Source organism: Chryseobacterium fluminis (genome assembly GCF_026314945.1).
In the GTDB taxonomy this organism is placed as follows: Bacteria; Bacteroidota; Bacteroidia; order Flavobacteriales; family Weeksellaceae; genus Chryseobacterium; species Chryseobacterium fluminis.
In genome coordinates this window covers 2,191,522-2,422,207 of the sequence record NZ_CP111121.1, presented here as the reverse complement: position 1 = coordinate 2,422,207, position 230,686 = coordinate 2,191,522, and the positions used below count along the sequence as shown (strand labels likewise).

The 230,686-nt window shown below is 36.5% G+C and carries 216 protein-coding genes, 3 tRNA genes and 1 pseudogene (2 of these 220 running past the window's edge); 109 read left to right on the top strand and 111 right to left on the bottom strand.

Translation table 11 applies throughout. The features are described 5' to 3' along the window. Window positions 1–1,633, top strand: the 3' portion of a protein-coding gene (gene argS / locus ODZ84_RS11060) for an arginine--tRNA ligase (RefSeq protein WP_266177148.1). Its footprint begins 128 nt before the window's first position; 1,633 of the gene's 1,761 nt are visible here — the last part of the coding sequence; the start codon falls outside the window, past its left edge; it ends in the stop codon at window positions 1,631–1,633. A 37-nt stretch (window positions 1,634–1,670) separates the two neighbouring features. Here the strand turns inward: argS and ODZ84_RS11055 are convergent, their stop codons facing one another. The 5 genes from ODZ84_RS11055 to ccoN all read right to left on the bottom strand — a co-directional run bounded on the left by ODZ84_RS11055 (window position 1,671) and on the right by ccoN (window position 13,439). Further along, window positions 1,671–2,606, bottom strand: coding sequence for a YihY/virulence factor BrkB family protein (locus ODZ84_RS11055; protein WP_266177146.1), 936 nt, complete (start codon window positions 2,604–2,606; stop codon window positions 1,671–1,673). A gap of 1 nt (window position 2,607) precedes the next feature. Next, window positions 2,608–4,935, bottom strand: a complete 2,328-nt coding sequence (gene tamL, locus ODZ84_RS11050) for a translocation and assembly module lipoprotein TamL (protein WP_266177145.1) — start codon at window positions 4,933–4,935, stop codon at window positions 2,608–2,610. Beyond that, window positions 4,936–9,960: a translocation/assembly module TamB domain-containing protein gene (locus tag ODZ84_RS11045; protein ID WP_266177144.1), complete on the bottom strand. Its 5,025-nt coding sequence runs from the start codon at window positions 9,958–9,960 to the stop codon at window positions 4,936–4,938. A gap of 295 nt (window positions 9,961–10,255) precedes the next feature. Continuing rightward, window positions 10,256–11,143 carry a cytochrome c gene (locus ODZ84_RS11040; protein ID WP_266177143.1) on the bottom strand — a complete coding sequence of 296 codons (888 nt, stop codon included), beginning with the start codon at window positions 11,141–11,143 and terminating at the stop codon, window positions 10,256–10,258. 16 nt (window positions 11,144–11,159) lie between these two features. After that, window positions 11,160–13,439, bottom strand: coding sequence for a cytochrome-c oxidase, cbb3-type subunit I (gene ccoN, locus ODZ84_RS11035; protein WP_266177142.1), 2,280 nt, complete (start codon window positions 13,437–13,439; stop codon window positions 11,160–11,162). Between the two features lie 182 nt (window positions 13,440–13,621). Here ccoN and ODZ84_RS11030 point away from each other — a divergent pair, with 182 nt between their 5' ends. The 4 genes from ODZ84_RS11030 to ODZ84_RS11015 all read left to right on the top strand — a co-directional run bounded on the left by ODZ84_RS11030 (window position 13,622) and on the right by ODZ84_RS11015 (window position 15,910). Continuing rightward, window positions 13,622–13,915 carry a helix-turn-helix domain-containing protein gene (locus ODZ84_RS11030; protein WP_266177140.1) on the top strand — a complete coding sequence of 98 codons (294 nt, stop codon included), beginning with the start codon at window positions 13,622–13,624 and terminating at the stop codon, window positions 13,913–13,915. Window positions 13,916–13,947: 32 nt separating this feature from the next. Next, window positions 13,948–14,148 carry a hypothetical protein gene (locus ODZ84_RS11025; protein ID WP_266177138.1) on the top strand — a complete coding sequence of 67 codons (201 nt, stop codon included), beginning with the start codon at window positions 13,948–13,950 and terminating at the stop codon, window positions 14,146–14,148. A gap of 16 nt (window positions 14,149–14,164) precedes the next feature. Then, complete coding sequence (locus ODZ84_RS11020; protein WP_266177136.1) at window positions 14,165–15,592, top strand: amino acid permease; 1,428 nt, start codon at window positions 14,165–14,167, stop codon at window positions 15,590–15,592. A gap of 93 nt (window positions 15,593–15,685) precedes the next feature. Next, on the top strand, window positions 15,686–15,910 hold the full coding sequence (locus tag ODZ84_RS11015; protein ID WP_266177135.1) for a hypothetical protein: 225 nt from the start codon (window positions 15,686–15,688) through the stop codon (window positions 15,908–15,910). Window positions 15,911–16,321: 411 nt separating this feature from the next. Here the strand turns inward: ODZ84_RS11015 and ODZ84_RS11010 are convergent, their stop codons facing one another. Next, a complete protein-coding gene (locus ODZ84_RS11010) occupies window positions 16,322–17,152 on the bottom strand; it encodes an MBL fold metallo-hydrolase (RefSeq protein WP_266177134.1) in 831 nt (276 codons plus the stop codon). A 359-nt stretch (window positions 17,153–17,511) separates the two neighbouring features. Between ODZ84_RS11010 and ODZ84_RS11005 the strand changes: the two genes are divergently transcribed. Then, window positions 17,512–18,117, top strand: coding sequence for a recombinase family protein (locus tag ODZ84_RS11005; protein WP_266177133.1), 606 nt, complete (start codon window positions 17,512–17,514; stop codon window positions 18,115–18,117). 96 nt (window positions 18,118–18,213) lie between these two features. Continuing rightward, a complete protein-coding gene (locus ODZ84_RS23640; RefSeq protein ID WP_408612423.1) occupies window positions 18,214–18,408 on the top strand; it encodes an NINE protein in 195 nt (64 codons plus the stop codon). Between the two features lie 36 nt (window positions 18,409–18,444). Here ODZ84_RS23640 and ODZ84_RS11000 read toward each other — a convergent pair. Next, a protein-coding gene (locus ODZ84_RS11000; protein WP_408612347.1) for an IS3 family transposase occupies window positions 18,445–19,802 on the bottom strand; the annotation gives its coding sequence in 2 pieces (ribosomal slippage) (window positions 18,445–19,464 and window positions 19,467–19,802; 1,356 coding nt in all). Window positions 19,803–20,764: 962 nt separating this feature from the next. Between ODZ84_RS11000 and ODZ84_RS10995 the strand changes: the two genes are divergently transcribed. From ODZ84_RS10995 to ODZ84_RS23435, 5 genes and pseudogenes are all read left to right on the top strand, one after another. Next, window positions 20,765–21,163, top strand: a complete 399-nt coding sequence (locus tag ODZ84_RS10995; protein WP_266177131.1) for a hypothetical protein — start codon at window positions 20,765–20,767, stop codon at window positions 21,161–21,163. Next, window positions 21,153–21,587 (top strand): hypothetical protein, encoded by a 435-nt coding sequence (locus ODZ84_RS10990; RefSeq protein WP_266177130.1) that lies wholly within the window; start codon window positions 21,153–21,155, stop codon window positions 21,585–21,587. Before ODZ84_RS10995 ends, ODZ84_RS10990 begins: the two co-directional genes overlap by 11 nt. Window positions 21,588–21,632: 45 nt before the next feature. Next, on the top strand, window positions 21,633–22,013 hold the full coding sequence (locus ODZ84_RS10985) for a protein-export chaperone SecB (protein WP_266177129.1): 381 nt from the start codon (window positions 21,633–21,635) through the stop codon (window positions 22,011–22,013). Between the two features lie 336 nt (window positions 22,014–22,349). Continuing rightward, window positions 22,350–23,318 carry a PDDEXK nuclease domain-containing protein gene (locus tag ODZ84_RS10980; protein WP_266177126.1) on the top strand — a complete coding sequence of 323 codons (969 nt, stop codon included), beginning with the start codon at window positions 22,350–22,352 and terminating at the stop codon, window positions 23,316–23,318. Window positions 23,319–23,419: 101 nt separating this feature from the next. Continuing rightward, window positions 23,420–23,626: pseudogene (locus ODZ84_RS23435) on the top strand (helix-turn-helix domain-containing protein); the annotation flags it as partial. A 71-nt stretch (window positions 23,627–23,697) separates the two neighbouring features. Here ODZ84_RS23435 and ODZ84_RS10970 read toward each other — a convergent pair. Both ODZ84_RS10970 and ODZ84_RS10965 read right to left on the bottom strand, forming a co-directional pair. Next, complete coding sequence (locus ODZ84_RS10970; RefSeq protein WP_266177124.1) at window positions 23,698–24,087, bottom strand: RidA family protein; 390 nt, start codon at window positions 24,085–24,087, stop codon at window positions 23,698–23,700. 69 nt (window positions 24,088–24,156) lie between these two features. Further along, window positions 24,157–24,726: a Crp/Fnr family transcriptional regulator gene (locus tag ODZ84_RS10965; protein WP_266177123.1), complete on the bottom strand. Its 570-nt coding sequence runs from the start codon at window positions 24,724–24,726 to the stop codon at window positions 24,157–24,159. A 378-nt stretch (window positions 24,727–25,104) separates the two neighbouring features. On the opposite strand from ODZ84_RS10965, the gene ODZ84_RS10960 reads away from it, so the two are divergent. From ODZ84_RS10960 to hxpB, 19 genes are all read left to right on the top strand, one after another. Next, a complete protein-coding gene (locus tag ODZ84_RS10960; protein ID WP_266177121.1) occupies window positions 25,105–25,413 on the top strand; it encodes a putative quinol monooxygenase in 309 nt (102 codons plus the stop codon). A gap of 600 nt (window positions 25,414–26,013) precedes the next feature. Continuing rightward, complete coding sequence (locus ODZ84_RS10955) at window positions 26,014–27,453, top strand: serine hydrolase (protein WP_266177119.1); 1,440 nt, start codon at window positions 26,014–26,016, stop codon at window positions 27,451–27,453. A 130-nt stretch (window positions 27,454–27,583) separates the two neighbouring features. After that, entirely contained in the window at window positions 27,584–28,579 is a 996-nt protein-coding gene (locus ODZ84_RS10950) for a hypothetical protein (RefSeq protein ID WP_266177118.1), read from the top strand. Between the two features lie 149 nt (window positions 28,580–28,728). Then, complete coding sequence (locus ODZ84_RS10945) at window positions 28,729–29,529, top strand: hypothetical protein (RefSeq protein ID WP_266177116.1); 801 nt, start codon at window positions 28,729–28,731, stop codon at window positions 29,527–29,529. 212 nt (window positions 29,530–29,741) lie between these two features. After that, window positions 29,742–30,566 carry a toxin-antitoxin system YwqK family antitoxin gene (locus ODZ84_RS10940; protein WP_266177114.1) on the top strand — a complete coding sequence of 275 codons (825 nt, stop codon included), beginning with the start codon at window positions 29,742–29,744 and terminating at the stop codon, window positions 30,564–30,566. 189 nt (window positions 30,567–30,755) lie between these two features. Next, window positions 30,756–32,117 (top strand): serine hydrolase domain-containing protein, encoded by a 1,362-nt coding sequence (locus ODZ84_RS10935; protein ID WP_266177113.1) that lies wholly within the window; start codon window positions 30,756–30,758, stop codon window positions 32,115–32,117. Between the two features lie 217 nt (window positions 32,118–32,334). After that, complete coding sequence (locus ODZ84_RS10930; RefSeq protein ID WP_266177112.1) at window positions 32,335–32,835, top strand: nuclear transport factor 2 family protein; 501 nt, start codon at window positions 32,335–32,337, stop codon at window positions 32,833–32,835. Between the two features lie 302 nt (window positions 32,836–33,137). Beyond that, window positions 33,138–34,127: a PDDEXK nuclease domain-containing protein gene (locus ODZ84_RS10925; protein ID WP_266177110.1), complete on the top strand. Its 990-nt coding sequence runs from the start codon at window positions 33,138–33,140 to the stop codon at window positions 34,125–34,127. 44 nt (window positions 34,128–34,171) lie between these two features. Then, window positions 34,172–34,597 carry a hypothetical protein gene (locus tag ODZ84_RS10920; RefSeq protein ID WP_266177108.1) on the top strand — a complete coding sequence of 142 codons (426 nt, stop codon included), beginning with the start codon at window positions 34,172–34,174 and terminating at the stop codon, window positions 34,595–34,597. Between the two features lie 187 nt (window positions 34,598–34,784). Continuing rightward, window positions 34,785–35,546 (top strand): hypothetical protein, encoded by a 762-nt coding sequence (locus tag ODZ84_RS10915; protein ID WP_266177107.1) that lies wholly within the window; start codon window positions 34,785–34,787, stop codon window positions 35,544–35,546. A gap of 157 nt (window positions 35,547–35,703) precedes the next feature. After that, window positions 35,704–36,465, top strand: coding sequence for a hypothetical protein (locus ODZ84_RS10910; protein ID WP_266177106.1), 762 nt, complete (start codon window positions 35,704–35,706; stop codon window positions 36,463–36,465). A gap of 793 nt (window positions 36,466–37,258) precedes the next feature. Then, window positions 37,259–38,143 (top strand): hypothetical protein, encoded by an 885-nt coding sequence (locus ODZ84_RS10905; protein ID WP_266177105.1) that lies wholly within the window; start codon window positions 37,259–37,261, stop codon window positions 38,141–38,143. Window positions 38,144–38,258: 115 nt separating this feature from the next. Next, window positions 38,259–39,158 carry a hypothetical protein gene (locus ODZ84_RS10900; protein WP_266177103.1) on the top strand — a complete coding sequence of 300 codons (900 nt, stop codon included), beginning with the start codon at window positions 38,259–38,261 and terminating at the stop codon, window positions 39,156–39,158. Window positions 39,159–39,273: 115 nt separating this feature from the next. Further along, complete coding sequence (locus ODZ84_RS10895; protein ID WP_323136935.1) at window positions 39,274–39,726, top strand: recombinase family protein; 453 nt, start codon at window positions 39,274–39,276, stop codon at window positions 39,724–39,726. Between the two features lie 70 nt (window positions 39,727–39,796). Continuing rightward, window positions 39,797–40,048 (top strand): AbrB/MazE/SpoVT family DNA-binding domain-containing protein, encoded by a 252-nt coding sequence (locus tag ODZ84_RS10890; protein WP_266177101.1) that lies wholly within the window; start codon window positions 39,797–39,799, stop codon window positions 40,046–40,048. Continuing rightward, window positions 40,036–40,359: a type II toxin-antitoxin system PemK/MazF family toxin gene (locus ODZ84_RS10885; protein WP_323136925.1), complete on the top strand. Its 324-nt coding sequence runs from the start codon at window positions 40,036–40,038 to the stop codon at window positions 40,357–40,359. The genes ODZ84_RS10890 and ODZ84_RS10885 overlap by 13 nt, the downstream gene beginning before the upstream one ends. A 41-nt stretch (window positions 40,360–40,400) precedes the next feature. Then, entirely contained in the window at window positions 40,401–40,865 is a 465-nt protein-coding gene (locus ODZ84_RS10880) for a DUF2628 domain-containing protein (RefSeq protein WP_266177098.1), read from the top strand. Between the two features lie 365 nt (window positions 40,866–41,230). Then, a complete protein-coding gene (locus tag ODZ84_RS10875) occupies window positions 41,231–41,641 on the top strand; it encodes a hypothetical protein (protein ID WP_266177097.1) in 411 nt (136 codons plus the stop codon). Between the two features lie 398 nt (window positions 41,642–42,039). Then, a complete protein-coding gene (gene hxpB, locus ODZ84_RS10870; protein WP_266177096.1) occupies window positions 42,040–42,717 on the top strand; it encodes a hexitol phosphatase HxpB in 678 nt (225 codons plus the stop codon). A gap of 240 nt (window positions 42,718–42,957) precedes the next feature. On the opposite strand, the gene ODZ84_RS10865 is transcribed toward hxpB, so the two are convergent. From ODZ84_RS10865 to ODZ84_RS10855, 3 genes are all read right to left on the bottom strand, one after another. After that, window positions 42,958–43,752 carry an LLM class flavin-dependent oxidoreductase gene (locus ODZ84_RS10865; protein ID WP_266177094.1) on the bottom strand — a complete coding sequence of 265 codons (795 nt, stop codon included), beginning with the start codon at window positions 43,750–43,752 and terminating at the stop codon, window positions 42,958–42,960. Continuing rightward, entirely contained in the window at window positions 43,740–44,093 is a 354-nt protein-coding gene (locus ODZ84_RS10860; protein WP_266177093.1) for an LLM class oxidoreductase, read from the bottom strand. The genes ODZ84_RS10865 and ODZ84_RS10860 overlap by 13 nt, the downstream gene beginning before the upstream one ends. Before the next feature lie 64 nt (window positions 44,094–44,157). Next, entirely contained in the window at window positions 44,158–45,138 is a 981-nt protein-coding gene (locus ODZ84_RS10855; RefSeq protein WP_266177092.1) for an NAD(P)H-dependent flavin oxidoreductase, read from the bottom strand. A gap of 207 nt (window positions 45,139–45,345) precedes the next feature. On the opposite strand from ODZ84_RS10855, the gene ODZ84_RS10850 reads away from it, so the two are divergent. The 3 genes from ODZ84_RS10850 (at window position 45,346) to ODZ84_RS10840 (ending at window position 47,823) form a co-directional block, all read left to right on the top strand. Then, complete coding sequence (locus ODZ84_RS10850) at window positions 45,346–46,371, top strand: LLM class flavin-dependent oxidoreductase (RefSeq protein WP_266177357.1); 1,026 nt, start codon at window positions 45,346–45,348, stop codon at window positions 46,369–46,371. Between the two features lie 17 nt (window positions 46,372–46,388). Next, window positions 46,389–46,733, top strand: a complete 345-nt coding sequence (locus tag ODZ84_RS10845) for a winged helix-turn-helix transcriptional regulator (RefSeq protein ID WP_266177091.1) — start codon at window positions 46,389–46,391, stop codon at window positions 46,731–46,733. Between the two features lie 331 nt (window positions 46,734–47,064). Further along, entirely contained in the window at window positions 47,065–47,823 is a 759-nt protein-coding gene (locus ODZ84_RS10840) for a DUF4262 domain-containing protein (RefSeq protein ID WP_266177089.1), read from the top strand. A 197-nt stretch (window positions 47,824–48,020) separates the two neighbouring features. Here the strand turns inward: ODZ84_RS10840 and ODZ84_RS10835 are convergent, their stop codons facing one another. Further along, window positions 48,021–48,677 (bottom strand): hypothetical protein, encoded by a 657-nt coding sequence (locus ODZ84_RS10835; protein WP_266177088.1) that lies wholly within the window; start codon window positions 48,675–48,677, stop codon window positions 48,021–48,023. 64 nt (window positions 48,678–48,741) lie between these two features. Then, window positions 48,742–49,302, bottom strand: a complete 561-nt coding sequence (locus ODZ84_RS10830) for a Crp/Fnr family transcriptional regulator (RefSeq protein WP_266177087.1) — start codon at window positions 49,300–49,302, stop codon at window positions 48,742–48,744. 357 nt (window positions 49,303–49,659) lie between these two features. Here ODZ84_RS10830 and ODZ84_RS10825 point away from each other — a divergent pair, with 357 nt between their 5' ends. Continuing rightward, on the top strand, window positions 49,660–50,205 hold the full coding sequence (locus ODZ84_RS10825; protein ID WP_266177073.1) for a peptidoglycan-binding protein LysM: 546 nt from the start codon (window positions 49,660–49,662) through the stop codon (window positions 50,203–50,205). 366 nt (window positions 50,206–50,571) lie between these two features. Here ODZ84_RS10825 and ODZ84_RS10820 read toward each other — a convergent pair whose 3' ends face one another. From ODZ84_RS10820 to ODZ84_RS10810, 3 genes are all read right to left on the bottom strand, one after another. After that, window positions 50,572–51,582: an NAD(P)H-dependent flavin oxidoreductase gene (locus tag ODZ84_RS10820; protein WP_266177355.1), complete on the bottom strand. Its 1,011-nt coding sequence runs from the start codon at window positions 51,580–51,582 to the stop codon at window positions 50,572–50,574. A gap of 86 nt (window positions 51,583–51,668) precedes the next feature. Next, entirely contained in the window at window positions 51,669–52,034 is a 366-nt protein-coding gene (locus ODZ84_RS10815) for a winged helix-turn-helix transcriptional regulator (RefSeq protein WP_266177086.1), read from the bottom strand. A 664-nt stretch (window positions 52,035–52,698) separates the two neighbouring features. Then, window positions 52,699–53,850: a PAS domain-containing sensor histidine kinase gene (locus ODZ84_RS10810; protein ID WP_266177085.1), complete on the bottom strand. Its 1,152-nt coding sequence runs from the start codon at window positions 53,848–53,850 to the stop codon at window positions 52,699–52,701. A gap of 459 nt (window positions 53,851–54,309) precedes the next feature. On the opposite strand from ODZ84_RS10810, the gene ODZ84_RS10805 reads away from it, so the two are divergent. The 3 genes from ODZ84_RS10805 (at window position 54,310) to ODZ84_RS10795 (ending at window position 56,941) form a co-directional block, all read left to right on the top strand. Beyond that, complete coding sequence (locus ODZ84_RS10805) at window positions 54,310–54,855, top strand: peptidoglycan-binding protein LysM (RefSeq protein ID WP_266177083.1); 546 nt, start codon at window positions 54,310–54,312, stop codon at window positions 54,853–54,855. A 526-nt stretch (window positions 54,856–55,381) separates the two neighbouring features. Next, entirely contained in the window at window positions 55,382–55,927 is a 546-nt protein-coding gene (locus tag ODZ84_RS10800) for a peptidoglycan-binding protein LysM (protein ID WP_266177081.1), read from the top strand. 468 nt (window positions 55,928–56,395) lie between these two features. Next, the gene (locus ODZ84_RS10795) at window positions 56,396–56,941 is read left to right on the top strand and encodes a peptidoglycan-binding protein LysM (RefSeq protein ID WP_266177079.1); all 546 of its coding nucleotides are present in this window, start codon (window positions 56,396–56,398) and stop codon (window positions 56,939–56,941) included. Between the two features lie 215 nt (window positions 56,942–57,156). Here ODZ84_RS10795 and ODZ84_RS10790 read toward each other — a convergent pair whose 3' ends face one another. Then, window positions 57,157–57,567 carry a VOC family protein gene (locus tag ODZ84_RS10790; protein WP_266177076.1) on the bottom strand — a complete coding sequence of 137 codons (411 nt, stop codon included), beginning with the start codon at window positions 57,565–57,567 and terminating at the stop codon, window positions 57,157–57,159. A gap of 608 nt (window positions 57,568–58,175) precedes the next feature. Between ODZ84_RS10790 and ODZ84_RS10785 the strand changes: the two genes are divergently transcribed. Continuing rightward, on the top strand, window positions 58,176–58,679 hold the full coding sequence (locus ODZ84_RS10785; protein WP_266177075.1) for a hypothetical protein: 504 nt from the start codon (window positions 58,176–58,178) through the stop codon (window positions 58,677–58,679). A gap of 77 nt (window positions 58,680–58,756) precedes the next feature. Here the strand turns inward: ODZ84_RS10785 and ODZ84_RS10780 are convergent, their stop codons facing one another. Beyond that, window positions 58,757–58,963: an IS3 family transposase gene (locus ODZ84_RS10780; RefSeq protein WP_266177074.1), complete on the bottom strand. Its 207-nt coding sequence runs from the start codon at window positions 58,961–58,963 to the stop codon at window positions 58,757–58,759. A 278-nt stretch (window positions 58,964–59,241) separates the two neighbouring features. Then, window positions 59,242–59,421, bottom strand: coding sequence for an IS3 family transposase (locus ODZ84_RS23635; protein WP_408612421.1), 180 nt, complete (start codon window positions 59,419–59,421; stop codon window positions 59,242–59,244). Between the two features lie 330 nt (window positions 59,422–59,751). On the opposite strand from ODZ84_RS23635, the gene ODZ84_RS10775 reads away from it, so the two are divergent. The 8 genes from ODZ84_RS10775 (at window position 59,752) to ODZ84_RS10740 (ending at window position 66,516) form a co-directional block, all read left to right on the top strand. Then, entirely contained in the window at window positions 59,752–60,297 is a 546-nt protein-coding gene (locus tag ODZ84_RS10775) for a peptidoglycan-binding protein LysM (RefSeq protein ID WP_266177073.1), read from the top strand. A 241-nt stretch (window positions 60,298–60,538) separates the two neighbouring features. Then, on the top strand, window positions 60,539–61,171 hold the full coding sequence (locus ODZ84_RS10770; protein WP_266177072.1) for a Crp/Fnr family transcriptional regulator: 633 nt from the start codon (window positions 60,539–60,541) through the stop codon (window positions 61,169–61,171). A 69-nt stretch (window positions 61,172–61,240) separates the two neighbouring features. After that, complete coding sequence (locus tag ODZ84_RS10765) at window positions 61,241–62,035, top strand: sulfite exporter TauE/SafE family protein (RefSeq protein WP_266177071.1); 795 nt, start codon at window positions 61,241–61,243, stop codon at window positions 62,033–62,035. 136 nt (window positions 62,036–62,171) lie between these two features. Beyond that, window positions 62,172–62,735: a YeeE/YedE family protein gene (locus ODZ84_RS10760; protein ID WP_266177069.1), complete on the top strand. Its 564-nt coding sequence runs from the start codon at window positions 62,172–62,174 to the stop codon at window positions 62,733–62,735. Between the two features lie 12 nt (window positions 62,736–62,747). Next, the gene (locus ODZ84_RS10755; RefSeq protein ID WP_266177068.1) at window positions 62,748–63,230 is read left to right on the top strand and encodes a DUF6691 family protein; all 483 of its coding nucleotides are present in this window, start codon (window positions 62,748–62,750) and stop codon (window positions 63,228–63,230) included. Between the two features lie 94 nt (window positions 63,231–63,324). Continuing rightward, window positions 63,325–64,716: an MBL fold metallo-hydrolase gene (locus ODZ84_RS10750; RefSeq protein WP_266177067.1), complete on the top strand. Its 1,392-nt coding sequence runs from the start codon at window positions 63,325–63,327 to the stop codon at window positions 64,714–64,716. Window positions 64,717–64,832: 116 nt separating this feature from the next. Next, window positions 64,833–65,297, top strand: a complete 465-nt coding sequence (locus ODZ84_RS10745) for a hypothetical protein (RefSeq protein WP_266177066.1) — start codon at window positions 64,833–64,835, stop codon at window positions 65,295–65,297. A gap of 286 nt (window positions 65,298–65,583) precedes the next feature. Continuing rightward, on the top strand, window positions 65,584–66,516 hold the full coding sequence (locus ODZ84_RS10740) for a DUF6624 domain-containing protein (protein ID WP_266177065.1): 933 nt from the start codon (window positions 65,584–65,586) through the stop codon (window positions 66,514–66,516). A gap of 363 nt (window positions 66,517–66,879) precedes the next feature. Here the strand turns inward: ODZ84_RS10740 and ODZ84_RS10735 are convergent, their stop codons facing one another. The 11 genes from ODZ84_RS10735 to ODZ84_RS10685 all read right to left on the bottom strand — a co-directional run bounded on the left by ODZ84_RS10735 (window position 66,880) and on the right by ODZ84_RS10685 (window position 80,042). Then, window positions 66,880–67,527, bottom strand: a complete 648-nt coding sequence (locus ODZ84_RS10735) for a response regulator (RefSeq protein WP_266177064.1) — start codon at window positions 67,525–67,527, stop codon at window positions 66,880–66,882. Further along, entirely contained in the window at window positions 67,528–68,259 is a 732-nt protein-coding gene (locus ODZ84_RS10730; protein WP_266177063.1) for a sensor histidine kinase, read from the bottom strand. 1,037 nt (window positions 68,260–69,296) lie between these two features. Then, window positions 69,297–70,733 carry a hypothetical protein gene (locus ODZ84_RS10725; RefSeq protein ID WP_266177061.1) on the bottom strand — a complete coding sequence of 479 codons (1,437 nt, stop codon included), beginning with the start codon at window positions 70,731–70,733 and terminating at the stop codon, window positions 69,297–69,299. A gap of 10 nt (window positions 70,734–70,743) precedes the next feature. After that, complete coding sequence (locus tag ODZ84_RS10720) at window positions 70,744–73,548, bottom strand: hypothetical protein (RefSeq protein ID WP_266177060.1); 2,805 nt, start codon at window positions 73,546–73,548, stop codon at window positions 70,744–70,746. 9 nt (window positions 73,549–73,557) lie between these two features. Then, entirely contained in the window at window positions 73,558–74,358 is an 801-nt protein-coding gene (locus tag ODZ84_RS10715) for a WxL protein peptidoglycan domain-containing protein (RefSeq protein WP_266177059.1), read from the bottom strand. A 78-nt stretch (window positions 74,359–74,436) separates the two neighbouring features. Then, complete coding sequence (locus ODZ84_RS10710; protein WP_266177058.1) at window positions 74,437–74,982, bottom strand: peptidoglycan-binding protein LysM; 546 nt, start codon at window positions 74,980–74,982, stop codon at window positions 74,437–74,439. A gap of 455 nt (window positions 74,983–75,437) precedes the next feature. Further along, window positions 75,438–75,983: a peptidoglycan-binding protein LysM gene (locus tag ODZ84_RS10705; RefSeq protein WP_266177057.1), complete on the bottom strand. Its 546-nt coding sequence runs from the start codon at window positions 75,981–75,983 to the stop codon at window positions 75,438–75,440. A 383-nt stretch (window positions 75,984–76,366) separates the two neighbouring features. After that, window positions 76,367–77,185 carry a GLPGLI family protein gene (locus ODZ84_RS10700; RefSeq protein ID WP_266177353.1) on the bottom strand — a complete coding sequence of 273 codons (819 nt, stop codon included), beginning with the start codon at window positions 77,183–77,185 and terminating at the stop codon, window positions 76,367–76,369. Between the two features lie 341 nt (window positions 77,186–77,526). After that, complete coding sequence (locus ODZ84_RS10695) at window positions 77,527–78,126, bottom strand: phosphatase PAP2 family protein (protein ID WP_266177056.1); 600 nt, start codon at window positions 78,124–78,126, stop codon at window positions 77,527–77,529. 84 nt (window positions 78,127–78,210) lie between these two features. Next, window positions 78,211–78,972 carry a lipopolysaccharide kinase InaA family protein gene (locus ODZ84_RS10690; protein ID WP_266177054.1) on the bottom strand — a complete coding sequence of 254 codons (762 nt, stop codon included), beginning with the start codon at window positions 78,970–78,972 and terminating at the stop codon, window positions 78,211–78,213. Between the two features lie 20 nt (window positions 78,973–78,992). After that, complete coding sequence (locus tag ODZ84_RS10685; RefSeq protein WP_266177053.1) at window positions 78,993–80,042, bottom strand: glycosyltransferase family 9 protein; 1,050 nt, start codon at window positions 80,040–80,042, stop codon at window positions 78,993–78,995. Between the two features lie 973 nt (window positions 80,043–81,015). On the opposite strand from ODZ84_RS10685, the gene ODZ84_RS10680 reads away from it, so the two are divergent. From ODZ84_RS10680 to ODZ84_RS10670, 3 genes are read left to right on the top strand one after another with little or no spacing between them, the layout of a single operon-like run. Further along, window positions 81,016–81,993, top strand: a complete 978-nt coding sequence (locus ODZ84_RS10680; protein WP_266177052.1) for an aldo/keto reductase — start codon at window positions 81,016–81,018, stop codon at window positions 81,991–81,993. 11 nt (window positions 81,994–82,004) lie between these two features. After that, window positions 82,005–82,742: an SDR family oxidoreductase gene (locus tag ODZ84_RS10675; protein WP_266177050.1), complete on the top strand. Its 738-nt coding sequence runs from the start codon at window positions 82,005–82,007 to the stop codon at window positions 82,740–82,742. 17 nt (window positions 82,743–82,759) lie between these two features. Then, window positions 82,760–83,674 (top strand): helix-turn-helix domain-containing protein, encoded by a 915-nt coding sequence (locus tag ODZ84_RS10670; protein ID WP_266177049.1) that lies wholly within the window; start codon window positions 82,760–82,762, stop codon window positions 83,672–83,674. A gap of 225 nt (window positions 83,675–83,899) precedes the next feature. On the opposite strand, the gene ODZ84_RS10665 is transcribed toward ODZ84_RS10670, so the two are convergent. The 3 genes from ODZ84_RS10665 to ODZ84_RS10655 all read right to left on the bottom strand — a co-directional run bounded on the left by ODZ84_RS10665 (window position 83,900) and on the right by ODZ84_RS10655 (window position 86,188). Beyond that, entirely contained in the window at window positions 83,900–84,445 is a 546-nt protein-coding gene (locus tag ODZ84_RS10665; RefSeq protein WP_266177048.1) for a peptidoglycan-binding protein LysM, read from the bottom strand. A gap of 450 nt (window positions 84,446–84,895) precedes the next feature. Further along, window positions 84,896–85,441, bottom strand: coding sequence for a peptidoglycan-binding protein LysM (locus ODZ84_RS10660; protein WP_266177047.1), 546 nt, complete (start codon window positions 85,439–85,441; stop codon window positions 84,896–84,898). A 204-nt stretch (window positions 85,442–85,645) separates the two neighbouring features. Then, a complete protein-coding gene (locus tag ODZ84_RS10655) occupies window positions 85,646–86,188 on the bottom strand; it encodes a peptidoglycan-binding protein LysM (protein ID WP_266177046.1) in 543 nt (180 codons plus the stop codon). Between the two features lie 774 nt (window positions 86,189–86,962). Here ODZ84_RS10655 and ODZ84_RS10650 point away from each other — a divergent pair. From ODZ84_RS10650 to ODZ84_RS10610, 9 genes are all read left to right on the top strand, one after another. Next, complete coding sequence (locus tag ODZ84_RS10650) at window positions 86,963–87,334, top strand: hypothetical protein (protein WP_266177045.1); 372 nt, start codon at window positions 86,963–86,965, stop codon at window positions 87,332–87,334. Window positions 87,335–87,544: 210 nt separating this feature from the next. After that, entirely contained in the window at window positions 87,545–87,790 is a 246-nt protein-coding gene (locus ODZ84_RS10645; protein WP_266177044.1) for a hypothetical protein, read from the top strand. After that, window positions 87,768–88,514, top strand: a complete 747-nt coding sequence (locus tag ODZ84_RS10640; RefSeq protein ID WP_266177042.1) for a hypothetical protein — start codon at window positions 87,768–87,770, stop codon at window positions 88,512–88,514. The genes ODZ84_RS10645 and ODZ84_RS10640 overlap by 23 nt, the downstream gene beginning before the upstream one ends. Then, window positions 88,511–89,218, top strand: a complete 708-nt coding sequence (locus tag ODZ84_RS10635; protein ID WP_266177041.1) for an XAC2610-related protein — start codon at window positions 88,511–88,513, stop codon at window positions 89,216–89,218. Before ODZ84_RS10640 ends, ODZ84_RS10635 begins: the two co-directional genes overlap by 4 nt. A gap of 683 nt (window positions 89,219–89,901) precedes the next feature. After that, window positions 89,902–90,210 carry a hypothetical protein gene (locus tag ODZ84_RS10630; protein ID WP_266177040.1) on the top strand — a complete coding sequence of 103 codons (309 nt, stop codon included), beginning with the start codon at window positions 89,902–89,904 and terminating at the stop codon, window positions 90,208–90,210. Window positions 90,211–90,389: 179 nt separating this feature from the next. Beyond that, window positions 90,390–90,554, top strand: coding sequence for a hypothetical protein (locus ODZ84_RS10625; RefSeq protein ID WP_266177038.1), 165 nt, complete (start codon window positions 90,390–90,392; stop codon window positions 90,552–90,554). Beyond that, complete coding sequence (locus tag ODZ84_RS10620) at window positions 90,487–91,401, top strand: glycoside hydrolase family protein (protein ID WP_408612419.1); 915 nt, start codon at window positions 90,487–90,489, stop codon at window positions 91,399–91,401. Before ODZ84_RS10625 ends, ODZ84_RS10620 begins: the two co-directional genes overlap by 68 nt. Window positions 91,402–91,745: 344 nt before the next feature. Next, on the top strand, window positions 91,746–91,892 hold the full coding sequence (locus tag ODZ84_RS10615; RefSeq protein ID WP_266177035.1) for a hypothetical protein: 147 nt from the start codon (window positions 91,746–91,748) through the stop codon (window positions 91,890–91,892). A 215-nt stretch (window positions 91,893–92,107) separates the two neighbouring features. Continuing rightward, window positions 92,108–92,524 carry a hypothetical protein gene (locus ODZ84_RS10610; RefSeq protein WP_266177034.1) on the top strand — a complete coding sequence of 139 codons (417 nt, stop codon included), beginning with the start codon at window positions 92,108–92,110 and terminating at the stop codon, window positions 92,522–92,524. A 100-nt stretch (window positions 92,525–92,624) separates the two neighbouring features. On the opposite strand, the gene ODZ84_RS10605 is transcribed toward ODZ84_RS10610, so the two are convergent. Then, window positions 92,625–93,305 (bottom strand): gliding motility protein GldB-related protein, encoded by a 681-nt coding sequence (locus tag ODZ84_RS10605; protein ID WP_266177033.1) that lies wholly within the window; start codon window positions 93,303–93,305, stop codon window positions 92,625–92,627. Between the two features lie 395 nt (window positions 93,306–93,700). On the opposite strand from ODZ84_RS10605, the gene ODZ84_RS10600 reads away from it, so the two are divergent. From ODZ84_RS10600 to ODZ84_RS10575, 6 genes are all read left to right on the top strand, one after another. Continuing rightward, window positions 93,701–93,907 carry a hypothetical protein gene (locus tag ODZ84_RS10600; RefSeq protein ID WP_266177032.1) on the top strand — a complete coding sequence of 69 codons (207 nt, stop codon included), beginning with the start codon at window positions 93,701–93,703 and terminating at the stop codon, window positions 93,905–93,907. Between the two features lie 26 nt (window positions 93,908–93,933). Continuing rightward, window positions 93,934–94,140 carry a hypothetical protein gene (locus tag ODZ84_RS10595; RefSeq protein WP_266177031.1) on the top strand — a complete coding sequence of 69 codons (207 nt, stop codon included), beginning with the start codon at window positions 93,934–93,936 and terminating at the stop codon, window positions 94,138–94,140. A gap of 268 nt (window positions 94,141–94,408) precedes the next feature. Beyond that, window positions 94,409–96,499 carry an outer membrane beta-barrel protein gene (locus ODZ84_RS10590; RefSeq protein WP_266177030.1) on the top strand — a complete coding sequence of 697 codons (2,091 nt, stop codon included), beginning with the start codon at window positions 94,409–94,411 and terminating at the stop codon, window positions 96,497–96,499. A gap of 2 nt (window positions 96,500–96,501) precedes the next feature. Further along, window positions 96,502–97,851 (top strand): radical SAM/SPASM domain-containing protein, encoded by a 1,350-nt coding sequence (locus tag ODZ84_RS10585; RefSeq protein ID WP_266177029.1) that lies wholly within the window; start codon window positions 96,502–96,504, stop codon window positions 97,849–97,851. Continuing rightward, window positions 97,841–98,719: a hypothetical protein gene (locus tag ODZ84_RS10580; protein ID WP_266177028.1), complete on the top strand. Its 879-nt coding sequence runs from the start codon at window positions 97,841–97,843 to the stop codon at window positions 98,717–98,719. The genes ODZ84_RS10585 and ODZ84_RS10580 overlap by 11 nt, the downstream gene beginning before the upstream one ends. A gap of 13 nt (window positions 98,720–98,732) precedes the next feature. Continuing rightward, window positions 98,733–100,931, top strand: coding sequence for a peptidase domain-containing ABC transporter (locus tag ODZ84_RS10575; RefSeq protein ID WP_266177027.1), 2,199 nt, complete (start codon window positions 98,733–98,735; stop codon window positions 100,929–100,931). 830 nt (window positions 100,932–101,761) lie between these two features. Here ODZ84_RS10575 and ODZ84_RS10570 read toward each other — a convergent pair. The 3 genes from ODZ84_RS10570 to ODZ84_RS10560 form a co-directional block, all read right to left on the bottom strand. Beyond that, window positions 101,762–102,292 (bottom strand): IS3 family transposase, encoded by a 531-nt coding sequence (locus ODZ84_RS10570; RefSeq protein WP_266177026.1) that lies wholly within the window; start codon window positions 102,290–102,292, stop codon window positions 101,762–101,764. 200 nt (window positions 102,293–102,492) lie between these two features. Further along, window positions 102,493–102,563, bottom strand: a tRNA-Gln gene (locus ODZ84_RS10565). Between the two features lie 132 nt (window positions 102,564–102,695). Further along, a tRNA-Gln gene (locus ODZ84_RS10560) sits at window positions 102,696–102,766 on the bottom strand. A 98-nt stretch (window positions 102,767–102,864) separates the two neighbouring features. On the opposite strand from ODZ84_RS10560, the gene ODZ84_RS10555 reads away from it, so the two are divergent. The 4 genes from ODZ84_RS10555 (at window position 102,865) to ODZ84_RS10540 (ending at window position 106,085) form a co-directional block, all read left to right on the top strand. Next, window positions 102,865–103,893 carry an AMP-binding protein gene (locus tag ODZ84_RS10555; protein ID WP_266177024.1) on the top strand — a complete coding sequence of 343 codons (1,029 nt, stop codon included), beginning with the start codon at window positions 102,865–102,867 and terminating at the stop codon, window positions 103,891–103,893. A gap of 40 nt (window positions 103,894–103,933) precedes the next feature. Beyond that, window positions 103,934–104,326, top strand: a complete 393-nt coding sequence (gene arfB, locus ODZ84_RS10550; RefSeq protein WP_266177022.1) for an alternative ribosome rescue aminoacyl-tRNA hydrolase ArfB — start codon at window positions 103,934–103,936, stop codon at window positions 104,324–104,326. A 114-nt stretch (window positions 104,327–104,440) separates the two neighbouring features. Then, window positions 104,441–105,085, top strand: a complete 645-nt coding sequence (locus ODZ84_RS10545; protein WP_266177020.1) for an autotransporter domain-containing protein — start codon at window positions 104,441–104,443, stop codon at window positions 105,083–105,085. A 28-nt stretch (window positions 105,086–105,113) separates the two neighbouring features. Then, window positions 105,114–106,085, top strand: coding sequence for a deoxyhypusine synthase family protein (locus tag ODZ84_RS10540; protein WP_089790020.1), 972 nt, complete (start codon window positions 105,114–105,116; stop codon window positions 106,083–106,085). 287 nt (window positions 106,086–106,372) lie between these two features. Here ODZ84_RS10540 and ODZ84_RS10535 read toward each other — a convergent pair whose 3' ends face one another. Then, window positions 106,373–106,519 (bottom strand): hypothetical protein, encoded by a 147-nt coding sequence (locus ODZ84_RS10535; protein WP_266177018.1) that lies wholly within the window; start codon window positions 106,517–106,519, stop codon window positions 106,373–106,375. A 178-nt stretch (window positions 106,520–106,697) separates the two neighbouring features. Next, the gene (locus tag ODZ84_RS10530; RefSeq protein ID WP_266177017.1) at window positions 106,698–107,489 is read right to left on the bottom strand and encodes a glucose 1-dehydrogenase; all 792 of its coding nucleotides are present in this window, start codon (window positions 107,487–107,489) and stop codon (window positions 106,698–106,700) included. Window positions 107,490–107,650: 161 nt separating this feature from the next. On the opposite strand from ODZ84_RS10530, the gene ODZ84_RS10525 reads away from it, so the two are divergent. Then, window positions 107,651–107,947 carry an MGMT family protein gene (locus ODZ84_RS10525; RefSeq protein WP_266177016.1) on the top strand — a complete coding sequence of 99 codons (297 nt, stop codon included), beginning with the start codon at window positions 107,651–107,653 and terminating at the stop codon, window positions 107,945–107,947. 426 nt (window positions 107,948–108,373) lie between these two features. On the opposite strand, the gene ODZ84_RS10520 is transcribed toward ODZ84_RS10525, so the two are convergent. Continuing rightward, on the bottom strand, window positions 108,374–108,757 hold the full coding sequence (locus tag ODZ84_RS10520) for a helix-turn-helix transcriptional regulator (RefSeq protein WP_266177015.1): 384 nt from the start codon (window positions 108,755–108,757) through the stop codon (window positions 108,374–108,376). A 302-nt stretch (window positions 108,758–109,059) separates the two neighbouring features. On the opposite strand from ODZ84_RS10520, the gene ODZ84_RS10515 reads away from it, so the two are divergent. Both ODZ84_RS10515 and ODZ84_RS10510 read left to right on the top strand, forming a co-directional pair. Next, a complete protein-coding gene (locus ODZ84_RS10515; protein WP_266177014.1) occupies window positions 109,060–109,557 on the top strand; it encodes a hypothetical protein in 498 nt (165 codons plus the stop codon). Window positions 109,558–109,647: 90 nt separating this feature from the next. Beyond that, window positions 109,648–109,959 carry a hypothetical protein gene (locus tag ODZ84_RS10510; RefSeq protein ID WP_266177012.1) on the top strand — a complete coding sequence of 104 codons (312 nt, stop codon included), beginning with the start codon at window positions 109,648–109,650 and terminating at the stop codon, window positions 109,957–109,959. A gap of 20 nt (window positions 109,960–109,979) precedes the next feature. Here ODZ84_RS10510 and htpG read toward each other — a convergent pair whose 3' ends face one another. Beyond that, window positions 109,980–111,872 carry a molecular chaperone HtpG gene (gene htpG, locus ODZ84_RS10505; RefSeq protein ID WP_266177011.1) on the bottom strand — a complete coding sequence of 631 codons (1,893 nt, stop codon included), beginning with the start codon at window positions 111,870–111,872 and terminating at the stop codon, window positions 109,980–109,982. A gap of 271 nt (window positions 111,873–112,143) precedes the next feature. Here htpG and ODZ84_RS10500 point away from each other — a divergent pair, with 271 nt between their 5' ends. Then, window positions 112,144–115,035, top strand: a complete 2,892-nt coding sequence (locus ODZ84_RS10500) for an alpha/beta hydrolase family protein (protein ID WP_266177010.1) — start codon at window positions 112,144–112,146, stop codon at window positions 115,033–115,035. A 58-nt stretch (window positions 115,036–115,093) separates the two neighbouring features. On the opposite strand, the gene recA is transcribed toward ODZ84_RS10500, so the two are convergent. From recA to ODZ84_RS10485, 3 genes are all read right to left on the bottom strand, one after another. After that, a complete protein-coding gene (gene recA, locus ODZ84_RS10495) occupies window positions 115,094–116,101 on the bottom strand; it encodes a recombinase RecA (RefSeq protein WP_266177009.1) in 1,008 nt (335 codons plus the stop codon). Window positions 116,102–116,396: 295 nt separating this feature from the next. Further along, window positions 116,397–117,593: an oxygenase MpaB family protein gene (locus ODZ84_RS10490; RefSeq protein WP_266177008.1), complete on the bottom strand. Its 1,197-nt coding sequence runs from the start codon at window positions 117,591–117,593 to the stop codon at window positions 116,397–116,399. A 139-nt stretch (window positions 117,594–117,732) separates the two neighbouring features. After that, window positions 117,733–118,506, bottom strand: a complete 774-nt coding sequence (locus ODZ84_RS10485; RefSeq protein ID WP_266177007.1) for a response regulator transcription factor — start codon at window positions 118,504–118,506, stop codon at window positions 117,733–117,735. A gap of 514 nt (window positions 118,507–119,020) precedes the next feature. Between ODZ84_RS10485 and ODZ84_RS10480 the strand changes: the two genes are divergently transcribed. Continuing rightward, window positions 119,021–119,728 (top strand): hypothetical protein, encoded by a 708-nt coding sequence (locus ODZ84_RS10480; RefSeq protein ID WP_266177006.1) that lies wholly within the window; start codon window positions 119,021–119,023, stop codon window positions 119,726–119,728. A gap of 75 nt (window positions 119,729–119,803) precedes the next feature. On the opposite strand, the gene gap is transcribed toward ODZ84_RS10480, so the two are convergent. The 6 genes from gap to ODZ84_RS10450 form a co-directional block, all read right to left on the bottom strand. After that, window positions 119,804–120,814: a type I glyceraldehyde-3-phosphate dehydrogenase gene (gap, locus tag ODZ84_RS10475; protein WP_266177005.1), complete on the bottom strand. Its 1,011-nt coding sequence runs from the start codon at window positions 120,812–120,814 to the stop codon at window positions 119,804–119,806. A gap of 30 nt (window positions 120,815–120,844) precedes the next feature. After that, on the bottom strand, window positions 120,845–121,831 hold the full coding sequence (pfkA, locus tag ODZ84_RS10470) for a 6-phosphofructokinase (RefSeq protein ID WP_266177004.1): 987 nt from the start codon (window positions 121,829–121,831) through the stop codon (window positions 120,845–120,847). 83 nt (window positions 121,832–121,914) lie between these two features. Further along, window positions 121,915–122,790: a DUF4846 domain-containing protein gene (locus ODZ84_RS10465; RefSeq protein WP_266177003.1), complete on the bottom strand. Its 876-nt coding sequence runs from the start codon at window positions 122,788–122,790 to the stop codon at window positions 121,915–121,917. A gap of 104 nt (window positions 122,791–122,894) precedes the next feature. Then, on the bottom strand, window positions 122,895–123,653 hold the full coding sequence (locus ODZ84_RS10460) for a TIGR03915 family putative DNA repair protein (protein WP_266177002.1): 759 nt from the start codon (window positions 123,651–123,653) through the stop codon (window positions 122,895–122,897). A gap of 219 nt (window positions 123,654–123,872) precedes the next feature. Beyond that, complete coding sequence (locus ODZ84_RS10455) at window positions 123,873–124,301, bottom strand: hypothetical protein (RefSeq protein WP_266177001.1); 429 nt, start codon at window positions 124,299–124,301, stop codon at window positions 123,873–123,875. Window positions 124,302–124,304: 3 nt separating this feature from the next. Beyond that, entirely contained in the window at window positions 124,305–125,564 is a 1,260-nt protein-coding gene (locus tag ODZ84_RS10450; protein ID WP_266177000.1) for a putative DNA modification/repair radical SAM protein, read from the bottom strand. Between the two features lie 347 nt (window positions 125,565–125,911). Between ODZ84_RS10450 and ODZ84_RS10445 the strand changes: the two genes are divergently transcribed. From ODZ84_RS10445 to sucC, 5 genes are all read left to right on the top strand, one after another. Next, window positions 125,912–127,240, top strand: a complete 1,329-nt coding sequence (locus ODZ84_RS10445; RefSeq protein ID WP_266176999.1) for a hydroxymethylglutaryl-CoA reductase, degradative — start codon at window positions 125,912–125,914, stop codon at window positions 127,238–127,240. A gap of 166 nt (window positions 127,241–127,406) precedes the next feature. Further along, a complete protein-coding gene (locus ODZ84_RS10440; protein ID WP_266176997.1) occupies window positions 127,407–128,477 on the top strand; it encodes a hypothetical protein in 1,071 nt (356 codons plus the stop codon). Between the two features lies 1 nt (window position 128,478). Then, window positions 128,479–128,865, top strand: coding sequence for a DUF423 domain-containing protein (locus ODZ84_RS10435; RefSeq protein WP_266176996.1), 387 nt, complete (start codon window positions 128,479–128,481; stop codon window positions 128,863–128,865). 201 nt (window positions 128,866–129,066) lie between these two features. Beyond that, window positions 129,067–130,344: a chloride channel protein gene (locus tag ODZ84_RS10430; protein WP_266176995.1), complete on the top strand. Its 1,278-nt coding sequence runs from the start codon at window positions 129,067–129,069 to the stop codon at window positions 130,342–130,344. 131 nt (window positions 130,345–130,475) lie between these two features. Beyond that, on the top strand, window positions 130,476–131,666 hold the full coding sequence (gene sucC, locus ODZ84_RS10425; protein WP_266176994.1) for an ADP-forming succinate--CoA ligase subunit beta: 1,191 nt from the start codon (window positions 130,476–130,478) through the stop codon (window positions 131,664–131,666). Between the two features lie 122 nt (window positions 131,667–131,788). On the opposite strand, the gene ODZ84_RS10420 is transcribed toward sucC, so the two are convergent. After that, on the bottom strand, window positions 131,789–132,670 hold the full coding sequence (locus tag ODZ84_RS10420; RefSeq protein ID WP_266176993.1) for a mechanosensitive ion channel family protein: 882 nt from the start codon (window positions 132,668–132,670) through the stop codon (window positions 131,789–131,791). Window positions 132,671–132,771: 101 nt separating this feature from the next. Here ODZ84_RS10420 and ODZ84_RS10415 point away from each other — a divergent pair, with 101 nt between their 5' ends. Next, window positions 132,772–133,407: a peroxiredoxin gene (locus ODZ84_RS10415; protein WP_266176991.1), complete on the top strand. Its 636-nt coding sequence runs from the start codon at window positions 132,772–132,774 to the stop codon at window positions 133,405–133,407. Between the two features lie 109 nt (window positions 133,408–133,516). Here ODZ84_RS10415 and ODZ84_RS10410 read toward each other — a convergent pair whose 3' ends face one another. The 4 genes from ODZ84_RS10410 to ODZ84_RS10395 form a co-directional block, all read right to left on the bottom strand. After that, window positions 133,517–134,107, bottom strand: coding sequence for a hypothetical protein (locus ODZ84_RS10410; RefSeq protein WP_266176990.1), 591 nt, complete (start codon window positions 134,105–134,107; stop codon window positions 133,517–133,519). A gap of 160 nt (window positions 134,108–134,267) precedes the next feature. Next, window positions 134,268–134,543 carry a hypothetical protein gene (locus tag ODZ84_RS10405; RefSeq protein WP_266176989.1) on the bottom strand — a complete coding sequence of 92 codons (276 nt, stop codon included), beginning with the start codon at window positions 134,541–134,543 and terminating at the stop codon, window positions 134,268–134,270. A gap of 32 nt (window positions 134,544–134,575) precedes the next feature. Continuing rightward, on the bottom strand, window positions 134,576–134,782 hold the full coding sequence (locus tag ODZ84_RS10400; RefSeq protein ID WP_266176988.1) for a hypothetical protein: 207 nt from the start codon (window positions 134,780–134,782) through the stop codon (window positions 134,576–134,578). A gap of 93 nt (window positions 134,783–134,875) precedes the next feature. Continuing rightward, entirely contained in the window at window positions 134,876–137,074 is a 2,199-nt protein-coding gene (locus ODZ84_RS10395; protein WP_266176987.1) for a TonB-dependent siderophore receptor, read from the bottom strand. A 176-nt stretch (window positions 137,075–137,250) separates the two neighbouring features. On the opposite strand from ODZ84_RS10395, the gene ODZ84_RS10390 reads away from it, so the two are divergent. Then, on the top strand, window positions 137,251–138,309 hold the full coding sequence (locus ODZ84_RS10390) for a Gfo/Idh/MocA family oxidoreductase (RefSeq protein ID WP_266176986.1): 1,059 nt from the start codon (window positions 137,251–137,253) through the stop codon (window positions 138,307–138,309). A gap of 117 nt (window positions 138,310–138,426) precedes the next feature. Here the strand turns inward: ODZ84_RS10390 and ODZ84_RS10385 are convergent, their stop codons facing one another. Further along, complete coding sequence (locus tag ODZ84_RS10385; RefSeq protein WP_266176985.1) at window positions 138,427–140,319, bottom strand: ABC-F family ATP-binding cassette domain-containing protein; 1,893 nt, start codon at window positions 140,317–140,319, stop codon at window positions 138,427–138,429. 100 nt (window positions 140,320–140,419) lie between these two features. Here ODZ84_RS10385 and ODZ84_RS10380 point away from each other — a divergent pair, with 100 nt between their 5' ends. The 3 genes from ODZ84_RS10380 (at window position 140,420) to ODZ84_RS23630 (ending at window position 142,539) form a co-directional block, all read left to right on the top strand. Beyond that, window positions 140,420–141,052 carry a hypothetical protein gene (locus ODZ84_RS10380; protein ID WP_266176984.1) on the top strand — a complete coding sequence of 211 codons (633 nt, stop codon included), beginning with the start codon at window positions 140,420–140,422 and terminating at the stop codon, window positions 141,050–141,052. A gap of 110 nt (window positions 141,053–141,162) precedes the next feature. After that, on the top strand, window positions 141,163–142,326 hold the full coding sequence (locus ODZ84_RS10375) for a GNAT family N-acetyltransferase (protein WP_266176983.1): 1,164 nt from the start codon (window positions 141,163–141,165) through the stop codon (window positions 142,324–142,326). 93 nt (window positions 142,327–142,419) lie between these two features. After that, window positions 142,420–142,539, top strand: coding sequence for an alpha/beta fold hydrolase (locus ODZ84_RS23630; RefSeq protein WP_408612415.1), 120 nt, complete (start codon window positions 142,420–142,422; stop codon window positions 142,537–142,539). On the opposite strand, the gene ODZ84_RS10370 is transcribed toward ODZ84_RS23630, so the two are convergent. After that, window positions 142,536–143,399 carry a glycoside hydrolase family 25 protein gene (locus ODZ84_RS10370; protein WP_266176982.1) on the bottom strand — a complete coding sequence of 288 codons (864 nt, stop codon included), beginning with the start codon at window positions 143,397–143,399 and terminating at the stop codon, window positions 142,536–142,538. The two genes, ODZ84_RS23630 and ODZ84_RS10370, sit on opposite strands and share 4 nt — an antisense overlap. A gap of 66 nt (window positions 143,400–143,465) precedes the next feature. Between ODZ84_RS10370 and ODZ84_RS10365 the strand changes: the two genes are divergently transcribed. The 5 genes from ODZ84_RS10365 to deoC all read left to right on the top strand — a co-directional run bounded on the left by ODZ84_RS10365 (window position 143,466) and on the right by deoC (window position 147,962). Further along, entirely contained in the window at window positions 143,466–144,728 is a 1,263-nt protein-coding gene (locus ODZ84_RS10365) for an NAD(P)/FAD-dependent oxidoreductase (RefSeq protein WP_266176981.1), read from the top strand. Beyond that, on the top strand, window positions 144,725–145,396 hold the full coding sequence (gene trmD / locus ODZ84_RS10360; RefSeq protein ID WP_266176980.1) for a tRNA (guanosine(37)-N1)-methyltransferase TrmD: 672 nt from the start codon (window positions 144,725–144,727) through the stop codon (window positions 145,394–145,396). The genes ODZ84_RS10365 and trmD overlap by 4 nt, the downstream gene beginning before the upstream one ends. 374 nt (window positions 145,397–145,770) lie before the next feature. After that, window positions 145,771–146,700 (top strand): endonuclease/exonuclease/phosphatase family protein, encoded by a 930-nt coding sequence (locus ODZ84_RS10355; protein WP_266176979.1) that lies wholly within the window; start codon window positions 145,771–145,773, stop codon window positions 146,698–146,700. Window positions 146,701–146,741: 41 nt separating this feature from the next. Beyond that, window positions 146,742–147,212 (top strand): Lrp/AsnC ligand binding domain-containing protein, encoded by a 471-nt coding sequence (locus ODZ84_RS10350; protein WP_266176977.1) that lies wholly within the window; start codon window positions 146,742–146,744, stop codon window positions 147,210–147,212. 3 nt (window positions 147,213–147,215) lie between these two features. After that, on the top strand, window positions 147,216–147,962 hold the full coding sequence (gene deoC, locus ODZ84_RS10345) for a deoxyribose-phosphate aldolase (protein WP_266177351.1): 747 nt from the start codon (window positions 147,216–147,218) through the stop codon (window positions 147,960–147,962). A 57-nt stretch (window positions 147,963–148,019) separates the two neighbouring features. Here the strand turns inward: deoC and dusB are convergent, their stop codons facing one another. Both dusB and ODZ84_RS10335 read right to left on the bottom strand, forming a co-directional pair. After that, window positions 148,020–149,015: a tRNA dihydrouridine synthase DusB gene (gene dusB / locus ODZ84_RS10340; RefSeq protein WP_266176976.1), complete on the bottom strand. Its 996-nt coding sequence runs from the start codon at window positions 149,013–149,015 to the stop codon at window positions 148,020–148,022. A 160-nt stretch (window positions 149,016–149,175) separates the two neighbouring features. Beyond that, window positions 149,176–152,373 carry a hypothetical protein gene (locus ODZ84_RS10335; RefSeq protein ID WP_266176975.1) on the bottom strand — a complete coding sequence of 1,066 codons (3,198 nt, stop codon included), beginning with the start codon at window positions 152,371–152,373 and terminating at the stop codon, window positions 149,176–149,178. Between the two features lie 188 nt (window positions 152,374–152,561). On the opposite strand from ODZ84_RS10335, the gene ODZ84_RS10330 reads away from it, so the two are divergent. Then, complete coding sequence (locus ODZ84_RS10330; RefSeq protein WP_266176974.1) at window positions 152,562–153,341, top strand: T9SS type A sorting domain-containing protein; 780 nt, start codon at window positions 152,562–152,564, stop codon at window positions 153,339–153,341. A 221-nt stretch (window positions 153,342–153,562) separates the two neighbouring features. Here ODZ84_RS10330 and ODZ84_RS10325 read toward each other — a convergent pair whose 3' ends face one another. The 8 genes from ODZ84_RS10325 to ODZ84_RS10290 all read right to left on the bottom strand — a co-directional run bounded on the left by ODZ84_RS10325 (window position 153,563) and on the right by ODZ84_RS10290 (window position 162,987). After that, window positions 153,563–156,382, bottom strand: coding sequence for an aminopeptidase (locus ODZ84_RS10325; RefSeq protein WP_266176973.1), 2,820 nt, complete (start codon window positions 156,380–156,382; stop codon window positions 153,563–153,565). A gap of 69 nt (window positions 156,383–156,451) precedes the next feature. After that, the gene (gene pyrF / locus ODZ84_RS10320) at window positions 156,452–157,819 is read right to left on the bottom strand and encodes an orotidine-5'-phosphate decarboxylase (protein WP_266176972.1); all 1,368 of its coding nucleotides are present in this window, start codon (window positions 157,817–157,819) and stop codon (window positions 156,452–156,454) included. A gap of 176 nt (window positions 157,820–157,995) precedes the next feature. Beyond that, entirely contained in the window at window positions 157,996–158,343 is a 348-nt protein-coding gene (locus ODZ84_RS10315; protein ID WP_266176971.1) for a YkvA family protein, read from the bottom strand. 81 nt (window positions 158,344–158,424) lie between these two features. Further along, window positions 158,425–158,964, bottom strand: coding sequence for a TlpA family protein disulfide reductase (locus ODZ84_RS10310; protein WP_266176969.1), 540 nt, complete (start codon window positions 158,962–158,964; stop codon window positions 158,425–158,427). Window positions 158,965–159,056: 92 nt separating this feature from the next. Then, window positions 159,057–159,620 (bottom strand): thioredoxin family protein, encoded by a 564-nt coding sequence (locus ODZ84_RS10305; protein ID WP_266176967.1) that lies wholly within the window; start codon window positions 159,618–159,620, stop codon window positions 159,057–159,059. Between the two features lie 15 nt (window positions 159,621–159,635). Continuing rightward, window positions 159,636–160,706, bottom strand: coding sequence for a chorismate synthase (gene aroC, locus ODZ84_RS10300; RefSeq protein WP_266176966.1), 1,071 nt, complete (start codon window positions 160,704–160,706; stop codon window positions 159,636–159,638). Window positions 160,707–160,756: 50 nt separating this feature from the next. Beyond that, window positions 160,757–162,391, bottom strand: a complete 1,635-nt coding sequence (locus ODZ84_RS10295; RefSeq protein WP_266176965.1) for an LIC_10190 family membrane protein — start codon at window positions 162,389–162,391, stop codon at window positions 160,757–160,759. 56 nt (window positions 162,392–162,447) lie between these two features. Beyond that, window positions 162,448–162,987 carry a YMGG-like glycine zipper-containing protein gene (locus tag ODZ84_RS10290; protein WP_266176964.1) on the bottom strand — a complete coding sequence of 180 codons (540 nt, stop codon included), beginning with the start codon at window positions 162,985–162,987 and terminating at the stop codon, window positions 162,448–162,450. A 1,930-nt stretch (window positions 162,988–164,917) separates the two neighbouring features. On the opposite strand from ODZ84_RS10290, the gene ODZ84_RS10285 reads away from it, so the two are divergent. Further along, entirely contained in the window at window positions 164,918–168,712 is a 3,795-nt protein-coding gene (locus tag ODZ84_RS10285) for a fibronectin type III domain-containing protein (RefSeq protein ID WP_266176963.1), read from the top strand. Between the two features lie 87 nt (window positions 168,713–168,799). On the opposite strand, the gene ODZ84_RS10280 is transcribed toward ODZ84_RS10285, so the two are convergent. From ODZ84_RS10280 to ODZ84_RS10270, 3 genes are all read right to left on the bottom strand, one after another. Beyond that, window positions 168,800–169,630 (bottom strand): glycosyltransferase family 2 protein, encoded by an 831-nt coding sequence (locus tag ODZ84_RS10280; protein ID WP_266176962.1) that lies wholly within the window; start codon window positions 169,628–169,630, stop codon window positions 168,800–168,802. A gap of 766 nt (window positions 169,631–170,396) precedes the next feature. Beyond that, window positions 170,397–170,558: a hypothetical protein gene (locus ODZ84_RS10275; protein ID WP_266176960.1), complete on the bottom strand. Its 162-nt coding sequence runs from the start codon at window positions 170,556–170,558 to the stop codon at window positions 170,397–170,399. A 484-nt stretch (window positions 170,559–171,042) separates the two neighbouring features. Continuing rightward, window positions 171,043–171,249: a hypothetical protein gene (locus ODZ84_RS10270; RefSeq protein WP_266176959.1), complete on the bottom strand. Its 207-nt coding sequence runs from the start codon at window positions 171,247–171,249 to the stop codon at window positions 171,043–171,045. Between the two features lie 176 nt (window positions 171,250–171,425). Here ODZ84_RS10270 and ODZ84_RS10265 point away from each other — a divergent pair, with 176 nt between their 5' ends. Next, entirely contained in the window at window positions 171,426–171,704 is a 279-nt protein-coding gene (locus ODZ84_RS10265; RefSeq protein WP_266176958.1) for a DUF3127 domain-containing protein, read from the top strand. A gap of 145 nt (window positions 171,705–171,849) precedes the next feature. Here the strand turns inward: ODZ84_RS10265 and ODZ84_RS10260 are convergent. The 7 genes from ODZ84_RS10260 to thrA form a co-directional block, all read right to left on the bottom strand. Next, window positions 171,850–171,920, bottom strand: a tRNA-Cys gene (locus ODZ84_RS10260). Window positions 171,921–171,989: 69 nt separating this feature from the next. After that, complete coding sequence (locus ODZ84_RS10255) at window positions 171,990–172,490, bottom strand: RDD family protein (RefSeq protein ID WP_266176957.1); 501 nt, start codon at window positions 172,488–172,490, stop codon at window positions 171,990–171,992. 21 nt (window positions 172,491–172,511) lie between these two features. Next, window positions 172,512–173,873, bottom strand: coding sequence for a DUF4403 family protein (locus ODZ84_RS10250; protein WP_266176956.1), 1,362 nt, complete (start codon window positions 173,871–173,873; stop codon window positions 172,512–172,514). Between the two features lie 26 nt (window positions 173,874–173,899). Continuing rightward, window positions 173,900–174,268 (bottom strand): dihydroneopterin aldolase, encoded by a 369-nt coding sequence (folB, locus tag ODZ84_RS10245; protein WP_266176955.1) that lies wholly within the window; start codon window positions 174,266–174,268, stop codon window positions 173,900–173,902. A 3-nt stretch (window positions 174,269–174,271) separates the two neighbouring features. Continuing rightward, the gene (gene thrC / locus ODZ84_RS10240; RefSeq protein WP_266176954.1) at window positions 174,272–175,576 is read right to left on the bottom strand and encodes a threonine synthase; all 1,305 of its coding nucleotides are present in this window, start codon (window positions 175,574–175,576) and stop codon (window positions 174,272–174,274) included. A 17-nt stretch (window positions 175,577–175,593) separates the two neighbouring features. Next, window positions 175,594–176,517, bottom strand: a complete 924-nt coding sequence (locus ODZ84_RS10235) for a homoserine kinase (protein WP_266176953.1) — start codon at window positions 176,515–176,517, stop codon at window positions 175,594–175,596. A 9-nt stretch (window positions 176,518–176,526) separates the two neighbouring features. Next, on the bottom strand, window positions 176,527–178,977 hold the full coding sequence (gene thrA / locus ODZ84_RS10230; protein ID WP_266177350.1) for a bifunctional aspartate kinase/homoserine dehydrogenase I: 2,451 nt from the start codon (window positions 178,975–178,977) through the stop codon (window positions 176,527–176,529). A gap of 327 nt (window positions 178,978–179,304) precedes the next feature. On the opposite strand from thrA, the gene ODZ84_RS10225 reads away from it, so the two are divergent. Next, window positions 179,305–179,505: a hypothetical protein gene (locus tag ODZ84_RS10225; protein WP_266176952.1), complete on the top strand. Its 201-nt coding sequence runs from the start codon at window positions 179,305–179,307 to the stop codon at window positions 179,503–179,505. Window positions 179,506–179,620: 115 nt separating this feature from the next. Here ODZ84_RS10225 and nadA read toward each other — a convergent pair whose 3' ends face one another. The 3 genes from nadA to ODZ84_RS10210 form a co-directional block, all read right to left on the bottom strand. Next, the gene (nadA, locus tag ODZ84_RS10220; protein WP_266176951.1) at window positions 179,621–180,640 is read right to left on the bottom strand and encodes a quinolinate synthase NadA; all 1,020 of its coding nucleotides are present in this window, start codon (window positions 180,638–180,640) and stop codon (window positions 179,621–179,623) included. Between the two features lie 98 nt (window positions 180,641–180,738). Beyond that, entirely contained in the window at window positions 180,739–181,311 is a 573-nt protein-coding gene (gene gmk, locus ODZ84_RS10215; RefSeq protein ID WP_266176950.1) for a guanylate kinase, read from the bottom strand. 84 nt (window positions 181,312–181,395) lie between these two features. Next, window positions 181,396–182,253: a YicC family protein gene (locus tag ODZ84_RS10210; RefSeq protein ID WP_266176949.1), complete on the bottom strand. Its 858-nt coding sequence runs from the start codon at window positions 182,251–182,253 to the stop codon at window positions 181,396–181,398. 231 nt (window positions 182,254–182,484) lie between these two features. Here ODZ84_RS10210 and miaA point away from each other — a divergent pair, with 231 nt between their 5' ends. The 3 genes from miaA (at window position 182,485) to ODZ84_RS10195 (ending at window position 184,287) form a co-directional block, all read left to right on the top strand. Next, on the top strand, window positions 182,485–183,405 hold the full coding sequence (gene miaA, locus ODZ84_RS10205; protein WP_266176948.1) for a tRNA (adenosine(37)-N6)-dimethylallyltransferase MiaA: 921 nt from the start codon (window positions 182,485–182,487) through the stop codon (window positions 183,403–183,405). 115 nt (window positions 183,406–183,520) lie between these two features. Further along, entirely contained in the window at window positions 183,521–183,691 is a 171-nt protein-coding gene (locus ODZ84_RS10200; RefSeq protein ID WP_266176947.1) for a hypothetical protein, read from the top strand. 11 nt (window positions 183,692–183,702) lie between these two features. Beyond that, the gene (locus ODZ84_RS10195; protein WP_266176945.1) at window positions 183,703–184,287 is read left to right on the top strand and encodes a hypothetical protein; all 585 of its coding nucleotides are present in this window, start codon (window positions 183,703–183,705) and stop codon (window positions 184,285–184,287) included. Between the two features lie 101 nt (window positions 184,288–184,388). Here the strand turns inward: ODZ84_RS10195 and ODZ84_RS10190 are convergent, their stop codons facing one another. The 5 genes from ODZ84_RS10190 to ODZ84_RS10170 form a co-directional block, all read right to left on the bottom strand. Next, a complete protein-coding gene (locus ODZ84_RS10190; RefSeq protein ID WP_266176944.1) occupies window positions 184,389–184,682 on the bottom strand; it encodes a TolC family protein in 294 nt (97 codons plus the stop codon). Continuing rightward, a complete protein-coding gene (locus ODZ84_RS10185) occupies window positions 184,655–185,800 on the bottom strand; it encodes an efflux transporter outer membrane subunit (RefSeq protein ID WP_266176942.1) in 1,146 nt (381 codons plus the stop codon). Before ODZ84_RS10185 ends, ODZ84_RS10190 begins: the two co-directional genes overlap by 28 nt. Before the next feature lie 159 nt (window positions 185,801–185,959). After that, entirely contained in the window at window positions 185,960–189,142 is a 3,183-nt protein-coding gene (locus ODZ84_RS10180; RefSeq protein ID WP_266176941.1) for an efflux RND transporter permease subunit, read from the bottom strand. 135 nt (window positions 189,143–189,277) lie between these two features. Beyond that, window positions 189,278–190,438: an efflux RND transporter periplasmic adaptor subunit gene (locus tag ODZ84_RS10175; protein ID WP_266176940.1), complete on the bottom strand. Its 1,161-nt coding sequence runs from the start codon at window positions 190,436–190,438 to the stop codon at window positions 189,278–189,280. Window positions 190,439–190,801: 363 nt separating this feature from the next. Then, window positions 190,802–191,398, bottom strand: a complete 597-nt coding sequence (locus tag ODZ84_RS10170) for a TetR/AcrR family transcriptional regulator (RefSeq protein ID WP_266176938.1) — start codon at window positions 191,396–191,398, stop codon at window positions 190,802–190,804. Window positions 191,399–191,682: 284 nt separating this feature from the next. Between ODZ84_RS10170 and ODZ84_RS10165 the strand changes: the two genes are divergently transcribed. Further along, window positions 191,683–192,237: a thioredoxin family protein gene (locus tag ODZ84_RS10165; protein WP_266177349.1), complete on the top strand. Its 555-nt coding sequence runs from the start codon at window positions 191,683–191,685 to the stop codon at window positions 192,235–192,237. A 216-nt stretch (window positions 192,238–192,453) separates the two neighbouring features. Here the strand turns inward: ODZ84_RS10165 and ODZ84_RS10160 are convergent, their stop codons facing one another. Further along, complete coding sequence (locus ODZ84_RS10160; RefSeq protein ID WP_266176937.1) at window positions 192,454–193,356, bottom strand: AraC family transcriptional regulator; 903 nt, start codon at window positions 193,354–193,356, stop codon at window positions 192,454–192,456. Window positions 193,357–193,478: 122 nt separating this feature from the next. Here ODZ84_RS10160 and ODZ84_RS10155 point away from each other — a divergent pair, with 122 nt between their 5' ends. Genes ODZ84_RS10155 through ODZ84_RS10145 form a run of 3 tightly spaced genes read left to right on the top strand, consistent with a single transcriptional unit; the run spans window position 193,479 to window position 198,715 of the window. Continuing rightward, window positions 193,479–194,708 carry an MFS transporter gene (locus ODZ84_RS10155; protein ID WP_266176936.1) on the top strand — a complete coding sequence of 410 codons (1,230 nt, stop codon included), beginning with the start codon at window positions 193,479–193,481 and terminating at the stop codon, window positions 194,706–194,708. Between the two features lie 2 nt (window positions 194,709–194,710). Beyond that, the gene (locus ODZ84_RS10150) at window positions 194,711–196,192 is read left to right on the top strand and encodes a trehalase family glycosidase (protein WP_266176935.1); all 1,482 of its coding nucleotides are present in this window, start codon (window positions 194,711–194,713) and stop codon (window positions 196,190–196,192) included. A gap of 33 nt (window positions 196,193–196,225) precedes the next feature. Further along, the gene (locus ODZ84_RS10145; protein ID WP_266176933.1) at window positions 196,226–198,715 is read left to right on the top strand and encodes a TonB-dependent receptor; all 2,490 of its coding nucleotides are present in this window, start codon (window positions 196,226–196,228) and stop codon (window positions 198,713–198,715) included. 677 nt (window positions 198,716–199,392) lie between these two features. On the opposite strand, the gene ODZ84_RS10140 is transcribed toward ODZ84_RS10145, so the two are convergent. Beyond that, window positions 199,393–200,031, bottom strand: a complete 639-nt coding sequence (locus ODZ84_RS10140; RefSeq protein WP_266176932.1) for an MBL fold metallo-hydrolase — start codon at window positions 200,029–200,031, stop codon at window positions 199,393–199,395. 74 nt (window positions 200,032–200,105) lie between these two features. Here ODZ84_RS10140 and ODZ84_RS10135 point away from each other — a divergent pair, with 74 nt between their 5' ends. After that, complete coding sequence (locus ODZ84_RS10135; protein ID WP_266176931.1) at window positions 200,106–201,317, top strand: type IX secretion system plug protein; 1,212 nt, start codon at window positions 200,106–200,108, stop codon at window positions 201,315–201,317. Window positions 201,318–201,409: 92 nt separating this feature from the next. Here the strand turns inward: ODZ84_RS10135 and ODZ84_RS10130 are convergent, their stop codons facing one another. The 5 genes from ODZ84_RS10130 to ODZ84_RS10110 form a co-directional block, all read right to left on the bottom strand. Continuing rightward, complete coding sequence (locus tag ODZ84_RS10130) at window positions 201,410–201,673, bottom strand: hypothetical protein (protein WP_266176930.1); 264 nt, start codon at window positions 201,671–201,673, stop codon at window positions 201,410–201,412. Further along, window positions 201,673–201,903, bottom strand: coding sequence for a hypothetical protein (locus ODZ84_RS10125; RefSeq protein WP_266176928.1), 231 nt, complete (start codon window positions 201,901–201,903; stop codon window positions 201,673–201,675). The genes ODZ84_RS10130 and ODZ84_RS10125 overlap by 1 nt, the downstream gene beginning before the upstream one ends. A gap of 676 nt (window positions 201,904–202,579) precedes the next feature. Beyond that, the gene (gene hemH, locus ODZ84_RS10120) at window positions 202,580–203,602 is read right to left on the bottom strand and encodes a ferrochelatase (RefSeq protein WP_266176926.1); all 1,023 of its coding nucleotides are present in this window, start codon (window positions 203,600–203,602) and stop codon (window positions 202,580–202,582) included. Then, window positions 203,602–204,045, bottom strand: a complete 444-nt coding sequence (locus tag ODZ84_RS10115) for a hypothetical protein (protein WP_266176925.1) — start codon at window positions 204,043–204,045, stop codon at window positions 203,602–203,604. Before ODZ84_RS10115 ends, hemH begins: the two co-directional genes overlap by 1 nt. Before the next feature lie 9 nt (window positions 204,046–204,054). Continuing rightward, window positions 204,055–204,933 (bottom strand): NifU family protein, encoded by an 879-nt coding sequence (locus ODZ84_RS10110; protein WP_266176924.1) that lies wholly within the window; start codon window positions 204,931–204,933, stop codon window positions 204,055–204,057. 209 nt (window positions 204,934–205,142) lie between these two features. Here ODZ84_RS10110 and ODZ84_RS10105 point away from each other — a divergent pair, with 209 nt between their 5' ends. Further along, window positions 205,143–205,682: a gamma carbonic anhydrase family protein gene (locus ODZ84_RS10105; protein WP_266176923.1), complete on the top strand. Its 540-nt coding sequence runs from the start codon at window positions 205,143–205,145 to the stop codon at window positions 205,680–205,682. Window positions 205,683–205,801: 119 nt separating this feature from the next. On the opposite strand, the gene ODZ84_RS10100 is transcribed toward ODZ84_RS10105, so the two are convergent. Continuing rightward, window positions 205,802–206,230 carry a hypothetical protein gene (locus ODZ84_RS10100; RefSeq protein ID WP_266176921.1) on the bottom strand — a complete coding sequence of 143 codons (429 nt, stop codon included), beginning with the start codon at window positions 206,228–206,230 and terminating at the stop codon, window positions 205,802–205,804. An 87-nt stretch (window positions 206,231–206,317) separates the two neighbouring features. On the opposite strand from ODZ84_RS10100, the gene ODZ84_RS10095 reads away from it, so the two are divergent. Further along, complete coding sequence (locus tag ODZ84_RS10095) at window positions 206,318–208,444, top strand: helix-turn-helix domain-containing protein (RefSeq protein ID WP_266176919.1); 2,127 nt, start codon at window positions 206,318–206,320, stop codon at window positions 208,442–208,444. 2 nt (window positions 208,445–208,446) lie between these two features. Here ODZ84_RS10095 and ODZ84_RS10090 read toward each other — a convergent pair whose 3' ends face one another. Together ODZ84_RS10090 and ODZ84_RS10085 are read right to left on the bottom strand one after the other, a co-directional pair. Beyond that, complete coding sequence (locus ODZ84_RS10090; RefSeq protein ID WP_266176918.1) at window positions 208,447–209,427, bottom strand: peroxiredoxin family protein; 981 nt, start codon at window positions 209,425–209,427, stop codon at window positions 208,447–208,449. 215 nt (window positions 209,428–209,642) lie between these two features. Then, window positions 209,643–209,804 (bottom strand): bacteriocin-like protein, encoded by a 162-nt coding sequence (locus ODZ84_RS10085; protein WP_266176917.1) that lies wholly within the window; start codon window positions 209,802–209,804, stop codon window positions 209,643–209,645. A gap of 405 nt (window positions 209,805–210,209) precedes the next feature. On the opposite strand from ODZ84_RS10085, the gene ODZ84_RS10080 reads away from it, so the two are divergent. Together ODZ84_RS10080 and ribB are read left to right on the top strand one after the other, a co-directional pair. Then, a complete protein-coding gene (locus ODZ84_RS10080; RefSeq protein WP_266176915.1) occupies window positions 210,210–211,220 on the top strand; it encodes an LLM class flavin-dependent oxidoreductase in 1,011 nt (336 codons plus the stop codon). A 49-nt stretch (window positions 211,221–211,269) separates the two neighbouring features. Continuing rightward, entirely contained in the window at window positions 211,270–212,391 is a 1,122-nt protein-coding gene (ribB, locus tag ODZ84_RS10075) for a 3,4-dihydroxy-2-butanone-4-phosphate synthase (RefSeq protein ID WP_266176913.1), read from the top strand. A gap of 38 nt (window positions 212,392–212,429) precedes the next feature. On the opposite strand, the gene fmt is transcribed toward ribB, so the two are convergent. The 5 genes from fmt to folK all read right to left on the bottom strand — a co-directional run bounded on the left by fmt (window position 212,430) and on the right by folK (window position 218,657). After that, window positions 212,430–213,377, bottom strand: a complete 948-nt coding sequence (gene fmt / locus ODZ84_RS10070) for a methionyl-tRNA formyltransferase (RefSeq protein WP_266176911.1) — start codon at window positions 213,375–213,377, stop codon at window positions 212,430–212,432. Window positions 213,378–213,467: 90 nt separating this feature from the next. Continuing rightward, the gene (locus ODZ84_RS10065; RefSeq protein ID WP_266176910.1) at window positions 213,468–215,369 is read right to left on the bottom strand and encodes a RecQ family ATP-dependent DNA helicase; all 1,902 of its coding nucleotides are present in this window, start codon (window positions 215,367–215,369) and stop codon (window positions 213,468–213,470) included. 77 nt (window positions 215,370–215,446) lie between these two features. Continuing rightward, a complete protein-coding gene (locus ODZ84_RS10060; RefSeq protein WP_266176909.1) occupies window positions 215,447–216,907 on the bottom strand; it encodes an OmpA family protein in 1,461 nt (486 codons plus the stop codon). Between the two features lie 34 nt (window positions 216,908–216,941). Beyond that, window positions 216,942–218,054: an OmpA family protein gene (locus ODZ84_RS10055; protein WP_266176908.1), complete on the bottom strand. Its 1,113-nt coding sequence runs from the start codon at window positions 218,052–218,054 to the stop codon at window positions 216,942–216,944. Between the two features lie 12 nt (window positions 218,055–218,066). Beyond that, the gene (gene folK, locus ODZ84_RS10050; protein ID WP_323136919.1) at window positions 218,067–218,657 is read right to left on the bottom strand and encodes a 2-amino-4-hydroxy-6-hydroxymethyldihydropteridine diphosphokinase; all 591 of its coding nucleotides are present in this window, start codon (window positions 218,655–218,657) and stop codon (window positions 218,067–218,069) included. Here folK and sppA point away from each other — a divergent pair. Beyond that, on the top strand, window positions 218,542–220,260 hold the full coding sequence (gene sppA, locus ODZ84_RS10045) for a signal peptide peptidase SppA (protein ID WP_408612410.1): 1,719 nt from the start codon (window positions 218,542–218,544) through the stop codon (window positions 220,258–220,260). The two genes, folK and sppA, sit on opposite strands and share 116 nt — an antisense overlap. A gap of 79 nt (window positions 220,261–220,339) precedes the next feature. On the opposite strand, the gene ODZ84_RS10040 is transcribed toward sppA, so the two are convergent. The 6 genes from ODZ84_RS10040 to lnt form a co-directional block, all read right to left on the bottom strand. Next, a complete protein-coding gene (locus ODZ84_RS10040; RefSeq protein ID WP_266176904.1) occupies window positions 220,340–220,603 on the bottom strand; it encodes a GlsB/YeaQ/YmgE family stress response membrane protein in 264 nt (87 codons plus the stop codon). A 72-nt stretch (window positions 220,604–220,675) separates the two neighbouring features. Then, window positions 220,676–221,629 carry a signal recognition particle-docking protein FtsY gene (gene ftsY / locus ODZ84_RS10035; protein ID WP_266176902.1) on the bottom strand — a complete coding sequence of 318 codons (954 nt, stop codon included), beginning with the start codon at window positions 221,627–221,629 and terminating at the stop codon, window positions 220,676–220,678. A gap of 192 nt (window positions 221,630–221,821) precedes the next feature. Then, a complete protein-coding gene (locus ODZ84_RS10030; RefSeq protein WP_065399141.1) occupies window positions 221,822–221,974 on the bottom strand; it encodes a DUF4295 domain-containing protein in 153 nt (50 codons plus the stop codon). 20 nt (window positions 221,975–221,994) lie between these two features. Next, entirely contained in the window at window positions 221,995–222,177 is a 183-nt protein-coding gene (gene rpmG / locus ODZ84_RS10025) for a 50S ribosomal protein L33 (RefSeq protein ID WP_027373683.1), read from the bottom strand. A gap of 6 nt (window positions 222,178–222,183) precedes the next feature. Further along, the gene (rpmB, locus tag ODZ84_RS10020) at window positions 222,184–222,426 is read right to left on the bottom strand and encodes a 50S ribosomal protein L28 (protein WP_002976757.1); all 243 of its coding nucleotides are present in this window, start codon (window positions 222,424–222,426) and stop codon (window positions 222,184–222,186) included. Between the two features lie 533 nt (window positions 222,427–222,959). Beyond that, window positions 222,960–224,594, bottom strand: a complete 1,635-nt coding sequence (lnt, locus tag ODZ84_RS10015) for an apolipoprotein N-acyltransferase (RefSeq protein ID WP_266176878.1) — start codon at window positions 224,592–224,594, stop codon at window positions 222,960–222,962. A gap of 55 nt (window positions 224,595–224,649) precedes the next feature. Here lnt and ODZ84_RS10010 point away from each other — a divergent pair, with 55 nt between their 5' ends. Beyond that, complete coding sequence (locus ODZ84_RS10010) at window positions 224,650–225,063, top strand: VanZ family protein (RefSeq protein WP_266176876.1); 414 nt, start codon at window positions 224,650–224,652, stop codon at window positions 225,061–225,063. A 178-nt stretch (window positions 225,064–225,241) separates the two neighbouring features. On the opposite strand, the gene ODZ84_RS10005 is transcribed toward ODZ84_RS10010, so the two are convergent. Genes ODZ84_RS10005 through ODZ84_RS09990 form a run of 4 tightly spaced genes read right to left on the bottom strand, consistent with a single transcriptional unit; the run spans window position 225,242 to window position 228,533 of the window. Continuing rightward, window positions 225,242–225,799 carry a hypothetical protein gene (locus ODZ84_RS10005; protein ID WP_266176875.1) on the bottom strand — a complete coding sequence of 186 codons (558 nt, stop codon included), beginning with the start codon at window positions 225,797–225,799 and terminating at the stop codon, window positions 225,242–225,244. 11 nt (window positions 225,800–225,810) lie between these two features. Beyond that, window positions 225,811–226,824, bottom strand: coding sequence for a UDP-N-acetylmuramate dehydrogenase (murB, locus tag ODZ84_RS10000; protein WP_266176874.1), 1,014 nt, complete (start codon window positions 226,822–226,824; stop codon window positions 225,811–225,813). A gap of 4 nt (window positions 226,825–226,828) precedes the next feature. Then, window positions 226,829–227,311: a hypothetical protein gene (locus ODZ84_RS09995; protein WP_266176873.1), complete on the bottom strand. Its 483-nt coding sequence runs from the start codon at window positions 227,309–227,311 to the stop codon at window positions 226,829–226,831. 16 nt (window positions 227,312–227,327) lie between these two features. Beyond that, window positions 227,328–228,533 (bottom strand): pyridoxal phosphate-dependent aminotransferase, encoded by a 1,206-nt coding sequence (locus ODZ84_RS09990; RefSeq protein WP_266176872.1) that lies wholly within the window; start codon window positions 228,531–228,533, stop codon window positions 227,328–227,330. 282 nt (window positions 228,534–228,815) lie between these two features. Here ODZ84_RS09990 and ODZ84_RS09985 point away from each other — a divergent pair, with 282 nt between their 5' ends. Both ODZ84_RS09985 and ODZ84_RS09980 read left to right on the top strand, forming a co-directional pair. Further along, window positions 228,816–230,546, top strand: a complete 1,731-nt coding sequence (locus tag ODZ84_RS09985; RefSeq protein WP_266176871.1) for a T9SS type A sorting domain-containing protein — start codon at window positions 228,816–228,818, stop codon at window positions 230,544–230,546. A gap of 117 nt (window positions 230,547–230,663) precedes the next feature. Beyond that, on the top strand, window positions 230,664–230,686 hold the 5' portion of the coding sequence (locus tag ODZ84_RS09980; protein ID WP_266176869.1) for a DUF1801 domain-containing protein. It continues 445 nt past the right edge of the window; the window shows 23 of its 468 coding nt (coding positions 1–23); the start codon lies at window positions 230,664–230,666; its stop codon lies beyond the right edge, outside the window.

Sequence of the window (230,686 nt, the reverse complement as noted above, 5' to 3'; positions counted from 1 at the left end):
TTTTCCATTGGTTAAACAGCTGAAAAAAAATCCTGAAAGTATCGGGGTGGAATTAGGGCAGGCTTTAACGGAGCAGACTGATCTTCTGGAAAGCTTCAATGTTGTCAAAGGCTTTCTGAATGTTAAAGTTAAAAACCGGTTTTTTATGGATCAGTTTAAGGCAGTAACAGAAGGTTTTTCAGTGATTGAAAAGAAAAATTCTACCGTAATGGTGGAATACTCCTCTCCCAATACCAATAAGCCTCTTCACTTAGGACATGTAAGAAATAATTTATTAGGCTTTTCAGTTTCGCAGATTCTTAAAGAAGCGGGATATGATGTGATTAAATGCCAGATTATCAATGACAGAGGTATTCATATCTGCAAATCCATGCTGGCATGGGAAAAATTCGGGCGTGGGGAAACTCCGGAAACGACGGATACCAAGGGGGATAAATTTGTAGGGAACTACTATGTAGAATTTGATAAAAATTATAAAAAAGAAATCTCAGAGCTTGTAGAGCAGGGGATGAGTGAAGAGCAGGCCAAAAAAGAGGCTCCTCTGATAAAAGAAGCTCAGCAAATGCTTTTGGACTGGGAAAACGGTGATGAAAGAGTAAGAAATCTCTGGTCTGAAATGAATGCCTGGGTGTATAAAGGTTTTGGGGAAACCTATCAGAGACTGGGCGTAAATTTTGATCAGATACAATACGAAAGCAACACTTATATTTTAGGAAAAGATCTTATTCAGGAAGGATTAGATAAAGGTATTTTATACCAGAAGGAAGATGGCTCTGTATGGTGTGATCTTACCGATGAAGGACTGGATCAGAAACTTTTATTGCGTTCCGACGGAACTTCCGTGTATATGACGCAGGATCTGGGAACCGCAGTAGAGCGTTTTAAACAAAACGATATTCAGAAATTAATTTATACGGTCGGAAATGAGCAGGATTACCATTTCCAGGTTTTATTTAAAATTCTTGGAAAATTGGGATATTCATGGGCAGACCAGCTGTATCACCTGTCTTACGGAATGGTTGAACTTCCGAACGGAAAAATGAAATCCCGTGAAGGTACCGTAGTAGATGCCGACGAACTGATGCAGGATATGCATGATATTGCAAAATCCAAGTCTGAAGAACTCGGAAAACTGGAACATTTCACAGAAGAGGAAAAGAACGCCAACTACGAAAATGTAGGAATCGGAGCGTTAAAATATTTTATGCTGAAAGTTGACCCTAAGAAAAAAATGCTTTTTAATCCGGAAGAAAGTATCGATTTTAACGGAAATACAGGACCTTTTATTCAGTATACATATGCCCGTATTCAGTCGTTACTGGCGAAAGCTCAGTTTGAGCAGAAAGAAGCAGAAAGTACTGATCTTAATCAATCCGAAAAAGAATTGATTATGCAGCTGGCTAATTTTAAAACCGTAGTAGCCAGATCTGCAGAAACATTAAGTCCCGCTTTAGTAGCCAACTATGTTTATGACCTGGTCAAGACTTATAATTCTTTTTATCAGAGCAATCCAATCTTAAATCACGAGGATAAAAATGTGACGCAGTTCCGTCTGAATATATCGGATTTAGCGGCAAAGACGATCAGAAAATCTTTGCAGCTTCTGGGAATAGAAACGGTAAACAGAATGTAAAAAAGGCCTCCCGAATAAAATAGACGGGAGGCTTTTTTTATGAAATATTTTCATTTTCCTTTTTTCTCTGGGTTTCTTCATACAGCTTCGCATCACTCCATTTCGCATGTTTAGAAGGGATTATCGTATATCCTTTTTTATAAGCATATACTTTGGTATATACGGCACCAAAGAAAATAAGCATACACGAATAGTTGATCCACATCATAATCAGAATAACGGTTCCTGCAGTTCCGAAAGCAGAAGTAGGCTTCGCCGTTCCGAAATAAAGACTCAGCAAAAACTTTCCGAGCGTAAATAAAACTGCGGTAAGGAAGGCACCCTTCCATACAGGCTTCCAGCTGACCTGGACGTCGGGAAGTATTTTAAACATCATTGCAAAGAGTAACATCACAAAACCAAATCCTACTCCGAAATTTACAAGTTCTACGAGCATATAGGTCTCGAAGCCAAAGTAGCGGGTAATTAGATTATTGAAAACACTGATGAGGGATGACAAAACCATGGTAATCATTAATAGAAATCCTAAAATAAGAATCATTCCTAATGAATTGGCCCGGTCTAATAGAAATTTTGTGAATGCCTTTTTGGGAGCAGCCTGTACATCCCACAGGGTATTCAGGGTATGCTGTAACTGAAAGAAAAGAGTCGTGGAACCGAAAACCAGTGATCCGACTCCTACTGCTTTCATGAAAACGTTCTGCTTGTCGATTAGCGCACCGGCAATCATATCCTGGATACTTTTGGCAACATCTGCTCCCATAATTCCGCTGATCTCACTGCTGATCTGTCCGCGAATCGCTTCCTCACCAAAAAAATTACCCGCAATCCAGATGATAATAATTAAAAGTCCGGGAATCGAAAAAATCGCGTAATAAGCCAGACCTGCAGAATCCCTTGAAGCAGAAGAATTATTCCATTCTGTAAAAGATTCTTTTAAAACTTCCCAGAAAAATTTTATATTGTTGATCATATTAAAAAGGATATCCGATTGCAATATTCAAAATGAGGTTGTCTTTTCGCCAGTTGGAATCTCCAAAATTGATCCTGTCAAATGCCCATCGGTCATTTTTCTCATAATAAGGAACTCTTAATGGCATGGCAAGATCCAGTCTTAAAACAAGAATAGAAAAATCCAGTCTCAGTCCCACCCCGGCGCCTACTGCAATTTCGCTTAAAAATTCTTTAGAAAACTTAGCGCCCGGTCTTTGTGCATCCTCGTTGATCAGCCAGATATTTCCGGCATCCGCAAATACGGCAACATTTAAAAATTTGTAAAGATTAGCGCGGTATTCTGCATTTAATTCCAGCTTGACATCTCCGGACTGGTCGAAGTAATAACCCGATTCGATCGTTCTCGGATCAAAACTTCCCGGCCCTAAAGTTCTGGCACGGAAGGCACGGATACTGTTACTTCCTCCCGAAAAAAACTGTTTGGAAAAAGGAATATTCTCGGAATTTCCGTAAGGATAAGCGACCCCGGCAATGAATCGTGTTGCCAGTGAAGTTTTTTCTGTGAATTTATGATACAGGCGGAAGTCATTTTCAATCTTGGCATACTGACTGAAAGGGATTCCGAAGAGTTTCTTTTCTTTGTCTTTTTTTACGTCTGCACCGGATACAAGCCCTGTAATGTTTCCGGCAAGGTCCAGAGTTCCTTTATAATAAATGGTCGTCGGCTTATTGACCATCGTATTCGTATAGGTGTAAGAATAGGTTGGGCCGAAAATAAGCTGCTTCTCGACCACTCTTCGCATTGCATCACTTTTCTGCGACAGCGAGTCATAAAGAGGAGTTATCTTAGCCGGTGAAACCAAGGTGACATCCAGGACTTTCAGGTCATGTTCCTTTCTTATATTTTCTTTCCACAGGTATCCGAATGATGCGCTGAACGTATTTAATGTATAATATTGCGTCCGGTTCTGGAATTCATATCCCAGACTGATATTGGTTCTCGGAACAAACGCACTGGATGAATTAAAACGGAACGGTGCCACAATTCTGGGGATCGAAAGCTGAACATTGGTTCCGGCTCTGAATATATTCTGGGCATTTTCAGGTCCACCCACCTGCACGTCAAATGCTCCGTATACAGAAGCCTTGAACTGTTCCGCACCACGGAAAAAATTTCGGTGGGTCCAGTTCAGGTTAAGCTCACTTCCGGCATAGTTGGCAGAGTTGGTTCTTCCTAATGCTTCAAGGCGCAGAGACTGAAGTTCCCTTGGCGTTAACATATAGTAGGCATCAAATTTATGATTTAAAGAGTCTGAAACCACAAAATCGTTTTTCACAAATTTAAAAACACCTAAACTGATCAGTCGGTTTAAAGAAAGATTATGGTTGGTACGGTTATAAATGTCCCCTTCTTTAAAATACAGAGCCCTGTCAAAAATTTTGGGTTTAAACTTATGCTTTGGATCTACAACATAGATGTGCTCATAGGAATATTTTGAGAGCGAATCAGGGTTCATCGGGACACTGTATTTCCCGTCTTTTACATCCTGAATATTATAATTGGGAAATACAATAACCTTATCGATGCTGAACTGTTGTGTCGCCAGATCTGGAGTATTGTCTTTCAGCTTTACATTAAGCTCCACCTTATGGTTTTTACTGACCGTACTGTCCGCCTGGGCAATAATATTGTCCGGGTGGAAATAATAAAAACCTCTTTCTTTCAGTCCGTTATCGATTCTTTCACGCTCAGCTTTGATAACATCAAGATCAAATGGTTTTCCGGATTTAAGAAACGTTTTATCGGTCAGGTTCTGAATTTCTTTATTGATTAAAGTAGAATCCTTCTGAAATTTAACATCGCTGATTAAATACTGGGCACCGGGTCTCAGCGTATAAATAACCTTCGCCTTTTTATTTTTAGAAATGGTATCATACGTTGCGTTGGCATTGAAATAGCCTTTGTTCTCAGAATAATTGACAATGATATCCCTGTTGAATTCACGATCGACATCACCCAGTAAAACAGGCTTTTCCCCTATTTTATATTTTAACCAATAATTAAAGCCCTTCTCTTTTTTAGGCTCTTTGGCAATATTGTAAAAGTATAATTTAGGTCTCAGACCCAGAAATGAAGAATTGGGCTTTGGGGTTAGCTTAGCCTGAAGCGCTTCCCGAAGTTCCTTCTTATCTTTTTTCGAAAGCGTATCATTTTCGATTTTCACTTCAGCGCCGGTGTACAGCATCTGACCTTGCTTCAGAAACTTTGTATTGCTGCATGAGAGGGTAGCCGAAGCCAATCCGGAAGCGAACAAATATTTAAAACAGGTATGGAAATTACTTTTCATTTATTTAAATTCTACCACTTGGTTATTTTTATTTTCTTTTTTAGGTCTCTTATTTTTCGATCTTTGGAAAATCTCACGGAATCTGTCATAGTCCAGGGTGATGACAAATCCGAGCCCTGTTTCCACAATCTGACCCTGAAGGGCTACCTGATAATCGTTTTTACGGTAGGCCCGCAGCATATACCGGTTATCTCTGGATAAGCTGTAATCCAGGGTTAAATCTCCTGCGATATTGGTCATATTTTCATTCTGACGCGCTTCCCCTTCCAGGCCGAAGTTACTTCCTACTGTTACTTTAAGACGGTCATTAAGAAGTCTTTTACTGATGTCCACGTTAAGGTCCGTTCTTGTATTTTTCTGTCCGGTGGAATAGTCTTCTGAAGAATCAAGTCCGAAATTCAGATCGACTCCCTTGATGAGATCACCTGCCAGGTTATTAAGCTGCTGGGATAATAATTTACTTACACTCTGTCTTGCCATCATCTCTCCGGAAGTGCCTGCGCTCGATTCAAACGGATTTTCACCAATGAAACGGTTTAGTAACAATAAGGCGAAAACCTGCTTATTCAGTTCAGATTCCTGGGTTCTCAGCTGTGTTAATTTCTGATCCACCAGGTCGGTCACCGTAGAAGAAACCGCATTATTTTTTTCGTCTGTGGTAATGTCAAATGTAATCTGCGGTTTCAGCAGTTCGCCTTTCATTTTCAGCAATGTATTGAAAGGTATTCTCTGTTTAAACTGGTTGAGGGTGGTGGCATCGGTCACCTGCTGTTCCACTAAGTCAATCGGTGCGGTCTCCGTTTTATAGATGGCCGTGATATCCAGTGTAGCGGCAGTAGGTTCACCGGTCCAGGTAATGGTACTTCCTTTCTGAATATCAAACTTACGTTTCAGGATGCTTACTGACATTTCGTAGCTTCCTTTTTCTACTTCATAAACGCCCACTAAAGTGGTCTTACCAGAAGGATCTACGCCTCCTGTAAGTTCCGCTTCACCCTGAAGTTTTACAAAATCTCCGTTTGCTTTATCGATAATGATCGACATTTTTGCTTCTTTGCTTACCTCGATATTTACACTTACGTCCATTCCCTTGATTCGGCTTTGAGCTTTCAGGGAATCCGCACTGATGGTTTTGTTTAAAACCACCTGATCCTGATCGATAAATTCTACAATTCCGTCCCGCTCCTGAAGAGTAGGAGAGGATTGGGGAAGTACGAAGCTGAAATCAGTATTGTCTGCTACCGCAAGCCTTCCGTCTACTTTCGGAAGATCCAGATTTCCGCGGACACGCAGTGCCGCATCGATGGCCAGGATACCATACATCATGGCATCATCGGACTTCTCAGAATTTACCACTTTAAAATCTTTGGCATTAACGTCCAGATTAAAGGCAAAATCGCGATACGTCTGCGTAAGAACCTGCCCGTCGATTCTTAAGGAATTTCCGTCTTTATCGTTGATTTTGAAATTGTCAAATTCAATACCTCTGCTGGTAAAGCCGATCTCATCATTCAGTTTTCTGAAATCACTTCCGGTTTTGGCAATTTCCAGTCCGACATCATTGAATTTCACTTTTCCTAAAATATTCGGCTGATCGGCTTTTCCGGTGATCTTAAGATTTCCGGAGATATATCCTTCGGTATTGGTTATCGCATTCATGGAGAATCCCTGTACGCTCTTCATCTGAAGCTTATTGATCGCCATATTCAGATCAAACGTGCTGGACGATGTATTGTAATCTCCTAATATTTTCACGTCATTATCATTACCTGAAAGCGCAACATCAGCATTTAAAACATTCGGAGATACATTATTTACTTTCACAGCAAGATTTCCGATCGGATTTCCATACACGAACAGATCTGAAATATTTAGATCTGAAGTAAATGTCATATTTTTCGTGACGTTTCGCAACTGAGCCGTACCATTAATCGTTCCTCTCGCCAGAACAGTATCTTTCTTAATAAATTCAGTGATGGTTTCTATTTTAAAATCTTTCAGCGAAACATTGAGAGGGCTGCCGGGCACATTGGTTTCAGACTGCAGGAGGATCTCACTTCCCGCATTGGAAAGCCTGAAATTATCAGCCAGAATTCCTCTGTCACTGATCTGGATTTTATTATTTTCGGCAACGGTCCAGTCTGTGTAATTTAATTTCAGACCATTCGGATTCAGTGAAATCTCTGTAATATCATTCAATGATCTGGCATTTCCTGCAATTAAAAACTGCGTAGCCTCTTTTTCATCTTTGGTGGTGATATTATAATTAATGGTATTATCGGCAACATCTCCACTGATATTGATCTTATTTAAGGCAAAGCTGGAACTTTTCACAGCAGCAACATCCAGGGCATACTGTAAAGCCTGATTTTCATTTGTAACTTTTATAGTAGCATTTTCAATGCTGTTTTCGCCGTACAGTAATTGAGGTATCGATCCGTTAACTTCTATTTTTTGAGAATCAGCATCATAATTTCCAACCAGATTAATAGTTTCAAAACTTTTCAGCTCCGGAACAAATTTCCTGATGATATCATCATTTTTGATTTTAGCATTGAAAGTGAAGAACTGTCCTGCTTCAATTTTTTGAGTTTTATCCGGCTTCTGAAACTGGTAATACTGGTTGATGGTCTGTGCCAGGGAACCGAAAATCTGCGTCAGCCTGTATTTTCCGGTAAGCTCTACATCTGCTACCTGGGAATTGAAGATAATCTGTGTGGAATCATTCGTTGAGCGGGCTTTGAGATTCAGTTCCTGAACAGGAAATACTTCTTTGGTATCCGAAAAAGCAAAATCTTTAAGATTCAGATAACCGTTTAAATGATCCGGATCAATGCTGGTGAAATCACCGTCAATTTTTCCCGCAAGAATCATAGGTTTTGCATAGAACCCGAGTTTATTCACATCCAGTTTTATAATCTGCCCGTTAACTTTAACCGTTGGATTTTTATCATCATAGACTCCGGAAGCAGTCAGCATTAAATTGGCATTCGGATCCTTTGAATTCAGAACGATATGATAAGCACCACGATTGATCTTGCCCGTCAGGTTCATATTCTGATAACGGTAGCCTTTGTAGACCGCCGAAGCCACATGTCCTTTCAGGTCTGCCTTTGCATTTTTGAAATCAAAGCTTTCACCCTTAGCTGCAATTTGTGCACTGATAGGCCCGATATCTTTATTCTGGATAATCTTTCCGATCTGCAATCCCTGCAGGTTGGCTTTTACATCATACAATTCGTGGTTTTTTCTGCGCATGTCAACCTTCGCAATTACGGCAGCATTCCCCAAAGTAGAATATAGGTTAAGATTCGCATTCACAACCTTGGTTGTTCCTTTTGCCGTTCCTTTAATACTCATGTTTGAAGGCAGAGAAATGTTAGATGGAATGGTATTTTTAGGCACTAAGTTAAAGATGGTCCTTGCCGAAGAAGATAACTCTGTAATTCGAAGGTCGTAATACAAATTGTCAGGATTCATGGCATTTTTAACTCTCCCGGAGGCAGCAACTCTTAACTGGTCCAGACCCGAAACCTTAAGATCGTTAATCAGCAGATCATTGACCATTCCCTTTACGTTGGCATTAACATTTAAAATGGCATTGGGATATTTACTGAAAGGGACTGTAGTTCTTAAAGTAGGAACCAGATTTAAAATATCTGCAAAACCGATTCTCGAATCTTTAATATTGGCTGAAACCTTTACAGCACCCGGATTCGATGTTAACTGACCGATGGAGTTATAATTTAGAATCACCTCATCACGTAACAGGGTTTTCGGCGTCTGCAGATAAAGGTCTTTCAGATAAGCTTCTTTTTCTCCATACACAAAGTCTGTATTAAGCTTTTGAATATTTAAACCTCGGGCTTCCTGGATTTCAGCTGAATTTACGGTTCCTTCAAAAGTGTTGTCCTGCATTTTAAAACGTCGTACTTCCACATTCATTTTCGAAAAGTTCATGTGGTTAAAATCCATTCCCTGTTTTGTAGGTGCGATGGCGGTATTGTTATAGGCTACCTTTACATCATTCAAAACCAGTTTCCCAAGAAGAAGCTGCATTGCCTTTTCCTTATCCGAATTTTTTGAAGCCTCAGGTTCTTCTGTATTTTTAGGATTGGCATCCTGAGCCGGAAGAAAAAGATTGGCATTGATGTTGGCACCCGAAAGAAAAACATTGGAAACATTATAGGCGTTATTTTCAAGATCGAGCTTGTTGACCTTTGTGCTTAATTCTTTAAATAAAACCTTAGCGAAAGTCTTACTGTTATCATCACCGTAATCGATATCAAAATTAGTCAGCTTAATCCCTCTCAGACCGATCTGCATAGGTTTCTTATTGTTAAGAGAATCTACTTTTTTCTCTACTTTTTCAGAAACTTCCTCTACAAGATCCTGTTTCAGTTTTAATTTTAATCCGTCAAGATTAATATCATTAACGGCATATTTATTATTGGTTAAATCAAAGGTTTTTACCCGTGTATCAAAAGATTTGAAATACACTTTAATGTCATTTCTTGATTGTTCATCATTAAAAGTAACCCCAATGTCTTTCAGGGTAATTTTATCAAGAGAAATAATAAAAGGTTTGGAAGGGCTTTCTTCCTTATCACTGGTGGCAAAAGCGTCAATGATATAATCGAAATTGAATTTACCGTCTTTATTTCTGACTACGTTGGCTCTGGCTCCTTCAAGATCCACCGAGGTAATGTCTGCTGTAGAACTGATCAGTTTAAGCATATTCAGACCGACATCCAGTTTTTTTACGGCCAGAAGCGTATCGATATTCTGCCCTTTTAAATAGAGATTTTCCATAACAAGACTGTTTGGAAATCCTATATAAACTCTTTCGAGGCTTACTTTTGTTTTGATTTTTTTCTCTAAGTAAACGACCAGTTTGTCTTTAATGAAATTCTGAACAACAGGAAGTCTTAAGCTGAATAGCAACAGGGTCAGAAAAACCAATATGGAGATAATGGTTATTACAGATCGCCTGAGTAGTTTTCTTTTATTAATTTTTAGTTTCAAAAGTTGGTGGTTTTAACAAAGATAATAAATCATTTATTATAAGATGATGAATTCTTTACTATGATTACCACACTGCATACAAAAATCCTGCCTTGACTGCCCATTATGGAATTTAGTTTAGTGAATAGTCAAGTGAATTAGTTGATAAGGACTGTCAAGGCCTGGATTTTGTTGTTTAAAAACACCCCCTTTGATCTCATTTTTAAATAGTTGAAAAGGTGAATATAAAAATGGAAATTCAAATGTTAGTTTAGTTTCAAAGGGGGTATGAAATATACTTGGAGATAATAAAATTTTAGTCGTTTCCGTTTTCCCACTTTATCTCATCGCCCTGAGGGGCAGCACCGCCCTGAGCCGGGGTAATAGGAGCTGTTTCCTGATTGATATGATAAATATAGGCTGCTATTTTTTCTGCATCTCTTCCCGTGATGGTTCCTTCTTTAATGAAGGGCCGCATGGTAGGGTTGTTTGGAGAACCGTTTTCCAGCATCCAGAATACATTTTTGAATAAACTTTTTTCCTTATGATTAATCCAGTGCGTATCGGTAAGATTTGGACCTATTCCTCCTTTTGCACCGTCTCCATGGCAGGTTACACAATTGGTTTTGAATAATTCCTGACCTTCGGCAATGTTGTCTGCGCTGTATTTGGCGTTTTCAAGGGTGATCTGGGGTGCATTTTTCTCGTATTCTTCAATGGACGCCAGCATTATTTTCGTGTCATGGGTCAGTTCTGCTTCAGGGTGTGCATAGTCGGTGAAGGCAAATGCCGTTAAATACACCACACAAAAGATACATCCGAAATAGAATAAGCCGATCCACCATTTGGGTAGAGAGTTGTCAAGTTCTGTAATTCCGTCGAAACCGTGATCGATCAGAATGTCTTTTTCCTCAGTGGCAGACTGTTTTTTAAATGCCGAGTTCCAGAGTTTCTGAAAATACGGGGTATTTTTGTCCTTCAGAAATATTGCTTTTTCTTCGTCGGATAATTTTCTGAAATTTTCATTCTCTATCAGATCCCCGATGGCGTTCATGATAAAAAGAAGAATAATGGTAATCACCATCAGACCCCAGAAAAAAGGTGATGAAAAATAAGCGCTTTCGTGCGCAAACATTTCGAATGCCAGAACAGTTAAACCTATTGTTACAGCGATATTGATGAATAATGGTGTTCTTGTTTTCATTGTCTGTCAGTTTAGATTAGTCAGCACTTGCCGTTTGAATTTGTGTGGTTTTAATATCGGTACCCAGTCTCTGCAGGTAAGCGATCATCGCAACGATTTCTCTCTGTTCCAGCGGAACAAATGATGCTCCCTTCGCTGCACGGTCTTTTTCCACCTGCTCTTTTACATCCGCAGCCTCAGCATAAATCCGTTTAACGATAGCTTTGGACTGGTTGTCTGCCCATTGATTGGCAGAATCGATCTCTGATTTGGTATAAGGGACGTCGAAATAGTTTTTCATTAATTTCATTTTGTCCACCATTTGTGTTCTGTTCAGTGTATTGGTGATCAGCCATGGAAAACGGGGCATAATAGATCCTGCAGAGGTAATTCTTGGGTTATACATATGTTTGAAGTGCCATGAATCCGGGTTTCTGCCGCCTTCTCTGTGAAGATCCGGCCCGGTTCTTTTTGACCCCCAAAGGAATGGTCTGTCATAGATAAACTCTCCGGCTTTGGAATATTGCCCGTTTTTACCTTCAAATCTTACAATCTCATCCCTGAAAGGGCGGATCATTTGGGAATGGCAGGCGTTACAGCCTTCACGGATGTATAAGTCTCTTCCTTCCAGTTCCAGAGGGGAATAAGGTTTCACTGCTGAAATGGTCGGAACACTCTGTTTTAGAGTCAGAGTAGGAATAATTTCTACCAGCCCTCCGATAGCTATGGTAACAAAGGCCAGGATGGATAATAATTTCGGAGTTCTTTCAAGCCAGAGGTGAACCCCTTCGCCTTCTTTTCTTACACTTCCGATATTGGCTAACGCAGGAGCTTCCGCCGGAACATTTTTCTGGAATGAGCCCTTTCTGATGGTTTTAATAACATTCACCACCATTAAAATTGCTCCGAAAAGATAGAAGATACCTCCTAAAAATCTCATTTTAAAATAGGGAATAATAGCGGTAACGGTATCTAACCAGTTTTTCCATACTAAAGTTCCGTCCGGGTTAAACTGTTTCCACATGAGTCCCTGCGTAAATCCGGAAATATACATAGGAACAGCGTAGAAAATAATTCCCAGGGTTCCCAGCCAGAAGTGCCAGTTTGCTAATTTTTTGGACCAGAGTTCAGTTCTCCACATGATAGGAATCAGGTAATATACTACTCCGAAGGCCATGAAACCGTTCCAGCCTAAGGCTCCCAAGTGTACGTGACCGATAACCCAATCGGTATAGTGGCCGATTTTGTTTAGTGATTTTGTTGCTAATAAAGGTCCTTCAAAAGTGGCCATTCCATAGCAGGTTACGGCAACTACGAAGAATTTCAGGATCGGGTTTTCTCTCACCTTGTCCCAGGCTCCCCTTAAAGTAAGAAGACCGTTCAGCATTCCGCCCCATGAAGGTGCGATGAGCATAATAGAAAATCCTGTTCCCACGGCCTGAGCCCATGCTGGCAAAGCAGTATACTGGAGATGGTGAGGTCCGGCCCAAAGGTATACGAAGATCAGTGACCAGAAGTGGATGATCGATAATTTATATGAAAATACCGGTCTGTCTGCGGCTTTCGGAAGGAAATAATACATCAGGCCAAGAACCGGAGTGGTCAGTACGAAAGCTACGGCATTATGACCGTACCACCACTGGACAAGAGCATCTTTTGCTCCTGCATAAACGGAGTATGATTTCCAGCCTGTGAAAGATAACGGAACTTCAAGATTATTAAAAATATGAAGCATAGCTACTGCGATCCAGGTTCCTATGAAAAACCAGATGGCAACATATAAATGTCTTACCCTTCTTTTTGCGATGGTTCCGAACATGTTGATCCCGAAAACAACCCACGAAATGGTAATCAAAATATCAATGGGCCATTCGTGTTCCGCGTATTCTTTAGAAGTATTGATTCCCATCAGGAAAGTAATCACTACAGAAATAATCATGATCTGCCAGGTCCAGAAATGGATCCATGAAAGCGTATCACTGTACATTCTTGTTTTCAGCAATCTCTGCAGGCTGTAATAGGCTCCACAGAAGAAAGAATTACAGACAAATGCAAAAATAACGGCACTGGTATGGAGCATTCTGATTCTTCCGAAACCCAGTGCACCCTGTGTATTAATCAGACCCTGAATATTCCCTGACGCCAGGCTCTTAATAGTAGTATCGTCTGTTCCGAATAAAAATTCAGGAAGTTCGGGATAAAAAAGCATCAGAGCTGCCGTAAGACCTAATAAAAAACCCACAAGACCAAATGCAATTGTAGCATAGAGGAATGCTTTGACAATCGAATTGTCATAACTAAATTTCTGCGTCTCCATAATTCCAATAGTTGTTGTACCCAAGTGATATTGATCTTTAGAACAAAAAGTTTTTAACTTAAAAGTGTATAAAAATAAATATCATGTAGGGTAATAATGTTTTGCCAAAGGTATTCACTAACTTTGTGTAAGTCTAATAGGTATACTTCTAAAATATACCGAAAACTTCTAAAATAAACACAATGAAAATATGTAGTCAAAATATTAGGAAAATCAGAAGAAACAGAGATTTCACCCAGGAATATATGGCCTTTGAGATGGGGATTTCTCAGAAAGCCTATTCCGATATTGAAAATTCTAAAGTGAAGATTAACCTGGATATATTAACAAAAATTTCTGCCATTCTGGAGATAAAACCTTCTGAAATCTGCAGCATTTCAGACCAGTGCGGAAACCATGAGTATGAGCATAAATACCATGAACTTCTGGAGTATATGAAAAAGAACGGGATTGCCGTCCCGAAAGAGTATCTGTAATTTTTACCGGTCTTAATAAAAAGGTGTCTCGATTGAACATCCATTTCACGGTAATCCTGAACTCTTTATCATTATCCTATTACATTATCCAGTCCATGGTCCGGCTTTCGAAATCCTGGAGCATTTTAAGGATCAGATTCCGGCTGACTGGCCTTCTCTGTAAAAAAGAATCGTTCTGCACCAACTATATCCAGTCTCCGGTAGAATCAGGAGCAAAGTTTTTATATATTTAAGCCATATTTTTTCCATATGAACAATGAAAATAAAGAGAACCCGAAAGATTCTCTCGTCCGGGGGCTTACCAACCGGCATATTCAGTTAATTGCCCTTGGTGGTGCTATCGGAACAGGGCTTTTCCTGGGGATCGGTCCTGCTGCTGTACTGGCCGGCCCGTCTGTTATTTTAGGATACGCTTTAGCAGGTATTATTGCCTTTTTTATCATGCGTCAGCTTGGTGAAATGGTCGTTCAGGAGCCTGTTTCGGGAAGCTTCAGCTATTTTGCCTATAAATATTGGGGAAGTTTTCCCGGTTTTGCTTCCGGCTGGAATTACTGGATTCTGTATATTCTGGTGAGTATGGCAGAGCTGACAGCAATCGGGCATTATGTGCATTTCTGGTGGCCGGATATACCGCTCTGGGTTTCCAGTCTGTTTTTCTTTATCGTAATCAACGCCCTTAATCTCGCCTCCGTTAAAGTGTATGGCGAAACCGAATTCTGGTTTTCCATTATAAAAGTGGTGGCCATCATTGCGATGATTGTCTTTGGAATCTATTTGCTGATCAGTGGAACAGGAGGGGAGAAAGCGGGAATTTCCAATTTATGGAACGACGGCGGTTTTTTTCCGAAGGGCTTTTTTAACAAAGACGCTCATAGATATTCCGGGCTGTTTTCGGCCATGGCCATGATCATGTTCTCTTTCGGAGGGCTGGAACTGATCGGGATTACTGCTGCAGAAGCGAAAAATCCTGAAAAAACAATCCCTAAGGCAACCAATCAGGTCATCTACAGGATTTTAATTTTTTATGTCGGCGCTTTGGTTATTTTATTTTCATTGAGTCCGTGGAGAGAAATTACGGAAGGAACAAGTCCGTTTGTCATGGTGTTCCAAAACTTAAACGGATTGGAATTCACCCTATTCGGAAAGGTTATTCAATTCAATGTTTTAATTGCAAATGTGCTTAATCTGATTGTGTTGACCGCTGCTTTGTCAGTTTATAACAGCAGTGTTTACAGCAACAGCCGGATGCTTTTCGGATTGGCCCAACAGGGAAATGCCCCGAAATTTTTAACGAAATTAAATAAAAGCAGTGTTCCCACAAATGCCATCCTGGTTTCCTCATGTTTTGCCGGTATATGTATCATCATTAATAAACTCGTACCCGAAAAAGCCTTCGAATATTTAATGGCACTGGTGGTTTCTACCCTGATCATTAACTGGCTTATGATCTGTTATACCCACCTGAAATTTAAGAAAAGTAATATTAATTCCGGGGTTACCCTGAAATTCCCATCCCTGTTTTATCCGGTGTCCAACTACATCTGCATTGCCTTTTTATTGTTAATTTTAGTGCTGATGAGTATCACGGGCATGGAAATGCAGGTCATTTTAATTCCGGTATGGCTCGTGTTTTTATTTATAATGTACAGATTATACAAACCGAAATCAATTAAATAATGAATAATACAAGGACGGATCTTGATCTGTCCTTTTTCCTTTTCAATCGTATATCTGTCAATGAAATCTGAAGCGGATTCAAAATATAATTTTATGGCAGATGCTCAACCTTATCGGTATGCTGAGGTAAAAAATCAGCAGATAAAAAAGATGAAAAATGACTTCTCACGTTTTTGGTTGATATTGATTAATATGAAAAATAATTACAATAAAAATAGTCAGTATAATCAATTGCAGACTATAAAAGAAAAGGCATTTTTCACGCCTGAAAGACTGGAAAGAATATGGTTCCTGATGCATTATACTTCCATCAGATAAGTCAGACCCGCATCCAGCGGGTTTGTTTAGTTTCTGAAATTATTTTAAAACTCTCATAAAGATAGGGCTCTTTTTCACATTATTGATTCGGGGGTTTTATTGATTTAAATGGCATATAGACGTGACGGATTTTTTAACTACCTCTTTCAATCTTTAAAAAAATTGAAAATAGAAAGAGACAGCCTTAAAAAGCCAAAAAAAATTCCTCTCCTCTTCGTTGTCAGAGTTATACATTGCAGGATTTTCAAAATGAACACTCAGGATGACTAATTTTATTTGTATTACATCCTCTTTTAAACGCTAATTTTTCTGATCCTACTTTTATCTATTGATCAATTCAGCTTCAGTCTGATGATGTATGAGGGAACCTATGAGTAAAAACGGATATATATACATTGCCGGAATCTGTTCTTACTCTACAAACCGTCCGTGTGAGGGTACAGCCAGGGTGTCGAAATCATCAGTAAGCTTATCCAGCCCAAGTCTCAATTCTTCACCCTCCATATATTGCCCGTGTCCTGAAATCACAATGGATGGGGATAAATCTCTTAGCCTGGCTACGGTATCCCTGGCAGCCGTCCAATCTGTAGTTAAGTATCGGGGAGGGCCCTGTACTTCACGTTTCTGTACCAGAACTTTATAAAATGAATCCTGTTTTACCGTTATAAAAGCATCCGCTGAGATCAGGATACGGTCCTTCTCACGGAAGAAGACCACCTGGCCGGGAGAATGGCCGGGCGCATGGATCCAGCGCCATTCGCTGAGACCCGGTAATTGACCATGCTCCGGATAATCAAATACATGTCCGGAAATATCGATGGGTTTGTGCGGATAAATGAAAGAGAGCTTGGCCAGCAAGCCGCCTTCAACAGAAGTGTCAGGTTCAGGATATTCCTCTTTCCCGGTAATGAAAGGGATTTCCAGAGGATGGGCATACACAGGGACATCCCATTTTTCCAAAACCTTCACAATTCCACCGACATGGTCAAAATGACCGTGACTCAGGAATATTGCTACCGGCGGCCTGTCTTTGCCGTAGCGATCTTCGGCAGCGGCAATAATTTCCTCCCCGCATTCCGGCATTCCGCAGTCTATTAAAAACCAATCTTCACCGGGCTTCCCCAGCATGACCACATTCACGATCTGATTGGTATAATAATATACATCATCTGTTACCGATTTGCCGTTTCCGCTGGAAAACGACGTCATTGGAATCATTCTGTTGTCATCACTCTGTTTCATATTAATATTTTTATGGTTTATAAAATTTTATCTTAGTAGAGGGTAGTGTGCATTCAGGGTGCTGGATACATAAAAAAAAGTGCGTATAACACACCTTACATTAGTAACTCAATGATTATATATGTATTACAAACAAAAACCATACCTGAACGCGGCTTTTCAATTGTTTATAGTAGCACATAGTTTTAAAAAATTATATAATAATTGCAGGGATTTTCCTACTGATAAACGGTGGTTTTGTGAGATTTTTAAAGTGGTCGGATTTGATCACTTTATTTTTTTAATATATTTTCTCAAAATGTCGTATCACTAAATAAAGTTTCATAAATTTACAAAGTATGAGTTTAATGTAACAAAATATGAAAATAGGATATGCCCGGGTCTCGACCAAAGACCAAAATTTAGATTTGCAGATTGAAGCTCTTGAAAAAGCTGGCTGCGAAAAAATATACCAGGAGAAAATTTCCGGTACGACAAAAAATCGTCCGGAGCTCGATAAGATGATCGAACAATTTAGGGAAGGTGATGAACTTCATGTTTGGAGATTGGACCGTTTAGGGAGAAGCCTGAAAAATATTATTGACTTGGTTTTAAGTTTAAGTGATAAGGGTATCATCATAAAAGGTATAACTGATGGAGTAGATACTGCTACTGCAAATGGCCGACTCTTCTTAAATCTGATGGCATCGCTTGCTGAATATGAACGGGAATTGATCCGAGAGAGGACTAATGCCGGTTTGCAATCTGCCAGGGCGAGAGGTAGGTTAGGAGGTAGACCAAAGGGCTATACTAAAGAGACAATTTCCAAGCTTTTGCTTTTACGTAATATATATAAGGATGTCACTAAACGTCCGGAAGAAATTTTTAAACCATTAGGACTATCTAGAGCAACCTTTTATCGGTATGCTAAAATTTTAGATAATCATAATGATGAAGAAATAAAGAAAATGTCAAATGGAAAATAGTATATATTTGTTAATATAAAAATAGTCCGCTCTACAAAGTACACTATTCAAAATATAGTAGAGCGAAATTTATTTTAAACACTAATTCTAAAAACATTGAAAAATAAATTATCAACATCTTTATTGGCTCTTTTCTTTGGTTACCTCGGTGCACACAGATTTTATTTAGATCAAGATCGGAAAGGATATAAATATTTATATCTGTCAATATCAATTGTCGGATTATATTTGACAAGATATTTTTTTAATATACATGACAAATTCGCATTGTACGTCTTCAAACCAACTTAGACATTTTAGTTTAAATCCTTAAGGAGGATTTTCGATTTATAAACTTACTAATTTTTGTTGGTTATATATTTGTCTTCTTTTTCGGATGGATTCCGCTTTTGTTTGCTTTCTTTTTTCCAAAATCTGTTCTGATCTTCCGAAGTACACATCTGCTGGAGTGAGGTTATTTATCGACTCGTGATAGCGCTTGTTATTGTAGTTTTCTACAAACTTCTCCAGTGCCTGGATGAGTTCCTCGGGATGATAAAAATGATTTAGTTTCACTACATTTTTCATCGTTCTGTGATAACGTTCAATCTTGCCCTGGGTCTGCGGATGCATTGGTTTTCCGTGAACCTGTTTCATCCTTAAATCGTCTTTCAGATAGCTTTTCAACTCATTGGAGACGTAGCAGGAACCGTTGTCCGAGAGCAGTTTCGGTTTGGCTTTGGTCTTTAATTTTGCTTTTTTAATGGCTGTGTCCACCGTTCGTTTCACATCTTCGGCTTTCATTGAGTCGCATAGCTCCCAGTGAATGATGTAGCGGCTGTAATCGTCCAAGATCGTGCTCAGATAGTACCATCCCCAGCCTATGATCTTGAAATAAGTAAAATCTGTCTGCCACATTTGATGCACAAATTCCGTTTTGTCTTTGAACTCATTTGCTGCCGAAAGAAGAAAATGATTCGGTGCCGGGATTAAGTCTCTTTGCTTCAAAATCCGGTAAACACTAGATTCTGAAATAAAAACACTTTGCTCATCGGTAATTTTGTAGGCCAGTTCCCTTGCAGATAATTCGGTGTGTTCCAAAGCGATCTCTACTACCAGATCTTTCTGTCTTTCAGGAATGCTGTTCCATTGCCTATGGTTTGTTCTTTTCGTAGTTTCCAAGCCATCATAGCCGTTTTCCAAGTAGCTTTGATACCATTTGTAAAAGCTGCTTCTAGCAATTCCAAAACTTTCCAAGGTTCGTTTCACGCCGAGTTCACTTGTGGTTACCGTTTGAATGATCTCGTATTTCTCAGCTGCCGATAATCTCATATATTTCCTGTATTTATCGATTAATCCAGCCTGTCTAAACTTTTTTTTACAATGTCATAGCGAACGACCAGATCAGCTACGATCTCTTTCAAACGTGCATTTTCCTTCTTCAGATCTGATACTTCATCACTCGTAGCCTCGCGAGCGACATCTCCATTTAAGCGCTTCTTTCCTGCTTCCATAAACTCCTTGTTCCAGGCATAAAACTGCGACTGTGCAATATTATGGTTCCTGCAAAGTTCGGCTACGGAAGTCTCCGCTCGAAGACCTTCCATCACGATTAAAATCTTTTGCTCTGCAGTGAATATTCTGCGGGTGTTCTGCCGAATATCTTTTACGAATTTCTCGGTCGGTTTCTTTTTCGGTGTTGCCATAATTAAAATTACTCTTTTTATGAAAACACTCCTTAAATTTTTAATGTCTAATGTCCACTTTTTGCTGACGATTTACAATTATTAAAAATTTATGAGGAAAAAGCGGATAATTCAAAAAAGGAACTATTTGAAGCATTGCAAAAGTTAGATGAAATAAAAAATGCCAAATGATAAAAGTTTTCCAATAATTGATTAAGCTATAATCTATTTTTAAATTTAACTTTTTCTCGTCAATTCTTCTTACCATTTTAACGTCTAAAACGATAATACTCGATAGACTAAGTTTCAAAAAACGTTAATCAATTATTTAACTAGAAAATAGAGATCTATATCCAGATTAAAATCAATCAAACAAACAAATTTCAAATTTTATTTTAATAACGTAAGCATAGGATGATAATGCAATGCTTAATTTTATTTGACATTAATATTTTCTACCATTTGCCAAATTTTTCTTGGCCGATTTCTCTAAACCAAGGTGCTAAAGGTTTTATTTTTTTTCCTGGATAGAATGACACATAAATATCAATTTTCCCCTAAGTAATTTTGTTAAAAAGTTTAAGATCTTAATCTAAAGATAAATCTCATGCAGAGATAGCTTTTAAAAAGGAATATTTAATGAAAGTATTTTTAGTTGGAGTATTTTTGTAAAGAAAAAAAATAATAAATAATTTTAATACGACGAGTTTTGTCGTTGCTTGCTAATATCTTTGCTTTAGAAATATAAAAGAAAACAAAAGAGTTAATATAATATGTATTATTAGAATCAGTAATTAGCTGCTAAAATTATAGAGTTAAATAGCGGATAAACATTGGTTTATTTTGTTAAGTTTAAATTTAGCATTTATTAGAGAGGCAAACTGATCAAATTTTAAGTAAAATAATTAGTCATATTGCAGAGATTTATCCGTTTGGTATAAAATAATTTTATATATTAGTTTTTTAATACCTTTGCATACTAGATGGCGGCAAACAACTTTGAAGATAAGTCTGATAAAACATTTGATTCTGCAGAAATTTTGGTTAAAAATAATCAAAAAAACTCTAGTATACATTGTTATTATTATTCATGTCTTCAATTGCTAAATCACTTTTTAAATGTACATTGTAGATATAGTGAAAAAGAAATTCGTGATTTAGCAAATGACAAAGAATCGCATAATAAAGTGATTAACTTGGTTAAAACAAAATTTGATGAAAGAGATATCAACGCCTTAAGTATTTTTGGAGAGTTGAATCTACTGAAGAAGGAGAGAGCGAAGGCTGATTATGGTATGGCCTTTGTGATAGATACCGATGACACAAGAAAAAAAACTGTAAATTTTAGGAAACAATTTAAAATATTAATTGATGACTTCTAAAGAATTTTTAAAAAGTAAATTGTTTGAGCTTTCAGCCGAATATCCAGCTACAACAATTAAGTATTATTTCGATACTTTTGATAATGATCATTTTATCTGTATTCATCCAAAAGATGATTTAGAAAAGATAATTATAAATGAAGCTATGGCAATCGATAGAGAGTTTATTAAGAAATATTCTATGGAATGTCTTTCTTTTATTGCACTAGATGATAGTTTGCATTTTGATGAATTAGTATTTGAATACACACCATCATCAATTCTAGAAATTAAAACAATTAATATTTCTAATGTGAGTGCTAGTTTCAAATCACACTATACAGAGAAAACTTCTTATACTCAACCTCTATTTTTAGTAAGAAAAATATCTAGAGAAGCTATTGTAATTGAAAAAGAGGATGATGAATTTGCATTTGCAGCTTAATTATGAAGACAAAATTAAATGATATTATTCTTATAAAGACAGTTTTTGAGAGAATCTGTCTTAGAATTTGAAGATGACTTCGAATTAAATACTGATATAAATATTTCTCATGGTATTACAGGTAATAATGTTCTCGTAGTCTTTTTTGAATATATTTTGAATTTAGATTTAAAATCAGAAGATAAATTATTGCCTCAATTTAAATATTCTTCAACGCATGTTGCTCAATTCGAATTAGAAGAAAGTGCAAAAAATGAGGAAGATTTTGAAAATAAACTTGAAAGATTTGCAAATATAAATGCGGCTGCAATTATTTTCCCTTTTATTCGTGAAAATGCGGCTACAATTTCAGCAAAAGCAGGTATGTCACCGATTATAATACCTGTCACAAATTTTGTAAAGTTATACGAAGAAAAGAATAAGTAACCTTAATTATAAAGCCTCATATTGAGGCTTTTTTTATGTATTTCATTTTATACTATATTGTAATAAAAAAATTAAATTTATAAGGTTAATTATTAATTTGCGGTTATTATGAAAATTATCGAATTAAAGAGTTGAATTAATAATAATTTATTCTCATTGCACGACTTTTAAAGGCCGAAATTTAATAATAGATATACAATTTAGTCTCAAAAAACGATAAGATAGTTTTAAATTGCTGAATGTTTGGTATGATTTGTAACAATCAATGATTTTTTCATAGATTTCTTTTTATAAATATTAGAGTAAATTTGTTATCAATAATATGCTGTATATCTTATGAAAGATCAATTTTCCGACATTATTCAAATTATAAAGAAAGCTCGAAATAATGCTGTAAAGGCTGTGAATTCAGAATTGATAAATCTCTATTGGAATGTTGGAGCATACATCAGCCAAAAGATAGAAATCAGCGAATGGGGACAAGCTGTTGTAAAAGATTTATCAGAGTTTATTATTAAAACTGAGCCTGAAATCAAAGGTTTTTCTGATAAGAACCTGTGGAGGATGAAACAGTTTTATGAAACTTATAAAGATTCTCCAAAACTCTCACCATTGGTGAGAGAAATTAGCTGGAGCCATAATATGATTATTTTTTCTCGGTGTAAAACATCGGAAGAGCAAGAATTTTATCTCAAAATAACTAAACAAGAGGGCTACAGTAAGAGAGAATTAGAACGACAGATTTCTGCGAGTCTGTTTGAAAGATCCATGATCGGTCATTCGGCACTCTCACCAGCATTGAGAGAAATGGATTCAAAACTTATAAATGCTTTCAAAGATAGTTATGTTTTTGATTTCTTAAACTTACCAGATATCCATTCTGAAAATGATTTACAGAAAGGTTTAATCAAACAAATGAAAGATTTCATCCTCGAACTAGGCAGAGATTTTCTGTTTGTCGGAGAAGAATATAGAATTCAAGTAGGTTCTTCGGACTTCTATATTGATTTACTTTTTTATCATCGAGGATTACAGTGTCTAGTCGCTTTCGAACTAAAAGCAGATAAATTTAAACCCGAACATTTGGGACAGCTTAATTTTTACCTTGAAGCACTTGACCGAGATGTGAAAAAGATCAATGAAAATCCAAGCATTGGAATTTTATTATGTAAAGACAAGGATAATGAGGTTGTAGAATATGCTTTGAGCAGAAGCCTTTCTCCTACGATGGTTTCGGAATATAAAACCCAGCTCCCGGATAAAAAAATACTTCAACAAAAACTACATGAATTACTTGAACATTAATAGACTAAATATTCAGCAAACTCTATTTTCATAGATTAAATATCAGAATGTTTGATGCATTATATAAACTTAAAATGTAAAAGTCTCAAAAAACGATATGCTCGTTGACGGGATTAAATACCCAACAACACAGCCACAATAAACTTATCGAGCTTGCAAAAGAGATATTGTCGACAACAGATTTGTCAGTCGCTGAGATTACCTATCAATTAGGTTTTGAATATCCGCAGTCATTCAGCAGGTTGTTTAAAACTAAAACGTCTATGACTCCGGCTCAGTTCAGGCAATCATTTAATTACCAAATTTAGAAATAATATCAAAAAGCGATTCAGGTTTAAAGCTAAATCCTGAATTGCCTTTAAATAAATAAGCTGACTTTCTATTTTACGACCGTCGCTTCAAATTCCACTTTCAGTGTTTCAAAAAGTGTTTTAACTTCCATCACAGTGGTTGCCTGCTGCATTTGATGTTTAGAAATCCAATTTTGAAGAACATCAAAATTTTTGAATAGCTCACTATGCTCCGTAGTAAAGACATTAAGTCGGACAATATTTTTCACTTCAAAATCTGCCTGAAGAATAACCTTTTCTAAATTTTCCAATGCTTTTTCAATTTGAATTCTCATATCGGCCTCACTTGAAATACCATAATTGTCAATCGCTGTCTGACCAGACACGTAAAGCGTACTCTGCACATTTTTCACTTCTACAGCCTGAACATAATTCCTTGCATCCTGCCATTCCCAAGGGTTGATAACTCTCTTTTCCATATATTTTTTTTTAACAATGGAACAAAGTTCGGTGATCAAAGGCTGGATTTTGTGTGATGTTTGTCACAATTATTGGTGCTCCGAGAAAAAACGGCTTAGTGTTTCCCTTGAAATTCCCAGATAGAGAGCCAATGTAGTTTTGGGGATTCTTTGCAGTAATGCGGGATAATATTTAAGAAAATGCTCGTACCGGTGCTGAGCGGTCAATGTTATTAAAGATACGACCCTTCGTTGATTGGAAATATGACCGTTTACTGCCTTATGAAGAAAAAAACTGGCCATAACAGGAATTTCATTAAGGATTTGATGGTAATGACTGTAAGATATTTTCAAGATTTCAGTTTTTTCGATGCACTGCAAAACTTGTGATGCTTTTGTCTGCGTATAAAACGCCTTGTAATCACTTTCCCACCAATCTTCCATTGCGAAAGAGATGATATGCTCATTCGCATCACTATCCGTAACATAGAGCTTTACAAGGCCTGATACAATAAAATATAAATGTTTTACTTCGTCATTCTCACGAATGATGAAATCCTTTTTTCCAAAAGTTTCTTTAACAAAAAAAGACATCACTTTTTCCAAATCTTTTTCGGAAATTTGAACGGTTTTTCTTATATGTTCGGCTAATATATCCAATTCTTGTATTTTATAAAGTTGTCCATGGGAGCTTGGTAAAGCGAGACTAAATTTAAGACAAATAATAGGATTAATTCCTATCTGCTTTTTAGTAGCCGACTTCTAATTTTTTTTTTCAATCATTTCTAAATTGTTCAATTTAATAAAACCAGACATAGGAGCAAGCCTCGACAATATTTCGTAACTTGTTATACACCCAACGCAATTTCCCACAGTGGCGTAATTTCTACATTATAAAGTTACCCCGTTACCTAAATGTTACAGTTACTTTTTGATACTTTGTTACCTGTTTTAATAAAACGTTGATACATTTGCAGGGATAAAATTATCGTTCTTTAAAAATATAAATTTACAATAATTAAATAAGACCTTAAAAAAATGGAACAATTTACATTAGTCATCAAGTTTACCGCAAAACCAGACAATTACAAACAATTTAAAAAAGCCCTTGAAGACCTTTTTGAAACGGTGAGCCAACAGGAAAATTTCGTTCACGCAACTATTCATCAGAATATTCAAAAAGCCGAAGAATTTTTTGTTTATGAAGTATGGAATGAGGACATTGAGCATTTTATGAATGTCACTCTCAAGCAACCTTACGTTTTGGAATGGGAACAATTGTTATTGGATTTGGAAATAGAACGTGAACCATCGGTCTACCAGTCTTTTGCGAAATTTAAAAAATAAAAAAGCGTCTCAAAAATAACTTTGAGACGTTTTTTTAAATAGTCACTGCGTTGTAATGGATAATAAAGATTTACTAGAATAAAATAAGAGATAAATAATATATGATTAGAATTTATTATAAATTCATAACTAAACGTTTTGATAGTGTAGCAAATTAAAATGCATTTACTATTTAGTAAATGCATTTTAACTTTTGTAAATCTTACGTTTAGATAAAATGATATTTTATAATTAGTTTTAGCAACATTAAAAAACTTAAGTCTCAAAAAGCGATGGATCTATTACTTACGCCATCAGAATAGCCATCTATCCAGATTGACAATTAGTAGAAACAATTTTATTCAATCCTGTTTGCTGATAAGCGCAGATATGTGAGTAAAGTACTAGGAGTTTATAAGCAAAGTGGGAATTAAAGTGGGGTATTTTTGATTTCAATGAAGTTGCACAGAAAAAATTTCATAAAAGTTTTCAACCTAATTGCAGAAGGTTTGGAGTGTATATTAAAATTAAATTCTCTATAATTAGTATCTTTCATCATTGATAACTTTAGATTTAGACGTAATAACTTTATGTTCCAAGTTGTCATATTAAAAATATACGATGAACAAACTACTATCATTTCTATTTGCCCTAGCCAACACGTTCGCTATTTCTCAAAATATGAACAATTCAGAAAGCCCGGTATATTTGATACTTGACAAAACTGCAGAAGTGCTTCTTAAAAATTCTAAAGCTTATTCGGTCTCCATCGGTATTGTAAAAGACGGAAAAGTTTACACCAAACATTATGGCGAAATAGACAAAGGAAAAGCTAACAAAGCCGACAACAATACATATTTCGAAATCGCTTCTGTCACAAAAGTAATGACAGGTTACCTGCTTGCTCAAACTGTTATGGAAAAGAAAGTGAAACCGGATGACGACATTAGAAAATTTCTGAAAGAGGATTATTCCAATCTGGAATACAATGGAAAACCAATCACTATCAAAGATTTAATTTCTTATCAATCTGCAATTCCAAGCGTTTTACCTGACGACAGAGAGATTATGAAGACTTTTGATGACAACACGACATTCAAATTGGTAGAATTGACTAAAAACTATACTAAATCAGATTTTTTGCTTGACCTGAAAAAAGTAAAACTAGACACGATTCCTGGAACAAAATACCTGTACAGTAATCCAAGTCTAGAAATGGCTGGATTGATGCTTGAGAATATTTATGGAAAGCCTTTTGAAAAATTATTAAAAGAAAATCTCTGGTCAAAACTGAAAATGAACCAGACAAAATTTGCATTGGATCCTAAAGAAAAGTTAGCGAACGGCTATAATACAAACCATGTTCTGATGCCTAATTTCAATAGTCAGTTGTGGGGCTCATCTGGCCTTCAGACAAAATCGACTTTAGGAGATTTAATGAAATTCCTCAAATTTGAATTGGAAGGCCAAAACAAGACGGTGCAAGAATCACAACGAAATATCACAAACAGTAATCAAAATTGGTACGGCTATTTTTGGGACAATATCTATGTATCAGAGTTGGGGAAATATGCCTTCAAACACGGAGGTGCTTATGGCAATCAAGTGATGTTTTCTATATTTCCGGAGCAGAATCTGGGTGTATGCTTAATGGTCAATATCAGCGGACCGGAAACCGGCGAAATTCTAAGCAACTCCACTTTTGACATTGCCAATGATTTACTGCTTGATTATCAAAATAAAAACATCTACGGTTATAGATTAACGGATGACAAAGTTATTTTCAGTTATAAACACGATAAAAAGTTAGACGTTGACTTGATAAAGAGCGTTTCAATTCCTGGCTTATTCAATGATTGGAATTCAGAAAATAAATCATTTCAAATGATCAGAAAAGACAAAAATACATTTGAACTTGAAATTCCCAGATCACAATTTGAGAAAGGAAAAGAATACCAATTCAAGTTTGTAATTAATAAATTCAGATGGATATCAGCGCCTAAATATGCTTTAAATGCAGATCAATCACAGGATAAAAACTTGGTGTTAAAAATTGATTAAACACGATAAGTATTATCACATTTATGTATTATGATAAATTTAAAATTATACAAAAAATTTAACAATCAAAACAAAATCTATCAAAATGTAGGATTTCATATATTTGGGGTAAACTATAACTAAGAAACTTATGTCATATTACTCAGTTGAAGAGCTAGCTCTAAAAGATGACTCAGAAGAAGAACAAATAAGAACTCGTAAAATATTTGAAGATTTAAAATTAAGAGGATTAAGAGGAGAAAAATTATTAGAACGTGAGAAAGAATTTCTATGCACATTGTTAAAATTAACTTTATATAAAGACGATGGTAGACCAGAAGATTTTAGCATTTGTAATGATTTTATTTTTAGAGAACTTTATCTAACATATTTTCATAACGATTTAGCAGGTCCATTTTATAAAGCAAAAAGAGGGAAAGTAGTTGAAGTTGAAGATAAAGAAAAGTTTAAAGATTTAAAAACACTCCAAGTCATATCTGATAAATGGCAAAAGGAACTTGCAATTGAAAATCATAAAGATCAAATTTTACAAGAATTATCAGCGGAAACAAGAAAAGATTTAAAAGCTCTCGACAAAAAATATCCCAAATTGCTTCGCAGATTTAAGAAAAAGCAAGATGATTATAGATTACAGAAAGATAAATTGATTTTACAATCAAAATTCATTTATTTATTGACAAAAAGTGTAATGGAAGATTATCATCAAGCTGATTTTGAAATTCCTTTTTCGGGAGAAATTTTAGAGTTTACTTCTTACTCATTGATACACATTACTAATAGACATTATGCCCAACATATAAAAAATAATGATACTAAAACATATCATTATAAAAACTTCTTACCAAAAGAGCTCCATTTAAATTTAAAATTAATTCTGGTAGAAATTGATAAGCTCAATGTCATTGATATTTCACTGACAAATAATATAATCTTTGTTTATGAAGGTGTATTTTATCATTTATGGATTGAGAAAAAAACTAAACAAGTCAAAGGAAAGAGCAATGTTTTATTTAATAGGATTCAGTCATTTTATCCTATTTATGATAAAAATAAGTTAAGAGAAATAGAAAATGAATATACTTTAGTTACTGTTAGTCCAAAATTAGATGTATTCAAAAGGAGCTAGATTTAATTAATAATATTTTAACTCGTTTGTTTGCCTGATTTAAAATTTAAAAGATATCTGATTCTTCTCATTATTCAGAGCTTGACAAAATCGATACAAAAAAATATTATTGAATATTTGAAATAATCTCACAAAACGATCGGCTATAAATGAAAACCTATCTCAAAAGAAATTATCAATCCACCAGTTTATTCCCTATAAATCAAAAAATTTTAGGATGGAACTTATTGCCAATAGAAGGAAAAGGTTTAGTTGCAAAATTTACCGGAAGCGATAGATATGCGCATATAGAATTAATTATGCAGAAATCCGATATTGATTATGGATCTGAGGTTTTATGGAACATAAGTGAAAATCAAATTCCTTACAACTTTGGACACAGGTCAATTGTAGATGAAACGTTAACATTTTTTACAAATTATGTTTCAGGAATAAAAGGAAAAACAACTTTTCTGAAATTTGAAATAACAAATATTGGAATTCATTTTTTGGACACTCGACCAGAACACTTTGAAGAAGCTACGATGAAAGCTATAGTTAATTGTTTTGACAAAACTATCAATCCGTTTAATGGTGATTTAGCCGCAAGAATTTCAAAACAGACTTTGGAATATAGTCGCCAACATAAGCTTGGATTTTTAAAAAATGAAATAATAGAATCACTTAAGATTGATAATATTTCAGAAATTTTTGCAAAAATCTTCAGTAGCGAGAATATAGATTTACGAATGCTTAATGGAGCTAATTTTAATGTTTATATGAATGATAGTTTCGAAAAAAGAAAAGTATTGTTAGAGACATCAGATATAGAAACCTTAAAAAAATTTGATGCCATAAATGATTGGGAAAGTATTACGGATATTGGAAAGGCTCATATTGCAAAAATTTTAAAAGACCAATACGATATGAGTTACCATTTCAATATTAAATTTGAAGATTTTAATAAATGAGGAAAATCCCTAAAACTGCCTAACAGTGCTTTTGCAAAATTGCTGTTGTAGTGCTTGTCAGAACGTGCTTTTCCATAACTTCGTTTAATCTAGCCGAGCGAACTCAGTTTCAATTTCCGCAACTCCCGCAAAGCCAAAGGACTTTGCTATTGCTATTAAATCTCACAAAACGATATTCACTTTGAGTACATTTGAATGTTAGCATCAATTTAATGAAAGAACCTACAATACATAATGAAGATCCTAATCTTGAGCACAATCTTTTGGACACCAACTATCTAAAATATAAAGGGAAGCTTTTTACAGGAACTCTTTTATATGATGATACCAATCCCGTTTCTTATATCGAATATACAAATGGCGATTATGATGGAGATAATGTATCATACCATAACAATGGACAAGTAGCTGCAAAGAGTAAATATAAAGAAGGAAAATTCATATCTGGTGAAGAATGGTATGACAATGGGCAATCACGTTATAACTCTGATAAGGGAAATATTATTTTTGATAAAGATGGAATAATAACAAAAGAAAATAATGTCTGGTATTATAAGAATGGAAAAGTAAGGCTAATAACAGAAGATACAACAACTAAAATTTATTCTGAAAGAGGTAATTTAGTAATATTAATTGAGCCAAGTGAAGGGGTTATTAACAGCTATCCAACATCCAGAATAACATACTATCATAAAATTCTGAAAGAAGAATACAAAAATTTGACTGAACATATTTATTTGTATCCTGAAGACAACTTTAATTTCAGAAATAGTATTTTTATTTTTTTAAATTCCTGGATAATAGAACTTTATAGAGCCAATTTAAAGAAAGAAGCTTTACAATTAATTAATATGATGATTAATGATAGTGAAGAAAGACTCAAAGAAAATCTTCATTACAGAATTCAAAGTCTTGAACAGAATTTTGTTCATAACTCAAAGATTTTTATAAAACGTCTTATCAATAGGGAATTTGATGATAGTAATCCAAAAATTAATAATAAACTATCAATAATTATTTTAGCTGATGATGTATGAAACTACAAATCAAAGATTTAATTTTGTTTTAAATGAGTCTCAAAAAACGATAGATGAAAGTCCATAAATGTACCTCTTTTTATGATTATTGGAAAGGGAAGGGTAGGTTATCAATTACGCTAAATATTATAAGTAATTTTAGTTTAAAAGTCTATATTTACCATTTTTAACATTAACCATGTCTCTGTTATGGCAAAGTTACTCTGGTCAGTCATTTTAACGGTACAATCCATTACCCTGATCAATGCTCAGATTAAACCTTCTCAGATTGATAGTCTGATCAAAGCTTATGTTACGATCAATAAATTTAATGGTTCGGCACTTATTATAAAAGGAGGTAAAATCTTTTTTGAAGGAGAATGTGGATATCAGAATGTATCTTCAAAACAGCCCATCACAAGGCAGAGTATATTTCCAATCGGTTCATTATCAAAATCATTTACGGCGCTGGTTATTTTAAAGCTGGCTGAAGAAAATATATTGTCTGTAGAAGACCCGATCAGTAGATATATATCAGGCTATCCTAATGGGGACCGCATTAAAATCAAACACCTGCTGACAAACACCGGAGGTATTTATGAAAAATTTAGAAATCCTGAATTTTATTCCAAGCTTGCTTCTGCTCGTATCTACAGTCAGGACGAAAAAATGGCGTTTTTCAAAAATCAGCCCTTGGATTTTGCACCTGGAACGCAGTTCAGTTATTCAAATTCGGGTTTTGATCTCTTAGGAATCATTATCGAAGACGTCACCAGGTCATCGTATGCGGATGCTGTAGATCAATATATTTTTAAGCCACTAAAAATGACTGATAGTGGATTTGACTTTCCAAATCTTCAAAATAAAAACAAGGTAAATACGTATTCTTTTATTTCCCCATCCAAATATACGCCGGCCGGGCCCTGGAATGCCAGCTTGACTTTCTCATCGGGCGGTTTGTACAGTACTATTGGAGATCTCCATAAGTTTTACAATGGATTAAAACATTTTAAGATGATCAGTGAAAAAGTTTTCCAGCAGGCAGTTACCCCTTATCTTGGAGGCTACGGATATGGATGGTTTATTGATCAGATTGAAGGTGAAAGAGTTATTGATCATGGAGGGAATATTGAAGGGGCTACCAGTTATTTTTTAATGAATCCTGAGCTAGATATCTGTATCATACTTTTGAACAATATCACATCAACCTCTTTAGAAAAAATAGGAAATACGATGTATAGGGCTTTACGGGACAAACCGTATTCTATTCCACAACCCAAACAGACGATTCAGTTAGAAGACCATGTCCTTCAAAAGTACACTGGTATTTTTAAGGCTTCTGAAAAATACCAGGTTACCGTGTTGAAAAAGTCAGGTCAGTTATTCATCCGGATCAATGATGAAGGTCCAATACCTTTTTCAGCAGAGAAGGAAAATGTTTTTTATACGAAGGACGCAGATATCGTCTTGGAATTTATATCAACAAACAACAGGGTTACCCAATTAAAAATTATACAAGGACTATCGACAAAAATAGCTGATAAACTTTTGACGATGGATCAGAAGGAATAATAAAGAATGTTATTCGCTCAATACGTCTCACAAAATGATGATTCTGAGATGCTCAAAGAAATGATGCGTATAATTTAATTACCACATAAATTTTTATATTAGTTACATGAAAAGTTCTACGAAACTATTATGGATTAGATTATCGCAATGCGTAAAGTCAAAAGTTACCTTCCATAAATAATTCAACCTTTTAGTATAAAATTAGCAAAACAAAAAAATGGCAAATAAATATTTCGGAATTTTTTTTTTCATAAACTTTTTTTCTATTTCAATCTTTGCTCAGCAGGTTGACAAATCAAATTCAGTTAAAAGAAGTGAAGCGTCTACTGATTTATATAATGAAATCTTTTCGGCAGATAATTCTTTATTTAATGCCTTCAATAATTGTGATACATTGTCCTACAAAAAATTCTTTACTGAAGATCTTGAGTTTTATCACGACAAAGGTGGATTGACTGTTTCACTTAAAAACGAGCTACAATCATTTACGGATAATTGCAAAACAAATTTACATTTACGACGGGAACTTATAAAAAGTAGTTTAGAAGTTTATCCAATTAAAGATTACGGAGCTATTGAAATTGGAATGCATCGTTTTTATCACAGAACGAAAGAAGGAATGGAGAAACTTGGCGGAACGTATAAATTTGTTCATGTTTGGCAGAAGAAAAATGAAGGGTGGAAGCTATCAAGAGTAGTCAGTTATGGACATGACTGAAAAAAATAACTGCAGGTAAAATGGTATAGCCAAACGGGGCTGAACGGCTTCGATTAGACATTTCTGCAAGGTTCAACTTTTGTACTTCGATTAATCTTCTGTGTTAAAAATCACCGCTCTTAGCAATACCGAATATCATAGATGAAATTGAATCTCAAAAAACGATTAATAGTTGCTTGCAATTTATGAAAGCAATTGCTGAATGTTTGGAGTATTTTATTATATCAGGTCCATCATTTTTACTGGATAACGATCCGATGTCCCCTAACCTGACGATAAAGTAAATTTTGTAATTTTGGTAAATGATAGAAAGACCACAGTTCAATCAGGAGCTTTACAGTTCCATCGCTAAAATTATTATTGATGCAAAAACCCAAGTTTACAGAAGCAGCAATACGATATTGCTGAAAATGTATTGGGAGATTGGAAAGCTTATCATTGAAGATGAGCAGGACGGTAAGTTCCGGGCTAAGTATGGTAAATCAGTTTTGAGAAACCTTGCTGAACAAATATCATTGGAATTTGGGAAAGGTTTTAATGAGAGGAATCTTAATAATATGCGGGCTTTTTTCATAGCATTTCCAATTTGGAACGCAGTGCGTACCGAATTAAGCTGGACCCATTACAGAATAATCTCCAGAGTTGAAAATCCTGAGCATAGAGTACAATATATAGAACATTCGATTGAAGGAAACTGGAATACCAGGACACTTCAAAGAAATATTGACAGTCAGTATTTAGGAAGATTACTGAAATTACCAAGACAGGAAAGCAAAGAGGTATCCAATTTTATAAAAGATCCATATATCTTTGAATTCTTAGGTCTTCCGTCAGACATAGCACAGACTGAAACCCAAATAGAATCGGCTTTAATAACGCATCTTCAAAAGTTCTTGATGGAGTTGGGAAAAGGATTTGCCTTTGTGGCGAGGCAACAGCATATTGTTACTGATACCTCCGATTTTTTTGTGGATCTTATATTTTATAACTATTATCTGAAGTGCTTTGTACTTGTTGATCTGAAGACCCATAAGCTTACCCATGAAGCGATAGGTCAAATGGACATGTATGTAAGGATGTATAATGACCTTAAGAAGGGAGCAGATGACAACCCTACGATAGGAATTATCTTATGTACCGAAAAAGATGAAACGGTTGTAAAGTACTCTGTAATGTCAGACAATGAGAAGTTATTTGCAAGTAAATATAGAACATATTTACCTGACGAAGGAGAATTGAAACAGCTGATCGAAGCAGATAGAGTAAAATTTCAATTGGACAATCAAGATTAAATATAGAACTGTTTTAAAATCTCAAAAAACGATTATTAAACCATATGATAAAGCCTTTAATAACAGTATTCTTATTTCTATTTCTAATAAACTGTACGAGCCAAAAAAGAGATGAAGAACAGATTACAGAGACTGTTCAAAAATTTTGGTCAGCTGTTCGGGATGACAACGAGGAAAAATATCTTTCGCTAATAGACAATAGTGAGGGGGATCTTAAATTAGCTATGTTAGATCAATTACATTTTCTTCATCGAAATTATAATAAAATTAATAAAGAAATAGAAAAACAAGGCATTCAAATCAAAAATACAAATGAGTTAGGTCCCCAAAAGGCGGTAGAATATACTTTTAATAAACCTGCTACAGATGTAATACCATTGTCAGTACAGCTATTCTTTTTTAAGCCGCAAGGTTACCAAACTATTTTTAATGTAAGAATATTAGGCAATTTGCCAGCTTGGGAGAATTAATGTTAGCTGATCTCACAAAACGATATTTAACCTGCGTTCTTGCCCTCTTTATCTATGGGAATGTTACACTTTATGATTATGATATTATTTAGGATCTATTCATCCTAATATTTGTAGTAATCTTGTTAAAGTAGATTTGCATACTATTTATTTTTTTGTTTATTTTGCAAAAACTAATATTAAACCTATGAAAACAAAATTCATGAGTAGTGCATTACTTATTGCACTACTGTTTACTTCATGTACTAATCAAGAAGATTTTTCAAATCAGGAAATCACAAATCTACCAACATCCTCAAAATTGACTGCAAAGGTAAATAATACGGAGAATGTTGAAAATTTCATCACCTTATCTAATAAAACTGCAGCGTCATATAAACGAATGCTATTTTACATTACTGAGAATGCAACTAGTAATGAGTTAGATGATATTAATAAGGCTGTTGAAGACTATTACAAAAATGTTGATACCAATTTTATTGATTCATCAGAAAAAATATCATTCTTAACTGCTAATAATATTAATCCGGAATTTAAAATTACAGGTGAAATAGGAAATATTTTCTCGAGAAATACTGACATTGATGGATTAATAGATGATTTAAAAATTTATCTTTCAACATTAGAAAAGTCTCAAAATTTCAATGAAGATGATCATATTACAGCTAATATGTTATTAAGCCTGGCAGAATATGTAGATGAAAACCCAAATGATAGATTTGGTCTAATTTCTCACAACGAAAACATATCCTTAAGAAGTAGAAAGAAATGTGCCGTTGGAGTAATTGGGGCTGCTGGAGTAGCTGCTTTTTCCGGTTGTATTATGGGAGGAAACTCCGGTCTCATAGCGGGACTTCATGGAGCTGCAGCAGGTTGTGTTCTTGGAGGAATGGTTGGATTTATAGGAGGTGCTTTGTCTGCATATGGTTCATTAGCGGCTTGTAACTAAAGGATAAATGGCTCTCTAATCTCTAATAATAATTGTAATTTCATTTATAATTAGACATACAATTAATGTCCCAAAATTAAAATAGAGATGTCGTCGACCAGTGTCGGTGCATCAATGGAGGATATCAAACTAACTTTTTAATAGCACTAAAAAAATTATGAAAATAAAAACTAATATTTATAATATTTTACTTATCTTATCTTTGACTGTATTCATTTCTTGTAATGAAGAACATTTCAATGTCGAAAATGATTTGCAAACAAATAATGTTGATTATTTTAATCGTGAATCTACTGAACGTGAAAATTCTGATTCTGAATATATTAGTGGAGTTAAGATGTTTTCAAGAAACTATAAGGATATGCTTATTTATATTACTGAAAATGCAGAAAGTAATGATGTAGATGATTTAAATAAAAGCATTTTAGATTTTATAGATAAAAGACCAAATTTTGTAGATCCTTCACTAGAAATTAACTTCCTTCAAGATCCTCATGATCTAAATTCCTCGACAGATAACTTATCTCAAAACCTAAATTTTATAACTAATCATTATAGTTCAAATTATGACGAGATGGCTTTAAAATTAGAAGAGTACACTGTTGAATTAGAACAAGAAAAAAGCCTTAATAGAAGAGAATATTTAAATGCAAACTTAGTTTTAAGTATCGTTCAATATATTAATGAGAATGATAACAATAGGTTTGGTTTTTACACAACAACTGGCAAATCTAAAAGAGCTTGCCTAGCGAATGTAATTGGAGCTGGTGTGCTTGGAGCAGGAATAGGTTGTTGGGGCGGAGTAAAAGCTGGTGCTTGGTTTGGACTACAATCTGCAGCTGCAGGTTGTGCCATCGGAGCTGCTTTTATGGGAGTGTCTTCCGCACTTGCTGCATACGGTACAAATGCAAATTGCTAAAAATTTAAGAGTACTATTCTACAAACATAGAATGATTTAATACTTAGTAAATGACTTTTATTAAATTCATACTTGAAAAACACCCGAATAATTTGAAGGAAGGCATAACAATTTTTTTCCTCTTTTCATTTCATATAGTACTTAATACATGGTTAAACAGCCATTGCTGTTACTGCAAAAAAAATTAAATAGCAATATAAAAATAATGCCTACATTTTGTAGGCATTATTTTATTTGTTTAAGCGGTAATGCCTTTCAATGTTGAGGGCTAAAGAAATTACGAATCCTCTAATAACTATCCATAATAAAATTTCGTTAATTTCACCATTTTACGGATTTCCATAAACAGTCAACTGCAATATTTATTACTTTGCAAATAATATATACCATATAAAAAATGATTAAAGTTAACATCCATTAGAACAATGCAATACACAACAGGAGATCCTTATCAATAGTTTGCATGATGATCAGAAAGATTTTCATTCCTTATTATTTTTCATGGAAATGACTCTTACCACTACTATAATTTGAATATTGACCTATACAAGAAGATTATGAGGAATTGCTGCAAGGCTTAGGAGGTAACTTTAAAATTGAGATGGAAAAGCAAGGATTTGACTATTGTAAGAGCATATTATCCTTTGCTCGCTATGTTAGAGAAGAAAGGGATATCGGATTGGACGACTTTCTTTTAAATATGATGGGGCTAGAAGACTACGAAAAGTACCATAATTTAGTTGGATCTAATACCAGAAAATGATTAATCTTATAAAATGATAATTCAGCAAAAATGGGTAAAGAAAAAAAAATAGGCTACAGTTCTCCACTGAGATTTTATTGGGACGAACTCTATAAAAATCAAAAAAAACTTACTCCTGAATTTTCGGATGATATTATTTTCTCATTATTGAGATACAATATCCTATACTCTCCTCTTTTACCAGGTGAAAGCTTTGAAAAAAGAGATTTATTAATAACTGGCTTAGAATTATGGTTACGAGATTCTAAAGAAGATCTCCTGCATATTTTCTTTTTAGAAAAATATTTACAGGAATTTCTTGAGAACACCAATCTATCAGATATAGACGGAATAAGAAAATATCTTTATGATAATGGTGAAAAGAAACAAATTAGTTACACTAAAATAAAAGGACATACAAATTGCGTTTATTATTCTTTTGGATTACATATTCCTAATGAAAAAAACGGTTATGCTTTTGCCTTGACTTTATTTGAAAATAATACTTTAGAATTATATTTCTCGCATGGTAAAAATAATGGTGTTATGTCAGACATATTTTATAAGGATTTAAATAATAAACATGACTTACAGGCAATTACATTATCAAAAATGTTCCGGCTGGCTATCAACACAATTGCATATATGAAATGTTTTCCCGAATGTGTAACAGATGGTGTTCCTAAAATTTCATTTCCGAGAGGTGAAGATAGATCAGATAATAATGTAGTTTTTAAAATGTCCGATAAAATTTATGATGAAAGGAGCTATCAAATTTCTAAAATACCACACTTCAGAAAAGGATATTTTAGATTACTAAATTCTGATTATTATACTCATAAAAAAGGGCAATTAATTTATATTTCTGAAACCATGGTAAAAGGAAAAGCTAAAACTGTTTCAAAATCTGACAATATCGAAAAATTCGGATCGTAGTTCAGTCTCAAAAAAGATCAATTCAGACCTTTGGAAATATCTTTTACTAATAAACTACTAAACAAGATTAAATTTACTATTGCATAGCAATAATACAAGAAATATTATTTTGAAAATGGGAATAACATTAAAGACACATAAAATGCTTTGGGCGCGTTCAGCTAATCGATGTGCTTTACCTTCTTGTAGAAGAGTATTAGTGGAAAATGAGACAGAAACTGACGATGCTTCAATAGTTGGTGATGAAGCACATATAGTAGCAAGAGAGAATGATGGTCCGCGAGGTATATCTGATTTGACACCTGAACAACGGGACAAATATGATAATCTGATTTTAATGTGTAAAGTACATCATAAACAAATTGATGATCAAGAAATGAAATATACTGTAGAAGTACTTCACCGAATGAAACTAGAACACATTGATTGGGTAAATAAAAATTTGAACCCAAACATTGATAAACAAAAATATGATGATATTTATGCAACATATTTCGAAAAATGGATGGAACTAGCGGATATTGATAATTGGAAAAATTGGTCATCTTATATTCTTGGTAATGGTCAACCATCTATTTCGGCAGAAACTCTATATAAACTTCAAGAATTAAACGAATATATTTTTTCTCGAGTTTGGCCAAAACGTTACGAACAAATAGAATTTGCTTTTAAGAATTTTAGATTAGTACTAAGTGACTTTATAAATGTATTTTCAAAATACAAAGAACCAGAGGAGAATGAAGATTATAAATATTATACAACTGAAAAATTTTATAGACGATTACAAGAATGGAACGTTGAAAAACATTCAGTATTAGCTGCTAAGTATGAATATCATGTTGATTTAGTACAAGATTTAATGATTGAATTAACAGGCTATGCAAATTATATTTGCGATATGATACGTAAATATTTTTCGAGTTTTTTTAGAATTGATAAAGGTGCCATATTAATCAGCTATGGGCCAGAGATGTATCTAAATTGGAAAACTTTAAGAATTGAACTTGATCAGTAGGTGAAAAATCAGTTCTTTATCAAGGTTTAAGAAGATTTATGACAGATCGAGAAAAAAATATTTATCATTTTGGTGACGGAGAAAGTGAAGATTATTTTCCTATTAAACTGGATTAATAATATCAAAAAACGATCATTTAAGAAAAGGATACGAGCTTTATGTACGGCGATTAGACCGATTGGGAAGAAGTTTAAAACATATTATTGATTTGGTGCTAAGCTTAAACGAACAAGGGGTTATTATAAAAGGTCTTACCGATGGTGTAGATACATCTACTATCAATGGACGTCTTTTTCTTAACCTAATGGCTTCGTTGGCTGAATATGAAAGAGAATTGATCAGAGAAAGAACTAATGCGGGATTACAATCGGCAAGAGCCAGAGGAAGGACGGGCGGACGACTAAAAGGATTTACAAACGAAACTATTTCAAAATTATTAATCATGAGGTCGGTTTATAAAGATACTACGAAAACACCGGAAGAAATTTATAAGCCACTTGGTTTGACAAGAGCAACTTTCTACCGTTATGCTAAAATCCTTGATAGCCATACAAATGAGGAAATATAAAAAATGACAATTAATAAAAATAAGTGATAATAAATTTTGAAATGTTATAACAAAGTTATAACTTTGGATTATGAAAACAAAAGTTAGAAAAATAGGTAACTCCTTTGGTATTATAATAGGAAGAAAAATCCTTGATCAGGTTGCTGTAGATAAAGAGGTCTCTTTGACTGTTGAGGATTCTAAAATTATAATAGAAGCTGTTAAGAGTAATAATCCCCGGGAACACTGGGAAGAAATGTTATTAAAAGCTAACTCTTTAGAAGATAAAGAGCTTTTAGAAGATTTTGAAAATGAGTTTGATAAATCGGAATGGACATGGTAAAAAGATTTGAAATATATTTTATTGATCTTAATCCTACGATAGGAAGCGAAATAAGTAAGATAAGACCCTGTGTAATTGTCTCACCAAATGAGATGAATAACGCTTTAAATACTGTAATCATTGCCCCTCTTACTTCTACTATAAAAAATTATCCTATGAGGGTTAATTGCAAGGTAGATGGTAAGAATGGGCAGGTTGCATTAGATCATCTGAGATCTATTGATAAAAGAAGGTTAAAGGCCAAGCTTACAAGTCTTGATAAACCTACCCAAGATGAAATTATAGAGACTTTACTCAATATGTTTTCTTAAAAAGAATACTCTCAAAAAACGATAAAATAATGAATAAACTAATGGACAAAATACAACTACATGAAATTTTTTTTCAAAGAAGTCATTCCTATTATATAGAGCAATTAAAATATTATGAACAAGGAAAAAAGTTCAGGTTTAGTTATTCAGCTTTAATATTTGGTATTTTGTGGTTTCTGTATAGAAAAATGTATTTGGAATTTTTTATTATTTTCTTTGTTTTTTATCTGGGAACAATTTTTGAAAATTTAGTTTTGACAAAACTTATTGGAATTGAGAAAACAAAAGTTGTACATTTCTCGGTTACTATTCTTCTTTTAATAACTTTAGGAATTATTGGAAATAATTTATATATCAAAAAAGCGAAAAGAACTTTAAGAAATGCTGAAGAAAAATTTCCCGAAATCGAAAATCAAAAAGAGTATATTTTTAAAAAAGGTGGAACAAGCTATATTTATGTAATAATTTTACTAGTTTTATTTATTCTTGCAATATTCATTAGTTAAAAACATCTGATAATAAGAATTTTCGTTAGGTGGACTGAAGCGCAAAGCTAAACGGCATTTTTTCAATTGGATTTTGCGATAATTTCCTATTGTATTCAATTTACCGTCCGAACAGACAGCTTGAAGTATGAAAATCAGTCTCAAAAAAATGATAGCAGTAAGCAAGAAAACTAAAATTAAACTTCTGTTGATGGTAAGGAGTATTATGGTGCGTATTGAGTATTATAATAAAATGGGAGGCAATGATTAACTCTTATTTTTATTACTTTTATATAATACAATGTAAGAGCAGTGGTGAAATCTACATGTCCAAATTCAATTTTCATCCGAGTTTATAAAGAATTAGATTAAAACTTGTAATAAATATGATTACTATAAAAATCAGACGCGAAAAAATGAATGCTGTATTTATGAAACATCATTTGAAAGGTCTGCCCTTTGATGCGGTGATTCATCATTTCAGCAAAAAAGATCCAAATGAACACATACATGATCATCCATTCAGTTTTACAACTCATATTTTAAAAGGCAGTTATGTTGAACGCATTTATGAAATCCACAAAGATGGAAGCTATACTTCCTCTTTATACCATAGGATCGAAGGAACGTCTCATTTTGTTCCGGCCAATACAATCCATGAGATTATTGAACTTCCGGAGGAGGAATGCTTTACTCTTATAAGACCCGGGGAAGAGAAAAGGAGACTTATTTCTATAGATTCGAAGAAGGTAAGGTTTTTACTAGAAAATGGAACCAACGTAAATTTAGGGAATTAATTCCATGAATGAATAGATTATAATTTAGCCGTGCGAAGAGCTATTGAAGAAAATTCGAATATAACTACCGAAGACTTAGTTATGAATGTAAGTGCATCTTGTTGGGAATTTCATGCTTAGGCAGTTGCTGGATTTGAAAGGTTCCTGAAAACCGAAATCTGCCATTTGATATATACTGAAAGCTTCTTTAAGAAAAATTCGTTAAAAAATTCTCATAATTAATGCTGGCTGGACTGTAGATATTCAAAAAATGATTATAAAGCTAATTGAAATGGTTGGAACTATTTAATATACATTTGTACAAACTTTAAAAAAGACTATGGGTAAGGTGATACCATTGATCACGCTTATAAATAAATTTATAGATGAAAAAGCATTACGGGAATAATTAAATCATTATGAAGGCTGTAATTTTTGATATGGATGGTCTGCTGATCGATTCCGAACCTTTTTGGCAATCTGCCGAAAAAGAAGTTTTTGGATCTTTAGGAATCGAGGTGACTGAGGTTCACTCATCCGTGACAAGTCGGATGACTACAAAGGAAGTAACAGAATATTGGTTCCGTCTTAAGCCATGGGAGGATATCAGTATACCCGATATTGAGATGAAGGTTATAAAAAGGGTTGGAGAGCATATAGGTCTCCACGGAAAAATAATGCCCGGAGTCATGGAGACCCTGGTTTATTTCAAGAAAGCAGGTTATAAAATCGGCCTTGCTACTAACGCTCCCGCTATTCTTATTCCCAAAGTATTAAAAAAGTTGAATATTGAATCTTACTTTGATGCTGTGCTTTCGGCTGAGTCTGTCGCTAAAGGAAAACCTGCACCTGATATATATGTTCAAATGGCTTCAGACTTGTCGATTGATGCTGCGCGATGTATCGTATTTGAAGATTCAAAATCAGGGATGTCTGCTGCTATAGCTGCCGGAATGACGGTGGTTGCTGTTCCTGCCAGAAAACAATATGATGATGTTGAATTTGATGCTGCGCACCTTAAAATCGGAAGTCTTCTCGATCTTACCGAAGATCATATTCACGACTTAAATCATAGAGGATACTATAATCTGAAATAGAACTCATATTAATAGGCAGGAACAGGGGGAGGACTTGAAATTTTCCAATACTTATAATAGCAATTGAGTTAATTATCACGATATAGATCTTCATGCAAATGCCGTATTACATAATGTATAACTATCAACTTATAAAAATCTCAAAAAACTATAGATAAAATATTTTTTTCCAGTAATTTCAGTCAATATCTAACCGATCAATATCACTTTTATCCAAGTTGATGTTTATGATAACCTGAACTATAAACTAACTTTTCCAAATGGAGGATTCGGAATTTCAAGATTGCCTCTTAGGGTTTCTGCCTCATATTCTGTTCTGAAAATACCCCGATCCTGTAAAATTGGAACAACCAGGTCAATGAAATCACGTAAACCGTGTGGATGGTCTTGCCGTATTAAAAGCATGTCCATTGCACCGACTTCGTACCATTTCTGAATTTGGTCTGCAACCTTTTCAGCGGGCCCGAAAAATTGTGGTCTGGGAAGACTGTTTCTTGGAATGAGCTGCATCAATTCCATATATTTTTCAATTGCGTCTTTTTCTGTTTCGCCAACAATTGGATTTTGTGAAATGGATATAATGAAATCTTCAGGACGTCTTTGTTTGGCAATAAGCTTCTGTCTTATTTTGTCGGACAACGCCGCTGTATCTTCCCAATCATAACCGTGAGTAAACACACCGTCGGTGTAGCTCGTTGCAATTTCCATAAAGTTTTCGGAAGTTCCTGCGGTGTAAAGCACCGGTCTGCCCTGAACTGAACGGCTGATATTTAAAGGACCTTCTACGGAAAAGTAATCACCACGATAGTTGATGTTATGCATTTTGTGATGATTTAAAAAGATTCTCCTTTTCTTATCACGGATAAATGCATCATCTTCATAAGTATCCCAAAGCCCTAAAACGATTTCAATGAATTCTTTATTCATCGGATATTGGTCTCTCTTTGTCAAATGTCCACGGCTGAAATTGACCATTCCGCCAGGATTGGAAGTAATTGCGTTTAAAGAAGCCCTGCCTTTGCTTATTTTGTCCAATGACAGGATTTGTCTTGCAGAGTGCCGTAAGGATCTCCATAGGAAGAAGCAACTGTAGCCGAAAGTCCAATATTTTTTGTCATCACACTGAGTGCAGACATTATACTTATTCCTTCAAACATACTGAGATAATGAGGGATATTCCCAGGACCGACGTGACTTACATCCACTAAAAACAGCGTATCAAATTTTGCAGATTCTGCCAGCTTTGCCTGTTTAATGTAAAAATCAAGGTTCTCACTTGCATCTGAAGGCATTTCCGGATGTTGCCAGGCTACATGATTCCATCCTAGACCATCCAGTATGGCGCCTAATTTTAATTTTTTGCCAGTTTTATTCATTCCGAAGTTTTTAACATAAATAATAATTAGTATCTTATTTTAAAATATTGATTTTTAAGCCCTGTTAATTAAAATCATACATCAGATCTTCTATCAACTCTTTTACCGGCCGAATATTTTTAATATAAGAAATCCCGTTTCCTACCGTAATATATCCTTTGTTGATATCACCGTCCAGCATTCCTGCTTTCAATCCCTGTTCTCCGTACATTTTACTGGCAATCTGATCACGGGTATCGCCTCGTTCATCCATGGCCAAAAGTTCGTGGCTGTAAGGTGTTGGAATAGAACGATAGTAAGCAGGATTTGTTCTGAAGATCAATAAGTCGCTCGCTGTATGGTCAACGATGAGCTGTTTAACATTTTCTGCAGCAGGATTTTCTTCTGTAGCTATAAAAACTGTACCTGCAAAAATTCCTTCAGCTCCCAGAGCCATTGCAGCACGAACAGCCCTGATATCTGCAATTCCGCCAGCTGCCATTACCGGGATATGCACAGCGTCTGAAATCATCGGGACAATTGAAAACGTCCCTATGATTTTATCAGGAACTGTTCCGCCTTCATCAAATCCGGTGGCCACTAGAATATCCACACCTATTCTTTCAGCATATAAAGCATTTTCTACACTTGGATTTAAGGCACGATAAATCGTTTTAATATTGTGGTCTTTAAATTTTTTAACCAATGGTTCGAAATCAAAGTTTTCGATACCGTTTACCAAAATTACTTTTACATCTTCTTCGATTAAAAGATTAGCTATTGTATCAATATCTGTTAAATCGTTAGAAATTACCACAGGAACTGCAAATGGCTTATCAGTCAAAGACTTTACTTTTCGTATCTCTTTTCTAAGCCGGTCTGTTATTTCCTGAAATGAGGTTGGACTTGTTTTTTGACCTGCATGAGGACCAAGCATCCCAAGACCTCCAGCGTTACTTACGGCAGCAACTAATTCTGCGTTAGTAACCCACGACATTGCGCCCTGAACGATTGGATATTTAATTCCTAAAATCTCTGTGATTCTATTTTTCTTATTCGCTTCCATAATGTATCGTCAACATTGTATTGTTTGACGTTGCAAAGCTACGACAATATTACTTTCCTTTTTATAGTACTTTCCTTTAGGAAAGTTAATTTTTCAAATTGGATAAAGTATTTAATTTGACTATCATAATAATAATCACTTTCTTTAATAAAGTAATTTTGTACCTTTGCCTAACATTTGGTTGAATAAACATAACCAAATAGAATCATCATGAGCAAGAAAACATCATATTCAATTTTAGAGCTCGCTATCGTTTCGGAAGGGAGCAGTTTTAAGCAAACTCTTAGCAATTCCCTTGCTTTAGCTAAAGTGGCAGAAGAAAATAATTATACTAGATATTGGTTTGCGGAACACCACAATTCTGAATCGGTTGGTAGCAGTGCAACCTCAATATTGATAGGATATGTTGCTGAAAACACTGAAAAGATCAGAGTCGGTTCAGGCGGAATTATGCTACCCAACCACTCTCCGCTGGTGATTGCAGAACAATTTGGGACATTAGCGCAACTCTATCCAAACAGAATTGATCTGGGCTTGGGACGTGCTCCCGGAACTGATATGCCTACCGCACAAGCCATCCGTTCGGATTTTATGAAAGCTGCACATTCTTTTCCTGCTGAAGTGGAAAAGATTGAGGAGTATTTTTCACTGGAAAATAAAACTTCAAAAGTTAGGGTTCCTATTGCAGAAGGTGTTGACGTTCCGATCTATATTTTAGGCTCAAGTACTGACAGTGCGCATCTGGCAGCAGCGAAAGGATTACCTTATGCCTTTGCAAGTCATTTTGCATCTACTCATTTGCATTCTGCTTTGGAAATTTATCGAAAAGAGTTTCAAGGTTCAGATATTTTGAATGAACCCTACACGATTGCCGGCGCTAATATCATCGTTGCCGATACGGATGAAGAGGCAGAAAGAGCATTCACATCATTGATCAGAATGTTTTTCGGAGTATTAACCGGAAATTCCAAACCATTACAGGCACCCACTGAAATGACTGAAGATTTAATCGAAGTTTTAAAGCATCCGAGCTTGTATCAGATGTTGAAATATTCTTTTGTAGGAAGTAAGCAAACGGTTAAAAAACAGGTAGAAGATTTTATTGACAAAACACAGGTTGATGAGATTATTATGGTTTCTAATATCTTTGCATTGGAAGACAGGATAAAATCGGCACAGCTTTTCGCTGAAATAATGGATGAAGTTAATGCTGAAAAAGCTTCCGTAGTTTAATTAAACTTAATTAAAAAATGGCAAAAAGGAAAGCATACAATGAATGTTTGAATACCGTAAAGCCCGTTAAGGACGCTTTGGAAGTCATTAATGGCAAATGGAAATTGGCGATCATTATTTCAGTCGGTGTGGGAAATGAACGATTTACCGACATTCAGGACAGTATTGAAGGGATTACCCCAAAAGTTTTAGCCAAAGAACTGAAAGATCTGGAACAGCATAAATTGATCAAAAGGATCATCATTGACGACTATCCTGTAAAGATCATTTATAAATCTCAGCCGTACGCAGATACATTGACACCCATTATTTACGCTTTGAAAGAATGGGGAATCAATCATAAAAAAGTTATTTCAAACTAGAAGTTTGTTTCATAAATAGATACAAACTATGAAAAAAAAGAAGTTCTATATTTTAGCAATAGTAGTAATAATTATATTATCTCTGACTTTTTTATGTACATATGAAGAAGGAGTAGCAGGAAGCTGGGGAATGAATAGATCGATTAACTGGGGATGGAACTTTGGGTTTTAGTAAGATTGATCATATTCGATGATTTATAATCTCAAAATACTATAAAAACTGAAATTTAATTTTAAAGTTATAAAAAACACATGCATTTACATAATCTCAAAAAACGTTCTACTTATGAAGAGGTAGGTTAGTTAAAAATAAATATTTGAATTTAGAATAATGACAGAAGAACATGCACAACATGATAGAGAAGCTAAACAAGCGATCATTCATGACGTTGAAAAATATGGTTGTCACTTGGCTTTAATTGAAGCAGATAACTATCTTCCTGCATTTGTTTATACCATTGGCCTGTATAAAAAATTCGGACACCCTGAACTTATATGTTTTGGGTTGAAAACGGATGTGTTGGCATCTATTCTTAATCATGCTTGCGACCTGATAAAAAGTGGACAAACACTCAGTAGTGATAAGCCATATCCGGGATTTTTACAGGATTATAATATACAGCTTCTTGAAGCGGATAAAGAATATTATCCGGATTACATTGGATATGCAGGTTGGTTTAATGATGGTAATTTTAATTTTCCTCTTTTACAGGTTGTATGGCCGGACAAACAGCACCATTTTCCGTGGGATGAAAACTTTAATCCTGCCTGGAAATTTAAACAACCATTGCTGGATAGAAATACGGACTTTAAATTTTACGAAGAGCGCAACTTAGGAGTTTATACTACCAGTCAGGCACTGGAAGGTGATCCTATTTTGTACGTGTATCATAACGATGATGGTGACTGGCAATTTCATACTAGCGACCAGCCTAATATTGATGATGCAAAACTTGTTTGCCTTGAAGAGATCACAGAGCTTGACCCAACGATCAATGAACTTTACCATTTGCAATACGGATGGAGTGCATGGAGAAAAAGTAAGGATGATAACTGGGAATATGAGGAAGATATAGAGGAAAAGCAATGAGGTGAATACCCTCTATTGATCTCAAAAAACGATCTTTAAGTTAATAACCTAACATCATAATCATATTTCGGCTGTACGTTTTCACAACGTGCTTATTTGGAAAAAAAGACTGGAAGAAGGAAGAAAAATTATAATTAAGCATTAAATAGTTATTTCTTTTAAACATTAATACAAATCCGGGATATAATGTAATAAATTTAAACTGGTTTATTTTTAATCAGTAAACGGTAAATAGCCAGGCATCCGGGAATCATGGGAAGGACTGCGGTCCACATCCCGGGAAAATAATAGTGCCTTGTAGTCCTGAAATAGAAGTTCGGCATGTCTGGAATCCGGGTTCCTGCTATAGCTGCAGTCAGCGGATGAGGATCATGAGGAAGCAGGTCAGGAGTAATCAACGGGAAAATAAAATGAGTGAATTCTGCGACTCCCGGACCGATAAAGATAAACCAGGCTACAAATCCGGCAATCGGGATTTTATAATAAAGTCCAAGGGAAGTTAGGGTATATAGTATAGGTCCGATAAGCGCAAACACCATCAGAAAGCTTTTCTCACTCCAAGGAATATCAAAGAGTCTGCTCATGGCCGGTGCAAACCCCATCAGATATTCTTCAACAATATGGATCTGAAGACCTGCAACCGTAAGAATAAAAAGTGGAAGGATGATTCTGGGTTCCACAGGTTTTTTTAAATAAGTGAGCGACCAGCAGATTAGGCCGATTAATGCCGAACCTCCAACAATAATGACGGGTGCAATCCCAATAGTCAGATATCCTATAACCGGAGCAACGACGGTAAAAAAACAGGCTGCGAGAAAGCTCAGTTTCTGCGATAATGATAATGGATTTTTCATAACGAATGGATTTTATCCGAAGGTACCTCCGTTATATGAATCGGCATTTATCAAATGATAAAAACTACTTCATCGCCCTGATCCTGCTTAACGATACTTGGGTAATCCCGAGATAGGAAGCCAGATCAGCCAGGCTGATCCGTTGTAGCAACGGTCCGTATTCTTTCAGAAATTTATGATACGCTGTTTGGGCTTTCTCTTCCAGTGTACCGTTGATTCGGTCCATCATATTCACCGCAGCCAGCGAAATAAGTTTGCGGTAAAAGGTTTCGATGGAGTGGTGCCGTTGACAAAGCATTTCCAGATCATCATAATTAAGACAGGTTATCGTGCTATCTTCAATAGCCAGCACAGAATATGATGAAGGCTGCTGAAGAACAAAACTGTCGAGAACGGTAAACATTCTGCCTTCAGGAAAAAAGCGCATGATAAATTCGCGGGTATCTGTATAAAAGAAGGTTTTCACGAGACCGTTGTCTACAAAATAAATTCGTTTACAGACCATACCAGTTTCCAGGATCAGTTCCCCTTTCCGGTATTTCTTGGGGTAAAGTTTTGTTTCTAAAGCAACTTTGGCTTCGCTTTCAAGAAGGGAAAGTGAAGAAACAAAACTTAGAAAGTCCATTGAATTAGTTGATAGGTTGCTCATTATTAAGGCAAGTTACGAAAACAATATTCTTTTGAATTATGATCCCTTTGATTCACTGCCCTATTTGAAAAGACATTATGGGTAGCGTTAGATTATAGAAAATAAAAAAATTCAAAAACAATACTATGTACGGAAAACTTCTGTGACATAATATTTACAACTTACGTAAGAATCCGTCTCACAACTGAGACGCATTTTCTATTATGACTCCGTGTAGTTATTTTACTACATGAACTTCCATTTTCCACTACAGAGAAAATTTTATCGCCGCCGTAGATTTGTCATGTTCAAGAGAGAACAATTAAACAAAAATAAAAATTAAATACTACTGTCATGATAAAACAAATCGCCATCGCAGCCTTAACTATCGGAGCATTCATACTGGGAACTAATAATGTTCAGGCTCAGAATACTACCGCAACCACCACGGTAAGCATCACGCTGAATGATGTCATCTCTATCGATGCGGGAAGTACTGCCATCACCGGTGCTGTTGCCTTTAACTATGCTACTGCTGCGGATTATAACTCGGAAAAGACAGTAGCCCAGGCCAACGCCCTGAAAGTGACCTCAACCAAAAACTTTAATGTAAAAGTAAAAGCAGGCGGGGCGAGCTTCGTGAACGGAACCAATCTGATCCCGGTAGATGTTTTAACCATCAAAGCTTCAGCAGCTGCAGGAACGATGGGCGGAACTAAAAGCGCAGTTGTTTTATCGGCAACGGATCAGACTTTAGTGGCCAATGCTCCTCTTGGAAGCGCCTTGACCCTGAACCTGGACTATACCATTCCAGCGGCGAAATCATCATCTTCTGATATTTTAGGGAAACCGGCCGGAACGTATACTCAAACAGTAACGTATACCGCGACTGCTTTATAATAAAAAAATAAACAACAAATTTTATATAAGCTCTTACTATTAAAAAGTGCTGAGGCTTCTATTAACTAATACGTGTAATTATTTGATCCGATTAAATTTAAATAATCCTTCTCTGTAACCTGAATTTACACGTCTGAAAAAGGATTAAAAAAATCAAAAGTTAATTGTTTTCATATTAATATTTTGTGATTTGGTGTTTCAAAGGCTTCCTACAGGAGGCCTTTGATTTTTTAAAATAAATTTTGCAGAAACCTAGAAAATTTTAAATCAACTAAAATATTCTAATCAATGCAATAGATTGTATCTGAAGCGAATTCTTTTTACACCCTTGTTACCAGGATGTCTCATTTTTAATTTAATTACTGTTTAACTGTTTATAAAGTCTTGCATCAGGTCATCTATTAATTCTTTCGCAGGACGAATCTCTTTGGCTAAGCTTACGGCCGAACCAGCATTGATGAAATCATTTTCTGCATCGCCTGAAATCACTCCCGATTTTTCGGATTTTTTGTCCGTCATTTTTTTAGCTACTTCCATTAAGGATGCGCCATTTTTGTTCATTTCCACCAGTTCGGTCGTTAACGCTGTGGGGATGGAACGCAGTATCCCTACTGTAGAACGGAATAAATGAAGATCTTCGGCAGTATGATGTAACATCTTCTCTTTTAGGTTTAGTGCCAATGGATTCTCTTTAGTTGTCATAAAAGTTGTACCGGCGTATACACCTTCTGCCCCCAATGCGAAAGCAGCACGCACGCTCCGCACATCGCCGATTCCTCCTGCTGCCAAAATAGGAATACTTTTAATATTATCTGCAATCAGTGGCAAGATGGAAAACGTTCCTATTTGCGAATCTGGAGCAAGTCCTCCTGAGTCGAAGCCTGTCGCTACAAATATGTCAACTCCACTCTTTTCCGCTTTTTTTGCACTCTCAATTGTAGGAATAGTGGGACGGAGCATTATTTTGATGCCGTATTGCTTGAGTCTCTCAATTGTTTCGCTGTAATCTGTGTCATCGACCGAAACAGCCGCCATGGCGGGTACACTTTCTTCAATAGCCAATTCTATCATCGGTCCCGAGTAGGTCATATCTTTGGCAAGTAAAATATTTAGCCCAAAGGGTTTGCTGGTCAATTTTTTCACCTTACGAATTTCTTTACGCATTCTTTCAACCGTTTCTTGAATTGAAGGTGTTATACTGTCTTGTCCAGCATTTGCAGCCAGTACACCTAATCCACCTGCATTGCTCACGGCGGCTACGAGCTCGGCGTTGGTAAGCCAAGACATTGGGGCCTGTACAATAGGATATCGGATACCTAAAATTTCTGTAACTCTGTTGTCCATATTTTTTCTTTTAACAAGAACAAAGTTAGTGATATATGCTATCGAATTAATAGTACTTACCTAAAGGAAAGTGATATTAAGAACAGCCCAGGTAGGTCAAATGCAAATCTTAGTACAGGCTAAACTTTTTTAATTACACTTTGAGGGAAGAGCTTTTTGCGATGATTTTGGCCCCAGTTTCTAAGGATTTCAACGATAGGCGTTATCGATTGAGCATATGGTTCTGCTTTATATAGAATTTTTACAGGATAATCTTCAACAACTACACGTTTGATCAATTGATGCTCCTCAAGATCCTTTAGCTCTTTTGCCAGTACTTTCGGAGAAATACAGGGAATACTGTTTTGGATATCCGTAAAACGCTCATTTCCGAACATAACCGATACAATGATAGGAATTTTCCACTTGCCGTTAAAAACGTCTAATGCATCCCGCAACGGATTAATTGTCTCTGAACAGCAAATGAATGATTGTTTTTTTGCCATATTTTATTGTTTTAAATTACACTTTATAGTGCTATAATATTATAGAAACCTACGCAAAGTACGGTAACCTCAGGGCGTTTTGCATATCAGTTGCCTTCTTTTGATCGTTTTGACATGAAGTCGTATGCTATCAAAATTAGTAAACCAAATATGATTTTTACGCAGAGGCTGATAAATAATATCTCATTTCTTTTTATCTTGATTATGGTTAGCCTTTTTATATGTAAATGTTAATAATCAGGATATAAACAAATGAATATCTTTTATGCTATTTGTGCATGTTGCTCGCTTCCGCCCAACCGTTAGGAGGCTAATTTTTGATTTTTTTTGTTTATAATGATGATTAACCAAAAAATTCTCAAAAAACGATAAATATTTAAAAAAGTAAGTTTTGATCGACGATTTGCTGAACGTATCTAAAGGTAGTTTCGTCAATCCAAAAAAAAGTTAGATGAAATAGATAGGTAAGTACTTAATAATCAATCATCAAAATGAAATTTTATATTAGCAGTTGAAGAGTGGATAAAGTATCAGAAAATACAAAGATTTACAAATTATTAATTCCTTTTATCAAATATTTCAGGTTTAACAGTATGTTCTAAAAGCTTGTGTACAAGCTTGAAGATATGTTGTTAAGTTCTCTTATCATCCCAGTACAGGTAATTTAGCTCAATGTACACGGAAGTTGTAGCCAGAAGGTACTTCCCTTGTTCAGTTCACTGCATGCCCAAATTCTTCCATTATGCTGCGAGACTATTTCCTTGCATAGATAAAGTCCAAGACCAAGACCTGAAATATTTTTTTTATTATTAACCCGATAAAATCTAGTGAATAATTCATTGAGCTTATCAGACGGTATGCCTAATCCATAATCCTTTACTCCTATCTTAAAATGCTTATTTTCTTTGCTTAGGAATACTTCAATGAGATTTGTATCTGTTGAATAGCGAATAGCATTAGTAAGCAAATTGGTAATTACCTGCTCCAAACGATGGGCATCACCATCAACATAGAGAGAATCTACATCGGTAGTGAGAATGATAGTGAAATCATTTTCGGAAAGTCTTATCAGTTCTATAGTATCTTCCAATAGAGTACGGACATTAAATTTTTCAATTTTTAACACCAGTTTTCCGGCCTCAATTTTTGATACATCTAATAGGTCAGAGATTAGATTGTTTAGCTTTAAAGCTTGTGCCTGTGCTTTTTGTACAAATGAATGAGTTTTTTCGTCAGTAGTAAATCTGGGAATAATCTGAAGATATGCCTGCATACTTGATAATGGAGTTCTAAGCTCATGACTCGCCAATGCAATAAATTCATCTTTTTTAGAATTTAATTCCTTTAATTTATCCAGCAACTCAGCTTTCTCCTGTTGTGCTTTTTGTTGATCACTGATATCCCTTGCAATTTTCGACGCCCCTATAATTTTACCATAATCATCAATAACGGGGGATACTGTTACTGAGATTGGGACAAGTTCACCGTTTTTTCTCTTTCTAATGGTTTCAAAATGGTCAACTTTTTTCCCTGATCTTACCTGACCTATTATAAAATCCTCTTCAGATAATCTGTCATCTGGAATTATCAGTGAAATATGACGGCCTACCGCTTCATTTGAAAGATATCCAAACATTCTTTCGGCAGCCGGATTCCAGCTTGTAATAATTCCATCAAGTGATTTACTGACAATGGCATCATCACTTGACATAATAATCGCATTTAGCAATGCTTGCTTTTCTTCCAATCCGTTAAATCTTTCCATCAATATTTTCTTAAAGAGAATTATGGCAAATTTATATTTTTTTACAGACAAATTTAAAATATAGAACCTGTTTAAACTTTTATTTCCTGAGAAATAGCATAGCGAAGGCAATTTAATGTAGATTAATGCATGTTATATTGAGTGTTTAATACCTTACTGGTAAGGCTTTGAAGCTATCGACTAAGCAAATTGAGACATCAAAAAATAAGTTCTGCAATATTCACGTTCGAATGCAAGAGCATCAAAGGTACTTTTAGGAAAAACGTAAGGAACTTATACTCAAAAAACACCTTATCCTACCACTGCATGGAAATAAACAGTAATTTTATATACGCCCTCAACACGCAAAGTGTTGAGGGCTTCTTTATGTATACCCGATAAATAATCCATGTAGTTATTTTACTACATCAACTTCCATTTTCCACTACAGAGAAAATTTTATTGCCGCCATAGATTTGTCATGTTCAAAAGAGAACAATTAAACAAAAATAAAAATTAAATACTATTGTCATGATAAAACAAATTGCCATCGCAGCCTTAACAATCGGAGCATTCATACTGGGAACTAACAATGTTCAGGCTCAGAATACCACCGCCACCACAACGGTAAGCATCACCCTGAATGATGTCATTTCTATCGATGCGGGAAGTACTGCCATCACCGGTGCTGTTGCCTTCAACTATGCTACTGCTGCGGATTATAACTCGGAAAAGACAGTAGCCCAGGCCAACGCCCTGAAAGTAACCTCAACAAAGAACTTTAATGTAAAAGTAAAAGCAGGCGGTGCGAGCTTCGTGAACGGAACCAACCTGATCCCGGTAGATGTTTTAACCATCAAAGCTTCAGCTGCTTCAGGAACGATGGGGGGAACAAAAAGTGCTGTAGTTTTATCGGCAACGGATCAGACTTTAGTGGCTAATGCTCCGCTTGGAAGCGCCTTGACCCTTAATCTGGACTATACCATTCCAGCCGCAAAATCATCATCTTCTGATATTTTAGGGAAACCGGCCGGAACGTATACACAAACCGTAACGTATACCGCGACTGCTTTATAATAAAAAATAAACAACAATTTTTATATAAGCTCTTACTATTAAAAGTGCTGAGGCTTCTATTAACTAATAGGTGTAGTTATTTTGATCTGATTAAATTTAAATAATCCTTCTCTGTAACCTGACTTCATGGGTCAAAGAAGGATTAAAAAAACAATAAAAGTAAAATTTTTTATATATTAATATTTTGTGATTTGGTGTTTCAAAGGCTTCCGTAAGGGGCCTTTGATTTTTTAAAATAAATTTTGCAAAAACCTGAAAAATTTTAAATCAACTAAAGCAGTTTACAAGATTCAGAAATGAGATGTTCTAGAATTTACAACTTAAATTATTTTAAACAGGAATTTTATATACGCCCTCAGCACGCAAAGTGTTGAGGGCTTCTTTATGTATACCCGATGAATAATCCGTAGTTATTTTACTACAAGAACTTCCATTTTCCACTACAGAGAAAATTTTATCGCCGCCGTAGATTTGTCATGTTCAAAGGAGAACAATTAAATAAAAATAAAAATTAAATACTACTGTCATGATAAAACAAATCGCCATCGCAGCCTTAACTATCGGAGCATTCATACTGGGAACTAATAATGTTCAGGCTCAGAATACTACCGCAACCACAACGGTAAGCATTACGCTGAATGATGTCATCTCTATCGATGCGGGAAGTACTGCCATTGCCGGTGCTGTTGCCTTTAACTATGTTACTGCTGCGGATTATAACTCGGAAAAAACAGTAGCCCAGGCCAACGCTCTGAAAGTAACCTCAACCAAGAACTTTAATGTAAAAGTAAAAGCAGGCGGGGCGAGCTTCGTGAACGGAACCAACCTGATCCCGGTAGATGTTTTAACCATCAAAGCTTCAGCAGCTGCAGGAACCATGGGCGGAACAAAAAGTGCTGTAGTTTTATCGGCAGCAGATCAGACTTTAGTGGCTAATGCTCCCCTTGGAAGCGCCTTGACCCTGAACCTGGACTATACCATTCCTGCCGCAAAATCATCTTCTTCTGATATTTTAGGGAAACCGGCCGGAACGTACACACAAACCGTGACGTATACTGCAACTGCTTTATAATAAAATAAACAACAATTTTTATATAAGCTCTTAGTATTAGAAAGCGCTGAGGCTTCTATTAACTAATACGTGTAATTATTTTGATCTGATTAAATTTAAATAATCCTTCTCTGTAACCTGACTTATGGGTCAAAGAAGGATTAAAAAACAATAAAAGTAAAATTTTTTATATATTAATATTTTGTGATTTGGTGTTTCAAAGGCTTCCGCAAGGGGCCTTTGATTTTTTAAAATAAATTTGCCGAAACCTGGAAAATTTTAAATCAACTAAAGCATTTTACGGGATCAAACTCACGTTGTTTAGTTGTGATACACTTTCTTTTCTATGTGAACCAATGAATAATCCGTGTAGTTATTTTACTACATGAACTTCCATTTTCCGCTACAGAGAAAATTTTATCGCCGCCGTAGATTTGTCATGTTCAAAAGAGAACAATTAAATAAAAATAAAAATTAAATACTACTGTCATGATAAAACAAATCGCCATCGCAGCCTTAACTATCGGAGCATTCATACTGGGAACTAACAATGTTCAGGCCCAGAATACTACCGCAACCACTACGGTAAGCATCACGCTGAATGATGTCATCTCTATCGATGCGGGAAGTACTGCCATTACCGGTGCTGTTGCCTTCAACTATGCTACTGCTGCGGATTATAACTCGGAAAAGACAGTAGCCCAGGCCAACGCCCTGAAAGTAACCTCAACCAAGAACTTTAATGTAAAAGTAAAAGCAGGCGGTGCGAGCTTTGTGAACGGAACCAACCTGATCCCGGTAGATGTTTTAACCATCAAAGCTTCTGCAGCTGCAGGAACCATGGGCGGAACTAAAAGTGCAGTTGTTTTATCGGCAGCAGATCAGACTTTAGTAGCCAATGCTCCTCTTGGAAGCGCCTTGACCCTGAATCTGGACTATACCATTCCTGCCGCGAAATCATCTTCTTCTGATATTTTAGGGAAACCGGCCGGAACGTATACTCAAACAGTAACGTATACCGCAACTGCTTTATAATAAAAACAACAGGAATTTTATATACGCCCTCAACACGCAAAGTGTTGAGGGCTTTTACATTAACTAATATGTGTAGTTATTAATGTGATTAACTTGGAATGATAACCTCTTGAACCTTACTTTATATGTCTAAAAAGTATAAAAAAAATGATCACATTAAAAGGTGAAAACCACAGCGATTAATCAATGTGGTTTTGCTATTTAGTAAAGTAGTCTTAATTTTTAAAGTTAAATTTTTTAATTCCTTCAGAGGTAGTTGGAGTAAATAAATTCACCAGATTTCCGTCAGGATCTCTAAATAGAAGAGACTTATTTCCCCAAGGCATTAACGTTGGCTTCTGAACGATATATGGTTCTAAAAAAGGGGCCAATCTTGTGTACTCCTTTTCTACGTCATCAACCATAAATTCGATAATTGCCGTATGGTTTTGAGCAGCCTGAGTGACACTTTCACCACCAAAAAACTGAAGTGTATTAACACTTCCAATAGCCAAAGTAGCTGTTTTCGTCTTCAGTTCTGCAAAATCAGGAGTAAAGCGTTTTAAAGTCAGGTTTGTGATGTGTTCATAAAATTTTACTAAAGCCTCTATATCGGCAGTGATTATTCTAATAGACACTAAATTCATATTATTTAATTTTCTGATACAAAAATAAGCTTACTTTGTGACAACAGTTTGTCAGTAGTTATCGTTATTTTAGAATTGTAAATGAAATAATTATAAACATTTCTTTAACTTGGATTGGAACAGTTTGATGATATCCTTATTATGTATTCTAAATTATAATTGTTGACATTTGGAAAGTATTGGGCATTTTAAAAAGTTTGAAAATGGATTTATTCTCTGAGATTAATATTATTTTGACGAGTAGTTTACAGAAAATAGTAGTCTCAAAAACGATAGATTCCGGTGGAAAGATTTTTTTGAGCTACCGCCCACTTCGAGTTAACTTTTATTAGCCTGATTTAAATTCACGTAATAAATCCTTTCTCTGTAGGAATGATAAACACAAGATATAAATTATAAAATTTTACTCTGAAGATTTAATAATTATTTACCGGTAGTATAAGGCTGGTCAATGTAATAGAATTGTTGAGTATAACTTGAATAATAAAGAAAGTTTCCATCCAAAATTTTGCTAATACAGTAACCTGGAAGAATAAAGTTCAGGATATCTATTAATTTGTATGATAATTGTATTTAACATAATATAACCCAATCTAAATTATAATAATATGAAAAATTTAATTGTAGCAGCATTATTTGTAGCAGGAGGTTTCTCCACTGTGTCTGCGCAGACAGTACCCAGAAACAATACAAATACCGGAACGATGAACAGTAGCAGCGGAACGGTCAATAACGGCACTAATGGCACATTGAACGGCAACAGCACGATCAATAACGGAACGATGAACAGTAATGGCACCCTTAACAGCGGTACGGGAACTCTAAACACCGGAACCAATGGCACACTGAACAGTAATGGTACTTTGAATAGCGGTATGGGAACTTTAAACACCGGGACCAATGGTACATTGAATAATGGTACTAACGGTACGTTAAACGGTAATAGTACGATAAATAACGGAACTAATAGTACGATGAATAGTAACGGTACCATAAATGGTGCCTTAAATGCTACAGGGACTAATACTACCGGAACAACCAGCACTATGGACAATACTACCAATCGGAAAAATAAAGATGGAATAAAGAGCAATAGAAAAACGAAGAAGTAAAAATAATTCATGAACAGAACTTCAAATCCTGAAAGATAGACTGTCCCCAAAAGTTTAGACAAAATTAAGTAATATTTTTAAGAAAGAGTTCGGTACTGTACCGGACTCTTTCCCTTTAGATTAAGTCTAATTCTGTCGTTATTATAGTAATTGATATATTCTTTTATTTCTTTTTTCAGTTCCTCAGTGGTCTTAAATTTTCTGGTATAGAACATCTCTAATTTTAGTACTCCGAAGAGGTTTTCTATTACCGCATTGGCCAGACAGTTCCCTTTGCAGGACATACTTTGAATGATTACTTTTTTTCAATAAATACTCACAGGCTTTCATCTGATATTGCCAACCCTTATCAGAATGCAGAATAATGCTTTCGGTATTTTTTATTTTTTATAAAAACTTTTCTGAGCATATTCACATTTGTGCAGATACAGGTCTTTCGAAGAGATCGTAACTGATGATATCGCCGTTGTACAGATCAGTTATTGGTGAAAGGTATAATTTGCTTCCAGAGATGTTAAATTCCGTCACATCAGTTGCCCATTTCCTGTTGACTTGATCTGCTTTAAAGTTCCCCCTCCAGAATATTGGGTACTATCATGCCTTGTTCTCCGCGGTAAGGTCTGTATTTTTTGGCTCTTATTGCACTTTTCAATCCCAGGGTTTTCATCAATCTCAATACCGTTTTATGATTGATAATAATTCCTCTTTCTTTCAGCAGCAGTGTGATCCGCCGGTATCCCAATCATCCTTTATGATGATGGTAGATCTTTTTATCATCATCCAAATATTTGTCGGTCTGTATTCTTATCTGATGATTTGGTGTTTTAAAGGCTTCCGTAAGGGGGCCTTTGATTTTTAAAATAAATTTTAAATCAACTAAAGCATTTTACGAGATCAAACTCACATCGTTAGTTGTGATACACTTTCTTTTCTATGTAAACTAATAATCCGTGTAGTTATTTTACTACATGAACTTCCATTTTCCACTACAGGGAAAATTTTATCGCCGCCGTAGATTTGTCATGTTCAAGAGAGAACAATTAAATAAAAATAAAAATTAAATACTACTGTCATGATAAAACAAATCGCCATCGCAGCCTTAACTATCGGAGCTTTCATACTGGGAACTAATAATGTTCAGGCTCAGAATACTACCGCAACCACTACGGTAAGCATCACCCTGAATGATGTCATCTCTATCGATGCGGGAAGTACTGCCATTACCGGTGCTGTTGCCTTCAACTATGCTACTGCTGCGGATTATAACTCGGAAAAGACAGTAGCCCAGGCCAACGCCCTGAAAGTAACCTCAACAAAGAACTTTAATGTAAAAGTGAAAGCAGGCGGTGCGAGCTTCGTGAACGGAACCAATCTGATCCCGGTAGATGTTTTAACCATCAAAGCTTCAGCAGCTGCAGGAACCATGGGCGGAACAAAAAGCGCAGTTGTTTTATCGGCAACGGATCAGACTTTAGTGGCCAATGCTCCTCTTGGAAGCGCCTTGACGCTGAATCTGGACTATACCATTCCAGCGGCGAAATCATCATCTTCTGATATTTTAGGGAAACCGGCCGGAACGTATACACAAACGGTAACGTATACCGCGACTGCTTTATAATAAAAACAATAGGAATTTTATATACGCCCTTAACACTTTGCGTGTTGAGGGCTTTTTTGTTAACTAATAGGTGTAGTTATTTTGATGTGATTAACTTTGAATGATAACCTCTTTGTAACCTTACTTTTATATGTCTAAAAAAGTCTCATAAAGCGATCAGCAATAGGTAGAGCCAATATCTGCGCATACAGCGATTATTGTACTTAAATTTCGTATCTTTAAATATTTGACTAGAATAATTATGGAACAATCCATGCTTTATGGTGAATTTTTATCGTCACCAGAACTGATTGAAAAATTGCATCAGTATGGCATTACTAAAACGTACAAAGAAGGAGATGTTATTTTAGATGAAAATTCATCGATCCGTGCTATACCTATCGTAATGAAAGGAATGCTTAAAGTAATCCGAACAGAGCAAGATGGCCGGGAAATTCTTCTCTATTACATCAAAGCAGGAGAAAGTTGTATCATGTCATTTCTTGGCGGAATGCATAATGAGAAAAGCATCGTGAAAGCCGAAGTAGAAGAAGATACAGAGATTCTATTTCTTCCCATCGATAAAGTTTCTCTTTTTATAAAAGAATATCCGGAGTGGCTGGATTATATTTTCAGACTGTATCATAAACGATTTGAAGAACTTTTAGATATCATAAATGCGATAGCATTTAAGAAAGTGGATGAGAGATTATTAAATCTTATTCAGATGAAATCTGAAAATTTTAAGTCAAAAATCATAACTGTCACTCACGAGCAATTGGCTAATGAGTTGGGCACTGCGAGAGTAGTTGTTTCCAGACTGCTTAAACAATTGGAGGATTCCGGAAAACTGAAACTCGGAAGAAATAAAATTACTCTTCAGGAAGATTTCTAAAGCTTATGTAACAAAAGTAGCGGTGTAGCATTTTCAGGATGCTGAATTTTGTACCATAAAATTGACAGTATGGAAATTTATGGGTATCTCGCATCGGTTTTAATAGGAGTTTCATTAAGCTTAATCGGAGGTGGCGGAAGTATTCTGACCGTTCCGGTTTTGGTATATCTCTTCGGTATAGATGCTCTTGTGGCGACAGAATATTCACTTTTTATAGTCGGAATAAGCAGTATTGTAGGTGCCGTTTCTTATTTTAAAAAAGGTTTGGTCCATTTAAAGACAGCTTTTGTATTTGGTATTCCGTCTATCATTTCCATATTTTTAACGCGCAACCTTTTACTTCCGCTGATTCCGAATGAGGTTTTTACCATTAGTAATTTAGTGATTACTAAAGATATTTTTCTGTTGCTCATTTTCGCAGGCCTGATGATTCTTGCATCGTACAAAATGATTCAGAAAGGCACAAAACTGCAACTGGAAAATATAAATTTAGAGAAAAATAATATATTTATGGCCATAGGTGAAGGTTCAGCTGTTGGCTTTCTGACTGGTTTGGTGGGTGCCGGTGGCGGGTTTATGATCATTCCCGCACTTGTTAATCTTCTGAAAATGCCTATGAAAGCGGCAATCGGAACATCGCTTGTCATCATTTCTCTCAATTCTCTAATTGGTTTTTTCTCTTCCATGGACGCTGTTGTGACCGACTGGAAATTACTTACTACTATTTCAGGAATTTCGGTCATCGGAATATTAATCGGATCGCAATTATCCAAAAAAATTGACGGGCAAAAGCTTAAACCTGCTTTTGGGTGGTTTATTCTCGTGATAGGAGTTTACATCACCGTGAGAGAAATTTTCTTTTAAACCCTTTGCTGTACTATTTGTATTCTGTTGATGCTAATAAATATTCTGAAATTCCATATCTTATTTATTTCTATCAATAAGATGACTGTGACAGGAAATTCAGTAAAATATTTTTGTAATAAATTAATCAGTAATAATGTTAGAAATCATTAAACAACCGTGGCCCTGGTACGTGGCCGGCCCTTTAATCGGACTCACAGTTCCGACGCTTCTTATTCTAGGAAACAAATCCTTCGGCATCAGTTCGTCATTACGACATATCTGCGCTGCTTGTATTCCTGCAAACATCAGTTTTTTTAACTACAACTGGAAAAAGGAACTCTGGAATCTTTTCTTCGTTTTCGGAATTTTACTCGGCGGAGTTATTACATCTCAATTCCTGATAAATCCGGGAGCAATCATAGTGAATCCTCATCTTAAAGCTGAATTGGCTGCCTACGGAATTACCGATTACAGCCATCTGGTTCCGGTTCAGCTGATGAGTTTTGCGAGTCTTTTGACTGCGAAAGGATTTATCGTTATGATCATAGGTGGCTTTCTGGTAGGTTTCGGCACCCGATATGCCGGTGGATGTACAAGTGGTCATGCTATTATGGGACTTGCAAATCTTCAATGGCCATCTTTAGTAGCCACAATTTCTTTTATGGCAGGTGGTTTTCTGATGGCAAATGTGCTTTTACCAATTATTCTTTCACTCTAATTTAAAATTAAAATGACAACAGATAAAGAGATACGCCAGCAGGATAATAATTGTACAGACGAAAGTCAGTTTGAACACAAATGGTATCATCATATAAAATATTTGATTGTAGGAATTTTGTTCGGGATGGTGTTTGTGAAAGCAGAAATTATCAGCTGGTTCAGGATTCAGGAAATGTTCAGATTACAGTCATTTTTTATGTACGGGGTGATCGGTAGTGCTGTTCTTACAGGGATGATTTCAGTATTCATCATTAAAAAATTCAACATCAAAACGATTTATGGGGAAAAGATCTCGATTGCTCCTAAGACATTTAATAAAGGGCAGATTTATGGGGGATTAATTTTTGGGTTGGGTTGGGCAATCACCGGAGCCTGTCCGGGACCTCTTTTTGCTCAGATCGGAACGGGAGCTTTGGCAGTCCTTGTTACATTGATCAGTGCTATTTCAGGAACATGGGTTTACGGATATTTCAAAGAGAAATTACCGCATTAATTGACTGATATGTAACAAAAGTAGCGGTACAGCTTTTTACAAATACCGACATTTGTACTAAGAAATTTGAAGTTTAATTTAAAAAAATAATTCTATGTTTTTTCAGCATATTTATGATAAAAGCCTCGCTCAGGCAAGCTATTTAATCGGTTGCCAGGCAAAAGGAGAAGCAATTGTAATCGACGCAAAAAGAGATATTGATACCTATTTGCAGATGGCAAAAGAGAATCATTTAACCATTACACATATTACGGAAACACATATTCATGCAGACTTTTTGTCGGGTTCCAGAGAACTTGCTGAAGTTACGGGAGCAGAATTATATCTTTCTGATGAAGGTGGCAAAGACTGGCAATACCAGTTTCCTCATATAGGTTTAACGAATGGGAATGTGATAGAGGTCGGTAACCTTACCCTGAAAGTGCTCCATACACCGGGGCACACTCCTGAAAGCATAAGCTTTTTGTTGACAGATCATCCTGCAACAGACTTGCCGGTGATGATTTTTACAGGAGATTTCGTGTTTGTCGGTGACGTAGGCAGACCGGATTTATTAGAGAAAGCTGCCGGTATTACTGGAACTCAGGAAAAGGGAGCACAAGAAATGTTTCGCTCTGTTCAGGATTTTAGCAAACTTCCCGAGTTTATCCAAGTGTGGCCCGGACACGGTGCAGGTTCAGCATGCGGGAAATCTCTGGGCGCAGTTCCAGGTTCGACGGTGGGTTATGAGAAAATCAGAAACTGGGCTTTTCACTATGAGGAAGATGAAGAAGGATTTATAAAATATCTGTTGGATGGACAGCCTGAGCCTCCAAAGTATTTTGCCATGATGAAAAAACTTAATAAAATGCAAAGACCTTTGTTAACGCAAGTTCCAAAACATCAGAAGCTTTCGAAAGAAGCTTTTTTAAAAGCGCACCGCACCGGAGTTAAAGTTATTGATACAAGAAACAAAGCAGATTTTGCCGGTGGTTTTATACCAAACAGCATCAATATTCAGGGGAATAATTCCTTTTCGACGTGGATGGGTTGGATCATAGATTATTCGGAGCCGTTTATTTTAGCTGCCCAAGATGAACAAATGGAGGATCTTACCAGAAAACTGATGAGAATCGGGATGGATCAGATGATGGGCTACGTTGACAGTATTGATAGTTTAGGTATGGAATTGCAGACGGCTGATATTATTGATATCGAGGAATTCAAATCTTATCTGAACAGAAATGATGCCCAGATAGTAGATGTAAGAAATAAAACTGAATATGAGGCTGGTCGTATTGAAAATGCCGAGAACGTTTTTGTAGGAACTTTAGAAGATAATCTTGATGAAATTTCCCATGACAAGCAAATCGTTATCCATTGTCAAAGTGGTGATAGAGCGACGATTGCTTATTCTTTACTGAAGAAAAACGGTTTTGTGAATGTGAAAAATTTCTCGGCAGGAATGAAAGAATGGATGGAAAAAGGTAACCCTGTAAAAAATTAAGATCAAAATAAATTTATGTATGTAGATAAATAGCTTCAATAAGATAAATCAGATTGATGTAATGCGTATATTTGAAAGTTAACAGAAATGACAAAATCACATTCCGCAACAAGAAAATGAATAAACTGAAATTATTTTTGACTTTGACTTTTATTTCCTTCTGTCTATCTAATTTGATTGCTCAAAAAACCGATGGAATTCATTCAATCGTTATTTTCGAATTTAAAGGAAATGGAATAATAAGAATTGACAGTAACGGAGAAACAAATTTCGGAGAAAAAATTGATCTGAAAACTCTTAATAAAAAAATTGAAAAATTTCTGGTTTCTGCTGATTACAAGAAATCTGGACCGGATAATAATCCGCCGCCACCAGTCTCAAAACCAAATGAGGGAACTAAAAATACCTATATAATAATTATCCTGGAAGAAGATTTTTTAAAGGATAAAGATTATGCCAATAAAACAAAATACACTAAAGAATATAAAAATGTTGAGCAAGAATTTACTCAATATGAAATATTAGATCTTTTATCAAAACACGATAAAGAAAAAATTCTCAAGAACTTGCAGAAAAAGTGACTTCTGCCACAAAGGGTTGCATTAGTGGGCAGAAAGATTAAAAGCATTAACGTTGACTTATCATTATTGGTAAATGTATTGGATATTACATTAACAGCAGCCCCTTCATCAAAATTCTGAAAGCCTCTACAGAAACTTTTGGTTTTCATAGAGAAACATTATCTTGGTAGAAAGAAATCAGTTGGCTTTTCGGCAATATCGTGAAGCGGCAAAAACGTTATCAGAGATTTTAAAAAAACTGAATACCTAAATTCAATACAGAAAAATGAGAAACAATATCTATACTTTGTTATTATTATTTTTATTCACAGGCATTAATGCTCAGGACTATTCGAAATTAATAAGTGAGGCAAATCAATTATATGATGCAAAAGATTATAAAATGTCTACGGAGTTGTACAACAAAGCTTTTAAAATTGAAAGCAAAAATCCCAATCACTTATATAATGGCGCATGCGCATCATCTTTAGCAGGAAATACAAAACAGGCATTTAAATGGTTGAACCTGTCAGTAGACCAAGGATGGACAAATTTAAAGCACTTAAATTCTGATACTGATTTAGAAAATTTACATTCAAAAAAAGAATGGGGGAAAACAATAGAAAAGTTAGAGAAAAAAATAGAGTTAATAGAAGCAAATTATGACAAACCATTGAAGACTGAACTACTGGCAATTCTTGACGAAGACCAAAAATACAGAACTCAAATGTATGAAACTCAAAAAAAATTCGGTCAGGATTCCAAAGAAATGCAGGAACTTTGGAAAATCACCAATCAGAAAGACTCAGTAAATCTATTAAAAGTAAGAAAAATATTAGATGAAAAAGGTTGGGTTGGAAAAGATAAAGTTGGTGCACAAGCCAACAGTGCATTATTTCTTGTAATTCAACATTCAGATTTAGAAACACAGAAAAAATATTTACCGATGATGAAGGAAGCGGTGACAAAAGGAAATGCAAGTCCGGGTTCATTAGCATTGTTAATTGACAGAATAGAAATCAGAGAAGGTAGAAAGCAAATTTACGGAAGCCAGATAGGAACCAATCCAAATACCCAGACTCAATATATTTTACCATTAATCGATCCTGACAATGTAGATAAAAGGAGGGCAGAAGTAGGTTTAGGTCCAATCTCTGATTATATTAAAAACTGGAATTTAGTTTGGGATGTTGAAAAGTACAAAAGTGAACTGCCGGAATTGGAAAAATTAAATAAATAGAAACGCCTATTGACCAGTGTTTGGAAGTGCTGTGAAAAAAAAGAGACACTCTCCCATTTATATATTCGTTTTAAAAATTAAATTTATAATTTTCCAGTCATTTTCACTAAAACCCTTTTCTCTATTACATGCTCAATTTGTTTTTCACCGGTTATAATTTTTTATTGAATACAATTAATAGATAAATATCGTTCCCAATTGACTCGACTGATGTTATAATATCATCCTACCAATCCATTATATGGAGTCTGGTAATTTCATTTTTTGGCTATATCTTTTCTCATACAGGTGCCGGTCAGTTTTATCATGTTGTAAAAAATTCCTCTGATTCCGCGGGATAATAAGGCAGAAATGATAGGATATTTACTGATTATACATTCTTAGAATCTCTACCAATTCGGGTATGGATCGTATTTTCAGCTTCTCAAACAGCCTGTTTTTGTAAGTGCTGATCGTGGATGAATGGAGGTTAAGCTGATTGGAAATTTCTTTAAGGGGAAGGCCTTCCGCGAGCTTATTGGCAATTTCCAGTTCGCGGTCTGACAGAGCCTCAAAAGGAGAATTTTTCGTTGCTCCGGTTAATGATTCTAAAAACATTGCCTCTTTTACATTCTCACTGACATATCGGCCTTTAGTAAGCATCGCTGTTAAAGCAGCCTCGATTACTTCACTGGAGCTTTGCTTGCTCAGGTAGCCTCCGGCGCCCATCTTCAGGTAACGCATCCCATACAGCTCTTCGTCCTGTGAAGAAAAGATCAGAATTTTTAATTCAGGCTGGTGAATTTTTATGTAATTTATTGCTTCCTGAACAGTACCATTAGGCATATTAACGTCCATAATAGCGAGATCCAGTTCTTCATTCTGAATTACTTTGTACAGCGATTTATAATCCTCTACTTCTGAAATTATGGCATCGGGCCTGAATCGTTTGATCGTTTGTATCAAACCCATCCGGACAATCCCATGATCATCTGCTACAACAATACGAACATTTACTTTTAAATCCTTCATTTATTTAAAGTTAGGTAGAAAAAGGGAAACAGTGGTTCCGTTATTTTCAGACGAAATGATGTCGATGTTTCCGTGCATCAAGGATATAAAATTTTTTACAATTTTCAAACTTAATCCCACTCCTTTTTCTCCGGCAGTTCCCTGGAATATCGGATTATCATAAGTATAGATCGCAGATAAATACTTTTCATCTATTCCCGTTCCGAAATCAATTACAGAAAGTATGACCTGACCTGGTTCTGTAACTGCTTGTAAATGAATGTGTTTTTCCGGAAAAGAGTATTTTATTGCATTGTCCAAAATTTTTTCCAAAACATATTCGAGCAACAATCGATCGGTCGTAAGAAATGCGTGGTGATCTCCTTTAAAATGAAATGTAATGTTTTTTTCTTTTAATTTGGCAGCGTATTTTTCTTCTAAATGGTGAAAAAGATCCGTCACCATGATTGTTACCGGCTTAATCTTAAAGTCTCCGTATTGTGTTTTTAACCAGGCAATGCTGTCCTGAACGGTTTGCAGATTCTTCCGGGCATCACTTTTTACGTGCGGCAGCAGCTTAAAAAAATCTTCCTCATTGATGGTCTTCTGTTCCAGCGCTTCTGTAAGCCACAGAAAATTTCCAAACAGTTCTTTGGGGTCATGAGATAAGATCGAGATCAGTCCGTTCTTGAAACTGATTTCGTTTTCCAGTTTTTCGATTTTTATCTGCAGTTCCTTGATAAGGTCGTCCATAATGTAAGTATAAATGTGAAAAAATTTCTACTTCAATATTTTTAAAGCTGATTTTGTGCTTTACTTTCCTATTTTTTGCCAAACCATTTCCGGATCCTATCTGATCTGGCAGGGTTCGGCTAAAAGTCCTGTATTCCGGCTTGCAGGCATTTCCTTTTTAGCAGGAAGTCTGCAGGCAGCCAACGTAAGGAATTCCAATACTTTTTTACATCGCTCTTATTTTTTTGTTGCTTCAATGCCATCGAGCCGGAGCATCCGGATATCTCTCAACTGCTTTGGTCTCATCTTTTACACTGATAATTAAAGTGCGTAGAAAAATATCCTTTAAATAAGATTTTAGTAAGAAGCAAATTAACATAATTATCTTCAGCAATCAAAATTTTTTATTTCGTGTGTGCTGACTTCACAGATGAAATTTCTTATTTACTGCAGTTTTCTTCTCAGAATTTTTTAAGGTGGGTAAAACCTGGTACATCGGTTTCATGCGGATCCGCTTCAGAAGCCGATTTTCTATTTTAATTTGTCACACACATCCTGTCATTGTGTCACGGCGGGCTGTACAAAAGCAATATCCGGCACTACATCGGAAGTGCCGGAATTATATTGTTTATTTTTTAATGTTTTCAAGCCTATCGTAATCATCCACAATGATCACATTGAAGTCGGACTGGTGCAGTGCTTTCAAGCTGCCGTGGCATTCCGCTGCTTCGATATTTTTTGGATCTGTGATTCTTTTAAGACTTTCTGATTGCTTTCATAATCGTCTGCGTCTAAAAGAAAGTGAGAAGTCTGAAGATAAATCTGATTCAGAAACGCATTACTGGAAGCAGCAAGATCAACTTTTCCTTAGCAATATTCATAATAGAAAACCTGTATCGGTCATCCTGATCATCACAAATATTAAGCAATGAAAAATACCGGTTTATTTTGCCGGATACTTTTTAACGTATTAATGGTGCTGATCCGGCTATTGATTATTAATGTTAAAATGATCTTTCTGTCAGAAGGAATTTTTTAGAAAAGTTTAGAAAGTATTGTTAAATTGCCGTAAAGCTATAATAAACATTAATAGAGTATGTGGTATTTTCTTTCCCTACCAGACTTTGGGCACCCGTAGCGGGTATGGTGTATATCACGTTCAGTTGCCGGTCTAAAACCGGTGTGCCGTTAAAGAGTATTTTTTGGGGAGTTTTGGACAAGGGAGCATTTACAGAACTTCCATCCATACCGATTTGTAATATATTGGAATTAATATCGGTCTGCAGGCCACCTTTCTTGAAATAATTTTCATCGGATTTTACATAGAGTTCAAAACTCTCATTATTGGACAATATAATTTGGTTTGGAATCACTTGTGACTGACCTTCAGCATACTGGGCGGCTGTGTTGAAATTGAAGTTTACATTCCGCCCGGAGCTCGGGATCGTGATCTCCGACCGGGGAAGCACCTTTACCTGGACCGCTGTATTTTGCAAACTGTTAATAGAATTATCTGTACTTCTGGCATTAAGGTTCAGTTCAAAAGTATAAGTTCCGGCTTCAAAAAAAGAGTTTTTCAAATCTTCCGCAGACACATAAAGCTCTGGAGTAAAACTGCTTCTGTTTCCACCCACAACATTGAAAGTAGAAGCGGAAAAATTCTGAAAATCATTAGATAGGGGCTTCGTTGTGAGTGCAGATCCATTGCTGCCCAATTTAACGGTTGCTATATTTCGGATTCCCGGAACACCTTTAGAAGAAGTAAACTGAATATTTGTGGAAGCAGCTTTCGCCCATAAATTAAAATCTACCGTATGTGCGATTTCCGCATTATCCAGATTCAACACCCTCGTGCCTGTAATCCGGTACTCATTCAGGGAAGATATTTCTATGTATTTTGTTAAAGACGTGGTGAGCCATCTGATGGATGACGGAATGACTAAAATGGTTTTAAAGTTACGTGGCGTGAAATCATTATAATTTTGAATGATATCCATGGAGTAATTCCCGGCCCGGTAGGCATTGGCGGAAAACTGGGCAGACGGTATTTTAAACGTAAAATTGATATTTCCCCTGTTGAATCCCCCTCCGAAAAGAACGGACCCGGGCGGTTCAAACCATTTTACAGCGCTCGTACTGAATGACTGAAAACCGGGTAAAGAACCCGAAAATCCGGTAGATGGCAGCTGCCCGCCCATACTTTCCAATTGCCACAGAAGAGTAGAGCCGGGTAAAGTAGATGAGGAAGAAGAGTGTGTAAAAGTAGGTCCGGACATTGAGGTAAATGTAGGAGCTACAGGCGCTAATCCAAAAAAGGCATAATCCCAGTTTGTCCTGTTGGCGTTCGCCATAACTCTGGTAGGTACTGAGGTAAATTCAGTCCTGTTAAAAATATTATTTTCAGGAATCGACAGGTACACATCCTGAGCTTTCATGACTGTTGTCCCGCAGAACACGGTAAAAATTCCTATTAAAAAAGCCCTGATCGTTTTCATACTTCTAAATTTAAAACTTTTTAACCTTAATGGTAGTGTCTTTCTTCTTATATTCAAAAACCACGGGTTTTGAATAACCTTCTTTTGTCACCTGAATGGTCTGGGTGGGTTGTGTATAGCTGTATTTGTCATTTTCAATATAGACGTCGTATATTCCGTCTTTCAGGAAAAACTCAAACTCATTTTTCTGGTTAACCACGGCGGTATAGATCGTGCCATCTTCACTTTTTGCATACACTACTATTCCGGTTACATCCGTTTCCAAAACATCATAGGCCTGTTTGATCTCTGTTAATTTCCCGCTTACTTTGATGTTTTTTACCAAGCCTACTTTGCGGTTGATATTGGTATCTACCATAATTACGGGATCCATCATCAATCGTGCACCCGCACTTTCGTTCACCTTCAGGGTGTAGATGCCTTCCGGTACATTCTGAAAAACTACTTTTCCGTTTTTATCCGTCTGTGCAACAAAATTGTCCAGTTTTACTATTTCATTGGCAAGTACCGGTTCACCGGCTTCAGGAAGTCCGTTGAAATTTTTATCTTCAAATAACTGGAATGTCACTTTATGATTTCCAAGGGCCGTAGCAGTGGTAAAATATTTTCTGATCCCCACTCTGAACTGGTAATAATTGCCACTGCTCGCATAAACAGCTGTAGATTTATAACCGGAAAAATTAAAATAACCTGTGGTGGACCAGGAAGGTGAGATCTTATATTCCAGATTACCAATCACATTGCTGTTTAAGTTTTTGTAAAGTTCCGAATAGGATGTTCCGGCTGAAAAAGATCCGGTCAGATTGTTATTAAGCATCTGGAAATTATACGAGGCATATACATTGTAGTTAGCAAAATTACGGTCTACATCATAATAAGAATTTAAGTCGAATACATTGTTTGCGTTCCATTGGGCTGTTCCGTTCAGGGAGAAGGATTTATACCTATAGGACAAGGTTGTTTTCAGACTGTTGAACCAATCGGCCCTGTCGTTCTGTTTTGAATAAGAATATTCCGCCGTCCAGTTCAGTACGTGAGCACCCAATGTAGTGCTTATGTTGGTCTCCAGCCGGTAAGAAAAGAGTTCTTGAGATGTATAAAAACTGGCTGTTTTTTGTCTTTCAACCTTTGGCGAAAGTAGAAAATTCCATTTCTTTAAAGAAAACTGGTAACCTAACCCCAAAGTTTCTGTACTGTTGAAATAATAACGCAGATTAGCGGTATTCCCAGGTTGAATAGGCGCGTTCTGGTAACTCAGAAACTCAGGGTCTACCTGCGAATTCTGATATTGTATAAAAGCCCGCTGAGAATCAGAAAACTGGCGGCCAATCCGCTGATTTGACAGAAAAGATCCCCGTTTGATCCCTGCATAACTTTTGGTGGCAAAAGAATTAATAGATTGGATATCCCATTTTCCCACTTTCCCTTCGTAGTTAGCCCCTATTAAAGCGCCTGCATTTTCATCTCTGTTCGAAAGGCCTTTTTCGTGGCTCAGGCCTACCTCCGTGCGGATGATGTGTTTATCATTAACTAAAAATGATGATACTCCGTTCGCCACCTGAGTATCTACGTTAAAACGCGGATCATGGTCGAATAGATAAGATACCTTCCCATTGAAAGATTTGGCATTCCCAAAAGCATATTTAGCACCTGCCATGGTAGATCCTTTTGTTTGTTGGAAATAAGTACCGTACAGATTGTAATTATTTTCCAGCGCAAGAATTTCAATCTGATTATTGTTACCAAATTTGGTAGAAACTTTCCCACCTCTCCCGAAAACCGGGTAGTCGTAATCACTGCTATTAACATTTCCCACCCGGAATACCGTATTTTTTCTTTCCAGTTCCAGCCAGGTGTCATAAATGTTATAACGGCCGTCTTCAAGGTAGTAGTCCGTACCGATATTGAAGCGCGATTTCAGATTTTCGGTCACTCTGAATGCTGTGTTTCCTCGCAATTGAAGAAAATTGAAACCTGAACTGTTTGCGTTATAGCTCATTTCTGCAAAATTACTCCCGCTCATCGCTTCATTTCCGCGGGCAATTTGTCTGTTGCTTGATAAAATGACTATGTGGAGCGTGTTGCTTCCCACGATTTCATTAGTAAGCAGGTCTGTGGCGATTGCATTAATATTAAATTCCGGAAAAAGCGTATTCTGTCTTCTGACCGCAATTTTGATCTCGACGGTTTGTTTTTCTAAACCCTCCAGAGATACCGTCTGTTGTTTCGGCATCATTTCCAAACCATCAGGAATAGATTGCAGATCAATTTTAACGGATCGTTTACTGTAGCCTTGGTTTTCTACAACCAGCAGGATTGAAGAGTCGGGCGCAGCAGGATTAATGAAATTTTCGTATGAGGCCGTATAAATTGCGATGTTTTTGTTCTCGTCTTTGTCCACGGAGAAAGAGGCGCTTTCAGTTCTGGTGACCGTTGAACTGGTGTACGAAACCTGAAATTTGATCTCATTGGATTTCAGTTTCATGAAATCCACATTGGCGATCAGTTTCACCGGGAGATTTTTAGACTGACCGGCACCTAAGGTAAAGTCATTTTTGGGATAGAAAAGCAAACCCGGATATTGTTCCTGAGGCAAAATATTCTGAATGGTAATTTCTTCAGAACTTTTATTCTCAATGACAAGGAAATTAGTAAAAGTGTAACCCTTCTCTACAGCTACACGGTCATTTTCAAAATAGATTTGTATATCCTTCTTCTCCTGCGCATAAGCCAAGGAAAAATGCAGAAGAACAAGTACAAAAAATAAGATTGTTCTTCTTAGGATTGATATCGATATTCTATTTTGTGGTTTCAAGACTTAAGTTTAAAGTTTAAAGTTTTTTTCGCCTACGCGTAAATCATTGGATCCTGCCATTTTGATAATTACCACGCCAAGGTAGTTCCCTGAAATGTTCTCTGGTAAAGAAAATTGAACGACCTGGTCGGTATTGGGAAGCATAGAGATCGAAATGGCAGGTAATTTTATTTCCTTACCACTGTCTGTATTGGTCAGTTCAAACTCAACGGTGGCATCATTGATGGTATTTCCATCGTTATGGATGCTTACTGCGACTTTTCTGTTTCCTGCATTATCTTTACTCGCCTCTGCTATATTGGTAATATCCAAACTTTTTATATGGTTGCCCGGCGGTGTATAAAAGATGTGAAGTCCCACCTCAAATAAGGTGATGATACCAATACCATTCTGAATGCGTGCCTGATCTGCCTGCTGGGGTAGTTGCGTGAAAAACAACATGCTGTTGGTAACGGCAGACTTTGAGGCGTTTGCCGGAATCTGCATGGTTACTACAATCTCCTTTGTGCTTTTTGCAGGAACTGTTACTGCGTTTTCTAAGGTAGACATCCAGGAGGCATTAGAAGTTTTTGAGCTCCCTGCCTCAAGATAAACCTTATTACCGTCTTCTTCTCTAACCCAATCTTTATAGTTGAGATTGAAAACATAATCCTTATCCGAACTGTTTTGAAGTGTGACGGTCTGTGTCACTTTTTCTCCTGGATTACCGGTAAAAAACAGTCGGGTGGGAGACATAGAGATACTTTGTGCCAGAAGGGAAGAAGACCCTGTAAGGATAAAGAAAATGAAAAGATGAATAAACTTGCGCATGGTTTAAATTTTTAATAAAGATTCTCAAAACTACTAAAAAACGTAACAAAGAAACTTTAAAAAGCTAAAAAATTTTATTTATAAAGCAGTTGCGGTATACGTCACGGTTTGTGTATACGTTCCGGCCGGTTTTCCTAAAATATCAGAAGAAGATGATTTCGCCGCTGGAATAGTGTAATCCAGGTTCAGGGTCAAGGCACTTCCAAGAGGAGCATTAGCCACTAAAGTCTGATCTGTTGCCGATAAAACAACTGCGCTTTTTGTTCCGCCCATGGTTCCGGAAGCTGCGGCAGCTTTGATGGTTAAAACATCTACCGGGATCAGATTGGTTCCGTTCACGAAGCTCGCACCGCCTGCTTTTACTTTTACATTAAAGTTCTTGGTTGAGGTTACTTTCAGGGCATTGGCCTGGGCCACTGTCTTTTCCGAGTTATAATCCGCAGCAGTAGCATAGTTAAAGGCAACAGCACCGGTAATGGAAGTACTTCCCGCATCGATAGAGATGACATCATTCAGGGTGATGCTTACCGTAGTGGTTGCGGTAGTATTCTGAGCCTGAACATTATTAGTTCCCAGTATGAATGCTCCGATAGTTAATGCTGCGATGGCGATTTGTTTTATCATGACAGTAGTATTTAATTTTTATTTTTGTTTAATTGTTCTCTCTTGAACATGACAAATCTACGGCGGCGATAAAATTTTCTCTGTAGTGGAAAATGGAAGTTCATGTAGTAAAATAACTACACTGATTATTCGTTCATCGGGTTCACATAGAAAAGCAAGTGTATCACAACTAAACAACGTGAGTTTGATCTCGTAAAATGCTTTAGTTGATTTAAAATTTTCCAGGTTTTTGCAAAATTTATTTTAAAAAATCAAAGGCCCCCTGCGGAAGCCTTTGATACACCAAATCACAAAATATTAATATGAAAACTTTACTTTTGATTTTTTTTTAATCCTTTTTCAGACGTGTAAATTCAGGTTACAGAGAAGGATCGGATCAAAATAATTACACCTATTAGTTAATAGAAGCCTCAACACTTTTTAATATTGAGAGCTTATAATTTTATTTATTTTTATTATAAAGCAGTCGCAGTATACGTTACCGTTTGCGTGTACGTTCCGGCCGGTTTCCCTAAAATATCCGAAGAAGATGATTTTGCGGCAGGAATAGTGTAGTCCAGATTCAGGGTCAAGGCGCTTCCAAGCGGAGCATTGGTCACTAAAGTCTGATCCGTTGCCGATAAAACAACTGCGCTTTTTGTTCCACCCATGGTTCCTGCAGCTGCTGAAGCCTTGATGGTCAACACATCTACCGGGATCAGATTGGTTCCGTTCACGAAGCTCGCACCGCCTGCTTTTACCTTTACATTAAAGTTCTTTGTTGAGGTTACTTTCAGGGCGTTGGCCTGGGCTACTGTCTTTTCCGAGTTATAATCCGCAGCAGTAACATAGTTAAAGGCAACAGCACCGGTAATGGCAGTACTTCCCGCATCGATAGAGATGACATCATTCAGCGTGATGCTTACCGTAGTGGTTGCGGTAGTATTCTGAGCTTGAACATTATTAGTTCCCAGTATGAATGCTCCGATAGTTAAGGCTGCGATGGCGATTTGTTTTATCATGACAGTAGTATTTAATTTTTATTTTTATTTAATTGTTCTCTCTTGAACATGACAAATCTACGGCGGCGATAAAATTTTCTCTGTAGTGGAAAATGGAAGTTCATGTAGTAAAATAACTACACGGATTATTCATTTATGTTTTTACATAAAGAAGCCCCCAACACTTTGCGTGTTGAGGGCGTATATAAAATTACTGTTTGTTTTTATTATAAAGCAGTTGCCGTAATAGGTTGCGGTTTGCGTAGGTTACGGCCGGTTTTCCTAAATTTTGTGAGCAAAATAATGAAAAAGATATATGAAAAATAAATATAAGAAAAATTTCATTTTGAATATTTGCTGATCATTTTTCAGATTATTCATCAAATTATACTGTGCTTTACAATTTACTTGTAATTTATAGCTTTATTAACTTCCACGGGATTATTATATTTCCTTATAATTTCCTGCAGACTCTTTACCTGCGTATTTAGTTCCTCGATATTGCTGATTTGCTTTCCTCCGATATTAATATTCAGATCAGGGCTATTTAAGAAATTTGCTCTTTCAAAAGAAAAAGGATCATTATAAAAATCCAAAAGTAATTTTCTCTTTTGTTGTTCAGTGATAACAACGGCTTTGTTTCCAAAATTTGATTCCAAAAAATCATCTGTTGTAAAATTTTCTGAATAGTTTTGATTTATAACAAGCTTATATATATAATTATTTTTATCATCCTGAATTTCAAAAATTAAACCAGGCAAGCCATGAAACTTATAAGGTCCTTCACTAAAAGGAATATCTTTATTGAACCAGGCGATCCAATGCCGTCCACCAAAGTCGGCTGTAGCTTTTTGAAGATTAAAATCATTATATTTTTTTATATCATTTTCAATTTTCCAATTAATGATATCGGTAGTTTTATAAGAATAATAACCAAATTTGATATTGATAAAATTTTCATTATTAAAGGAACCTTTTTTTCTCTTGATAACCTGTCCTGTCATGTCAACATGCTTATGATCGAGATTACCGAATTTTTTATTTAAAGAATCTGCGGTTAAAAGATTTCTTCCATAAAATTTGGTTTCGTCTTTATTAATATCCAATAGCATATAGAACTTTTGATGCTCTTCTTCGGTCGAATCCATTTTTAATTGTAATTCATAAATATACCGATGCGTTTGGGCATGGAAAAAACTTCCGATAAAAAAGCAAAATAACATTATTGTTTTCATAAATATTCTTTGGATAATTTCAATACAAATATTGCAGTTGTTTAAACTTATTCAGGAAAAGAGTTCCGAGAAAATTAGCAATTTTGGATTGCAATGTAAAAGACTAATAATCTGGAACTCATCAGCAGGTGAAATCAAAGATTTTCAAAAAGCTTATGTGCACTTCTTCTGTGTAAAGCATATTACTTAATTAACTTAAGTGTTGAGAAATCTTTCAGACAACCACACGAAAGGATTCATGCGGTAGCGGTGAAAAAACTTCCGATAAAAAAGCAAAATAACATTATTGTTTTCATAAATGTTCTTGGGTAATTTCAATATAAATATAATTAACTACTTTCCTCTTTATTATTAAAAGTTTTAGTTTTAAATATAGATTTAAATATGATCCAGATAAGACAGCCTGCAAGAATACCTACAAACGCGCCACCAAGGATATCAAATGGATAATGCACACCATTGTAGATTCTACTGTAAGAAACTAGCAAAGCCCAAAAAAGTAAAATAATTTTGAGCCAATTATACCTTGCGGGTAGTAAGAAGAAAAGAAATGTGACAAGTCCAAATGCATTGGCACTATGAGATGATACAAAACCATAATTTCCACCTGGCCCAGCATCGCTTAAGTGGATAAATGGAACCAAGGCAGGTTCATGAGAAGGCCGCAACCGCTTAATCAAATTTTTCAGAAGCCCCGAGGCTGTTTGGTCACACAAAGTTATGGTAGCCGCAATTGCCAGCAGAATATAAATTGTAAATTTTTTATATAGTCTAATTAAAAAGATTAATAATATCGCATAAAATGGAAACCAAAACAATTTATCACTTGCCCAAAACATTATGGTATCAAAGAAAGCATTATGTTTTTCATTAATCACCAGAAATAATTCTGTATCAATGCGATTCAAGTATTCAAGAGTTGATTTCATATGATGAAAGTTTTTATGTAATTTCTGAAACTGATTTCATTCTATGATAATTATATTTAATAGTATAATACCGGCTGTTTTTATTTAAATCCTGATAATGTATTTATAAAATTTTAAAACTTTTTTTACCTTCCTTTTAAAAAGCAGTTTATTTGATGCATCACTTATTTTCTTTAGACAATATTCTGCTGATAATCCTGATAACAATGCATATTCCTTGCTTATTATATTCATAATTTCATTATCAAGTGTGAACCTTGCGAAATTTTTAAGCCTTTTATTTATTTCAATATGATCATAAAAATTCATTCTGTTTAAATCAACAATATAAAAACGATAGGTCCCTTCCTCTTTTCTTATTAAAAAGTTTCCTGCAGAATTATCGATAAACTCAATACCGTTTTCATGTAAATTATACATGAGTGCTGCATATCCTTTAATAATTTCTTCTCTGTCAGGAAAATCCTTATTGTTAAGAATTTCGTTCAACATCAAGGAATTTTCAAGTTGTTCACTTATATAGTAACTCGACGTCAGACCGATAAAATCATGATTTTCGATGTAGGCTATCGGGGTTGGAGTATAAAATTTTTTATCTAACAGAAATAATGCGTACTCAAAAGACCTTCTTGCCTTAGATTTTCTATAAAATTTATAAACATGTCTGTTGATTATATTATGCTGTTTGAAGGATTTAAAGTTAATTAAACGGTCACTAATTTTAAAAACTTTAATTACATTCCTGTGACCGTCACCTATCATGGTTCCGCCATTCTTAAAATTTCTTATTGTAAGAATAATTTCTTCATTATACCGAGAAAATTCATTTGCAAAAAATACCTTCATCTTTAATTTATTATTCTTAATTATCTCTTTTCTAGAATCATGTGAATTAACTGCATCATTTTATCAGTATCAGTATGATTGGTATTTACGGAACAACTCTTTCCATTATATGGTGCGTACTCTTCTTCAGCACTCACAGAAAATAACCCAATTGTAGGAATTCCGGTTGCACTTGCTAAGTGCATCACCCCATTATCGGCTGCGATGAAAAGAGTGACATTTTTAAGAAAACCGCTCATTTCACGAATATCCCGGCTGTAAAAATGAGGAATTGTAAAATTAAGTTTTGATATATTTTCCACAGGTAAGAGCTCAATAATATTATATTCAGAAAAATTCTTTTTTAACTTATCATAAAACTCTTCCCACCATTCTTGAGAATAGCACTTTTCACCTGTAGCATTAGTAAAAAGACAAATTGTATCTCTGCTGTTTTGGACCAAATTCTTTAATTTATCCTTTCCAGCCAAGATCTCACTTTGCTCCAAATTTAAATATAAGTCAGGAATCGTTGTTGTAATTTCGTTAAACCCCAGTTTTGATAAATAATCTCTCAGATTATATATCGAATTTTTGGCTAAATGCCTGTAGTCAGAATATTTCACATTTAATTCTTCATTAAAATCACCAAAAACTTTATGTTGGGAGCGTGCGAACAATGTTGATAATCTTCCTGACGAAGATCCTGTTGCTGAGTTAATAACAAGATCATATTTTCTGGTTTTTAATAAAGCCCAACCCTTTAAATATTGAAATAAGTTACTGAAAGGTTTTTTAGGAAGTTGGATAATCCTATCTATATAAGTGTAGTTTTTAAAAATAGAAGGTGCTATATTACCTTTTACAAAAAGATCAATTTTACTATCCGGAAAAAGAGAATGAACCTCACAAAGTAAAGGTGTAATAATTAATAGATTTCCTAAGCGGTGGTTAGGTCTGGTAATCAATACTTTTCTTACAATCAAATCTTTTTTATTGCCTGTTACCGGCTGTGATTTCCCGACATTTTTTGTAAGACGTTGCATTACAGACCTTCTAATGGCATTAATATCTTTTTTAGAAATTTTCATGTATATAAATTAAGTTACCCAATTTAAAGAATAAATATAAGCTTTTAATCCAAATTAATTACATTTTTAAATTACGGACTTTATAATATATGATATTTTTAATGTCTGTCAAGGATCTTTGATAAAGGAATCATTTTAGAATACACTAATGCATACTAAATAATTTTTTTTCAACGCTACTTCTCTGTTTTTTAGGTTTTTAAGTATTAGATTTATCATGCCTTGGCTATCTTGATTGAGATAAATCGTTTTTTAAGATGATTGTCCGTTGTATTTCTAACCCGTCTGTAATTTCCAAATTTTAGTTAAAATACACCTTTATCTTTATTATAATTAATTCATCGAAATTTGCAGCTCCTGACAGTTTTAAAAAGCTTTCTACAAAGAGTTTTGTTATTTTTCTAAGAACATTGTTTTTTCTTTTTTGTTAACATATTCAGATTACTTTTCACCAAACTCTTATTCTAAAGCACTGCTGAATGTGAGAACCAAAACTTATTTGTAATTCTATTATTACATAATCTTGGCCATATAAATTACTAGGTGAAGCCCACCTATTTTCTCAAAAAAACAGAAATGCAGACGGTTTACAGGTGGAGTCCGAACTCCTTTCGTTCAGGGTAAAAACAATCTTTTCAAAAATAAACTATTACATGAACTTTCAAGTCGATAGGATAAGAGTATTACGCAGATAGTTCTCCGATGGTTGATCCAAAGAACTTGTGGCCATTCCGAAATCAGCCCATGTGCAAACGATGAATGAAAAGTTCGGTGTATTTGATTTTGAACTGGCTGCAGATGATATGACAGCCATTAAATCTTTGGATAAAGGTCGAGACTTATCTACAGCATTTAAAAAGCATTCGACAATTTAACTACAACAATTACCAATTGGGATACTTCTAACAGAATGACAATTAGGAATTTTGTACCTGTCATCTACGTCAGTTTAAACGAATTAAAAAAAAGAATTATGCAAAAAAGAAAATTAGGCAATAGCGGATTGGAAGTTTCGACATTGGGATTTGGCTGTATGGGTTTGAACTTTTTGGATGGCAAAGGTCTTGATAAGAAAGATGCCATTACTCTTCTACACAATGCGGTTGAAAGAGGAATCACGTTTTTCGATACCGCTGAAGCTTACGGACCTTTTACCAATGAAGAATTGGTTGGAGAGGCACTACAGCCTTATAGAAAAGATGTAGTGATTGCTACAAAATTTGGTTGTAAAGATGCAAGACCGGCAGTAGGTTTAGACAGCAGACCCGAAACGATCAGGGCAGTAACTGAAGCCTCTTTAAAAAGATTAAAAACAGATTATATTGATTTGTTATATCAGCACAGGGTTGATCCCAATGTTCCGGTAGAAGATGTTGCAGGAACAGTGAAAGACCTGATACAAGAAGGCAAAGTAAAATATTTCGGTTTATCGGAAGCTAGTGCTAAAACAATTCGAAAGGCACATTCAGTTCAACCCGTATCAGCATTGCAAAGCGAATACTCCTTATTTTGGCGTGAGCCGGAAAATGAGATCCTCCCAACGCTGGAAGAATTGGGAATTGGTTTTGTACCGTTCAGTCCTTTGGGAAAAGGTTTTCTCACGGGTATCATCAACAAAAAATTAGAGGACATCGATCGTAGGAATATTATTCCTCGTTTCAGCGAAGAAAATATTAAGGCCAATCTGGTTTTAGTGGATGCACTTTCAGAAATTGCTCAACAAAAAAATATTACGACCGGACAGTTGGCTTTAGCCTGGTTATTAGCTCAAAAGCCGTGGATAGCTCCAATTCCCGGGACTACAAAATTACATCGTTTGGAAGAAAACATTGGCAGTACAACTATTGTATTAACAGCCGATGAACTTGCGGGAATTAGCTCAACGGTGAATGCAATTACGCTTGTAGGTGACCGCTATCCTGAATTTTTAGAAAAACAAATCGACAAGTAAAACAAACAGCAATGGAAAATATTAAAGGAAAAGTTGTCGCCATTACAGGTGCAAGCAGCGGAATGGGGAAAGCCATCGCCATAGAATTAGCAAAGAATGGAGCCAAGATTGCCTTGGGTGCTAGACGGACAATCGAATTGCAACATATTGCTGCTCAAATAAAAAGCAAAGGTGGTGAAGCCATCTTTGTTCAAACTGACGTAAAAAATAAAGCCGATCTGATACGGCTAGTAAATACAGCAGTTGAAAGATATGGAAAATTAGATGTCATTGTGAACAACGCAGGCGTAAGCCAGTTAAGCCGTTTTGACGAATTGGATATTGACGGTTGGGAAGAAATGATAGACATTAATCTCAAAGGCGTTTTATACGGGATGGCGGCGGCAATTCCCGTTTTCAAACACCAACGATCGGGACATATCGTCAATATTATTTCAACTTCAGGAATAAAGATTGTCCCAATGCAGAGCATTTATGCAGGAACTAAAAATGCCATTCGTACGATTGCAGAAGCGTTTCGTCAGGAGTCAGACGGAAACATACGCATTACTGGGATTTCGCCCGGATTTGTGAAAACAGATTTTGCAGATAACATCAAAAACGAGGAAATGAAAAAAGCAATTCAGAAAGGAATGGAGCAAATTGCTATAGATCCCATCGCCATTGCCAACGCTGTCATTTATGCAGTAAGCCAGCCAAACGATGTTGAAATTGGTGACATTGTGATTCGTCCTTCAAAACAAAATTAATTAAATTCGTAAAAGAAATGGGACAACAATCTAATATCAATAATATTAACAGTATATCGCAATTGGTTCGTGTGCTGGGATTTCCCGCGCCTTCGCACCCATTGATCACCTTGGTGGATTACAATAATGTTTCGCTTGGCATGTTTCCAAAAGGCCAAAAGGTTAGCCTTGATTTTTACAAAATTTCCTTTAAGCCTACTTTTAAAGGACAGATCAAATACGGACAGGGCTTTTACGATTTTGAAGAAGGCGGATTGGCGTTCCTGAAACCAAAACAAATCGTCTTTCCACCGGAAGAACTGGAAAGTTATGAAGGAATTGCTTTGTATTTCCATCCGGATTTCATCCGAAATTATTCGTTGGGAAAGACAATCAATCAATATGGATTTTTCTCTTATGATGTTTCAGAAGCCTTGTTTTTATCGGCAAAAGAAAAAGAGATTATTGCTAATTTATTTGCTATAATAGCTAATGAATTAGCCAATACCATTGACCATTTCAGCCAAGATATTTTGGTATCGCAGGTAGAATTATTATTAAATTACAGCAACCGTTTTTACAACAGGCAGTTTATTACGAGAAAAGCAGTTAATCACGACATCATTGCTTCTCTGGAAAGCCTTTTAAATAGATATTTCCAAGAAGAAAACGGCCTGAGAAACGGCTTGCCATCCGTAAAATATGTCAGTACTGAATTAAAGTTCTCCCAACGCTATTTGAGTGATATGCTGCGCTCATTTACAGGACTAAATACACAACAATACATTCAAAATGCAATCATCGAAAAAGCTAAGGAAAAATTATCCACGACAAACCTTTCCATAAGTGAAATTGCATTCGAGTTGGGCTTTGAGCATCCTCAGTCCTTCAGCAAGCTGTTCAAGAGCAAGACAAACGTTTCCCCTTTAGAATTTAGATATTTATTTCATTAAACACTTATAACAGAAGCTGATAATCCTAACGTTTCTTACAAAATTAGAGCGGAAGTATTTCTGTGGGCATTGTTAAAGATCAAGACTTTTCCAGACATGTAAAGTCAGTTTACAAAGAGGTATCATTTAAAGTTGATTACATCAAAATAACTAGACATATTAGTTAGAGAAAGCCCTCAACACTTTGCGTGTTGAGGGCGTATATAAAATTACTGTTTGTTTTTATTATAAAGCAGTCGCGGTATACGTCACGGTTTGCGTATACGTTCCGGCCGGTTTCCCTAAAATATCAGAAGAAGATGATTTTGTGGCAGGAATGGTGTAGTCCAGATTCAGAGTCAAGGCGCTTCCAAGAGGAGCATTGGCCACTAAAGTCTGATCTGTTGCCGATAAAACAACTGCACTTTTTGTTCCTCCCATAGTTCCTGAAGCTGCGGCAGCTTTGATGGTTAAAACATCTACCGGGATCAGGTTGGTTCCGTTCACGAAGCTCGCACCGCCTGCTTTTACTTTTACATTAAAGTTTTTGGTTGAAGTCACTTTCAGGGCGTTGGCCTGGGCTACTGTCTTTTCCGAATTATAATCCGCAGCAGTAGCATAGTTGAAGGCAACAGCACCGGTAATGGCCGTACTTCCCGCATCGATAGAAATGACATCATTCAGGGTGATGCTTACCGTAGTGGTTGCGGTAGTATTCTGAGCCTGAACATTATTAGTTCCCAGTATGAATGCTCCGATAGTTAAGGCTGCGATGGCGATTTGTTTTATCATGACAGTAGTATTTAATTTTTATTTTTGTCTAATTGTTCTCTTTTGAACATGACAAATCTACGGCGGCGATAAAATTTTCTCTGTAGTGGAAAATGGAAGTTCTTGTAGTAAAATAACTACACGGATTATTCATTGGTTTACATAGAAAAGCAAGTGTATCACAACTAAACAATGTGAGTTTGATCTCGTAAACTGCTTTAGTTGATTTAAAATTTTCCAGGTTTTTGCAAATTTATTTTAAAATCAAAGGCCTCCTGTAGGAAGCCTTTGAAACACCAAATCACAAAATATTAATATATAAAAAATTTTACTTTTATTGTTTTTTTAATCCTTTTTCAGACGTGTAAAGTCAGGTTACAGAGAAGGATCGGATCAAATAATTACACCTATTAGTTAATAGAAGCCTCAACACTTTTTAATATTGAGAGCTTATAATTTTATTTATTTTTATTATAAAGCAGTCGCAGTATACGTTACCGTTTGCGTGTACGTTCCGGCCGGTTTCCCTAAAATATCCGAAGAAGATGATTTTGTGGCAGGAATGGTGTAGTCCAGATTCAGAGTCAAGGCGCTTCCAAGCGGAGCATTGGTCACTAAAGTCTGATCCGTTGCCGATAAAACCACAGCACTTTTTGTTCCTCCCATAGTTCCTGAAGCTGCGGCAGCTTTGATGGTTAAAACATCTACCGGGATCAGGCTGGTTCCGTTCACGAAGCTCGCACCGCCTGCTTTTACTTTTACATTAAAGTTTTTGGTTGAAGTCACTTTCAGGGCGTTGGCCTGGGCTACTGTCTTTTCCGAATTATAATCCGCAGCAGTAGCATAGTTGAAGGCAACAGCACCGGTAATGGCCGTACTTCCCGCATCGATAGAGATGACATCATTCAGAGTGATGCTTACCGTAGTGGTGGCGGTGGTATTCTGAGCCTGAACATTGTTAGTTCCTAAGATGAATGCTCCGATAGTTAAGGCTGCGATGGCGATTTGTTTTATCATGACAGTAGTATTTAATTTTTATTTTGTTTAATTGTTCTCCTTTGAACATGACAAATCTACGGAGGCGATAAAATTTCTCTGTAGTGGAAAATGGAAGTTCATGTAGTAAAATAACTACACGGATTATTGATTTATGTTTTTACATAAAGAAGCCCTCAACACTTTGCGTGCTGAGGGCGTATATAAAATTACTGTTTGTTTTTATTATAAAGCAGTCGCGGTATACGTTACGGTTTGCGTATAGGTTCCCTGAGGTTTCCCGAGCAGTACCGTCGATGCTTTTTCTGCTGAAATAGAATAGGCAATATTTAAAGATTGTTTGGCACCTAAGCCTGCATTACTCACCAGCACCTGGTCGTTGGTCGATAAAGTGACCTCATTCAGAGTTCCTGTTAAATTTCCGCCCGGTGTTGCTTTCACCTTTAATATATCAACCGGAATTACGTTCGCGCCGCTTACAAAGTTTGCGCCTTCTGATTTTACTTTTACATCGAAGTTTTTAGAGGAAATGATGACTAAGCTGTTGGGAACAGTCACACTTTTTGATGAATTATAATCCTTCGTATTTCCATAATTAAAATCTACATTGCCTGCTAAAGCGGCAGAACCTGCGTCCATTGCAATCACATCGGCTAAAATAATATTTACGGATGTACTCACTTGCTCAGAATTTTGTGCCGGAACCCAGTGGGTTCCCAAAGCGATGGCTCCTATAGAGAGCGCAGCGATAACAATTTGTTTTTTCATGATCGGATAAATTTATAGGACTTATAATAAAATGCTTTCAATCAAAATTAAAAATACTGATAAATATCATTAAAATCAAATTTAATACCAATATTTGACATGACCAAAGCTTTTAACGTTATTTCTGCCACATCATACTAAAGAGCTGGTAGTTACGAGATCAAAGGTTTGTTTTTATATCTCTGGACTAGCAGTATAAAGGCAAATGACGGTTACATGTATCGTGGGTAACATCCGAAAGACTGAGCTTATTTGCTCCGGTTTTTTGAAAAGAAAACATAGAACCTCGTTCAAGATCGGTTATAAATTAGCTATACGAGAAATAACACACATAAGTTCATATTGCATATTTAATATGGATTTTTTTATTATGTTATTTGATTTGAAAATTTCTTTTTGCAGGCTTCCGATACATTACAAAATTATTTAAAATATCTGTAAATTAATTTAATACGTCAAGTTTCGTCGCTTTCCTGATTGATATTTGCATTATAGAAGACACAGAAAATGAAACTCAAAATTAAAACTCATGATGGACATATCTTAGCCTGAATACCACCTAAAAAAATAAGGCTAAAACCTGAAGATACTCTAATAAAAAGAGGCTTCAAATCTCAACCTTTTATAAAACTAAAACAAATTTACACAAATGTCTACAAACAACAATGCGTCACAGACGCTTTTCAGAACTATTGGGCAAACCGTAAAAGCTGGCAGGAATTTTACCTTACTGAAAGTGTAGACCCTCTATTCAGAAGTTTCTTACAGGCAGGTATGGCAAGAATTATTGTTACCGTAAAACCCGGCTTTGAAGCCGCTGTGCAGTTCTTCCTTGAAACGGGATTGATCTGGAATGGTGGAGCTGTGCCGGTGATCGGGGATCCAATGTACATGTCTATTGTAGATGAAATGAGACAGCCTACCGGAGAGCCTCAAGGGAAATACTGGATTACGAGAGTTCCAACAACACTTACTATTTTTCAGGATAAATCTACGGGATTACCGGTTGAACATCCGCGTCCAATCTTTCCGGAAACTGATACAAATAATTGTGAAAATCCAAAAGAGCTGGAGTTTGAAACGAGTTTTGAGCAGAGAGATATTCTGTTATCTCATGGAGATAAGGAAACAAGTACTTTGGATTAATCTTAAATTAACTTGGAGAAATGGCGGTGTAACTGCCGCTATTTCTTTTTTTAATAATTAAAATTTACAAATTTTGAAACCTATAAAAAAATTAGAAATTCCAAAAATAAAAGCATTGGGGTTAAATAATACAAATGGAGTGGGGTATCCTCAAAAAAAACACTAAATATAAAATATATTTCTTATACAGATGAAAAAGAAAAAATAAATTTGATTTTTGACGTTTATGCATCAAATTTAGGAAGTGAAAAAGCACAGTTGTTCTTAGTTGAAGTGGAAATTGTAGGATCAGAAGCTGTAGACAGTGGAACTGTTCAGATTCTGACAAGTGGAAATACGCGAGTTACTTATCCTTTTAATAAAACTGATCTGGATAAATTGTCAAAAAGTATTTTTGAGGGAGACTTTGAGTTTGAAATGACAATTGTTTGTGATGGCCTTATCTGCAAAAACTAATGAATTTGGATTAAAGTATTCATCTAAAACAAAAGTAAATGAAGAGTGCGTTAAAGAAAGTGTCCCCCAATTAAAAATATCTGAAGTTGAAAAGGAAAAATTTATTTCAACTATTTTGTGTGAAAGTCAACTTGGTAATGAAGCTCTGTATGATATAGCATGGGTTTATTATAATAGGGTAAGACTTAATGGATTTGATAGTTGGGACGGGATGAAGGCATCTACCGCATATCGATTAAAACAACCAGATTATAAGTTATGTACTTTTTATTTTGGTGTTGGTGACGAATATGGAAGTGTAAAATATGGTAATTTTACTATAAAATCTTATACGGAAACGAAAGATTTCAAAGAGAAGAGAGTACCTAAATTTTTGAAATTAAAGAATTTTATCGTAAATAATGTGTTTTCAGCTAGTCCTAAAACCTGTTTTAGAGACTGGGAGGGTCAAGGTTATTGGGCGGATTTGGATATGGATACTGATGATCCTAATAATGCGAGCCATGATCCAAAATGGTTTATGGCAAGACAATATTATTGGTTGCAGCTCCAGAATAAAACGAAAATTAGATATGTCCATATTATGAGAGCAGGAAATGGGACATCTTTTATTTTCCACGAAAAAGCGATTGCTAAGTTTTTTAAAGATCACCCTGTCTTACTTCCAAATGAACAGAATGTCAAGAAATTTAGAATAAATGGCATCTTAAATTTTGATCTATGAAAATATTATCTTTTTTATCTTTATTCATATTGTTTTTAAATTGTAAAGAAAAACAACATAAAAATGTAAATGATAAGCCTGTCCAGGCAACCAATACTTTGCATAAGCAGTTATCAAACAAATCATATAAATTTGATCTATTTTATATTAAAGACCCTTCAAAGCCTGATATTATTAAATGTGAAAAAATTGTCATTACTGATGTTGGAGGAAAAAAAATTCAGGAAATAAAAATTGACACAATACAGATGTATGAAAAAAATATTTTTTTTTCTATAGATAATGATGTTAATTTTGATGGGCAAAATGATATTAGTTTATTAAACTACGAAGGAAATTATAATAGTTCTTTTTCTTTTTGGTTATTTGATAAGAGTAACAATCATTTTAAACACTATAAAGATTTAGATAACATATATAACCCTACATTTTTAGATGCTAAAAAAGAAATATGTTCAAAATGGCATAGTGGATTATCAGAATTTTATTTGGAAAAGTATTTTTGGGACAAAGATCTTTTAATTTTAAAAGAAAAATATGAGGAAACTTGGTCTCCGTCAGACGTAACAGGGCATTTCAAAGTTTCAAAATTTGAAAATGGTAAATGGAATATTTCTGAGAAAAATATTCGGAAAGGATTCTGGAAAATATGGAGTATAAATAAAAATTGTAATATCGTTTACGATAGTTATGAATTGATATAATAGTTCTTATGTTAAAAATATAAATGAAGAATATCATCTTTTTAGAACAGATGGAGATAATTTAGTGAGTAAATCATTACCTGAAGAAAAAATGGAATTTCTTAAAAAGTATAAAGTAATAAAGTGATTTTTTTACTCTATTAATTATATAGAAGCCGTCTCATTCTAAATGAGACGGCTTCTTTCAATGTGCAATTTCAAAAATTTGAAAGCATGCAATTGGCCTATAATGAAAAAAAGATTCTGGTGGACTCAGTTATTTGGAATGATCATTTGCAGATAGTATAGTATATTTTAAAATTAATTTTGAAACTTAAAAAAGAGGCTGTAATATTAAAAACAACTTTAGTCGCATCTAAAATCCCAATTTTTTTGAAATATAGAAAAGGAGCAGAAAATAAAGTGATCCTAGAGATAGTCAACAGGCCAATACTGTATATTCTGATTCTGTCATTCTTAAAAATGAAAAACAAATGATTTCCCAATTGTTGAAAATGCTTATAGAATAGGCTATCAACATACTGGTGTTGATGAGATCTGTCAACTCAAGGTAAATCAGCATCATGATACTATTGATATTTCTAGTCAGAAAATGGAAAATTGTATTGAGAAAGAAGAAAATGAAAATAATTATTGGATTATTCACTGTTTTTATGGTTTGTTCATGTAGCCAACAGAAAAAAATGAAAAATATTAAAGATAATATACTATATGAAGACCAGCAAGGTAATATTTATTTAAAGAGAGAAATTGATATTATTAACGAGAAAAATTCACAAAATAATCAATTTCGATTTTTTGATTTGGTTTTTTATAAGGATAGTACTTATCAATTAAAGAATATTGTTGATATTAAAACTTTCCATTTTGTTAAATCTGTTACAGATACAGTTCCATTGAGTAAATTTGATGTTTTCGAGGATAAGATGCATACTTATAAATTTCAACATTTACCGCCAACTTCACCAGAAATTAAAGCGATGGATAAATAATAGTAAGTCGCCACATTTTAATATGAGGCGACTCTTTATCATTATTTTGGGGACATTATTTAGTTAGCCCTTAAAATTAATGTAACAATCTGGTTATGTATTTCTGGGTTCAGAAATTCTTGAAAAAGGTTGTGTCAAATTGCAGGAAATTGTATTTTAAGGGCATAAAAAGCGGCAAAATGTTAGGAAAAATAGAACCAGATTTACAGCAGAATTTATTTAAGACGAGGCTTACGGAACTGATTAATATGGAACATCCGTTGGTTAAATTGGCAGATGAGCTTTACTGGGATAAAATGGAAAAATGGCATTACGGAGGCTCAGGCAGAAAGGCTTTTATATGATGATGTTATGGCAAAAACTAAATTGCTGGAAAATGGACTTGGAGATTCAAAGACAAAAGGTATTAAAGTTAAGCTTTTGCAAAGAGAATACGATGGATTATTAATGGCAATTTTCAATGGTGGTTATGGTGAAACATTAGAAAATACAATTAATAAAGGAGTGGAAAAATTAACAAAAGAAGAGATTTTTAAAGCTTTCTTGACCCGAAGATTTTCAAACGGGAATGAGGAGAGAAGCTTGATTAAGCGTAGAGCTATGGAGGCTGATATTTTTGTAAACGATGATTGGTCGCCATTTCCAAGCAAAAAATATTCTGATTATAATGAGTATATTACTGCTTTTCAAGGCTTCCTTAAAACAGGAATATTACCTGTTTTTATAATGCTTTTTCTACTATTGAGTTGTGATTCTAAAAAAGAATCTGCAAAAACATTTAATAAGCCACAAGTCCAAAATAATTCTAAAGATTCTATTGCTCTATCAGATTCTTGTAAAGCTTCATTAAGTAGAATAAAAAAATTTGATAATGGAGCAGGCAGTGATGAAGATGTAATTAAAAATTTTGGAATTGAAGAAGAGTCATGGAAAAAAGAGATTGGTAATATTTATCAAAAACTTCATAACAAAATAAAAAGCACAGACACTGAAAATTTATCTGCTTTTGAAAAGTATCATTCAGATTGGGAAAATTACGTGAATCAAAAAAAATCTTTTAGACGTTCATTCCTTACCCATTATATATATACAAAAGAATGGATTTTTTACATTTATCTACAATTAGAAAATGAATATAAAAATAAATTAATTGAGTATTATGAATTATATGAATTTAACCAAAAGCCTTAAAATGAATATGATTATTTAAAAATGAATTTTTAAACTTGAATATTCAAAGTAATAAAATAATTTTTATATCAATAATACTAACTTATATAATCCGTTTCAATTATGAGATGGATTATTTTTATTAAATATTTTTACAAACCTTGAAAAATCACAGTGTTTTTACTGTAAGAAAAATCTCAGATTTTCTTTATACTTGTAAAGTGATTCAAATTAATACACCTTGTCTTTGATTTTAATTTGGCTACTTTTAAAGTATAGAAATATTATTGGAATACATGTAAAAACAGTCATTTTCAAAAGTTAAGATCATCTAGATTCTTTTCTGAACAAAATCAAGGTAAACATTGAATCAATTTGTTCTGAGAGTTGCAAAAGAAATTAATCTTGCATGTCACGCATTTGGATACTTCTGGAAAAATATTGGTGCTAAAACAGGCAATATAAATCGATATGCTGATAAAGATGATGTTTTAACTGTTTCAAGAAATTAATGGCTATTCAAGTATCCCAAATACTTTAATAATAGGAAATTATTACTAATATTTTAAAGCAGTAACGAAATATGACTTAAGTAAAAATAAAAAATAGTGTTATTGTATTAGCAATAGTATTATTCAATGGTTGTAAAAAGCAAAATGAATATTCAAGCCAACAAGAGGTTAAGAAACCTCTTGTTTTCAATGTGCAATTTCAAAAATTTGAAAATATGCAATTGGCCTATAATGAAAAAAAGATTCTGGTGGACTCAGCTATTTGGAAAGATCATTTGCAGGATAATATAGTATATTTTAAAATCAATTTTGAAAACTTAAAAAAAGAGGCTGTAATATTAAAAACAACTTTAGCCGCATCTAAAATTCCAATTTTTTTAAAATATAGAAAAGGCGCAGAAGATAAAGTAATATTAGAGATAGTTCAACAGGCCAATACTGTATATTCAGATTCTATCATTCTTAAAAATGATAAAACAATTGATTTCCCAATTGTTGAAAATGCTTATAGAATAGGTTATCAACATACTGGCATTGACGAAATCTGTCAACTAAAGGTAAATCAGCATCATGATACTATTGATATTTCTAGCCAGAAAATGGAAAATTGTATTGAGAAAAAAAGAAAATGAAAATAATTATTGGATTATTCACCGTTTTTATGGTTTGTTCATGTAATGGAATTTCGGTTTCGTTAATGTTGATATAGATGCTGATATTATTTTCGGTTATTTAGAGACTTGCGTTATAAACTGATAATGGTGATTCTGTATATATTCTTTTCCATGAATCTTTACCATTTTTTCTAACATAATTTTTAACAATATTGTACCCAATGTAGTATCCTATCGCTCCAGGTAATTTTTCAGGTAAAATTGAAAAATTTCTGCTTCTGAACTGATTAATTATTTCTTTATCTGTAGAAAATTTATTAATATCAAAGAACTCGTTAATTAAATTTTCATTTTCAATACATTTTTTCAGTTCATTCTCAGAATATCCTAAATTTTCAGCAAGTGAATATTTATTTTCCCAGTAAACCTGGTTAACGTATACAGCTAGCCCTTCGTCGATAATGCTTTTAAGTGCGGTAATATCATTAAACCTATTCTGATTAAAATAAACTTGATGCGATAATTCATGAGGAAAAAATTTAGCGATCTGTTCTATTGAAAAATTGTTTTTATGAGCTAAATCTATTAACATGGTTCCATCAGCGAGACCTCCTAAATCTGTCCAAGCTGCACCATATATAATATACCAGGTTCCTGTAGGTTTATATCCTGTCATTTTAGACATAGTGTATTTAATATTTTTTAATTCTCGACTTAATTTTTTAGCATTTATCTTCTTGTTTTTGTATTGAAGCATATTATTTTCGTACCATTCAATAAATTCATTCTTACTTCCCATATAACTATTCCAAAAATTTTTATGAGGTATAAATAATTTGTTAATAATAAGATTTCGATTTTTAACAGAATCAGTTTCTACAAAAGCATTATCGATTATTTTGACTTCTAATCGAGCTAAATTTATTATCTCGAATTTTGATTGCTGTGAGTAAACATTATAGTTAATACTAAGCATGATGAAAAGACTAAATAATTTTTTACAATTCATGAGAAATTAATAAGAGTATATAATTATATTTATGTCGAATGTATAGATTTAAAATTTATGTCTATACGGAATACATTCAAGTGTGAATTATTTATATTTGTTTTAAATTAAGGATTGATATTGTTTAATTTAAAATATTAATTCATATTTGAATGTAATAAATGCTAATTTAAACAAACATTTTTATGAAATCAAAACAATTACACAACAGATTGGCAAAATTAGCTAAATCTGAAAATCTTTTAGAAGTTATAAAAGATTGCGAACTATCAAAGGTTAAAGGAGGAGGAGATTGTCCTAAACTTACTTCATGTACTACATTTGTGGATTGCGCCAATGTATACAAATCTGGGGATAAGGATACAACTATTTCTCCTACAGTGGGATTATAAATATAACTTAATTAAAATATATTTTTATGAAATCAATGCAACTACATGCAAGATTAGCAGGATTAGCTAAATCTGACAATCTTTTGGAAGTTATAAAAGATTGCGAACTTACTAAGATTAAAGGAGGAGGAGATTGTCCTAATTTAACATCATGTGGAACTTTTGTAGACTGTAAAGAGAAATACAAGTCTGGGGATAGAGACACTACAATATCTCCTACACTAAATCTTTAATATTTTTCTGAAATATTATTATAAGGGCTTTTTTAGCCCTTATTTAGTTAATTATCATATTATTTTATTGTCATGAACATCAAATTATTTAATAAATTAATATTATTAAAATCTGTATCAGATTTTGAAATTTTACAAGATTCAACTACGATGTATATTAAAGGAGGAAACAACTGTCAAAAATTACAATCATGTGGAACTTTCTCATCAAAGACTAAAGTAAAATACCCAAATCCTGCATTAATATCTTGTAGCAATTACACATTAAATGGAAAAAAAATTGTTATATAAGTTTCTTTCAATATTATTATTATTTATATCCTCTGTTATATGCTTTTCTCAAACAAAAAAAGACACTATAAAAGAGAAAGCCATTGATGAGGTCGTAATAACAACTATAAAAAAGGGAATTACTAATGAGAGGGATAAGACAGTATTGAATATTGATAGTAATCCCATCTATAATAACCTTACATTAAAAGATGCACTAGAATATATGCCAAAAATTTCTATAGAAGATGGAAGCATAAGTGTTCTAGGAAAAAAGAATGTTCTAATATTAGTTAATGGTAGAGAAAGTTCATTATCAATAAGTAACATTCCTGTTAGTAAGGCAAAAAAAATAGAACTTATTAGTAACGCTTCTTCAATGTATGATTCAAAATATGATGCAGTTATAAATATAGTTTTGGACAAATGGAAAAATCAAGGTCTGTCAGGGAACTTTCTATATAATACCACAGTGGCTAACAAGCAGGTATCAAATTTTGGTTCCAATAATTTAACATATAATAAAAATAAATTCTCGACAATTTTAAATTATTCTTTTAACCATGATAACAAAATATTGAAAGATGATGCCTTTCAAGAGTTAGAGAATTACAACTATAATCTTTTAAGTACTACACTAGCATCTCGCAAAGTAAATTATTTTGGAATATCATCTAATTATGAAATTAATGACAACCAAAATATTGGGATAGACTTTAGTTATACCAATATATATAATGATGTTCCTGGTACAGTAGAGCAAACTTTTTTTAATAAAAATAATATAGATTCCTCATTAATATCCAGTAAAACACGAAAAGATTTTGAGAATGATTTTGCAGGAAGTTTATATCATAATCTTAAAAACAAAAAAATCAGTTTAGACAGCTATTTATATTACTATTATTCTAAAAATAATTCAAAGAGAGATTTTAGAAGTTCTTCTGAAAATCAAGAAGTCTTCAATATTTATAATATTAACAACAATATTTCCAAAAATTTTATCGCTAATGTTTCAGGAGGATATTCTTTTGAAGATGGAAGTAATTTAAAGTTTGGCCTAAGGGCAGTTAATTCTTTAGGTACATCTAATCAAAACATAAGTACAAATAGCACAGAACTTACTTTTGATTTCAATGAAACTGTTTATGCTCAATATTTGGAATGGAACAAAAAAATCAATAAAATTGATTTGAAAATAGGAAATAGATTAGAATATTTTATTAGAGATGTTAAATATAATCTTGAAGTAAATCAACAACAGAATAACCTGGATTTTTTTCCATCTTTGTATGCAGGCTATCAATTCAATAAAAAGAATACTATTTCTTTTTCTGCTTCAAAAAAAATTGATAGAGTTCCATTTAATAATATACTTCCATATTTTTATTATACATCTTTCAATGAAATTATAAAAGGAAATCCAAATCTTCAAAATCAAATAAGATATAATATTGAATTAAATTATGTTTATAATAATATCTTATATATTACCCCTTTCTACAGTTACAATAAAAATAATATTGAAAACATAACTTTTGTAGATGGAAATTTGATTAATTATATTCCTCAGAATTATGATTCATACAGTTGGGGAATTAATTCCACCTATGCTAAATCATTAAATAAATGGTGGTATATTAATGTAAAATTGAATTTACAAAATAATAAGAATAAGGGAAATATCTTAGGAGTTACGTTTGATAACAATAACTTAGAATTAAGTTCTATTTTGAGTAATGTATTTAATTTTAAAAGTTTAGGTTCATTTATTATTCAAAATTCTTATTACACCCCTTCTTATTATGATTTATATAAAGTTTCACAAGGTTTTAAGACTGATATTAAATATACTGCTAAATTTCTGAATGAAAAATTGGTTTTTTCTCTCACTGTAAGGGATGTCTTAGGTACTTATTTCAATAAAGTTGAAGCTATAAATCAGAAATATTTTTCACTAAATAAAAAAGATTACAGCTGGCAACAAGTTGTTTTAGGATTAACTTATAATTTTGACAAAGGAAAAGAAATCAAAAAAAATAATAAAAAAATAGACACATCAGAAAACGAAAGATTAAAAAATGAGTAAATATGTTTAAAGTTTCAAATTATATAGTAAAAAGTGAAATTCCTTCAGAAAGCAATATGAAGGATGTTGCAATTTTTTCCACAAGAACAGGAAATATGATTGTTGTAAAAGAAAACATTCTAGATAATATTCAAAAATCTGACTTTGAAAAAGTTGATTTTAGAGTAATTAATTTATTGCTAAAATACAAAATTTTGGTTTTAGATGAAGAAAAAGAAATATCAACGATACTAGAGGAAAATAAGTATATGTTAAAGAAAAAGGATGGTATTAGTTTTACAATTCAGCCCACAGGAAACTGTCAATTAGGCTGTCATTATTGTGGACAATCTCATTCTAAGATAAAAATGAATGATGATTTAGTACAAAAGTCTTTTGAAAGAATAGCAACTACAGTTAAAACACATAACTATAAATTACTTTCAGTTACTTGGTATGGAGGGGAACCTCTACTAGCGGCAAAACCAATATTGGATTTTTCAGAAAAAATAACTAAATTTTGCAAGGAAAATGAGGTGCACTATAAAGCTGATATTATAACTAATGGTGTTTTATTAAAGCCAGATTTATTTGAAAAATTAGTGGTTGACTGCAATATTAAACATTTTCAAATCACTCTTGATGGGACAAAAGAACTTCATGACAAAAGAAGGATGACAAAAGGAGGAGATGGTTCTTATAATATAATCATGCAAAACATAATTAAGTGTTTAAATAGTGAAACTTTTGATAGATATCAACCAAATATCAACATAAGATTGAATATTAATAATGAGAATGTTGAATCTGTTGACCAGTTAATTGACCTTTTTGATGAACTTGGATTAATTAAAAAAGTACACTTTACATTTTCTCCAGTTTTTGATTGGGGAGGAAATAGAGCTAATGAAAAAGATAGCTTAACAATGGATGACTTTTCATCAAAAGAAATAGATTGGATTTTAAAGATAAATGACTTGGGAGGAGAAATTCAAGTAAGTTTACCTGAAAGACAAGCTGTTCCTTGCATGGTAGGTGTAGAAAATTCAGAAGTTATTGATGCTTTTGGTAATATTTTTTCATGTTATGAATTACCATATACTCCTGCATATCAAAACGATAATTATATTGAAGGTAACTTATTGTCTGAGGAACCTATTAATAAGGACAGTGAAATGAGAAATTTCAATAAAAATATTGAAAATAGAAAATACAGTTATTGTATTGATTGTAACTTTTATGCAGTTTGTGCTGGTGCTTGTCCAAAATCATGGATAAATGGAGATGTTGCTTGTCCAACATTCAAATTTAATATGGAAGAGAAAATGTTATTACACTATTATTTAAGAAAATCTAAAGAATATGCTAACTGAAATTGAAAATATATTTGAACTTAAAAAGAATAAAATTTTAGCGAAAGAAAATGTTGAAAGTTCAAATCAATCACATATTTTTTGGACATTTTTAGAAAGTGAGGATTTTAAAGAAAACTTTAATGATAAGTTGTTATTAAATCTGATGTTCCATGAAGGGGACTTAGCATTTGAGCAATATAGGTCAAGTGATTTACCCTATGGGGATTATTTTCTTGAAAAAATGAATGCTGTAAAAAGTAAGCTAAGTAAAGAGTATGAAAACTTTAGTTGCTTTGAAGCCCCATTGTTAGCATATAAAGAGTATAAAAAAAATAATTTTTCAGAATCAGCAACCCTTTTAGAGAAATCAATTATTTCATTAGAGAATTTATTTGATAAATCTTATACAGATGCTTTATATGGTAAGATAGAGCAAATAACCAATATTATTAAAGTTAATATCAAGTCTGAAAATTGGCAGTCTCTTAATAAGTATATTGAAAATTTTGCATCTGATTTATCATTACAAGATACTGATAATCCATACTTTTTCAGGAAAAATGAAATGGAATTTTTTAAATCTCAAATTTCATTATTAATAGAATCAACTGTAAATCATTTTTTTGAAACTCTTTTCTTTGCCCTTATTAATTACCACAAAAAAAATGATTTTCTTTTAAATTTTATGTTTAAGCATTATAATTTAGACATCAATAAGCTCCAATACGATTCTGTTCATAAAAAATATTATATAGATGATTTGGAATTTTTTAATGCCCAATTTCCTTTAAATATTGAAAAATATTTTTTGAAGAATTATCTGTTTTATACTAATAATGAGCAATATAAAAAAGTAATTGATAATTATATTTCTTTCATAGATTAGGAAAAATAATAGTATGAAGTTTGTGGCTCAACATGACAAGATGGATTGTGGTCCAGCTTGTTTGGCAATGATAGCAAGTGAGTATGATAGAATTTATCCTTTACAATATTTAAGAGACAATTCTTTTATAACTCGTGAGGGAGTATCCTTATTGGGGATATCAGAAGCCTCTGCAAAAATAGGATTAAATACACTTTCAGTTAAATCAACCCCAGAAAAATTATTTGAAAGAAAAGAACTTTTTCCATGTATTTTACACTGGAATCAAAATCATTTTGTTGTACTAAGAAAGATAACTGTAAATTTTTTCACTAGGAAGAAGCAATATCACTTGGCTGACCCTGCACATGGTTTTGTTGTTCTAAATGAAGAAAAATTTAAAGAGCATTGGATTTCAGATAATGATAAAGGTGTTGCACTATTTCTTGAACCTACAGAAGATTTTTATAAGTTAAATCCTCCTGTTAATAAGTATATAGGATTAAATTTTGTTTTAAAATACTTAACTCCATACAAAAAGCAATTAATTTTTATGTTTTTGCTTTTGCTTTTAGGTAGTTGCATTACTCTTACATTTCCCTTTTTAACCCAAGCCCTTATAGATAAAGGGGTTAGTGGAAAAGATTTAAATTTTATATCAATAATATTATTAGCACAATTGGCATTGTTTTTAGGAGTTATTACTTTTGAAATAATTAGAAATTGGCTGATGCTGTATGTTGGAACTAAGCTAAGCATTACCATCATTTCTGATTTTCTAAAAAAACTACTTCAATTACCTCTGAAATTTTTTGATACCAAAATGACAGGCGATTTTAATCAAAGAATACAGGATAATGAAAGAATTGAGCACTTTTTGACTTCACAAAGTCTGCTTACATTTTTTTCAATGATAACATTTATTGTCTTCTTTGGGGTTTTATGGTACTATAATTTATATGTTCTACTTGCTTATATATTACTAACTGTTGTATCATTGTTATGGTCTTTTTATTGGCTGAAAAAAAGAAAAATATCAGACTACTTTAAGTTTCAGGAAAAAAGTAAAAATACAGAATCCATTTATGAAATTATTGGAGGAGTTACAGAAATGAAGCTTAACCAATTTGAAGATTTTAAAAGAAAAGAATGGGAGGACATCCAAAATAGATTATTCAAAATCAATAGCAGGATATTGCGTATAGACCAATTTCAGATATCAGGCTTTGAGTTTATCAATCAATTAAAAAATATTGTAGTAACATTTTTAACAGCAATACTTGTAGTAAAAGGAAAAATGTCTTTAGGGGAATTATTAGGGGTATCTTACATAGTAGGTCAAATGAACTCTCCTGTAAACCAATTAGTCAGCTTTTTTCGTTCTCTTCAAGATGCAAGGCTAAGCTTAGAAAGGCTGAACGAAGTTCAAAACCATCCTATAGAGGAAGAGCCTGAACAAAGGAAGTTAGACTTTAAACCTGATAATGAAATAAAGCATGGTATTGAATTTAATAATGTAAGTTTCCAATATGAGGGTTTAAAATCTCCCTACGTACTAAAGGATATAAATTTATTTATTCCTGAAGGAAAGATTACAGCCATTGTTGGAGCAAGTGGTAGTGGAAAAACAACATTAATGAAGTTGTTACTAAAGTTTTATGAGGCATCACAAGGGGAAATTTTATATAATTCTATTGAAATAAATACGCTCTCTGCAAAAAGCATCAGAGAGAATTGTGGAGTTGTAATGCAGGATGGTTTTATTTTTTCTGATACCATAGAAAGAAATATTGCAACAGGAAATATAAATATTGATAAAAATAAACTTCAACAATCTGTTAAAATTGCCAATATAGGAAATTTTATTGAATCTCTACCATTAGGATATAATACCAAACTGGGAGCATCAGGTAATGGTATTTCAGGGGGGCAAAAACAAAGAATACTGATTGCGAGGGCAGTTTACAAAAATCCACATTATATTTTTTTTGATGAAGCCACTTCTGCTTTAGATGCTGATAATGAAAAAATAATACATGATAACTTACAGGATTTCTTCAAAGGAAAAACTGTAGTAATAATTGCTCATAGATTATCTACTGTCAAAAATGCAGACCAAATTATTGTATTAAAAAATGGTGAAATTGTTGAAAATGGAAATCATCAGGAATTAGTTCAAAATAAGGCAGATTATTTTCATTTAGTGAAAAATCAGTTGGAATTAGGAGATTAACTCCGCCATTAGAATGATTAGATTGGTTTGAAAGTAGTCTAAGTAGTAGCTCCTTAAAATGCATTTAACAGTCTGGTATTTAATATTCTAAAGACTACTTTATTTGTTTTTATTCGCGAGATTTTGTATCTTAAGTCTTTAAAACCTTGCAAATATGTTGGGGAAAATCCAGAAAAACAGCCAGAACTATTCCGCCCGATGTTGGTGGATTTTATTGATAATAAGCATGAACTTGTTTTGCTTTCAGAAAAAATTGATTGGAGCTATTTCGAAAAAGAATTTTCGCCATTGTATTCGAAAGTAGGCAATCCGAGCCATCCGATTCGGTTTATGGTAGGTTGTTTACTTCTAAAAACATCTATACAATTTAGGAGATGAAACCCTTGCCACAGCCTGGATCATGAATTCTTACATGCAGTATTTTTGTGGAAGAACTTCTTTGAACACGAGTTTCCGTGTGATCCGAGTAATTTTGTACATTTCAGAAAAAGGATTGGAGAAAAGGCATCGAAAAAATATTTGCTTATAGCGTAAGAATGCACGATACAAAGACCAATACCTCTAATTTTGTTTTATCAGACACTACCGTTCAGGAGAATAATACCATTTTCCCACCGATGCAAAATTGTGCAAAAAAGTGATTGATTATTGCAACAAAATTGCTGAAAATGAAGGGATAAAACAAAGACAACGTTACACAAGGGTAAGTAAACAAATGGTTCGTAACACGTATAATGGAAAACACCCCAAACGAGCAAAGCTGGCAAGAAAATCTGGGAGACAACTCAAAACCATTGCTATGGATAAGCAAATAAAAATTCCAGTATCAGTTAAGCTACATTTTGATAGATTTTGTTTTGATTGTTAAATTCTTCTATTGTTTGGTAATTCAGGGTGCTGTGACGTCTGTTTTTATTGTACCAGACTTCGACATATTCGAAAATTTCCAGCTCCATTTTTTCTTTTGTAACAAGCTTGTTTCCATAAATGAGTTCTGTTTTTAATGATTTGAAAAAGCTCTCTGCCACTGCAATATCCCAGCAATTTCCTTTGCGACTCATACTTCTTGTTAGTTCATAAAATTTCAAAGTATTTGTAAATTTCCTGCTCGCATATTGAATGCTCCGGTCAGAATGGAAAATTAATCCATCTGCTATTTTCCTATTTCTGACAGCCATTTTCCAGGCTGCAAGGCTTGTTTCTTCGGTGCTCATCCCATTACTCAAACTCCATCCGATTATTTTTCGGTCATATAAATCAATGACTGTTGTGAGGTATAAAAATCCTTCCTTGGTCTGAATATAAGTAATGTCTGAAACCCAAGCCTGCACAGGTTTCTCTGCAATGAAATTCCGGTTCAACAGGTTTTCTGAATCAGTTTCAAAAGTTGGGGAGAAAGATTAATAAATGTAATTTTACCAGATGTCAGCTGAGAAAGAATTATTAAAATTACTGTTATCGGAATATCTGGTTGAATAGTTCATGATCCATGATCCTTAATTAACTTGTTAAGCGCGCGCTCAAGCTTAAAACAAAAACCACCCTCAAAAAGGATGGTTTGTAGACCCACAGGGATTCGAACCCCGACTGACGGTACCAAAAACCGGAGTGCTACCGTTACACTATAGGTCTGTTTATTTTGGTGATACGAATTTACAGTTTTTTTTATTATTTACAAATACCTTGTTTAAAAAAGTGTAAAAAAAATTTGATCCGGCTGCTTTAAAACAGCAAAAAAAAACCATCCTCAAAAAGGATGGTTTGTAGACCCACAGGGATTCGAACCCCGAATGACGGTACCAAAAACCGGAGTGTTACCGTTACACTATAGGTCTGTTTTATTTTGGTGATGCAAATTTACAGCTTTTTTCATGATCTGCAAGAACTTTTTAAATTTTTTTTAAATTTACATTTCATTTTATTCACAGAAATTATGCAGATAGATTTCAATAATCTCAATATTAATAAATTATCATTCCGGACAGAATTTGAAAAAAAAATCAGAACTTTTCTTGAAGAATGGTTTTCACATTCCGGAAAGGTATGGGTGCAGACCTCCGGATCTACGGGAACACCCAAAGTCTTTGAAATCGAAAAAAAGAAAATGATCAGTTCTGCAGTGATGACCTGCCATTTTTTAGGGCTTAAAAGTGGGGATACCGCTTTGATCTGTCTTCCGGTAGAGTATATTTCCGGAAAAATGATGATCGTACGATCCGTGGAAAGAAAATTAAAATTAATGGTTACAGAACCTTCTCTGAAACCTCTTGAAAACCTTACGGAGCCTGTAGATTTCTGTGCCATGACGCCTTTGCAGGTGGAAAACTCATTAGATCAGCTTCATCTTGTCCGAAATTTGATTATCGGCGGAGCCGCAGTCTCTGAAAATTTAAAAACCAAAATTTACAGCAGGTTAACCACCATCAAGCCACTGCCGGCAATTAAAATATTCGAAACATATGGAATGTCGGAAACCTTATCCCACATCGGATTAAAACAGGTTTTTCCTGCTCCGGAAGATTACTTTACCGTTTTTGAGAATATTTCTATTTCAACCGATGAGAGAGGATGTCTCAGAATTTCTGCACCTGATCTGAATGCTGAAATACTTCAGACGAATGATCTGGTTGAAATTAAAAATGAAAATCAGTTCAGGTTTTTAGGACGGATCGATCATGTGATTAATTCCGGAGGAGCTAAAATATTTCCCGAGCAGCTGGAGGCGCTTGTAAAAAAAGAAATTCCTAACGAAGCTGTTTTCTTAGGGAAACCTGATGAAAGTTTAGGACAGAAACTTATATTGGTTATCGAAGGAAAAAAATCAGAAGCTCTCGTAAACAAAGTAGGATCCATACCGTTTGATAAAAGTTATCATAAGCCGAAAGAAATTATTTTTGTAGAAGAAATCCCCAGAACACCGAACGGCAAAGTAAACCGAATGGCATTAAGAAATTTAGTGTAAGTCGCTTATCTTTGTTCTGAAACTTATTATGTAACAAAAAATGGAAGATTTTTCAAAAGAGCTTACTTTTAAAACCTCCCGCAGCAGCGGAGCAGGAGGGCAGAACGTAAATAAGGTGGAAACTGCTGTTACCGTTCTGTGGAATGTGGAAAAGTCTGAGTTTTTTAATGATGACCAGAAATCTTTAATCACCAGTAAACTCAAGAACAGGATCAATGCCGACGGCTATTTATTCATGACGGTTTCAGAAAGCAGAACCCAGTTAATGAACAAAAATAAAGCTATTGAAAAAATTCAGGATATCGTAGCTCAGTCCCTTATTGTTCCTAAAAAAAGATACGCTACAAAACCGTCAAAGGCTCAGAAGCAGAAAAGGCTCGATACCAAAAAGAAGCTTTCCGATAAAAAAGAAAACAGGAAGTTCCGGTATTAAGAAACGATGCATGTTAAGTGGATTTCAACAGATCCTGTTTAGTAAGAGCTTCTTTTATCTGAAAAAACAGAATGACTTCTGCAATAAAATCTTATTTTTGCCGAAAATTTACACATGATTAAAAAACTAATAGTATTAGGATTATTTTCGGTATCGGCAGTAGCATCTGCCCAGCAAAAATTTTCAATTATTCCTTCCGTAGGATATGCCTGGAGAACTGCAGCAATGCCCGCAGGGATCAGCAATGACGAACGGAATTATATCAAAGGGCTGAAAAGCGGTCTCAATTTCGATGTTTCCGCCTATTACAATGTTAAAAATGTTGGAATCGGTTTAAAATATTCCAGTTATCATGCTTCCAGTGACGGAAGACTGAGTGTCACTGATCAGAATGGAAACAGGGTTTCAGCGAATGTGAGTACCGAGGATCAGATTACATTCTGGGGTCCCGCTTTAATGTATTCCAACTATAACGAAGAAACAAGACATAAGCTGTTGATGGATTTCGGAATAGGAATCATCTCTTATAAAACAGTGACCGGTCCTGTAACCGGGAAAGGAAATAATTTAGGGGCGGAAGTTAATGTTGCCTATCAGTATGCGGTTACTAAAAATATTCTTATCGGTCCAAAACTTGGATTAACAGGAGGAACATTATCAAAAATGACATTCAATAACCAGACGATTCACTTCAACGATGATCAAAAAGAAGGTTTACAAAGAGTTTCTTTAAGTGCAGCTGCTTCATTCCGTTTTTAAGTTTTATCTTTGCAAAAATTAAAAAAATATGAACAAGCCTATTACTGAATTCATAGAAAAATATTACCTGCACTTCAATGCAGCAGCATTGGTAGATGCTTCCAAAGGATACGTGGCCCATCTTAAGGAAGGCGGAAAAATGATGATTACACTGGCAGGGGCAATGTCTACTGCAGAGCTGGGGAAAATTCTTGCCGAGATGATCCGTCAGGATAAAGTGGATTTCATTTCCTGTACAGGAGCCAACCTTGAAGAAGACTTAATGAACCTGGTGGCCCATTCCCATTACGAAAGGGTTCCTCATTACAGAGATCTGACCGCTCAGGACGAGTGGGATCTCCTGGAAAGAGGGCTGAACAGGGTTACCGATACCTGTATCCCTGAAGAAGAGGCTTTCAGAAGATTACAGAAGCATATCGTAGAGATCTGGAAAGATGCGGAAGCCAAAGGAGAAAGGTATTTTCCTCACGAATTTATGTATAAAATGATTCTTTCAGGAGTTTTGGAGCAGTATTACGAAATTCCGAGAGAAAATTCATGGATGATCGCAGCCGCAGAAAAAAATCTGCCGATCGTAGTTCCGGGATGGGAAGATTCTACCATGGGTAATATCTTCGCGTCTTACTGTATCAAAGGTGAATTGAAGGCGACTACCATGAAATCGGGAATAGAGTATATGACGTATCTTGCCGATTGGTATACGAAAAATTCCGGTGGAAAAGGAGTAGGATTCTTCCAGATTGGCGGGGGAATCGCAGGAGATTTTCCGATCTGCGTGGTTCCGATGTTGTACCAGGATATGGAAATGCATGACATTCCGTTCTGGTCATATTTCTGTCAGATTTCAGATTCAACGACTTCTTACGGTTCATATTCCGGAGCGGTTCCGAATGAAAAAATTACATGGGGTAAACTGGATATCACGACACCGAAATTTATCGTTGAAAGTGATGCCACCATCTGTGCACCGCTGATGTTCTCTTATATTTTAGAAAATTAATAGGGCTTAAGACGGAAGTCAGAAGCTTAGATTCTTATAAACGCTCCATTATGGGGCGTTTTTTTTACTCTGGATTTAGATGTTCAGCCGTCATGCTTCTTAAGATCTTTTATGTTGTGAAGGAGCAGATATCGGTTATCGTAAAGAATAAGATCAGGGCGTGCCCTCTCCAATGCTCGATCCTCTCCTGAGGTCGGGCTCCTCCGGGCTCCACTTCGTTACGGTCCTGCTGTCGGACATCAGGACTGCAGGCTTCGCCCGCACCCTCCGGATCCCTCACGCAGAGATCAGTCCAGGGAATTCACCAGCACGAAATACCGATAGGCCAGAATTCCTTTCTGAAATTTGGTTAGTGTATGAGGATCTTTATCACTTAATTTTGGAAGTACCGCTTTGTTAAGCCTGTTCAAAAAGCTGAAAAATGATTTTTTCATAATAAATGGTTTATGCATGATGGTGAAGTCCAAAAATTGTGCAAGTTAGCACAGTACGTGCTGAACCGAGATAGAAATAGGTTTTTCGGCAGACTGGCCGATGTGCTGAAACGAAATTGCCCGTCAGAAGACAGGCAATCTCAGCACTAACAAAAATTAAATTCTATTATTTTCTGATCTACGGATTTCCGTACATATTGGATTCCCCGCCGTCGATTGCGATGATCTGTCCGGAAACATATCCGTTTTCGTCACTCAGCAGATAAGCAACCAGATTTCCCACATCGGTAGGATTACCTAATTTTCTCGTTGGGTTTCGGGATGCATATTCGTTTTCAGCAGCCTTAGGATCTTCAGGATTTACCTGTCTGAAAGCTTCTGCAACCATTGGGGTCAGAATGGCACCGGGAGCAATGGCATTGGTGAGAATATTATCCTTCCCGTATTCCAGGGCTGCGTTTTTTGTCATTCCGGCTACGGCATGCTTTGTAGCTACATAGGCAGTCTGGTTGATAACTCCGCGGATGCCTCCTACAGAAGCTACATTTACAATTCTTCCGCCTCTGTTTTTCTGTAACTCGGGAATTACGTATTTCATTCCGTAATACACCCCGAGAAGATTAATATCAATTACTTTTTTGAAAACATCAATGTCGTAGTCAATCATTGGGGCCTGCTTGCCTTCAATTCCTGCATTGTTGTAAAGACCGTCAACTTTTCCGAACACTTTTACCGTTTCATCCACATACTTTTTTACATGTTCTTCCACGGAAACATCCGCTGCAACAGTCACAAATTTAGTTTCCGGAAATTTTTTCTGTAACTCCTCTTTCGTTTTGTGTAAAGCCTCATCATTATAATCTACCAGGCTGAGATCGGCGCCTTTGGCGGCCAGAACTTCTGCTGCTGCCAATCCCAGCCCCATGGCTGCTCCGGTTACAATAATCACTTTTCCTTTTAAATTTGCCATAGTTTGTTAATTTAGTATGATAAAGTTAAAACATATAAACGGGACCTGTCTTGATGTATGGTAAGGAATGTGAGAAATGAGATCATACAGATGAATCTTCATCTGAAATATTTTACCAGACCCATTTATTTCTTACTTTTAAATGGTATTAATTTTTAGAAATGGACGAGATTTTTAAACAGCAGGTTTGGGAAATTACAAGATTAATCCCCAAAGGTAAAGTAACGAGCTACGGAGCTATTGCAAAAGCCGTAGGATACCCGAATCATGCCCGCCATGTCGGAAAAGCGATGGGAGGCTGCCCGGAAGATGTTCCTGCCCACCGTGTCATTTCAGGTTCAGGAACGTTATCTGTTCCCGAGTTCCGGAAAAAACTGGAGGCTGAAGGTATTGTAGTGGAAAATCTCAGAATTAAGAACTTTAAAAAAATATTTTGGGACCCTCTGAATGAGTTGTAGATTCAGCTTTCTGGAAATTCTCAGATTTCTGTTTTCACAGCTGTAAAATTTCCAATGATTCAGGTCAGATGACCGTTTATTTCTGGATTTTTACATCCGTCAGGAAATTTGATGCCTTAAAAAATCATTTCGGCAGAATAAGTACACGATTAACGCCTGGTATTAAGTTGATATTAGAAATTAAGATCACTTCAGTTTTAAAAACTTAGGTGATCTTTTATAAAGCAAGTGTAGAACTGATATAATTTAAGTGTTGGATCCAAAATAATAAAGACAGTACCCTATCCGGAATAAAACCGGTATAGATTGATTAATTACAGATAACATGATTCGATTTTCCTGATGAGGGTATATTGAAGTTCTTCCGAATTGAAAGGAAGATAAGATGTAAAAAAACCGGGATGATACATTCATCCCGATCTGTTGTTATTTTTTACTTTTTAATGTTTTTAACTCTTCATTCAGTCTGTCGATTTCCTGCTTTAACAGGGAAATATAGTCCTGAAGACTCTGAATAACAGACATTGAAATATTGTTAAATTGCGTCGTGATCCCTGATGATGAAGAGGCATTATCATTATATACCGGATGGTCATTATTAACAATAACTTTAGCTTCTTCTTCCTCGTAAATTTCCTCCAGGGGGAGGTTTAAAAAGTGGGCTATTTTCTCCCATTCATCTCTGATGATCTTGACATCACCACTTTCTTTTCTGCTGTAATTGGAAACGTCCGTAGCGATCACATCGGCGATCTGCTGCTGCGTATATCCCTTTCTTTTTCTGGCAATACGTAATTTTTCTTTTTGCATATCAGCGTTTTTTTACAAAAATATAAAAAAGAAACAGGTCTACAACCTGTGTACATAAAAAATGCAAAAAAGATACAAAAAAATTCTAAGTGGGGTGATATATCTGTTGTATACTTTTACCAAACGTAAAAAACAAAAAAATGAAATAGCAATTATCTATTGTAGGAATACTTTTCCTACTGGTTGTACAATCCTGTAACAACAATGAGGAGTTATCTGCCCAAAATGATCAGAACAAAAAAGCAACAGAAAACTATTTAACTTCCGATCTCAACACTTTATCAGGTTACATTAAAAATCAATTGATTATTGAAACCAAGATTAAGGATTTGCTGAATCAGGAAAAAGGTGCTAATTTTTCAATGATTCAAGCAGGGCTGGAAAAAGTGAAAACCATTGATGATCTTAAATTACTTTACAAAAATGCTAATGTTAAAAATATAGATCAGTTTATTGCGTTATATCAGGAACAGGAATCGAATGCAAACTTTTTTATTAAGAACAATTCGGAGTTCTATTCCAAGTATAGTAAAGAAGAAAGACATATGCTTGTCACAGAAGAAATTGATGCTCAGCTGAATCAGCTAGGGACTGTTCTTAAAGCAGATTGCCAGACTAAATTTGCAACGGCAAGCAGAAGATGTATGCGTAATTATGCAATGAGTATGACCGTGGCGGTTGTTGGTGGAGCAATATCATTTGGTGCCGGAGCGGTCCTTGCTGGTGCAGCAGCTACTGCAGTTATGATAGCCTGTAATGCCGATGCTGAAGCAGATTATCATACATGTATGCACGGATAACCTAGAAGCGAAACAGTGCTAGCTACTAGTACTGTTTCGATCTTAATTATAGAATTAAAAAACTACAAATAGAAAAACGTACCTTTAAATATGAAAAATGTATATATTTATATAATAATATTAGGAATACTTTTTATTGCTCCAATATTTGTTAAAGATGATACTTCCAGAATTATTTTTCAAATTATTTATTTTGCTGCTCTCATTGTTTTCTCAGTTTTAGCATGGAAGCAAAAAAGGAAGAATGAAATTATATCCTATGTTTTTTTAATGATATTAGGTGCTGTTCAGGCATTTGATAAAGACGACAAATATTTCTATATACAGCTCATTGTTCTGGTAGTATTCTTGATAGGTCTCATCTTACAATGGAAGAAAAACAACAAAAAAGAAACGGTGTAGATTATCTACACCGTTTCTCTTTATTTCTCCAGTTGTTTATAACTTCTTTGGATAAAGTCCGTAAGCTCTTTTCCTTTCAGTAAATTCTGTGAGAGTTTGGCAAGATCCAGAGCATATTTTATTAAACCCTGCTTTTCTTCAGTGTCCTCAGTTTTCAGAATCTGATTGGCCAATTCGCTGTTGGAGTTCACTACCAGGTTGTACATTTCAGGAAAACCGCCCATTCCGAACATTCCGCCGCCGCCTGTAGCCTGCATTTCTTTCATTCTTCTCATGAATTCAGGCTGGGTGATCGTAAAAGGAGCATCAGAACTGTCCAGATCTTCCAGCTGAACGGTGAATTTGGAATCACTGATCGTTTCTTCAACATTTTTTTTCAGCGACTCTTTTTCAGTGTCATTTAATTTTGAAATGACAGGTTCATCCTTTTTAATCAGATTATTCACATGATCCGCATCTACTCTTACAAAAGAAATTTTATCTTTTGATGTTTCCAGTTTCTGGATAACGTGAGAAATGATCGGAGAATCTAAAAGCAGAACTTCATACCCTTTATCTTTCGCCGATTGAATATAGCTGTGTTGCTCATCAGCATTTGATGCATAAAGAACGATCGTATTTCCGTCTTTATCGGTCTGGTTAGGCTTAATCTTTTCTTCCAGTTCGCTCCATAGGAAGTATTTTCCGTCAGTCGTCGGGTAAAGCGTAAATTTGTCTGATTTTTCAGCAAATTTTTCTTCAGTTACGATTCCATATTCAATCACAACTTTGATGTCATTCCATTTTTTCTCGTAATCTTCACGGTTTTCATTGATTAATGAAGACATTTTGTCGGCTACTTTTTTAGTGATATAGGAAGAAATTTTCTTCACCGCACCATCAGCCTGCAAATAAGAACGGGATACATTCAAAGGAATATCCGGAGAGTCAATGACACCGCGAAGCAGCATTAAGAAGTCAGGAACGATTCCCTTCACTTCATCAGTTACAAAAACCTGATTCTGGTATAACTGTATTTTATCTTTATCAATATTTAAGCTGTTGTTCAGTTTCGGGAAGAATAGAACTCCGGTTAAATTGAACGGATAATCTACATTAAGGTGAATATTGAATAAAGGCTCTTCAAACTGCATAGGATACAGTTCGTGGTAGAATTTCATATAATCCTCACTGGTCAGTTCGCTGGGAGCAATCGTCCATGCCGGAGTAGGGTTGTTGATGATGTTGTCTACCTCTTCAGTCTCTGCGACAGCATCTTCGGGAGCATCTTCAGGTAAAGGAAGCGTATGGGTTTTTGTTCCGAATTTAATAGGAACAGGCATGAATTTATTATATTTCAGCAATAACTCACGGATCCTTCCTTCTTCTAAGAACTCAGTAGAATCTTCTGCAATGTGAAGGATAATTTCAGTTCCCCTTTCGGTCTTATCCGATGTTTCTTCCAACGTAAATTCAGGACTTCCGTCGCAGATCCAGCGGACTGCCGGCTCCTCTTTGTACGATTTTGTTACGATCTCAACTTTTTCAGCCACCATGAATGCCGAATAAAATCCTAGACCGAAGTGGCCTATAATTCCCGAATCTTTAGCAGAATCCTTGTATTTTTCCAGAAATTCTTCAGCCCCTGAAAAAGCGACCTGGTTGATATATTTTTCAACCTCTTCAGCCGTCATTCCGATTCCCTGATCAATAATATGAAGGGTTTTGTTCTCTTTATCAATTTTTACTTCAAGCTTTGGATTTCCGTAATCTACCTTAGCCTCTCCGATACTTGTTAAGTGCTTTAGTTTTAAGGTAGCATCCGTTGCATTGGATATCAGTTCTCTCAGGAATATTTCATGGTCACTGTAAAGAAATTTTTTGATAAGCGGGAAAATATTTTCCACTGATACGTTAATATTTCCTTTAGTCATAATAATTTTTGTTTTTAATTTCCTACCATTAACTCAAAAAAAATACCGTTTGACGAAAAGTGACATTTTGACATTTTTTGGTGGACACAGGAAATTCAAGCAGAAAATTCTGCATTTGGTTTTGTTTGAAGTAATACCTGAATGGAGAAAGTTGCCCCCCAAGCGTGCCATGTAATATTGATCTTTCAGTCTCATCTTCAGGCAAAAAACACGACTGCATTACAAATTTGTCAATGAAATGCCTTACTTTTAAGCCCTAAATTATTTAATAATGAAGTTGAAATGTACAGTATTTATTCTGCTCATCATGACGTGTTTTATGGATGCACAGAAAAAGCCTTTAGACCATTCTGTTTACGACAGCTGGCAAAATATAGGGGCCAGGAAAATCTCAAATGACGGGAAATGGATTGCTTACGCAGTGGATGTTCAGGAGGGAAATTCCGATCTTTTTTTATATTCGGTAAAGAGTAAAAACTCCAGAAAGTTTCCGAGAGCGGCGAAAATGGAATTTACCCACGATTCCAGGTTTGGCATTTTTCAGATCCGCCCATTATACAAAGATATAAAAGCGGTAAAGGATAAAAAACTGAAACAGAATAAACTCACAAAAGACAGCCTGGCGATCGTGGATTTTTTGAGTGGCAGGACAGAAAAAATTCCTAATGTCAAAGGTTTTAAAATTCCTGAGAAAGGAGGTTCCTATGTTGCCTATCTTCTGGAAAATCTAAAAGATAAATCTTCTGTTGATTCTTCTGATAAAGATGGAGACGGAAAGGCAGAAGATGATAAAAATGCCAAACCCTTACAGTTGGTAATACGGAATCTGATCACTGGGAAGAGTACGGTTTGGGAAAATGTATCCCGCTATGAATTCAGTAAGAACGGGAAGCAACTCGTTTTTGTCACTAAGAAGCCTGAAGAGAAAAATAAGGATACAAAAGAAAAGAAGGATTCAGCAGATGATAAAACTGCGGATAAAAAGGCTGTTGACCCATCAAAGCCTAAAAAATATCCGCTTGAGTCGGTACAGGTAGTCAACCTGCAGACAGGTGCCGTTAATAAAATTTCGGAAATGGAGGGTGATTTTTTACAGCTGTCTTTTGATGAAGAAGGTAATCAGCTTGCATTTGTAGGAACTTCTTCTGCGCAGAATGATCTGGTGAAAGAGTATCAGTTGTATTATTTTAATTTTAAAACTGATAAAAAGCAAACGGTAGCCGGTGACCATGCGGCAATGAAAAAAAATTGGGTCATTTCCGAAAACCGTTTACCTGTATTCAGCAAGAACGGGAAACAGCTGTATTTTGGTGTGGCTCCCAAACCTGTTGCAAAAGATACGGCGATGATTGCAAACGATCATGCCGTTGTAGATATCTGGAATTATAAAGATGATTATCTGCAGACCGTACAGTTGAAAGAACTGAAAAATGATCTGAAAAAATCCTATGCAGCAGTAATGCAGACAGAAAAGCCGGATTTCTTCAGAAATATTGAGGGCGAAGATCTGGATACTTTACGATTGGTAAACGATGGAAATGCTGAATTTACGCTGGGGATTACCAGTTTACATAACCGGATCTCCTCGCAGTGGGAAGGCTCGGTGAAGAAAACCTATTACCTTATTGATCATAAAACAGGAGAAAGGACAGAGATCATACGGAATCTGAATGGTTCGGTAACGGTCTCCCCGTTAGGTAAATTCGCGGTGATTTTTGACAGGGAAAAAGGAAAATGGTTCAGCTATAACGTGAAAACACAACAGACCCTTCCTCTTAATACAGAAGTACCGTTTTCTTTCGTGGACGAGGAATTTGATATGCCCGACTTTCCGGATCCTTATGGAATCGCATCCTGGACGGATAACGATGAATCTGTCATTATTAAAGACCGGTTTGATCTTTGGGAGTTTTTCCTGAACGGCTCAAAAAAACCAAGAAATATAACGAACGGATTCGGACGTAAAAATAAAATAACATTTGATACCTACGATCTGGATAAAGATGTTAAAAGTATAAACCGGAAAACTTCTCTTTATCTGTCAGCCTTTGATAATACGACCAAAGCAAACGGAATTTTTAAAACCTCAGTTCATTCGAAAGAGGATCCCAAAAAAATTCAGATGGAAAATGTCTGGGGATACCGGAGTCTTCAGAAAGCAAAAAATGCGGAAGAATATATTTTGGTTAAAGAATCCTATACTGCTTCTCCGAATATTTTTACAACATCAGATTTCTCCCGTCAGGATAAGCTAAGCAATACCAATCCGCAACAAAATCATTATAATTGGGGAACCAATGAGTTGATAAACTGGACAACGCCAAAAGGAAATTCGTCCACAGGAGTTTTATACAAGCCGGAAAATTTTAATCCTGACAAAAAATATCCGATGATCGTTTATTTCTACGAAAAACTTTCTGATAATCTGAACAGGTATGTAGCTCCGGCCCCCACGCCCTCACGATTAAATATTTCTTACTTTGTGAGTAACGGATACCTGGTTTTCACACCGGATATTTCCTATACCGACGGCCTTCCCGGGGAATCGGCAATGGAGTATATTAATTCGGGTGTAGAAAAGCTGAAACAGAATACATGGGTAGATGGTGCCAAAATAGGAATTCAGGGACAAAGCTGGGGTGGTTATCAGGTAGCCTATCTTATTGCTCATACCGATATGTATGCCGCTGCGTGGAGTGGAGCTCCGGTCGTAAATATGACTTCTGCATACGGAGGAATCAGATGGACTTCGGGGATGAACCGACAGTTTCAGTATGAAAAGTCGCAGAGCAGGTTAGGGAAAAACCTGTGGGAAGCACCGGATCTGTATATTAAGAATTCACCGCTGTTTATGATCGATAAAGTAAAAACTCCGGTTGTTATTATGAGTAATGATAAGGATGGGGCAGTGCCATGGTATCAGGGTATTGAAATGTTTACCGCACTGCGCCGTCTCGGGAAACCGGCCTGGCTTCTGAATTATAACGGGGATGATCACAACCTGATGAAGCGCCAGAACAGAAAAGATATACAGATCCGGGAACAGCAGTTCTTTGATTATTATCTTAAAGGTGCTAAAGCTCCGGCCTGGATGACCAGAGGGGTTCCTGCCACACAGAAGGGAATAGACTGGGGTTTTGAGCTAACGGATGACCAACCTTAGTGAAAAACAAAAATCGGCGAAGCTTAGCTTCGCCGATTCTGTTAATATGTTTCAAATATTATTGCTTTTTATTAGCAATGGCATCCTTGATTTTGTTTTCCAATTCTTCAGAAAGTTCAGGATTGTCTTTTAACACATCTTTTACCGCATCACGTCCCTGTCCGAGCTTTGTCTCTTCATAGCTGAACCATGAGCCGCTTTTCTTAACAATTGCCTGCTCTACAGCCTGATCAAGAATTTCTCCTGTCTTAGACACGCCTTCTCCGTACATAATGTCGAATTCTGCCTGTTTGAAAGGTGGGGCTACTTTGTTTTTTACAATTTTCACTTTTACACGGCTTCCTACAGCTTCATCTCCGTTTTTAATAGGAGCACTTGCTTTTCTGATGTCTACTCTTACAGAAGCGTAGAACTTCAGCGCATTACCTCCGGTTGTCGTTTCAGGGTTTCCAAACATAACTCCGATTTTCTCTCTCAACTGGTTGATGAAGATAACCGTACATTTGGTTCTGGAAATCGTAGCCGTCAGTTTTCTCAATGCCTGTGACATCAGTCTTGCGTGAAGACCCATCTTAGAGTCTCCCATTTCGCCTTCAATCTCCGCTTTTGGGGTAAGGGCAGCTACAGAGTCAATAACAACAATGTCGATAGCCCCTGAACGGATCAGGTTGTCGGCAATTTCCAGTGCCTGTTCACCGTTATCCGGCTGAGAAATAATAAGGTTTTCCAAATCGATTCCCAGTTTCCCTGCATAGCCTCTGTCGAAAGCATGTTCTGCATCGATGAATGCAGCAATACCTCCCGCTTTTTGAGCTTCTGCGATTGCGTGAAGTGTTAAAGTGGTTTTCCCTGAAGATTCAGGGCCGTAGATTTCGATAATTCTGCCTCTGGGATATCCACCCACTCCAAGAGCGATGTCCAATCCTAAAGATCCGGAAGGAATAACTTCAATGGTATTGTCTACAGCGTCATCCCCTAAAGTCATTACTGTTCCTTTTCCGTATGTTTTATCTAGCTTGTCAAGCACCAGTGCCAGTGCTTTTTTCTTATCATCAGTATTACTCATCTGTCTTTTAAATAATTAATCAAATTTACAAAAATTTACACTTAAAAACTAATATTATTTGCTTTTAAGAGCTGATTTTATAGTTAAAAAATGATAAAATTTTCGGTGAGATCGCATTAGCGGACAAAGCTGTGACAGATGTACTTAAATGCCATTATTATAGCTGTGAATGACGATCAGGGCAATGCCCTTTCCATGCGGCTTCGCTTAATTATATATCTGTTTTAGGATATGTTCTAGAATAGAGTTCTTTTGCCAGTGGATGGGGAAGTTATCCTTTTTCGGGTTTGGAAAACTAATGAAAATTTGAATTCTTTGTGATGCTGAGATAATCTCCCAGAACTTTCATCTGGTCTTTATTTCCCTTCCGGATTCTGGCCTCACGGCTCACCAGGCGATCATACACTTTATTAATGAGCCACTTTGTTTTCGGAAAAAGCTTTTTGTTTTTCACATCCGGGATCTGCAGTCTCCGGCAGACTTCATCGTCCAGCAGATACCATGTACAGCACAGGTGCAGGTACCTTAAATTTTTTCTCTGAAAAGAATATTTTAAAATAGGGTTTTCCAAAGATTCATTCAGGAGAGAATGTGCAAGTAAAACAGAATCTTTATCTGACGAAGGCTGTACAGAAGTCCACAAATAAAAATATTCTGTAGCCTGTTTTTTATCGTTAGGCAGTAAATTTTGAGGAATTCCCAAAAGATATCCTACATACTTCCAGAGATGGAAAAGCCCTTTTTCTTCTTCTATGGAAAAAGTATTTCCCAGTTTTTTCAGACTGTGAAGAAAAACCAGACTGAAGCCTATATAAGTAGCCATCATATCCCATGAATTGATAGGTTCGCCCCAGTTTTCGGTATCCCAGTCTTTATAATGTTTCTTGATGGAAAGTCTTGCATAAGAATGGATCAGACGGGTCTTTATGGCGAATTCATAACCTTTCTTATGGATTTCCAGGGCATCGTACCTTGTCACGTTAACCCAAAAGTCCAGTGTTTCGGAAAGCCTTTTCACGGCTCCTTTCTTCAGTGCTTCGGTGACAATAAGAGGTTTGTTGAGGTAGGCGTAATCATAACCTCCCATCAGGCAGTAATCCCGGAGCGAAATTAAAGAGTCAAGGTTACTCCTCATGCATAATTCTGCCCCACTTTTTAAAAGACCGTAATCCAGCCAGTCGGGAACATGCTGAGTCTGTAAAAAGAGATTTTTTACACTGTCCCAGACCTCATCGTCTTCCCGGACACCATTTCGGATATAATTTTCGATTTCTCTTGAAGCTTCCGCATATTTTTTGTTGAAATATACATCTTTCACAACCTCATCACCCACCTGATCGATGTGATAAAAATAGGGTGAGAATTTTTCAAAGTCATTAAAATTCACCTGTGCACCCGAAAACTCAATCAGATGTCTTCCGTTGCCTTTTGTCCAGAAATCTCTAAAATGCTGTGAATCCTTAAAACGTGGCTGTAAACTGGCTCTTTCCATTATAGATAAAAATACAAGTTTTGAGCCGAAATTCCGCTGTGAGATTTATCAGTTTAATTTTAACCGTAGTCCAGGATCACCATTATGATGTCATCCCGATTTTAATAAAATATTTACTGTATCAAAGTCAGGATGATGATTATATCAGTCCGTTTTCAAAAGCCTTTTTAAGAAGTTCTTTGCTGTTTCTGGACCTGGTCTTTCTCAGAATGTTTTTCCGGTGTGTACGTACCGTATGTTCTGATAAAATAAGCATTTTCGCTATTTCAGGTCCTGAATATCCTTTGGCAATCAATGATAGAATTTCAGTTTCCCGGTTGGAAAGGTTTTCCATCAGTTCATCATCAAGGGTACGGTCGAGCTTAACCTGGTGAAAATCTTTTCTGTGCCCTATCCCTGATATCAGAACGGTACGGGGATTTTCCTTGGTAATATGGTTAATATTGGTATGAATATTTATAGACTGTATCAGTTGTCCGTTTTCATCTTCCATGGTCGGAATAGCCTGATGATGAAATAATTCATATTTTCCACCGGCTGTTTTCATTCGGAAACAGTAACTTGATTTTGTATACAGCTGATGCTGTAAGCCTATTTCCATCATTTTTTGGATAACGGTCTGTTCGGCTTTCATGACAAATTCAATATCATCCGGGTGGGTAAGATCAATCACTTCTTTCAGGTTTTCAGGATATTTTTTTAAACCATGCAGTTTTAAAATATTTTCATGATGATAAGACAGGGTACTGTTGGTAAGATTGAGAACATAATAGTAATATTCACCAATCGCGAACATTTCACCGATGATACGTTCAATAGGAGGGATACTAAGATCTTTTTTTCCGTTTTGCCGGACGCCGGGATAGGTGTCCCAGACTTCTATCAAAGGATGTTTCTTCTCTACATCTTTCATTAAACTTGTTTTGACGTTAAAAGTAGCAAAATTAACCAGAGAAAATACCACAAAAGGGGGATTTTTTTGCTTTGATAAAATTTGAAACTTTGCACATCTGATAACCGTGAAAACTTAACTTTCATCAGCTGTTTAATTTTTGTAGCCGATATCGCCCTATCTTCTGTTTTTAAATCAATAAATTTTTAACTATAGGTATATTAAATAATTATAAAAGGAGATGGTATGTACTTCTCCGTAATAATTTTACATAAACAGTAATAGTTTACCTTTTTCTTTTTAGTTGTTTGAAAATGATAAACTATAGCCTCTCGTGATCGGGAGGCTTTTTTGTCTGCAGATTTCCGATCGCCTGTTCTCATCCGAAAATTACACAAAAGGGTTATGTTTTCGTATCCTGAAATTTTTCACCTTTGTCTGAAAAGTGATCATCAGTTAACAAAATTTCTGTTACTGTAAAATGTTTATAACACAAAGTGCAGTCAGGAATTTAACTGATTAATAAAATATAACCATGAATAAACTAAATGTATTATGTCTCCATGGTATCGGAGGTAAAGACAATCCAGGATCTCGAAAAGACTGGAAACAGGAATGGAAAGCAGCAATAGAACGTAAAGTGACGAATACCAATATAAGTTTTCCTGTTTTCGATCACTATTTTGAAAAACAGGAAGCTACAATAACAGATTACTGGAAATTTCTGAAAAACGTTTTTCTTTATGAAAGCAACCGGATGAAAGGAGTAGAAAGTTTTAAGGATGATTATCTGGATATGGTAGTGGAGTTTTTCCGATACCCGGAATTAAGAATGAATTTAAGGGAATTTCTGAAAAAAGAAATTCAGAATACAGGTTGCCATGTCATTTATGCTCACAGTTTGGGCTCATTGATATGTTATGATCTTTTTCTTTCGGAAAATAACGGACAAATTTATAAAGATATTACTTTAATTACAGCGGGCAGTCAGCTCGGTGTTCAGAGGCTTCCGGATTTTATACCTGTTCAAAAACTGAATCTTAAAAGATGGTATAATTTTAATAATCCCTATGACCGGGTTTTTGCCGGAAGCATGATTAGGTTAAATGCTGATAACTTCAGTAACGAAAGGGTAGCGTTCAGAGAAGGACTTGCCTCTCATAATGCCCTGCAGTATATTGAAAAAAGTGATCAGAAAATCTGGACAGATATTATTAACAGCTATGAAAAAGCCTTTTTATAAAGTATTTCATTATATTGAAAATAAAAAAACCTTCCGGACGGAAGGTTTTTTTATGTAAAGCGAAATACTTTAATATTAGTTAGATAAAGAAGCAGAATGGATCAGCATATCTACTAACTTGTTCGAATAACCCATTTCATTGTCATACCAAGAAACCAGTTTTACAAAGTTAGGTGAAAGCATAATACCCGCATCCTTATCAAAGATTGAAGTTCTCTTATCTCCGATGAAATCCTGAGAAACTACCGCATCTTCAGTATATCCAAGAATCCCCTTCAATTCACCTTCAGAAGCAGCTTTAATAGCAGCACAGATCTCCTCGTAAGAAGTTGCTTTTTCTAATCTCACGGTTAAATCTACTACAGAAACGTCAACGGTTGGTACTCTGAAAGACATACCTGTTAACTTTCCGTTTAATGATGGGATTACTTTTCCTACCGCTTTCGCAGCACCTGTAGAAGAAGGGATGATGTTGTTCAGAGCAGCTCTTCCGCCTCTCCAGTCTTTCATGGAAGGACCGTCCACTGTCTTCTGAGTGGCTGTTGTAGCGTGTACCGTAGTCATCAGACCTTCTACGATTCCGAAGTTATCGTGAATCACTTTAGCCAAAGGAGCTAAGCAGTTGGTTGTACAAGAAGCATTGGATAAGATTTTTACATCGTCCGTAAGTTCGGTATGGTTTACCCCCATTACAAACATTGGTGTGTCATCTTTAGAAGGAGCAGAAAGGATCACTTTCTTAGCACCTGCATTGATATGAGCCTGAGCAGAGTCTTTAGATAAGAAAAGACCTGTAGATTCTACGATATAATCAGCTCCGATCTCGTTCCATTTAAGGTTGTTCGGGTCTCTTTCTGCCGTCACTCTGATTCTTTTTCCGTTTACCACAAGGTCATTTCCTTCTACAGAAACTTCACCCGGGAAAATTCCGTGTACAGAGTCATATTTTAACATGTAAGCCATGTATGTAGCATCGATAAGGTCATTAATTCCTACTACTTCGATGTTATCTCTTTCAGTCATTGCTCTGAAAACAAGACGTCCAATTCTACCAAACCCGTTGATACCTACTTTAATTGTTGACATAATAGTTTGTTTTAAATTATATTAAAAATATTAGATTGCTAAGATTTCTGAGATCAATAAAAGATCCTTATTGATTTCATTATGTTTTTTAATGGCTTCTTCAATAGGTGTATACACCATATCATTGGAACGCATACCAGCCATCACGTTAGTCTGTCCTTCCATTAATCCTGTTACTGCACCATAACCCAGCCTGCTGGCTAAGACTCTGTCAGCACAGCTCGGAGAACCTCCTCTCTGGATATGGCCTAAAATGGCAACACGAATGTCATAATCAGGAAACTCCTTTTTCGTTTTTTCGGCCAGCTCATAAATATTGGCCAGCTTTTCTCCTTCCGCCACCACGACGATACTTGACGCTTTTCCGGTTTTTTCAGCATTTCTGAAATTGGCAAAAAGCTCATCAATGCTGTCTTTACGTTCAGGAATTAAAATGTCCAGAGCTCCGGTTGCCAGTCCGCTGTTTAAAGCAATAAAACCGGCATCACGACCCATAACCTCTACAAAGAAAACTCTGTTGTGAGAAGTTGCCGTGTCACGGATTTTGTCGATAGCTTCCATGGCCGTATTCAAAGCAGTATCGTATCCGATGGTATTATCGGTTCCGAAAATATCATTATCAATGGTTCCGGGTACTCCGATAACTCGGATTCCGAATTCTTCATTAAAGATCTTAGCCCCCGTGAAAGTTCCGTCTCCACCGATACAAACCAAACCGTCTATGCCAAGCTTTACGCAGTTGTCGTAAGCCTTCTGGCGACCTTCTTTAGTTTTAAATTCCATGGATCTGGCAGATTTCAGAATGGTTCCGCCCTGATTGATTATATTTTTTACGGAACGAGGCCCCATTTTCAGGAAATCATTGTTGATAAGCCCATTGTAGCCTTCTCTTACTCCGTAACATTCGATATTATAATAATTTGCAGTTCGCACTACCGCTCTTAATGCTGCATTCATACCCGGAGAATCGCCTCCGGAGGTAAGAACTGCAATTTTCTTTACCGCACTCTCTTTCATCTAGTAAAAAATTTCGAACACAAATCTACAAAAACAAGTTCAGATAATCGCAGTAACATGATAAGAGTTTTGAATATAAATGATTAAAAATGTCTAAAATTTGTTGGTTTAAAAATGTACCTCGCTGTTTTGGTTTCCTGAGAATTTACATCCAGATCATACCATGGTGAGATGTTTTTTTCAAAAGGATTGGATAACAGGTGAATCGATTGAGCTGGGGTGAAGCCCTCGCTCAGCAGAAACAGTCTTTTGCCTTCTTTATTTTCGCAGACTCCGGCAATAAAAACCACATGGCCGGGACTTCCGGGAGTGATTAAAATATCACCGGTTTTCAAATATGAATTTTTCGTAACACGGACTGTTTCTGAATATAATGAAATCGTACCTGCGTAATTGAAAATCAGATCCAGATACTTCCTGAAATTTTCGTACGAGCCGTCAGCAGCAGCGGTCTTTCTGAAACTTACAGAATTTCCGCTGACAAAAGCCCGTATTCCGCTTTTATAATCATTCCATGAAACGAGGTGCCCGCTGGTGAAATGAAATTTTACAGCATCAGGTTTTTGAGCTCTAAATAAATATTCTGCCCGCAGACGGATCACGGCGTCAGCGCATTGCTGAAGGTCTTTATTTCCTGTATCAATATCAAAAACGGCTTCATGAAGATTTTGGGTAGCAATGGGATTTCCGTCATATTTCAGAATCGGGCTTCCATAAGGTTTCAGCTTGAAATTTTCAATAAAATATCCGAAGGAACCGGGCTGCTCTTCAACCCAGCGATACCCTTTTGGTGGCGAAAACCTTTCTCTGACTGTATTTTTGCCCTGATGAATTTTCACAGAATTTTCATGATTCAAATCTTTTTGCTCAGCAGATTCTGATAGATACGTGTTCCCGGATTTTTCTTTGCTGCAGCCTGTAATTATTGCTAAAACGGATAGAAATATTATTTTTTTCATGGTGTCTGATGTTTTTACAATAATACATATTCCTCCGGGATTTAAGATATTCATTGGTGGAATTGTTGAATAAGAAAAAGAACTCAGCCAGATCGATCAGAAAGCTAATGTTTTTCTGTGAGATATTTCCAGTATCTCCTCGGGACATGCTGGATGTGCAGTTTCATATTCTTTCTTTCTACAATATTGGTCTTCGTAAAATACCGTTGCCAAAGCGTCTGGTATTGTGTTTCCTGATCGTGGAATTTCTGCTGATACTTGTTGAGGTCTAATTTTTCATCCGGATAAAAGAAGTCACAATCTTGCAGATCATAAAAGAGTCCGTAATTTCTTTTCAGATCATAAATCATCCACTTCTGATCCTGATAACGGTCTTTAAAATGTTTCCGGATTAATGGAAGAACATTGAAGTCGGGGTCAATTTTAGCAAAAAATACCTCATCCTGCATTTTTTCAAAACGAACGAAGGCCGTCATCCGGTGTCTTTCGCGACTGACGGATTTGCATAATTTTGCGATTTTCAAAATATCACTGTCAGCGTAATTTTGCAGAATATTTTCTTCAGGATATTTTACAGACTGCCGTACAGCCGACAGAATGAGCTGTTCCAGTCCGGGATCTTCCGATAAAAAGACTTTAAGCAGGTCATGAATTCCGGGCTTCCCGATATTCTTCTCCAATTTATTCAGAACTCTTTCGGATTTATCATTCTGCGTGATCACCTCATGAATTTCAGCAAAAATATTTTCCTGATGGAATCTCTCCCGGCTTGCAATTTCCACCTCCTGATACCGGTATTCGAAAACTTCAAATATAGCAGTGAAAAATCCGTCGAAACTGCCGTCGTAGAGTAGGGTGGTCATGATTTTTTAATATAGAGGGTTGATGATTTTAATAATCTGATAATCTGATAATTTAACAATATAACAATATAACAATATAACAATGTAATAATGTAATAATTTGAGAAGTATTTATTTATACGTTTTTGTATTTAATGATGTGCCGTGGATGTTATTAATAAGAAAATCTGTTATTTGGATTTTCAGCGGTAACCGTTTGTTTTATGATAATCATAAACGTTATTCTTTGTAGCAGATCAGTTTAATCTCCTTCTCATCAGTTTCACAGTGAAACATGCCTGTTTTTTCGATGATTAATTTGATGCTTTCCAGATCCTGAACGCGATCGGAATTAATAATTTTTGGAAAAATAAGATATTCTATTTCTCTGTATTCCAGCCATCCCCCGAAAGAACTGTTTCCTTCAAAACCGGTCTGCCAATAATCAAATTCAAAAGTACTTTCATGGGTGAGATAAAGTTCTCCGATACGGTCATTCTGAATTTTTTTAAACTGAATTTTTTTGAATTCATCAGCATGGTCGACTATTGTTTCGATCAATCTGATCCATTTGGAATTAGACATGAATGACTGGCGAAATTTTGAAGCAGCTTTTTCAATATCTTTTATTTTTTGGTCATCATAACTCCGGGCTTTTTTAGTTCTCATCCTTTAAAATAAAGTCAACTGCTGTGAAAACTGATTATGAAACTTTGAAGAGCTTCCTCCGATCAGTAACTTCTTCAGATTCTGATCCGTTAAAAACTTAAGGTAGGCATTGCCGGCATTAAAATCTATAAAATATTTTGCCCGGTTTACTGCGGCACCCAATTTTTTTAAATGGTCGATATTCAAAACCTGGAAACGTCTTGCACTGACAATTTTTTTCGCCGTTTTCACACCAATGCCCGGAATTCTTAAAATCATCTGGTAATCGGCAGTCTGAAGATTCACGGGAAATTGGTCCAGGTTTCGCAACGCCCAACTCAGTTTCGGATCAACTTCCAGATCCAGGAAAGGCATCGTAGGATCCAGAATTTCTTCCGCTTTAAAGCCGTAAAAACGCATCAGCCAATCCGACTGATATAGCCTGTTTTCACGAAGCATCGGCACTTCAGTAGTTAGGGACGGTAATCTTTTGTCCTCTAAAACCGGAACATAGCCGGAATAATATACCCTTTTCAGATTAAAATTTTTATAAAAATGATCTGCCACTTTTATGATCTGTAAATCATTTTCATTGGTCGCTCCCACAATCATCTGTGTAGATTGCCCTGCCGGAGCAAATTTTGGTGTTTTTCTGAAAATTTTCTTTTCATCTTTATACTGGGCAATTCCATTCTGAATATATTTCATCGGATTGAGCATGTCCTGTCTGTTTTTTTCAGGCGCCAACAATTTCAGTCCGCTTTCGGTAGGAATTTCAAGATTAATGGATAACCGGTCTGCATATAAGGCCGCTTCCTGCATCAGCTCATCACTGGCTCCGGGAATCGATTTTAAATGGATGTATCCGTTGAAATTTTCTTCAAGACGGAGTTTTTTCGCTACACGGACCAGACGTTCCATGGTGGTATCTGCATTTTTGAATATCCCGGAACTTAAAAATAAACCTTCAATATAATTTCTTCGGTAAAAATTGATGGTTAAATCTACAACTTCTTCCACAGTGAATGCTGCTCTTTTGATATCATTTGAACTTCGGGAAACACAGTATGCGCAGTCGTAAATACAATGATTGGTCAATAGAATTTTCAGAAGCGAAACACATCGTCCGTCCTCTGTATAGGTATGACAGATCCCGCTTGCAGAGCTGTCTCCCAAAGCGCCTTTTTTATTCTTTCTGGAACCCCCGCTGGATGAGCACGAAACATCATATTTCGCAGCATCAGCAAGAATTTCAAGTTTTTCTTTCAGGCGGTCAAAATTCATACATTATTTATTTTTTATAAAAATTCAGAGGTACAAACATCTGTCGTCAGATTCAGCATCGTCAAAACAAAGTAAGAATATACAAAAACAAAACCGGAAATTTTCAACCAACAATGTTTTAATGTAGTTTTTTTTTAACAACGTAATAGATGTTTAAAAAAACATCATTTTACGGTTTTTAATTCTAATTTTCTTTTTCAAATCTAGTTCTAAAATTGATAAATGTCAATATCTTTTCAGTAAAGTTATCCACAGATGAAAGACACAAAATTAGTATATTTACGGTCATTAATTTATGCGTTAAGTCTTAAAAAAATGCAATCAGCGCAATAGAAATAATAAATCCTATGAATCATAAACCCGTTGAAGGTTTTTCCAAATTGACAAAACAGGGGAAAATCGATTGGCTCGTAAACGAATATCTCGAAGGTAACTCCGAATATCAGAATATTTTAAATCAATACTGGAACGATAATGCTGATTTGCAGAAGCTTCATGATGAATTTTCTGAAAATACAATTTCCAATTTCTATATGCCTTACGGAATTGCTCCGAATTTCCTGATTGACGGAAAGCTATTTGCGCTTCCGATGGCTGTGGAAGAGAGTTCCGTAGTAGCTGCCGCTTCAAAAGCAGCGAAATTCTGGATCGATAAAGGCGGTTTTAAAACAACCATCATCAATAATGAGAAACTGGGTCATACCCATTTTATTTTCAATGTCGAATCTCATAAACTGCTTCACTTTTTTAATTTTAACTTAAAGAAAAAGTTAATCGAAGCTACTAACGATATTACGGCGAATATGAGAAATCGCGGCGGCGGGATTTTAGATATCAAATTAGTGGATAAAACGTCCGAAATGCCCAATTATTACCAGCTTAAGGCAAGTTTTGATACGGTGGATTCCATGGGTGCCAATTTTATCAATTCCTGCCTGGAACAGTTTGGGAAAACGTTAAAACAGGAAGTGGCAATCGATGAAAATTTCACGCAGGATGAAAAGAATTCTCTGCAGATCGTCATGAACATTCTTTCCAATTTCACTCCGGACTGTATTGTAAGGGCTGAGGTTTCATGTAACATAGAAGATCTGAAAGATGACAGTGGTATTTCCAACGAAGAATTTGCAAGAAAATTCAAACAGGCAGTAACCATTGCGGAGATCGAGCCTTTCCGTGCTACTACTCACAATAAAGGCATCATGAATGGGGTAGACGCTGTGGTAATTGCAACCGGAAACGATTTCAGGGCCACAGAAGCCTGTGCACACGCCTATGCGGCCAGAGACGGGAAATATGCTTCACTGACGCACTGCACTACAGACAACGGAATATTCAGATTCTGGATCGATCTTCCGATATCAGTGGGAGTCGTGGGAGGGCTGACGAATCTCCATCCGTTGGTAAAATTTTCACTGGCACTGCTGGGGAAACCGTCTGCTCAGGAATTAATGAGTATTCTGGCGGTTTCAGGACTGGCTCAGAATTTCGGAGCACTACGCTCTCTGATAACCACGGGAATCCAGAAAGGACATATGAAAATGCATTTGCTGAATATCCTGAACCAAATGGGTGCAACAGAAGAGGAAAAACAGCATTTTGTCACTTATTTTAAAGATAAAACGGTGACCCACCACGAAGTGATCAATGAATTTAACCGTTTGAGAGGAAACTGATGCTGCAGATTATTATTCCCATCGTATTTCTGATTTTCGGATTCTTTTTAAAAAAAACTGAGCATCCCGGATTCAGGAGTTCCAAAAGATTTTCCAACCTGTTTATCATTTTGGGAATCTCTACGTTGGTTGCTAAGTTCATTTTAATGTACTTAAAATCAAAATAGTGAAAAAAAGTATTGTATTTTTCTTACTGATTTCAGGGTTAGGCTTTTCGCAGCAGAAAGAAGTGAAAATAAATAACCTGCCGCCAAAATCTGAAAACTTTGTATTTCCTGTGGTTACTTATGCAGGAAATCCAGCAATTGCCGATAAGATCAATACATTTCTGCAGGTGAAAGAACTGGAATATATTCCGAATTCTGGTGGAAATCCTTTTAAACTGGCCTCTACCGCAACCAATTCTTATTCCAACTATGTTTACTTCTATGATTGGGAGAAACTGGAAACGTCTAAAAATATCTTAACAATGGGTATTCATGGTGAAGCTTCTGGAGCTTATCCTGAAGAATTTGAAGATTGGAAGAATTTTGATCTAAGGACGGGAAATTTTATCAATGCTGAAGATTTATTTCAGGCAGAGAGCAGGAAAACAGTCAATGGTTTGATTCAAAGTAGAGTAAAAAAAAGAGTGAATGACTTTCTTTTGAAATTAAAATCTGAAAAAAATCCATCAGAGGAGATTCAGGATCAAATTGCAATGTATGAAGATTGTTTCATAGAACATACTTTGAAGGGTATCCGGTATTTTTTTGGTAAGGATAAAATTACTTTTGTGGCAGGCAGATGTTCTAACCATGCGATGAGGGCATTGGACGATCTGGGAAGTCATGAACTTGAATTTACCTATAAAGAACTTGAAAAATACCTGAGTATTTATGGTAAAAATCTGATTTCAGGTTCGGAAAAGGTAGAGCAGACTGGACCCGGGAATAAACTGTTCAAAGGAAAAATTGACGGAAAATATCCTGTTACGGTTTTGTTTAACGAAATTAATGAGGACGATTCTTTTTCCGCCACTTATTGGTATGATAAGAATAAAAAACCGATTAACTGGAGAGGAGAGTTTATTCACAATCATTTTTCTATCACCGAAGATGATTATCATAGCGAAGAACTTAAAGAATGGGTTCCAAGAGCCTTAATAGAAGCGGATTTGAAAGGAAGCAAAATCATTGGAACCTGGCAGGATTATAAAACAAAAAAATATTTAACCCTAGAATTAGAAGAGTTATAAAATGAAAACAATTACATTAATTTTTGGTGCCGTTTACGGAATGCTGTCCGTAATTTTAGGAGCGTTCGGCGCACACGCTTTAAAGAAAATTTTATCCGTTGAAAGGCTGGAAAGCTTTGAAACCGGAGTGCGATATCAGATGTATGCTGCCTTCTTTCTATTGATCGTCGGCTACATCCTGAAGTTTGAAACTCCTTCGGAAAAGTGGACTTCCCTTTTAATGATCATCGGAACTTTTATGTTCTCCGTAAGCATTTATTTTCTGAGTCTTCAGGATTATTTAGGGGTCAATCTCAAGTTTTTGGGTCCCATTACTCCACTGGGAGGTTTACTGATGATCCTGAGCTGGGGAATGCTGATTTTTTATTTTGCTAAAAACAGGATGTAAAAGAAGCGCGAGCGAAGCGAGCGTCAAAACACGGTCTAATAAAAAAACATGATGTGGCCATAACCTGATTCAGATGGGTTACAAGTACAATTCGGATTGGGAATCCTTCGTTTACAAGAATAGTTTCTCTGCAAGACTATTTACTAAACAGGAACAGAAATTAATACAGAATGATGATCGTAATTTTAAAAATGTATTAAAATGAAAATCAATAGAAGAAGACGTTTGATCAAAACATTTAATCTTTTGGATCAGCCCATCAGATTTAACCCGTTTGTATTCAGCCGGACTTTTTTCATGTGGGCTGTCACGGGTCTGGTCGGTGGAATTATAGCCGGACTGTACTGGATCGTCCTTGAACACTTTACTGAGTTTCTAGCGCAGTTTCAAGGCTGGATGGTCATTCCTACCATGGCCGTATCAGGTCTTCTGGCGGGACTGGTGATTCACTTTATCGGTGATCCCGGAGAAATTCACTTAATTGTCAATAACATCAGGTTTAATAAAGGAAAACTGGAACCGAAAAATAATCCTTCCATGATTCTGTCATCTCTTTTCTGTGTAGCATCAGGAGGAAGTTTGGGACCGGAAGCACCTTTAGTTCAGGTGACAGGTTCTACAGGAACGTGGCTGGGGAAAATTTTCAGGCTCAAAGGTGAAGAATTACGCTCCTTGAGCATTGCAGGAATGGCATCCGGTTTTACCGCACTTTTCGGAGCTCCGTTGGGAGGAAGTCTTTTTTCACTTGAAATACTCCATCACAAACATGCGGTGGAATATTACAAAGCAATTATCCCTGCCCTGGTGGCAAGTTGCTTCAGTTATCTGATGTTTGCGCTGATCATTCATTTGGGAATAGGAGCCACCTGGGATCTGAAAGCTTATCACTATACAGGAGTTTACGATTTTGCCTATGCTACGGCTTTCGGAATCGTGGGAACTTTATTTGGATGGATTTTTATTTTTGTTGTAAAATTTTTCAAAAGAATATTTGAATACAGAAAATTCCCTATTTACATTAAAACATCAGCCGGCGGAATTATTTTAGGAATAATCGCTTTCTACTTCCCACTGACAAGATACTTTGGGCATAATGAAGTTAATCATTTACTTAACGGAAATTTCGCACTGAACTTTCTTGTTCTCATCCTGGTTTTCAAAATGATAGCCATAGCCATTACGGTTACTTCGGGCTGGAGAGGCGGTTTTATCATTCCGCTTTTCTTTGTAGGAACCACTTTGGGATTAATCATTCACCACCTATTTCCGGCAGTTGATACGACTCTGGCAATCGTAAGCTGTATGGCTGCCATCAATGCATGTGTCACCAGAACCCCGATGAGTACCACCATTATTTTGGGAACATTAACAGGGTTTACCTACTTTGTACCGATCCTTTTTGCCAGCTTAACAGGGTATTTTCTGGCTCCCAAAATTCCGTTTATCGGTTCTCAATCTGAAAGATTAGCCGGGGAATAAAGCAAATTTGCAGGATATGTTAAAAAACAAGTTCTCTGTACTTTAAATTTTGAGTCAATAAACTTGAACTTCCGTGTCTTTTTAGTAAATTTGTCAACCTTTAAATTTTAAAATAAAATAATAAAAATAATATGAATCTTCACGAGTATCAATCAAAAGAGATTTTATCAAAGTACGGAGTAGCTATCCAACGTGGTTACGTAGCAAATAACGTAGACGAAGCGGTAGCGGCTGCTGAAAAACTAACTGCTGAAACCGGCGCTCAGGGATGGGTTGTAAAAGCACAGATTCACGCAGGCGGACGTGGTAAAGGAGGCGGTGTTAAGTTCTCTCCGAATATGGATAAACTTAAAGAAAACGCGCAGAACATCATCGGAATGCAGTTGATTACTCCGCAGACTTCTGCTGAAGGCAAATTGGTAAATTCTGTATTGGTTGCAGAGGATGTATATTATCCGGGAGAAACAGAAACTAAAGAATTTTATGTTTCTATTCTTTTAGACAGAGCTGAAGGTAAAAATACGATCGTATATTCTACTGAAGGTGGAATGGATATCGAGCACGTTGCTGAGGTAACTCCTCATTTGATTCACAATGAACTGATCGATCCTGCTTTGGGTCTTCAGGGTTTCCAGGCCAGAAAAATTGCTTTCAATTTAGGTCTTGAAGGAAATGCATTTAAAGAATTTGTAAAATTTATCTCTTCTTTATACAATGCATATACAGGAATTGATGCCTCTCTTTTTGAAATCAACCCTGTGCTGAAAACTTCTGATAATAAAATTATCGCTGTAGATGCTAAAGTAACTTTGGATGGAAACTCATTATTCCGTCACAAAGATCTTGAGGCGCTTAGAGATACGAGAGAAGAAGATCCTATTGATGTTGAAGCGGGTGAAGCCGGTCTTAACTTCGTAAAACTGGACGGTAACGTTGCCTGTATGGTGAATGGTGCAGGTCTGGCAATGGCTACCATGGATATCATTAAATTATCCGGTGGTAACCCTGCCAACTTCCTGGACGTGGGTGGAACTGCTGATGCTCAAAGAGTACAGACTGCTTTCGGAATTATCCTTAGAGATCCAAACGTAAAGGCGATCCTGATCAATATCTTTGGGGGTATCGTAAGATGCGACAGAGTAGCTCAGGGTGTAGTTGACGCTTATAAAGCGATGGGAAGCCTTCCGGTTCCGTTAATCGTAAGATTGCAGGGAACAAATGCTGTTGAAGCGAAGCAGTTAATCGATGATTCAGGTCTTCCTGTACATTCTGCAATTACTTTAGAAGAAGCAGCCAACAAAGTAAAAGAAGTTTTAGCATAATACTGAAATTCTTATATAAAATAAAAACCGTTTCATTTTTGGAACGGTTTATTTTTTTGAAAATTAAGGATAGATCTGTATAACTCATAAAAAAAAAACCGCCTTCTTAGGCAGTCTTTATTTTAATCGTGATTTTCGTTAATGAAACCTTCTCCATTTGTAATATTGATACTGGTAGGCGTTACCAGCTGAATATCATCGCTGTCAAGACGTGCTTTGATCTTCATCAAGGCATCACTTTTTAAGTGAACCATATTAGCCCCAACCTTCATCCAGAATTTTACCTGCAGATTGAATGTTCCCTGTTTTAAATCTGTGAAAATAACCTCAGCAGTATCTAATCGGTCTACATCTTCAAGATTTTTAATAACCTCTGAAACACCCCGCTGAGCTTTGTAAATATCCTCATCAGCCGGAATTTCAAAATTTAAAATAATCTTCCGTTGAGGTGAAGCCGTTATATTATAGAAAGGAGCATTGAAAATAACCTGATTGGGGATGTAGGCTTTCTTCCCGTCATCAGTAATGATCTTGGTTGTTAAAAAACCAATTTCCTGTACGGTTCCTGAATGGGTACCGATGGTAATATAATCCCCCACCTTAAATGCTTTATCAATGCCAATCAGCATGCCGGAGAATATACTGGATACCAAATCTTTTAAGGCAACACCGGCAATAACCCCTGCGACTCCTAAACTTCCTATAAATTTCCACAGAAAACCGCTGAATCCCATGATTTCCAAGGCTATGAATGTGCCCATCAGCATGATGACAAACCTGAAAATACTGATTAAAGTGACCAGTGAGCTTTCTTTTTTACTCTTGGGAAATAGTTTGTGGAAAATTTTAACAGAGAATAAACTTAAATATTTACTCGTGATCAGAAAAAAAGAGAATACTAAAATCCCTACGATTAATTTGGGAGTAAGTTCTGCAAATTTAATATACCAGTTTTCCAGGACTCTATAGACGACATCGATGTAGCTTAAACCATTTTTTTGCATGAACTTAAGAATTATTTTAATTAAATATAAAAAATTTTAAACAAAAATTTTGCCAGTATTAAAAAGTCTACTAAATTTGTAGACTAACAAAGCAGAATATTATGTCAATTAAACTGGGAGACACCGCACCGAACTTTCAAGCTGAATCATCTTTAGGTGATATTGATTTTTATCATTATTTAGGAAATTCATGGGGAATTCTTTTCTCACATCCGGCAGACTATACACCGGTTTGTACTACAGAACTTGGCTATACCTCAAAGTTAAAATCCGAATTTGAGAAAAGGGGAACAAAAGTGATAGCCTTAAGTGTGGATGGAGTAGAAGACCATCAGAACTGGATTAAAGATATTAATGAAACTCAAAATACAGAAGTACAGTTTCCCATTATTGCGGACAAAGGAAGAAAGGTTTCGGAACTGTATGATTTTATTCATCCGAATGCCTCAGCGACAGCCACTGTACGGTCTTTACTCATTATAGATCCGGAAAAGAAAGTGAGGTTAATCATAACGTATCCCGCATCTACAGGAAGAAATTTCGATGAAATTTTAAGAGTACTCGATTCTCTGCAGTTAGTAGATTCTCATAAAATAGCAACGCCTGTCAACTGGAAGGATGGAGATGACGTCATCGTTCCCCCAACGATTTCTACAGAAGATGCCAGAAAGATATTTCCAAAGGGTGTTACTGAAATAAAGCCTTATCTGAGATATACCCCTCAACCTAATACATGATTTATTTGATTTTTTATAGTTTAGTTTTAATTTGTAAGAAAATCGCCCCGAAAAATTTCCGGGGCGATTTCATTTGTATACGATAAGTATGGGTTAAAGTGATTACCGTTTATTTAACGTCATTTACAATATCTCTTCCTTTTGAAGTGGGTAAATAGATGCTGAACCCAACGTTAAAGCTCAATTTAGAGGTCAATCCTTCGTTTCCGAAACCAGTAACACCATTATATTTTAGTAGACCTTCAACCCCGATGTTTGGAGTGATAAAATAAGAGTAACCAGGTCCTACACCGAAATCAAGGCCGGTAGTGGAGATTCCGTTTTCTACAGAAGTACCACCTACACCTACATTACCTTCAAAGAACCAACGTCCGTGGTTCAATAAATTGTCAACTCCTTTTTCACCTGGTGAAATATAATAACGTCCTAAGGCACCAACAGCATAATTAAATTGTGTGGCTTCTCCTTTTCCAGGTTTCATAAATCCTAAGTTTACATATCCACCGACTGCAACATTATCTTTAATAAAATAAGCGGCTTTCGGCTGAATGGCAAAATCATACCCTGCCCCTGTGTTAAGGCCAAAGTTACTTGTTACCAAACTACTACCAACAATCCAGTTTCCTTCCTGAATCTGTGCATTCATGGTAGACGTTAATCCAGCTGCAGCTAATATTCCTGATAAAAGTAGTTTTTTCATAATTTATAATTTTTAATAATTAATGTTTATTATTCTTAAAGCATAGGAGAAACAACAAATGTGCCACGATGCTCAATTTCAGGTCTTTTTTGAAATTTGTACCGGTAATTATTAATTAAAATATTTTATTTTTTTAACACTTTAAGGAATAATTTTATATTTAAATCAGCAGTAAAATGATTGATACAACAAGTCCTGCAACCGTAAAAATCATCCCTCTTTTAAAAGCCTTTGATTTCGGGTTGAACATCCAGAAACTTGAGATCACAAAGAAAAGCAGCGAAATTCCGAAAAAAGCATTAAGAGGTGACAGCCTGTCTTTCGATTGTGCTTTATGCAGTTTTGTCATTTTATCAATAACAGACGGAAGTTCCATTTTGCTGTATTTCGCTTCACCGGTTGCTTGGTTGTAAGCTCCCTGTTTAAAGATCAGCACGGTACCTTCGGTTTTTTCAACTTCAAAATTTTTTATTTTAGTTCTTTTCCCAGTTGTTTCTCAGTAAGATCCTTCGCAATCACCTTATCGTATTTTTTTTCTTTTTTAAGGAAATCCGTATCTCTGTAAATCAACAGTACACCGCTGAAGGCATAGACCGCCATTATTCCTGCAAGAAAATATCCCAGGTAACGATGCGTAATCCTCATAAAACTTCTTGTATCCTTAATCTTGTCCATATCTGAATGTTTATTCTTTTAAATCCAAAAAGCAGAAGCTGCAAAATTGCAACTTCCACTTTACATAAGGAAATGATAACTTAAATAAAAATACTACAATTTATAGGTTAATGTGAAATAATAGTTTCGTGGAGTAATGGGATTCACAGAGTAATTTTCATGGACGTTGTAATTCACTACATCGAACAGGTTTCCGATTTTTCCCTGAATTACTAATTTTTTCCATTCGTAGCCCATACTGACATCTATGGTGGTGAAGCCGCCAACGTCGATCATTCGGGTAATCTGTTTTTGGTTTTTAAGGTCGTTCCAGCCCGCTTTTCTGTCACCGGTGTAGAAGGCTGTTGTTCCGATCTTCAATCCTTTGGCAAAACGGGTGAAGGTATAAAATACGGAAGCATTGGCCGTTACAGCCGGTGTTCTGACTAATCTTTGGTTTTCAACATAACCGGTTTTGTCAGGAGTTTCTGTATATTCTGCATGGTTATAAGAAACTCCCCCAATCAAGGACAGATTGCTTAAAGGATTTCCCGTAATATCCAGTTCCGCCCCTCTGCTTCTAACCCTACCTGCATACTCTTTTAAACTGGTATTGGAGTTTGCTTGACCATCTGGACCAACTATTGCTGTGGTGTACGTATTGTTATTGACAATCTGGTATGCAGTTAAGTTAACAGCCACTGCGCTATTGAAGACATTCTTTTTAACACCAATTTCATACTGATCGACCGTAGAGGGCTTCAAAGCTTCAAAATGTACTGTTGTTCCTGTATTGGGAACAAATGAATTGGTGTAGGTGGCGAAAACCGAGATGTTATCATTCGGATTATAAATAATACCGGCTTTTGGAGAAAAAGCATGATCTTCGGTTTTTGCACTGGCTGCAGGAGGAGTAAAGCCGGGCATAAAGATTTTGTCTGAAGATTCCCCATTCGTCAGATAAGAGTACCGCACCCCTGCCAGTACCTTTAAAGATTTCGTTAATTCTACAAGATCCTGCGCATACAATCCGAATCTGCGGGTGGATATTCTTCTTCGGAATGTCTTATCCGAAGCAGGCATTGGAGCCTCATTTATCCATGTCGAGGGATCATTAAGAAAGAATTTGTCTAATGTGGTTGTGCTTAATTTGAAATTTTGAGTATCAGCCTGACTATAATCTCCATCGGTACCTACCAATAGTTTGTGGTGGATATTTCCGGTTTTAAACTCACCATTTAAATTAATCTGTAACGAAGTATAATTCTGCTCATTATAGGTTTTTCCGACAGGCCTTGTCCATGCAGGATTGAAATTATTGTCTTTTGAATTATAAATCCAGCGGATCCGCTCTGTCGAAAAATAATCTTTCGTGTAATTCTGATAGGAAGCTACCGCATTCAGTGCCCAGTTTTTATTAAACTTATGATTTAAGATAACATCCGTCGTGGCCTGTTGGGTGGTCTGGTATTGCCAGTCTGTTCCCAGAAACTGATTTCGGCTGATTTCCGTTGCCAGTCTTGAGATTCCTGTTGCATCATCTACAACGCTTCCAATCCCGAAATCGGGCGTAAAATTATGATATAGATAATCGCCTTCTACAATCAGCTGCGTATTTTCACTCAGATTGAAAAGAAATGATGGATTTAAGTAATTTTTTTTAGATTTTACAAGATCTCTGAAGCTCTCCGCATATTCGTAGGCTCCATTTACCCGTACCGCAACATTTTTAGACAATGGGCTGTAAATGTCAACCGTAGGTTTGTATGAATTCCAGCTTCCTGCACTAAAACCCAAGGTGCCTCCAAATTCGAATTTCGGTTTTTTGGTGATCAGATTGACAATGCCGCCGGGACCAACGTTTCCATAAAGCATGGCGTTGGCACCTTTTAGCACTTCCACTCTTTCCAGACCCGTCACTTCAGGAAAGACGCCGCTGCTCACCCGAGAACCGTTCTTGAATATATTATCATTTCCGAATGTAAAACCACGTCCTCCGAAACTGTCCTGTGAGCCTCCTCTGGAAGAGGTAATATAGATTCCGTTTACGTTTTTAATGACATCACTCAATTGTCTGGCCTGTTGCTGCTCTATGATCTCGTGCGTAACAATAGCAATCGGCTGTGGTGTTTCCATCACTGTGAGATTGGACTTTGTAGATAATGGTTTGGCTTTGTTAGGATTTCCGGTTTTATGAAGATTCACATCCTCGATCGTCTGAATTCTGATGGTATCGGTCTCTGTTTTTTTCATTTGTGCAGTAAAGCATATTGCCGAAAGCAATAACCCTACAGTCATTAGATCTTTTTTCATTTTATGTTATTTAGAATGTGTTTAAATAAGGTGCTAATATAGCATGTTATTTAGAATAATTCAAAATAAAATTCTGATATTTATCATTTATTTGGAATTGTAGCATTTAAGTCTATTGATACTGTAGATTATCCTTTAAAATTTTTTTTATAAATATATTTGTTAAAAATAAAATTATGCAATTAGTAAAAGTTGGTTTATGTGCTTTCGGGATGAGCGGAAAAATTTTTCATGCTCCATTTTTAAAAGAACATCCCGGATTTTTTATATCTGCAGTTGTAGAGAGAAGCAGGGAAGATTCAAAGGAGAAATATCCCGATGCCGATATCTACCGTTCCGTAGAAGATATGCTTCAGAGCGCAGATATCGAGTTGGTGATTGTAAATACGCCGGTTCAGACTCATTTTGAATATGTAAAAATGGCTTTGGAAGCCGGTAAAAATGTAATTGTTGAAAAACCTTTTACCGTAAATGTTTCTGAAGCGGAGGAGCTTGTACGGCTGGCGGAAGAAAAAGGACTTTTTTTAAGTGTTTATCAGAACAGAAGGTTTGACCGGGACTTTCTGCAGGTTCAGAAAGTAATTAATGAAAATAGACTCGGTCATATTAAAGAAGCTGAGATCCGTTTCGACCGGTTCCGTACAACCGCCAGCGGGAAGGCTCATAAAGAAGATCCGGAAGCTACAGGTTCAGGAGCTCTCCACGATCTGGGAGCACACCTGGTCGATCAGGCCGTACAGTATTTCGGATTCCCAGAAAAGCTATTTGCAGATGTATTCTCCATGAAAGGAAAAGAATTTGCCAATGATTATTTTGAGATTATCCTGTATTATGAAAATGGCTTACGGGTAAGATTAAAATCTTCAGTATTCAGTAAAGAAGCCCATTATGCCTATACCGTTCATGGTGACAAAGGAAGTTTTTTACAGGAAAGAAGTGATAACCAGGAAAATGAACTGGTTACAGGGGCCGTCCCTTTATATGGACAGGACTGGATGAATCCACTGAGTGAATCAGACGGGATCCTGAATTATATCAACGATCATTCAGAAACGGAAAGACTGCTGACCTCCAGTGAACCGGGAAATTACATGAATTATTACCAGAATATCTACGAGCATATGGTATTCGGGTATTATCTGCCTTCACCTGCGGAAGAAATTATTCAGAATATGAAAATTATAGAAGCTGCTTTGGAAAGTTCGAATGCTCAAAGGGTAATAAGCTTGGGTTAGTGATGAGTGATAAGTTTTGAGTTATAAGTTATGAGTGATGAGTGATGAGTTATGAGTGATGAGTTATATTTTATTGTAAAACAACTTATCATTTATAACTCATCACTCATCACTTTTTTATCCTTCTCCTAAAGCTTCCTGAAGTTCAATCCATCTCATTTCATGGCTTTCAAGGTTTTCAGAGATATCTTCTAACTGTGCTGAAAGGGTGGCAATTTTTTCATAATCACTTTCATTATTGAGCTGATCCAGAATTTTCGCACGTTTTTCTTCAAGCTCAGGCATTTCTTTTTCGATCATCTCCAGTTCGCGCTGTTCCTTAAAAGAAAGTTTTTTCTTTTTTGCTGCAGGTGGCACAGGAGTAATATTTTCCTTTACCGGTTCAGGTTTTGAGGCGGTTGTCTTTCCCAGTGCCTCTTCTTTGCTCTTTGCTTCGCGGTACTCGGAGAAATTACCGATAAAATCTTTAATTTTCCCGTCTCCCTCGAAGGCTAAAATATGATCCACAATTCTGTCCATAAAATACCTGTCGTGGGAAACAATAATTAAGCTTCCCTGGAAATTAAGCAGGAAATTTTCCAGTACGGTAAGCGTCGGAAGGTCCAGATCATTGGTAGGTTCATCAAATATCAGAAAGTTAGGATTCTGATACAGAATATACATCAGATGAAGTCTTCTTTTTTCACCACCCGAAAGTTTTGAAATCGGAGAATATTGGGTCTGGTCATCAAATAAAAACAATCTCAGAAACTGCGAGGCCGAAATCGTTCTGCCGTTTGCCAAAGGAAAATTTTCAGAAATTTCTTTAATGAAGTCGATTACCCTTTCGTCTTCTTTGTATTGAAGACCTTTTTGTGAAAAATATCCGAATTTAATAGTTTCTCCCGTTTCTATTTCCCCTGAATCTTTTGGCTCCAGGCCCTGGATAATATTTAACAGCGTAGATTTTCCGGCACCGTTTTTTCCTACAATCCCTACTTTTTCGCCACGCTGAAACTGATAGCTGAAATCTTTCAACAGTAATTTGTCTCCATAACTTTTGGAAATGTTCCTGAGTTCTAAAATTTTGTTCCCGAGCCTTTTCATTTCGAAATCAAGCTCTAACGATTCTTTCCGGGTATCGGTTTTAGCGATCTTTTCAGTTTCGTAAAAATCATCGATTCTCGATTTGGATTTTGTCGTTCTTGCCTTAGGCTGTCTGCGCATCCATTCCAGTTCTTTTCTGTAGAGATTGTTGGCCTTATCAATCGTGGCATTCATATTATCCTCCCGGATCATTTTATTTTCTAGATAGGTAGCATATGAACCGTTATGAACATATAGGTTTTTATCTTCCATTTCCCAGATGATCCCACAGACTGCATCCAGAAAATAACGGTCGTGCGTTACCAGGAGTAAGGTTATTTTTGCTTTGCTCAGATAGCTTTCCAGCCATTCCACCATTTCCACATCAAGGTGGTTGGTAGGCTCATCCATAATTAGTAAAGTATGGCGGTGTTCGGCTCTTGTTTCCGTCAGTAACTTTGCCAAAGCCACACGTTTGATCTGACCTCCGGAAAGCGTTCCCATTCTGGCCTCAAGGTCCGTTATTTTAAGCTGGGAAAGAATTTGTTTCATTTCATTTTCAAGATCCCAGGCTTTATGAGCTTCCATTTCAGACAATGCCTTTTCAATAAAATCATGGTCTGTCGAATGCAGTGACTTATGATAGTTTTTCAGAGCCAGGATCGGTGCGGAATCCAGAGTCATCATAAATTCATCAATCGTAAGATCAGGATCAAAATCTATTTCCTGATCAAACAGGACAACCTGGATATCTTTATTGATCATCACATTTCCGCTGTCTGCAATTTCCTTCCCCATTAATATTTTTAAGAGGGTAGACTTTCCGCTTCCGTTTTTGGCAACGATGGCTATTTTGTCACCTTCATTAACGTGAAAAGAGACATTTTCGAACAATACTTTGATCCCGTAAGATTTGGTAAGATTTTCGACAGAAACGTAATTCATTAGAATAGAGTAGTTTGATTTATAATTTCGATTGAGCCGCAAAAGTACGAAAATGTAACCAGAAACCTTTTAAATAAACCATTACTAAAAAACGATAATCATGACAACAAAATTAGGATCTGTCCCAAGAGAAAAATACTGGGAATATTTTATTCTGGTCTCCAGATTTTTACTGGCTGCGATCTTTATACTTTACGGGTCTGGAAAATTAACCGAGGGCGGGCAGTTTGGTATTTCAGCAAAGGAAATGTCTGTGCCGATCAAAGATTTATCTTTATTCCGGGTGATGTGGTACTTATTTGATCACGAGCCTTTTAAATCTGTTGTGGGAGTTCTTCAGATCATCACCGGCCTGTTATTACTTTTCCACAGGACCGTAATCCTGGGAGTTCTCTTTTTTATTCCTATTGCCGCCAATATTATTCTGATGGATATCACTTTTATGCCGGAAGGCATGGCTGTAGCATTTGTAAACAGATTTGCTCTGTACTTTATCCTGTGTTTCCTTATTTTATGTCATGAAAGAGAAAGAATGAAAGTGATATGGAATGCAATGATTAAAGAATTTTCCCTGAAACGAAAATTTCCTGTTGTTCTGTACCTGATGATTCCAGTATTTGCTCTGGCTTTGGAGGCCTCACCAATAGTTCTGAAAATGATATATGACGGAATCAGTGAGACTGAGAAGTCATTCCGGATTATTCAGCAGATTTTTCATTCAATGTCTGGATAAATATTGATTTTAAATCCTAACGCACTGCTAAATCGAATTTGCAGAGTCCTTATTGCTGTAATATTCATGTTGTAAAGTAGCAGCAGATATGCTATATTTATCTATCTTTTATGTTATATAAATTAAAAATTTACCACACCGCTTCCCATTTGCCGGAAAACTGGAATACTGTTGTCGGAGATTACAATATCATGCTTTCAAAAGAGTATTTTCAGGCGCTTGAAATGTCTTCTCCTGAAAATATGGACTGTTTTCTGATGGGGTTTTTTCAGAATGAAGAATTGATCGGAGGAGCTCTGTTTCAGTATCTTGATTTTTACGCTCATGCCACATTTCAGAAAAATGAAGTCGGGTATACGATCAGAAACTTTTTTGCAAAGAAACTGAGCCGTGACGTGATGATCTTAGGCAATAATATGCTGACCGGGCAGAACGGGTTTTACTTCAATCCTCAAAAAATTGACTCCGGTCAGACGATTCGTCTTTTAAGTGATGCGTGTGATAAGATGCAAAAAGAAATCAGAAAAACCTCCCTTATCATTTATAAAGATTATCAGGCCCGTTTCATAACCCATTTTAAAGGTGAAAAATATAAGCCGTATGTAAGGTTTTCTGTTCAGCCCAATATGATGCTGATCCTGAGAGAGACCTGGAAAAACTTTGATGATTATCTCAGTGATCTTTCTAAGAAATACAGAGTACGGGCAAAATCTGCCCGGAAAAAAAATGAAGAAACCGTAAAAACCGAACTGACACTGTCTGATATCGTTACATATCAGGCTCAGCTTAATCGGTTGTATCAGAACGTTGCTGAAAATGCTTCTTTCAATACTTTTTTTCTCTCAAAGGATCATTTCAGAACGATGAAAGAAAATCTGGGTCAGGATTTTAAAATCTTCGGGTATTTTTCAGAAGGAGAGCTCATCGGATTTTATACTTTAATGATAAACGGAGAAGATATCGATACCTATTTTTTAGGATACCATAAAGAACTGCAGAAAGAGAAACAGCTTTATCTGAACATGTTGCTCGATATGGTTGATTTTGCGATCAGCAACCGATATCAAAGAATTATTTTCGGGAGAACAGCGCTGGAAATTAAATCTACTGTAGGGGCGGAACCATTGGCAATTTTCGGATTGATCAAACATAATAATTCTATGATCAATCTTTTCATGAAATCTATTTTTTTCCTCATTTCTCCAAAAGTCAGGTGGATTCAGAGACGACCCTTTAAACAGAAGGGGAAAAAGGCTGAATCTGATGCTGAATGAGCCCAATATCAGCAGGACGCCTTTAAACCGGATAGAAAATAAGGTTCTTGTCATTGCCGGTGAACTGATATCATCAAAAAGGAGCATACCGAAATGATGGGCAGAGAAATTCCGGGCTCAAAGCTTAAAATTTATCCCGGAGTTTCGCACGATCTTCCTTTCGAAATTGCTGACGAGCTGAACAGGGACATAATCGGTTTTCTGAAAAATTAATCGATTGTCAGCCTCTTTAGAGACCATACACTGCCATTGTAAATATCCAGGTCTACTTTGGTATTGATTCCATGAACAATTCCGTTTTCGGTAAACTGCCAGAGATTCCATTCCGCATCAGGAGAAGGAGCAGGAACGTCATTATAATTAGCCAGCCAAAGGGGATAGTCATCAAATTCTCCTTTTAAAAAGTCTTTATAATAATGATAATACGTATAGATAATAGGTTTTTTACCATACGTTTCCTCAATGATTTTACACCATACCTTCAGATCCTCAATCAGCTTCTTATTGGTTTTCCTTTTCGGTATTTTTTCGATATCCAGGATCGGAGGGAGATCACCACTTTCCAGTTTTACATTATCCAGGTAATTATTTGCCTGAATGACCGGGTCTTCATCGGCCCTGTAAAAATGGTAAGCTCCGCGGATAAGGTTATTTTTTTTTGCCTGTCCCCAAAAATCATCAAAATGTTTGTCCGCATTCCGGTTGCCCATCGTAGCTCTCATGACCACAAATTCCAGCGGGATGGTTTTGTTTCCGATGCTGAGGCTGTCCCATTTTATATCTTCTCTGTTTTGGTAATGAGAAATATCAAAACCATAGGTTTTATCAAGATTGCTGCTGATAATCCTCTGAATTCTGAGGGTTTCATTTTCGGAGTTATGAAGTTTTTTATGGATGAATCTGTTAAAATAGAGAGCGTAGTAATAATTGACCGACTGTTTTAAATATAATCCGGTCCCTATTAAAGCGATGATGAGTATGGCCAATACCACTTTCCTGCGGAAAAAATAGTTCTTCTTCCGTGTTTTATGAAGACTTTTGGCAGTTTTTTTGGTGTACTTTCTTGACGGCATAAAGTTTTACAAAACTAACTTTTTTTCACTGTCAAATACTAAATAAAATCAGTAAATTTGTCTACTATGGAAACACGCGAAAAAATCATCATCATAGGAGGAGGTTTTGCGGGGCTGCAACTTGCAAAAAAACTGAACAATAAAAATAAAAAAGTAATTGTTCTGGACAGGGTAAACCACCACATGTTTCAACCTCTTTTCTATCAGGTCGCGTGTGGAAGGATTGAGCCTTCCAATATTTCTTTTCCGTTCAGAAAAATTTTTCAGCGTTCCAGAAATACACAGTTTCGTCTGACGGAAGTGAAAGAAATTGATGCGCTGAACAACAGAGTCATTACGGACGAAGCAGAATTTACCTACGATAAATTAATCATTGCAACAGGCTGTAAAACCAATTTTTTCGGGAATAAAGCTATGGAAGGTAAGGCCTTCGGGATGAAAAATACCCAAGAGGCCATCGGCATCAGAAATCATGTTTTAATGACATTCGAAAAGCTGATCATCGAAAAAAGCCGCAGCGACGACGGAAACTGGAATATCGTCATTGTAGGAAGCGGACCTACCGGAGTAGAACTGGCCGGAGCTTTCGCCGAGATGAAAAAAGAAATTCTCCCGAGAGACTATCCTTATATGAATTTTGATCATCTCAATATCATTTTGGTGAGCTCCACAGAAAAGCCTCTAGCGGTTATGAGTACGGAAGCTCAGGATAAATCTGAACAATATTTAAAAGATCTCGGAGTAAGCTTTTTAAGTAAGGAATATGTAACGGATTATGATGGCGACAAGGTTTTTATGAAAAGTGGCAAAACCATTCCTTCCAATAATGTAATCTGGGCAGCCGGCGTGACGGGAAATATTGTAAATGGCTTTCCTGAAGATCGGTTAATAAAAAACAGGTATATCGTAGACCGGTATAGCAGAATAAAAGGCTACGACAATATATATGCAATCGGTGATATCGCTTATATGGAAACACCGAAATATCCACAGGGTCATCCCCAGGTGGCTAATGTGGCTATCAACCAGGCAAAAAATTTAGGAAAAAACCTCTTAAAGAAGAGTACTGCTGACTGGGTAGAATACGAATATGATGATAAGGGATCTTTAGCAACCATCGGAAAGCACAGAGCGGTAGTGGATTTACCGTTCATTAAATTCCAGGGGCTTTTTGCCTGGTATTTCTGGATGTTTTTACACCTGATGCTGATTCTGAGTGTCAGGAATAAGCTCGCAGTATTCTTCAACTGGATGTGGAGTTATTTTAATAAGGATTCTTCTTTAAGATTAATAATTTTGCCAAACAAGAAAAATGAAACAGTACAATGAGAATTGATATTATAAGCGTACTTCCAGAACTGATGGAAAGTCCGTTTCAGACTTCTATTTTAAGAAGAGCCATGGATAAGGGATTGGCAGAAGTGCATTTTCACCAGTTGAGAGACTGGTCAGTCAACAAACACAGACAAATCGACGATGAACCTTACGGAGGAGGAGCGGGGATGGTCATGATGATCGAGCCGCTGGATAAATGTATTTCTGAACTGAAATCTCAGAGAACCTATGATGAGGTGATCTATCTGACGCCGGATGGTGTAACTTTAAATCAGAAGATAGCCAATACGCTTTCTATTAAAAATAATCTCATCTTCCTGTGTGGACATTACAAAGGAATAGATCAGCGGGTAAGAGATCTGCATATTACTAAAGAAATTTCAATCGGAGATTATGTACTTACCGGTGGAGAGCTGGCCGCATGTGTCCTTGCGGATTCTATCATCCGCCTGCTTCCCGGAGTTCTGAATGATGAACAGAGTGCTCTTACCGATAGTTTTCAGGATGACCTTCTTTCGCCGCCTATTTATACAAGGCCAGAAATTTATAAAGGTTTAGAGGTTCCGAAAATTCTATTAAGTGGTAATTCCGGTAAAATTGAGGAATGGCGCCATGATGAAGCTGTAAGAATAACTAAAGAAAAACGTCCCGATTTACTCTGAAAAAAGTTACAGAAATTCATTAACCTCAACTTTTTTTTTACATTTTTACGATCGTACTTCTTAAATGGAAAAATAATTTGCTAACATAGGGATTGGGATTTAAATATTGTTGTTAAATACAGTTTACGTAAGTATTTTATCCTTATTTTTTTTCTTTTATACAAAGATTTTATTTTACTGGATTTGAGTATTTTTTTTATTGATTAAAATTTTAAATAATATGTATGATTTTATAGTATATATTTTAGATTATCACTATTATTATGATATAAAATTAATATGAATATCGTATAAATAAATTAATCATATTTAAAAAAAAATAATAAATTTACATTCTGAAAGAAATGTAAATTTTAAAGAAGTGAAGATTGTAGATGGAGTTGTTCTCTTTTTATAATGTAGAAAATTTATTTCTACCGGATCCGGCACCAGTACATCAATTAGATCCAACCGGATCAGGACTGAGAAACTGGGATGAAAAAAGATACAGGAACAAAATTTTTAAAATTGCACATGTATTCCAGTTGATGAAGGAGAGGAGTGGTGTTTTGCCATTCATGATCGGATTATCCGAAGTTTCCGGAAGGAAAGTTTTGGAAGATCTTGTGCAGATGCATCCCTTTAATTCGGGGTATGGGATTGTACATTACAATTCTATGGACGAAAGAAAGGTAGATGTGGCCATGATATACGATAAAAGTAAAGTGGAAGTTATAGATTCAGAACCTATTACTTTTTTCTTTGAAATTATACATAAAACCATAGGAAATTACGATACGACAAGAGATGTACTTTATTCAAGAGTGAAATATAAAGGAGAGATTATTAATATTTTTATCGCCCACCTTCCCTCTAAGCGAGAAAAAGATGTTAATAAACCCAAAAGAGACTTTATAATGAACGAAATCCGGGGACGGATATTGAATATTGTGAATGAAGAAAAGGAACACGTTATTCTGTGTGGTGATTTTAATGAAAACCCAGATGATGAAAATTTAGTAAAAATTCTCTACGACAACGCGTGCGAAAAGATTCTTGAAAATCCGTTTCACGAGCTGTTTTCCACAAGAAATTATTCTACTTTTCATTATAAGTCGGGATTGCTGTTTGATCAGATTATCTTGTCAAAATCACTTTTTGATAATGGTCGTTTCTCATTTCAGAATGCTGAAGTGTTTAACGCTGACGAAATTAGCAGCCGGAACAGGAATTTTGGTGGCAGACCCTTCCGAACGTACGCAGGTACGAGATATTTAGGAGGTTATAGTGATCATTTTCCGGTTTTTATTAGATTCAAAAATTGATAAATACTTAGTAAAAACATAAATAATAAAAAAAGTAGAAAATGAAAAATTCAAGCAATGCAAACTACCATTTAGATTCAATCGACAAAGAAATCATCTATATGTTGATGGATAATGCCAAGACCTCTCTCGCTCACATTTCAAAAAATGTCGGGATCTCCACTACAGCGGTTCACCAGAGAATAAAAAAACTTGAATATGCCGGGGTGATCGAAAACTCCATCTCTTTCCTGAATCCTAAGAAAATAGGGTATAAGGTAATATCATATATCGGGGTATTTCTGGATCAGCCAAGCCATTATCCGGAAGTGGTAAAGTCACTGAATGATATCAATGAAGTAGTGGAAGCACACTACACCACCGGTAATTATACCACTTTCCTGAAAGTCTTATGCAAAGATAATGATCACCTGATGCAGATTCTCAGCAAACTTCAAAAGCTGAAAGGGGTGACAAGAACAGAAACTTTCATATCTTTGGAGCAAGGAATCTACCGACAACTGAAAGTATAACAGATTATGAACATTGCACAATATTTGGATTCGACCTACCTGAAAACGCCCGCTCAGTCAGGAATGTCAGACGAGGAAACTTTAAAAAAAGATATAGAACTTACACAAGAAGCGATTGATCATGGCATCTTCGCCGTAATGATCCGTCCGGATTATGTATCTGAAATTAAAAAGTATATTAACGACAGAAATTCAAATGTTGTGGTAGGCACTGTGATAGGTTTTCATGAAGGAACTTACTCCGTAGATGAAAAAATTGCAGAAGCAACGCGGGCAATAGACGACGGGGCAGACGAATTGGATTTTGTGATCAATTATGATACGTATCTGAAAGGGAATATTGACCTGGTAAAAGATGAATTCGTAAAATGTACACAATTGTGTTTACAGCATCATAAAACTGCAAAATGGATTATTGAAATTGCAGCCTTGACAGATGCACAGATTGCTGATCTTACCAAAAAAATTTCTGATTGGGCAGAGGAAAATTTTTCCGATAGCGATTTATCGAAAATCTTTGTAAAATCATCAACAGGTTTTTATGAGACCACCGGTGAAAAACCAAACGGAGCAACATTTGAAGGAATAAAGATCATGATTGATAATGCCGGAAGACTGCCTGTGAAAGCAGCAGGCGGAGTAAGAACGCCGGATGATGCAGAAAAGATGATCAGGATGGGAGTTAAAAGAATAGGAACCTCTTCAGCATTAGCTTTGATAAAAGATCAGTCCGCCTCAGAAGGATATTAATAAATCCAGTACATACGTAACAATAAACCATCAAAAATTTTTGATGGTTTATTTTTTTTATACCTGTGCCTGATATTCTGTGTAAAAGGCCTGTGTTTCATTAATGAGGGCATCCATCTCCTCTAAGGTAAAAACCTCAAGGAATTTTTTCCTGAATTCTTTGAAGTGAGGTACCCCACGGAAATAATTACTGTAGTGCTGTCTCATTTCAACCAGTCCCAGTTTTTCCCCTTTCCAGTCGACACTCCATTCGGCATGTTGACGTACTGCCAGTAATCGGTCTGAAATATCAGGAGCGGGTAAATGCTCACCGGTTTTAAAGAAATGTTTAATCTCATTAAAAATCCAGGGATATCCGATGGCAGCACGGCCAATCATAATTCCGTCGCAGGCATATTTCTGTTTATATTCCAGAGCTTTCTCCGGAGAATCGATATCACCGTTCCCAAAAATAGGAATTTCAATATTCGGATTTTGTTTAATTCTTGAAATATGTTCCCAATCTGCCTCTCCTTTGTACATCTGCGCACGGGTTCTCGCATGGATCGTCAGTGCTTTGATTCCGGTTTCCTGAAGACGTTCTGCTACCTCATCAATATTAATTGAAGTGCTGTCCCATCCCAGACGGGTCTTCACTGTTACAGGAAGGTGGGTGGAGTTTACTACAGCTTTTGTAAGACGAACCATCAGATCAATATCTTTTAACACCCCGGCACCGGCACCTTTACAAACTACCTTTTTTACCGGGCACCCAAAATTAATATCCACCAGATCGGGATTTACCGTCTCCACGATTTTTGCAGATAAAGCCATGGCTTCTTCATCACCACCGAAGATCTGAATTCCCACTGGTCTTTCATAATCAAAGATGTCGAGTTTTTTTCTGCTTTTCATAGCATCCCGGATTAAGCCTTCAGAAGAAATAAATTCTGAATACATTAAGTCTGCACCATGCATTTTACACAATCTTCTGAACGGAGGGTCACTCACGTCTTCCATCGGAGCCAGCAAAAGCGGAAATTCCGGCAGTTCTATGTTGCCTATTTTTACCATGCCGCAAACTTACGAAATTCTGAAAAAATAACCTCCTTTAAATTGATTGAAGGATTTTATCAGCATTATTTACATCAAAAGTTATATTTATAAAGTATTTTTCCTTGAAAAGAATGGTCGTTCAAATGTTTTGATTAGCTTTTAACAGCTGAAAACATACTTAGAAGCTTGCTTTTACCTGCATGCTGCCAATATGTATTGTTCTGTCTCCGGAATTTCTTCCTTCGTAATTAAGATTCAATTGTAGGAAGGAGTTAATAGCCTGTTGAATAAATACACTCCATACCTGATTTTTTCCGGGTTTCAGACCATCCAGCATCTGGTTTCCTACAATGCTGAAATTATTTCCGTTAAAATCGTTATTAATAAAAGAGAAATTTCCCCGGATCGATGTTTTTTTACGCTCCCATTGTACAGTTCCTGTGATATCAAAGGCTTTTAAGAGTTCTTCACCATCTATCCTCTGCTTCTCACGGTAAGCAGAGGAAAGCTCGGCCTGGATAGCATCGGTAAATTTATACGTGGCTTTAGGCTTGGTCTCAAAATTATTCAGCCGGTAATCCCGGGTTGCGAAAAGCTGTGAAGAGTTTTTAATGTCGTGCACGGAATTCTCCCAGTCTACCCTGAATTCTTTGTTGAACCAATATCCGATATTAAGGAAATGAGAAGTCTGTTCACGCTCTTCATTACTGAAGTTAGCATTAATCAGGTTGTCATTAGAAATAAAACGATAGTTTCCGTTCCATCCTGACTTTTCCGTCGGGCTGAACTGCACGGAGGTTAAAATATTCTGATTTTTGAGAATCTGATCTTCACTTTTTTCGAAAGGATTAAGCACCAGCACTTTGTCTTTTTTATAAAAGGAGTTTTGAGAATTTAAAGAAACATTAAAATTCCAGCGTTTTAAGAATGCATTTTCAGAGTTGAAAACAACAGAGGGGTTTACAAATAAAGCAAGCTGCAATTTGTTTTTATTAGAAGGCAGATACCGTACAGAATTGGTATACACCCTGATATATTGTGCCAGATCCGAATATTCGGCAATCTCGAATTCATCAAGCTGCTGAATTCCGTCTCCATTATAATCGGTCCACTTATAGATACCCTGTCCGTCCGTTACTTTAATATACTGGAACTCTCTTTGTGCTTCCTGTCCGTTTCCTAATTCATAAAATGCCTGCAGACGCATACCGTTCCGGAAAAGCTGCTGATTATATAAAATATTTCCAACGACAAAATCATTATTTCTGGACATATCGGCATCCTGGTTCTGGTAAAAGAATTTTCTGTAATGAATTAAAGCATTCAGCGTAGTTTTCTCTGTTTTAATCAGCTGACTTTCTGCCATGAATCCCAAGATATTATTCATGTTCTGAAGCCTGTTATCACGTACGGAATCATTGTCTCTCATATACACTTTAGCCAACAGCTTCGTTCTTGTGCTGTCACCGATCTTCTTTTGGACGAAAATTTCTTTCCAGCTGAAACTTGTGACGTCCATCAACTGAGTGTCATTGTATTTCTTTTCGTTGTGTTCCATGCTTCCACCGATTGCCCAGCTTCCTTTTTTGCCCGTATACTCGGTGGAGACTCCTCCTCTGATAAATTTGGTATCCTGCAGCGTAGCATTGGTGCTCAGATAAGAGAGACTTCCCTTGGTGAAGAATTTGTTTTTGATCCATCCGAAATCCAGATCATTTTTAATCCCTTTATAAGAATCCTGTTCGTCAAGATAGTTCACTCTGTAGTTTAAAGTCGATTTATTATTCCATTTATTCAGGAAGCTAAAAATAAACCGGTTTTGCGTTCTTCCGCTGAATTCCTGAGTCAGGTTAAAATCTCTGGAGAATTCCACATCATTAATACGGTCCAGGATATGGAATTGCCTGTCGATATACTGGTATTCGAAACTCGGAGTACCGTTCCAGTTATTTTTTGTGAACTTTTTATTTCCAAAAATGCGCCATGCGTATCCCACATTCTGATCCGCATCTTTTGACGAAAAGAGATTCACATCATAATTGCTTAATGAGAAATCGGCACCTATTTTTCCATCTTTTAACAGGTATTCAGAATTTAAAGAATACACCTGGGATTTTTGGGGAGAGGGTAATTTCCGTACCGCTCTGTAATCTCCCAGATTAGGACCTGCATATTCAAAAACACGGCCGTTATTGGTAGTCTGTGTAATTTTATAGTCTCCGAGGTTAGATCCGAAATAGGTATAGGAAACGGTATAAAGCGTTTCATTGGGATCCGTGGAAAACTGATAATAGTTGCCACTTGGGTTCTGGACCAGCCGATACAGTATTTTATTGACATCATATTCTGTAACGACTCCTGACGGAGCATACATCAGATCAGGATTATTTCCCGCATCCGCTAAAATCTGCTCATCTTCTGGAGAAAGATTTAAGGAAAGCGGTGCATTTTTATTATCATTTTCCATAAACCAGTTCAGTCCGAGCTTAAGCTTTTCTCTTTTATGCTCTACTTTTCCGGTAAACAGATATCTGGAATAATTTCTGTTGGTATAGTTATACGAAATGGTAATGAAGTTTTGCTGAAAAATAGGGCGGAAACTGGTAAACGTAACTTCACCGGTATTATAATTAATAATATAATCCTGGTTTTCGCCACGTTTCATTAAAATCCCATCAATAAAAACCTGTTCCGAACCTGAAATAAGGGTAATGAACTGTTCACCGTTTTTACCGGTTAGGCGGTAAGGTCCCTGGTTTCCTTCAACTCCCTGAAAACGGACCCTGTGGAATTCACTTCGCGCAACCCCCATTGAGACATCCACGAATGTTTTATTTTCTTTTCCGAATTCGGTCTGAAATTCAAGACCCATGCTTCTTCTCTGAAATTTGGCAAAATAATTTTTAGATTCCACCAGATCGAGATGTCCTGCCCTTAAGATCGATTTATCCTTAATATTAAGCTGCATGTAGATCTTATCAAACTCCTCTAAGGTTTGGGTATATCCGTCAGCCTGAATAGGTAAGTTGTGATCCGAAATGCTGGCCAGAATGGTAACATCTTTCGAAAGTCTCCCCGAAATCTGCAGATCCATCGAACTCTGCACCGATTGTCCCTGGTTATTACCAAACGTGATTCCCCGGATGATGGAGCCTTTGGAATTCAGTTCACCAAGAAATCTTTTTTTATCGTTCTTCGCAAGTACAGCTTCATCGACAATGATGCGGTTGCTTGTTTTTACAAAATCCAGGGTATCTTTTGCAAAAATGTCCTGTTCAAGCCTGGCAGCGAGTATACTGTCTCTTTTTATACTGTCCTGAGGGATATTGGGATTCGTCCAGGAAAAAACCTGCGCGTTACTTGAGAATAAGCCCATAAAAAACAACACGAATATCAGGATATAATTCCGCAAGTTTCAGTACAAATAGTTGGTAAAAATAACTAAAAAATGTTAATGATTAAGGTTTTAGCATTATTAACAAAAAATTAACCCAATTATTGTATTTGAAAAAAAAAATGGTGTAATTTTGTAATGTAAATTATTAATAATTAAATTTTTAAACTATGAAGAAGATTTATTCTTTAGTTGCTGCTGTTATTTTTTCAGCAACGGCATTTGGACAAGGTAGCGAAAACTTCGAAGCGCAATCCGCTTTGACTGCTACTTATGCGGATGGTACTTTCGCTGGTCAGACACCAGGTGTAACGGTAAATTATGTGCATTCGAGAAATGAAGGATTAGCAACCTCAGAAGATTATGCAATCGCAGGTAAAGGGATTATGCTAAGAAGATCAGATGAGCCGAGTTCTGTAGAATTCGTTATTCCTAACGGTGTTGGTACTTTTACTTTTAAATACAGAAAAGCATTTACAGGAGGAACAGCTAACAGAGTTTTAGCGGTATTTGTAAACGGAGTTCAGACTACTGTAATTCCTGCATTCGGTGCAGCGGGTAATGATGCAACCGTATATACTTCTAACACGACCATTAATGCTTCCGGAGCGGTAACAGTAAGAATTTCTTATCCTACAGGAACAGCAACAGGAAACAAGCAGGTAACTATTGATGATGTTTCCTGGACTGCTGCAGGATCTTTAGGTGTTGCTGACGTAAAGAACAATAAAGGAAATTTCGTTAAAAATACTTTCGTTACCACAGAAGAAATCTCTTTTGGTGCAAATGTTAAAGATGTAAAAGTGTATAACATGTCGGGACAGGTTGTAAAATCTGCTTCTGTTAAGCAAAATGAAACTTTAAATGTTGCTGAATTGCAGAAAGGAAATTATATCGTAACAGGTACTGTTAATAACGAATTGGTTTCTCAGAAAATTTTAAAAGACTAATCCTCTTATACAATTTTATAAATATAATCCGGCGTTTCTCAGAAACGCCGGATTTTTTATAGCTTAAGTTTAATAATGGTTCATTGGAGAATCTTTGATCCTGTGATAATGCTGTAAATTCAGCCTCCACTATTGAAGACTGGTATTTAATTTTTCAAGAGATTTTAAAGATAGATAAAAGAAAAAGCCTACTTTGAAACTGATGTCCGACTGCATCGTTTTTAGTACCAGCCCCTTCTTGCTGCATTTATAATAGATCCCAGGTTTAAAACCAGCGTATATCTGATTCGTTTCGCATAATCTTTAAAAGCCGGCTCAAATCCGAGGGAAGACTGAACCGGGAAATAAATTTCAAGGAAATCAGGAATAACCCTGACTTTGATTCCGCTGTCCCAGATGAATTTTGTCGGCTGGTTTTTATTCTGATAAACTCCCGCATCGGCATACACGTGAAAAATTTTCCACACACTGGAGTCTACATTTACAGAACCGATCCAGTGGTTTACAGTGCCGGGCAGGAAAGATTTAAAACCGCCATCAGCCAGAATATATTGCTGCGATAAAATACCGCTCGTTGCACTCTGACCTAAGAGGTTATAGGAAAAAGAATAATCCGAAACTCTGGAAATACCATAATTAAAAGTATTATTCCGGGTATTATTCTTTATAAAATATCCTGCGAACAAGCGTACGCTCAGCTTTTGTTTGGGAGAAAATTCCCATCGGTAAAATGCTTCTGCAGCTACTTTTTGGAAATCTTCCATCCACTGTGTACTTACACTGAGACTTTTTTCATGAATGCTCTGGTTGTCGCTATATCCATAACCAACGCTCCAAAGGCCGTATTTATCATAATCATTCCTGGCGATCATCAGCGGATTGAGATCTCTTTCAAGATAATTGTATGAGATACCAACGCCCCGGCTCACCGTACTTCTCGGATTCTTTCTGAAATTAATATTTGAAAACACGGAAGCTTTTCGGTAGGCCAGGTCATAATCATAGTGAAAATAAGAACCTGAAACCCCAAAAGTTAAACTTCTGATAATACTTTCGGCGGGCAAAAATGAATAGGAAACTCCTGCAGAACCTGTCAGCTTACCCGTTCCTGTGCTGTAAGTGGGAGTTACCGAATATAAAAATTTCTGATCAAAAAAAGATTGATTTTTAAAATTAGATCCAATAAGAAATTTATCATAGGTATTGCTGAAACGTATTCTTGGGGTCACATAAATTTCATTAAACTCAGGATTCGGAATATCCTTAATCAGCTTGAATTTTATTTTCTTCATATTGGAAAAAAGTCCTTTAGCATACAAAAAATTATCCCTGTATTTGGACTCCGGAAAAATATAATCATCATTAAGCGTGATTTTATAAACATCCAGAGCCGGGACAGAAAAGTTTTTTATTTTTTCATTTTCTTCGGTTTCTACCCAATAGCTTTTTGTTTCACCTTCTTTAGTCTGCGTTTCCAGCTTTACTGGAATGGCCGCCGGTGTATTTTTATAAATTTGTATACTTAAAGAATCATTTTCTTTTTTAATCTTTCTGAGCTTAAAGTTGACTCTGTTTTTCTTAGAGATAAAATCGGTAAGATAGGCTGTTCTCTTATCCTCATCTGCGAGTTCTTTCAGAAAATCTTTCGGATCTACTTCTTGATCAGTATTTCTTTTAATAAAATTTTCAACAAGGGTGTCAAATTTTGCATAACCCATCTTTTCAGCAGAATAATTAAATAAACTTCCGGTCTCAAAACTGCTGATGGCCATGTCATTAAAATTGCTTAAAACAGCATACTTCTCGTCAATCTTCTGATCGAGGTTTTGTGCAACGATGTATTGATAGGTCAGGCCATAGCGATCAATCAGGTTGACTTTCGAGGCATGAAAAAATTTCAGAGGTTTTATTCCGAAAATTTTAGTCTCCGGGAGATGTCCCAAAATCTTGGCATCTGAATAAAATGTTTTCAGGTATTGAATTTCGAGATAAGATTTTAATCCATTTTTAAACCAGTGATGGTCCTGCTTATCTGTGATGATACTTTCATCTAAGATCTTTTTGGCAATAATCCCAAAATAATCCAGGTCAGTTTTCTCCGCATTGGTAAACAGCTGAAACCTGAATTTCCAGAAGGTAATGTCATTATTCCCGAAAAAATCTTCTTTTCCCCGGAATTTTTCAGAAATAAAAAGACGTTCCGGAAGAAAACCGATTTTTTCTTTTATAAATTTTAACTGTAAAGGAAGGTAAAACTCTAAGTTTTGCCTTTCTTCGGGTTTTAAATTATATCCAAATTTGATCTCCGTCCGAATGCCTTCTGTATCGATATTGATAGAGGGATATTCATTGGGTGAGATCAGGAATTCAGGATCAGAATCCAGATAACCTTTAAAAGAGTTCATCTGAACCTGCTTCAGGTTACTTTCTATAAAATAATTTACCGGGAGATCAAAATTAACGGTCCAATAGGTATTGAAGTTGACAGACTCTTCAATATCATGGTAATTCCTGGTGGAAATATTGTCCGGATCAAAATGATCCGGAACAATAAAGAAATATTTTAAGGCGATCGTGTTATCAGAAGTCCCGTATCCTGTAAATTTTTTGTCAGGCAGGTGAATCTGATACTGCAACTGTAATTGTATCTTTTCTCCCGGCTTTAAAGGCTGCTGTAAAGGAAGAAAAAGATTTTCATCAGAAATATTGCTGACCGGAATTTCATGCTGTGCAGAATCTTTTATATTTAAACTCACAAGCTTTCCCAGCTCTTCAGTCTTTGCAAAATGCAGATTCGTATTTCTGTCTTCCAGTTTTCTGTAGACTAATGACGTCCCTCTCTTGTGATAGGCCGAGACCCAGTTTAAAAGTTTGATGGAGCTGATGTCTTTCCCGGAATTGTTGTAATAAACAAGCTCCTGGTTTACATCCAGCAATTTTTTATCGGAAGACAACTGTGCTCCGATATAGATGCTGTCTTTCTGTGCAGAAACTTCTGCAACGCCCAAAAATAAAATAAGACAAATACTGATTCTTTTCAACTTTCCTGATAAAGTACCAAATATAACTTATTTTGTATATAATTCAAGAAAGAAAAAGTTAATTCTGAATTACTTTTTATCTAAAGAATTCAAATAAGCATTCCAGCCTTCATTTTTATAAGTTGTAGCTGCCTGCTCCGGATTGTCCGACTTATAAATTCCTCTTCCTACAATAATAAAATCGGTATGAAGAGTCTTAAATACATGTTCCGGCGTATTATACTGCTGACCTTTTCCGTCTCCTGAATCTGCTAAATTTACACCCGGAGTGAATAATAAAAGATCTTCAGGAATTGCATTTTGTGAAACTCCTCCGATAACATTAGGATGGGATAGGGCAATTTTAAGTGCTTCTTCTCTGTAACTGTTAGTAGTTAATGTTCCTTTGGAAGACATCCCTATAATAGCCACGACCCCTACATTCCTGAAACAGTCTAAAGACTCAAAACCTCCGATTACCTGGGAGGTTACAAAATCTGCCCAATCCGTAATTTTAAAAACGCCACTGGTGAACTGAAGCTCCTGTGTATTCCCGATATCCGCAAATTTCCTGTCCTCCATCAGCAGAAACTGATGTTTCTCAGCCAGAGCTTTTAATGGTTTAATTGTCTTTTCATAATCGAAATCAGAAATAATGTCGATATGGGTTTTTAATGCAATCACATGAGGACCTACTTTTTCAGCCAGAGCCAATAACTCATGAGTGGTCGTAACATCAGCTGAAGCAATAAGGTTTGATTTTTTTGCTAAAGCAGTCTCTAATAATTTTTTTGAAACGGAATGTTGTGCACTCTCCAGTTTTTTCTCATAAGAAGACCGTAGTTTTTCTTCAAACTGGATATGATTTCCCTGTAGGAAGTCCTGAATTCTTTTTACTTCCTCATCAGATAATTCGCCTGTCTCCTGAAGAATTGTGCATACTTCAGAAATATTAAAAAGGGTGTGAACTCTGTATCCTTTGCTTTCCAGAAGCTCTTTACCGCCCTGTTCCCTGTCTAAAACGACTACGATATCTGCTACTTTAAGATCTTCCTGCTCTACTTCCGCAATGGTCTCTATTAAAGATTTTCCCGAAGTGATCACATCTTCCACCAATAGACAGTTTTGTCCCTTCTGATAAATCCCTTCGATTAGCTTTTTGGTTCCGTAGTTTTTAGCTTCTTTTCTTTTAATAATTAATGGAATGTAACTTTCCAACGACATGGCAGTAGCCATCGGAAGGGCAGCATAAGGAACTCCGCAGATCAGGTCAAAATTATCAAGAGGAAGCATTTCCAGTAAGTAATTAGCCAGATTTTTTAAAATTTTAGGATCTGAAGCAAGAGGTCGTAAGTCTACATAAAAAGGACTTTCAATCCCGCTTTTTAATGTAAATCTCCCGAATTTAATGATGCCGAGTTTATAACACTCTAAAAAGAATTCTTTTTTACTTTCCATTATTTTTTATTAGATGTTGCAAATTTAAGAAATTGCTGTTAAATTCAGTTGCTAATACTATGCTTTAATGTATAAGAAAGTGATGAATTGTAAACACAAGAATACGATAGATTTATTATAACAAAGCCTTGTTCCATCTCAAACTAAAAAACATTCCGGGAAGGAATGTTTTTTTACTATTTTATGATGCGCGCATCAATTACTTTAGAATCTCCGGAACTGTATTTGCGTTCCGCTTCCCAAAGCAAAAATTTATCAACTTCTTTAATAAGTTTCGGGATGATCAGTGATAAAACGGCAAGGTCATCCAGAACGCCCAGTACCGGTACAGCGACCTCAGGAAGTAAATCGATCGGGGAGATCACATACAAAAGTCCTAACATTGGCAGAATAATATCAATTGACCTCATAGGGTAGTCTCCCTTTCGCCACATTTTTACCATTCTGAAGATATCAGGAATCTTTCTCACAAAACCTTTATGGTTGATCGCCTGCTTAGCTAAATTTAGTTTTGAATATTTCATTTTGTGTTCGGTTTATATAATTTTTCAACTATACAAATTTCGCAAATTCTGTACCAAGTAATTATAAAATTTAGTTAAACTTTACTTAATAATATTATCGATGAACTGATGGGTAGATTCTGTATTCCAGTCTCTTGAGGCATCTTCCTTAATAAGAATTCTTCCGTTTTTATCCAGCAGAAACGTAGTGGGAAAGACCTTTGGAAGGATCTTTTCGGAGATCGGGCTCTGCGCAATATAAACCGGAACGGAGTAGTTATTTTCTTTTAAAAACTTTCTCACCGCATCTTCCTGATCATTCATGGCGATCAGTACAAAATCCACATGATCTTTTCGGGTATCATATAATTCCTGGATGGATGGCCATTCTTTTCTGCATGGAGGACACCAGGTTCCCCAGAAGTTAAGAAAGATCGCTTTATCCCTGAAATTTTTAAGATTGGTATTCGGCGCATTAATCCCTTTTAGCTCGACATCGTAGTCTTCATCACTGATATGAACTGCATTTTCAATTGTGGCAATCGGAAAAAACATATCCTTCAGCTTATCCTTCACTCCGGGAACGAAGGCGATCACTCCAATGATGATGATCAGTACAAAATAAACTATATTTTTTTTCATTTTTTACTCTGATAAATTAATTTAATCTTAAAGATAAGTTCAGTCCCTATTCCTGTAAAATGATAAACTGACTGTAGTTCTCAAATATATTATTACAGCAATTCCAATATTTCCTGAACAGCATCTTTTCCTCTGTTTTTAGCATAGTACAATTGCAGATCGTTGTAGAATTGATCTTTTGTGTACTTTTCAGGATCAGCTTTATATCTTAATAACAATTCTCTTCCAAATTTCGGACGTGGACCCCAGGAATTTTTGACATGGAGATCTTTATCCAGAATAATGACTTTAGGAATAGATTCTGTCCCGTTGGTCAGGAACTGACTGATTAAACTTTTATCGCTGTCTCTCAGGAAAATTTTCACTTCATTTCTCCCTTTGAAAAATTTAACCACAGCAGGTACCATAGCACTTGCATCACCACACCATACTTCAGAGATTATTAAAATTTTTCCATCAAAATTCTTTGAGGCCAGTTCTGCTAACTGCTCTTCATCCGGAATGTATTTCTTAAGAGTTCTTTCCATTCTCTGAAGGCCCAATTGGTAATAGGGTCTGTAGTCGATTTCCTGTTGGTTGGAAGGGTTCTGCAGTCTTTCTGATCCTATCCGGATGTATTCTTCGAAAGAAATCCCCTGATCCCAGTAATTTTTCATTACTCAATATTTATATTAAAAATTATCGATATTTCTTGTTTTGTTGATCAGAAACAAGTCAGCTAAAACAAAAGCAGCCAGGCCTTCCACTACCGGCACTGCTCTCGGAAGAACACATGGATCGTGACGCCCTTTTCCCTCTACGATCGCACGATTCCCATCCTTATCAATGCTTTCCTGAGGTCGCAGAATAGTCGCTACAGGTTTAAATGCCACACGGAAATAAATATCCATTCCGTTGGAAATTCCTCCCTGAATTCCTCCTGACAGATTCGATTTTGTCGTAAAATCTTCATTAAAAAGATCATTATGCTCCTTGCCGGTCATTTTGGCTCCGCAGAATCCACTCCCGTATTCAAAGCCTTTTGCCGCATTGATGTTCAGCATGGCCTTACCTAATTCCGCCTGAAGTTTTGAAAAAACAGGTTCTCCAATGCCCACAGGAACATTTTTAATCACACAGGTAATGGTTCCGCCAATGGTGTTGCCTTCTTTTTTAATCTCTTTTATTCTTTCGATCATCTTTTCAGCCGTTTCCGCATCAGGACAGCGGACTTCATTGCTTTCCGTTTTCGAGAAATCCAGAGCCTGGTAAGGTTTTTCACAGAAGATGTCACCTACAGATGAAACGTAAGCATTGATTTCGATATCAGACAACAGCTGTTTGGCTAACGCTCCGGCTACCACCCAGTTCATGGTTTCCCTGGCAGACGATTTTCCTCCCCCGCGATAATCTCTCAGACCATATTTTTGATCGTAGGTAAAATCTGCGTGACTCGGACGATAAGAATTGGCGATGTGATCATAATCCTTTGATTTCTGATTCTCATTTTCGATCATAAAACCAATGGGAGTTCCGGTAGTTTTTCCTTCAAAAATTCCTGAAAGAAACTGTACCGTATCACTTTCTTTTCTTTGGGTAACGATGGCCGACTGACCTGGCCTTCTCCGATCCAGCTCATATTGAACTTTATCAAAATCAAGCGCTAAACCTGCCGGGAAATTATTGATGATTCCACCGTAAGCCAGACCGTGGCTTTCTCCAAATGTTGTAAGACTGAGTAGATTACCTAGAGTATTTAACATGACACAAATTTACAGCTTTTTATTCAGATTATAATGCCGGATCATCTGTTCTATTGATACGAATGGTTGATAGAATAAGTAACGCTCCGGACTTCTTTTTTCTCTTTGATATTTAATTTTTTCCAGATAAAGCCTTCTTTGATATCGTATTTGTTAATCAGCTGTGGAAAAGTACCGGCTCTTTCGTAATCGAAAATATAACTTGCCGAAATAGCAGGCGTCGGGGTTTTGTAATTGTACGGGTATTTTTGAGAAACATTAAACTGCAGATTTCCGACCCTGAAAGAAGTAAAATGAGTGGACTGATACACGGATGGCCGATAAAGCTGACTTTTTTTAAACGTTCCCATGAAATTTCCCGGATTGAAGCTTGGTAAATAAGTTTGAACGAGCCGGGGAAAGGAGAGAAGCAGTATGAAAGAGAAACTTAGGCCTGAAAATACAATGACGGATTTCTTTCGATTAAAGTAATGCATAAACATCACAAAAAAGATGACAAAAAAAACATCGATAAAAAATCGGTACTGGGCTGAAAATACAAGTACAGAAACTGTTTTTATGAATAAGCCGATCCAGACAAAAGTCGTCATTCTGTCTTTTTTAATAAAGGTGAAAACAGTGAACGCCAGCAGGCTTATGATTAATAATATATTGATTTCCGATTTGATGCCATCCAGAGAAAACCAGTTTCTCATATAATCCCAAGCAGAGAATTTCTGAATCTCAGCATATGAATACTGCATATCATAGGTCTTCTGAAGGGCGTATTGTGAGGATATCTTCAGGACTTCAGGGCTGGGTTTCCAGTAGAGTCCGAAATCTCCAATGGCTACAGGGAAGACAGGGTACCCGAAGGTCCATAAATTTTTAATGAAGAATAATAAAATAATGAACACTCCCGGAATAAAACATTTGACATCTGATTTTAGTATAAAGACAGAATAGAAGAAACTTAACACAGGCAGCCAGATCATGGTAGGTTTTATCGTCCATACAAACATTGAAAGTAAGAACAGGAGCGTGGTGTTTTTATTCCGGCAGACCATTTCATTTAAAATCATCACGGAGAAAACAATAACGGGTAAATCAGGACTGGGAGACTGCGAGAACAGCAGCAGGACAGGAATAAAACATAGTTGTATCCAGCTTTTTCTTTCAATAATATAAATAATATAAACGATTAGTAAAATACTGTTTATTCTTAAAGAAGGATCGGAAAAGTTTGAAAATCCAGCCTGAAAAATATGCCAGACCGACATCTGTCCGAGCGTAAGGTCCAGATTTGAAATTCCCTTAACCAGTCCAAATTCCGTCAGCCATTTTAGTGTGGGCACATAGTAACCGAAATGATCTAACAAATAAGGATAAAATGATCCAGAAAACAGGATAACGGCAGAAGAAATTAGAATTAATAGAGAATCATTTTTTGAAAATGAGTAAAAAGGGGAATATAATTTTTTCCTGAAAAAATATAAAAATCCTGCCAGAAGGGTCAGCATTTCCACATATATATTGAGAGGGATAAAAAAAGAAAGCAGGGTCCAGATGATACTGATTCCTAAAATTCCGGAAATTATTTTTGCAGAAATTCCATTAAATAATGAACCGAACATATACTCCGTTATCTTTCCAAAGCCCATGAGTGCCGGAATAAGGAAAATAGCAGAAACAAGAATTAAAAACATAATAAAAGATTGCCTAAAAATAAGCAATCTTTTATTCTTTTTTGAGATTTATTTAATTATCTGGGCTGCACTCTTCCATCTTTTCGGTCTCCGGATCTACCGATAGTATACCCTGTAGCCCCACCTACAACACCACCGATAACAGCACCCAGACCTCTGTTTTTCTTAGCAATAATAGCTCCGGCTGCAGCACCGCCAACTGTACCGATGATGGTACCTTTGGCCGCTTTGCTCATTCCCTTTTTCTGGGTGGTTCCCTGAGAGGCACTGCTTCCATTGTTTGCATAAGTTCCGTTGGAACTTGAGGCCGGCCTGTCTCTATAAACTGTATGTGTTTCTCTTATTACCTGAGGTTTGGCATTCGCAGTAGCTTCACTTTTTGACTTTTTAGCTTCTACGATGCTATCTGCTTTTTTCTGAGCTTCATAGGCCATTTTCTCCTTTTCAATGGCTAATTTCTGTTTCTCTATATCAAGTTGTCTCATCTGGAATTCCATTTTTTGCTGTTCCAGTGATTTTTCTGCTACCTGATCATCTTTTTTACAGGCTGTCATTAAAAAAACTGACAAAAGACCTGTTAACACAATATTTTTCATAACTCAAATTTTAATAATACTGTTATTGCCAAACTGACTTTAACAATTTATATATTTCCAATTATGAAGCCAAATATGAGTTAAATAATGTTAATTATATGAAAAAATACTTAAAAATTGATATTTTATTAGTTGGTTATACAAAAAAATATTGACTCTTGGTCAATTTTATTACTAGAAAAATATTAATATAAATTTAATAATGCATTAGGATACAGTTGATATAGAAAGATTAATTTTGGTATGCTATGATTCCATTAAGAAACTTTACGACTGATTGATATAGTTTGTTATGCTTTATATATTGTGGTCTGGTTATTGTTGATTATATTATGTACATAGATTATTGTTCATTAATTTAATTATTTTAAATAATTTTTTTTTAGAGAGTCTAAATAATTGAGATTTATATACATCATATTTAGAAATAAACAGTAGATTTGGCATTCAAAAATGAAAAACTATAATAATATTAATTTATTTGAAATTTTTTTCGTTTAATTGAGAAATGCTTACTATATTAGTCGTCTATTTATTCAATTGTAGAATTTTAGTATTTTGATCTGAAATTTTAAAGAAAATGGATATAATAATAGCTTTGCTATTTAAGATATTCTGTTCAGTTCAGTCTGAATAGATTTTTTTTTCATCATTTGTGTTTTTACGGCCTCATTTATTTGAGGCCATTTTTATTGCAATCAATAGAAAAAATACTCAGGATTATCTTTTATGACTGGGAGCATAAAATCCAATAATCTGTTACCTTATTTTTGCATATAACATAGAATATAATTTTTATATAAGAACATTTTTTTTCATCATTTGTGTTTTTTTTGACCTCCTTTATCGGGAGGTCTTTTTTTGTCGGGGAACTGAATGATGATTTATCTTATTAATGATATCCGGATCTCATTTATTTTTCAATCCTGCCATGGTCAGCTATTTGAATAAGAAGAACATGACCATCATCTCCCAAAATAGCCTATTGGAACTAATTGATTTATTTTGTGACAGGACCTATCCATTATAGGTAATGCAATTATTAATATATATTAAAGCTGTTTAAACTTTTCTATTATCACAAAGGAAATCCGAAAGATTTCTAAACACTTAAGATAATTAAAGTAATATATTTTACGCAAAAGAAGTACACGTAAGTTTTTTGAAAATCTTTGATTTTCTTCTGAGGTACACTTAATTTTGCGGTATTTTTTTAAACTTTCTAAAGTATACCTAAGGTGAGATAGGAGACAGTAATACCACACACCACCGCATGAATCCCTTCCCCGCTACCGCACGAATCCCTTCTTGTGGTTGTCTGTAGCAAAATACGCAAAATACAAAGAAAATCCAAAGCTTTTTTAAACACTTGATTATGCGGTATTTTATTCCCCGAAATTGTCCTTTAACGAAAGTTTCCGCTATTGGTAACCGGTTTTCAGCCGTTTTATAATGATCTGAATTATTTTTACCAAGTCAAACTTCATAGAAAATCCTCTTCTCCCTCTGCTTAGATGGTAAAATCCATTTCTCTCTTGTATTTTTGCTAATGAGTTCCAGATTCTTAGTGTTTTACATTACGATCTAAAATTGCTAATTTTCTCGGAACTCTTTTTTCTTGAAGTTTAAACAACTTCAGTAATAATTATTGTATCTTTCATAAAAAGCTTTAATTATTCATAACCACGTATTTAAAGGGCTGGTAAATGTTAATTACTGCTTTCTGAATAATAAAATTTAAAAATAGAAGTTATAATTCTGATGTTATTACATTTATCATCTGCTGAAATAGTAAGGATAAACAGTTGGCTAATCATTTGGAATTGGAACAATAGCACATTCAAAATTCTATAAAAAACATGGTAATGTATGCCATATATTATTAAAAAACAGTTTAGATTTGCACGATTAATATAAATAATAATAACTTATGAAGAAAATTTCTACGTTTTTAGTACTTCTTCTGTGTTTGATTAACTTCGGGGTCATACCCGTGGTTTACGGTCAGGCACCTGCGACCATGCCTTATACGCAAGATTTTTCGGCAGCGAATGATTTTACGTTTGTAAATGGTACGCAGACCAACAAATGGGCTTACGGTACATTTACCGGAAACCCCGCAGGATCTATTTATGTGTCCAGCAACAATGGGGTGAACAATGACTATAATGTTAATACGACCAGCACTGTTCAGGCATACAGAGATATTGCCATTCCTGCAGGGGTTACCATGGTTAATTTCTCATTTGATTGGAAATCAGGAGGAGAGGGGACTACTACTTTTTGGGATTATTTTAAAGTGTGGCTGGTGCCTTCGACCTTTACACCCACTGCCGGTACTTTGATTACAGCCGGTACCGGGAGAATTCAGGTGGGCGGTAATTTTAATTTGCAAAATACCTGGCAAAATTATATCAATCCTACGTTAAATGTCAGCAGCTTTGCAGGCACCAATATGCGTTTGGTATTTGAGTGGAGAAACGATAGCTCAGGAGGAACACAGCCTGCTGCTGCTATTGATAATATCAATATAACGGTTCCTTCCTGTATTCCTCCTTCTGCGATGGCGGCATCTGCTGCTGGAACTAACTCGGCTACTTTAAGCTGGACAGCACCTGCACCGACACCTGGAAATGGATATGAGTATTATCTAAGTACAACCAATACAGCACCTACTGCTGCTACCACAGGAACACCGGTAGCAGGAACATCGGCAACACTCGGAGGTTTAGCATCACTTACCACGTATTACTGGTGGGTACGTTCTTCTTGCGGGGGAACAGATAAGAGTATCTGGTTGCCAGGACCAAGCTTTACCACGACTCAGGTTCCGGCTACGATACCTTACACTCAGGATTTTACGGTAGGGAACGATCTTGAGCTTGCCAATGGAACTCAGACCAACAAATGGTTCAGAGGAACAGCAACAGGCAATCCTGCTCAGGCACTTTATATTTCAAATAATAATGGAGTAGCGAATGTCTATACCATAAATTCAACCAGTAGTGTTCATGCATTCAGAGATATTATAATTCCTGCAGGGACTACTGATGCAGCGTTATCTTTTGACTGGAAGGGTGATGGTGAAAGTTCATTCGACTTTATCAGAGTCTGGCTGGTTCCAACAAGTTATTTGCCTACTGCAGGAACTCAGATTACGGCTGGTGCCGGAAGAATTCAGGTCGGAGGAAACTTTAATCAGCAGACTGCGTGGCAGAATTATCTGAATACGACTTTAAATCTAAGCAGTTTTGCAGGGCAGACCATGCGTCTTGTTTTCGAATGGAAAAATGACGGGTCGGGTGGTACACAGCCTCCTGGAGCTATTGATAATATCAGTCTGACCATACCCACCTGTAAGGTGCCTTCTGCTTTGGCTGTTTCTGCGATCGGTACGAATACTGCCACTTTAGGCTGGACAGCACCTACTCCTGCACCTGCAAGTGGGTATCAGTACTATCTTACTACCACTAATACCCCACCAACTGCTGCTACGGTAGGCACAGCGGTTCCAGCGGGGACATCTGTTGTGGTCTCTACCTTAGCGCCGAACACTAACTATTTCTGGTGGGTACGTTCCGTGTGTGTAGGTACAGACAGGAGTTTCTGGGTGGCAGGTCCTAGCTTTACAACCGGACAGATTCCGGCAACGATCCCGTATGTTCAGGATTTTACCACAATCAATGATTTTAGTTTTACAAACGGAACTCAGGTTAATAAATGGTTCTACGGTGCAGCCACCGGAAATACCGGAAAATCCATCTATATCTCTAATGATAACGGAACCACCAACGCTTACACAATTTCTTCGGCAATCAGTACGGTTCATGCTTACAGAGATGTAACGGTTCCTGCAGGAACTACGATTGCCACCTTATCTTTCGACTGGAAGGCAGATGGTGAATCCAGCTTTGATTATTTAAAAGTATGGTTGGTACCGGTTTCTTTTACCCCGACTTCCGGAACACTGATTACCGCAGGAACAGGGAGAATCCAGTTGGGAACTACTTATAATCAACAGGGTACCTGGCAAACTTATCTTAACCCGAATTTAAATATCAGCAGTTTTGCAGGACAGACCATGCGTCTCGTATTTGAATGGAGAAATGACGGATCCGGAGGAACTCAGCCGCCGGCCGCTATTGATAACGTAAAAATACTGATCTGTAACAATGCGACTCCTACTGTTACTGTGAGTGCTGTGACACATAATTCGGCTACGGTTACCTGGGGACAGGATCTGGGCGGCGCCTCTTATATTGTAAGATACAGACCTGTAGGCAGCGGAGCAGCGTGGCAGACTGTAAATGTAGCTACTGCTCCTTATCCTACGGCAACGAATACAACCAATCTGGCAAACCTTCTGCCGGCAACACTATATGAAGTTGAGGTAGCTGCAGTTTGTAATACAACTCCAGGTTTGTACTCTCATAATGAGTTTACAACGAAATGTGACCCTACACCTCCAAATGTTAATGCAACTAATATTACCACAACGTCTGCATTAATATCCTGGACTCCTCTTGCGGCGAGTTCATCATATGTAATGAGATACAGAGTCGTAGGAAGCGGCAATGCAGGATGGAGTGCAGATATCAACTTACCGGCTGCTCCGGCCAATACCTATCTTCTTAGCGGTTTAAGCGTCTATACTTCCTATGAAGTGCAGATTGCTAACAAGTGTGACGGATCTACTACGCTGAACCCATGGTCTAATCCAAAAGTATTTACCACCGAAAGAACGTGTGATCTTCCTCCTCCGGGATTAACGATTACCAACCTTACAACGACAACTGCTGTTGTGGTGTGGGATCCGTTCCCAGGAGCTACTTACCTGATCAGATACAGAAAAGTGGGGATTCCAAGCTGGACAACGGTAGCTGTTAATACCAATACCTATACAATTACCGGTTTGCAGGAGCTTACCCAATATGAAATGATGGTCGCGAATGTTTGTAGTGGTACACCGGGAACTTATACCTTACCTTATGTATTTACTACCCCGACAGTGATGTACTGCCAGATGTCTTCAAATAATTCGGGAGACGAGTTCATTTCGAAAGTTTCTGTGAAGCCAAATGGTAGACCGGAAATGACTAATACATCAGGTGCTTCCACCTATACCGATTATACTGGAGTTCCGTCTAAGTTCATTGAATTAGTCCAAGGTTCCACAGGTAATGAAATTACGATTGAAAAATCATGGGTGGGCACAAACAACAAAGAGGGAATTGCGGTATGGATTGATTTTAACAGAAACGGAAGCTTTGATATTGATGAAAGAGTTATGGTTTCATCGCCTAATACCACAACTCCGGTTACAGGAACATTCAGCGTGCCTACCGATGCATTCATCAGTATGACAGATTATAAATATGTTGTAATGAGAGTAGCCATGCAGAGAGACGGTATACCTGTAAACTGTACAAGTTTTGACAACGGAGAAGTTGAAGATTATACGGTAAGAATTTCTAAACAGCCACTGTCCAATACAGTTAACCAGGATGAGATAACGATTTATCCGAATCCGGTTAAAACAATTCTGAATGTTAAGAATATCAGTAAGAGAGCTAATTATAAGATCTACAATGCTGCAGGTCAATTGGTCTCTAACGGAATTATCTTAAATAATAAAATTGATGTACATGCACTGACGAATGGTGTCTATGTTATAGACATTGAAGATGCGGAAGGTACTGCACAGAAAAAATTTATCAAAGAATAAACAGTACGTTATCATAAAAAAATAGCTCTCATTTCTGAGAGCTATTTTTTTATGATAAGGTTCACAATACAAATTAAACTGGACATCTTACATGGTTAGAAACAGCGTTGCTTTAGTTTTTAATCGGTACAATATTCCTGTCTGGTATTCCAGAAGTTTATAAATCTCCTCGGCATCAGTATAGGTTTGAGGGACCGGTTTTTTGTTTATTTCCTGAATTCCCCTTCTCTTCATGGCTTCGTAAATCACCCGGGAGAATGAATCCTTCGCTTTCTGTTTAGAGGTGGATTGGGAGATTCCGTTAGCGTGAAGTCGATATTTGTATAAGGGCTCCTTAATAAATAAAGCATCACCCACTTCCAGAAGTTTAAGATACAGATCCTGGTCTACAGCAGTTGTCAGCTCAGGATTAATTCCTTCCGTTTTTAAATATGCACTTCTTTTAAATACAAAAAAAGCAGAAATCTGAATGGGGCAGTTAAAGAAATACTTATTGTTATGAACCTGTTTTATTTTGTTGAAGATGTTTTTCGGATTCAGATGTTCATCGCAAAATATCAGCTGCGAATAAGTGGCTATTATTTTGTCATTATCTTCCAGTTCTTCCACAGACCATTCCAAAGCGTGTGGAAAGAGAGCATCGTCAGGATCTAAATAAGCGTAATATTCTCCTGTGGCAAGTTCGGCACATTTTCTTTTTGTATACCCACACCCCTTATTTGAAGAATTTTGGTATAGTTTAAACCTTGTATCTTTATTAATGATTTCATTAATAATCTCTATGGAATTATCTGTTGAAGCATCATCCACAATGATCACTTCCCAGCTGTGCCAGGTCTGGCTGATAATGGAATCATAACATTCTTTGAAGTATCTGCCGTTGTTATAATTGGCAATGAGGATGGATATTTTATTCACTTTAAACAGAATTATGATTTAAAGGTATAAAAAAATAATAGTGTTTTGATTAAATAAACGATATATTTTTGTTAATTATTCAATTTTAACTAAAATATAGAGGTAAAAAATAGATAATATGTTGAAAATCTGTTTTTAATAAATTACGCAGTCTTATTAGTTCTCCGTATGGTGAATATTAATTAGGTAGAGGTGTTATTTTATGGGGCTGAGGTCTATGTATCATAAATATTCATCTTAAAAGTGATCGTTTTATCACATAAAGTAAAATTGCCGTCTCGCTTCAGTTCCCATTAAATATCGTTTGAATAAAAATGATCACTGCCTATTCACTTTGTAATTGAGTTATCGGGAGTGTGGTGACTTTGTATCGGAGACGAATTGCTAATATACAAACTGAGTCTACCATCGTTGCAGATGAGCTTCTGTATAAGAATTACTTCTTAATTTTTCTTAATGTTATATTGATCGTTTTTATTATTTTCTGAGATATGCATTCTTCTTTGAGCTAATATGCAGTTATTTATAATTTCATTCCAGGTTGATGCTGTACTGTTTTGAATATTAAAATATAGTTAAAATGAAATTAATCCCGATTCTTGGCACAATATTTCAATATAAGAAAGTAACTCATGTTTAATTTGAGTTTTCATGGTTATTAGTTTTTATCCTCGGAGTAGTCCGGGGATTTTTTATTTTTTCCAAATAATATATTGTCAATATAGACTTGATAAGAAAAAACCCTCTGGAGAGAGGGTTAATTTTATTAGGTACAAGCTGTAGTACTGCAGTAATTTCCGACAGGATGGTAACAACATCTGTAGTTATCATCAGGACACTGGGATCCTCCACATGCTGGTCCTATCGGATCGGGAAGTATTTTCCCGGCGAAAGTCTTTTTCAGCTGATCTCTTTTTAATTTTTTCATGATATTATTATTGTTTAAAACAGTACAAATATAATATTTATAAGCTTATTTTTATTTAACATAATAAAATAAATCAAAATATATTATTTTGTATAAATATTTTAATTTAAATAAATAGATTATAGTAATTTTTTAATATCTATAAAATAGTGTGATTTATAGTATTAATATTATTTTTCGGAAATAACAAATTAAAATGTAAAAAATGAATGAGTTTTTATGATTTTAAATAATATTGTAATTTTATTTTTATTTAAATAAATAAAATTTCCCTATTTGTGGCATATTACTTGAATATAGATATTCGACTATTAAAAATAAACACAAAGGAAAATCAAATATTCCCGGGTGAGTCCGGGAATATTTTAAATCGAAACCACACCACAAAATATTAATTTTTTCATTTAATCCTCAGTGTAAGCTGAGGATTTTTTTATCTCAGATGCTGAGAAATAATTTATAATGTGGGAAATGTAAGTCCCTTTTAAAGCGGCTTATAATCACAGTGCGTGGTCACGCAGTAATTTCCTGTAGGATGGTAACAGCAGATGTAATCATTATTAGGGCATTGTGATCCTCCGCAAGCCGGTCCTGTCGGCTCTGTTGGTTCAATACCTGTGTCAACACCAATACCACCTCCTGCGATAATCGCTTTTAACTGTTCTCTTTTTAATTTTTTCATGGTTATCATTTTTTAATTTCACCGGAAAGATAACAACAATACCTGAATAAATAATTTAACATAAAAAAATAACTGTTAATTTCGGAATAGGTGAATAAAAGAGTTGTGATGCAATAAAATATTGGTTTAAAGATTTTTGCATATCAAGATCTAATAACCTTTATAATTATATTAATTTTGCAGCAATGGAAATAACAGGAACCATAAAGAAAATAGGTAAAGTTCAGACATTCGGCTCGGGCTTTCAAAAAAGGGAGTTCGTTCTTGTAACAGAGGAACAATATCCGCAATCAGTAAGTATAGAATTGCATTCGTCAAGAATAGACATCCTCGATCCTTTCAGGGAAGGTGACAGGGCATTGGTCGGAATTAATATTCTGGGGAGAGAATGGGTGTCTCCACAAGGGGATACCAAATATTTTAATTCCATTGTGGCGTGGAAAATAGTCAGAACGTCCGGTTAATTAAAAGTAAACAGTTCAGGAAAATATTTTTCATTCTAATTTAAAAATTGTAACTACTGATTTAAGTGCATCATCGGGAAAATATAGAACAGAGGTAAATAAAAAACCCTAAATCACTTAAATAAGATCATTAGGGTTGATTAAGAGGTACCTAGCGGATTCGAACCGCTGTAGATGGTGTTGCAGACCACTGCCTAGCCACTCGGCCAAAGTACCATGATTTACCATTTTTGAGGTGTGCAAATATAGCAAAATATATGAGTCAAAAAAAATTTTCGGACAAATTTATTTACTGCCGATGCTGTTTATATCGTCTTTTGCCTGTTTTTCAGCGAGATAATTTTTCATATTAATGACCCGGGTATCACTCCAGCGGTCATGCCATCCGTCTTCTGTGAAAAAAGAAAAAGGCTCAAAAGGAACAAGTCTTGCGATATTCCTGATCAGATACTGATTAAAAGAAGGATCCGTACCGTCGGTTGAGACAACTCTCGATCCTGTAATATATTTCCCTATCGTTTTTCCTTTGGTGAAATATTCCATCAGGAGGGTATACAGAAAATATACAAAAGAGGTAATAAGAATATCTTCAAACCTGTTCATCTGGGACATTTTATTTATGCTCTCCATGAAAATGGTCGTATTTAAAAACTGATAGGCAAAAGACGAAAAAACCCCATAAAATAGGAAAAGCAAAACAATGACAGCTCTATCGATCAGAAGGTGAGCAAACCGTGCCCACAGGGAAACTTTGTGTCTTTCAATAATTCGCAGATATATTTTCATGGTATCGTATATTGTTTTATTTTAGATTCCGCTTACGGATAATTTTAAACTTGCACTGGTACTGATGACGGCTGTGATTCCGGTATTATTTAACAGAATATTGGACGGTTTAAGGATGTAGACCGTACCGTTCATCTTTAACCCCTTATAATATTCTTTGTTAAATGCTTCTTCAATGCTCTTCTTGGATGCGTTTACGAAATCCTGGGTCGGGATGCCGTATTCCTCTTCAATCATTTTTACAATTTTCCCTCTGAACAGCAGTGTTGCGGTCTTTTGTAAAATATTGGCTGTCTTCAGTTTAAATTTGGTATCGGATAAAACGATCTTCTTCTTTGCATCATCATATACAGGAATTCCGGAAATAAAAACAGTGCCTTTTACGTACCCTTCTGTATTGGCTTCAATCATAATCCGGTTATCCACCCCATATACCCGGATATCTTTAATTTTCACCTTTGAACCCTGCATCTCATATTCTTTATTCAGAAACATGTTTCTTGCAATCGCACTGGCTTCTGTGTAGGGAATATTGGCTGTTGTCTGAAGTGAAAAAGTGTCTCCGAGATTGGAGCTGTAGTTAAAATGGGCTGGTGAAGTAATCAGAGAAGATGCAGCGGGTTTACTTCCTGTAAACGTTTCCGAATAGGCATCAATGCCGATGGTGGTATCAATCTGGTTTCCATAAAATTTTAACGGAGCAAAATTAATGGTTACAGGGGTTATCTTAAGCCATGTATTGTATTCTTCAGAAATATGGAAAGGCTGTGAAAAGACATTCCACGCCATAACGGCATACTGCTGAAAATTTAGTTGGGCGGAGAGTTGCTGATCTATCGTCTTAGAAAATTTTTCCTGCTGTTCCTTTAAGCTTTTTTCAACCAGTGAAGTGATCGGGATCTTTATCTTCCCATAATCCAGTACCGGTTTTGTGACCCATCTGAAACCATTCGGCTGTGTGTTGGTAACAATCGTCCAGTTATTCTTAAAGTTCAGAGAGGCATTAAAAGACATCACCGTTTCAAAAGTGGTATTCTGGTATGTATAAATTCCCAGGGTACCGATTCCTTTTTCAGCCCAGATTCTCAAAGGCACTTCAATCAGGATGTTTTGATGGGTACCACCTACCAACCGGATCGGACGGGTTTTCCAGACTTTAACTTTAAACTGATCATTATTGTTATCGGTATAAGAATCATCCTGATAAACCAGTTCTTTTACAGAGGCATTAATCAGATTACTCACTTCTGAAAGCGGAATCGTTACTGGCATCGTAAGACTGGATTTGATCTTCGGAAAACTGTAAGTCTCCAATCGGTTATCCACATTCTGTCCGAAAATATTGAGGAATGCTGATAAAAATAATAAGGTTAGGAATTTCAATGGTATGATTTTGTAGATAAGAAAAATTAATTTTGTGGTTTAAAGCTTTTTTCCAGTTCAATACTGGCTCCTTTCATTTCCCCTTTCATTGGGGGAGCCGTTTTGGTGATTTTAAGTTTGATATAGTCGATCTGAGAAAAATTTTCGTGGATTTTTGATATAATCCTTCCGGCTACATGTTCCAGCAGTTTAGACTTAATTTTCATTTCGCTATGAATAATTTCATTGATGTCGGCATAGCTTATGGTATCATTGAGATCATCTGATTCGGATGCTTTCCAGAGATCGGTGTGAACCTCGACATTAAGAATATAATACGTTCCGATCAGGTTCTCTTCAGGCAGCACCCCATGGTAGGCATATATTTTAAGATCTTCAAGATAAATTGTACTCATTGTTTAATTTTTATTAAGCAAAAATCGCCTTAATTCTTCAAAATCAGAATTTATTTCCACAGTTTTTTTCTCTCTTTTTATTAAATCCTGCAGGGAGTCCGGAATTTCTACTTTGGCTTTCGTCGCTTTCTCTACCGGATCAGGGAATTTAACGGGATGAGCTGTTCCTAATACAAAGCCTTTTTTATCAGGATATTCAGTAAGATACTGTTCCAAAGAAGCAAAGGCCACAGCAGTATGAGGGTCGAGCATATAATTGTATTTCAGGTATACGTTCTTTATTGTTTCCATCGTTTTCTCATCATCCACAGAATACCCGGAAATTTTATGTTTAACGGCACCAAACTGATTTCCGAAAAGTTCCGAAATTCTCACAAAATTGCTCGGATTCCCTACATCCATAGCATTGGATAGGGTAGGCACAGTTTTTTGAACAGTCATCTTTTGTGTTTTTAAATACTTCGGGAAGCCATCATTTTCATTACAGGCCGCTATAAAATGTTCTGCAGGCATCCCTCGAAAATGAGCCAGAAGACCGGCGCAGATATTTCCGAAATTTCCACTCGGAACACAGATAACGGGTTTTTCATTCTCAGTTTTTTGCCATTGTTTTAATGCCAGCAGATAATAAATCTGCTGGGGAAGCCACCGTGCTACGTTAATAGAATTGGCAGAAGTCAAAAACAGCTGTGCATTGATCTCCTCATCACTAAAGGCTTGCTTAACCAGATCCTGACAGTTGTCAAAGCTGCCGTTTACCTCTAAAGCATAGATATTTTCACCCAGGGTTGTCAGCTGCTTTTCCTGCACAAAGCTGACCCTGTTTTTAGGATACAGGATAACAACATCAATATTTTTAGCTTTGTAAAAACCATGGGCGACGGCTCCTCCTGTATCTCCGGAAGTGGCTACTAAAACGGTGACTTTTCTGTTTTCATCTTTCAGAAAATAAGACAGACAGCCACTCATAAATTTGGCACCGATATCTTTGAACGCCAGGGTAGGGCCATGAAAAAGTTCCAGAACAGAAATCTGAGCATTAATTTGATGTAGCGGAATATCGAAACTGATGGTCTCCGAAATGATTTTTTTAAGCTCGTCCGCAGGAATGGATCCGCCTACAAAATCTTTCATACACTGAAAAGCAATTTCCTCATCTGTTAAATAAGATAAATTTCTGATGAAATCCTCGTCAAGCCTTGGGATAGTTGACGGAAAGAATAAGCCTTTTTCGCGTCCCTGTCCTTTTATCGTAGCTGTTTTAAAATCTACGACTTCTTCTTTATCTTTTAAATTATAATAATTCATTTATGTTTTTTTAAGAGTTAATTTTCGATGATCTGAATTCCGGCCGGATTGATCCTGGATACGTAAACAAAACTTTCGATGCCGGTTTCATCATATTTTTCTTTCATCATCCTCGCAATTTGATGTGCCGTCTCTTCTTTTTCGGTCAGCATAAAAACAGACGGTCCCGAACCGGAAATTCCCCCTCCCAAAGCTCCCAGTTTCAGACTTTCTCTTTTTATGATATCAAATTGCGGAATCAGAATACTTCGGACAGGTTCTATAATGATATCATGTAAGCTCCTTCCGATCAGATTAAAATCATTTTTTTCGATCCCAGCGATCAGACCTGCTATATTTCCCCATTGCTCCACCGCATCTTTCAGCAAAATACTTTTCCTCAAAATCTGTCTTGCGTCCGAGGTCTTTACTTCCACCTGGGGATGTACTGCGACTGTAAATAAATCGGGACTGTTCAGGGGAATAATATCAACAGGACAGGAGGATTTCACTAAAGCAATCCCACCATAAATAATAGGTGCAATATTATCTGCATGGCGTACACCGGAAGCCAGCTCCTCTCCAAACATGGCAAAATGAACGAGCTGATCCTTCGACAGCGGATTTCCTAACAATGCATTGGCGCCAAAGGCAGCTCCTGCAGCACTGGCAGCACTGGAACCAAGACCACTGCCGGGTTTTATATTTTTATGGATAATGACTTCAAAGCCGTTTTTCAGATCAAGTTCCTCAATCATTTTCTGTAAAACGACACCGGCCACATTTTCTGATGGCTCCTCAGGGAGGTTGAAATCGTCGGTATGCCGGATCATTATTCCGGACTGATCGGTTATCCTCAGCTCCATTTCATCATAAGGCTGATGAATGGCCATGCCCAAAATATCAAAACCACAAACCAGATTGGCAACCGTTGCAGGAACTTTAATTTTTATATTTTTCATAAGTGTTTTTTAAATTGAACGTACGATATCAGCAAAAACTCCGCTTGCGGTTACTTCAGCCCCTGCGCCGGCACCTTTTACGACTAAAGGCTGCTCAGAATATCTTGAAGTTTTCAGAATGACAATATTATCTTTTCCGTAAAGATGATACAGGTCACTTTCGGGAGCAATATGCTGTAATCCCACTCTGGCTTTTCCGTTTTCAAATTCTGCGACGTATTTTAAGATTTTATGATCACGCTTCGCCTTGAAAAATAAATTCTTAAAATGGTCTTCATATCGGGTTAATGCCTTGTAGAAGTCTTCAACGCTTCCCTTCATACATTCTTCCGGAAGAAAGCTTATGTTTTCAATGTCACTAAATTCCAGATCGTAGCCGGACTCTCTGGCCAGGATTAATATTTTTCGGGCCACATCGGTTCCGGCAAGATCTAATCGGGGATCCGGCTCTGTAAACCCTTCCTGCTGAGCAAGAGCAACGACTTCTGAAAAAGTTTTATTTCCATCATAGGTATTGAACACGAAATTTAACGTACCGCTTAATACTGCTTTTATAGAAGTAACCGCGTCTCCGCTTCTTATCAGATCATTGATTGTTCCGATAACGGGAAGTCCGGCCCCGACGTTGGTTTCAAAGAAAAATTTGCAGCTGTGATTCCGGGCGGTATTTTTTAAAATTTTATATTTTTCAAATTCAGAAGATGCTGCAATTTTATTACAGGCAATGATACTTATGCTCTTTTTAAGGAGGTCTTCATAGATTTTTACCACCTCCGAACTTGCTGTAATATCCACAAAAACGGAATTTCTCAGATTACGGGTAATAATTTCCTCAGCGAATTTCTCAACAGAAGATTCCTGACTGTTCTCAGTCCATTGATCATACTCCGTTTCGGAAATTCCTCTGTCTGAAAAAATCATCCTGCGGCTGTTGGATAATCCGGCAATTCTCAGATTGATCAAAAGATGTTCGTTAAGGTATTTATTCTGGTCAAAGATCTGCCGGATCAGTTTCGAACCAACATTTCCGGTTCCGCAGATGTAAAGATGTACCTGCTTGATCTCAGACTCAAAAAATTCTTCATGAAGGACATTCACAGCCTTTTTAATATCCTTATCTGATATGACGATACTGATATTCCTTTCTGAAGACCCCTGAGCAATAGCTCTGATGTTGATGCCGTTGTTTCCCAAACATCCAAACATTTTTGCACTCACGCCACTTTTGTTTTTCATGTTTTCTCCTACTAATGCTACAATAGAAAGTCCCGATTCTATTTTTACAGGTGAGATTCTTTTCAATTGTAAATCATCCTCAAATGAGATGTTGATCGCATCTTCGGCATTTATAATATCTTTTTCATTGATGGCAATGGTAATAGAATGCTCCGATGAGCTTTGGGTAATCAGAATTACATTAATTTTTTCATGACTCAGGCATTGAAATAATTTTGCTGAGATTCCGGGGATGCCTACCATTCCGCTTCCTTCAAGAGTAAGCAGTGCAATTTCTGACATATTCGAAATACCTACAGCGATCTGTTGCCGTTCAGTATCCGGTTTTACCAAAGCATGAGAAATCAGAGTTCCGGACGCTTCCGGATCAAAAGTATTTTTAATATGAAGATCGATATTGTTGATCATGACCGGCTGTATCGTTGGCGGGTATAAAACCTTTGCCCCAAAATGGGAAAGTTCCATGGCTTCCTGGTAAGAGAGTTCCGAAATAGGCTTTGCATCGGAAACCAGCCTCGGATCTGCAGTCATCATCCCGCTGACATCGGTCCAGATCTGGAGTTCTTCAGCATGCAGCGAAGCCGCAATAATAGAAGCTGTATAATCTGATCCTCCTCTTCCTAAAGTCGTGGCATTTCCTTTTTCGTCTTTGCCGATAAATCCGGGCCCAACGATAATCTGATTTTTGTTTTCATTAAAAAACTGACAAAGGTTTGTTTCTGTAATTTTAAAATTTACTTTGGCGTTTGTAAAGTGATCATTGGTTCTAATATGATCTGCCGTGTCCATCCACACACAATCCAGTCCTTGCGAATGTAGCCGGGCGGCAATAATATGTGAAGAAAGAAATTCTCCGTAAGAAGTCAGCCTGTCTTTAATTTTCCCGGTAAATTCGCCTAAAACAAATATCCCATGGCAAATGTCTTCAATATCATTAAAGTGTTTTTTAACAAAACTCAGCCATGAACTCTGGTCGGTTACAGGGATGAGCTCTTTGACGATATTTAAATGTTTTTTTTCTAAATTTTTAATAAGTTCAATATAACTTTCATCGCTTTTGGAAGCATTTTCCGCCGATTTTATTAAAGCGTCTGTCACTCCGTGTAAAGCGGACACTACTACCACCAGCTGATCAGTTGAAGATTCTTTTTTTATAATATTTTCAACTTTTATAATATTTTCTGCGTTGGCGACTGAGGTACCGCCGAATTTCAGGACTTTCATCATTTATGATTTTTAAATTAAGGAATAATAGGATTTTTTACCCTTTAAAAAAAGAGCACAGGTGCCGGAAATAATATGTGAAAATATACCCCGTTATGGGGTCGTGGTAGTAGTTGTAGTAATAATAATGGAAACAAATGATACTTCCGAAATAGAAAACTTCGGAGTGGAAATATCAGATATGTTTCTTAGAAAATTCATTGTTACTTATTCAAATGTACAAAGAATTTTTTAATATTACATTCAAGTGAATAAATATTTTCTTTCAGTATATATGACTTATCAAAAATTATAGTACATTTATAAAAGAAACTAAATCAAATTATTATGAAAAAATTTAAAAAATTAAACAGAAGAAGTTTAGAACAGATTAATGGAGCAGGAACTCTTTCAGATTCAGCCTGCAGCAAATGCCCAAGCCCTAATGATACCTATACCTGTGATGAATATTGGGCCCTGTCGGCGGCCTGCAGAAACTGTGTTCTTATCAATACGGAATGTTATGTTCCTACTCCGGTTGATTTATAAACATAAACAAACATTTTTAAAAATTAAAGGCTAAAAAGCAACCGCTGACTGAGAATGAAAATTCCTATACCCTTATTTCAAATAATAAAAGCACTGTTTTCACAGTGCTTTTGGTTTATTTTATACTTTTCGATAAGTCAAGCATCGCTTCAATAGGTTTTAATGCTCTTAACCGGAGTTCTTCATCGATCAAGATTTCCGGGAGCTCATATTTCATGCATAAGTATAATTTCTGCATGGTATTTCGTTTCATATAGAAACATTCTGAGCAGTTACAGCTTTCGTCGAAAACCAAAGCAGGGATCAGTTCTTTATGAGGCGCACGTTTTTTCATTTCGTGAAGAATTCCTTCTTCTGTTGCAATGATGAATCTCTGGCAGTCATCCTGCTCTACGAAATTAAGAAGAGCTGAGGTAGAACCAATGTAATGAGCCAGTTTTAAAACAGATTCTTCACTTTCAGGATGGGCAATTAATTTTGCATCCGGGTTATCTGCCAGCTGTTTTGCAATTCTCTCCATTGAAAAAGCTTCATGTACGATACAGCTTCCGTCCCAAAGAATCATATCGCGACCTGTTTTTTGAGATAAATAACGTCCCAAATTTTTATCAGGCGCAAAAATAATCGGCCTGTCTGTCGGTAGGGCTTCAATGACTGTTTCAGCATTCGAACTGGTAACAATGATATCACTTTCAGCTTTAGTTTCCGCATTGCAGTTAATGTAGGTCGCGATTAAAGCATCGGGGTACTGTTCGCGCATTTTACGTAATCCTTCTCCTGAACATCCGTCTGCTAAAGAGCATCCGGCCATCGTATCGGGAAGCACTACTTTTTTTGTAGGATTTAAGATTTTAGCCGCTTCCGCCATAAAATGAACTCCACAGAATACAATCATGTCTGCATTGGTATCTTTTGCCTGTCTTGCCAACTGAAGGGAATCTCCCAGGAAATCGGCGATATCCTGAATTTCTCCCGGCTGGTAATAATGCGCCAGAATCACTGCATTTTTTTCTTCCTTGAGTTGAAGAATAGCTTTTACCAATTCCTCACCTTCAGGGATAATAAGGTTTTTTATATCCAGAAATCCCCTTACCGGAATCGCAGATTTAGCTTGTTCTAATGTTTCGGTACTCATATCAGCCTCAATGTTTTTGTGATTACAGAACTTAGATTTTAGAAATTAAAGTTAGATTAACCCCGGAATTGGCCGGCATTTTTATTAACTTCTGATCTCTAATTTCCTGTTTCTTCTATAAAATTTTTTATTAAACTTTCTATTTCTTCTTTTGCACGATTTAAATCGGAATTAATGACGATTTTATCAAATTCTTTAGCATAAGCCATTTCTTCTTCTGCCTTTTCCAAACGGGTTTTGATCGTCTCTGCATCATCAGTATCTCGGGAAATCAATCTTCGTTCCAATTCTTCAATGGAAGGAGGTTCAATGAAAATAGACAAGGCTTGTTCTCCAAAATATTTTTTTAAAGAAATTCCGCCTTTCACATCTACATCGAAAATAACGACTTTACCCTGGTTCCAGATTTGCTCAACCTCAGATTTTAAAGTACCGTAATATTTATCAGTATATACTTCTTCAAATTCTACAAAAGCATCTTCCGAAATTTTCTGTCTGAATTCATCGGGACTCAGAAAATGATAATCCACTGCATGAACTTCATTTCCCCTCGGCTGTCTTGTCGTACAGGAAATGGAGAACTGAAGCTTATTAAATACTTCTAAAGAATGTTTTACTAATGTTGTTTTTCCGCTTCCAGACGGCGCTGAAAATATGATAACTTTATTCATCTTTTTAGTTATGAATGATGAGTTATGAATGATGAGCTGAAAGTTGGTAAACAATTATAAGCCATTATTCATAATTGATAACTTTTACAATACGTTTAGGGTCTGTTCTTTAATTTTTTCCAGATCATCTTTCATCATGACCACGAGTTTCTGAATAGCGGCATGATTGGCTTTTGAACCCAAAGTATTGATCTCACGGCCAATTTCCTGAGAAATGAATCCCAGTTTCTTTCCGTTGAAATCCTCGTTATCCATTACCTCTTTATAATATTTCAGATGCTGGGAAAGTCTTACTTTTTCTTCTGAAATATCCAGTTTCTCGGTGAAATAGGCCATTTCCTGATAAAAACGGGTTTCGTCCACATTCTCAAATTCTTTCAAAGATTTTTGATAGCGCTCTTTTACGGCTGTAATTCTTTCTTCTTCGAAGGGAATCACTTCAGAAAGATTCTTATCAATGCTCTGGATATTTCTTTCTAATTCTTCATGTAAAATTTTGCCTTCCGCTTTTCTGAACTCTTCAAAACGGTCTACTGCTGTATGGACAATTTTTGCCAGTGCTTCCCATTCTCCTTCCGACAACTCGTCCGGTCTTGACGTAATCGCATCGGGAAGTCTCACCGCCATTTTAAGATACTCAAAATCAGGGCCATCAGAAGCGATGGTTCGAAGCTCGCTCATATAAGAATCAATTAAGCTTTTATTGATTTTTACATCATTGGTCTCTTCAAGATTCTCTATATTGATGTAGCAGTCTACTTTTCCACGGATGAGTCTATCGTTAAGAATTTTTCGTACTTCAAATTCTTTTTCTTTGTATCTTAAAGGAATTTTGATATTCAAATCAAAGCTTTTGCTGTTCAGTGATTTGATATCTATTGTAATTTTTTTCCCTTCAAAAACATCTTCGGCTCTGCCGAATCCGGTCATTGATAAAATCATAGTTTTTTATTGTCGTACAAAGATAAACATTTAAGTCTATAGTTTAACTAAACGCGGAGGGATGAAGCAGGAGGAAAGGAGCTTGAAACTTATTGTGATTATAAAAGACAATAATGACCTATTTCATGTTGTTTTTTTGACAAAATACTCATAATTGGATCCTTCAGCAGAATAAGCTCCGGCATCCGGCAAATTAAGAATTAGATCAACTCATTTTCGTAAATTAGCGCGGTGAAAAAGAAAAATTTGATTTCTGTAGTAGGTCCCACCGGAATCGGGAAAACAAGACTGGCTATTGATCTGGCCAAACACTTCAGCACGGAGATTATTTCCTGTGATTCGCGTCAGTTTTTTAAGGAAATGAAAATCGGAACCGCCGCGCCATCAGAGGAAGAATTGGCGGAAGCACCTCATCATTTTATCGGGAATCTATCAGTTGAAGAATATTATTCCATCGGGCAGTATGAAGAAGATGCTTTAAAGAAACTCAACGAACTTTTTGAAAAATATGATACGGTCATTTTGGTCGGCGGAAGTATGATGTATGAAAAAGCGGTGATCGAAGGTCTGAATGATTTGCCTGAAGCTGATGAAGAAAATCAGAAAAAACTGCAGGATATTCTTGAAAGCGAAGGCATTGAAAAACTCCAGGAAATCTTAAGAGAATCCGATCCCGAATATTTTGCAGTGGTGGATTTTCACAATCACAGGAGACTTTTAAGGGCGATTGATGTCATTTGGCAAACCAATAAAAAATATTCTGAATTAATTGCTGTTTCACAGGATTCCAGAGATTTTAAAACCATCAGGATCGGGATTGAGGCGCCGCGGGAAGAACTGTACGACCGAATCAATAGGAGAGTGGATCTTATGATGGAGAACGGCCTGCTGGAAGAAGCAAAAAGTCTAGAAAAATTCAAACACTTAACCGCTTTAAATACCGTTGGGTATGCCGAGCTTTTTAAATATTTTAATGGAGAATGGGACCTGGATTTTGCAATTTCTGAAATTAAGAAAAACAGCCGGAGATATGCAAAGCGTCAGTTGACATGGTACCGTAAAGCGGATGATATTTATTATTTGCCATTGGGGTATGCTAAAAAAGATATTGATAAATTAATGGAATATATTAATAGGAGTTTTAACGTTTAAGTGGTTGATATTCTAATACCTTTATGTATTTCTTAAGTTGTTTTGTATTGAAAAAAAAATTATTAAAGTATTATCTTATTAGAAAAGGATATATACATGTCAAAAGATGAATAAAATGGAAAATAATCAAGTTAAGCTATTAAAGGCTCTAGCTAAAAATATTCGAACAGAAAAGAAGGATAGAGTAAAAGTTATGACATCTTTGCAATCTGCGAAAATACTAACTAAACACGAAAATTTTACTGGAGCTTATAGCAATTTAAAAAGAGTTGTAACTAGTAAGTAAAACTATTTCCAATGATTTATAGTAGCCGACCAAATTTAATGATTGGATTTCATGGATGCGATGAGTCTATTAGAAATGAATTAGTTAGTAACCCCAATAAAATTAAAAAGAGTCAAGAAAAATTTGATTGGCTTGGTCATGGATTTTATATTTGGGAAAATAATTATGAGAGGGCTCTAAAATGGTCAGAAGATAAATTTGAACGAGGAAAAATTATTAAACCTTCTGTGGTTGGAGTTGTTTATCAGTTAGATTATTGTTTGGATTTTACGGACTCGCAATTCATAGATATTCTTTGTGAATATTATCAATTATTAAAAGATGACTTAGAATTTGCTGGAAAAAGACTTCCTAAAAATAAAGATGTAGCTGAGGATTTACATAAAGATTTGTTATTAAGAGAATTGGATTGTGCTATAATAGAATACTTACATCAAAAAATTGAAGATGGGATAAAAAAAGATGAAGATAAAAGAGGGTTCAGCGAAATAAAAAGATTTGATACAACCAGAGGTATTTTCACAGAAGGGGGACCTGCGTATGAAGGTGCAGGCATTCAGACTAAAAACCATATTCAAATTTGTATTAGAATTTAAACTGTGTTAAAGGTTTTTTTATCCCTCGTGAAGAAACTGAATTTCCATAAAAAAATGCGATCCCTAAAGACCGCACTTCATTAACAATATAATTAAATTTACTACTTCCAACCGCCTCCTAACGCCCGGTACAGGTCTACAATACTGCTGAGTCGCTGTCTTTTTACAGAAGCAAGATTCAATTCTGCCTGCAGAGAATTTCCCTGAGCGGTAATCACTTCCAGGTAATTTGCCATTCCGCCTTTATAAAGCATTTCGGCGCTTTTAATTCCATTTTTTAAGGTGGTTACCTGCTCCGCTGCTTTTTGTTCCTGAACTTTTAAACTTTCGTTTGAAACCAAAGCATCAGAAACTTCACCCACTGCATTTAAAACAGACTGACGGAACGCCAGCACATTTTCTCTCTCTGAATTTTAGCGATATTAAGATCTGTTTTCAACTGTCTTTTCTGGAAAATAGGCTGTGTTAATCCTCCCAGAACCGATCCGAACAGGGAAGCCGGAATCTGAAACCAGTTGTCGATTTTAAAGGAGTTTACTCCGCCGTTTGCCGTTATTTTCAATGAAGGATACATATTGGCCTGTGCAATTCCCACTATTGAGTTGGATTCCAGCAAAACCAGTTCCTGCTGGCGCACATCCGGACGTCGGCTTACCATTGCTGCAGGAAGTCCCGCAGAAATATTCTGGGGCAGGGAAGTGTCAGACATCTCAATGGTCCGGTCAACTTTGTTTGGATTTTCACCCACCAGAATGCTTAATGCATTTTCCTGAATCGCAATATTCTGTTCCAGCTGAGTGATCAGAAGTTCTGTCGACTGCTTTTGAGAAGTCGCCTGTTGTACACCCAGAGAAGTTGTGTCCCCGCTTTGCCACAGTTTTTCTGTAAGGGAAAGCGTGTTTGTGCTCAGTTCCAGATTTGATTTTGCAATCTGTAACTGTTTGTCGAGCATCAATAAATTATAATAGCCCTGGGCAATGGCTGCCACCACCTGCGTCTGAATGGCTTTTGTAGCTTCATAAGTCTGCAGGTACTGCATTTTTGAAACTTCCTGCTGATTTTTTATTTTACCCCAGATATCGGCTTCCCAGGAAAGATTAAACGCTGCATTATAATCCTCGACATAGCTTTTGCCCAAAAATAAATTTAAGCTTTGCCCGTTCATACTGTTTTTCGACGGTTTTGAGATTTGTGCCGAAACGCCGAAGCCTACATCAGGATACTGAAGGTATTTTGCCTGTTTCAGCTTTTCCTGTGAGGAGGCCACCTGCTTCAGAGCAATCTGCAGATCATAATTATTTTTAATTCCTTTTTCAATCAGTGTCTGTAACATCGGATCACTGAAAAATTCTTTCCACTCCAGGTTGGCTACACTTGCGGTATCGGCAGTGGCGGTATATCTGAACGTTTCGGGAAGCTCTGCCTCAGGCTCCTTAAATGCCAGTTTTGACACGCAGGAGACGGATCCGAGAGCAATTCCAAAAGCGATAATTATATTTTTTATTCGTTTCATTTTTTTAATTTTTTAATTGATTACAAAACTTTGAGAAGTTGTTGCAAAGAAATCTTTAGTAGGAGAAAATGCTTTGCATTTTATGATATCGTTTGAATGTAATGAAAACCGGATGGATCATTAAATTTTAAAATACGCTCAAAGTTTTGTCAATCATTTTTAATGAGCGGGTGCTAAAAGTTCGTCCTCCAATTTTTGTCTTTGAAGTCTTTTTTTCTTTCTGCTCGGCATTTTTTCATGTAAATACTGGAAGATGACAAACATGACAGGAATAATGAAAATTCCGAATACTACTCCTGTAAACATTCCACCAACGGTACTGATTCCGATGGAGTGGTTACCTTTGGCTGCCGCGCCCTGAGACCAGACCAGCGGTAGCATACCCACGATAAACGCAAACGAGGTCATCAGAATAGGTCTTAAACGTAATCTTGAAGCCTGAAGTGCTGCTTCAAGCAGCGTTCTTCCTGCATTTCTTCTCTGAACAGCAAATTCTACAATCAGAATGGCATTTTTCGCGAGCAACCCGACGAGCATGATCAATCCTACCTGAACGTAAATGTTATTATCAATTCCGGCTAATCCTGTGAAAGCGAATACTCCGAAAATTCCTGTAGGAATTGTTAAAATAACGGCAAACGGAAGAATATAGCTTTCATACTGAGCGGCCAGTAAGAAATAAACAAATAAAATACTTAACGCAAAGATAAAAGTGGTCTGTCCGCTTGTCTTGATTTCCTCACGGGTAATCCCTGTCCATTCATATCCGAAACCTCTCGGAAGTGATTTCTCTGCTGTTTCTTCCACGGCTTTAATTGCATCCCCTGTGCTGTAACCCGGTTTCGGAGTTCCGTTGATCGTAACAGCGTTGAACAAGTTGTTTCTTGTTACGGTTTCCGGACCGAATGTTCTTTTCAGCGTTACCAATGTCTTTACCGGAACCATTTCACCTGTTTTATTTTTAACATAAATGCCCTCCAGGGAATTGGCATCGGTACGGTATGGAATATCCGCCTGCGCCATTACTCTGTAATATTTACCGAACCTGTTGAAGTCAGAAACGAAACTGCTTCCGTAGTAAATCTGCATTGTCTGCATCAATTCTGTGATAGAAACCCCCAGCTGATTGGCTTTATCTGAATCTACATCGATGGTATACTGTGGATTTCCTGCCGCATAAGTTGTAAAAGCAAATGCGATTTCAGGGCGTTTCATGAGTTCGCCGATGAATGCCTGGGTTGTAGTTCCCAATTGTTCAAAAGAACCGTTGGTTTTATCCTGCAGCATAAATTCGAATCCTGAAACGTTACCGAATCCCTGAACGGTAGGGAAGTTAAAGAAGAAGGCATTGGCATCTTTTACCTGGGCTACCTTTCCTGTTAATCCCGCAGCAATCTGGTCAGGATCTTTTATTTCACCACGTTGGTCATAATCTTTCAGTTTGATAAAACCTGCCGCATAGGGAGAAGCATTGGAATTACTGATAAAGTTCATCCCATCAGCTACCCAAAGGTGATTTTTCGCTTTTTCACTGTTGATAATCTGGTCAATCTGTTCTGTTGCTTTATGGGTTCTGTCTAATGAACTTCCCGGAGGCGTGTTTACAGCATACAGAACGAAACCCTGGTCTTCAGTAGGAATAAATCCTGACGGTGCCTTCTGGATTAAGAATACACTTGAAGCGATAAGAAGAGCCAGTCCGCCTATTGCAACCCATTTATTTTTTATTAAAAACTTAAGGCTGTAGATGTATTTTCTGGTCATCGTATTGAAGCTCGCATTAAAGGCGTTGAAAAATCTTGCTCCGAAGCCGGTCTTTTTACCATGCTCTCCATGTTCACCCTGAGGATCATTCAGGAACATGGCACATAAAGCGGGACTTAATGTTAATGCGTTAACTGCAGAAATCATAATCGCAATGGCCAGGGTAAAGGCAAACTGTCTGTAGAAAACCCCTGCAGGACCCTGCATGAAACCTACCGGAATAAATACGGCACACATCACCAGGGTAATGGAGATAATCGCACCGGAAATTTCGCTCATCGAACTCATCGTCGCCTGTTCTACCGGCATTCCAGTATGCTCCATTTTAGAATGGACGGCTTCCACCACCACAATGGCGTCGTCCACCACAATACCAATCGCGAGGACTAAGGCAAACAAGGTCAGCATATTAATACTGAATCCAAACAGCTGAAGGAAAAAGAAAGTACCGATAATCGCAACCGGAACGGCAATCGCAGGAATTAAAGTAGATCTGAAATCCTGAAGGAAAATATATACGACAATAAATACCAGGATAAACGCAATTACCAGGGTCTCTACCACCTGATGAATAGATGCATCCAGGAAATCTTTAGAATTGTACATAATGATCGGTTCTACTCCTTTGGGAAGAGTGGTTTTCATCTGATCCACCTGTTTTTCGATCTCTGTTAAGATTTCATTGGCATTGGAGCCAGCCGTCTGAAGAATCGCAAATCCGGCAACGGGTTTACCATCCACTCTGTTAGCAGCAGTATACGTATAAGAACCGAATTCTACTCTTGCGACATCTTTCAGCCTCAGGAACGAACCGTCGCTGTTTGCTTTAATGGCAATATTTTCGTAGTCTTCGTTCTTGTTTAACTTACCTTTATACTTTAAAATATATTCGTAAGTTTCTTTACTTCCCTGTCCGAGACGTCCCGGTGCAGCTTCCAGATTATGATCTTTTACCGCATTCAGAACTTCCTGTGGAGAAAGTCCGTTGGCTGCTAACCTGTCCGGCTTTAACCAGAGTCTCATGGAATAATCTCTTGTTCCGAAAACCTGGGCCTGAGCGACTCCCGGAATACGCTGGATTTGAGGAATAACATTTATTTTCAAATAATTCTGAAGGAAAAGTTCATCATACTGCTTAGGGTCGTCACTGGACAGCCCCATAAACATGATCATACTGTTCTGGACCTTCTGTGTAGAAATTCCCGCCTGCACAACCTCCTGTGGAAGCTGGCTCATCGCTTTGGACACCCGGTTCTGAACGTTTACCGCTGCATTATCTGCATCCGATCCCTGTTTGAAAAATACACTCAGGGTCATTGTTCCGTCGTTACTGGAATTAGAGGTCATGTACGTCATGTTCTCCACTCCGTTCACGGCTTCCTCGATAGGCGTGGCCACCGAACGGGCCACTACTTCCGCATTGGCTCCCGGGTAAAAGGCCGTCACCTGAACGCTGGGCGGTGCAATATCCGGAAAGAGAGCGATAGGTAAATTAAAGAGGGACAGGGCCCCCAATAATAAGAGTATTATGGAGATAACCGTTGAAAGTACCGGTCTTTCTATAAATTGTTTTAACATAAGAAGTTTATTTTTTTAATGTTGCTTAAACTTTTTCCTGGATTTAACTTCTCTATTTTTTAACATGAAGGATGTAAGAATAACCTAAATATTCTTAATGTTTAAAAAATCAGATCAATAATTAAGTTTAAACAGTTACAGCGGTTTTGCTCTGAGCAGGCTGTCAGAAGAAATGGGTTTCGCTTTGATGGAAGCACCGTCTTTTAAACTGCCTAATCCTACGTAGACTATTTTTTCTCCCGTTTTTAATCCCTCAGAAATAAAGTAGTAGTTTTCAGTTTTTCCTGATATTTTAATAGGCCTTCCGGTTACCTTCAGATCTTTTCCAACAACATAAACGTACGTTTTGTCCTGAATTTCAAAAGTAGATTCCTGTGGAATCACCACGGCATTCGACATGAGCTGAGGCATACGGACCCTTCCTGTATTTCCGGTTCTCAATGTTCCGTTTGTATTAGGGAAGACGGCACGAACACTGATGGCACCTGTGGTCTTATCAAATTGGCCGTCAACGATCGTCATCTTACCTTTCTGAGGATAAATGCTGTTGTCTGCGATCACCAGTTCCACCATCGGCATGTCTTTCAGTTTCTCTTCCAGGGTAGCGCCCTGATATTTATTCTGAAAAGCAATAAAATCAAGTTCACTTAAAGAAAAGTAAGCATAAATCTCACTGATGTCTGACAGTAAAGTCAATGGATTAGGGTCTGTTCTTGAAATAAGACTTCCTTTTTTGTATGGAATTCTGCCGATGTATCCGCTAACAGGTGCGGTAATCGTTGTAAATCCCACATTAATTTTAGCACCCCCCACAGAGGCTTTTGCCTGAGAAGCGGCGGCCACTGCGGCTGCGTAATTTGCTTTCGCGGTTCTTAGCTGTACATCTGAAACTACTTTTGCAGCCACCAGAGGTTCAAGTCTGTCAACCTCTACTTTTGCTTTCTGAATATTAGCATTAGCAACCTGTAAATTAGCATTGGCCATATTCATCTGCTCTCCGTAAGCTCTCGAATCTATTTTAAATAATGGCTGTCCGGCTCGTACATATGCTCCTTCTTCTACATAAATTCTATCCAGATAGCCATCTACCTGAGATCTGATTTCGACATTGTTTTTTCCTTCCAAAGCCGTTGGAAATTCCTGATAGGTTGTAGCCGGAGATGAAATTACGGTGTAGACAGGCAATTCCGGAGCAGGAGGAGTTGTATTTGCTCCCTCTGCGGCCTTAGTGCAGTTCTGTAAAAGGATAATACTTGATATAAGTACAATGAACCTTATTTTTCCAGGTATTTTCATTTTGAGTTAAGTTTTTTAATAAGTGTTAGATTTTAATAATGTTGTTTTTTAATTTAAATCCTGTTATGTTTCCTAACGGTGTTAATAATATATTCAAAAAAAAAATGACAGGATTGTAATACTCTAGATTAAATTGATATTTCCATACTTGAAAAATTGTTTTATATTGATTTAAAGAGATAAGTAAATAGTTTACAGTGTTATTTTTCCTAACGATGTTAATGATAAGGAAAAAAAATAGCAAGAATTATTGTCATAAAATCTGATTTCATTGTAAAGTGGTTTTAAAATTATTTAAGAGAATAATGTTAATTATTCCATGTTACTTTTCCTAACAGTGTTAATTTTTAATTCAAAAAAAATTTACAAAGACTTAATAAAGGCAGAAACAGTTTCGTCCAAAGTAGTCTTGTTCATTGTAGAAGGAATGTCATCATTACGCATCATCATAATAGAGATCAATCCATGTACTGCTGAAAACAGAGCATGAGATGAGTGACAGGCGTTATGGGGATTCGATCCTTTTTTATTAATAATTTCAAATGTGCAATCGTAGAGCATGTCCTGGAAAGACGAAAATTCCTCTTTCATCATTCCCTTTCCGCTACACTGCATTCCAAGTCCGAACATCAATTGGTAGTATTCCTTGTTTTTAAATGCAAACTTCCAGTAGGCATCTACAATTGCCTTCAACTGATCTTCCGGCTGGTCGTGTTTTCTCTGGGCTTTCAGCAATTCAATTTGCAGACAATGAAAACCATTCAACGAAATCTCGTATAAAATAGCCTCTTTGTTTTCAAAATGATCATAAACTACCGGTGCACTGTACTCAATAGCATCGGCAATTTTTCTCATGGAAAGTGAAGCCCACCCTTCGGTTTTAGCCAAAGAAAAAGCCGCATCCAAAATATTGGCGCGTATCGATTCTTTTTCTCTTTGACGACGTTCATGTAAACCCATGATTTTTATTTACTAACAGTGTTAGCAAAACTACAAACTTTTAGATATATCTTCCAAACAAATCACAAAGTTTAACTTTTGAAATAATGCAATCAGAAATATTTTATGATCCTAACCCTCTCCTAATGGCATATAAGTGCAAATGATTAGCATTATTGTAAAAATTAATATATCCGATAGGCGAGATCGATTAATATAATTATAATTACTTCCTTATCTCTGTCATAAGCTTCACTAGCATATACTGAAAGAAATTTTTATCTTTGTCTACAAATAAAAAAGATATGGATACTCCCTCAAATATGTTAGCATTAGGTACTAAAGCCCCGTTTTTCGAACTTCCCAACCCTTCAAAAAGCAATGAAATTCAGTCGTTGGATGATCTGAAAGGAGAAAAAGGAACATTGGTGATCTTCATGTGCAATCATTGTCCTTTCGTCCTTCATGTGATCGACAAATTAAACGAACTGTATGAAGATTATAATGAAAGAGGAATTGAGTTTATTGCAATTAATGCGAATAATGCAGAAAAATATCCTGCTGATGCTCCTGAAAAAATGATTGAATTTCAGATTGAAAGAAACTTTGATTTTCCGTATTTATATGATGAAAGCCAGGCCATCGCAAAAGCATATGATGCAGCCTGTACCCCTGATTTTTATTTCTTCGATGACAAACTGGATCTGGTCTACAGAGGACAGATGGATGATTCGAGACCTGGAAATCATAAGGAGGTTACGGGTGAAGATTTAATCATTGCATTCGAAAACCTGCTGTTAGGTGAGCCTCAGGAAGAGATCCAGAGACCAAGCATGGGCTGCAATATCAAATGGAAATAATTTGGCTGATTGTAGCGGGTTGTCTGTTGATGACTTTTGCAACTTACCAATATATGAAGCTATCCTTTCGGATGGCTTTTTTTGTTTTACTCCCGCGGATCTAACTAAGAAACTTCGCTTCAAAAAAAATCTGCGTCATCTGCCCAATCTCCGTGAGATCTACAACAATTAATATCAGAGAAATCTCATGTTGAATGTTTTAAAGTATCTAAATCATTAAAAACCTGCCTTGATCTTCACTTCATCAACTTTCAGATCTATATTCACCTTATTCTGCACGAAACTCTTAACAAACTCGGAGGGCGTTTTCTCCGTGTACTTTTTAAACATTCTGTTAAAGTAAGTAACGTTGTTGAAGCCACAGCTGTAGCTGCATTCGGAGATGCTTTTATCCTGCGCCATCAGAAGGCATGCCTTATTAATACGATACCTGTTCACGAATTCTGTAAATGTAATCTGCGTGGCCTTTTTAAAAAAATTACAGAAAGCAGGCAGCGTGAGGTTGGCCAGTCTGGCAACATCTTCAATATTAATTTCCCTATCATAATGATGCTCAACGTACGTGAATATGTTTTCCAGCCGGGTTTTATTTTTAGAAATTATGGTATACGGCATAATCTCTTTATTTAAAATTTCGTAATCTGTACATTTTGAGAGCTCAAAAAGAATTTCCAGAAGCAATAGGTATCTTTTATAACCTTCCGATTCCAGCATTAATTTCAATCTGGGGAGAATCGCTTCTTTAACGTTCGGGTAAAACTGAATGCCGTATTTTGAGAGTTCCAACAGGTTTTTGATGGATCTGGCTTCAGTTTCCTGTTCGGGAAACTGCAAAATTTCTTCTTTAAACTGAAGAACAATTTCTTCATGCGGATCAATGGAATTCAGTCCGAATCCGGAATGCGGAATATTGGAGCCTATCAGGACAAGGTCGCCATTCGTATAATTGCTTTTATGGTAGCCCACATGCCGGGTTCCGCTCCCGGAAATGATACATACCAGTTCAATTTCGGGATGATAATGGTATTCCCATTTGAATTCTGAGATCGGTGAATGGTTGTGAATGGTACGGAAAGAGCTCTTTTCATCGGGGATTACGCGTTCAAATGTAACTTTCATTCAGTTAATCGTATTTTATCGCCTAAAATAATAATTATATTAATATAGTTCAAATATTCATTTACTGTGTTAAATTAATGTTAAGTGAAATGCTTCTATCTTAGTCGGCAAGTAATTAATGAATGAAAAATTTTAATATAAAGGCTGTATTATTTTTAAACTATTTTGTCTTTGCCATTCTTCTGAATTCGGTGGGAACGGTGATTTTGCAGATGCAGCAGAATTTTGGCATTTCAAAATCTTCGGCAAGCGTTCTGGAAGGCTTTAAAGATCTGCCGATTGCCATTTGCTCGTTTGTATTGGCCTCATTTTTACCGAAAATAGGAATCAAAAGATCTATGCTGATCGCTTTGTTCCTGGTCAGCTGTATGTGTTTTGTTATGCCTTCTGCAAATAATTTCTGGTTTTTTAAATTACTTTTTGCCATTGTAGGGATTTCTTTTGCTCTAATTAAAATTTCAGTATTTACCTCTATCGGTCTGGTGACGAAAACGGATAAAGAACATTCAAGTCTCATGGGTTATCTGGAAGGATTTTTTATGATCGGCGTTTTAATGGGAAATGTTCTGTTCAGCTTATTTATTGATGACCACAATCCGCGTTCTGCCCACTGGCTGAATGTATATTGGGTGCTGGGTGCATTATCGACATTGTCTTTCCTGTTTTTATTCTTTACAAAACTGGATGAACATGAAGCAAAAGATGAAAAGACCGATCTCCTGGGAGATTTGAAAAACAGTGTAAGTCTTTTCAGTTACAGAAAGGTCCTTTTCTTTTTATTATGTGCTTTTCTTTTTGTCTTGGTAGAGCAGAGTTTTCAGACCTGGACCCCGACTTTTTATAAAGAAATCTTAAAAGTTCCGACTTCCATGAGTATTCAGGCAGGAGCTGTTTTGGCAGGAGCGTTTGCATTGGGAAGATTTTTGTCGGGCTTTTTCTCGAAGAGATTCAGCTGGATCTATGTGGTGTCCTTTTGTGTGATTGGTTTTGCGATCAGTATTGTATTGGTTTTACCCTTAACGCACAATATTTCTATTGCCCCGGAAACAACCTGGTTTAATGCACCGCCTGTTGTCTATTTATTTCCTTTGATGGGTGGTTTGCTGGCTCCGATTTATCCAAGCATTAATTCTGTAATTCTGGCATCCATTCCGAAATATCTGCACAGTGCAATGTCCGGTTTAATTGTGGTGTTCTCTGCCATTGGAGGAACAATAGGATCTGTTATTACCGGTTTTGTATTTCAGGAATTCAGTGGCCAGCAGGCATTTTACCTTTCATTAATTCCACTTTCACTGTTGATTATTTCAGCAATTTTCATGAATAAACTTAAAATAAATCCTAAAAATTAAAGATGAATAAACAATTATATATAAACGAAATCCAGCCCCTTTTCGATGATGTCCAGAGAGCAGCAATCTTTGAAGACCAGAAAATGATGACCGATGCGGTTCCATTGTTTCCGATTGCTGACATCAATGCGAAATACAACACAGAAAAAAATGCAGAAGATTTTGATTTAAAAGCTTTTGTATTGTCGAATTTTGATTTTTTAGGAGCGAAAATTTCGATTCACAGAAAAGATCATTTGCCCATCAATGAGCATATCGGTAAACTCTGGGATGAGTTGACAAGAACAGCGTACGAAGAAAAAGGAACTTTGATGAAGCTTCCAAAGCCTTACGTAGTTCCCGGTGGCCGTTTCAATGAATTTTTTTATTGGGACAGTTATTTTATCATGCTGGGACTGCAGGTTTCCGGAAGAGTGGAAATGATCAAAAATATGATCGAAAACTGTTCTTATTTAATTCAGAATGTGGGATTTGTGCCGAATGCCAGCCGGACTCACTTCCTGAGCCGTTCTCAGCCGCCGTATTTTTCGCTCATGCTTGATTTGCTTTTTGAAACCACCAAAAACGAAAATATTTATATCAGCTATTACAATACTTTAGAAAAAGAGTATGCTTTCTGGATGGATGGTGAAAAGGAAATACAAAATGGATCAGGGATAAAAAGAGTCGTAAAAACCATTAACGGAGATATTCTAAACAGATATTATGATACAGAAAACGAACCGCGTCCTGAAAGTTATTTAATCGACATTAAAGATGCAGAAGGTGCAGGAAAAGAATTTTACAGAAATATAAGAAGTGCCTGCGAATCGGGTTGGGATTTTTCCAGCAGGTGGTTTGCAGACGGCGAAGATATACAGACCATTGAAACGCTGAAGCTGGCTGAGGTTGATCTTAACTGCCTTTTATGGCATCTCGAGAATACACTCGCAAAATCTGCATCGATTCAGTATTTGTCTGAAAAAGAAAAGTATTATACAGAAAGAGCAGAAAAACGCAGAAAGATGATTGACCGGTATTTCTGGGATGAAAATTCCGGGACGTATAAAGATTATCATACGGAAAAAAACACCCCGGCAGCATCTGAACATATTGCGGCTCTGTATCCTTTGTTTCTTGGATTGGCAAGCGAAAAGCAGGCACAATATGTTGCGAAAAATATTGAAGAAAAATTCCTTTACCAGGGCGGATTGGTCACGACAACAAAAAAAACCGGGCAGCAGTGGGATCTCCCCAATGCCTGGGCACCTTATCAATGGCTTGGCTTTATATCAATGAAAAAATACGGTTTTGATGATTTAGCTGAAAAAATAAAAAATAACTGGTGTACCAATGTTGAGAGGGTCTACAGCAATACCGGAAAATTAATGGAAAAATATAATGCGCTGGATATCGAAACTGTTGCGGGAGGAGGAGAGTATCCGAACCAGGATGGTTTTGGATGGACAAACGGTGTATACCTTAAACTAAAAAATGAAATTTAATAATAATTAAACTAACTATAAATTAACAAGGACATGAAAAAAAAATCGATCTTTTTACTGGCCGGAGTTGCAACGCTTTATTTCAACAACACGTATGCGCAGGAAACTGAAAAGGACTCTGTGAAAACAAACAGTATTGATCAGGTGGTCATCACAGGAAACTCAAATCCGAAGAAGAAAATAGAATCCAGTACGGCCATCTCTACTTTCAGCGCAAAAGAGATTCAAAAGCAGAATCCTATCAGTGCGGCTGCTTTGCTACAGAGAGTTCCCGGTTTTGCCGTTGAAACTTCAGGCGGTGAAGTAGGAAACAACCTTTTTGCCCGCGGTATCCCTTCTGCGGGAGCATATGAATTTGTACAGGTTCAGGAAGACGGACTTCCCGTTTTTGAGGACGGTGCCCTGCAGTTTGCCAATGCGGATAATTTTTTCCGCGTTGATAATTCGGTAAGCAGGCTGGAAGCACTGAGAGGAGGTTCGGGATCCATTTTTGCCACCAATTCTCCCGGAGGGTTAATCAACTTTATTACAAAAGAAGGAACCAATAATTTCAGAGGGACTGCCAAAATAGAAACCAGCACCTATGGTCTAATGCGCACCGATATCAATCTCGGGGGAGCCCTGGTACAGGACAAATTGTTTTTCAGCGTAGGCGGTTTTTACAGAAGTGATAACGGCATCCGAAGAACAGGTTTCAAAGCCAATAACGGCGGACAGATCAGAATGAATCTGAAATACGTCTTTGACAAAGGATACGCTAAAGTATATTACAAAAAACTGGACGACAGAAACACGTTCTATCTTCCGATTCCCTTAATACAGAACGGAAATAAACTAAAAGAATTTCCGGGTTTTGATGCCAATTACGGGACCTACAGCTACCGTACCATCAGCCAGCTGAATATTCCTCAGGCCGGCGGCGGATTTTTCAGCAGGAATCTGGAAGACGGAATCCATCCGAAAGTTGATGTTCTGGGCGCTGAGTTTAAATACGACCTGGGAAATAATTTCTCTGTTTTAAACAAAACGAGATATACCGATATCAATATGAATTATACCGGGATCTTCCCTGCAGGCGGTCCGCAGACGGCAGCCGATTTTGCGAAAACATACGATGAATACCAGGATACGGATAATAACCCCGCTACGCCGCCGGTGTTGGTTCATGCCGTTACTCCCCAATATACTTCAGTAAGTACTGGTGCTATTATGAATCCTCAATATGTACAGAAGCTGGGATTCTGGGCCATCGACAAGCAGATGAATAACTTTGTCAATGATTTACAGTTCAATTACAAATTTGATAAAGGAAATGTAACGGCAGGTTTTTATAAATCCAACTGGAAATCCCATCAATACTGGAACTGGAGTAATATTCTGACAACAGCTACAGACCGGCCGGAGCTTCTTAACCTGGTGGATACTTCACTGACTCCGACAAGCACAGGCTATTCCAAAACGTATAACGGTGTTACAGATATGTCATTTCTGATGAGGGATTCTCAGATTCAGGGGAGCCTGAACGATCTTTATTTAAATCTGGATTATCAGATTACGGATGGCTTAAGTTTCAATGGAGGAATCCGCTACAGCCGCGATTTTTACAAAGGGTACGGGGTGAATACGACTTCTTCCAACCTGAATAATTCAGGATTAACGACGGATGGAACGCATTCTTTCCTGACCACAACGGCTGATGATAACATGGCGGTACTCGGAAATAAATATACCTATTGGAATTATGATGTAAACAGAGTATCCTTCACCACCGCTTTAAATTATAAAATTAATAAGGAAAATGCCGTGTATGCGCGTTTTTCCAATGGTTTCAGATCTCCGAATGAAGAAGCCTATTACAACAATATGAATGATTTGTCAGCGATCAAACCTGTAACGACCAATCAGCTGGAAGTGGGGTACAAATATTACTCCAGAACATTTGATATTGCCGTAATTCCATTCTATTCTACCTTGAAAAACCTTTCATTTACCGATGTTTTCTCTGACGGAACTTCAGAAAATAAATTTGCGAACACAACGAATATAGGAGTAGAACTGGAAGGATATGCCAGATTATTCAATAATCTGTTGGAAGTAACGTTTAACGGAACCGTTCAGGATCCTAAATACAAAGATTTTACGGGAAGAAACGCGGACGGAACTGTATTCGATTACGAGGGGAATACCGTAAGAAGAATGCCGAAATTCTATTTTAATATTGCTCCTGCAATAAATATTACTAAAGAGTGGAGAGCATATGTAAGTATGAATTACTACGGACAACGTTTCCAGGACGAGGCCAATACAGATAAAAATACGCTGCCTTCATTCTCGGAATTCGGGGCGGGAACATCCTATCAGTTAGGAAAAATCCGATTTGCAGTCGATGGGACGAATATCTTCAATACCATCGGAATTACTGAAGGAGATCCAAGGTCTCCACTTACGGGAGCGGGAGACATCAGAATGGCAAGACCCATTATGGGGGCGGCCGTAAGAGCTTCTATTACGCTGGATTTCTAATATGAGCTGCCCTTAAAAATTAATAAAACCGTCAGGAAATAGCTGACGGTTTTATTTTTTCGTATGTTTTCACTGTCAGATCAATCCTTTATCTACAAAGCTGTCTAAAATTTTCTATTATCATAAAGGAGATCCGAAAGATTTCTAAACACTTAAGATAATTAAAGTAATATACTTTACGCGAAAGAAGTACACGTAAGTTTTTGAAAATCTTTGATTTTCACCTGATGTGAACTTAATTCTGCGGTATTTTTTTAAACTTTCTAAAGTGTACTTAAGTGTGAGACAGTAAGTACCACACACCGCTACATCACTGCTACCGCACGAATCCCTTCACTGCTACCGCACGAATCTCTTCGTGTGGTTGTCTGTAGCAGACCACAAAGGAAATCCAAAGCTTTTTAAACACTTAATTCTGCGGTATTTTCTTCCCCGAAATAGTCCTTTAACAAAAGTTTCCGCCACTGGCAACCGGTTTTCAGCCATTATAGTGGACTGAATTATTTTTACCAAGTCAAACTTCGTATAAAATCCAATTTTTACTCTGCTTAAGTGGTAAAATTCATTTTTCTATTTTATCATTTGCTAATGATTTCCAGATTGTTAGTCTTTTACATTGCAATCCAAAATTGCTTAATTTTCTCGACCTCTTTTTCCTATATAAGTTTAAACGACTTCTACTTTAAAAAAGGATTATGCTGCTTTTCAAATCCAATTTTTGTAGGATTTCCATGTCCGGAAAAAACCTGAGTATCAGTATCAAGGACGAAAAGTTTCGTTTTAATTCCTTCAATTAATTGCTCGTAATTTCCTTTATATAAATCGGTTCTTCCGATACTACCTTCAAACAGGACATCACCGGATATCATAAATTTCTGATTTTCATTATGATAAATCACGCTTCCCGGAGAATGTCCCGGAACGTGATATACTTTGAATTTTTGCCCTTCAAAATCCAGTTCGTCCCCTTCATCAATGTATTCGATATCAACATTAATATGGTTGAGTTCCATTCCGAATCTCATTCCGCTGATCTGGAACATGTCCAGAACTTCTTTATCGTCACGATGCATGAGCACAGGTACTTTATAAGTGTCAAAAGCCCATTGTAATCCCAAAACATGATCGATGTGAGCATGAGTCAGGATGATTTTTTCAATTTTCAACCCGTTTTCTGCAATAAAGTTTTCAATAACCCTGGTTTCCTGTTCGTTCATATTTCCCGGATCAAACAGCCAGGCATTTTTATTTTCGTTGTAAATAATATACGTGTTTTCGCTTGCAAAATTGAATACGAAACCTTGAATCTGAAGCATATGCTGAATATTTTTTTATATTCAAAAATACGATATTATAAAGAAAGTGACGATTTTTCTTTATCTTCGTCATAATGAAAACTTTGCGACTATTTTTACTTTCTTTAAGCGGATTGGTTTTTGGACAGAATATCCAAAGTATCCAGTTATTTAATCCGCAGACCAATGATGAAACTCCGGTTATCAACCCGAATCAACAGTTGGTTTTGAGCTTCGACGATCTTACCAATGCCAGTGAAATTTACCGATATACCCTTAAACACTATGACAAAAACTGGCAGGAGGACAACCTTTTCTTTACAGAATTTGCCAAAGGAAGCTTAAATGCACTGTTGGATAAGTTTGAATATTCTTTTAACACGCTGCAGGCTTACACTCATTATAAATTAGTATTTCCAAATGAAAAAATACAGCCGAAGATTTCAGGAAATTTTGAGCTGGTAGTGTATAAAGATTCTGCCGACAAACCATTGTTTACAAGGAGGTTTTATATCGTTGAAGATATGGCAGCCGTAGCTTTGAATGTCTCAAGAATTGCTGATGCCAAAAGGCCTGATGTTAATCAGAGGGTAGAGGTGAAGGTGGTTTCCAAAGGAGGGGATATTTCTGCCAATGTAAATTCCATGACCTTAAATGTCATGCAGAATAACAATCCGAATGTTGTGGCCAATAATCTGAAACCCAGTGCTACCTTAGGAAGTCAGCTTCTTTTCCAACAGCTGAATCTGTCTTTCCCGGGAAATAATGAGTTTTATTATTTCGATAATAAAAATATGAATATGGCTGCGGATATGGTACGTGCCACGGAAGTGAAAGACGGTGTCAACCAGACTTATCTTCATCCGGTATGGGCTTTTCCCCTGAATTACCAGTACCAGCCGGACGTCAATGGCGCCTGGTATTACCGGAGAAATGATCTGGGACAGGAGAGAAACGCAGAAAGAGAAGGAGATTATTCATGGGTATATTTTTCGATAGATTCTGATCCTGTGGACAAAGAGATTTATGTGCTGGGTGGTTTTAATAATTTCCAGCCAAGTAAAGATAATCAGATGCAGTATGATGAAGCCGGTAAAAAGTATGTTGCCAAAATCTATCTGAAACAAGGGTTTTATAATTACGTGCTTGCAACTAAAGAGCCTAATGGTGCGCTTAATTTCGGTGAAGTCAACGGTAATTTCTGGCAGACGGAGAATCTTTACCAGGGATTCTTATATTACAAACCTTTCGGAAGAAATTATGACGGCCTGATGGGGTATGGCGAGTTCAGAACGCCTGTGAGATAAACCTCAACCGAATAAGATCTATAAAACAAAAACCCTGCAGGAGCAAGTTCTGCAGGGTTTGATATAATAATAGTCTTAGGAATTCCGATCATTTAATTTAACTCTTTGAAAATTGCCGCGATGAAAAGGGTTTCATTATTTTCAAACAGATAATGAATATGCACGGGAAAATTTTCCATTTTTCGAATGGTGATTTCTGATGATTTCCCAATTCTTTCAGATTCTTCCAGAATAAAATCAATCGACTCTTTTAAATCCTCCAGAAAATAGGATCCTTTATGTTCTTTTTCGGCATTAAATACCCTCAGAAGAAGCCTTATGTCATTTTTTGCAATAGAGGATAAAAATACTTTCATCAGGCAAAACTCTTTTCCAGCTCAGCAATGTTTTCATAAAAATCTAATTTTGTTTTTGGATTTTCATGATGAAACTGAATCCTGTATAAAACCTCATCAATCTGGAACTGAGGAATCGCAGGTCTGTTCTGAATTTCCAGGTGATCCATCATTTTTGCCAAAGCTTCCAGCAGTTCCGGGGTGAAGTTTTCGATTTTCTGTTTTAAAATTTGGGCTGTAGCATTCATCATTTTAATTTTTTAAGGTTAATGATGTTGTTTTGATGGGGTAAAGGTATGAAAAATATTTAAATTTTTAATTTTAATGTAAAAATAATAGGGGTCTATATTAAATTTTACTAAAAATTAATTTTAAATCGTATTTTTAGAGGGGGTGTCTGTGATTTTTATTTTTTTTATGATTTTTAGTAGAAATTATCTTCTGAAATATAAAAGGCAGAAAAGTTATCCACAATGTCGTCACTTATAATGCTGCAATATGGTCAGTTCCATAGCAGGGTAGAATTGTGATACTGCTTCATCATTAAATTGTTTGGTTATAGCTGTTGACGTACGGCTGTTATAATAAAATTGTTAACTTATCGTATTTCTAAAGAATAGTTTTCCGTAAAACTAATGATCAACATTACTTATATTCATTATGATTTTATCTTCCCGAAAAAGTTATCCACAATGTCGGTTGTTGTATATTTTACAGCCCGCTGAGCTTTTCAGGAAAGATTTAATTAATGTTAGTTGTTAAATTTTGAGTAGGTGGGAGGGGTTGAAACCATATAAAGAAAAGTTATCCACAAAGTCATGGGGTCCTTTTACGACGATTGATCCGGAGGTTTGAAAATGAAAAAGGTTGGCAGAACTCACAATTTAATACAAAAAAATAACCTCCGTTTCCGAAGGTTGCTATATTTTAAACTAAATAAAATTCATTGAGTTTTTCTTCACATAAAATTTTGACAACATCGATCCAGCGGTCTTCATCATTGAGACAGGGAATATAGTGGAAGTTTTCTCCGCCTCCGTGTAAGAACTGCTCTTTTCCTTCAACTGAGATTTCTTCAAGAGTTTCCAGACAGTCAGAAACAAAGGCAGGGCACACAATGGCCAAATTTTTTACTCCTTTCTTGCCAAGGCTTTCCAGAGTTTCATCTGTATACGGTTCCATCCATTTGTCTTTTCCTAATCTTGACTGAAACGTGACCATCACTTTTTCTTTTGGTAAACCTAATTTTTTAATAACAGAATTGGTGACATCGAAACACTGGTGACGATAGCAAAACTGGTGACTCGGATTGGATGCTCTGGAACAGCAGTCGTTTAAATTACAGGTGTTGGTAGGATCGGTCTTATAAATATGTCTCTCCGGAACACCGTGATATGAAAACTGTAAGGCATCAAAATTTTCAGGAAGCTTTTCTTTAATACTTTCCGCAAGACAGTCGGTATAAATTTCCCTGTTGTAAAAAGGCTGAATATAATTGATTTTTACATCCGGAAATTTCTCTTTTCTTACTTCCTCTGCTTTTTCTATCACTGTTTCCGTAGTACTCATCGCATATTGAGGATACAAAGGAAAAAGGACAATCTCAGAAACTCCTTTTTCAACCAGCTTTCTGATTCCGGTTTCAATGCTTGGCTCGGCATATCTCATTCCGATTTCTACAGGAACATCTACCAGTCTCTGAAGTTTTTTCTGAATTTTCTCCGTAATGACAATTAATGGTGACCCCTGCTCGGTCCAGACTGTTTTATAAGCTTCAGCAGATTTTGCCGGTCTTGTATTTAATATAATTCCACGGACCAGAAGTGCCCGGAAAATCCATCGGTAGTCAATTACCCTTTCATCCATCAGGAATTCGTCCAGATATTCCTTTACATCACTTACAGCCGTCGATCTTGGTGATCCCAGGTTTACTAATAGAATTCCTTTCATTATTTGTCTAAACTTTGCAGTCGTCCATCAATTGTCGGACCATATTTCTTTTTTAAACGTAAAATATAAATTTCGAGGGCCAAATGTTCTTCCTCGTCTGAAATGCCAAAAGATTTTAAGTACTGATCACTTTTTTCAGTAATTGTTTTTGTAAACATCTTTTGGTATTCTTCCCCGGCATCGTATACAAATTCTTCACCTTTTAATTTTTTTATCTCATCGTGAGCTTCCTGATCAAGCACATAGTAGTGATGAAAATAATAATCCAGAAAAGTAGTGTTTTTCCTGTTTAACTTTTCCAGAACGATATCCATTTTCTGAAGGCTGTCTTTTGCAACGCCCATCTCAACCAGATCTTCATGAATACCATCATTCAGCTGCGGTTCCTTTTTACACGAAAAAAGGCCTATGCTTAAAATAATTAAAAGAAAGAATGTTCTCATTGTGATTTTTTAGCCGTTTACTGCTTCCACTTTTTCTACTAAATCAGGTACGAATTGTTTTAGGATACTTTCAATGCCATTCTTCAGGGTAGCCGTAGAACTCGGACATCCTGAGCAGGCACCCTGTAAAAGCATTCTTGCCGTTTTACTGTCCTGGTCATATTCCATCAGTGATATTTTTCCCCCGTCGTTTTCAACAGCAGGAGCCACATATTCATTCAGGATGTCAGAAATTTTCTGTTCATCATCCGTATAATCTCTGTTGATGATATTTTCTACCGGGTTCTCATGCTTCTGGGCCTCAATGTTTGAAATTTCACCGCCGTTCTGAAGATGTTCTGCAATTAAAGCACGGACAGCCATCATTACTTCATGCCATTCCACAGAATTATCTCTTGTCACTGCCACAAAATTATCAGAAATAAAAACTTCCTTCGCAAAATCAAATTCTTTAAAAATCACTTGAGCCATCGGTACACCCTCTGCTTCGTCTCTCGATTTTACTTCTACAAATCCGTCCATCAGCATTTTACTGGAAACAAATTTCATCACATTCGGATTCGGAGTCATTTCAGCATATACCTGATACATTTCCTTTTTCTTCTGGAGATAAATTCTGGGATTAGCCAGTAATTCATCTTCAATGATATTTTTAAGACTTTCGGAAACGTGTTCCCATTCTACCGTGTCCTGTTTGGCAATAGCGACAAAATTGGCTGTAATGAAGATTCTTTCCACAAAAGGATAGTTAAATAATTCCTGGGCCAGTGGAATTTCTGAAATATCTGAATCTCTGTCCAACTCTAAAGATCCCGGAATCAGATTGTAGTCTGCTACAAATTTCATCACTTTTGGGTTTTCAGTTGGTTCTATAAGTATCGTACGCATTTTTTAGTTAAATTTGAGATACAAAAATACGGAATTAGAAATTAGAAGCCGGCGGTTAGAAGTTAGATTTTCGCTATTACCATCATTTAAAATTAGAGAGGTAATGATGACCGGACCTGTTCTGATGGTCAGTGAAAATCGGAATATCAAACATTAGGGCTAACTACTCCTGATTCCAACGACTCGATTTAAATTTTCAAATTAGAAATATGGCACTTATAAAAGAACTTTTAGGCAAATCACCGCAGATCGGAGAAAATACTTTTCTGGCAGAAACGGCTACCATAATCGGAGATGTTACCATGGGAAGAGAATGCAGTATATGGTACAATGCCGTGATAAGGGGTGACGTTCATTATATCAAAATGGGTAATAAGGTTAATGTTCAGGATAATGCAATGCTTCACTGCACGTACCAGAAGCATCCTTTAAATATCGGAAATAATGTGTCAATCGGCCACAATGCCATTGTCCACGGCTGTACCATTAAAGACAATGTCCTGATCGGAATGGGAGCTATCGTTATGGACGACTGTCTGGTAGAAGAAAACTCAATTATTGGGGCGGGATCCGTAGTCACCCAGGGAACTCACATTAAATCCGGGGAAGTTTGGGGAGGTGTTCCTGCAAAAAAAATAAAAGATATCAGCTCTCAACTTCTGGAAGGAGAAGTTAACAGAATTGCGGATAATTATGTAAAATATTCTTCCTGGTATCAGGAAAATGTAAAGCCTGTTGAAGGGTTATAGCATACCTGTGGTCTTGTTCCAGTAATCATACTTAAAATGCTCTGTCATCATTTGACAGAGCATTTTATGCTAAAAAAATCCTTGGTGAAAATCCTTTGAGCAATATCTTGTGATACTCATTAAGAATTGACAAGTTCAGCTTTTCCGTCAACACATTTTATTGACGATGGCGGCATGATCATCATACAGTCAGACATCACTTTATATTTTTCGTTAAATGCTTTTACCTTTTCTGTATAGTCATTAATTTTCTGCAGGATCACCGTTTCTGATTTTTTGGGATAGGCAATATAAAGCTGCGGTCCTCCACAGGCTTTTGATCCCATAGGAGCAAACGTCCATTGGCTGGCATCACTGCACTTCTCTTTAGCAATTTCCGTTTCTAACGATGCCTTTATTTTATCCAGCTGGGCAGCCTCATACATCTTGCTGTTCTCATCGGCAGGCCTCTCGGAAATATCTTTAGGCAAATTGCCGGTGTTATTTTTTGTCGATGAACACGATGTCGCGAAAAGCACTGTACAAAGGGCCAGAATAGGAAATTTCATATTTTTTTTCTCAGATTATACCGGATAATTTCCAAAAGTTATGCCAAGGTATGGATTTGAAATTCATTTTCCGTAATTTTGACAACGATGAACAATCATTTTTTTGACTTAATAGAACATACCAACAGAAGTGTTTTTCTTACAGGAAAAGCAGGGACGGGAAAGACTACTTTTCTTAATGAATTTGTGAAGAAGACCCGGAAAAAATACATTGTTGTAGCGCCTACGGGAATTGCTGCCATCAATGCAGGCGGGGTTACCATACATTCAATGTTTGGTCTGCCGCTGAGAACTTTTTTACCTACTACCGACAGGATTGATACCAGTCTGGCCAATAATATTGCCGATCTGATGCCCCACTTCAAATACCGTAAAGATAAACTGAAACTTCTCCGTGAGGTGGAGGTTCTGATCATCGATGAGGTTTCCATGTTACGGGCAGACGTATTGGATATGATGGATTTTTCGCTGAGGTTCATCAGGAGAAATAACCAGCGTTTTGGAGGGGTACAGATGTTATTTATCGGAGATCTGTATCAGTTGCCACCGGTGGTGAGAGATGAGCACATTTTAAAAATGTGTTATCAGTCTCCGTTCTTTTTTGACAGTCATGCCATCAAAGAAATTCCTCTAATTACCATTGAGCTTACCAAAGTATACCGGCAGTCCGATGAAGAGTTTCTGGCTATCCTGAATGCCATCCGGGACGGTGATGTAGCCAATATAGATTTTGATCATCTGAATGAAAGATATGATCCGACTTTTAATTCCGGTGATGAGCCTTATGTTTACCTGTGTTCGCATAACAAAATGGCGGATGATATCAATCAGGAAAAACTTGACGAAATTAAAACCGATTCAAGAACATATGAGGCCAAACTTTCCGGTGAGTTTAAAGAAAACCAGTTTCCGAATGAGCAGTTTTTAGATTTGAAAATTGGAGCTCAGGTGATGTTCATCAGAAATGATATTTCCGGGGAAAAACGGTATTTTAACGGAAAGCTGGGCGAAATTTCTGCTTTGGATGAAAATGAGATCAAGATTATTCTTGATGGCAGCGAGACAGAAATCACTGTGAAAAGAGAAGTCTGGGAGCAGAAAAAGTATTTTCTGGATACCGATAAAAATATCAAAGAAGAAGTACTGGGAAGTTTTGAACAGTTTCCTATAAAGCTGGCCTGGGCGGTTACGATTCATAAAAGTCAGGGACTCACCTTTGATAAAGTGATCATCGATGCCGGGAAAAGCTTTACGGCAGGTCAGGTGTATGTAGCATTATCGCGTTGCCGGACCCTGGAAGGGATTGTTCTGAAATCTAAAATTACTCCTGAAGTTATTTTTAAAGATAACCGGATTTTAAAGTTTCAGGGGGATACCCATGCCAATGATAATGTAGAGGCAATCCTGAATCAGGAAAAATATGATTACAGCATCAAGAAAGTACTGCGTACCGTAGATTCCCAATGGCTTTTAAAAGAAGTGGAAGACTGGAATAATCTTTCTATTGTTACCAAGAGTATTGATCATGTAAAAACGAAACAGCTTTATGTTCAGCTGAAGCATGAGATTGTAAACCTGGGTAAAATTTTCGTTAAATTAGAAAGGGTCATTTCTCAGAAGGTGAATTTGTTTATTGATCAGAAAGAAGAGTGGTCTGAAATTGAAAATAAAACTAAAGGAGCGGTGAACTTCTTCTTTACCGAAATCAGGAATAAGGTCTTCGGCCCTCTGAAAGAATTCTATGCAGAAATAAAAGGAGCAAAAGGTTTAAAACAATATAACGAAGATTTCCGGGTCTGGCTGGAAGATATTGAAGAGTACCTGAACAGTCTGAAAGAAATTCATTTACTGGAAACTAAGCTTTTGGATGAAAAGAATGATCAGGAGATCAGCATGAAGATTGCAAAAGTTCCTTCACAGGTTCTGACCTTTCAACTGTTTGAACAGGGAAAAACAATTGGCGAAATTTCAATGGAAAGAGGCCTGGTAAAGGAAACTGTGATCGGGCATCTGGCGAAATTCGCAGAACAGGGATTGCTGGATATCTCCAGAGTCATTACCTCGGATAAAATCAAAACTTTTGAAGACCTGTTTTACCAAAGTCAGCATGAAACCCTGACCGAGTGGAAAAATGCGTTGCCGGCTGATTTTGAATTTAATGAAATCAGGATTTTAATTAATCATTATAATTATCAGAAAGAGAAAAGGAAATAATACTAATTCAGATTTTGCTCGCAGAACTTTTCCAATTCTTCAGGTGAAATATTTTTTCTGAGAATGATGCCGTGTGAATCTAAGAGGAAGGTGGTAGGAAAAGCTGTGATGTTGTGTTTTTTAGATTCAGTTCCGTTTTCATCTAAGAATTGCGGCCATGTCAGGTTATTGTCATGTATCACTTTTTTCCAGTCATCAGTGTCCGTAGTTTTATCAGTAGAGATGGCAATAATTCCGAAGCCTTTGCTTCTGTATTTTTCGTAAATATGCTTATATTTAGGTATCTGTTCAAGACAGGGTTTGCAATGAGAGAACCAGAAATCTATTAATGTAAACCTTTTGGAAACGGTAATGTTTCTGTTTTTGATTTTAAATGTGAAGCGATTTCCTATATTGAGTTGTTTTAGAATTGCAAATTGTTTCTGTAAAACTTTTGCCGGCGCGGAGGCTTTTATTTTTTTAGATAAATGATTGAAGATCTCTTCATATTTTTTATCATATCCGTTTGTTTCGGTGAGCTCAACAATTTTCCAGAATAATACTGCTGAATTAGGATGTAATCGGGAATAGTTTAATAATAACCGCTGCTCATTTAATTTCAGACTGTCGTATTTAATATGCAGACTGTCTTTAATGAAGCGGAAACTATTATTTTTATAGGAAGCAAATCTTATACAGTCTAATTTTTTCTTCTGAGTAATAATCGTATCCATATATTTTTCGTAAGAAAAGGTTTCTTCCCTCAATGCTGTACTTTCACTGGGGTCAATTATTTTTCCATTTTCAGAATCAAAGATTATGTTTTTAGGTTTATTTTCAAAATAAAACGATTCTGTCAGCAGATACGTTTTATCTTCCTGTACCTCTAAACTGAGACGGTAAGGTCTTGGGAAATCATCTTTTTCGTTGCGGATATTGAATTCAAACTGACGACCGGTTAAGGCAGCTGTATCCTGTTTGAGGTGATTAGTATAATATTTCATGTCAAATTTAGGAATAAGGAAAAGTTTCTTATTATATGCGTTTTTACTGTCAACACACGAAATCTTAATATTTCTGTTCTGGCAGAAAACAGTATTGCATGAAATCGACAGTAAAAACAATAGTTTAAATAGGCTGAGCAATTTATTCCTCATGATCAGGTTGACAAAATAAAAAGTAGTAATGATCTGTAGTACTACACTACTAGATGGATCAACTACGGGCAGCAGGAAACACTCGTTTCAGAGATCCATATCCCTTTACCGCTGGAACAATTGATATGGGCTACACATGATTCTCCATCAATGGCTTGGGCAGGAATTTTACCGCCGGATAATTTTTTTAAATCCTGTCTTGAAAGTTTTCTGAAATTTTTCATCTTTATTTTTTTATAAGTTAATCAGTTGATGGTGTCATATAATCTTTGACATGGTTTATTAGTTTGAAGTTATTGCTTTGCGTATATATTAATATGGCTAAAACTAAAAAATTATATTTTCCGGAAGTAAAAAATGGGGTGTATATTTTTTGTAAATATCAGTGTAAAATATGTACATGATAAAACAATCAATTACTGAAGGCTGGAAGGTTAATGTATCAGCTAAGAGACTCGGCAGAATTCTCTATTTTCATAGTTTTTCCTCAATTACTTCAATTAATTCCATCAATTACAAAAAGTAACTAATGCAATTTATTAGTCTTATCTTTGCTTAAGGTTTTTATAACCTACAATATAAATCGACGAAGGAGATTTCTTTTCTCCTTTAAAAATAAATATCTCGATATGAAAAATTTTGAAATATCGGTACTGGATCTCGCGCCTGTAAAACAGGACAAGTCTATTAACGATACGTTTCAGGACAGCTTATCCCTGGCCAACTATGCTGAAAATTTAGATTATAAAAGATTCTGGCTCGCCGAACACCATAATATGGAAAGTATTGCAAGTTCAGCCACTTCGGTGCTTATTGGCTTTATTGCCAACGGAACAAAAAAAATAAGAGTCGGTTCCGGAGGGATTATGCTTCCGAATCACAGCTCGTTAGTAATAGCTGAGCAATTCGGGACGCTGGAATCTCTTTTTCCCGGCAGAATAGATCTTGGCCTGGGAAGAGCTCCCGGAACAGATGGACTGACCGCTCAGGCTCTGGGACGAAATCCGGCGATCATCAACGAACAGTTTCCAAGACAAATCTTAGAATTACAGAAATATTTCTCCAAAGAAAATTCAAACGCTATGGTTCGCGCCATCCCGGGGGAAGGTCTTGATATTCCGCTGTATATCTTGGGTTCCAGTACAGACAGTGCATGGTTGGCGGCAGAACTGGGACTTCCGTATGCTTTTGCGGGACATTTTGCCCCTGAACAGATGGAGATGGCGTTTAATATCTACAGGGAACATTTTGAACCCTCCAGGCAGTTGGCTCAGCCTTATATTCTGGCCTGTGTTAACGGAATTGCTGCGGAAACTTCCGGGGAAGCTCATAAAATGTCAACGACTTTATTCCAGGCATTCATTAATATTGTACGGAACGACAGAAAACCTTTTGCTCCACCGGTTGATGATATGGATGATATCTGGTCCCCGATGGAAAAATCGATGGTTCTGCAGAAGTTAAGATATACTTTTATCGGGAATCAGTCAGAGATCGAAGAGCAGCTTAAAAGTTTTCAGCAGAAGTTTAATGTAGATGAATTGATGATCAATTCTCATATCTATGACCATCAGAAGCGGCTCGAGTCTTATCATATTTTCAGAAATGCTAAAAACTCAATATTCAAAGCATCATATTAATTGGAAGATGCCTTTTTTTATGAGTATCTTTGGGAAAATTTAAGTAAAAATGTCTGATATTAAATTAAATACTATTCCAGAGGCTATCGAAGACCTTAAAAATGGTAAAATAATCATAGTAGTAGATGATGAAGACAGAGAAAACGAAGGAGATTTTCTTTGTGCCGCAGAACTGACAACCCCTGAAATCATCAATTTTATGGCACTTCACGGGAGAGGGCTTATCTGTATGCCGCTTCCTGAAAAGAGATGTGATGAGTTGGGACTGGATGTGATGGTAAGCAGGAGCAGTGACCCTAAAGAAACCGCTTTTACCGTTTCAGTTGATCTTTTAGGCAACGGAACGTCTACAGGGATTTCTGCAGGAGACAGAGCAAAAACCATCTTAGCTTTAATGGACGAAAATTCGAAACCTACGGATTTCATGAGACCGGGGCATATTTTCCCGCTGCGTGCCAGAAAAGGTGGTGTTTTAAAAAGAGCCGGCCATACGGAAGCAGCGATCGATCTTACATGCCTGGCAGGTTTAAAAGAAGGAGGAGTGATCTGCGAAATCATGAATGAGGATGGTTCAATGTCCCGTTTACCTGATTTACAGGTTTTTGCCCAAAAACATGATATGAAAATCGTATCGATTGAAGATCTGATTCATTACCAGCTTAAAAAAGGAAATCTTATTGAGAGAATTGAAGAGAGAAAAGTAAAAACCGCCTACGGGGAGTTTGATTTCTTTGCTTTCAGAGAAACGTCTAATGATCAGATTCATTTTGCCTTAACGAAAGGGACATGGACGGTTGACGAACCGGTTTTGGTGAGAGTTCAGTCCTCCGATTCTTATTTTGATGTGTTAACCAGATTAAATAACGGTGAAAAACCACTACTGGAGAAAGTAACCAACATGGTAAATGAAGCTGGAAAAGGAGCTGTTATTTTTATCAACAATGTTTCGAGTTCTGAAAATACACTGAGAAAACTACAGCAGTTTATCAATTATCAGGATGGTCAGCAGAAACACCCGACAGCCGCTTTTAATTATAGAGATTACGGAATCGGAACTCAGATTTTAAAGAATCTGGGAATTAACAAGTTTAAGGTGATCACTCAGAATCCGGATATCAAGCCTCAGGTTGGAGGATATGATGTTGAGGTGACAGAGATGGTGCAGTTATAACAATTGATTTTATTAAAATATAAAAAATGGCTTGGTAATCAAGCCATTTTTATTTCGTCAAAATTTCTGAAACCGTTCAGAAAATCTTTGATGTTCATTCTTTTCTTTCCTTCAAGCTGTAATTCGAGAGGGAAATAGATCCCGTCCTGAGTATAGATTTTAAATTCATTTTTTGAAATATCCAAACTGCCGGCCGATTGGTTGTGATTTAGGATCTCAAATTTTCCACTGAATATTTTCAGCCCTTTTTCCTCATCTCCTATTTTTAAAGAAGTAAAAGCGGCAGGATAAGGCGACATGCCCAGGATAAACTGATGTATGGCTTTTGAATTTTTTGTCCAGTCGATTCTGGTATCCTCTTTGAAAATTTTAAAAGCATTCTTAGGATGTTCAACCACGGGCTGAGGTTTTTCTGTTATTGTATTTTCTGCCAGTCCATCCAGGGTTTTTACCACCAGTTTTGAGCCCATTTCCATTAATCTGTCGTGGAGACTTCCCGCAGTCTCATCAGGTAAAACAGATAATTCTTCCTGCAACAAGATATTGCCCTCATCTATCTTTTCATTGATAAAGAAAGTAGTAGCTCCTGTCTTTTCCTCCCCGTTGATCACCGCATAATTGATGGGTGCCGCTCCCCTGTAATCGGGTAAAAGAGAAGCATGAAGATTAAAGGTTCCCATTTCAGGCATTTCAAACAGAACTTTAGGCATCATTCTGAAAGCAACGACCACAAAAACATCGGCTTCTAATTTTCTCAGGGCTTCCAGAAATTCAGGATCTCTCAACTTTTCAGGCTGAAAAACGGGGATCTTATTTTCTGTGGCAAATACTTTTACAGGGGACTGGTTGATTTTCTGTCCGCGTCCGCTTGCCTTATCAGCAACAGTTACAACGCCTACCACTTCATGATGGGATTGATGGATGGCTGCTAAAGAAGTTTTTGCAAACTCCGGAGTACCTAAGAATACGACTTTCAATGATTTCATAATGCAAAGATAAGGTCTTTATTAAAGGATTGAAAGATTTGGAAACTAAAAAAATCCGGATATTATCCAGGCTTACCGCTGACTTTATACTTACGCCAGGGAATAGGTTCTGAAATTCAGCATTTTTACCTTCCCGGAATCGAGGAGGAATATTAGATTTTCTAAAATACTTTCTTTTGAATGAAAGCTCATCTGTATAGATAACTCTTCAATCGTGGCAGGTCTTTTCGCTAAAGCATTAAGTAACTGTGCAGAAATGTTTTTCCCGAAAATAGACTGTTTATTTTTTTCACAAACCGTACATTGACCGCAGTTCTTAGAATCTTTCTCTCCAAAATAAGCAAGGATTAATTTCATTTTACAATACTTGCTGTCTTCAATGAAGAATTTCATTTCTTCCCACTTCTGAATTTTATTCTTCTGAATATGTTCAAACAGCTTCCAGTAAGAGCTGTTAATCACCCTTTCGTCCCTGGGTTTTAAAAACTTGATGCTGGATAAGGCCCCATCTACATATTCAAGATAATTTTTTTGCTGTAACTCTTTTAGCCTCTCCTTTATCAAATGGGTGCTTATTCCGATTTTGTTGCTGACCTGCTGCTCGCTGAACATGACTTTATGTGTTGTAATTCCGGAGATAGAACGAAGCATCAGTTCAATAAAATAAGCATCTTTCTGAGGCAGCTGATCGATCTCATCGGCCTGCATCAGAAGCTGAAGAGAGGATAGGCTTTTATGATCGTTAAAATAAATAATCTCCTGGTTATGCAGAAAATTTAATACATTTTTAATTTTTGCCGTTGATAATTTTGTGAAGTTCTGTATGCCGTTAAAATTGAGCTGAAAAACCTGTTCAGGTAATTCAAACTCGGCAACCTGAAATTTAGAATAGAGATAGGTGATAATTTTTAAAAATTCCGCTTTATTGGGAATCTGATTTTTTAAGATCTGGTCGAAGTTCTGAAGTTCATGCTGATTCCATAAAAGAAAAGCAAAACTTTTTTTACCGTCTCTTCCTGATCTTCCGATTTCCTGGTAATAATTTTCGATCGATGCAGAAGGAGAGTAGTGGATCACAAAACGGACATTATCTTTATCAATACCCATTCCGAAGGCATTCGTAGAGATAAGTACATTGTTATTACTGGTGTTCCAGGTATGTTGTCTTATATTTTTTTCTTTAGCAGTAAGGCCGGCATGGAAAAAATCAACATGTTTTAATTGATTTTTATGCAGATATTCGGTCAGAAGCTCGGCTTCTTTTCTGGTTCGCACATATACGATTCCGCTTTCATCAGTATATTTCAGAATGTTAAAAATACGTTGAAATTTATCAGATACCTCTTCTGTAAAAATTTTGATATTTTCTCTTTTGAAACTCTTTTGAAAAACCGTTACATTTTTAAGCTCCAGTTTTGTTTTTATTTCTTCCAGAACTTTTGGAGTGGCAGTTGCTGTAAGGGCAAGACACGGAATATGGGGATTGTTTGTCCTGAAATCTTTTATGTTCTGATAACTGGGGCGGAAATCCTGGCCCCACTCTGAAATACAGTGCGCTTCATCTACCGCAATAAAAGAGAGCTGAATTTCTTCGATATTCAGGAGAAACTGTTTGTTGGTAAGTCTTTCAGGAGATATATAAAGCATTTTTGTTAAGCCTTCTTTACAGCGGCCATAGATAGTCTCAGCATCATATTCATCTAATTCTGAAGATAGATATTCTGCTTCTATTCCTTTGGACTTTAGCTGGTTTACCTGATCTTTCATTAATGCCAGAAGAGGCGAGATGATAAGACATGTTCCTTCTTTCAGTAATGCCGGAAGCTGATAACAAAGGGATTTTCCTGCGCCTGTAGGCAAAAGAACGAGCGTATCTTTATCCTGAATAACACAATCAATAATGGCTTCCTGGGAATCTCTGAAATGATCGTAACCCCAAAAGTATTTTAGGGCCTTATATTTAAGCTCTTGAAAGTCCTGCTGAGAAATCATAGGGTAAAAATAATAAAAAGTGTTATAATAAAAAAGTCACGCAAGGCGTGACTTTCATATAATGAATAATAAGTTTATTATTTAGCTTCGAAGTATACTCTTCTGTTGGCTCTGTTTTTCCATTCAGGACATTTCGTAGCAGGATCACATTCCGGATATTTAAGGTCTTTTTCACCTCTACCGATAGCATTCAGTTTTCCGGACTCTATTCCGTTTTTGATCAGATAATTTTTAACATTATTAGCTCTTCTTTCAGACAGCTTTTGGTTATAAGCGTCAGAAGCTCTTGTATCCGTAGCTCCGATTACATTATAACTACCGTTTGAAGTATTGATGTAATTTACAGCATTATTAAGGATAGGAGTGTTAGAAGGCAAGATTCTGTCAGAATTTAAATCAAATTCAATTCCTTCAAGAACTCTCGTGTCATCTGTTACAGGTCCTGCCGTAGCCGGAGCTGTTGTAGGACATCCCTGGTTTTCAACAGGTCCAGGTACGGTTACACATTTATCATAAAGATCGATAACACCGTCAAGATCAGTATCAAGAGCAACTCCGGCACCGTCAACTCTGGCTCCTGCAGGAGTATCAAGCTGTCTGTCCCAGTCATCACACACACCGTCATTATCAAGATCACCTTTCTTACAAACTTCGATATCCTGACTCTTATTAGCTAAAACATCCAGCTTGTAATAAATTTCCTGAAGTGGATCATGCCACATTACATGAGATTCGTGCTTTCCGAGTTTTAATGAAATCCCTAAAGTAGCATTGAAGAAATTATCAGAAACCTGCTCTTCACGCTGGTTAATGGCACTGTATTTAGAACCGCCTCCATCGAATTCATCGTCACCGGTCACTACATACATAAGTCTTCCTTCGATATCTAATCTTCTGTTAACTTTGAATTTAAGACCGGCACCACCCTGAAGGAACATAGATCCCAGCTGGAAAGGCTTGATCTCAGTTACCATTCTCTGTCCTGTCTCATCTTTCTGGTAAGCTCTGTAGGCAATCGTACCAATACCTCCGTATCCGTGTAATGCCCATCGGTAAGGAGAGTGATTGTCTACTCTTCTTAACAGGTTTGAAAAGTTGATATCTCCTAAAATGGATATTGCATCATACTGCGTTCTGGCAGCTACCTGCTGATATGCAGAAGCATTGGCAGGAGCAGAATCTTTAGTATTGAACCATCCCTGTCTCGTTTCACCTCTGTCATATTGTAAATTAATACCGAAAGCGTGGGTAATAGCTTTATCAATACTCACATATGCAGAATAGCCAAAAAGGTTTTTACCGTTACCATTTTTTATAGATGTTAAGTCTGCAGATTGAATTAATGGTACCCCGGCACCAATGGAGATCGCCCAGTCATTAAATCTTTTGGATTTGTTTGTAAATGGGGAAACATTCGCAGAGCCTGAAGAGAACGTATTAGGATACTCTCCATTGGAAACTACTGCAGTTGAGTCTTGCGCATAACTTACCGCTGGTACGGATAAAGCTAATGCTACAATTGCTAAACTTAATTTCATAGTGTATTTTTTATTTAGTTAATTAAATGATTTTTTATCTGTTGGTAGGGCAGCCGTTGTTTTCTACCGGTCCAGGAACGGTTACACATTTATCGTATAAATCGATAACACCGTCCAGATCCATATCTAAAGCTGTTCCTGATCCGTCTACTCTTGCCCCGGCAGGAGTATTAAGTTCTCTGTCCCAATCGTCGCAAACGCCGTCATTGTCAAGATCTCCTTTTTCACACACAACAAGGTCTGTGGATGCATTCTCCAGAACATTTACCCTGTAATAAGCTTCCTGCAAAGGATCATGCCATGCCAGGTGAGATTGATGTTTTCCTAATTTGAAAGAAACCCCCAGGTTCACAGTCCATGCATTATCACTTCTCTTTTTACTGATCATGTTATATTTGGAAACTTGTGAAGAAGGGTCGTAGTCCGCAGGACCAGACCATCCGCCACCATCAAATTCATCATCCCCGCTGATCATATACATCGTTCTGGCTTCGATATCAATCAGATTGGATACATTATACTTCAGACCCATTCCGAATTGATAGAAAATAGAATTGATGTCAAGATCCTGCTCGATAAAAAGAGGAACTCTTTTCGGATTGTCGCTCCATCTGAATTCATTGTTATCATGCAGAGAAGTTTTGTACCCCTGAACACCAATACCGGCATATCCGTGGAAAGCCCACCGGTACGGAGAGTGGTTATCTGTTCTTCTCAAAAGATTTGACAGGTTAATGTCTCCCAATAGGGCCACCTGATTGTACTTTGTATTGGCTTCAGCTACACCTGCAGCGATTCCTGCCTGCCCGTCGAGCATGGCTTTCTGATTGGTTTCCCCTCGCTGATACATCAGGCTTACTCCAAAAGTATGAGTAATTTGTTTGTCAACGCTGACATATGAATTATACCCCCAATTGATCTCTTTGTCATAGAATGACGTGAGATCTGCATGAGTCATAAATGCAGCTCCTCCTCCGATCGAGATAGACCAATCATTAAATCTTTTAGCTTTGTTGGTGAATGGTTGCACATTGGCAGAACCTGAGGAAAAAGTATTCGGATATTCGTTGGTAGAACTTACAGCGATACTGTCCTGAGCATAAGTAGCAATAGGTAAGGCGGCCAATAATAATAAACCTAATTTCATATATTTTATGTTTTATTCAAATAAATTTGTTAATAAAATCCTGGAAAACTCCCTTTCAAAAAGATGTTTTTTATGAGGGATATTTAACCTTTCTGATGAGAACTTTAATTCATTATATTTAACGATATCAATATCAATTATTCTATCTGTATAGCCTCCTGATATTTTCGAATCATTAAGTCTTCCCATCTCAATTTCAATACCTTTTACAAAATCAAGCAGTTGAATAGGTGAAAAGTCTGTGGATATTACTGTTGCAATATTACAAAAAATATTGGAACTAACAAATTCCACAGGTTGTGATATTAAAAATTCACTTAATTTTAATATCTCATTTTCACCACGTTCGATCCTTTTAAGCGCGGTTTCTATATTTTTTTGGGGATCACCCAGATTACTTCCCAGTAACAAAACGGCTATTTGCTGCGACATATAGGAAAATGATTGATTTATGAAAAGCTTTTTTAAAAATGTCTTAGCAAATATAGTGGCAATTATCTTACTATGTGTGGTATTTTTCTTCTTTTTTATTATGTTACTTGTATTTAGTTCTATGAGTGGTGAAAAATCGGTAATTGTAAAAAAGAATTCTGTACTCACCATTAATTTAAATACACAGATTATTGATAGTCCTACAGAAGAGCAGGGTGGACTATTTACTATGAGCAGTCAGAATAAAAGTATCCTGATCTATGAGGCACTGGAAGCGATCCGTAAGGCAAAAACGGATGATAATATAAAAGGGATCAGTATTGAAGCAGATAATCTGAATGCTGGAATTACGCAGATTGATGATCTGAGAAATGCACTTCAGGATTTCAAAAAAAGCGGTAAGTTCATCTATGCATATGGTAATAACGTATCCCAGAGTTCTTATTATTTGGGATCTGTTGCTGACCAGTATTATTTAAATCCGTCAGGAATGATCGAATTAAAAGGATTGGCTACGGAGGTCACCTTTTTCAAGGATTTCGCAGATAAATACGGGATTGGCATAGAAGTGATCCGTCATGGGAAATTTAAATCTGCTGTGGAACCTTTTCTGAGAAATGATATTTCCCCTGAAAACAAAGAGCAGTTAAGTGTTCTTTTAAACGATCTGTGGAAAAATACAGCCGATAAGATGGCCGTATCCAGAAAAATAGACACTGCTGCGTTCAGAAGCTCTGTTGACAGCCTGTACGGAATGATTCCGGAGCTTACCTTAAAACATAAACTCACGGATAAACTCATCCAGCATTCAGAATATGACCAGATCATTAAATCTAAGCTGCAGTTAAAAGAAAAAGATAAGCTGAACAAAATTTCTTTGGGGAAATATATTGCTTCCTATGAAGAGGAAAGCGGCTCGGGTGATCAGGTAGCGGTGTTATATGCTTCAGGGTCCATTAACAGTGGCGACGACTACAATGATATTAATTCTGAGAAATATATTAAATATATTAAAGATCTGCAGAAGAATGATAAGGTAAAGGCTGTTGTTCTGAGAATCAATTCTCCGGGAGGAAGTGCAAATGCATCAGATGAAATTTTATTTGAACTTCAGCAGTTAAAAAAGAAGAAGCCTCTGATTGTTTCTTTCGGTGACTATGCAGCATCCGGAGGATATTATATTGCGATGGCTGCTGATAAAATCTACTCTGAGCCCAATACACTTACCGGATCGATCGGCGTTTTTGGTGTACTGCCTTATTTTAAGGAGGTGGCCAACAAAAACGGGGTACGCTCGGATATTGTTGGAACCAATGCCAATTCTGCTTATTTTTCAAGCTTAAATGGTCTGACTCCTCATGGAGTAACCATGATGACCAGAAGTGTGGAAGGTACTTATAAAAGATTCGTTCATTTTGTTACTCAAAACAGGAAGCAGACTTTCGAACAGATTGACAGCATTGGTGGCGGAAGAGTATGGAGCGGGACCCGTGCCAAACAGATCGGACTTGTAGATGAGCTGGGAAGTCTTAGTGATGCTGTAAAATTTGCAGCACAAAAGGCCGGTGTAAAATCATACGACGTAAGCACCTATCCTAAAAAGATGACTGCATTTGAACAGGTTTTCCAGAATCTGAACGAAGATGATATCTCTGCAAGAGTGATTAAGAATAAAATAGGAAAGGCTAATTATGAAATTTTCCAGCAGATTACCGATGAAAAATTAAAGTCTGAGGTAAAAATGCAGATGCCTTATGAAATCAGAATAAACTAACTAAATTATATTATTGTACAGAAAGCGGCGGATTTGAATTTCAAATCCGCCGCTTCATTTTTTATAATCAGAAAATTGATTATGTATTTCTTCTTGTTGCCATTCCGTAAATCCAAAGGACAATCAATGCTCCTCCGATGGCCAGAATCCAGCTTCTTGGATTCCAGAAAGAAGTTACGTCTCCCCAGTGAAGTACATACACTCCGATGGCTCCTCCTACAAAGGCCCCGATAATTCCTAAGATAATGGTAATAAGCCAGCCTCCTCCCTGAGTGCCCGGCATAATAAGTTTAGCGATTGCTCCGGCGATAAGTCCGAAAATAATCCATGTTAAGAATCCCATAGTTTGTAAATTTTTTAAATGGTGAATATTTAATGAAGTTTGATATTACTATATTGGGAAAACATGATTAAATCATCTTTTCTTGAAGAACGAATCGACAAATTCCGTGCCATTGAACAATTGGAGATCCTGCATCTTTTCACCCACTCCAATGTATTTTACCGGAATCTGAAACTGATCGGAGATACCAATGACGACTCCTCCTTTTGCGGTTCCGTCCAGTTTTGTCACAGCTAAAGCATTTACTTCGGTAGCTGCCGTAAATTGTTTTGCCTGTTCGAAAGCATTCTGTCCCGTTGAGCCATCAAGAACCAATAAAATTTCGTGAGGCGCATCAGGAATAACCTTTTGCATTACTCGTTTAATTTTTGAGAGCTCATTCATCAGGTTAATCTTATTATGAAGTCTGCCCGCAGTGTCAATGATGACCACATCCGCATTCTGGGCTACAGCGCTCTGTACTGTATCGAACGCAACTGAAGCCGGATCAGACCCCATATCCTGTCTTATAATGGGAACACCGACCCTTTCACTCCAGATCACCAACTGGTCGACGGCAGCTGCCCTGAATGTATCTCCGGCGCCTAATACTACCTTTTTTCCTTCAGATTTGAATTGGTGAGCCAATTTTCCGATAGTCGTTGTTTTTCCTACTCCGTTTACTCCTACGACCATAATCACATATGGCTTTTTGGAGGTATCTATATTTCCGGTTCCTGCATGAGGATTCTCAAGCAAAAGTCCTGAAATCTCTTCACGCAGAATATGGTCCAGTTCATTTACACTTACATATTTATCTCTGGCAACCCGTTCTTCAATTCTTTCGATGATTTTGATGGTGGTGGAGGCGCCTACATCGGAAGCAATCAGTATTTCTTCCAGATTATCCAGAACTTCATCATCTACTTTGCTTTTACCGACTACGGCTTTTGTCATTTTTTCAAAAAAACCCTGACTGGATTTTTCCAATCCTTTATCTAAGGTTTCTTTTTCTTCTTTTTTAAAAATCTTTTTAAACCAACTCATCTTATGAATTACGGAATTTTAATGTTTAAGGATAGAAGCAGGAAGATGAGAAGCTGATGATATACCATTTCTGTCGAAACAAGAATGGCTAACCGGCTTCCGGCATCTGACTTCCAGCTAGATTAAAACAAAGATAACAAAAAAACTACCCAAAAGATGAGTAGTTTTTTTATATTGTAAATAAAGTAGGGATTATTTTTTCAAAAATCCATCCACTTCGTCTGCATTCATTACTTTTTCTTCGAAAACGTAAGCTCCTGATTTAGAAGACTTCACCATTTTCACGACTTTAGTCATTTTTTTTGACTGTCCGCTTTGTAGGGTTGCTACTACTTTCTTTGCCATGGTAAATTATATTTTATAAATTACTTGATTTCTTTGTGAAGGGTAGATCTTTTAAGAACAGGATTATACTTTTTAAGCTCTAATCTCTCTGTAGTGTTCTTTTTATTTTTTGTAGAAATGTATCTTGACATTCCTGGCATACCACTTTCTTTGTGCTCTGTGCATTCAAGAATTACTTGAACTCTGTTTCCTTTTTTTGCCATGATTTATTAATTCTTTTTAATCAATCCGTTTCTAGTAGCTCTTTCAATAGCTTCCTCGATTCCAATCTTGTTAATCACTCTCAATCCATGAGCTGATACTTTCAGTGTTACGTGCTTATCTTGCTCCGGAAGGTAAAACTTCTTCTCCAATAAGTTAATTTCAAAACGACGCTTCGTTTTGTTATTAGCGTGAGAAACGTTGTTACCAACCATTGCACGCTTTCCTGTTATTTGGCAAATTCTTGACATATCTCGATGTTCTTATTTGTATAATATTTGAGGTTGCAAAATAACAAAGAATTTTTTAGATAGGCAAATCTTTTAGTAATTATTTACAAATAAGTGGCTGATCATTACAAGTGAATTTTTAAATAAAAACAATACCTAAGCAGTGTATCGCCTTGTAATGATATATTTCATATCCCGATAACTGTTTACCATAAAAATTTAAATATATCCTTGTTTTTACTTGTAATATCATGCTAATATGGCTCATTTGATTGTCACGGAAACGGCCTGTAATGTTTAAACGAATTATTATTTAGATACGGGTATGTTCTATAAGTGATTTAATGATGGTGATGACTGACCAAAGCTATTCATTTCAATTATTCAATGGTTGAAATTCATTTGTTTACACGGGAAAAGCCGGACGTCCAGCCGGCTCTTCTTTCACTAGTTTTATTCAATGGCAGCTTTATTATGTAAGCTGCCTTTTTATTAACAGACGAGGTTCAGATCTGCTCTGCTCTCGATATTCATTCATATTCTCAGACAGAGAATCAGGCTTTCTTCTTCCTGTTCTGGAATCTCTTAATCAGATAATAAAACACTAAAAAGCCCAGTGCAAAAATGGAGAATCTTGACAGAAGATCTCCGGCCCTTGTATAAAAAGTCTGTTGCTCATACAGATTTACTTTTGAAAATAAAGTGGTCTGATCTCCATAGAAAGTATCAGCTGTTGTTTCTCCTTTGGCATCGATGTGAGCAGAAATTCCACTGTTGGCAGCACGCACGATCTCTCTTCTTGTCTCGATGGCTCTGAGTTTAGCATATGATAAAAGCTGCTTGTGTCCTTCGGTAACCCCCCACCATGAGTCATTGGTCATAATTCCCAAAAAGTTAGCCCCTTTTTTTACGTAATCACCCACGAATTCCCCATAAATACTTTCGTAACAAATGATCGGCGCTATTTTTCCCTTATTGTACGGATTGGAAAAGGCGACTCTTTCGTCATCTGTTCCCAGTGAGGCAACAGTGCCGCCCAGGTTAATCATGGCATCGCCTAAAAGCGGTTTGAGGACACCCATATAAGGGAATATTTCAACCCCAGGCACCAATTTTCCCTTATGGTAAACTTCTACTTTCTTATCCGGAACAATCTGTACTGCTGAATTATAGTTTTCTACCCAAAGGCCCGGGTTAAGCTGATAGGCTTCTTTTGGAAGATTCTCCTGACGGGTATAGAAGCGGTGGGAAGAAATTCCTGTCGCCAATACGGAACCGGGATGCTTTGATAAAAAATCTTTGATGTTATTTAAGAGAAAGCTTTTTTCGAATGCATTTTCAGAAATAGATCCTCTCCCGGGAATCGCTGTTTCCGGAGCGATATAATAATCTATTTTTCCTTTCGAATTGTCCTCTGCCAGTTTTAAAAGATCACCGAGGATCGTCAGGCTGTCTTTCGCGTATTTCTCGGAATAAGGATCAAGATCAGGCTGAAGCATTAAAACATTGACCTGTCCGGTTGGTTTTTCATCAAAATTATTATATTTAACTATGGAAATAACCATAGGAACTGCAATTAATCCTACAATGAACGAAGTATTCCTGATCAGATCTTTTCTCTTTCTTCCGGCTTCCCAGGTTCTTACGGTATAAAATACCAGCACATTGGTCAGCAGGATCCAAAAGCTTCCTCCGGTAGCCCCCAGAGTATCATACCACTGAACCATTTTCGGATATTCTGAAAATACATTGCCGAGATTCAGCCACGGCCAGGTCAGTTCCCAGTTCAGGTGAAACTTTTCAAAACTCATCCAGATGGCAATCAGAAAAGCCAATCCCCAGTACGTTCCCTGTGCATTTTTATACCAATGATAACATTGAAAAACCAGTGAATACAGAAGAGAATTAATTAAAACCGGAAACAGCACTGCCATCATAGAATGGCTGCCATCCGGATTCTTTGAGCCGTACAGCCATCCTGTGGTAACTGCATTCCAAATAACAAAACAAAGGTAGGAAAGTCCGAAAACCACCCAGCTTTTTCTGTTGTAATCTGAAAATTTTGATATGCCGTGCTCCATCATCATTAACGGAACAAGGGCGAAAAATATAAAAAACGGAACCCCGTACGTGGGCCACGATATACACAGGAGCATCGCTGAAATCAGGGTAAGTAAAACGTATTTCATTAAATTTATTTAATACACAAATTTAATGTTTTTGAAATGAATAAATTTGCAATTAATGATAAAGAAATTTTATAAAATTATCATCGTTCCCTATACTTTTTATTTGCTGTATCTCATGTTTTTGGGAATGGGCAGATTTCAGTATGAAGACAACCTTCTTACTTTAGCGCCTGTGTTGACAACCGTCAGATTTATTAAGGAGACTGTTTCCTGGAGAGCGATTGTTATTATAGTTCTGGGAAATATTGTGATGTTTATTCCTTTTGGGTTTTTAGACTGGGTTTTTCCTCAGCTTTCAGATCTGAAAAAGCTGATTTTCACTTTTGTTTCGGCCATTGTGATCGTCGAAGGGTTACAGTATTTTACAAGAATGGGGATCTTTGAAGTAGATGATATCCTATTGAATACTTTTGGCGTGTGGATAGGATGGCTGATCTGTCAGTTTCTGGAGAAAAAAATTAATCGTTGAGCTCTATAGCTTATTTTAAAATTTAATATTCGGTGAGTAAAATTTCCTTTAATCATTTATCACATGGCCCGATAGCAGTTCCGGTGCTTTCTGATCAATTCCGAATTTTGCACTCTGAATTGATGAGTCTTCTGACTGTCATTTTCTGAATTCGCATTCACACCGCAGGAGCGGATCTTTATCCTATCAAATACTTTCTGAAAGTCGTAGAATATTTATCATTAAAATTAATCAATTCAATGTTTTTAAAGGCAATCTTATGCGGCTTTTTGCTGAATTTGCCCACTGGATCATAATTTTTAATCAGAACCGATTTCTCCTGAACCTCCAGGATTTCGCCAATTGAGAACGTCTCTTTGTCTTTTTTTCTGCTTTCGACAATACAGTGAAAATTCTGTTTTTTAAGAGATCTGAAAAGAGATTCGTTGTTTTTTAAAGAAGTATTGTCAATGATTTTATGATTAAATGTAATAAGACCTTCTTCTGAATAGATAGCTTTTGAAACTTTGTCTGAAATACCATGACGAATGCCTGTAATTCTTGAAGCAGGAACGATTTTTATGCCTGCAAGAGAAAAATCATTCGTTTCTTCGATCATGATAAACTCATCGGAAGCTTTTGTGATGAATCCGTAAATCGACGACTCGTCTTCAAGACTGATCTTCACAAGATTAATTTCAGAAATATGTTTCTGAACACGTTTTCTGAATTCTTTTTCAGCGGTATTTTTTGCCATATTAACTGTTTTTAAAGGATATTAACTTCTCTTTCGAGTAGGATTCCGAATTTCTCCTCTACAGACCTGATAATGGCTGTTGAAAAATCAAAAATTTCTTTTCCGCTGGCCTCGCCGGTCGCATTCACGATCACCAGCGACTGCAGTTTGTGGGAACCTACATTGACGATCTGTTTTCCTTTCCAGCCGCATTGTTCGATGAGCCATCCGGCAGGAACTTTTACCAAATTTTCATTCCGATAGCCCTGGATGTTATCAAACTTTTGCTGCAATTCCTGAAACTGAGATAAAGGAATACTCGGGTTTTTAAAAAAACTTCCTGCGTTTCCGGTTTCCTTTGGATCGGGGAGTTTGCTTTTCCGGATCGCAATAACTGCCTTTGAAACATCCTGAATCGTAGGATTTTCAATACCCATATTTTCGAGTTCGGTTTTTATCGCGCCGTATTCAGTTTTAATGTTGTGATTTCCGGTCGTTAATCTGAATGAAACTCCAAGAATGACATATTTTCCCTTTCCTTCCTGCTTAAAAAAAGAGTCCCTGTATCCGAATCTACACTGCTCGAGATTGAAAATTTCCAATTCAAGATTCTCCAGATTGAGAACCGTACAGCTTACGAAAATATCTTTGATTTCGGTTCCGTAGGCGCCGATATTCTGCATGGGTGAAGTGCCTACATTTCCGGGAATCAGAGAGAGATTTTCCAATCCTCCAAAATTTTTATTTAAACAGTGCATCACAAACTCGTGCCAGTTTTCTCCGGCTTTTGCCGTGACCAGGACTTCGTTTTCATTTAAGAATTCTTCAGAAATTCCTTTTAAATTAAGCTGAATCGCCAATCCTTCAAAATCTTTTGTCAGCAATATATTACTTCCGCCCCCTAAAAATAAAAGAGGCAGGGTCTGCATTTTCGAAAAATTCAGGACATCCCTTAATTCATCAATCGTGGTAACCTCAGCAAAATACCTGGCTTTTGCATCAACGCCGAATGTGTTATACGGTTTTAGAGAAAAATTTTCTTGCATAATTTTACTTATATTCGGATGGAAGAACACTTTGAATCTGGTCTTTTAATTTTTGAAGCTGTTGATAATAAATGGTATCAGCATAGGCATTTACATACACATGATAGTTTTTTGCCGTCCTGATCTGGAAAGTCTCATCAAATCCGTCGACAGATTGTTTGCTTGGAGAACTTTTTATTTTGTCTAAAGTTTTTACATCAATAGTTGAAGTAAGCCGGTTCCAGGTTTGAGAATTGATGGATGATTTCCATTCCTTATGGATTTTACTGTTGGTGATGCCTGTCTGTAATTGAATAGAATCTTTTGTGATTTTAACAATTTTATAGTTTCCGAGCTCACCTCCAATGTCGGAATAATTTATAGAAACAATGTCGTTTGGATTTTTTGAAATAATATTCCGGGATTTCTTATCATCACAGGAAAAAAATATCAGCAATAAAAGTATTGGAAAGAATATTTTCAGACCATGATTTTTTATTGCTGACATGTTGTATGGTTTTAAATTAAAGGCTGAATTCCAATGTATACTTTTCAAGAGCATCTTTTAAAATAGCAGCACTTCTTTTCAGGTCTTCTTCTTTTAAAACATAAGCAATCCTTACCTGTTTCTTTCCTAATTCAGGGTTGCTGTAGAAGCCTCCTGCAGGAGCTACCATGATCGTTTCGTTATTGAAAGCGTACTTTTCAAGCAGCCATTGGGCAAACTTTTCCGTATCATCCACGGGAAGTTCGGCAACGCAGTAGAATGCTCCTTTCGGTTTCGGGCAAATAACGCCGGGGATGGCATTAAGCAGATCAACCAGGACATTTCTTCGGTGGGTATATTCTTCTCTTACGGCTCTGATGTAGGCGCCATCATTCTGGTGAGCCGCCGTAGCCGCAATCTGTCCCAGTAAAACAGGACTTAATCTTGCCTGTGCAAAAAGCATGGCAGCGTCATGTATTTTTTTTGAACGGGTGATTAAACATCCGATTCTTACCCCGCACATGGAGTAGCGCTTTGATTCTGAATCGATAATGATGCAGTTTTCACTCAGTTCCGGAAAGGCAAGCATTGAAATCTGCTGTTTCCCGTCATAAACATACTCTCTGTATACCTCGTCAGAAATGATAACAATATCGTATTTTAAAGCAATTTCTGCCAATTTCTGCAGTTCTTCACGGGTGTAAAGATATCCGGTAGGATTTCCGGGATTACAAATAACAATCGCACGGGTCCTGGCGGTAATTTTTTTCTCGAATTCCTCAATCGGAGGAAGGGCAAATCCTGTATCAATTGTTGAAGGAACCGCCACGACATTCACGTTGAATGCATTGGTAAAACCATTATAATTGGCATAATATGGTTCCGGGATGATCACTTCATCACCATCATCGCATAATGTAGAAATGGCAAAGTTTAAAGCTTCTGATCCCCCATTGGTTACGATAAAATTGTCCGGAGTTAGGTCTGTGAAATCCAGACTGTGGTAATAGTCGGTCAGTGCCTGTCTGTATTCGATATTTCCTTCAGAAAGAGCATACTCCAGTACTTTTAAATCGATGTTTTTTAAAGCATTTAAAGCGGTTTCCGGGGTTTCAATATCCGGTTGCCCGATGTTCAGGTGATAGACTTTGATTCCCTTCTGTTTTGCTTTTAAGGCAAAAGGAACCAGTTTTCTTACCGGCGATGCTGGCATATGCTGTGCTCTGTTTGAAATATTTGGCATTGTTCAAAAATTTGTATGGCAAAAATAAGATTTAATTTCCCAATATTAAAATACTACCAGGCTTCTTTTACGGTCTTTCAAATTTTTTATATTCACAGCGATTGTTGTATTCTGTTGGTTTTTCTCATGTACCGTTTATTTACAGTTAGGTTTTTTTATTTCTGAATTCTTTAAAGTATTTATATTAATTTATAAGGAATGTAAATTTTATTTGAAAAATAATCAAATAAAATATTTTTATATTATTTTTTTTATAAATTTATCACGCTAATAGTAATAAATATGAAAATTAAACTACTTTTTGGAGTCCTGAATGTTGCGACTCTTTTCTCTGCCACATTCATGATGGCTCAAAACTTTCAGACCATGCCCGTACAGTCCGGTTATACGGCAGATGTTATAGCCAATGGGGTAGGGTCATCCTCTTTATCTACCAGTTCAGATGTAGATGGCGTTTCATTCGCGTTTGTAGCAAGAGATTACCAACTGACATCTTCCAGCACACCGCTTACTTACGGAATTCCGGCTAACGGAGTTATTAATACGGTAGTAGCAGCTACTCCGGGGCTGAGTTTTCAGCTGGGGAACTTAAGTGGAAACAATTCTTTAAAGCTGGTTGCTGCTTCTGACAGTGGGGTGTTAACTTTCGCTTCCCCAAAAGCTGCTTTCAGACTGTACATGCTGTCAACAAGCGGAAGTGGTACTTCTACCGTTCAGGTACAGGTAAATTTTACGGATAATACAAATCAGATTTTTTCCGGTGTGGCTCTTTCCGACTGGTATGGAGGAACAAATTATGCCATCCAGGGCATCGGAAGAATCAATCGGGCCAATGACGTTTTAGAACCGAATTCAACAAATCCAAGATTATACCAGACCTTGCTGACCCTGGATGCCGCCAATCAGACAAAACCGATACAGAGTGTAACGGTAACAAAAACTGCAGGTACAGGCGTTTCAAATATTTTTGCCTTTTCTGCTGATGCATATTCAGATTGTGTAGCCCCTACTTTACAGCCTGTAGGTACTGTTACTTCCAGTTCAGCGCAGGTTTCCTGGACTCCCAATTCAGCATCGGCGGTGAGTTATGATATTTATTACAGTACCACCAATACCGCACCTGCGGCAGGAGCAGCACCTACGATTTCCGGGGTAACGGGAACCACGCGATTAATTGATAATTTAAATCCAAATACAACCTATTATTATTGGGTAAGGTCCAATTGCAGTTCGGCAACCGGACAGAGTGCATGGTCTTTTTCCGGGAACTTTAAAACAGCCTGCGGAGCGGTAACTTCTCTGTTCGAAAATTTTGATTCGTACACCACGGGATCCATCGTTCCGGATTGTTGGATCCGACTGGCAGGAACAGGTTCACAAACGATCACTTCTACGACACCGGCTTCCGGGACCCGTAATATTTACCAGTTTAATTCCGCTTCCAATACACCTACCTATGTTGTGCTTCCTGTTTTCAGTACCATTAATTCAGGGAATTATCAGCTGAGACTGAAAGCCAGAGTGAGCAGTGGAGCACCGGGTACTTTAACGGTAGGGTATGTCACCAATACTGCTGATGCCGGTACTTTTGTCCCGTTACAGGCCTTGGCCATCAGTAATACGAGTTATACAGCAGCAGGCTCCGAATATACGGTTGCGGTTCCTGCAGCGGTTCCTGCAGGTGCGAGAATTGCGATCAGGGCAGCCAATGACAGCAAATCATATTATTGGGATGATGTCTATTGGGAAACAGCTCAGTTATCCACTTCCGAAGTAGACGCCCATAAGCGGAAACTTTCCATTTATCCTAATCCGTTTAAAGATGTACTGTATGTCTCTGAAATTGAAAAGGTGACCGCGGTTACCATCAGTGATGTTACAGGAAGGATTGTGAGAACCATCGATAATCCGACGAAAGAAGTCGATTTGAGATTCCTGAATTCGGGATTGTATATGGTGACATTGAAATTCAGGGACGGGTCTCAATTTACAACGAAAGCCATTAAGAATTAATTTTTCAGATTTTTATAACTGGAGGCAGCTGTGTTAGATATACAGCTGTCTTTCTTTTATGATTCTGTTTGCCCGATACATCGAAAAGTTTAATTTAGTCACCTTAAAAATCAAAACATGCACATTCCAGCCAATTCCCC

Coding starts and splice junctions, on each gene's coding strand:
- ODZ84_RS10755 (WP_266177068.1), top strand. CDS start 62,748: ATGACAACAGATAAAGAGATACGCCAGCAGGATAATAATTGTACAGAC.
- ODZ84_RS10285 (WP_266176963.1), top strand. CDS start 164,918: ATGAAGAAAATTTCTACGTTTTTAGTACTTCTTCTGTGTTTGATTAAC.
- thrC (WP_266176954.1), bottom strand. CDS start 175,576: ATGAATTATTATAATTTAAAAGATAAAGAAGAAGTCGTAGATTTTAAA.
- ODZ84_RS10790 (WP_266177076.1), bottom strand. CDS start 57,567: ATGAATTTAGTGTCTATTAGAATAATCACTGCCGATATAGAGGCTTTA.
- ODZ84_RS10490 (WP_266177008.1), bottom strand. CDS start 117,593: ATGGAAAGAGCCAGTTTACAGCCACGTTTTAAGGATTCACAGCATTTT.
- ODZ84_RS10530 (WP_266177017.1), bottom strand. CDS start 107,489: ATGGCAAATTTAAAAGGAAAAGTGATTATTGTAACCGGAGCAGCCATG.
- ODZ84_RS10695 (WP_266177056.1), bottom strand. CDS start 78,126: ATGAAATCAACTCTTGAATACTTGAATCGCATTGATACAGAATTATTT.
- ODZ84_RS10640 (WP_266177042.1), top strand. CDS start 87,768: ATGGCCTTATCTGCAAAAACTAATGAATTTGGATTAAAGTATTCATCT.
- ODZ84_RS10555 (WP_266177024.1), top strand. CDS start 102,865: ATGCAGATAGATTTCAATAATCTCAATATTAATAAATTATCATTCCGG.
- recA (WP_266177009.1), bottom strand. CDS start 116,101: ATGAGTAATACTGATGATAAGAAAAAAGCACTGGCACTGGTGCTTGAC.
- aroC (WP_266176966.1), bottom strand. CDS start 160,706: ATGTTAAATACTCTAGGTAATCTACTCAGTCTTACAACATTTGGAGAA.
- trmD (WP_266176980.1), top strand. CDS start 144,725: ATGAGAATTGATATTATAAGCGTACTTCCAGAACTGATGGAAAGTCCG.
- ODZ84_RS10840 (WP_266177089.1), top strand. CDS start 47,065: ATGACAGAAGAACATGCACAACATGATAGAGAAGCTAAACAAGCGATC.
- ODZ84_RS10815 (WP_266177086.1), bottom strand. CDS start 52,034: ATGGCAAAAAAACAATCATTCATTTGCTGTTCAGAGACAATTAATCCG.
- ODZ84_RS10805 (WP_266177083.1), top strand. CDS start 54,310: ATGATAAAACAAATTGCCATCGCAGCCTTAACAATCGGAGCATTCATA.
- ODZ84_RS10540 (WP_089790020.1), top strand. CDS start 105,114: ATGAACAAGCCTATTACTGAATTCATAGAAAAATATTACCTGCACTTC.
- ODZ84_RS10605 (WP_266177033.1), bottom strand. CDS start 93,305: ATGGGAAGTAAGAATGAATTTATTGAATGGTACGAAAATAATATGCTT.
- ODZ84_RS10030 (WP_065399141.1), bottom strand. CDS start 221,974: ATGGCAAAGAAAGTAGTAGCAACCCTACAAAGCGGACAGTCAAAAAAA.
- ODZ84_RS10115 (WP_266176925.1), bottom strand. CDS start 204,045: ATGAGAACATTCTTTCTTTTAATTATTTTAAGCATAGGCCTTTTTTCG.
- ODZ84_RS10055 (WP_266176908.1), bottom strand. CDS start 218,054: ATGAAATTAGGTTTATTATTATTGGCCGCCTTACCTATTGCTACTTAT.
- ribB (WP_266176913.1), top strand. CDS start 211,270: ATGTCTGATATTAAATTAAATACTATTCCAGAGGCTATCGAAGACCTT.
- ODZ84_RS10150 (WP_266176935.1), top strand. CDS start 194,711: ATGAATAAACAATTATATATAAACGAAATCCAGCCCCTTTTCGATGAT.
- ODZ84_RS10355 (WP_266176979.1), top strand. CDS start 145,771: ATGGAGTTGTTCTCTTTTTATAATGTAGAAAATTTATTTCTACCGGAT.
- ODZ84_RS10860 (WP_266177093.1), bottom strand. CDS start 44,093: ATGAATAAAACTGGCAAAAAATTAAAATTAGGCGCCATACTGGATGGT.
- ODZ84_RS10460 (WP_266177002.1), bottom strand. CDS start 123,653: ATGACCACCCTACTCTACGACGGCAGTTTCGACGGATTTTTCACTGCT.
- ODZ84_RS10780 (WP_266177074.1), bottom strand. CDS start 58,963: ATGTCCTGCAAAGGGAACTGTCTGGCCAATGCGGTAATAGAAAACCTC.
- ODZ84_RS10945 (WP_266177116.1), top strand. CDS start 28,729: ATGAAAACCTATCTCAAAAGAAATTATCAATCCACCAGTTTATTCCCT.
- ODZ84_RS11005 (WP_266177133.1), top strand. CDS start 17,512: ATGAAAATAGGATATGCCCGGGTCTCGACCAAAGACCAAAATTTAGAT.
- ODZ84_RS10225 (WP_266176952.1), top strand. CDS start 179,305: ATGAAAAAATTTAAAAAATTAAACAGAAGAAGTTTAGAACAGATTAAT.
- ODZ84_RS11015 (WP_266177135.1), top strand. CDS start 15,686: ATGGCAGATGCTCAACCTTATCGGTATGCTGAGGTAAAAAATCAGCAG.
- ODZ84_RS10905 (WP_266177105.1), top strand. CDS start 37,259: ATGGGTAAAGAAAAAAAAATAGGCTACAGTTCTCCACTGAGATTTTAT.
- thrA (WP_266177350.1), bottom strand. CDS start 178,977: ATGAAAGTCCTGAAATTCGGCGGTACCTCAGTCGCCAACGCAGAAAAT.
- ODZ84_RS10160 (WP_266176937.1), bottom strand. CDS start 193,356: ATGAAAGTTACATTTGAACGCGTAATCCCCGATGAAAAGAGCTCTTTC.
- ODZ84_RS10385 (WP_266176985.1), bottom strand. CDS start 140,319: ATGAATTACGTTTCTGTCGAAAATCTTACCAAATCTTACGGGATCAAA.
- ODZ84_RS10825 (WP_266177073.1), top strand. CDS start 49,660: ATGATAAAACAAATCGCCATCGCAGCCTTAACTATCGGAGCATTCATA.
- ODZ84_RS10675 (WP_266177050.1), top strand. CDS start 82,005: ATGGAAAATATTAAAGGAAAAGTTGTCGCCATTACAGGTGCAAGCAGC.
- ODZ84_RS10930 (WP_266177112.1), top strand. CDS start 32,335: ATGGCAAATAAATATTTCGGAATTTTTTTTTTCATAAACTTTTTTTCT.
- ODZ84_RS10705 (WP_266177057.1), bottom strand. CDS start 75,983: ATGATAAAACAAATCGCCATCGCAGCCTTAACTATCGGAGCATTCATA.
- ODZ84_RS10165 (WP_266177349.1), top strand. CDS start 191,683: ATGGATACTCCCTCAAATATGTTAGCATTAGGTACTAAAGCCCCGTTT.
- ODZ84_RS10765 (WP_266177071.1), top strand. CDS start 61,241: ATGGAAATTTATGGGTATCTCGCATCGGTTTTAATAGGAGTTTCATTA.
- ODZ84_RS10960 (WP_266177121.1), top strand. CDS start 25,105: ATGGAACAATTTACATTAGTCATCAAGTTTACCGCAAAACCAGACAAT.
- hxpB (WP_266177096.1), top strand. CDS start 42,040: ATGAAGGCTGTAATTTTTGATATGGATGGTCTGCTGATCGATTCCGAA.
- ODZ84_RS10915 (WP_266177107.1), top strand. CDS start 34,785: ATGAAAACAAAATTCATGAGTAGTGCATTACTTATTGCACTACTGTTT.
- ODZ84_RS11055 (WP_266177146.1), bottom strand. CDS start 2,606: ATGATCAACAATATAAAATTTTTCTGGGAAGTTTTAAAAGAATCTTTT.
- ODZ84_RS10195 (WP_266176945.1), top strand. CDS start 183,703: ATGATTTATAGTAGCCGACCAAATTTAATGATTGGATTTCATGGATGC.
- ODZ84_RS10600 (WP_266177032.1), top strand. CDS start 93,701: ATGAAATCAAAACAATTACACAACAGATTGGCAAAATTAGCTAAATCT.
- ODZ84_RS09985 (WP_266176871.1), top strand. CDS start 228,816: ATGAAAATTAAACTACTTTTTGGAGTCCTGAATGTTGCGACTCTTTTC.
- ODZ84_RS10785 (WP_266177075.1), top strand. CDS start 58,176: ATGAAAAATTTAATTGTAGCAGCATTATTTGTAGCAGGAGGTTTCTCC.
- ODZ84_RS10265 (WP_266176958.1), top strand. CDS start 171,426: ATGGAAATAACAGGAACCATAAAGAAAATAGGTAAAGTTCAGACATTC.
- ODZ84_RS10185 (WP_266176942.1), bottom strand. CDS start 185,800: ATGAAACGAATAAAAAATATAATTATCGCTTTTGGAATTGCTCTCGGA.
- folB (WP_266176955.1), bottom strand. CDS start 174,268: ATGAGTACAATTTATCTTGAAGATCTTAAAATATATGCCTACCATGGG.
- ODZ84_RS10255 (WP_266176957.1), bottom strand. CDS start 172,490: ATGAAAATATATCTGCGAATTATTGAAAGACACAAAGTTTCCCTGTGG.
- ftsY (WP_266176902.1), bottom strand. CDS start 221,629: ATGAGTTGGTTTAAAAAGATTTTTAAAAAAGAAGAAAAAGAAACCTTA.
- ODZ84_RS10610 (WP_266177034.1), top strand. CDS start 92,108: ATGCAATTGGCCTATAATGAAAAAAAGATTCTGGTGGACTCAGCTATT.
- ODZ84_RS10435 (WP_266176996.1), top strand. CDS start 128,479: ATGAAAACAATTACATTAATTTTTGGTGCCGTTTACGGAATGCTGTCC.
- ODZ84_RS10525 (WP_266177016.1), top strand. CDS start 107,651: ATGGACGAGATTTTTAAACAGCAGGTTTGGGAAATTACAAGATTAATC.
- ODZ84_RS10510 (WP_266177012.1), top strand. CDS start 109,648: ATGAAAAATGTATATATTTATATAATAATATTAGGAATACTTTTTATT.
- ODZ84_RS10920 (WP_266177108.1), top strand. CDS start 34,172: ATGATAAAGCCTTTAATAACAGTATTCTTATTTCTATTTCTAATAAAC.
- ODZ84_RS10390 (WP_266176986.1), top strand. CDS start 137,251: ATGCAATTAGTAAAAGTTGGTTTATGTGCTTTCGGGATGAGCGGAAAA.
- ODZ84_RS10370 (WP_266176982.1), bottom strand. CDS start 143,399: ATGCCGTCAAGAAAGTACACCAAAAAAACTGCCAAAAGTCTTCATAAA.
- htpG (WP_266177011.1), bottom strand. CDS start 111,872: ATGACTAAAGGAAATATTAACGTATCAGTGGAAAATATTTTCCCGCTT.
- ODZ84_RS10330 (WP_266176974.1), top strand. CDS start 152,562: ATGAAGAAGATTTATTCTTTAGTTGCTGCTGTTATTTTTTCAGCAACG.
- ODZ84_RS10955 (WP_266177119.1), top strand. CDS start 26,014: ATGAACAAACTACTATCATTTCTATTTGCCCTAGCCAACACGTTCGCT.
- ODZ84_RS10135 (WP_266176931.1), top strand. CDS start 200,106: ATGAAAACTTTGCGACTATTTTTACTTTCTTTAAGCGGATTGGTTTTT.
- ODZ84_RS10995 (WP_266177131.1), top strand. CDS start 20,765: ATGGCGGCAAACAACTTTGAAGATAAGTCTGATAAAACATTTGATTCT.
- ODZ84_RS10775 (WP_266177073.1), top strand. CDS start 59,752: ATGATAAAACAAATCGCCATCGCAGCCTTAACTATCGGAGCTTTCATA.
- fmt (WP_266176911.1), bottom strand. CDS start 213,377: ATGAAATCATTGAAAGTCGTATTCTTAGGTACTCCGGAGTTTGCAAAA.
- dusB (WP_266176976.1), bottom strand. CDS start 149,015: ATGGTAAAAATAGGCAACATAGAACTGCCGGAATTTCCGCTTTTGCTG.
- hemH (WP_266176926.1), bottom strand. CDS start 203,602: ATGAAAGGAATTCTATTAGTAAACCTGGGATCACCAAGATCGACGGCT.
- ODZ84_RS10735 (WP_266177064.1), bottom strand. CDS start 67,527: ATGAAGGATTTAAAAGTAAATGTTCGTATTGTTGTAGCAGATGATCAT.
- ODZ84_RS10875 (WP_266177097.1), top strand. CDS start 41,231: ATGATTACTATAAAAATCAGACGCGAAAAAATGAATGCTGTATTTATG.
- folK (WP_323136919.1), bottom strand. CDS start 218,657: ATGGTGAGTACAGAATTCTTTTTTACAATTACCGATTTTTCACCACTC.
- ODZ84_RS10445 (WP_266176999.1), top strand. CDS start 125,912: ATGAATCATAAACCCGTTGAAGGTTTTTCCAAATTGACAAAACAGGGG.
- ODZ84_RS11010 (WP_266177134.1), bottom strand. CDS start 17,152: ATGAAACAGAGTGATGACAACAGAATGATTCCAATGACGTCGTTTTCC.
- ODZ84_RS10750 (WP_266177067.1), top strand. CDS start 63,325: ATGTTTTTTCAGCATATTTATGATAAAAGCCTCGCTCAGGCAAGCTAT.
- ODZ84_RS10760 (WP_266177069.1), top strand. CDS start 62,172: ATGTTAGAAATCATTAAACAACCGTGGCCCTGGTACGTGGCCGGCCCT.
- ODZ84_RS10725 (WP_266177061.1), bottom strand. CDS start 70,733: ATGAAAACGATCAGGGCTTTTTTAATAGGAATTTTTACCGTGTTCTGC.
- ODZ84_RS10680 (WP_266177052.1), top strand. CDS start 81,016: ATGCAAAAAAGAAAATTAGGCAATAGCGGATTGGAAGTTTCGACATTG.
- ODZ84_RS10060 (WP_266176909.1), bottom strand. CDS start 216,907: ATGAAATTAAGTTTAGCAATTGTAGCATTAGCTTTATCCGTACCAGCG.
- ODZ84_RS10710 (WP_266177058.1), bottom strand. CDS start 74,982: ATGATAAAACAAATCGCCATCGCAGCATTAACTATCGGAGCATTCATA.
- ODZ84_RS10650 (WP_266177045.1), top strand. CDS start 86,963: ATGGCAAGAATTATTGTTACCGTAAAACCCGGCTTTGAAGCCGCTGTG.
- ODZ84_RS10575 (WP_266177027.1), top strand. CDS start 98,733: ATGAAGTTTGTGGCTCAACATGACAAGATGGATTGTGGTCCAGCTTGT.
- ODZ84_RS10730 (WP_266177063.1), bottom strand. CDS start 68,259: ATGGACGACCTTATCAAGGAACTGCAGATAAAAATCGAAAAACTGGAA.
- ODZ84_RS10290 (WP_266176964.1), bottom strand. CDS start 162,987: ATGAAAAATATTGTGTTAACAGGTCTTTTGTCAGTTTTTTTAATGACA.
- ODZ84_RS10065 (WP_266176910.1), bottom strand. CDS start 215,369: ATGATTTCTCAGCAGGACTTTCAAGAGCTTAAATATAAGGCCCTAAAA.
- ODZ84_RS10315 (WP_266176971.1), bottom strand. CDS start 158,343: ATGAAATATTCAAAACTAAATTTAGCTAAGCAGGCGATCAACCATAAA.
- ODZ84_RS10170 (WP_266176938.1), bottom strand. CDS start 191,398: ATGGGTTTACATGAACGTCGTCAAAGAGAAAAAGAATCGATACGCGCC.
- ccoN (WP_266177142.1), bottom strand. CDS start 13,439: ATGGAGACGCAGAAATTTAGTTATGACAATTCGATTGTCAAAGCATTC.
- ODZ84_RS10450 (WP_266177000.1), bottom strand. CDS start 125,564: ATGAATTTTGACCGCCTGAAAGAAAAACTTGAAATTCTTGCTGATGCT.
- ODZ84_RS10950 (WP_266177118.1), top strand. CDS start 27,584: ATGTCATATTACTCAGTTGAAGAGCTAGCTCTAAAAGATGACTCAGAA.
- ODZ84_RS10335 (WP_266176975.1), bottom strand. CDS start 152,373: ATGGGCTTATTCTCAAGTAACGCGCAGGTTTTTTCCTGGACGAATCCC.
- ODZ84_RS10430 (WP_266176995.1), top strand. CDS start 129,067: ATGAAAATCAATAGAAGAAGACGTTTGATCAAAACATTTAATCTTTTG.
- ODZ84_RS10005 (WP_266176875.1), bottom strand. CDS start 225,799: ATGGCAAAAAATACCGCTGAAAAAGAATTCAGAAAACGTGTTCAGAAA.
- ODZ84_RS10415 (WP_266176991.1), top strand. CDS start 132,772: ATGTCAATTAAACTGGGAGACACCGCACCGAACTTTCAAGCTGAATCA.
- ODZ84_RS10690 (WP_266177054.1), bottom strand. CDS start 78,972: ATGAAGGTATTTTTTGCAAATGAATTTTCTCGGTATAATGAAGAAATT.
- ODZ84_RS10085 (WP_266176917.1), bottom strand. CDS start 209,804: ATGAAAAATTTCAGAAAACTTTCAAGACAGGATTTAAAAAAATTATCC.
- murB (WP_266176874.1), bottom strand. CDS start 226,824: ATGCAAGAAAATTTTTCTCTAAAACCGTATAACACATTCGGCGTTGAT.
- ODZ84_RS10010 (WP_266176876.1), top strand. CDS start 224,650: ATGATAAAGAAATTTTATAAAATTATCATCGTTCCCTATACTTTTTAT.
- gap (WP_266177005.1), bottom strand. CDS start 120,814: ATGTCAACAATTAAAGTAGGTATCAACGGGTTTGGTAGAATTGGACGT.
- sucC (WP_266176994.1), top strand. CDS start 130,476: ATGAATCTTCACGAGTATCAATCAAAAGAGATTTTATCAAAGTACGGA.
- ODZ84_RS10625 (WP_266177038.1), top strand. CDS start 90,390: ATGTTAGGAAAAATAGAACCAGATTTACAGCAGAATTTATTTAAGACG.
- ODZ84_RS10145 (WP_266176933.1), top strand. CDS start 196,226: ATGAAAAAAAAATCGATCTTTTTACTGGCCGGAGTTGCAACGCTTTAT.
- ODZ84_RS10080 (WP_266176915.1), top strand. CDS start 210,210: ATGAAAAATTTTGAAATATCGGTACTGGATCTCGCGCCTGTAAAACAG.
- ODZ84_RS10685 (WP_266177053.1), bottom strand. CDS start 80,042: ATGAAAATTTCTAAAAAAGATATTAATGCCATTAGAAGGTCTGTAATG.
- ODZ84_RS10655 (WP_266177046.1), bottom strand. CDS start 86,188: ATGAAAAAACAAATTGTTATCGCTGCGCTCTCTATAGGAGCCATCGCT.
- ODZ84_RS10925 (WP_266177110.1), top strand. CDS start 33,138: ATGATAGAAAGACCACAGTTCAATCAGGAGCTTTACAGTTCCATCGCT.
- ODZ84_RS10585 (WP_266177029.1), top strand. CDS start 96,502: ATGTTTAAAGTTTCAAATTATATAGTAAAAAGTGAAATTCCTTCAGAA.
- ODZ84_RS10660 (WP_266177047.1), bottom strand. CDS start 85,441: ATGATAAAACAAATCGCCATCGCAGCCTTAACTATCGGAGCATTCATC.
- ODZ84_RS10410 (WP_266176990.1), bottom strand. CDS start 134,107: ATGAAAAAACTACTTTTATCAGGAATATTAGCTGCAGCTGGATTAACG.
- ODZ84_RS10375 (WP_266176983.1), top strand. CDS start 141,163: ATGTTATATAAATTAAAAATTTACCACACCGCTTCCCATTTGCCGGAA.
- ODZ84_RS11040 (WP_266177143.1), bottom strand. CDS start 11,143: ATGAAAACAAGAACACCATTATTCATCAATATCGCTGTAACAATAGGT.
- ODZ84_RS10745 (WP_266177066.1), top strand. CDS start 64,833: ATGAATAAACTGAAATTATTTTTGACTTTGACTTTTATTTCCTTCTGT.
- ODZ84_RS10885 (WP_323136925.1), top strand. CDS start 40,036: ATGGACATGGTAAAAAGATTTGAAATATATTTTATTGATCTTAATCCT.
- nadA (WP_266176951.1), bottom strand. CDS start 180,640: ATGAGTACCGAAACATTAGAACAAGCTAAATCTGCGATTCCGGTAAGG.
- ODZ84_RS10395 (WP_266176987.1), bottom strand. CDS start 137,074: ATGAAAAAAGATCTAATGACTGTAGGGTTATTGCTTTCGGCAATATGC.
- ODZ84_RS10275 (WP_266176960.1), bottom strand. CDS start 170,558: ATGAAAAAATTAAAAAGAGATCAGCTGAAAAAGACTTTCGCCGGGAAA.
- ODZ84_RS10855 (WP_266177092.1), bottom strand. CDS start 45,138: ATGGAAGCGAATAAGAAAAATAGAATCACAGAGATTTTAGGAATTAAA.
- ODZ84_RS10665 (WP_266177048.1), bottom strand. CDS start 84,445: ATGATAAAACAAATCGCCATCGCAGCCTTAACTATCGGAGCATTCATA.
- ODZ84_RS10580 (WP_266177028.1), top strand. CDS start 97,841: ATGCTAACTGAAATTGAAAATATATTTGAACTTAAAAAGAATAAAATT.
- ODZ84_RS11030 (WP_266177140.1), top strand. CDS start 13,622: ATGAAAATATGTAGTCAAAATATTAGGAAAATCAGAAGAAACAGAGAT.
- ODZ84_RS10200 (WP_266176947.1), top strand. CDS start 183,521: ATGGAAAATAATCAAGTTAAGCTATTAAAGGCTCTAGCTAAAAATATT.
- ODZ84_RS10935 (WP_266177113.1), top strand. CDS start 30,756: ATGGCAAAGTTACTCTGGTCAGTCATTTTAACGGTACAATCCATTACC.
- ODZ84_RS10980 (WP_266177126.1), top strand. CDS start 22,350: ATGAAAGATCAATTTTCCGACATTATTCAAATTATAAAGAAAGCTCGA.
- ODZ84_RS10155 (WP_266176936.1), top strand. CDS start 193,479: ATGAAAAATTTTAATATAAAGGCTGTATTATTTTTAAACTATTTTGTC.
- ODZ84_RS10795 (WP_266177079.1), top strand. CDS start 56,396: ATGATAAAACAAATCGCCATCGCAGCCTTAACTATCGGAGCATTCATA.
- rpmB (WP_002976757.1), bottom strand. CDS start 222,426: ATGTCAAGAATTTGCCAAATAACAGGAAAGCGTGCAATGGTTGGTAAC.
- ODZ84_RS10305 (WP_266176967.1), bottom strand. CDS start 159,620: ATGAAAAATTACTGGGATCAGGGGATTTCTTTCGAAGAATACATCCGG.
- ODZ84_RS10500 (WP_266177010.1), top strand. CDS start 112,144: ATGAAGTTGAAATGTACAGTATTTATTCTGCTCATCATGACGTGTTTT.
- ODZ84_RS23630 (WP_408612415.1), top strand. CDS start 142,420: ATGATGGGCAGAGAAATTCCGGGCTCAAAGCTTAAAATTTATCCCGGA.
- ODZ84_RS10270 (WP_266176959.1), bottom strand. CDS start 171,249: ATGATAACCATGAAAAAATTAAAAAGAGAACAGTTAAAAGCGATTATC.
- gmk (WP_266176950.1), bottom strand. CDS start 181,311: ATGAATAAAGTTATCATATTTTCAGCGCCGTCTGGAAGCGGAAAAACA.
- ODZ84_RS10380 (WP_266176984.1), top strand. CDS start 140,420: ATGACAACAAAATTAGGATCTGTCCCAAGAGAAAAATACTGGGAATAT.
- ODZ84_RS10835 (WP_266177088.1), bottom strand. CDS start 48,677: ATGAAAAATCCATTATCATTATCGCAGAAACTGAGCTTTCTCGCAGCC.
- ODZ84_RS10400 (WP_266176988.1), bottom strand. CDS start 134,782: ATGGACAAGATTAAGGATACAAGAAGTTTTATGAGGATTACGCATCGT.
- ODZ84_RS10105 (WP_266176923.1), top strand. CDS start 205,143: ATGGCACTTATAAAAGAACTTTTAGGCAAATCACCGCAGATCGGAGAA.
- ODZ84_RS10620 (WP_408612419.1), top strand. CDS start 90,487: ATGAGCTTTACTGGGATAAAATGGAAAAATGGCATTACGGAGGCTCAG.
- ODZ84_RS10480 (WP_266177006.1), top strand. CDS start 119,021: ATGAATAAACTAAATGTATTATGTCTCCATGGTATCGGAGGTAAAGAC.
- ODZ84_RS10485 (WP_266177007.1), bottom strand. CDS start 118,506: ATGAAAGATGTAGAGAAGAAACATCCTTTGATAGAAGTCTGGGACACC.
- ODZ84_RS10420 (WP_266176993.1), bottom strand. CDS start 132,670: ATGCAAAAAAATGGTTTAAGCTACATCGATGTCGTCTATAGAGTCCTG.
- ODZ84_RS10990 (WP_266177130.1), top strand. CDS start 21,153: ATGACTTCTAAAGAATTTTTAAAAAGTAAATTGTTTGAGCTTTCAGCC.
- ODZ84_RS10455 (WP_266177001.1), bottom strand. CDS start 124,301: ATGAGAACTAAAAAAGCCCGGAGTTATGATGACCAAAAAATAAAAGAT.
- pfkA (WP_266177004.1), bottom strand. CDS start 121,831: ATGAAAGAGAGTGCGGTAAAGAAAATTGCAGTTCTTACCTCCGGAGGC.
- ODZ84_RS10465 (WP_266177003.1), bottom strand. CDS start 122,790: ATGAAAAAAATAATATTTCTATCCGTTTTAGCAATAATTACAGGCTGC.
- ODZ84_RS10140 (WP_266176932.1), bottom strand. CDS start 200,031: ATGCTTCAGATTCAAGGTTTCGTATTCAATTTTGCAAGCGAAAACACG.
- ODZ84_RS10800 (WP_266177081.1), top strand. CDS start 55,382: ATGATAAAACAAATCGCCATCGCAGCCTTAACTATCGGAGCATTCATA.
- ODZ84_RS10175 (WP_266176940.1), bottom strand. CDS start 190,438: ATGAAAATACCTGGAAAAATAAGGTTCATTGTACTTATATCAAGTATT.
- ODZ84_RS10210 (WP_266176949.1), bottom strand. CDS start 182,253: ATGATTTTATCAATGACCGGATTCGGCAGAGCCGAAGATGTTTTTGAA.
- ODZ84_RS10095 (WP_266176919.1), top strand. CDS start 206,318: ATGAACAATCATTTTTTTGACTTAATAGAACATACCAACAGAAGTGTT.
- ODZ84_RS10130 (WP_266176930.1), bottom strand. CDS start 201,673: ATGAAAGTATTTTTATCCTCTATTGCAAAAAATGACATAAGGCTTCTT.
- ODZ84_RS10845 (WP_266177091.1), top strand. CDS start 46,389: ATGGCAAAAAGGAAAGCATACAATGAATGTTTGAATACCGTAAAGCCC.
- ODZ84_RS10365 (WP_266176981.1), top strand. CDS start 143,466: ATGGAAACACGCGAAAAAATCATCATCATAGGAGGAGGTTTTGCGGGG.
- ODZ84_RS10890 (WP_266177101.1), top strand. CDS start 39,797: ATGAAAACAAAAGTTAGAAAAATAGGTAACTCCTTTGGTATTATAATA.
- ODZ84_RS10715 (WP_266177059.1), bottom strand. CDS start 74,358: ATGCGCAAGTTTATTCATCTTTTCATTTTCTTTATCCTTACAGGGTCT.
- ODZ84_RS10180 (WP_266176941.1), bottom strand. CDS start 189,142: ATGTTAAAACAATTTATAGAAAGACCGGTACTTTCAACGGTTATCTCC.
- ODZ84_RS10830 (WP_266177087.1), bottom strand. CDS start 49,302: ATGGACTTTCTAAGTTTTGTTTCTTCACTTTCCCTTCTTGAAAGCGAA.
- ODZ84_RS09990 (WP_266176872.1), bottom strand. CDS start 228,533: ATGCCAAATATTTCAAACAGAGCACAGCATATGCCAGCATCGCCGGTA.
- pyrF (WP_266176972.1), bottom strand. CDS start 157,819: ATGGAAAGTAAAAAAGAATTCTTTTTAGAGTGTTATAAACTCGGCATC.
- ODZ84_RS10040 (WP_266176904.1), bottom strand. CDS start 220,603: ATGGGATTCTTAACATGGATTATTTTCGGACTTATCGCCGGAGCAATC.
- ODZ84_RS10100 (WP_266176921.1), bottom strand. CDS start 206,230: ATGAAATTTCCTATTCTGGCCCTTTGTACAGTGCTTTTCGCGACATCG.
- ODZ84_RS10590 (WP_266177030.1), top strand. CDS start 94,409: ATGGAAAAAAAATTGTTATATAAGTTTCTTTCAATATTATTATTATTT.
- ODZ84_RS10535 (WP_266177018.1), bottom strand. CDS start 106,519: ATGAAAAAATCATTTTTCAGCTTTTTGAACAGGCTTAACAAAGCGGTA.
- ODZ84_RS10110 (WP_266176924.1), bottom strand. CDS start 204,933: ATGCGTACGATACTTATAGAACCAACTGAAAACCCAAAAGTGATGAAA.
- ODZ84_RS10350 (WP_266176977.1), top strand. CDS start 146,742: ATGAAAAATTCAAGCAATGCAAACTACCATTTAGATTCAATCGACAAA.
- ODZ84_RS10910 (WP_266177106.1), top strand. CDS start 35,704: ATGAAAATAAAAACTAATATTTATAATATTTTACTTATCTTATCTTTG.
- ODZ84_RS09995 (WP_266176873.1), bottom strand. CDS start 227,311: ATGTCAGCAATAAAAAATCATGGTCTGAAAATATTCTTTCCAATACTT.
- ODZ84_RS10295 (WP_266176965.1), bottom strand. CDS start 162,391: ATGTTTTTAATTCTTGTTTCTGCTATTTTCCTTATTCCGGCACTCATG.
- ODZ84_RS10520 (WP_266177015.1), bottom strand. CDS start 108,757: ATGCAAAAAGAAAAATTACGTATTGCCAGAAAAAGAAAGGGATATACG.
- ODZ84_RS10770 (WP_266177072.1), top strand. CDS start 60,539: ATGGAACAATCCATGCTTTATGGTGAATTTTTATCGTCACCAGAACTG.
- ODZ84_RS10545 (WP_266177020.1), top strand. CDS start 104,441: ATGATTAAAAAACTAATAGTATTAGGATTATTTTCGGTATCGGCAGTA.
- ODZ84_RS10940 (WP_266177114.1), top strand. CDS start 29,742: ATGAAAGAACCTACAATACATAATGAAGATCCTAATCTTGAGCACAAT.
- rpmG (WP_027373683.1), bottom strand. CDS start 222,177: ATGGCAAAAAAAGGAAACAGAGTTCAAGTAATTCTTGAATGCACAGAG.
- ODZ84_RS10880 (WP_266177098.1), top strand. CDS start 40,401: ATGGACAAAATACAACTACATGAAATTTTTTTTCAAAGAAGTCATTCC.
- tamL (WP_266177145.1), bottom strand. CDS start 4,935: ATGAAAAGTAATTTCCATACCTGTTTTAAATATTTGTTCGCTTCCGGA.
- ODZ84_RS10090 (WP_266176918.1), bottom strand. CDS start 209,427: ATGAAATATTATACTAATCACCTCAAACAGGATACAGCTGCCTTAACC.
- ODZ84_RS10235 (WP_266176953.1), bottom strand. CDS start 176,517: ATGAAAAATATAAAAATTAAAGTTCCTGCAACGGTTGCCAATCTGGTT.
- ODZ84_RS10630 (WP_266177040.1), top strand. CDS start 89,902: ATGAAAAATATTAAAGATAATATACTATATGAAGACCAGCAAGGTAAT.
- ODZ84_RS10310 (WP_266176969.1), bottom strand. CDS start 158,964: ATGAAAAAAAATATAGTTTATTTTGTACTGATCATCATCATTGGAGTG.
- lnt (WP_266176878.1), bottom strand. CDS start 224,594: ATGAAATACGTTTTACTTACCCTGATTTCAGCGATGCTCCTGTGTATA.
- ODZ84_RS10595 (WP_266177031.1), top strand. CDS start 93,934: ATGAAATCAATGCAACTACATGCAAGATTAGCAGGATTAGCTAAATCT.
- ODZ84_RS10125 (WP_266176928.1), bottom strand. CDS start 201,903: ATGATGAATGCTACAGCCCAAATTTTAAAACAGAAAATCGAAAACTTC.
- ODZ84_RS10635 (WP_266177041.1), top strand. CDS start 88,511: ATGAAAATATTATCTTTTTTATCTTTATTCATATTGTTTTTAAATTGT.
- ODZ84_RS10700 (WP_266177353.1), bottom strand. CDS start 77,185: ATGTTATTTTGCTTTTTTATCGGAAGTTTTTTCCATGCCCAAACGCAT.
- ODZ84_RS10670 (WP_266177049.1), top strand. CDS start 82,760: ATGGGACAACAATCTAATATCAATAATATTAACAGTATATCGCAATTG.
- ODZ84_RS10970 (WP_266177124.1), bottom strand. CDS start 24,087: ATGGAAAAGAGAGTTATCAACCCTTGGGAATGGCAGGATGCAAGGAAT.
- ODZ84_RS10900 (WP_266177103.1), top strand. CDS start 38,259: ATGGGAATAACATTAAAGACACATAAAATGCTTTGGGCGCGTTCAGCT.
- arfB (WP_266177022.1), top strand. CDS start 103,934: ATGGAAGATTTTTCAAAAGAGCTTACTTTTAAAACCTCCCGCAGCAGC.
- ODZ84_RS11020 (WP_266177136.1), top strand. CDS start 14,165: ATGAACAATGAAAATAAAGAGAACCCGAAAGATTCTCTCGTCCGGGGG.